Raw genomic sequence first — 230686 nt, 5'->3', positions numbered from 1 at the left:
TGCATATGCTTAGGGTACAAATTAAGACGGATGCAAGAAATGAAAAAGCCCAACGAGCAATTGAAAGATTAGGCGCAGTAAAAGAGGGTGTGCTTCGAAATGAAAGAAAATTACCGAATGGTTATGTGAGAGATGCGGTGGTGTACAGTATTATCTCGAGTGAATGGCCAGGCATAAAAGAACAATTGTTAGAAAAATTAGAGTTGTATAAAGAAAAGTTATAATTCGTGTTTTGAAAGGTATATTGTTCGTGAGACATGAAAAATATACCTTTTTTCTTACAAAATGCTACTTTATTTTAATTCCTTTTGTTTCATCGTTCCCTTCTGAGAAAAAATTCGTTACAATGTAGTTGTATGGTAATAAACTTATGAATTTAAAAAATGTAATGAAAACCGCAAATGAAAATGAATTGATAATCCTCAATTTTAAATGAAAACCCTTTTATACATAAATAACAAGTAAAGTTCCTTCTTTTAAATAAACTCAAACAAAACGATTTGATATAAATGTTTTTTATAGAAGTATGGATGATGTACGGAGGCAATTACAAATGAAAGAAAATAAGAAGAGTAAGAAAAGACGAATCTTTCAAGTATTTTTACTAATGATTTGTTCTGCTATTTTATATGTAAGTTATGCAGCTTACGATATTTGGAGTTATCGTTTTAAAGCAAATGATGACGTGAAAACGGATGCTGGTATCGTACTAGGCGCAGCTTCATGGAACGGAAAACCATCTCCTGTATTTAAAGAAAGAATTAATCATGCGATTTCTTTATATAAGAACGGAAATATTAAAAAGATTATTTTTACAGGTGGTACAAAGTTCGAGGCAGAACTTGAGGAAGCACGTACTGCAAGAGTATATGCAATGAAACAAGGTGTAAAAGAGGAAGATATTTTAATTGAAACAAAATCCCTTTTCACTGAAGAAAATTTAAAGAATGCGAAGCAAGTTGGAATAGAGAACGGCATACAAACATACACGATTGTAAGTGATCCACTTCATATGAAACGCGCAATGAGAATCGCAAAACATATTAATATTGAAGCATATGCTTCACCAACGCCGACATCAGCATATAAAACGTTAGATACAGAAATACCATTCTTCTTTAAAGAATTATTCTCGTATATTGGATATGTAACCTCTTTGCCGTTAAAAGCATTGAAGGGGGACTAATATAAGAAAAGGATCTATCCTTAAATAGGAACTTTTCTTATTAGTCAAAAACATTGTATTTTTATCGGAATAGTGAAACAATAGAGAGGTAGCTTCATATAATCATAATGACAAAATGAACGGTTTATGAATCGAGCATAAAGTGAAACTTTAATCAGTGGGTGGGTTTCTCACTGATTATTAGTTGAACCAATCGGGCGTTTACGGGCAGTTGATCTCCCACCTAACTTCCTTTGCTTCACCTGAATTTTTAGGTGGGAGTTTTACTGCCCGCAAATAGCGGGATAAAGGAGATTATAGTATGGCACTCTCATTTGTTGAAACAGAAGAACAATCTTTAATTATTGAGAAAATAAGTAAATTGATCCCGAAGTTCATGGAAAGGGAGCATCAGCTAAGTGAATTAGGATCATTTCCGTATGAAAATATAAATGATTTGAAAGATATCGGATATACGAAATTAACGTTACCGAAGGAATTTGGTGGTAGTGCGATTTCTTTATATGACTTCGTTTTATTTCAAGAGAAAATCGCGGAAGGCTGCGGAGCTACTGCATTATCGATTGGCTGGCATCTTGGCATTGTGAAGGAGCTAGCGGAAAATCGCTCTTGGAATGATGAGATGTTCAAATGGTTTTGCGAAGAAGTACGTAATGGTGCGCTCTTTAACAGGGCAGCAACAGAACCGAAAACAGGGAGTCCGACGCGTGGCGGCAAACCAGAAACAATAGCGGCTCAACAAGGCGAGAAGTGGGTTATAAATGGAAGAAAAACTTTTACAACGATGGCGCCAGTACTTGATTATTTTATTATTTCAGCAAGTATGGAAGGCCGTGAAGAAGTTGGTGAGTTTGTTATTCCAAGAAATACACTCGGTGTATCTATTGAAGAAACGTGGGATAGCGTTGCAATGCGAGGGACTGCTAGCCACGACCTTGTCTTACAAAATGTAGAGATAGACAACCGCTTTTTTACGGATGTAAAAGGCGGGAAAGTGAAACAAAAGGGTATTGGCTGGTTGCTACATATACCAGCATGTTATTTAGGAATTGCACAATCAGCAAGAAATTATGCAGTTCAATTTGCGGAATCATACAAGCCAAATAGTTTAAATCATTCTATTAGTTTATTGCCGAATGTTAGAAAATTAGTTGGAGAATTAGAACTCGAGCTTATGCAAGCTCGCGTCTTTTTATATCAAATTGCGAAAAAATACGATGAGGCAGAAGATAAACTGTCACTGCAAGCAGAATTAGCGGCAGTGAAATACGCCGTAACAAATGCGGCGATATCTATAGTGGATAAATCGATGCGCATCGTAGGAGCAAAAAGTTTATCAGAAAAAAATCCGCTCCATCGTTACTATTTAAACGTCAGAGCAGGATTACACAATCCACCGATGGATGATGCAACATTATCTATGCTTGCGGATGCGGCGTTTCGGTCGTGATGTTTTAGGGATTCAACAAAAATAGCAGGACCTAATTAATTTAGGTTCTGCTATTTTTGTTCTGTTTCGCTGTACCTCAGGGTTTATTTATTATATGTAGTATAGAATAATTATGGAAGTCATATTAGAAGGTGATGAGAAACTTGATATAATTATTGAGTTTAGTTTTTTGTATTTAAGTTAAAAAGGTAGCTGAAATAAATTTTAATTGCAAACAATTAAAATTTGGTAAAGTATAAACTCACAAAAATATCGTTGTGAATTTATGGATATTTTTGAAATGATTCACCCATGGTTATCAGCGATTAAAAAATCGAATGCAGAGAATTACAAATAGAAGAAAAAATAAAAGGTTACTATTTATTAGTTAAAAGTAAAGTAACCTCTAGATAAAATGCATTTTCGATTGTTAGATACAAGTAACAATTGAAAATGTATTTTATTTTTGTTGAAATATGTTTAGGAATTAAATCAGTTGCTGTTTTTACTTAACTTAACGCTGCTGAATACTTTTATAAGATAAAGCTTAAAAGTACAGTATAAATAGTGTTTGTCATAGTATATATGTAGCATTCATATTGTAATAAAAGTATTACTATATTTTCTTATAAGGGAGAGGAAAGAGTAGTGCGTTATGATACACATATGGCCACATCTGTTGCAATAGGGGCTACACTTTCATTTATATCAGGTTATCCTTTTTCATTTGGATATGTAACAGGAATATTGTTAGGAAGTCTTTTGCCAGATATTGATGAACCAAATTCATACATAGGGCGACGTTCTTTGGGCGTTGCAAAATTTGTAAAAAAGAAACTTGGACACAGAGGTCTTACTCACTCTTTTGTGGCCTGGATTATTATCTCTCTTTTGTATTTTCTTTTCCCGTATTCTTTTTTGCTAGGAATAAGCATGGGATATTTATTTCATCTTATGGGAGATTATTTTACTCATCAAGGGGTACGTTTATTTCTTCCATTTGATAATAAGCGTTATAAAGCTCCATTTACTTTTAAGGTAGGCTCTTCTTTTGAAAATGTGATTTTTTGGATAGCTATGTTTAGTTTTGTTTTATTATTAATAAATGGATTGGCCCTTTCCTTTGTATACTCAACAATCCAATTACTCAGTAGCATGATTATAAGAATTGGAGCGATGTGAAATGTATAACAAACCGCTTATTGTTCATGCAAAAAGTAAAAAATTATATGTGTTAGACTGGCTTGATCCCGAACGAGAAGTAATGAATAAGCTTTTACCATTTACTGATGTAATTCAAACCCCTGAGCGAGTAAGCACTTTTCTTATTTCCCCTTATACTTTGTGGACGGCTGCTGCCAAAGGTTTAGTAACTGAGGATATTTTGCAAGTACTAGATGAATACTCCTATACGAAAATTTCGGTTACGTTTAAAGAGGAAATTCGGAGATATATGCAAGCGTATGGGACACTGGAGTTTCATGAAGAGTGTGGTGATTTATTACTTGTAGCCAAACACGAAAATGTTATCAAGAAAATTCAAGGTATTAAATCTATTGAATCTAAAGTAATTGGGAATCCAAACTCTTATTCCAAATTGTTTGCAATGCGTCATCGAATAGAAATAAAAAAAATATTATTTAATCATGATTTGTTCGTCAAAGATTATACTTTCAACCCAGGAGAGCCATTAGGTGTTCACTTAGTTTCTAGAACATATGGTGGCAAGACTTTCGTAATAAGAGATTATCAAAAAGATGCTGCCGAAGCATTTCGGAAATATGAGAGTAAAGCTAGTGGAGGTGGGACAATTATTATGCCACCCGGAGCTGGAAAAACGATTGTAGCGCTTAAGATAATGGAATATTTTCAGACTATGACCTTAATACTTGTTGAAAATCAGGAAAGTGCAGAACGTTGGAAACAAGAGTTATTAGACAAGACGGATCTTACAGAACATTATATTGGGATATATGAACTGAAAAACAAAAAAAAATATCCTGTTACTATTGGTACATACGCAGATATTGTTAAAAATATGGATGTATTTAATGGTTATGGTTTTGTCATCTATGATGATGCGCATAAGTTACCTGCTAAATCTTATGAAAGGACAATTGATATTCAAACACGTTATAGGTTGGCACTAGCATCTACGCTAGCAAGAGCGGATGAACAAGGGGCTAAGGTTTTTGCTTTAGTTGGACCAAAATGGTATGAAATATTGCATCAAGAATTGATTAGAAAAGGGTATAGTGTCCCTATTACTTGTATAGAAATGCGTATACCACTTTCTACAGAAGTGAAGCATCAATATAATAGTTATGGTAATAATACAAATAAAAAAAGGGAATTAGCTGCGTTTAATGCTAAAAAAGATAATGTTGTTAAAGAATTATTAATGAAATATACAAAAAAACAAACGGTAATTACATCCTATCGTACAGAGTTAATAGAGAAGTATAGAAAACTTTTTGACATAGATAGTATATATGGGAAGAGTGATGAAAAACAAAACGAAGTATTGATTAAGCAGTTCAATGATAAGCAGATTAGTTGTTGCAATATTTCTTCTTTAAAAGCGGAAAAAGTCCTATTAAAAGGAGTGGAGGTTATTATTGCGACATCGTATCAACAAGGATCTGAAAGAGAAGAATATTTAAGGGTTGGAAAACTTCTTCCGAAGGAGGAGGGGAAAGAAGAAGGATTTTTATATTCTCTTGTGTCAGATGGAACTATTGAAGAAAACGATTATAGAAAGAGAAGGGTTAGTCTTCTTCATTATGGATTTCCATATAAGGTACACAAAGCGGGATGGGTAGGAAAACAAGAGGAGAAATGATATGAATCTAACCGAGGCATTAAAGCAGTTAAATCAATCAGTTATTATTAGCATTGCCAAAGAGTTGAAGCTTATGAATGAAAATGATAATTTTTCAACAAAGTGGATAATATCACAAATTGCAAATAAACTAATGGACATAAATTATTTGCAAAAGTTTGTTTTTCCTTGTCTCTCTAGTGAGGTGCAGAACGAAATGATATTTTATAGTTATAGGAGTCAGTTACTATCGGAGGTAAGTATTCGAGAGTTATCTCGTTTTGGTATAGTAATTAATAAAAAGATCCCATCAGATATACAAGAAGAAATACGAAAACAAAGTAGGACGTGTGTGATAAAAGTTTTCGCAGAAGAAGCAAAGAAGGTAATGTATACACCTTTTTTGAAATGTATGTTGTTTTTTTCTTATGTTACAAAGGTTCCACAATTTGTATGCAAGCAAACAAAGAATGATAAATTTGTTAGAAAAGCAATACAAAGCTTATATTTTTGCGAGGAGGATCGAGTGTGGATTTATAAATTCCTAGACTATTTTGTATGTACTGGAGTTCTACAAAAACAAGATTCGAAGTACAGTGTAGATGATGATGGGCTATTGATTTGGAGAAAAAGAGATATTGCTACAAATTTAAAACGATTCTATCAGAAACTAAGTCCTAACTTTTCTGTATCCTGGCTACAAAGCGTAGGGCAATATCAAGAGAGTCCAGAGGAATGGATTGACCTAAATATTTTATCAGTTGAAAACTTAGGGTATAGTTTGGCAATTCAATATGGATTGGTTGAGCAGATAGAGAAGGGAAGTCGAAAGTTTGTACGGTTAACACCGGAAGGATGGTGTTTAGCTAAAGGTATAAGTCACCCTAGTTGGAATGAGAATTCTTTTGTAGTTTCTGCGGGATTTGAATTGTTTATTCCTTATCATATTGACCCATTTCTTATTATGGAAATAGGATGTGCACTTTCATTAAAAGATAGTGATTATTTCCTAGTTTATGATTTAATTTCAATACAAGAAGAGAAAAAATATTCTGTTTGTAGAGATAGTCGTCAAATTTCTTATACTATATTAAATAAATCCATGTATATACCAGATGTAGTACGATATGATTTAGAACATTTTATTTGATGCTATAAATTGTTGTGGGTTTTGAATAGAGAACATTTAATATTAAACATTATAAAAAGATGGAAGAGTTATTCATTGATTCTCTAATTAGATCCCTTGCTTAACTCAAAATAAGCAGGGGATATTGATGAATTTGAAGTTGATAATATAATTATCGTTATCAACAAAATTTAAAGATTAATAGGTATTTTTACATTTAGAATTGATGAAATAGTAATAATTTGAGTCGTTAGGGATAGATGTATGGGAAACTTGGTGTATATTTTTAAATGGTAAAATGTAAAAAATAAGAAACTGAAATAAAGTAAGTATAAAGGGAGGCTTTTTCATAAGAAATATATTAACACTTCTCATAGATAGAATAAAAACTATAAAAGAAAAAGCTATGTTCTTACATATCGATTAAAAAATCTTTCTTTTCATTCTTCTTTTTTAAGTTTTAAAGGAGAAAGCTAGGCTTCTTATTTTTACTAATGTTATAATAAGAAAAAAGCACGAAAAGAGGTCATCTCATGCTAGAGGTTATTGCAACATGTTTAGAAGATGTAAAACGAATTGAAAGTGCTGGCGGGAAGCGGATTGAATTAATTTCATCTTATACAGAAGGTGGTTTAACACCGAGTTATGCTTTTATAAAAAAAGCGGTAGAAGCGGTAAGTATACCAATTCATGTTATGATTCGTCCGCATGCGAAGTCTTTTACATATACGGAAGAAGAAATTGAAATGATGAAAGAAGATATTATAGTTGCACAGAAGTTAGGAGCAGCTGGTGTAGTGTTAGGCGTATTAAACGAACGAAATGAAGTGGATGAAGAGAAATTAGCGGATTTACTATCTGTTGTAGATGGAATAAATGTAACGTACCACCGTGCGATAGATGATATAGAAAATCCAGTAGAAGCAATGAACACTTTAAAGAAGTTTCATAAAGTGACTCACGTTCTAACTTCAGGTGGACAAGGAAATATAGTAGAGAATATTCCGGTGCTTACTGAAATGCAAAAGGTAAGTGATGGTCAAATTCAGCTTGTAGCTGGAGCTGGCGTGACGAAAGAAAATATAAAGCGATTGCTAGATGAAACTGGAATCAAGCAGGCGCATGTCGGTACAGCGGTAAGAGAAGGGAAATCATGTTTTTCTGAAATAGATCCTAATTTAGTACAAGAATTAGTTGAAATAATAAAATAAGTGCTTAAGAAAGAGGAGAAACGATGAAGGAAAATACGAAGAAAGAATTATTCTCTTGGGCTAAAACGATAGGTTTTACCCTTGTATTAATTGCTATTATTCGCGGTGTTTTATTTACACCTTCTTTAGTGCAAGGTGAATCAATGATGCCCACTTTAAAAAATAACGAACGAGTTCTCGTGAATAAGATTGGTTATAGTATAAGTGGATTAGATCGCTTTGATATTATCGTCTTCCACGGAAAAGAAGGATATGATTTAGTAAAACGAGTAATTGGTTTGCCAGGCGATACAGTTGAGTATAAAAATGATGTTTTATATGTAAACGGCAAAGCGATGGAAGAACCATATTTAAAACAGTTTAAAGAAAAAGCAGTAGGCCGTGTATTAACTCCAGACTTTACGTTAGAACAAATCACTGGGAAAACGAAAGTGCCAGAAGGCCAAGTATTTGTTTTAGGGGATAATCGTGAAGTTTCTAAGGATGGTCGCATGTTTGGCTTTATTTCAGAAGATGAAATCGTCGGAAAAGGACAAGCTGTTTTCTGGCCGTTGGAACAAGTAAGAGCGTTATAAAGTGTGGTGAAGTATGGGAGAGGTATCCTTCCATACTTTTTTATTTGCTTAAAATCTATTGATTGAATTGAAAGAATATTTTATAATTTTAAATTATATATTTGTTTCGAAAAACGGAATTTAAGTTCCATAATTCGGAACGAAAGGGAGATAGAATGAGTATAAATAAAACGGCAGTTAAGACAATGGATATTTTAGAGTTGTTTTATGAGCATGAAGAGCTAAGTTTAACTGAGATGGTTCAGCTTACAAATATGCCGAAAACATCTGTTTATCGTTTAATTGGCTCGTTGGAAGAGATGGAGTTTTTACAAAAAAACGAAAAGGGGAAATATCGTTTAGGGGTCGTATTTTTACGGTTCGGTCAACTTGTTTCACAACGATTATCAGTAAGAAATATAGCAATTCCTTATATGAAAGAACTTAGAGATAGTTTAGGACAGGCAGTTAATTTAATAATTCAAGATGGTAATGACGCAATTTATGTTGAAAAGATGGAAGGTGTTCAGCCAGTACGCGTGTATACGGCGGTTGGAAGAAGAGCACCGCTTTATGCTGGTGCATGTCCAAGAATTTTACTATCGTATTTCTCTGAGGAAGAGAAACGGAGATACATAGAGGAAGTGAATTTAAAACAGTTTGCAGATGGAACAATCGTGGATAAGGAACAATTGTTAGAAGTGTTGCAAATGGCAAAAAAGGAAGGCTACACAATTAGCTACTCTGAGTTAGAAAATCATACAGCAGCTATAGCAGCGCCTATTTTTGCGAGCGGTGGAATGGTTGTAGCAGGCATTAGTATTTCGGGATTAGCAATTGAGTACAGCGAAAGTAACATTTCATATTTTATTGCGAAGGTGAAAGAAACAGCGCATCGCATTTCGAAAGAACTCGGCTTTTTGGCATAGAAAGAGGGAGTAGGATGAAATTTTCTGCGTTAGGGGATCAAGCAATTATTGTTACATTTGGTGAAGAAATTAAGATGGATATATATGAGAAAGTACAGCGGTTATTTCAAGCACTGCAGCAACATCCGTTTGCAGGAATGATAGAGTGCGTTCCGTCGTTTACTTCATTAGCTGTTTACTACAATGTATACGAAGTATGGAAGGGAAATGAGAGAAGTGAAAGGTCACATGATTACGTTCGCCAGTATATAAAGGAACTGTGTGATTCTTATAAAGAAGAAGTAAAACAGAATGTGAAACATATTTCTATACCAGTGTGCTACGGGGGAGAATATGGACCAGATTTAGAAGAAGTCGCGCATTATCACGGTTTACAAGTAGAAGATGTGATTCGAATACATAGTGAAACTACATATTTTGTATATATGCTAGGTTTTACACCAGGATTTCCGTATTTAGGAGGACTTTCAAAAGAATTAGAAACACCTAGAAAAGAAACACCACGGTTACAAATCTCTCCTGGTTCAGTAGGTATTGGCGGAAATCAAACAGGTATATATCCGCTTGAAACACCAGGAGGATGGAATATTATCGGCCGAACTCCTATTTCATTATTTAATCCGGAAGAAGAAATACCAACATATATTCAAAGTGGTATGTATTTACGATTTATTCCAATAACGAAGGAAGAGTACGTATCACTTGAGGAGGTTAAAGAATGGATGTAGAAGTTTTGCATGCGGGAATGTTTACAACAGTCCAAGATTTAGGGCGATCTCATTATCAACAATACGGTGTACCCGTTGGCGGTGCAATGGATCAAAGTGCGCTTCGGATGATCAATATGTTAGTTGGTAATGAAGAGAATGAAGCGGGACTCGAAATGACGATTATGGGACCTAAATTGTTAATAAAGAAAACGACTTTACTTGCGATTGGCGGAGCAGATATGGAACCGTTATTGAATGGAGAGCGTATCCCGTTATGGCGTCCAATTTTAGCGGAAGAAGGTAGTATGCTTTGTTTTGGAAAAGTGAAAAGTGGTTGCAGAGCGTATGTGACCTTTGCGGGTGGAATACATATTGAGCGTACAATGGGAAGCAAAAGTACGTACATACGTGCTGCGATTGGTGGTATAGAAGGAAGAATGCTGAAAAAGGGTGACTACTTCCAAATTGGTGCACAACCAGAAATGGCGAATCGTTTCATACAAGACTTACAAAAAGATGAGCGTATAAAAACGAAATGGGCAATTAGCAACAGTGTACTACCAAAGTATAAGAAACATCCTAAGCTTCGTGTCATAGCTGACTTTGAATACGATCAATTTACAGAAGAAAGTAGAAAGGCATTTTTTACGAAAGAGTATAAGGTATCTAATTATGCTGACCGTATGGGCTATAGGGTTGAGGGAGAAGTTTTAAATAGGATTGAAGAAAAAGAGATTTTATCGAGTCCTGTTACATTTGGAACCATTCAAGTTCCTAATGGTGGACAGCCGATTATATTAATGGCAGATAGGCAAACGACAGGTGGCTATCCGAGAATGGGAAATATCATTTCAGTAGATTTACCTCTTCTTGCCCAGCTAAAGCCGGGGGACTATGTTTCTTTTGAGAAAATTACGCTTGAAGAAGCGGAACAATTGTACATAGAACAAGAAGTAAATAGGAATCTATTAAAGAAATTCATCGCTTTACGAAGCTAAAATTAGGAGGAATACATTATGACTACAATCGATTTAAACTGTGATTTAGGAGAAAGTTTTGGCGCTTATAAAATGGGGAATGATGATGAAATTCTTCCGTTCGTTTCCTCTATAAACGTTGCTTGCGGTTTTCATGCGGGTGATCCGTCTATTATGCGTCAAACTGTTGAAAAAGCTTTGGAGCATAACGTAGCAATAGGGGCGCATCCTGGATTTCCTGATTTAATTGGATTCGGTAGAAGAAACATGAATGTTTCAGCAAGTGAAGTATACGATTATGTTTTATATCAAATCGGCGCATTAGAAGGGTTTGTAAAAGTGGCTGGAGGGAAGATGCATCATGTGAAACCGCACGGAGCTCTATATAATATGGCGGCAACTAATCCGGAAATTGCAGATGCAATTGCAAAGGCAATTTATCATATAAATCCAAGTCTATTACTTTATGGATTAGCAAATAGCGGGGCGTTTATACAGGCTGCAGAAAAATACAAAGTAACTCTTGTACAAGAGGCTTTTGCGGATCGTACATATAAGCAAGATAGTACATTAACGAGCCGTACAGAAGAAAATGCGCTTATAAAAGATGAAGACGAAGCGATAAAGCAAGTACTTCAAATGGTGAAAGAAGGCTATGTAAATTCGGTGAATGGTGAGAAAGTAGCAGTTCAGGCGCAGACGATTTGTTTACACGGTGATGGGGAAAAAGCAGTACAATTTGCAGAAAAAATATACAGAACATTCAAACTCAATGGTATTTCTATTTGTGCACCGAAATAAAAAATAGGGGGAAGTGCTAGAAATGATTAAATTAATCGGAATACTACTTGTTGCAGTGGGCTTTTTATTTAGATTAAATACACTTTTAGTAGTTATGGTTGCAGGTATTGTTACTGGTATGGTTTCAGGATTAAGTTTTTATGATGTGATCAGCATGTTCGGTAAATTTTTCATAGAGAATAGATATATGTCTATGCCAATTATATTAACTTTACCGGTAATCGGAATTTTAGAGCGTTACGGTTTAAAAGAAAGAGCCGAAGCACTTATAACGAAATCAAAAGGAGCAACAACTGGAAGAGTATTAATGTCATATTTTACGATAAGAGAATCGTCAGCAGCACTAGGGCTTAATATTGGTGGGCATGCGCAAACAGTAAGGCCGCTCGTTGCACCGATGGCAGAAGGGGCCGCGCAAGGTAAATACGGTAAACTTCCTGAAAAATTAAGAGAAAAGATTAAAGCAAACGCAGCAGCTGCTGAAAATACAGCTTGGTTTTTCGGAGAAGATATTTTCATCGCAACTGGAGCTATTTTATTAATGAAAGGATTCTTCGATTCAGTAGGTATGCATGTCGGAGTATGGGATATGGCACTTTGGGGCATTCCGACAGCAATATCTGCACTTATTGTAAGCTGGATTAGATTTAGAAGGTTTGATAAATATATAGAGAAAACAATGAAGGCAGAAGGAAAAGAAGAGAAGGAGGCAATTTAATATGAACATCATCACAATGGATACAATCTATTATGCATTAGGGATAATCGTTGCTTTTATCGCTGTTCGTATCGCATTCGATCGTGAACATCCAAACAGATTCGGTTCTAGTTTATTTTGGGCATTGTTTGCAGTTACATTTTTATTTGGAAATGTAATTCCTTCGTTTTACGTTGGCTGTATCGTGCTCGCTATGGTCGTTTTAGCCTCGCTAAATAAAGTAACAAAATCAGAGGAAAAAGAAGTTCCAGTACAAGAACGTATGAAACATGCTGAGAAATTAAAAAATAAAATTTTTATGCCTGCACTATTAATTCCTATTTTTACAATTATCGGTACGTTGACCTTAGGGAAAATTAAATGGGGAAATGTCTCTCTTGTTGATCCAGATAAAGTAACATTAGTTGCACTAGCGTTTGGTGCATTACTTGCATTTGTTGCGGCGATGCGTATTACAAAATCAAAAATAACAACACCTGTACAAGAAGGAAGCAGACTATTACAAGCTGTTGGCTGGGCGGTAATTTTACCACAAATGTTAGCAGCACTTGGCGGTATATTCGCGAAGTCTGGCGTTGGACAAGTTGTTTCAGACTTAGTCGGACAAGTGCTACCGACAGAGTATCCGTTCGTTGCCGTTATGGCGTACTGTTTAGGCATGATGCTATTTACAGTCGTAATGGGAAATGCATTCGCAGCGTTTGCTGTTATTACTGGCGGAATTGGATTACCTTTAATAGTTCAAATGCACGGCGGAAACCCAGCAATTATGGCAGCGCTCGGTATGTTTGCTGGATATTGCGGAACGCTGCTTACACCAATGGCAGCAAACTTTAATATCGTACCTGCGATGCTTTTAGAGCTAAAGGATAAAAATGCGGTTATTAAAGCGCAAGTACCAATTGCTCTTTCAATTTTTATCATAAATATGTTTATTATGTACGGCCTAGTATATCGTTTCTAATTAGGAGGTAATAACAGTAAATGAGAATCTATAAAAAACTATAAAAATTTACAATTACAGGTTTTATATTTTACAGAATTCAACCTATAATATTTTCAGGTGATGAAAAGGGGGGAAAGGATGAAAACAACACGTACTTGTAAAATCAATTCTATTACAAAAGAACAAACGGAAGATTTAATTACTTTAATCCGTACGTTCGAAAGTGCAAAACGATATAGTTTTAATCGTTTGATTGAGGGCGAAAACGAGAAAGAATTGATAAAAAAACTACAACCTAAATATTTGTTAAATAAACGTTTTTGTGAAGATGCGATTTTACAAGCGCAATCGATCCTTTTCTCTCAAAAAGAACTTCTTCCTGTTTACCTAGAAAACAATCAAAAAAAGTTAGAAAAGACGTTACAAAAAATAGATGATTATGAACGCGGCAAAAAAAGACCTAAACAAGTTGCATTAGAAACTTGTTTAATTGGCTTAAGAAAACGAAAACAAAAATTAGAACAAAGAATTGAAACGTATGCAAAACATATTAAAAATAAAACATTACCTCCTATTATTTTTGGTGGGCGGAAAAATTTCTATGAAAGAATGAAAAACAAGATATCCAATCAAGAATGGAAAGATTTGCGGACACGACAATTATATTCTCGTGGAGATAAAAGCAAAAAAGGGAATTTGAACATGCGCATTACAGTTGATGACTGTGGGCAAGGATGGTTAGAAATTGCAAATCCATTAGGACGAACAAATGGAAAAACAAAAAGCCCACGAATCAAAGTTCCGATTATCATTCCATATCATTTTTATCATCAAATCACAAATGTCGTTATGGGAAAGCGAATCGGTGTAAATCCAAAAGGAAAACCGATTATAGAGCATCAAAAATATAGTGTAGAAATCATTCGTAAACAAAATGAATTTTATGTAAATATTACGTTTGATGAAACACAAATAGGTCGTGTACTAGATTTGAAGGAAACACCACAATCAGATGTAATTGCAGGAATTGATGTAAATCCGGACCGTATTGCAGTTAGTTTATGTACAAAACAAGGTAATTTTAAAGGTTCAAAAAATTTTTATCTACACAATCTGAATGCGTTTTTAACAAATAAACGCGCAACGATAATTGGACAAATCGTACAACAAATTAAAACATGGTTATTGGAAAACAATGTAGGTGGAATTGTTTTAGAAGATTTAAAGTTTCAACAATCTCATGATACTGATAAATACAGTAATCGTAATTTCCATCAATTTACGTATAAAAAGATGTTGAACAGTTTAATTCGTATGTCTCTTCGTAACGGATTTTCTGTTAAAACAGTAAACCCCGCTTATACAAGTGTGATTGGAAAATTAAAATACAGTAAAAATTTCGGTATTAGTGTTCATGAAGCAGCCGCATTCACGATTGCAAGACGTGGATTGGAATTGCAAGAACAATTACCACAAGAGATTATATTATTATTAAAAAACCAAATTACAACAAAACTGCGTATTCTTGTTGCTTCCATGGAAGAAAGTAAAAAGAATACGAAAAAAGTATATAAAAAATGGTTACAAACAATTCAAACGTGGAAAGAATATCACAATTGGAAATTGTGGAGCATTCTTCACAAAACTGTTTATATGAGCAATCAACAATTCATATTTAAAATTTAAATGAGAAGGGGGGGGACTGGTTTATTTCTTATAACCTCTTGCATACTACTGACTTGGATGAATGGTAGTATGCAAGAACAGATCGTTCCTAACAGGAACCTGCCGTCATTCTTTCACAATAGGTGGATGAAAAGGTCACAACCCTTACGGACAGGAAAAAGGTGAAATTCCTTTTCGGTAGTTGGCATTTGACTTGGTTCGCCAACAATTTATAGATTTTTATAAGAATTTTAAACCAGGATAAAACTATGAAAACAGTATTATTAACAGGGTTTGATCCGTTCGGCGGAGAAAATATCAATCCAGCTTGGGAGGTAGCAAAAGGTTTGCATGAAAAAACAATTGGAGAATACAAGATAATAAGCAAACAAGTACCAACTGTATTTCATAAATCAATAAGCGTATTAAAAGAGTATATAGAAGAACTAGCGCCGGAAATTATTATATGCATTGGACAAGCTGGGGGCAGACCAGATATTACGATAGAACGTATCGCAATTAATATTGATGATGCAAGAATCGCTGACAATGAAGGGAATCAGCCGGTAGATGTACCGGTTGTAGAAGAAGGAGCGATTGCGTATTGGTCTACACTTCCGATGAAAGCAATCGTAAAAAAACTTCGCGAAGAGGGTATACCGTCATCTGTTTCACAGACGGCAGGCACATTCGTTTGTAATCACTTATTCTATGGACTTATGCATGAACTAGAGAAACATGATAAGAAAATAAAAGGCGGATTCATTCATATTCCGTTTTTACCAGAACAAGCGAGTAATTATCCAGGGCAACCGAGTATGTCACTTTCTACTATTCGTAAGGGGATAGAATTGGCAATCGAAGTAACGACGACAGTTAAGGTAGATATTGTAGAGGTTGGGGGCGCAACGCATTAAGTAAAATGAATTGTACAACACCTCCTGTAAACAACTGGTATAATAAGAATAGGAAAATACATAGAGGTGATTTTTGTGCAACAATTTGAAGAAGTACGTTCAATTTTAGAAAAAGCGAAGAAAATTACAGTATTAACAGGCGCTGGTGCAAGTACGGAAAGTGGTATTCCAGATTTTCGTTCAGCAAATGGATTGTATGCTGATGCGAATGTGGAGATGTACTTATCAAGAGGGTACTATAACCGAAGTCCGAAAGAATTTTGGAAGCATTATAAAGAAATCTTTCAAATTAATACGTTCCATCAATATAAACCAAATCGTGGCCATCGCTTTTTAGCTGAGCTAGAAGAACAAGGGAAAGATATTACGATTTTAACGCAAAATATTGACGGTTTACATCAATTAGGTGGCAGTAAGCATGTCATCGATTTACATGGAACACTTCAAACAGCACATTGTCCAAAATGTAAATCAGGCTATGATTTACAGTATATGATTGATCATGAAGTACCGCGTTGTGAGAAGTGTAATTTCATTTTAAATCCAGATGTTGTTTTATACGGAGATACACTGCCGCAATATCAAAATGCGATGAAACGTTTATATGAAACAGGTGTACTTCTCGTTATGGGAACGTCATTAAAAGTACAACCTGTCGCTTCATTCCCGGAAATCGCAAAGAGGGAAGTAGGAGCAACAACTATTTTAGTAAATGAAGAGTTAACAGGACAGGAATATAACTTTGATTTTGTTTTTCAAAATAAGATTGGTGAGTTTGTTGAAGGGTTATCTTCAATGAAATAAGTTATCGAAAAAACTGAGGTATCTGCCTCAGTTTTTTATTTGAGTTATCGCTGTTTTAAGCCATATGAAAACATTTTGATAATGTAGTAACAACATCTCTATAATTTATAAAAATCAATTTGCCCCATTTTTCTTTTAGAATAATATTCATGTTATTGTGCATTAAGGGAATGGTAATAAATAGGATGTAAAAACAAAAAACTGAAAATTAAATCTTTTATTTCTTTTATAATTAATATAAAATTCTATATATATCATATAAATAAATTTGATACATAATGATTTTGCGTAGAAATGTTAATAGAATGAAGCGAGGGAGCGAAATGAGACAGAAAAAGGAGCAGAAAAAACAATCGAAAAAGAAAAAGACTCATATTCCATTTCGGTTAAATGTACTATTTTTTATTGTCTTTCTTTTATTTTCAGCTATTATAATTCAATTAGGTAAAGTACAAATCATTGATGGAGAAACGTATAGAAATGAAGTAAATAAAAAGGAAGATGTAACGGTAAGCACTCCCGTTCCTAGAGGGAAAATGTTTGATCGGCAAGGTCACGTTATTGTAAATAATAAACCATTGCGAACCGTTACATATACGAAAATGAGAGGAGTAGACTCGAAAGAAGTTTTACAAGTAGCAAGAGATTTAGCCAAACTAATTGAAATGTCGCAAGAGGACATTGATAAGTTAACAGAGACAGATAAGAAAGATTTTTGGATGCAGTTAAATGAAAAGCGGGCAGCAGCGAAAGTAACGAAAGAAGATGAGAGTAAATTTAGAAAGCAAGAAATAGAAGGAAAAGAGTTAGATAAAAAAGTAGAAGAACTGCGCCGGGAAAGAATTACACAAGAAGAATTAAATGAGCTTTCAAAGGAAGATATAGAAGTATTAGTAATTAAAAGCAAAATGAATGCGGGATATAAAATGACGCCGCAAATCGTTAAAAAAGATGTAAGTCAAAATGAATATGCTGTCGTTAGTGAAAGGTTGGCAAGTTTACCAGGGGTAGATACAACAGTAGATTGGGAACGTGAATACCCAAATGATAAAATACTGCGCTCTATACTAGGTAGCGTTTCTAATGAAAATGAGGGGTTGCCAAGAGAACAATTAGATTATTATTTAGTTCGTGATTATAATCGAAACGACCGTATTGGTAAAAGTTACATCGAAAAACAATACGAAGATGCACTACATGGAACGAAAGAACAGTCTAAAAATATTATGGATAAAACAGGGAAGATTGTTCGAACAGAAAAAGTGACTGAAGGAAAAAGTGGAAATAACTTGATGTTAACAGTCGATATGGATTTACAGAAAAGAGTAGAGGGAAGCCTTGAAAAGAATTTACGAGCCTTTCATGCTGCAGAGCCGATGATGGATCGTGCGTTCGTAGTAATGATGAATCCGAAAAACGGTCAAATTTTATCAATGGCAGGAAAGAAAATTGTAAATAAAGATGGCGGGATGCAAATAGAAGATTATGCCTTAGGAACGATGACAAGTTCTTATGAGTTAGGGTCAACTGTAAAAGGGGCTACTTTATTAACTGGATATCAAACAGAAGCGATTAAGCCGTATACACATTTCTTTGATGCGCCAATGTATTTTAAAGGAAGTTCTAAGCCGAAGAAATCGTGGAAAGAATTTGGAGATATTGATGATTTAAGAGCTTTGCAAGTGTCATCGAACGTTTATATGTTTAATACAGCTTTAAAAATGGCAGGCATTAATTATGTCCCAAACAATCCATTGGACATTAAACAAGAAACATTTAATAAAATGCGCTACTATTTTAGACAATTTGGCCTAGGTGTGTCGACTGGTATTGACCTGCCAAATGAATCAATCGGTCAAATAGGTAGAACTGATAACATACCCGGATTTTTACTTGATTACGCGATTGGACAGTATGATACATATACGCCGCTTCAGCTTGCGCAATATATTTCAACCATTGCAAATGGCGGTTACCGAATGAAACCACAAATTGTACAAGAAGTTAGAGAGCAACCGAATAGACCAGAGGATGTAGGAAAAGTCGTTCGGTCGATTGAACCAGTTGTATTAAATAGAGTGGATATGGACACTTCGTACATTAATCATGTAAAAGAAGGATTTAGAAGAGTTTTTCAAGAAGCTGACGGAACAGGTACCGGAACGTTTAAAGGTCTACCATATAAACCAGCGGGAAAAACAGGAACAGCTGAGACAGTATATGGTGGAGAAAGTGATATTGGAAGAGATGAGAACAACAACCGAAAAAAATGTTATAATTTAACTCTTGCCGGTTATGCACCATATGATGCTGATCCGGAAGTAGCTTTTTCAGTTGTTGTACCATGGGTGAATGATGATAAATCAGGAATTAATTCTGCGATTGGTAAAGAGATTTTGGATGCGTATTTTGAATTAAAAACAAATAGATCAAATGCAAATTCAATTCCAGTAGAACAACCGAACAAGGCACAGTAAAAATAGTATCACTGCATGGAAACATATTGTGCAGTGATATATTTTTTGAGTTAAAAAGCGCTTTATAAGGTGGGAATGGATATGAAAAAGGAGATTAAGAGAGGCTGGGGAAAGTACATACTATTTATATTGGTGATAGTCATAGGCTACCATTCTTTTACTTTATGTAAGGTGGAAGGGGAATCGATGCAGCCGACTTTATATGAAGAAGACTACGTATTTGTAAATAAAGCGGTAGTACGTCTTTCTAATTTACAACACGGAGAAATTGTCATTATAAAAGAAGAGGATGAATCGAAATATTATGTGAAACGTGTAATAGGGCTTCCTGGTGATGTAATTAACATAACGAACGGAAAGGTATATGTGAACGATAAAAAGCAAGAAGAACCATATACAAACAAAGATTTATTTAACAACACACAAGTATTTTATAATTTTCAAAAGACAAAAATTCCGCCAAATAAGTTATTTGTAATGGGAGATAACCGCGAAGTAAGTAGAGATAGTCGAAATGGCTTAGGATATATTGAAGAAGATAACATAATAGGCAAGGTGGAATTTGTATATTATCCTTTTTCAAAAATGAAAATGATAGAATAAGTGGGGGATGAGCAAAACCCCACTTATTAAAGTTTCACTTTATTTTCTTTAAAAAACCTTTTGGATTAAATGATATGAAAAATTTATGTTTAGACTCGTCGATTATGAAGTTATTATTTTTAGTTAAAAACTCATCCACAGCTTCCATCGGGCCAGGACCCCAATCGGGAAGAAGCGGATTTCCATTAATGGAGGTATCTTCTACAATCATATAACTGCCAGTAGTGACGATAGATTTATATAGTAATAGTTCTTTGGAGACATGTTCTTTACTATGATCAGAATCTAAAATAACTAAAACCACATCATCAGGTTTGCGCATGCTTACAATTGTTTGGATGGCCTGCACAGAAACAGAAGATGCTGTTAAATACGTAATCCGATTATGTGATGGCCGATTTGGCTGCGGAGTTATATCGATAGTAAGTACGTGACCTTTTCCAATTAAATCTAACATAGAAGCTAAATACAGTGCACTACCACCGTGAAAAGTCCCGCATTCAATAATTAAATCGGGCTTTAATTCATAAATAATTTCTTGATACAAAAAGAGATCAGAGGGAAGTTTACAGATTGGAACCCCGAACCAGTGTGTATCGTTTAACCACACGAGGCTGTTGTAATATTGGTTTAGAAATTCATTGCTTATATTATCGATTTTAAATTCTCCTTTCTAAAAAGGATTCTCTCGTTTGACGTAAAGTGTTTACGCATGAAAGTTGTACTATATATTATGTAGTAAGGAATTGTAAGGCGAGTGTTTTTACTTGAAAATAAGCCAAATAACTCATGTGGAAAATGAAAGGAAATAATCGTATGTACAAATACACAATTTGCTTTATTAGAAAAAGTGATAAAATATTGCTATTAAATAGAAATAAAAAGCCGAATATGGGGATGTGGAATGGTGTTGGAGGAAAAATATAAGAGAATGAAACGCCATACGAAGGAATAATTAGAGAAACGTTTGAGGAAACGGGTATAGAACTTTCAAGTGTAACGTATAAAGGGACTGTTGGTTTTAAAGGTAAAGATGAGCCCCAGGCTAGTGAAGGAATGTATGTGTTCGTTGCTGATCTGCCAGATGGCATGCAGATGAATACACCATTTCGTACGGCTGAAGGATTATTAGAATGGAAAGAAATTGATTGGATATTAGATGGTGATAATAGAGGTGTAGTTAGCAATTTACCAAAATACTTACCGACAGTATTAACAGAAGAAAATAAGTTAAAACATATATTCACGTACGATAACCGGAATATTATTAATTACACAACTGCATGTTTGACAGAAGATGATGCGAACAAGCGATATGAAAAACAACTTGTTTCTCAATAGAAGAGGATAGTGAAAAATCACGTTTTTACTCTCATTATATATGCGAGGTGATTATATGCTTCAGAAATACAATTCATTGGTCAGAATTGTAATATGTATGATATAACTTTTCTTATGGTGAAAGAGTAGAGAACATACGTAAACGGAACAAAAAAGAGGTGGCTTTGCCGCCTCCTTTCCGTTAGTCACGAATCGCCTTAATGATAAACCGATGTTGCTTCACATCAAAATAATCTTTTTGTAAGATGATTTCATGTATACGATATAATTCCTCATAATACCTTTTGACAGTAAAATCAGAAATTTGCCATGGAATTGCTTTTAAATAATAGACGATAGCGCCAATATCATAAAATCGTTGGAAAGGGAATTCTTCTTTTGCTTCTAAGATAGTAAATCCGTTTTCCTGTAGTTCATTACATGCCGCTTCAAGCGACCAACTTGCAAATTCACTATTTAGTGGTGTGTCAAATTGGTCATTAAGTTCCGCACAATCGAGACCGCCAACTTGTTGTGTAAGAAATGTTCCATTTGGAGAAAGAATTCTTTTTACTTCAGAAGCAGCATATGATTCATGTTGGTTTAGGATTAGATTAAACTGACCATCTTGAAATGGCAATGCAGTATCATCGTTCACCTCTACAACAATAACCCCTAAAGGCTCTAATTTCTTTCGAGCAATTGGCACGTTTGGAGCGTAGCCCTCAGTAGCATAAATAGTTGACGGGAACGGTTGTAACATAGATAAAAACTCTCCGCCGCCAGTCCCCATATCGAGCATTGATTCTGCATGCTGCATAAGCTGGAAAGCTGTACTGCCATATGACCACGATAAAGGCTCACTCTTCATTCGACCGGTTTCTGAAATAAAAGAAAAATCCCAACCGCTAAAATTTGTATTAGCACTTTCTAATAAAGTTAAAAATAATGGATCACGTTTCATAATTGTATCCTCCTATTTTGTAAGTAAATGATATGATGAGAAAAGAAAAAGGGAGGACCTCTTATGAAAGAGAAGCGGTTTTACGTTTCGTGTTCGAATAGATTCATATAAATTCGCTCCTTGTGAGAATGGTTATTTATATATTCGGGATAATTGAGTGGAAATCCTTTGAAGGAATAGAAGAAGGCAGTTGTTTAATGAAAAAATAAATTGAGTTATCTATTTTTATAGTGTAGTTGTTCATTCATACGCATAAAAAACTATTCTCTCCATAAAATAGTAAAATTATATTGGAGGTTGAATTATGAAAAAATTTAGTGTATTTTCAATAACCTTGATGACTTTTGGACTATTATTATTTGGATTAAATAGGATAATAGATAGCTATTCTGAGCCTATTATCCTATTAGGGTATATTACATTTTTAATTGGAGTGGTTCTGAGTATTATAGCGATCGCTAGACGTGAAGATGGAAGCTTAAAATTCATATCACTTATCTCTTTCTTTGTTGTCCTGTTTTTCATTACTTGGTTTGAGTCGGTTCAGGTACTACGAATTATTACTTGGATAAAAAATATTTATTAAAATTTAAATTGTTGGTAAAAATGGGAAACCTTAAATTTAGGTTTCCTTTTATTATATTCGATTATCAATATTAAAATTTAATAGAGCCATTAATAAAAGAAAAAAATATATAAACTGAGTGTAAAAATATTTTAATTCTTTGAAAACATTCAGCGATTTAGTATTCTTTATATATGGAATATTTTGTTTATGTGAAAAGAGGGCAAGGTGCTATATGAAAAGAATAAAAAATGTAATGTTACTATTGTTATGTTTCTTATGTTTAAGTGGTTGTAATTATGAAGATGAAGATCAGGTGAAAAAATATGTGAAAAAAAAGCACGGAATTGATGTGATTGTAACAGATTGGGGTGCTATACACGAAGGGAATATGGGGCATACATACCATACTGTTCAAGCGAAAAACAATAAAAATATTCAATTTAGAGTAGAGGTTGATGGCTTAGTATACTCAAGAATAAAAGGTGATGAATATCAATACGGAAAAAAAACATATGAGGAATATAAGAAATTTAAACCAATGCTAGAAGAAATTAAAAAATTAGGTTACGTGGAACCTGAAAATAAAAATGTTTTTCAATATATAGTGGATGATGATATAGAGGAGAAACCAACGGATACGTTATTATTAACTTTAAAAACGAGTGACAAGATTGATTACAGTCAATTCCAATCAAAAGAATTAGATCGTTTATATGCTCTAATCCAATTCATTCAGAAGAGTAATAGAAAGATAACAAAAATTGAAATTGAAGATCATAATGGTAAATCTATAGGTTTCCCTTTTCAAAATGTGCAAAAAGCTATAACGAAAGAAGAACTTCTTTTAACAATGAAAAACACAGTAAGCGGTTATTGGACATATTTGATTCAAACTGAAACAAAAGTAGGCGTAAGGTTAAATGAAATTCAAAATAATCGTTTTGTAATTGAGGATATTACTTGTCCACACCCGAAAGACGGCAATTGTCTAGAGTATGAATTGACATTAGTTTTCAATGACAGTGAGATAAAATATAGAAATGATCCATATGTAATAGAGGATTTGAGAAAGGTAGTCACTATTCTTAAAGAAGAACTATATAATAAGGAATTTAACATATTTTTAAGGAACAAGGATGGAACAAGTTATTCACTCTGGCTATCATCCGAAAAAATTAAGGAAAGTAATAACATAGAAGAGCTAGTAAAATACTGATATAAAGAAGAAATTTAAAGTGCTTTTTACGTTTGTTATTTCTGTATTCAAAAGGAAAACCGCTTATGCTTCATTTTTGAAGCATAAGCGGTTTTGTTTAAAATAATTAAAAAGAAAAATCTTTTGGTAAAGTACCACTTTTTATTACCGTTCTTAACCCATGTTTTATAATCCAAGGATTAATAGGATGCTGTTTATCACGTAATTGCTGTAACCACTGAAAAACGAGTTCTTTATCTTCTTTCGTAATATCGTTAATATGATTGGCTACAGATTTTTGAACATATTTAGAAGGGTCATTCATTAATGGTTCAAGAAGTTGTAAATTGTACTGAAAATCACCTTTTAGAGCTCCTATTTTTTTAGCCCAAGGAAGCCTTGGTCTTGTACCTTCAGAAACTAATCTTCTAATGTGGCTGTTTTCGTCATGAATCCACTGTTGTAATATATTTAGTGTGTCTTCATGATATGTTTCAAGAAAAGGCCGAATGGCATATTCAGCAGTATTTCTTTTCGTTATTTCATACATGGCGTTGAATGAGGTTTCAAAGTCGTTAAGTCCATATTTTTCAACGTATTTTGCGATAGGCATGTACATATATCCATTTGTAAACGTGCCTACTTCTGTTGTATTTTCTGGGCCTAACGTTTTCAGTAATATATGTATTGCGGCATTAAAATCTTTTTGTAAAGCATTGTGTAATTCATCTGCAATTACTTCAATACGCTGTTTTAACTCTAAATTTTCAACTTTACAAGCTACAGAATCTACAAAGATGCTTTTAGAGAAACAAGGATCGTGTTTACAAATAGAATCAGCTATTTTTTCTGCTAATTCTTCATTAAATAAAAATTTTAACGGAACATATTTACCCATTTTTTCACCTCGGTGGTCAAATGAAAACAATTTTTATTTTTTAATCGACAATCCATAAACCAAAGTCTCACTCGGAGTCGTAATACTAAAACCTGTCGTCTTATAATCAAGCTTCACTGTATCACCAGTGTAGTCTTTCGTAAATGAATCCATTTGTACGATAAGGTCTGCATCTTCATATACAACATCATCTGCAACATATGTATCCCAAATTAAATCGACATCAACGAAAATACTACAAGAGTTTGTCATTGTTCCTCTAATGCGAATGATCTTTTTGTCTTCACGTTCTAATCTATGTATAGCTGCTTTTGCTTCATCAGTAATACGAATGTTCATTGTATCCCAACCTTTATTTATATTTCCTTTATTATTGCAAAAACAGGGGCAATAGGGAAACAAAGAGGTTTGCAACAAAAAACGAGCAAACAAATTTGTTTGCTCGTTTCACTTTATTTTAGTTCACATTTATCAAGTGGAATCACTTTTGTTTTTTTCGTAAATTTATATCCTAACCATAGTACTAAGAAGAGTGGTAAACCGATGTAAGAAACGAGTACGCCGTTCCAATCGATTGATTCACCCATAAATGCGCCGTAGTTTTGACCTAAAATTACGATGACGCAAAGTGCAAATGCGAAGATTGGTCCGAATGGGAACCATTTTGCTCTATAAGGTAAGTCATTTAAATCTTTTCCTTGTGCGATATATGCTTTACGGAAACGGTAATGACTAATTGCGATTCCAACCCATGCGATAAAGCCAGACATTCCTGATGCATTTAATAACCAAATGTATACAACACCGTCACCGAATAAAGAAGCAATAAAAGCGATACTACCGACAATCGATGTTACGATTAATGCGTTAACAGGTACGCCGCGGCTATCTAATTTACCAAGAAACTTTGGTGCTTTCCCTTGGCGAGCTAAATCCCAAAGCATACGAGTTGATGCATACATACCAGAGTTACCAGCAGATAGTACTGCCGTTAAAATAACAGCGTTCATAACAGAAGCAGCGAAGGCAACGCCCGCTTTTTCAAAAATAAGTGTAAATGGACTTACTGTTACATCACTTGCGGCAAGACTTTCAGTTGTATAAGGAATTAATAAACCGATAACGAGAATCGCAAGGATATAGAATAAAAGGATACGCCAAAAGATTGAGCGAATTGCTTTCGGAATATTACGCTCTGGATCAGATGTTTCACCAGCAGCTACACCTAATAATTCAGTACCTTGGAATGAGAAACCAGCTGCCATAAATACACCGATAATTGCCATGATGCCGCCATTAAATGGTGCATCTGCAACAGTGAAGTTTTTAAATCCAACAGTTTCGCCGCCCATAATTCCGAAAATCATCATAAACCCGACAATTAAAAAGATAATAATTGTAGCTACTTTAATAAGTGCGAACCAATATTCAGATTCACCAAATCCTTTAACAGATAAGTAGTTTAAAAGGAAAATAATAGCTAAACATAATCCGCTCCAAATGAGGGAAGGAGTATCTGGAAACCAAAATTTCATAATTAATGTTACAGCCGCTAGTTCAGCAGCGATAGTAATTGCCCAGTTATACCAATAGTTCCATCCAAGTGCAAAGCCAAGTGATGGATCAACAAATTTTGTTGCGTACGTGCTAAAAGATCCAGTAACAGGCATGTAAGCTGCGAGTTCAGCTAAGCTTGTCATTAAAAAGTAAACCATAATTCCAATTGCGGCGTATGCAATTAATGCGCCGCCAGGTCCAGCTGAATGGATGACACCACCGCTGGCAAGAAATAGTCCGGTACCAATTGTACCACCGAGAGAAATCATCGTAAGGTGCCTTGATTTTAGACCGCGTCTTAATTCACCTTTTCCTTGTGTAGTTTGCGTTTTAGAGGTAGATTGATTTGTTGCGCTATTCATGTTCAACACTCCTTTTCTTGTAGGTTAGGAAGGAGCGGGGGAGAAAAATACAAAAAACCGCCAAAGGAATTTGGCGGAACGTTTCACAAATAACCACCCCATCATACCCTTCCGTTAAGATAGCACCCCACATTTACACGGTAATTTTGTAAATGTGACAGTTCTGTTCCTTTCGGAGACAGCCCCAGCTCATATTTCCAGAGAAGAAATATAAACTTCGGCAACTTTTCCTTTCAAACGGAGTCAGCTGACATTCTCTGTGTCTCGTCCGTTTTACTATTAAAAGTCGCAACCTCTACCTCATCGGATTGATGAGGATTTATATATTGCTAAGATTTTTAATATATGGCAATTGTAATGAATTTCTGAATATATTGCAAGATATTTTGTAGGAAAAAATCAAAAAATATTGGTTATTGTATAGGAAACGCTTGCAAAACTCCACCCGAACCAACTATTATGTAGCAATAAGCAAAGAAAAAATTGTTATACAAATGTTTCGCAAAAAATATTGAAAAATCCTTTAAATTAAAAGAAAATTCAGAAAAATATAATTCGACATTCATGATAAGGTCATATTATTTGTTATAATTAAAGTAACGTTTAAGCAAAAAGGGGAAATCAAAATGAAATTAGAAACAGAAAGGCTCTATCTAGTGCCGTGTACAGAAGAGAGGATTCAAGTCGCTAACGAGCAAGGATATAATAGCGGTCCGCATATTGTGGGGCATGTAGAGAATATAAAACAAGATGCGGCTTTATTATCATGGGGGGCGTGGTATGTTCTTCGGAAAGAAGATGATATCGTTTTAGGTGATATTGGGTTTAAGGGGAAACCAAATGAGAATCAAACAGTAGAAATCGGTTATGGATTTATTGAGAAATATTGGAATCAGGGCTATGCAACAGAAGCTGTAAGAGAACTAATCGATTGGGCTTTCAAAACAGGAGAGGTAGAAACAATAATTGCAGAGACACTCCTAGATAATTATAGTTCGATGCGTGTTTTAGAAAAGTTACATATGAAGAGAGTAAATGCTACAGAAACGATGATTAATTGGAAAATAAAAAAATAAAAAAATAAAAAATACCGCTCTAAATTGGGCGGTATTTTTATAGTTATGGTAGCATTTGCTTCTGATCATTCGGATACTCAGCCGTTGATGCGTTAGGTCGATTGGAATGATTTCGAACAGCAATGAAAATAGAAATAATAACGACAAGACCAACTGCAACGTAAGAAAGTGAAATAATAGTTGGATCCACTTTAAATGTAGTAAGCAGTGTACGAATATTTGTGAAGATAATAAGACCGCCAACTAATACGCCAAGTAAATGTGCTGGAACGATGCGAACTAACCATGCAGCAATTGGTGCAGCGACAATACCGCCAAGCATTAACGCAAATACCCAAACCCAGCTTACTTGTTCCCAGCCAAGTGAGATGAAGAAGCCAATTGTTGCAGCTAATGAAACAGGAAATTCACTCGTATCTACAGATCCAATAACTTTTCTCGCTTCATTTCCTCTTGCTAGAAGAACAGGTGTCGTAATCGGTCCCCAGCCACCGCCACCAGTTGAATCAACAAATCCAGCGAATAAGCCAAGCGGCACAAGTTGTTTAGCTGACATACGTTTATTTGAAGTAACAATCTGTTTTTGAATGATGAATCGTAATAAAATATAAACCCCTAAAGTAAATAAAAACACGGAAATGTACGGTTTAATTACATCTCCAGGCAAATTACTTAAAAAACATGCCCCAACAAATGCACCGATTGCCCCAGGTAATGTAAGCCTGGAAACTGTATATTTATCAACGTTTCCAAATTTGATATGAGATGCGCCGGAAGCTGCAGTTGTGACGACTTCAGCTAAATGAACTGATGCAGATGCAACAGCTGGTGCAATACCAAACATTAATAATAAAGAGGAAGACGTTACCCCATACGCCATTCCAAGTGCTCCATCGATCAATTGAGCGAAAAATCCGATAATAGCAAAGACAATTAATTTCTGCATAAAAAATCCCCCTGTAATAATAAATGAAAAAGGCACTTTTCCCGTGTGAGAAAAGTGCCTTTGGTTTTTCCAATCAGCAATATTGAAATTTGTTTCATTATAATACATATTAATCATATAAATCAACTAGGTTTTTAAGTTTTTTGAATTGAATGAAAGAAAAATAAAATATACAATAAAAGGATGGAGAGAAAGGGGAGAAAGACATGTTACGATTTGATCATCTCGTTCACGCAGTTCATAGTACACCGGAGGAAGCGGCAAAAAAAATGCAGGAACTGGGATTTCATACTGCACTAGGCGGAGAGCATATTACTTGGGGTACTTGGAATAGTTTAAGTTATTTTGATTTATCATATATAGAATTTTTAGCAGTTCAACATGAAGAAAAAGCGAAAGAAGCAGAAAATCCATTAGTACAAGAAACAGTGGTGAAACTACAAAATGGAGAAGGAATGCTACAAATCGCAATCCGAACAGATGCAATTGAGGAGCTAGTAGTTAACTTTAATAAGTACGGCTTACATACGATAGGGCCATTTGAAGGGAAACGCATGAGAAAAGATGGCCGACTTTTAGAATGGAAAATGTTATTCGTTAAGCAAGAAGAGAGCGGACCGAAATTACCTTTCTTTATACAGTGGAATGAAACGGACGAAGAAAGAAGAAATGATTTACGGAAAATAGGAACAATCACTGAACATAAAAACAAAGTACAACAACTGGATACGATTCATTACGCAGTGAAAAACGTTCGAGAAACAGTGCGGAAATGGGAAGAAGTAATGGGGCTAACTGTAAGTTCGGTCGTAAAAAATGAAAAATGGAATGCTGATTGTCAAAGTGTATCGTTTGGAGATATTCAAGTACAGTTTTGTGAACCGGTTGGAGAAAGCCTAGTGCAAGAATACATAAAGAATCATGGCGAATATCCATTTGCAGTAGAGTTTAAAGGTGGAAATAAACGAGAGCATGAAGTGCTAGGTAGTTTGTACATATATTGATAGAGGTGAATGCTTTGGAAGAAATGCTTAGAGAGATAGAGAGAATACTAGAATGGCCTCGTATTGCAAAGTGTACAGCTATTTCAAAAGGTTTTTCACATGAAGAGAAGTATAAAATTGAATTAAAGAATCAAGAAACTTATTTTGTAAAAGTATGTGATACTGTTCATTTTGAACGTAAACAAGAAGAATATACGTATATGAAACAATTAGAGTCATTACATATTCCAACACCCAAGTTAATTCATTTCATAATACTTGAGAAATTAAATAAATGTGTTCAAGTATTTGAATGGACCCAAGGTATAAATGGTGAAGAAGGTTTAACGAAGTTATCGGTGGAAGAACAGTATAATGCAGGAAGAAAAGCAGGGGAAGTATTAAAGAGGATTCACTCAATTGAAAGAGAAAGTGCAAGTAATAAATGGGAAACATCTAGATGGAATAAATACGAAAGATACATAGAGGCACTAACAGATTACGAGGTGAATTTTCTGGATTTGAAGCCAGTATTAAACTTTGTAGAAAATCATAAAGATTTATTGAAAAATCGTCCAATAAGATTTTTACATGATGACTTCCATCCAGCAAATAGTATGATTCATAATAAGGAGTTTATCGTTATCGATTTTGGTGGATATGATTTTGGCGATCCAATACACGATTTTTATAATGTAGCGATTTTTACTACAAGAATAAGCAAACCATTTGCGGTTGGACAAGTTCACGGTTATTGCGGAGGAGAACCTGATCTACATTTTTGGAAACTGTACTCATTATATGCAGCAATGATATTCCCGGCTGATATCGTATGGACAAACCGAAGCACACCATATTTATTAGATGATATGAAGGAAAGATTAAATGGAATTTTAGAAGATCATAATGATTTTTCATCCTATATTCCAAAATGGTATCAATCAAGCGAATTTAATAAATAAAGGAGTAATTTATATGGATAAAATAGCAGTAATTTCAGATATTCACGGTAATATTCAAGCATTAGAATCCGTGTTGAATGATATTAAATTAAGAGGAATCGAGCGCATTATTTGCCTTGGAGATTTAGTAGGAAAAGGACCTCATTCCAGTGAAGCAATTGAAATCATTCGTAAAGAATGTGAAGTAGTCGTAATGGGAAACTGGGATGATTTTATTACAAAGCCGACTGAATTTGAAGCATTAAAATGGCATCAAAAACAATTATCGGAAGAACAAAATGATTATTTAAGAAGTTTACCATTTTCAATCGAATTTTTTATGAGTGGCAAACTCATTCGTATGTTTCACGCTTCACCGAGAAGTTTATATGAAAGAATTCAACCACACGCTTCAAGAGAAGAACGTATTAGTATGTTCGAAAATAGTGATCTGACAGAAAATATAGAAGGAGAAAGAAAACCAGATGTCGTTTGTTACGGCGATGTTCACCAAGCGTTCGTTCAAAATTTCAGAGGGAAAACGTTATGTAATGCCGGTAGCGTAGGAAACCCACTTGAAATAACGCAAGCTTCCTATTTAATATTTGAAGGAACATATAATGAAAAAGAAGCGGCGAGCTTTTCTATTCAACTTGTACGAGTACCGTATGATATTGAATTAGCTATCAGATTAGCAGAAGAACTCGAAATGCCAGAAATTGAAGAGTATAAGCAAGAGTTACGGACGGCCTTATATCGGGGGTTTAAGGGGAAGTAAGCTAATAATATATCAACGATTTTTCAAATATATCTATCATAACTTAAAATATATCAACGATTTTTTCGATATATCAACGATTCGACAAAGGATATCGATTTACCGACAAATAGTGACATGAATTGTTACTTATAATTATATTATGTAAACTAATTATAAAGGGAGATATCATGAACCGAAAACAACGAATCAAAGAAATTGCAGATCATATTGTAAAGCTAAACTTAACCTATCCAACAAGAGTTGGAGTAAGTGGTATTACAGCATCAGGAAAAACAACATTTGCAAACGAACTAGCGGAAGAAATAAAAAAACGAGGACTACCAGTAACACGCGCCAGCATTGATGATTTTCATAATCCAAGAGTGATTCGCTATGCAAAAGGAAAAGAATCTGCAAGAGGGTATTATGAAGATGCACACGATTATACAGCTTTCAAAGAAAGATTATTAATGCCTTTAGGACCTAACGGGAATTTACAGTATGAAACGATTTCTCATAACTTAATAACGGATATGTCTGTACATAATGAGCCGCTATTGGCCACGCAAAATATGATATTCATAGTAGATGGAACGTTTCTATTGAAAAAAGACGTTGCGTATTTATTTGATTACAAAATCTTTGTAGATACAAATTTTGAGATTGCGAGAAAACGTGGTGCTAAGCGGGAAACTGAAGCTTTTGGAAGTTATGAAGAAGCAGAGAAGATGTTTTTGAACAGATATCATGCGGCCTGTAAGTTGTATATAGATGAGCATAATCCGAAAGAACTTGCAGATGTTTTATTTGAAAATAGTAAATTTGATGATCCAGTAGTTCTATTTAAAAGACATTAATACAGTTTATATAGGGGGAATGAACATTTGTTTAGATGGTTTCAAAAAAATAATAAAGTGAATGAAGAGAAGGATGGACAATATTTAGAAATCAAAAATGAACAGATAAATGAACAGTTAAAACAAAAAATAATGGAACTAGAGAGTATAAGTGAAGACATTTGCAGTAAGTATCAAAAAATATATGAAGAACGTTTTGCGCAAAATGGTAAATTAAATTTGAAGCTGTCAATTAAAAGAGATATAGACGGTGATGAATTAGAAGAACTAACATCTAAGAATTGTTTAGAGTATGAATATAGATCAGAAATTAATTTTGAATATGATGCTTCAAAATCATGGGAAGTCTGTACTATTTCGCTTTGGTATTATTACCAAGGATATCGAAAAAGTAGTAGCATAGGAACACTTTATAGCGGAACGATTAATGAATTAGAAGAAGAAGTTAAAGCAACATTGGAAGAACTGTTACATAGTGAAGATAATTAATGATTCCATTTTATATTGCGTTAAGAATGGGTTTAATTTTATGATACTAATAGGGAATAATTTAGGAAGAGAAATTTAAAGGGGATAAAAAAATGACAGAAGTACTAGAACTAAAAGAAGAACTACTACAAATTAAAAATAATAATTATGCTGTACCAGAAGACGTAGATGCATATCCGTATGCGCAGTGGATGCTAGATTATATCGGATCACCAGATGCTGAATTACGTGATGATTTAATTTATAGTACGCTTCATACATGGATTACAAATGATGTGTTTAGACAAAAAGAATTACGAGGGTTAATGCTACAAGCAATTAGTCCTGATTATTTATTTTATAAAATTGGTGAAAAGGGAACAGACTCTGTATTTAAACGTGCATTCTCCGTATTAATTCCACCACTTATTTTATCTGTTCATGAAAGAGAACCGTTGTTATCGGAAGAACAATTGTACAGTGTGGCAGAACAAGTGTTGGAATATGTATATTTAGAAGAAGATGTAAGGGGCTACGTAGAAGGAAAAGGCTGGGCACACTCTACTGCACATGCAGCAGATGCGCTTGATGCTTTAGCGCGTACAATCCAAAATCGTGAGTTCTCATATGCAATACTAGCTGCCGTTCGTCAGAAGGTACGCTTACATGACTATGTATACATTCACTTTGAGGATGAGAGATTAGTAGCACCAATTATGTCGTTACGTAACCAAAATCTTTTAACTGAAGAAGAGTGGAGCAACTGGTTACATAGTATAGCAATTGTTGAAGACATCCCGCATCCTCAATATGATATTTTAGTACAAAATATTAGAGCTTTCTTAAGAAGTTTATATTTTAGAGTTTTAGAGACAGAGGGTAGCACAGCCTTTACAGATGATATATTGGAGACTTTGAAAGGGTTGCGTAGGTATTAAAAATACGTTTTTCTAAGAGAAAAGTACATAAAACCACTACCTCCCAACCATACTAATAAAATGTGTTGGAGGTGAGTTTAATGGACAAAGAAGACTTTGAAAAAGTATATAATGATTATTTACATCAAGGGGAAGAGCAAGCTCAATTTGAAGTAGGCCATGAAGTCAATTCAGGAGCAGAACAAATAGTTGCCGTTCGTAAAAATGATGATGGAGATTTAATAGCGTTTAAAACAAGTAGCGGGAGAGAGTTAGATTATATGACTGCTCTTAATGAAGCAAAATCAGGGAAGTTAGCTCATGTGGACGTATTTCATAAGTATGGTAGAGATATTATACGTAGTGAACCGGATGGAATAAAAGAAAATAACTTAGATAATTTACCTTCATTTTAAACGGGTAAACCTCAAGAAGAGAATGTTCATTACGATATTCTCTTCTTTGTTTTGCGAAGTTTTCCTTGCAAATAGACGATTCATTTTTAAAGTGCGATCATACTTTTAAAGAGCTCTCTAAATTTCTCTTTATCTTCTGCTGTAAATGGTTTCGGTCCCTTTGTACGTTTACCACTTTTTCGAACCATTGCACTTAAATATCGTGTTTGTAACAATTGTTCAATGTTATCATTCGAATACTTATAGCCTTTATGGTGTAGAACGATACAGCCTTTTGCTAAAGCGAGCGAAGCAAGACCGTAATCTTGTGTTACGATTAAATCTTCTTTTTTTGCTAACTGCATAATTCGGTAATCAGCAGCATCTGCTCCGGAATCAACATATATTGTTTCCACACCTTTCGGCTGCTCTGCATTAGAATAATGAGAAAAACTAGTAACGAGTGTAACAGGAATTTCCGCATTCGTAGCTTCAAAAATAATTACATCTTTTACAGGACAAGCATCTGCATCAACGTAAATTTTCATTTTTATCACTCCTATAACTAGGTTCGTGTTGATAATAATGGTAGATTTTTCTTTTGTCAAACGAGAAAGCTTTATCTCACGTTATTTTTCACAAACCAAAATAGCCTCCCGCAAACGAGAAATACCTTCCTCAATTTGATCAATATCTACTTTTCCATAAGATAAACGAATATAACCATCTTTCGCGCCGAAAATACTCCCTGGCATAAAAGCAATTTCTTGTTTTAAACTTTGCATAATAAGTTGTTTTTCGTTTATCGGTTCTTTTAATTTTCCCCATATGTAAATACCACCGGTCGGGTTTGAAAAAGAGATTTTATCGTGAAGTTGCTCGTTTAGAGCGTGGACGATAACGTCTCTTTTTTCCGCTAATTGTTTTCGTAACGGTACGATATGAGACTGAAATGGCACAGTTTCGAAAAATTGCTGCATAAGCCACTGCGGGAAAATACTCATACCTAATTCCATTTGGTGTCTTGCGTCGGATAACCTTTCTACTACAGACTGCGGGGCGACAAACCAGCCGACTCGTAAACCTGGTGCAATCATTTTAGATAAGGAATGTACATAAATGACTGTCCCATTTTCATCTATTGATTTTAAAGTAGGGCAAGGTTGTTTCTTTTCTAGCGTAAGTAAACTAGACGGATCATCTTCCACAATCGCAATTCGTAAGTCTGCACAAAGTGATAATAGTTTTTTTCTACGGTTTGGATGAAGCATCGTCCCCGTAGGGTTTTGGAAATTTGGATTTAAAAAAATCATTTTAATGCGGTGCTTTCTATATAACTCCTGTACATCATCTGGGTTAATGCCGTGTTCATCAACAGGTAATGGGAAAATACGAATACCTGCTGATTGGAATAGAGGCAGGGAATAACAGTGTGAAGGACTTTCGAAAGCAACAGCATCACCTGGATTTAATAAACATTGCACGATAAGGTGAAGTGCTTGCTGTGCACCAGATGTAATCATAATCGATTGTTCAGTCGCTTCAACTTTTAAATATTCTTTCATATATTTTACGACCGCTTGTCTTAGCGGGAGATAGCCTTGCGGATGATCGTAACTTAATGAGTGCGTTAACGGTTGTTCTCGTAAAATCGTTTGTAGTTGATCGTGAGGATAGAGGTTACAACCGAGTTCTCCGTTTGCAAAATCAATAATATTTTCATTTTGTTGTACTTCCGCTCGAATATGACGAAGTAACGGTAAGTTTGGTAAAAATGTACCACCTTCTACGAAATTCCTCCAGTTCGGCGTTAATGTCGGAGAAACGCCCCACATATGTGTACTCACGCGTGTTCCTTTACCAGTCGTACTTTCTACAATTCCCATAGCACGTAATTCATTATAAGCAGTCGTTACCGTACTACGGTTTACATTTAACTGTGTAGCTAATTTCCGTTCGGAAGGTAGGAAGCTACCTGGAGGAAGTTCCCCGTATGTAATGCGTTTCTCAATAAAGTCAACAACTTGCTGATAAATAGGGATTTTACTATCGCTATCTAGCTTCCATTCCATAAAAAATGCCTCCGTATCTCTTATATATATCCAGTATAGCAAATTGGCTGGGTAAAAAAACAGCCAATTGGACGGTGATATATCCAGCCAATTTTACTATGCTAAATATGGAAGGGGAGATTCGGATGAAAAGATGGCAAATGGAATGGCTCCTAGTATCAGTAGCGTTAGTATGGGGAGCAAATTATACAATTGGAAAGTATGGTGTGGCATATATGTCATCCATTCAATTTAATAGTTTACGCTTTTTAGTAGCATCACCGGTATTATTACTTATTACATTTTTAATGGAACGCTCATTACGAATTGAAAGAAAAGATTGGTTACGATTAGTAGCAGTCGGTATCGTTGGTACAACAATGTATCAAACGATGTTTATGCTATCTGTGAAATATACTTCAGCAACAAACGCCTCATTATTAATTGCAATGTCACCTATTTTTACAGGGATATTAGCAGTATTGCACAAACAAGAACGTTTTTCGATGAAAGTACAAATTGGTTCAATAGTGGCCTTTGTTGGTGCAGCATTCGTTTTATTAACAGGGCATACAGGAGGAGCTACTTACGAATATGCGTGGCTCGGAAACATAATTGGATTAGTCGCAGCGATTGCGTGGGGATGGTACCCAATATTAGCGCAACCTCTTATAACAAAATATTCCGCAATGAGAGTCACATCTTGGTCAACTTTAATTGGGATTGTACCTCTCGTTGTATATTGTTTATTCAACGTAAATACATTAACGTGGCCAGTAGACATGCCAAGCTGGGGGTCTCTAGCATATTCAATCGTCTTCGCGACAATCTTCGGACTTGCAATGTGGTATGTCGGTATTAGTAAAATAGGCTCAACGAAAGTAATGGTTTATATGTATCTTGTACCATTGTTCGCAGTTATCTTCGCGGCAGTAACTATCGGAGAGCAAATCAACATGATGCAACTCGTTGGCGGACTTATAATCTTTATCGGCTTATATGTTGTAAAAAAGGGTGGAATTCAAAAGCCAGCTCTCAATTTGAAAAAAGTAAGTTAACAATAAAAAGGATCTCTTTCATATAGAAGGAGATCCTTTTGGTTTTTGTAATAAAAGCGCTTGTTCAACAGCCCATTTTTGATGATCATGAATGAGAAGCTCTACAGCAAGTAAAGGAGACATCCACCGCAAAACATGATCTTCCTCACAGTTTTCAGTTTGTGTCTGCACCATGTTCGCAATATAAAAAAATCCATCGTTTAAATAATATGTATCTTCTTTTTCCGCATAAAAATATCGCATTGCATTACCGATATATTGATTAATTTCAATTGCCCATCCTAATTCCTCTAGTAGTTCACGATGTAAGCATTCATCTTTTGTTTCGGTACCTTCCATACCGCCACCAGGTAAAAAATAACGGTCTCCTTTTTGGATAATAGCAATGTTTGAAGAAGTTGAGTTAAAAATAATTGCATAACAACTAGGCCGTAATACATATTGCTCAGTAGGCTTTTTATAACCAAAAATAAGTTTAGATATCATAAAACACGTCACCTCTCTATAAAATACACAAAAGGAATAATAAGGTGAAAATAGAATTGTATAAGTATAATCTTACGAGATTGGAGTGATAACAAAATGATAAATCGAAAGTGTTCGCGCTGTAAAGAAATTACAGGTACATTGCACGGTGGTAAAAAAATTAAGGAAGAATTTCTATGTGAGGACTGTTTACAAAAAGGAATTGCGAGTGGAGAAATCGAATTATCACAAGTGGAAGAAAAACAAACTTCGTATCTTTCTATAAAAATATTCAAAATAATGAGTGTGATTTATTTAATAGGATCTATTTTAATGGCTTTTTCAACTGGTCCATTTATACATAACCTGGGGTTTGATGAAATGTCCATTTCAGGATCAGAATTAGGTTTAATAAGTATTGTTATGCTAGGTTCTATATTTCAGTCAGTTCTCGTATTTTGCGGGATATGGGTATTCATCCTATTAGTAGAAACAGTCATTAAAATTTATGAAAAAATGAAGTGAGTGAGAGGGAGAAACATATGCGAGTAAGAAACATCCAAGGGGAAGATTATGTAAAGATTCATTCTGTTTTAAATGATTGGTGGGGCGGGAGAGACATGGCTGCCATGTTGCCAAAATTGTTCTTCATTCACTTTCAAGAAACGAGTTTTATTATTGAAGAAGAGGGAGAAACGTTAGGTTTCTTATGCGGATTCTTCTCACAAACGCATAAAGAGGAAGCGTACGTTCATTTTATCGGTGTCAATCCGAAGTATAGAAGAAGAGGAATTGCATCGACATTGTATTCGTATTTCTTTGATGTCGCACGTGCAAATAACCGTAAAGTTGTAAAAGCAATCACGTCACCAGTTAATAAAAAATCGATACAGTTTCATAGGGAGATTGGCTTTCAAATTGAGGCTGGGGATGATGAGATAGAGGGTGTATCGGTACATACAAATTATGATAGGAACGGCGGGAGTAGAGTTTTATTTTTGAAACATGTGTAAAAGTAGGCTAGCGAAAAGTTAGCCTTTTTGTTGTGAGGAGCTAGAAATATGGAGAGTAAACAAAGTAGAAATGAATACTTACGACGCATTTATAAAGTGCAAGATTATATAGAATCAAACATAAATGATTCACTTTCAATTGAAGAGTTAGCGGATGTAGCAGGATTTTCAAAGTTTCATTTTCATCGGATTTTTAAGGGGATAGTAAACGAGTCATTATCACGGTATGTAAACCGATTGAAGTTAGAAAGGGCCACACATCTACTTACATATCGGACAGATATGACGATTACAGATATTGCATATCACTTCGGATTCACAGATTCAGCAGTTTTCTCCCGAACATTTAAAAATTATTACGGCGTAAGTCCATCTCAATATCGAAACGACAATAGCAAGAATTGCAAAGACGTAAGGGGAATTCCTCAATACAATGAATGTAAGAAGGTTCGAGGAAATGTTGAAATTGTAACAGCAGACAATATAAACGTCGCATACATAAGACATATCGGTACATATGAAGAGTTAACTATAGCTTTTCCGAAAATGATAGAGAAATTATTTCATTACGCAGCTAAGCAAAACTATCATGTATTTGAGGATACGAAAGTATTAACCATTTACCACGATCATCATGAATTTACTGAGGACTATCATTTAAGAACAAGTTTATGTATAACAATTTCAGATGAATCCACAGTAGAAACGAACGACGTTGGAATAATGGTAATACCTTCTGGAAAGTATGCAGTAGGACATTTTGAAATATGCCAAGATGAATATAAAGGAGCATGGGACTTTATATACGGTGAGTGGCTTCCAAATAGCGGATATAAACCGAGAGATTCGTATCCTTTTGAAGTATATAAAAATGATCCAAAGCAGCATCCAAAGCATAAACATATAGTTGAAATATATGTACCTATCGAACCTTTTTAATTATAGGTTAAAGGGGAAGGAATAATGAAAACTGCTGAAAAGTTAGATCAGATTATAAAAGAAGAATATGAAAATATGAATGGTATGTTAGTAGTGCAGAAAGGTAATGTTATTTTTGAAAAATATTATAACGGTTACGGTCCAGATGATGCATTTCACATAGCGTCAGTCACAAAAACGATAATCTCTGCGCTAATTGGGATATGTATAGATAAGGGCTATATAAAAAGCGTTGATCAAAGAGTAATAGAATTTTTCCCGGAATATAACGTTAATTCATCTGAAGTAACAGTAAGCCATCTTCTAACGATGACAGCTCCACATCCATTCGTAGACTGGCAGGAACCGTTAGAAGAACTATGTACACAACAAGATTGGATACAATATACGTTAAATAGGATAGGAAACGGCGGAGAAATTGGATCTTTTAAATACTCATCTGCAGGAGCGCATGTACTATCAGCGATTATTACGAATGCAACAGGGAAAAGTGCACGTGAATTTGCGAATGAGTACTTATTTCAACCACTGGGCATGAGCGAAATTCCAAACTACAATATGAAAGCATTTGGATTCGATGACTTATTCGGAAAAGATGTGAAAGGATGGGTTCACGATCCAAATGGTATTTCGACGGGCGGCTGGGGAGTAACGTTAACGGTTAGGGATATGGCTAAGTTTGGACAGATGTATTTGAATGAAGGTATTCATAATGGAAAACAAGTTCTATCAAAATCATGGATAAAAGAATCGACAGAAATGAACCAAAAACAATATGGTTACTTATGGTGGTTACGAGAAGAAGAGGGTGTCTATTCGTATTGTGCAATGGGTGATGGTGGGAATATGATTTGTTGTATTCCGAAGCAGGATTTGGTTGTAGTAATTGCTTCTGAAATTATGCCGAATGCACGGGATAGATGGGAATTGATTGTGGAATATATTCTTCCTTACATACAAAACAATTAAATTATAAGATATAAAGGCGGTATGGGATCTCATACCGCCTTTATATATGGCATTTTACATAGAAAGGGAGATGGGAAAATAACTTAATGTCATTAGGTTAACTGGAAAATAAATATAGCGTAAAAAAATGTTAAGATTTCGAAGGCTTGATTTTAACCTTTATTTTTCTATGTATAATGAAGCCGCATACTAAAAATCTTTTAAAGAAAGGGGATGAAGTGTGAATGAAAAACTAATTAAAAGCTAATGTGCGTTTCTTGATGGCTTAAGGAAACAGAATAATATTTTAAGTTTTTTTGATAAGTACAGCGTTTATATGGAATTTGTCAAAAAGAATATTTATCTTTTTGACGTTTGGAGGGTATATGAATCTAATATTAAAAGAAATAGCAGTGAACAGAAAAATATTCATTATGTTATTTATTGGATTTACTTTAACAATTCTGCCCATACTTATAGCGATGTCGATTCGAGATTATTACGATGAAAAATTTTATGAGTATAAAAATGGTTATTTTAAATATTACTATGCTATTCAGCTTACTAGTTTTGGGGAATTGGATTTTAAAGCAATTCAAGAGTTAACAGAAACTAGTTTTAAGAATTCAAGTGTTATTACAAATGATATGAGAACCAGACTGCCAGGCATAGGTGAAGTAACGATGGTTGGTCTTATAAATAAAAATTGGTCTCCGCCTTTAATAAAAGGTTCTCGTATGGAAAATGGGGAAGAAAATAGTGTAATTGTTGGAAAGAGCATTTATAAAGAATCTGAAACAATAAAACTGTTTAGTAGAGAATATAGAGTTAAAGGCGTGAGCGCTGCGAATACCGGATACGCATATAACTACAATGTTTTTGTCGGCTTAAGTGACATGCCTGATGAGATAAAGCGACGTATGCAAAATGAAAATACATTTGAAATGATAGTAAGGTCTAACGAAAATCCTAAACAAGAAATAGATACATTTATTCGGTATGTTAAGCAAAATAGAACTGATACAAATGCGAAAGTGATAAATGAAAACGAGAATTATGAGAACGAAAAAAGCTCGAGTAAAGCTATGAGAGCACAACTTACTCTTCCGTACAAACTACTTTTTATTGCTGTAATGAACTGTATAATTGCGAGTTATTTTTGGGTTTATACGAAGAGGAAGAGTGTTTCCTTAAGAAAAGCGCTGGGAGCGAGCAATTTGAATTTATTTGTATTTATATTTAGCCAATTATTCATATGCGCAATTGCTGCAGCCATTTGTGCGATATGTATGCAGTGGATTTTAAGTACAATGAATAAAAGCATAGTACATGTAATGGGTTTTACTATTCATATAGATGTTTTCAAAGTTGTGATGAGTGTAGTAATTTCCTTGTTTATTTCGTTCATTACCGCTGTAATACCATTTTTCAAAATACTTAAAATTGAACCTGCTAAAGCGTTAAATGAGTAAATAAGATGAGACTAAAAAGTGCTCTTATGGCCCTGAAAAATAGATTGTTCATTTCCATATTTCTCTTAATACAATTCACGTTTGGATTAGCGGCAATAACCCTTTCAATTAATACACTTTATAATTTTTACTATCTTGGAAACAGTACCAACTCGTTGCTAGATTTAGAAAGTACATATTTTATCACTTATGATGAGATGACTACTGATAGGTTGAAGGCAGATCAATTTAATAAAGGGCAAATCGAAGAAGTTTATAAAAAAATGCAGCAAAATAAAGACGTGATTTCGTATGGTACATACGAACAGAGCATAATCGAACTAGAATCAAGCAATCGACCGCTCCAGGAAAGTATGTTAGACGAATTGAAAAATAAAACTTTTCGCGATAAAAACCCTACTATTCGTATAATTACAATAGATGAACATTATTATAAATTACTGAATGTACCTATAAAAACTGGAACAGGCTTTTCGTATCAAGACTTCCAAAAAAATAGTGAAGATAAAACGAATGTTTTGGTAGGTGCTTACTTTAAGAAATATTTTCAAATAGGGGATACAATCAATAATCAATATACGATTATTGGATTTTTACCGGAAAATAAATTCATTATAGATGGTAACGGAGCGAATATATACCAGAAATTAGACAAGGCTATGTTATCACCCATGCCAATTGATAGATATGAACATTATGAAATAATGTTTTCAAGATTACACTATAGTACAATTATGAATTTAAAAAAAGATGCCGATGTAATCAAACTACAAGAAATGATTCAACTGAAGGGAAGTGACGTTACGTTATACTTAAAAAATTTAGGAGAAGAAATAAATGAAGCCGTTACTAGTAGTATTGATACGGAAAATATCGATCTTATAGTAGGAAGTCTATTTATGTTATTTATAATAGCGGGAATTGTCGTAACGACAATTGTTTCCATCATAATGAGACAGAGGAAATTTGGTATTAAGATGGTCCTTGGAGAAAGTAAGTTTGGGATGTTCATTCAAATTGTATTAGAAAACATATGTATTGCGATAGTTGGTATGTTTTTATCCGTAGTCTATTTTTTATGGAGATATGAGGCTCATCTACAAGCTTCGAAGGACTTTGATATGGTGTCTGTACGCGAAATAAATTTAAATATGCCTATTTTATTATTTGTATTCCTATTCTTATTAGTGAGCATCATTATTTCAAATCTCATTGTCTTCTTATTTATTAGAAAGCTTGAATCGAAAACATTAATAGGTGGGATGGAATAATGGGGTTAATTGAACTAAAAGATATTAAGAAGGTGTATAGTGATAAGAATCACAATACGTTTGCGTTAAACGGTATAAATTTAACGATAAATAAGGGCGAAATGATAGCGATAATGGGTCGATCAGGCTCGGGGAAAAGTACGCTATTAAATGTTATAGGGTTAATTGATTTGCCAAATGAGGATGAATATACGTTAAATGGAAAATCATTAACTGAAACTAGAGCTAATAAAGTTCATAAAACAAGGAAAATGATTCTAGTAAGTAAAAGTAAGGTGTAGCTTGTACTTAAAATAGTTATCATATTGGAAAAAAGAACCCTCCTAAAAGTGTTCTAGGAGGGTTCTTTTTGTTGGGAGGAGGTAAAAATATGGAAAGTAAACAAAGGGGAAGTGGGTAATTACGACGCATTTATAAAATGCAGAGTTATATAGAATTACGCATAAATGATTCACTTTCAATTGAAGAGTTAGCGGATGTAGCAGAATTTTCGAAGTATCATGTTTATAGAATGTTTAAAGGAATAGTAGATGAACCGTTATCTGGGTATGTAAATCGATTAAAACGAGAAAGGGAAACAAATCTTATTACATATCGCTCGGATATGACGATTACTAACATAAGTTACCATTATATTTTTGCAGATTCAGCAGTTTTCTCCCACGCATTTAAAAACTATTACATAGTGAGTCGATTTCCATATCGAAACCAAGATACTTTTCTCCCACGTCTAAAGCCGGACTAAAGTCCTACGGGTACTTTATCATATCGTAAACAGTATAAGAGGAAATTCCCAATACGATGAGTGAAGGAAAAGAAATTCTATCAAAATCATGGCTAAAAGTATCGACAGAAATGATCCCAAATCAATATGGTTACTTATGTTGGTTACGAGAAGTAGAGGGTGTTTATTTATATTGTGAAATGGGCGAAGGTCGGAATATGAATTGTTGCGTACCAGAGAAAGAACGGTGAGGATGGTTGCTTCTGAGGTTATTCCAAATACAGGTGGGATGGTTTTTCGAGTTTAATAATAACTTTTTGTTTAATGACGGAAAGTTAGGGGGAATGTAAGTTTATTGTTAATAAATGTAAATATTAGGTTTTTTTGATATTTCATTATTTTCTTTATGTATAATGAGGACAAGGCCTAAAAATACTTAAATATTTAAGTGAATATTTTAAAAGGGGAGATTAAGGAGATATGAAAAGCTTACTTCAAAAAACTTTAGCTGTTACAGGACTAACTGCTTCTTTATTAGGTATGGTTTCTTCCGTTTCATTTGCTTCGATCAGTTGGGATAATAGAGCAAGTTGGTCAGGAGCCGGATCAAAAGCTACGGCAACTGCCTACACTGCAAAATCAAATGAACCTCTTATGTACAAAATGACTGTAACAGCTAAATTTAGTGATGGCTCTTTTAAAAAAGAAGAAGTGGATGATGCACGAATTACAGATCGTATAGATGTTTTTCTTCCATCCAAAGGGAAAGTGAATGGTGGTTATTCGACTCATGAATGGTCAGTCGTAGGGGATGATAGTGCGTTCGCCTATAAGGAAATGGTAATTAAATAAAAATCAACAAAAACCGTGAAAAAGGATATATACTTTTTTCACGGTTTTTAAAATAAGGAGGATATATGAATCTAGTATTAAAAGAAATAGTGGTGAACAAAGCGATATTCATTATGTTATTTATTGCGTTTGTATTGACAATATGGCCGATACTTATCGCAATGTCGACGAAAGATTATTATGATGAGAGATTTTATGATAGTAAAAATGGTTATTTTAATTATTACTATTCCGTTCAACTTACTAATATGGGGGAATTCAATTTCAAACAATTTCAGACGTTAGTAGAATCTGATTTTAAAAATGCTAGTGTTATTACAAATGATATTCGTATTACTATTCCAGATATCGGGCGGATAACAATGAATGGTCTCATTAATAAAAATTGGTCTCCACCATTGCTAAAAGGTTCTCAGGTGGAGCAACATGAAGAAAATAGTGTAATAGTGGGGAAGAAAATTTATAAAAATACGGAAACAATAAAACTATTTAATAAGGAATATACAGTTAAAGGCGTAGCAGGAGTGAATACCGAATATGAGTATGATATGAAAATTTATGTCTCTTTATATGACATGCCAGATGAAGTGAAACAAAAGATACAAAATGAAAAGACATTCCAAATGATCGTTCGTTCTAATGAAAACCCTAAAGAAGAGATAGAAACTTTCATACAGCATTTAAAGCAGCACAATAAAGATATAAATGCCAAAGTGATTAGTGAAAAAGAGAACTATGAGAAAGAAAAAAACTCTAGTGAAGCCGTAGAAGAGTTACTCAGTTTTCCATATAGGCTTTTATGTATAGCTTTCATTACCAGTATAATAGTCAGTTATTATTGGATTTATACGAAGAAAAAGAGCCTGTCGTTAAGGAAGGCTTTGGGAGCAAGTAATGTAAATCTTTTTATTTTTATATTTGGTCAATTATTTTTATGTGCAATCGCTGCATCAACCTGTGTAATATGCATACAATGGATTTTTAGCACTTTGAGTGAAAATATTGTAGAGTTTACAAGTTATAGCATTAGTTTACAGTCTACTCATATTGTAATGTGTGTATTTTTTTCACTTACTATAGCTTTTATCCTCTCTGTAATACCATTTGTATATGTGCTTAAAAGTGAACCTGCTAAAGCATTAAAGGAGTAAAAATGATGAGAATAAAAAGTGCGTTCCTAGCATTAAAAAAGAGATTTCTATTTTCGGTACTTCTTCTAATACAGATTACATTTGGATTAGCAACTATAACGAGTTCAATTAATGTATTTTATAACTTACACCATCTAAACGATAAATCCAGCTCAGTATTAAATGTGGATAAAACATATTTAATTAATTTTGAAACGACGGCAGATAGGTTACAAAGCAAAAAATTTAATAAAGAACAAATTCAAGAAGTTTATAAAACGATTCAACAAAATAAAGATGTGATTTCGTATGGTACATATGAACAGAGAGTTATTGAAATAGAATCAAGTAATAGACCACTTCAAACCAGTATGATTACTGATTTGAAACATAAAACGTTTCGCGATGACAGACCTACTATTAAAACAATTTTTGTGGATGAAAATTACTATAAAATGTTACATTTACCTTTAAAATCTGAAGAAGGTTTCTTACATGAAGATTTTAAAAAAAATAGTGAAGAGAAAACAAAAGTTTTAATGGGTTCTTACTTTAAGAAATATTTTCAAGTTGGGGATACAATTAATAATCAATATACAATTATAGGATTTTTGCCGGAGAATAAATTTATCGTAAATAATAATAATCCGTTGAACGCATATTTGAAGTTGGATTATGCAATGATAATGCCTATGTCATCTAATAGATACGAAAAATATGAAGCGATGTTTTTAAGACTACATCAAAGTACAGTTTTATATTTACGAAAAGATGCAGATGTAAAGAAACTAGAAGAATCAATTCAACTTAAAGGAAACGATGGTACGTTTTATTTGAAAAGTTTAGGTAATGAAATAAATGAAGGGGTTACTCTTGATAGCTATTCTGAAATACCTCAACTTATAGTCGGAATCTTATTTGTTTTATTCTCAATCGTCGGAATTGTAGTAACGACTATTATTTCTATCTTGATGAGAAAGCGGGAATTTGGTATAAAAATAGCTTTTGGTGAAAGTAAATTTGGAATGTTTATTCAAATTGTTTTAGAAAACATTATTGTAGCAATAGTTGGCTTAGGGATGTCACTAGTTTACTTTTCATGGAGATATGGGGCTCTATTGCAAATGTCAAAGGATATAAAAACAGCAACGGTATTAGACTTTAAATTGGATATGCCTATATTATTTTTAGTATTTCTTTTCTTATTAATGATCATCATTGTCTCGAATGTAATTGTCTTCTTATATATTAGAAAGCTTGAACCGAAAACATTAATAGGTGGGATGGAATAATGAGTTTAATTGAATTGAAAGACATTAAGAAGGTGTATAGTAACAAGAACCATAATACGTTCGCGTTAAACGGTATAAATTTAACGATAAATAAGGGCGAAATTATAGCGGTAATGGGGCGATCAGGCTCAGGGAAGAGTACATTACTAAATGTTATCGGGCTAATTGATATGCCAAATGAGGGTGAATATACGTTAAATGGAAAATCATTAACTGAAATTAGAGCAAATAAAGTTCATAGGACAAGAAATGAAATGATCGGATTTATTTTTCAATATTTTGCATTGTTAAAAGAACATACTGTACTAGATAATGTAGTGCTACCACTCACATATAGAAAGTTAAAGCAACGGGAAAGAAAAAATAAGGCGAAGTTCTATTTAGAAAAAGTAGGTTTAAAAGAACATATGCATAAAACACCTGACGAGCTATCAGGTGGACAACAGCAGCGAGTCGCAATTGCAAGAGCGTTAGTAGGTGAACCAGAATTAATATTGGCTGACGAACCGACCGGGAATTTAGATAGAAAAACAGGAGAAGAAATTATGAATTTGTTATTACAACTGAATGAAGAAGGACGAACAATTATTATTGTAACCCATGATATAGAAGTAGCGAATAAGTGTAATAGAATTATTGAGTTAGTTGATGGGGAAGTTGTGCGGAGTTAGTAATTTAACAATTATATCTAATTTAAGAATCCGTATTGATTAATTTTTCAAGATGGATCCTTTTTATTTGTAGGATTAAAGTAAAATAAAAAATCCCCCCCGTAACTTTTTATGATAGAAATTCGTTTAACAAAAGAAACGATTTTTAATGATGAATGGGGGAGAACCATGAAAATGTTAATACTAGGTGGTACACGATTTTTGGGAAGAGCTGTGGTAGAAGAGGCTTTGAACAGAGGGCATGAAGTTACATTATTTAACCGCGGAACAAACAAAGAAGTTTTTCCTGAAGTGGAGCAGCTGATCGGTGACAGAAATGGTGATGTATCAAGCTTAGAAAATCGAAAATGGGATGTCGTCGTGGATACATGTGGGTTTTCTCCGCATCACATTCGGAATATTGGAGATGTCTTAAAAGATAATATAAAACATTATATATTCATCTCAAGTCTTTCCGTATATAAAGATTGGATTCCGCATGGCATAAAAGAAGACTATATATTACAACCTGAACCAATGGAAGAGCAAATAAAGGCTGTAGAGAATGGTGAAATATCTCCTTATGAGCATTATGGTGCGCTGAAAGTATTATGTGAAAAAGAAGCAGAGAAGTTTTGGCCGGGGCGTGTTTTACACGTAAGAGCAGGACTTCTTTCAGGAATGTTCGATTATACAGATCGACTTCCATACTGGATTCAGCGTGTAGCAAAAGGAGGAGAAGTGTTAGTTCCAGGAAGAAAAGATCGTCCAGTGCAATTAGTTGATATCAAAGATGTCGCAAACTGGGGACTAAACATGGCAGAAAATAATAAAGCAGGAACATTTAATATAACAGGTCCAAATGATAAATTGACGATGGAAGAGCTATTAAATACGTGTAAAAAGGTTACGAATAGTGATGCTGCATTCATTTGGGTAGATGAGTCATTTATGAAGAAACAAAAAGTAGAGCCTTGGACAGAGATGCCTTTATGGATTCCGGAAACTTTTCCATTAGATGGTGAGACGAAGCCGTGGAAAGGCGGGTTTTCTATTAGTGTCGAGAATGCTGTGAAAGAAGGGCTTACTTTTAGAAGAATAGAAGAGACAGTTACAGACGTGTATGAGTGGATGAAGAGCACAGACGAATGGGAATTAAAAGCAGGTATTTCAGGCGAGAGGGAGAAGAAATTGTTAGAAAGATGGTATCAATAAATTTAGCGGAGTTCTTTGAATATGCTTGATTGCACATAAGGAGGAAAAGGTGATGTGGAAAGACACCATTCACAGTATCTCATCAAATTTAAGCTTGAAAAACCCAGCTACGAAGGATGAACTTACTGATATACAACAATGTATACATGTGGAGTTACCGAATGATTTATATCAATTATTACAGGAAACAAACGGTATAGAAGGTGAATACGGCGACTTTATATGGTCTGCTTCAAAAATTAAAACTGAAAATATGAATATGAGAAATATAGTTGATTTTAAGGATTTATACATGCCTTTTGACTGTTTATTATTTTTTACTGATGGGGGAAATGGTGATTTGTTTCGCTATTCCATTTTGAATGGAAAAGTACAAAGAGATGATATATATGTATGGAACCATGAAAATGATAGTAGAACGTGGGTTGCTCCTTCTTTAAAGACTTTTATGGAGTGGTGGGAGAGTGGAAAGATAATAATTTAAATATAGTATCAAAAAAAGTGCCTTGTTACTAAAGAAACAAGGCACTTTTTCACGAATAATTAATCTACCACTCAATTGGTTCTTCTCCGTACATCTCCCATAGCTTAGGAAACATCTTTTTTAAACCTTCCTCATCGTCTTCATCCCAATCTAACTCGATATCAACTTCCTCAAACTCTTCATTTGTTAAGACATGGTATAGTGTAAAGTAAGTATCATCTTCATCCCCAGTCTTCTCCATGTAAACTTCTTGCCCGAAATATAGAGTAAGTTCTTCAATCTCTGGGACGTCATACTGACTCAAATTTTCTAATACAGGAATTAATCGTTCTGGATCTTCAATACAAGCTTCGTATGTCTCTTTTCCTTGATATAATAACCATCCGCGGAAGTAATCGAAAGTATCATCTGAACAGCCACCCATAATAATATAGGCTGCTGCCCATAAACGGGAGGTATAGGAGTCTTTCAAAAGGCGATGCATATGCGTATCAAAAGCTACAATTTCATGTACTGTACGTTTAGCAAGGTGAGAAGTAAGCCATTCTATTTGTTCTTCTTGGTCCTCACCTTTCGTTTTTGCACGATGAAGTAGCTCCCAAAATTCTTCTTCGGTTATCGTTTTTTCTTTTATGTAATCTTCCCCAGGCAACGGGTCTGTATATCCTTTTTTACGTTTGGAAGCAACTAGTTTATTAGCTTCATTCATACATTCTTCTTCTGTTTCAAACTCTTTCGCTTTCACACTGCCAGCTGTGCCAATTTTTCCGTAAAACACAACATAGTCTTTTTCTTTCACAACGATTTTCCAAAACTTATTTGATTTCTCAGTTTGCTGGATTAATAACGTTTCCATCCGTACCCCCATAATGTTTTCTAGTGTGCAATATGATTGTAACATATGTATATACACTTGTAATGATGAAAAATAATAGTTTAGAAAATTCAAAAACCATTGAATGGAGTGGATAAATTTAGTAACCTTATTTGTACAGTAATTACATAATTGTTTTGTAATAATTCGATATTTATATAAGGGGGCGTTACGGATGGATCTTACGTTTAAAGTTGAGGAAACATGTTTTAATTACCGAGTCGGAGCAATTTGTAAACAGGATAATAAAATACTTATTCTGCAAGGTGACGGTGAAGATTTTTGGTACGTACCGGGCGGAAGAGTGAAAATGTTAGAAAACAGTGAGGATGCGTTACAACGGGAACTTGCAGAAGAACTAGCTGCTCCTATTAAAGGGAAGAGATTAATATGGTCAGTAGAAAATTTCTTTACACTTTCTGAGCAAAAGTTTCATGAGATTAGTTTTTATTATGAAGTAGAGCTACATGAATTACCTGCAAATGGAGCGGATCAATATATTTTGGAAGAAGAGGATAGAACATATTTGTTTAAGTGGGTGCCGGTAGAAGAGTTACATGCATATAATTTACAGCCTGCATTTATAAAAGAGAAAGTAAAGAATATAGCAGTTCATACAGAACATATCATTTTACAAGATTAAATGTATTCGGAGGAGAAAAGGATGAAGGGGATTAAAAAAGAGATACATATAAATGACAAAGTAATTTATTACACACATATCGAAAAAGGTTCTAGTACCGTTTGCTTTATGTTTTCAGGTTCAGGATACAATTATGATAAGCCGTTATTTTATTACGCGACGATGCTTATGCTTGAACAGAAAATTGATGTTGTACATATTCATTATTCTTACGACGAACAAGTAATGAATAAACCAATGGAAGAAGTAACAAAAATAATGATGGATGATATGAATCCTGTAATGAAGGAAGTATTAAAAGCTGAGCAATACAACGATACTATATTTTTAGGGAAGTCACTCGGAACAATTCCAATTGCGAATGATTTAATGAAGAGAGAAGAGTTTTTACAGTCGAAAATGATATTACTGACACCGTTACTGACGTTTGATACGATTTTTGATTCTATCTTGCATAGTAATCACGAAGGGTTTTTAGTTATTGGGGATAAAGATCACCAATACAATGCAGATCAAATTGATCAGTTACATAAAACAAATTTAACGATTGATGTTGTTAAAAACGTAAATCATTCTGTAAATGTTGGGGGATATGAAACGGAAAATTCAATTGAGGCTATAGCGAAAATAATAGGAAAACTTAAAGAAGTTGTTAGGACAAACTAACCTATTAATACATGCAAGAGAGGTGCGAATTGCACCTCTTTTACTTTAATAAGCCTTCAACACATGAAGCAAATAATCTTTCCGGTTCAGCGGATTATAATCAACACGTTTTCGAGTAGGGAAGGGAGCCATAAGCTTTGTGAAACCAGCTGGCTTCGTTGTAAATATGCCTTCTCCTTCTGTAAATGAATGAAGCATGCGTTTAAAATTCTCTGTTTTCGCAACAGGTAATGATCCTGTTAATTGGTAAGAATCATTATATAATATAGGCTCTGCAAAAGTTGCTGGAACGGCAGCGAGCTTATACATTGCGGTACTAATTGCCTGCTCCGGTACAGTTAATTCAAACTTATTTACTGGTTCATATACATATGTTTCAGCTTGCTTTAAAGCATCCATTAATACGATCGGTGTTAAATTTCTAAAGTCACTCGCTGTTGTAACAGGACTAGCATAATCAGTATGTGTTAACGTGACCATAACATCTGTAACTTCCCAACCATATAAACCTTGTTTTAACGTTTGAAATACTGTATCTTCAATTGCTTTATGAAATGCTAAAGGCAATGAACCAAGCTCAACACCTAATTTATACGTTATGCCAGAGTTAAGTTCACCACGTTCAATTTTAAAACCAATTGTTGCGTAAAATGGATTCGCTTTTTCACCCATGACTTCAACGGAATTCCCAATGCCAATTGGCTTTTCAATACATACAACTCGCGTATTTGAGAAAGTAACCTGTAAGTTATATTTCTCATAAAGTGTTGTTTCGATAACCTCTTTTTGTACTTCACCGAAAAGGCGAATATAAAGTTCATTATGAACATCATCTTTCCACACTTTAATGAGTGAATCTTCTTCACAGAGTTCCATAAGTGCAGCGTATAAATCATGAATTCGCTCTTTAGGTACCGCATCAATCGCTGCTTCCATTTGTGGTTCGGCAAAGTGAATATCTTTTATATAATCCGTACGTTCACCGATAATATCACCAATTTTTATATCATTCAGTCCCCACACTTTGCAAAATTCGCCACTAGGAACGGTAGAAGTTTGAACAGCATTTCCGTTATGAAACATGCACATTTTTTTAATCTTTTCCCTATGTGGTAGAGACTCATCGCGCTGTATATCAACATATTTTCTAACATGTAAGCTACCTGAAAAAACTCTTATATAAGCAACCTTTTCTCCAGAAGGTTCACGTTCAATTTTAAAAACAACACCGGATAATGGTTCCTCTTGTGCCGATGTAAGAGCTGGAATGAGAGCCGGAAGTTTTTCAAGAAGTTCTGTTACGCCCATACCAGTCATTGCTGAACCGAAAAAGATTGGATACACATTCGCTTGCTGTATTTGCTGTTCTAGTTTTTCTCTTAATAGTGCGTCCGGTATTATTTCGTTATTTACATATGATTCAAGTAATGATTCATTAAATGGTGCTAACAGTTCCATACAATCGTCATATGATTTGTATTCAATGATCCGGGCTTCTTTCGTTCCTTCGTTTAGAACAGAATAGAAGGGGAATGCTTCATTTGAAAGAACCTCTTTTATTTGTTTCATAACTTTTTCATTGTTTGCGCCACTACGATCAATTTTATTAACGAATAAAATAGTCGGTATGTTTAGTTTCTGTAATGTTCGCATTAAAATTTTTGTTTGTGCTTGCACACCTTCAACGGCAGAGATAACTAAAATCGAACCGTCTAGAACGCGGAATGATCGCTCCACTTCAGCGATAAAATCAGCGTGTCCAGGTGTATCAATGACATTTACTTTTACAGCATCAATAAAGAAAGAAACGACAGATGCTTTAATCGTAATTCCGCGTTGTCTTTCTAATTCCATTGAGTCAGTTTGTGTATTACCACTATCTACTCGGCCAATTTCTTTAATCACATTCGTTTCATAAAGAATACGCTCAGTCAAACTCGTCTTGCCAGCGTCTACGTGCGCGACAATCCCTATATTTATTGTTGTCATTTGTGAATATCCTCATTTCATTTTCCATTTTCAATTCCTCATTTCTATTTGTATATTGCCGCATTATCAATCACTCTCCAGTTCTTTAAATTAGTATTATTATAGTGCAATTAACATTATTTGTAACGCTACAAAGCGCCTTAATTTGGAAAAAATAAAATGAAAACAAAATGCTTGCATTCTAAATCGATATAGATTATATTAATTGACATATCAACTATTGATACATCAAATGTTTTTATTTTGATTGTAAAGGAGGGTTAATTTGACAAGTTCATGCTCAAAAGAAGCGATTATTTTATATAAATTACACTTTCTAAATAAAGAAGTAAGTTCGAAATTTGAAGGGTGTACGGGTATGAGCCAGTCTCGATTAGAGCTTATACTTCAATTATTTGAAGTAGGTGAAATTAGTCAAAAAGCACTTCAGCAAGAAGTGAATATTGATAATGCTGCGATAACAAGGCATTTAAAGCAGCTTGAGGCCAATGAAATGATTGTAAGACGTAAAAATCCAGATGATAACAGAATTACGTTAGTTTCTCTTACTGAAGAGGGGCGAAATAAAATTCAGGCGTTTCAAGAAGAAAAAGAACGTTTTGCAGCATCTGCATTTAAAGGATTAAGTGAGGAAGAACGCGATAATCTTTTAAATATGTTAAATCACATTCAAGAAAATATAAAAGAATTATAAAAAAGGGAGAATACAACTATGACTAACTCAGTAAAAACAAATGATTTTAACGAAATTTTAACAGGACGTCGTTCAATTCGTAAGTACGACCCTTCAGTGAAAATTAGCAAAGAAGAAATGACAGAAATTCTTACAGAAGCAACACTTGCACCATCTTCAGTAAACATGCAACCATGGAGATTCGTAGTGATTGAAAGTGACGAAGCGAAAGCAACACTTGCGCCACTTGCGAAATTCAATCAATCTCAAGTAGAAACGTCTTCAGCAATGATTGCTTTATTTGGTGATTTAAACAACTTTGATAACGCAGAAGAAATTTACGGTACAGCAGTAGAGCGTGGACTTATGCCAGCAGAAGTAAAAGAAGATCAAATGAAAAAACTTTCAGCTTACTTCTCTATGGTTACACCAGAAGTAATGAAAGATACGGTATTAATTGACGGTGGTCTTGTAGCAATGCAATTTATGCTAGCAGCTCGTGCGCACGGTTATGACACTTGTCCAATTGGTGGATTTGAGAAAGATCAAATCGCAGAAGCATTTGGACTAGATAAAGAAAGCTACGTACCAGTTATGTTAATTTCAATCGGGAAAGCTGCAGACAGTGGTTACCAATCAGTACGTCTTCCAATTGAAAAAGTTGCAGAGTGGAAATAATTTTATAAAAGAACTTCAATAAGTGAAAGATGAGAGGGGAAGCACCATGATTATTATTCACGCAATATTTCAAGTAGACCCAGCAAAACAACAAGCATTTTTAGAAGAAATTCAGCCACTCATTCATGGTTCAAGAGAAGAAAGTGGCAATGTATCTTATGACTTATATAAAGATACAGAAAAAGAAAGTGTTTATACGATGGTAGAAGTATGGAAAGATGAAGCAGCAGTTGCGAGCCATAATACGAGTGAACACTTCACATCTTTCGTTAGTAAAGCAGCACAATTTTTAACTGCTCCTCTTGATATAAAAGCTTATAATGGAGAGTTAGTAAAATAATAAGGTAGAAAAAGATGACTTTAGCATATGGCTGAAGTCATCTTTTTTGTATAAGTAGAATCCATTTTGGACTCAGTTATGTTGATAGATAAGCGTTGCTCGTATCCTCAGTAACAGTGCTGAATTGTATGTTAAATTCGAACATTCGGTTTATTGGGATATTTTTCCGTGGTATAATTTTCTTGTAAATAAAAGGTAGAGAGGAGCAAGTAATGGGAGAATTTCAAAGTAATTTGCATACGGCAACGCAACTTGCAACGAAAATGAGAAATGCTTCAGATAGAATGAAAAGTGCTACTAGTCGCTCTATAAATAAGGCAACGCGTACTACACTATCTGTGAACTTCAAGGCACAAGAAGCAAATCAACAAAATTTACAGATCACGAAACAATTTTGTACTGCTTTTCAACAAACAATTGATAATATCCATTCCGTAGCAAATGAATTTGAGAAAATGGATACAGGACTTCAAAAGACTTTTCAATAATGTAACAACCTACGTAAAGGGGAAAAGGTAGGGGGAAAAGATGAGTCAAGGAATTGAAACGAGAATCAATCAATGTAATCAAAAATTACGAATTATATTTGAAGAACAAAATGAAAACCGAATCGCGCTGCAAAATCAAGAACGAGCTGAGGCTAGTTTTCATGAATGGAAAAATAGAAGTAATCGTTTATTTAACCGAATACTAGAAACTTGGCACGGCGACAAAGAAGTGTTTCACCTTTTTACGAATATGCGGCAAGAAATCGGACAGTATGAAAGAAAACTTACATTCGAATTAGAAAATGAAAAAGAGACGTTGCTTAAAGAAAAACGGCATCTCAGTGAGAAAGAAAACGACCTTTCCTATGAACAGCAGCAACTACAAAGGGAGGCCAATACATGAGTTTAAACATGTATTTGGGAGAAGTACAAAGTCAAACTCAAAGTATGAACGCTATATGTAATGCTACGATTCAAAGTATGGAACAAGTCATTCAATCTATTGATGCCTTTGCGATAGACACAGTATTACAAGGACAAACATACAGTAGTGCAAAATCCTACCTTGTCCAAACATTTCGGCCATTAGCGCAAGGAATTATATGCTTATGTGAAGAATTAATTCGCCAAAACGAAGCATTTCCAAATGAGTTCCAAGCGAAAGTTGCTTCGACAGATGTGATTGAACAAGAAATAAGAGAACAAATAAGGGGAATTAATCAATCGATTACAAGTATAGAAGCAATAGAAGTACTTACACCAATGCCCGGAGTAGGTGCAATTGTAACGGTATTAGGTACAATGAGAAAAAAACTGGAAGAAAAACTAGAGCATTTATATGAATTCAATCATTCATCCAGCAACAACTACAGCACCGCTCTCCAATTAGCAGCTAGCATCACAGCCGGACTCGCTGAAGTGCAAAGTGGGAAAGGATTTAGTCCTGTGAGTGGTACGTTTAGTACACAAGGGTTGAATATGGATTGGGTGAGTTCGATTCAGGGGATTATAGAAGAAACAGCTCGAAAAAATGATCAGTCAATTAATGATATAGAAACAAATAACATAATTGAGAAGAAATCTCCGGTTAGAAATGCTTGGGACGATGCGACAGACAGTATAGTTGGCACGTTTGAAACAGCGAAAAAGATGTGGGAAGCTATTCAAAGAGGATCGGGGAAAGCTATTGGTGATGAAATCGAGTCCGCAATAGCTTTAAGTAATATGGACATAGGAACTTTTATTAATGTAACCTATGCACTTTTCCATTTGGATGAAACTGCAAAAAATATGTGGCATGCATTTTCAAATAAAATAAAACGAGATATGATAGAGGGAGATGCAGAGAGTCGTACAGAATTGACTACCTATGGATTAACACAAGTAGCTACCACAATATTAGGCGATAGGGCACTAAATAAAGTAGGCCATATCACAAAAGGAGCAAAAGCATCAAGTGGAGTAAGTACATTTGCTAATGCAGTAAAACTAGCAAAAGAATTGAAGCCTACGCTTGAAATGTTACAATCATTTAAGAGAGAGGCTTCCTATGCACTCTCTAGTGTTGGTGGAACTATTGTAACCAAAATACCTCAAGGCGAATTAATAGAAGCTTATTATAAGTTTGCGAAGTCTAAAGAAGGTGGTAAGGGTACGGGTGGATTCAGTAATGGAACTAGTCGGGCTAACAAGGTTAATATACCCGAAAGTAGCATTAAACATTCAAATGTAGGTGACTTTACAACACATCCTAAAACAGGAGATATTTCAAAAATGAAGGGTGGAGGACATGGACAAAGTAATATTGAATTTTTGGAAAAAAATAATGTAGATTATAATATAAATAAAGTATACGAAAACGGTGTTAGGGTAGGTAATGTGCCTGGACACAAGGTGAAAGCAAAAAGAACAGGTTCCAATCAATCATGGTTTCCAGATGCGACTAAACAACCGTAGATAGAGTTTGGAGGATTAATATGGATATAGCAAATAAAATGGAAGTTATATTAAATGAAAGAAAAAAATTAAATTTGAATGATGACTATGGGATACAAAAAAGTTGGAATGAAATAATAGAAGTTCTCTCAGAAAATGAGGAAAATACTATAAGATATTTAGAGAACTGTAGTAAAGAAGAGTTATATTGGATAAGTGAAGTTTTGGAAGATATAGTAGAAATTATACAAAGTAAAGAACTAATTAATTGCTTAAGAAAATTAGATGGAAAATTTCCAGAATTAGAAATGACAAATGATATTGATATTGCAGAAAGTTATATAGAAAATCCTTAAATTAAAGGAATAGTTGGTGTGCTTAATTATAGAACCATGGGATATAATGATACTTTCTTGAAATTCATAGATCATGATGGTTGTACCATCGTGGAGTACTGTGTGCAATGAGAGAATAGAAAAAGAATTACGAGCTTAGGCGAGATGACATTTTACTGTACGACGAATATTAAAGACTTGGAATGGGCAAAAATTTACAAATTTATGCTACTTAAAAACATATGAACTTAAAGCACTTGGTTGTCTATTTGAGACAATAAGTGCTTTTTTAATTGAAAGGTAAGCTATAAATTTATCAAAATTATTTTTATGAATTAAAGCTAACAGAATATGCACATAGGCTTCAATTGCAGGTATATAGTTTGTTTTTCAATGTCAAAAAACATTAAAAAAAACAGGGCAATATTATTAAATAGCCGGGTCCATTCTAGAAATGTTTGAAGGTATCTCGCTCATAGGCGGATCTAATTTCTTAACTATCGTGGCAGAAGTAGGAACTGGTGGGTTAGCATCACCAATTGTTATTCCATTAGATATAGCAGCAACAGCTACTGGGGCAAGTCTTTTTGTACATGGTGGATTTGTTTGGAATAAATCGATTCAAAATACTAAGGATACTATTCAAAAAATCCAGTCTTCTGGTGGGGGTGCGGCTAACGGTAAACCTAGCAGTAACAAAAATACAAATGTAGATAATTTTGATGCAAAAACAGCTACAAATAAGCAAAAAGGGAACTATGGTGAAATAAAATCTAGTGACAATTTATTGAATAATCAAAGTTTAAAAGAAGCTGGATTTGATTTAAAGCCAGTCGGAAAAAGTGCATCATCAGGCATAAATGATAAAATAGTAAAAGGGATTGATGGATTATACGAAAATGCAAATGCAGAATCAAAGATCAAATACGTTATAGATGAAGCTAAGTTTGGTAGTTCACAATTGGGGAAAACTAAAGATGGACGACAAATGTCAAATGATTGGTTGAATGGTGCGAAGACCCGAAAAAGTAGAATATTGAAGGCAGTTGATGGAGATGCAAAATTAGCATCAAAGATTACGAAAGCATTACAAGATCAGGAAGTTGAGAGAGTGTTATCAAAGGTTGATAGTAGTGGAAATGTGAAAACATTTAGAATAGATGCAAAGGGAGACATAATTGGAGAATGGCCATAATTTAAGGAACTAGGAGGAATTGAATAGTATGAGAGATCCTTTATGTATAGAAGAAAAATGTAGAGAAGGAATAGAATATAATAAAGAGTTTATTGAGGAAAATAGAGAGGAGATTAAAAGTTTTGAAGAAGATGAAAGGAATGGTATTCAAAGAAAGGCTAAAGATAATAAAAGTCTTATAGAAGGAAGGTATCTATTAAATTTTAATTATGAGTTAGAGGATATTAACGCAAAATATTCCCTAGGAGAAGCTATCCATACAATAGAAGGAGATTTTGACAAAGCTCTTATTGATTTGAGGCATATAGGGGAAAATGAAGTTGGATATTTAAATCTAATTTGGATGATATCTCTAGGGATTTTATTAGAAACAGATAAAAAGAATCTTGTAAGTTTAGCCAAGCTAGTTGAGAAGGAAAATATGAACGACGCAGTAATCGATTTCCTCTTATGCGCTAGTGATATCGGATACACAAAAGTGACGAATAGATATTATAAAGAAAATCCATATGCAAAAACGAGAGAGATTATAGAACTTGCACAAACAGATAAAAAAGAAGCATCTAAAAGATTACAAACGTACATGGAGAAAGAATGGTTTAAAGGCCATTATGATTATGAATGGAAAAATGCGCACAAAGAACCTGGATATGTGGGGTACTGGAGCTTTGAGACAGCTGCAATAGTAAAGATACTCGGACTTGATGATACAAGTTTAAAAGATAATAATCATTATCCATATGATTTGGCACATTATAAAAATGAAATGAAATTCAAGCATATAGACCTAGGTGAATATCACTATGAAGATGAGACAGAAGAAATCGAGGATATAGTAGAAGGAATTGAACATAATCCTGCATTGGAAAACATGATTCCGCCAAAATGGCATTCATTGGTCAATGAATTAATACATGATTATGAGAATATGAATGATAGTAGTTTTTATGAAAAATACAAAAAAACGATAGGAATAGGTCAAGTGTGGTTCTTACCACAAGAGTATGAAGAAGAAAATGAGCAAAAAAATCTATTAGGAAGTTTAATTGTGTTTGCCCTGACGGTAAGAGATTATATATTACAATTGGACTATAAAGAAGATTTAGAGGACTACATTGATAATCTTAAAAATTTCTGGAATGGATCAGAAACAAAGTTAATTCAATTTATTTTAGAGAATGATCAAAATTATTATGCATGGGTACCAAAAGAAGCAAACATCCCAAATATGTATGAAGTGAAGATAGAGAGTGTCGATGTAGAGGAAGTTCTATAACGAACAAATCGAAATGGTTTTTATTATATGTAATATTAGAATGCATTTTACTAGTTAATTGAAAACAATGTATGCGTGGGAGTAAAAAGGATGTATTGTTACTAAAAATTAGAGGGAAAGAAGGCTGTTGGATTGAGTTAAGCACCTCATTGTCAATATACGACAATAGGTGCTTTTTTGCGTGCAATGAAGAAAAAATAAAAGATTCATTTTCACTCTATTTCATCTTCGAATTACATGTTATAATTTGGAAAAAATATATTCTTAATTTTTAGATAATTAAAAGGTGGTAGATAATATATGAGTACATTAAAGAAAATTACTAATAATATTTCGAAGGTTATTATAGGAAAAGATGAATCGATAGAACTGGCAGCTATAGCTCTTATAGCAAGAGGACACATCTTATTAGAGGATGTACCTGGGACAGGAAAAACAACATTAGCGAAAAGTTTGGCTAAAAGTGTGGACGCTAAATTTCAAAGAATACAATTTACAGCGGATACTTTGCCTGGAGATGTTATTGGCCTTGAATATTTTGATGTGAAGGAATCGGATTTTAAAACGAGGTTAGGACCCATTTTTGCAAATATCGTATTAGTGGATGAAATTAATCGAGCTGTACCGAGAACACAATCTTCGTTACTTGAGGTTATGGAAGAGCGTACTGTTACAATTGCGAAACAGACACATTCATTACCAGACCCTTTTTTAGTTATAGCAACGCAAAATCCACTCGAATCAGCGGGCACATTTCCTTTACCAGATGCTCAGTTAGACCGGTTTTTACTCACAATACGCCAAGGTTATCCTACGAGAGAAGCTGAAAAGGAAATGATGAATCGGCTTCAAATGAATGATCCATTAGAAACGTTACATTCTATTATTTCAAGTGAAGAAATTATTACGATGCAAAAGCGTGCAAGAGAAGTGTTAGTAGGGAATGATGTGCAAGATTATCTCCTTGAAATTATTGAAGCAACTCGTAACCATGAGTTAATTGAAATTGGTGTAAGCCCTCGGGGAACGTTGGCATTTATGAGAGCAATTCAAGCACGGGCAATATTAAATGAAAGAGATTACTGTACGCCAGATGATATTAAGACGCTCGCTGCATCAGTTTGTGCTCATCGTTTAACGTTAACGATTGAGGGAGAGATGAAAACGACGAAAGAACAAATTATGAAAGAAATTCTTCATACGATTAGTGTGCCAGTGGAGAATGTACGATGAATCAACAGCTTGTGTATACACCTTTAGCGGAGCCTTTCGTAATGGGGGTTATGTCAGTTGTAGCCGTTATTTTAAGTGTATTTTCAAGTAATCTACTGTTTTTATCTCTCGTATTTTTATATGTAATTTTAATAGGTGCTATGCATGTATATATACGTAAAGTATCTCGTGTTGAATGGGAATACAGTCAAGGGAATTCGAATGTTTTTATAGGTGAAACGAATATGTGCAAAATGAAAATTTCAAACAAGTCGATATTTCCTATTCTTAATATCGTATTTAGATTTAAATGTGAAAATAAGCTAACTTGGAATCATGATGAAATAAACAAAAATCATAGTACAGGTTCAAATTATTATATGAATTTTAATTTAAAAGGAAGGGAGTCAGTTTCATTTGATTTGCAAGCTGTAGCGTTAAAAAGAGGCATCGCAAAATGGGAAGAAGTTGAAATTGTTATTACTGATCTCTTTGGATTTATAACGAACCATATAACATATAAACAAGTTGATACGCCCTCTTATTTAGTCTTACCAGCTGTTCCGAAAATACAAGTTCCTGAATTACAAGAATGGTCACGAGGATTTCGAAAAGCGATGTCTTCACTCTTATATGATGAAACGAAAGTAATGGGAGTAAAGTCTTATGAAAATGAAGATTTTCGTTCCATCCACTGGAGTGCAACAGCGAAAACAGGGACGATAATTGCGAAAAAGTATGAGCGAACACAATGTGATAAATACGCGATTTATCTCAACTTGCAAAATAAAAGTGGTGTTTCTTTGCGAAATGATATAGAGGAACTAATTGAATTAACAGCAGGTATATGCAAACAACTTCTTATGCAAAACTGTTCGTTTGAAGTATGGATCAATAGTGTAAAAGATAACGGTTTGCTACATATAAAAAATGGGGATAATCGGAAACATTTGCAAAATGTATTAAGGGTACTTGCCTCGATATCAGACCAAGATACGCCTATATCTTCTTCTTACTTTTACACAGCAGGCTTTCGTCGAAAGGAACTGGATGCGGTTCCTTTAATTATTGGTACTTCACCAAAGAAATACAGTAGAACGAATAAATGGATTGTAATGAAAGAATAAGAAGGGGCTTATGTCATGGGGAATAAAAAGCGGCATATGAAAGTGAAGTTATGGAGTGTAAGAACTTTAATCATACTTTTCTTTGCGATTAGTGCGATAACGTTATCACAAGGTGTTGTGTATGTACAAGACATAGTAAAAGAGCGTTTTTTCAGTAAGACTAAGACAATATCAGAAAGAAATTATGACTTTACTAGTATAGGTGAAAATTTTGATGATTCCAAAATAGATGAAGATGAATATGAAGAAGTAAAAGATACAGGTATAAGAACGAAAACGGGTAGAAAATTTCAACCTTTCGAAAGAGAAAGTCTATGGAGTGACGTGCTTTCTATTCTTTCAAATGTATGGATTACTATAGTTTTTTATGTGATAATCGCAATATCAATTATATATGCCATCTACAAGTATATTAGGAAAAAATTGACGAAAACAGAAATAGTACAGGAGAAAGAATCGATCACAAAGCAAACTGCGGTAAGAAGCATAAAGAATGAAAAAGTCATTCATCAGTTAGAACAGCCGTTACCGACAGATACGATAAGAAAAACGTTAGTTGAATGGGAAAGAACATTACCATTTCATGAACAGAGAAAATCCTATGAAACGATACAACAGTGGTTAAAAAGAATTTGTAGAACGAGAAATATTACTTCGTTATATGAGTCTGTTCGTTATGGAGAAAAGACGTATACGGAGTTAGATGTGGAAAAAATAATGAAGTGGGTAGAGGGAGATGGGAAGGTGGATACGTAAATATCCACCTTTATTTTTTGTAGAGAAATTTGATTATCATGAATCATTTTCATATATAAAACTGCCTTCAACTAAGAAAATGAAATTAACTGTAAATTAACTTTATTTACTTATACTTCATTACATGTTAACCTATACTTAATTTTTATAAATTATAATTAATTTTTGATTTTTTAAGGATGTGAAAATGTAATGAAATCGGTATTAAAAAGCATACTTATTTCCTTTGTTTTTTCAGCAGTAGGTATGTGTTGGTTACTGTACGTATTATTCAAAGGAGACGGAGACTGGTTATTGTCTTGGATAGGTGTATTAATGGCATATTTATCTTTATATACTTTAATAGATTTATATTGTAAAAATACATACGATAAAAAAATAAATAAATGGCTTATAAAAACATCGGTGACTAGTTTTAGTTTTGCTGTATTAGGAATCTCATTTTGTATCATACATGAGCTATTAACACCGTGGAGTCTTAGTTTAATGGTGTGGTATTGGTTGCTAATGTTAGTATTATTTTTAACAACTATAATATCATTAATCAGTTTAGTATTTGTTAATCGTAAAAATCACAATTTCACCGTTGGATATAGAATGCTCATACTTCTAAATGTATTTCTTACATTGGGACCAGTATTATGGCCGCTATTACTTTCTATTATTGGAAATGGTATGAATGCTAGTGCGGGCTGGTAAAAAGGAATATAAATTAGTTGTGTAAAGAATAGGATGAAAAGTTGATATAGAATTTTAAATGTTTAAGAGAACATGTTTACATAAAAAATGAAAACATGTTCTCTTTTTATTTGCATGCATAACTCTTCCTCAGTTTACCGTATTTAAATTTAAACGTAAGTATTTCGTAAGGAATGGATAAGAAAAAAGAGAGATTTATCATATAGGATGAAAGTATAGCTTGAATCAATTCGATATTAATGGAGGAGAGAAAGCCTTATGAAAAAATGTAATTCAATTAAGTTAGCAAGTTTTGCAGTTTTATTAGCGGGTACTGTTCTATTCACACCTGGTTTTACTGTGACTGCAGAGTCAACTCAAAATATTTCTAGTTCGTCACAAGTACATGATCAAAAGAATCGTAATGGCTGGAAACAAGTAATGCAGGAAACAGTACAGCTTGGTGCTGTAGGAATATTAGCTAAGGCGTCTAACAACGGAAAAACTAGTAGTTTTACTGCTGGCGTGGCGGACTTAAGTACAAAGAAACCGGTGAATTCGGATTATCGCTTTCGGATTGGTAGTGTGACGAAGACGTTTACTGCGACGACTGTGCTTCAATTAGTAGGAGAAAATCGCTTACAACTTGACGATCCAATTGAAAAGTGGCTACCAGGTCTCGTGCAAGGAAATGGGTATGATGGTAATCAAATTACGATACGCCAACTTTTGAATCATACGAGTGGTATAGCTGAATATTTAAAGTCAAAAGATGCTGACATAATGAATTCGAAAAAAACGTATACAGCAGAAGAAATAGTGAAAATAGGACTTGCGCTGCCTCCGGATTTTTCGCCAGGTAAAAGCTGGTCGTATTCAAACACAGGATACGTAATACTAGGAATGCTTATTGAAAAAATAACTGGAAATAGTTATGCGGAAGAAATCGAAAAGCGAATTATTGAACCTTTGGACCTATCAAATACGTTTTTACCAGGAAATTCACCCGTCATCCCAGGAAAGAATCATGCTCGTGGATATGTGAAAATGGAAGGAACAGGCGAGTTGAAAGACATTACGTATTATAATCCGAGTTTAGCTAATGCAGCTGGAGATATGATTTCTAATGCGGATGATTTAAATAAGTTCTTTTCATCTTTACTCGGTGGTAAGTTACTGAAAGAACGCGAGCTAAAAGAAATGCTTACTACAGTTCCTATAGAAGGAAAAGGCGTTGGTGACGCATACGGTCTTGGAATCTATGAGACTAAACTTCCAAACGGTGTTTCAGTTTGGGGGCATGGAGGAGGAATTCCTGGATTTACAACTTTTGCTGGGGGAGTAATTGGAGGCAAACATACATTGGCTATCAGTCTCAACTCTATAGGTGGGGTCGATATTGTTCCGCAGTTTAATAAAATGATGCAAATTGAATTTAATAAATAGATGAAAAGAAAATGAATAGAATTTTGTTATAGTTGTATTTAAAAGAGGTGCTTTTTTAAGTTCGCAACTATGGACAGTAGTTGCATTTATGATATGACATCAAGTGTATTCCAAAGTGAAAATCAATCTTAATGCTTACGACAAAATAAAAAAGGATGTCAGTTACATGACATTCTTTTTATTTTGGATAAAAGAGGTATGTATATAGTTCTGAAAATTGTTATTTTTGAAATTGTTCCATATAATGAAGGATATAGGGGCGCCAATTTGGGAGTTATGAATGGAAAATACTTTAGTTAGTTAAATATTTCTCGTTTTAATCAAAATAATTATGAGTTGATTTGGAGTTGAATACAATGGAGGAAAATCATTATAAATGGAGTAATAAACAATTACGAGAACATGTTGAAGTACTAGATGGTAAGAGAAGCACACACATATTATTAAAGAATGCAACATATTTAAATTCCTATATGCGCGAGTGGATGACAGCGAACATTTGGATATATAATGATCGAATTGTATACGTAGGGGAGCAGCTGCCAGAGCAATTAATGGAGTGTGAAGTTGTTGATTGCGAAGGAAAGTATGTCGTACCCAGTTACATAGAACCGCATGCACATCCGTATCAGTTGTATAACCCAGAGACGTTAGCGAATTATGCGATGCAGTTTGGGACAACAACTTTTATTAATGATAATTTAACTTTATTTTTCACATTAAAGCGTGAAGAAGCATTTCGTTTATTAGATGAATTCAAAAAGATTCCAGCAAGTATGTATTGGTGGTGCCGTTTTGATGGACAAACTGAATTGCAAAACAGGGAATCTTTGTTTAATCGTGAAGAAATAATAGAGTGGCTGCAGCATGAAGCGGTTCTTCAAGGCGGCGAGCTAACAGCATGGCCAAAACTATTACATGGCGATGATGAAATGTTAAATTGGGTGCAGGAAACGAAGCAATTGCAGAAAAAAGTAGAAGGACATTTCCCAGGAGCATCTGAAACGACTTTAGCGAAGTTAAAACTGTTAGGTACAGATTGTGATCATGAAGCGATGACAGGTCAAGAAGCGTTAACTCGTCTTATGCAAGGTTACACTGTTTCTCTTAGAAATTCTTCCATCCGACCGGATTTAGAAGTTTTACTGAAAGAATTGCTGGAATTAGGTGTGAAACAATTTGATAGATTCATTTTTACAACAGACGGTTCACATCCATCCTTTTATGAAAACGGAATGACAAATCGGTTGATAGAAATAGCAATAGAGCAAGGAGTGCCAGTAATAGATGCATACGATATGGCAAGTTATAATATTGCTCGTTATTATAATATGGAACATGTACATGGTTCGATTGCGACAGGTAGAATTGCTAATATCAATATTTTAGAAAGTAAAGAAAACCCAGTACCAATCAGTGTCCTTGCAAAGGGGAAATGGGTGAAGCGTGACGGTGTAAATACACATGAAGCATTACTTATAGACTGGAGTAGATATAAAGTAACTCCATTATCATTAGATTGGTCAATAGAAAAAGAGGATATGATTTTCTCTAATAAAACGGGGATACACTTATTAAATAACGTTATTACAAAACCATATACTAGTGAAATCAATATAGACTGTGATGAATTATCCACAGATCATGATGAATGTTTCCTTATGGTGATTGCTCGTGATGGCAGTTGGCAAGTGAATATAGCTGTGAAAGGTTTTGCGAAAGAACTGGGTGGGCTTGCTAGCTCTTATTCTGGTACAGGTGACATCATTCTTATCGGAAAAAGAAAAGAAGATATGCTTACAGCTTTTCGTAGAGTAAAAGAGCTTGGCGGGGGAATGGTAATAGCTGAAAAGAATGAAGTACTACACGAAATAGCATTACCATTGCTCGGGAGTATGTCTAATTTAAAAATGAGTGAATTAATACAGGAAGAGAAACAGATGGTGAAATTACTACAAGAGCGTGGCTACGCGTATGATGATCCAGCATTTACAATTTTATTCTTTTCTGCGACGCACTTGCCTTTTATACGAGTAACACCTATAGGATTATATGATGTGAAAAGTAGTAAGGTAGTTGCCCCGCCCGTGAATTTGATAAAGCAATATTAAAAGGAAAGATCCTATAAAAATTTTATAGGATCTTTCTCATTATTAGCATAAGAATATTGTAAGCCTCAAATGATATAGTATCTAAATCATTTGAGGTGATATGTAAATATGAAAAAAATATTTTACATTTTAAGCGTATTTATTCTGTGTGTATCGATACAACACGTTGTACATTCCCAATCAGATGCACCAGAATTATCTTCGGATTGTCTCGAAGAAAGAAAAGTTAGAGATGAAAAGCATGTGAAGAATATAATACAGGACATTAAATCCACATTTAATTTAAATATTGATGAACATAGTTTTTGGGAAGTAAGTAAAAGAGATCTGGAGGCTGCTCATTTGATGTATGGTGGAAAGGAAAATGATTCTTATTATAATTCGCTAACTAAAATTTATGATAGTGGTGGATTTAGCGAACAGCCCAGCTTATTTGTGAGGGCACAAGAAGCATTTTTACTTTATAAAGAAAAAGATAATATCAATGTAATGAAACGCCTAAAACTAGACGTTGAAAAAGGGGAATGGCTCGTTATAAAAACGAAAAAGAAGAAAGGGAAAAAAGTGAAATTCAAGCTGTTGCAATGTGAAAAAGATTATATGAAAAAGAGAAATGAATAACAAAATACTTATTCATACTGTTTTTATTCAACGATATTTTGCTGTTGATGTGAAATAGAAAAAGGTAAACGAACATATTAGCTTTATGGAATATGTTTGTTTACCTTTTTTTGAGAGATTTAATAATTGGGGATTATTTACTGGCTAATGAACTTATAATATTCAATGAATTTGTTCTTCATAAACATTAGATTTTGTGTCAAATGATTTATACATTGCCGAACCACCTATGTATATTTTATTCTACAGTATTTATAAAAGAATGTTGGCTATTCATAAGAAATATGATTGGCACGGTTTTTGCTTGTATTACATGTAAGGAAGGGAGATTGTATGTAAGGAATCTGTACTCGTAATAGTATAAAACAAGCTACTATTGCATTATTAATCATAATTGTATTTATAGCGGAACTGTAAATACATACAAATAAGTGGTTTTTTTGGTTTTAAAATTCTGAATTTTCTTTTAAATTATTAGGGGGCAATGGGATGGTTAAATATTCGAAAATTTCTAAGTGGATTCTTGGTGTTGGATTAGTGACAATAACGTGTAATGGTTTGCAAATTCAAGCAGAGACAAAAGAGAAAAATGTGAAGAACGTATTACAAATGGAGCCGGTAGGAATACAGAAATCTGTTGATGAATTGGCGCACCCTTCAAAAGTACAAGAAAATGCATCTTTTACAAAACGGTTAAAATTAGCGGATTTATCACAGCGTCCACTAGCACCAACCGATAATATTAAATCGTTAGCTGAAGAAAAAAAGTATTCAATGGCTGAGTTAAATCAATTAAATAATAAACAATTAACTGATCTTCTTGTGACAATTAAATGGTATCAAATTCCGGAATTATTTCAGTTTAATAGTGATAGTCTTAAATTCTATCAAGATGATAGCCGAATGCAAGCAATTATTAATAAACTAGCAGAACAAGGACAAGCTTATACGAAAGATGATTCGAAAGGGATTGAAACATTAGTAGAAGCTCTACGTGCAGCATTTTATTTAGGTTTTTACCATGATGAATTAAGCAAACTAAATGAGCGTAGCTACCATGATAAGTGTTTACCAGCTTTAAAAACAATTGCAAAAAATCCAAATTTCAAACTTGGTACATCAGAACAAAATAAAATAATTGCATCATATGGAAAATTAATTGGAAATGCATCAGCAGATGTTGAAACGGTTTTATATGCAGGTGAAATTTTTAAACAATATAACGATAATCTTGCAACTTTCATTGAAGACCGAACAAAAGGAGACGCTATATATGAGTTGATGAAGGGAATTGACTTTGATATTCAGACGGATATGTACACGACTGGAAAAGAGCCAAAAGATACGATGTGGTTTCGGAATATCGATAACTTTATTAATGAAGTAAATCGTTTTGCACTACTTGGTACAGTAACAAATAAAAACGGATGGTTAATTAATAATGGAATTTATTATGCTGGCCGATTGGGCAAGCTTCATAGCACGCCGACAAAAGGACAACAAGTTGTTACAGATGCAATGCGAATTTACCCATATTTAGGAGAGCAATACTTTGTTGCGGCAGAACAAATTACTACAAATTATGGAGGAATAGATGCGAATGGAAAAACTGTAAATTTAGATCAAATTCGAGAAGAAGGTAAAAAGAAATATTTACCGAAAACGTATACGTTTGATGATGGAGCAATTGTCTTTAAAGCTGGGGATAAAGTTAGCGAAGAGAAAATTAAACGTCTATACTGGGCGGCAAAAGAGGTGCGTTCTCAATTTTATCGTACAGTTGGTAGCGATAAACCACTTGAAAGTGGACATGCTGATGATGTGTTAACGATGGTTATTTATAATAGCCCAGATGAGTATCAATTTAATCGTCAACTGTACGGATATGAAACGAATAATGGTGGGATTTATATTGAAGGGACAGGAACTTTCTTTACATATGAACGTACACCAGAGCAAAGTATTTATAGTCTGGAAGAATTGTTCCGCCATGAATTTACGCACTATTTACAGGGAAGGTACGAAGTTCAGGGATTATGGGGCCAAGGGGAAATGTATCAAAATGAACGTTTAACATGGTTTGAAGAAGGGAATGCAGAGTTCTTTGCAGGTGCAACGCGATTAGATAGTGTAGTACCGCGAAAAAGTATAATTGGCGGGTTATCTAATGATCCTGCAAAACGTTATACAGCATCACAAACATTAAATGCGAAATATGGAACGTGGGATTTTTATAATTATTCGTTTGCGCTGCAATCATATATGTATAATAAGCGCCCAGAAATGTTCGATAAAGTACATGATTTAATTCGCGCAAATGATGTTTCAAGTTACGATGCATACCGTGCTACATTAAGCAAAGATAATAAGTTAAATGAAGAATATCAATCTTATATGCAAATGCTTATTGATAATCGTGATAAGTATACGATTCCACAAGTATCAGATGAGTATTTAACTCAACATGATCCAAAATCGCTTTCGGACGTTACTTCAGATATTACGAATGAAGCGAAATTAAAAGATGTGAAAGTAACAAAGAATAAATCACAATTCTTTAATACATTTACACTACAGGGAACATATACAGGAAGTGTGGCTAAAGGAGAAGTTGAGGACTGGAAAGTGATGAATGAAGCAACAAATGATATGTTGAAACGTCTTTCAGGAAAAGAGTGGACTGGATATAAAACATTGACTGCTTATTTTGTAAATTACCGTGTAAATAATGCTGGGCAATTTGAATATGATGTTGTGTTTAGCGGAGTGAATACGGAAGAAGGTACGGCTGTAGAAAAAGAACCAAATAATTCATTTGAAACAGCAAACCCACTATCTTTGAATATTTTGTTAAGAGGAACCTTGAGCGATCAAGATCAGGGGGATAAATTTGTTATTGATGTAAAGGATCAAAAAGATTTACAAATTTCTGTTACGAACGAACAAAATCTTGGACTGAACTGGGTATTATATTCTGAATCAGATTTAAATAATTATGTAGCTTATGCAACAAAACGTGATGGAAACAAATTGCTTGGAAATTATAATGCAAAGCCAGGGAAATATTACTTAAGTGTATATAAGTATGGTGGTGGAACAGGGAATTATACGGTACAAGTAAAATAGTTTACTATAGTTTGTTTTGAAAGGCTACTTATCGCATTTTTTAGCGAAATAAAGTATGTAATGTTAAACATTAAACTAAGCCAACATATCCCTGTTCTAATTATAGAACAGGGATATGTTGGCTTTATATTTTCAAATTAAATAACCTCATTGGATTTTGACAAGAAAATAATTAATATAGATTTGAATTCTCATTCGTAAAGCATGTTTTAATCTTCTTAATGCTCTTTCATTTTTGTCTCAATGCTTGTTTTCAAATCAGTTGATACTTGATTGAAATACCCCAAAACGATCTCCCTAATATCATCGGATATAACTTTCAAATCACTAGCTAAGTTTTCAGCGAGATGTTCTTTTTCTATTGGCTGTAACTTCGTATAAAATTCACCAGCCTGCGTAAAGTCATCCTGTTTCATTATAGAAGTTCTTTCAAGTTTACCTTCAACGTACCTTCCTTCACCGGTTGTAATTTGATTAGCAGGTGTCCAATCTTGCTGCTGGTTAATCGTTAATTTGCGAAATTCTGGACCAATTCTTCTTCTTTGTGAATCACTGTAAATGTTAGCGCGCCCTTGCAGCATTTTATCATCTGATAGTTCTGCACCATCCAGTAAATTAGAAGGAGAGAATGCGACCTTTTCTACTTGTTCCATAAAATTTTCAGGATTTTTATTTAATACCATTTTCCCGACTGGTATGAGAGGATACGTCTGTTCATCCCATACTTTTGTGTCATCTAAAGGATCATAAGAAAGGTGCGCTTCATCTTTCGGATCCATGAGCTGGACGTATAAACCATACTCCACTGGTTTACCATTTTCAATAGCATCATATAAATCTTTCCCGCTATAATCAGGATTTTCAGCAGCTAATTTAATTGCTTCTTTACTAGTAATGTACTGTACACCTTCAAATGGGTACCAATGATACTTTACATACTTTCGATTACCTTCCGCATTTCTCCATACATATGTATTAACACTATGTCCTGGAATGTGGCGAAGACTTTTGGCCGTACCATTATTAGAGTATAAACGGACAACAAAATGAATAGATTCAGGTGCTTTAGCGACAAAACTCCAAAATCTATTAGGGTCTATTAAGTTATTTTTAGGTGAAGGCAATAATGCTTGAATCGTTTCAGGGAAACGCATTGGATCACGGACAGAAAAAACAGGAATGTGATTACATAAAAGGTCAAAAATGCCTTCTTTTGAATAAAATTTTGTGGAAAAACCGCGTACATTTCTAGCAGTATCCGGTGTTCCTTTCGTACTAACAGCTAACGAAAATCGAACCATAACAGGAACTTTCTCATTAGAATTTTGTAAAAAACTTAATTTAGTATGTTCAGACATCGAATATATCGTTTGAAAATAACCGAACGCACCAAATCCTTTTACATGAACAGGTCTTTCTAAAATTTTTTCATGAATAAATTGTTGTAATGACTCATGCAGTACACTATCTTGCTCTAGTACAGGTCCACGTGAACCAACTGTTTGAGAGTGAAATTTAGCTGGTTCAGTAAGTTCTCGATGTTTATTAAAGTCTTCTTCTAATAATTCTTTCCTATGTTTATCATATTTTTCATTCATCGATATAGCCTCCAAATTTTTTCGTCGATTGTTACTAAATATGATTTTATAGTCTCGATTATGTATGACATACAAAGTTCAAAGCAGTAACATACCGCTAGATGAAAAAAACACATATGTAGTGGACCTGTTGAAATAGAAGAAATTATGGAAAAATGAATATCGGGAAGAGAAAGCACACGTTTTAATAAAAAATGTGGAAGAAAACCACTATTAAAATTTCAATCTTAAAACTTAATTTATAAACGATTATATAGAGAATAAACGTTAAAAAAGGAAAAATAACTAGGAGGAATTTAACATGTCGGATTGGTTTCAATTAGATAAAGAATATATGATGTCTACATATTGTCGGACAGAGGTTGCAATGGAAAGAGGAGAAGGATGTAAACTATATGATGTAGATGGTAAAGAGTATTTAGATTTATTTTCTGGCGTAGGAGTAAATGTACTAGGATACAATCATCCTAAAATTGTACAAACGACAATGGAGCAAGTTGTGAAATCGTTGCATTTACCGTTTCATTTCTTAAACCCAGTTGCAATTGAGTATGCAAAGAAATTAGTAGGGTGTACTTTAAAAAGCGGAAAAGTCTTTTTTACAAACTCTGGTACGGAAGCGACAGAAACGACATTAAAATTAATTGATAAATATAGATCTATTGCGAATGAGGAGCGTGACGGAGTAGTTGTGTTAAAAGATAGTTTTCACGGGAGGACGTTAGGAGCACTACATTTTACGAGACAAGAAAAGGTATATCAAAATTTCCCTAAAACATCTATTCCTGTATACGAAGTAGAGAGTGAGAATATAGACCAATTAGAGGAGACCATTATTAAAGAAAAACCAATTGCGATTATGCTAGAGCCTGTTTTAGGAAGTGGGGGAATTTATCCTTTATCAAGTAAATATTTGCATGGTGTTCAAAATTTATGTGAAAAATATAATGTACTTCTTGTCGTTGATGAAGTTCAAAGTGGTATGGGTCGAACGGGAAAACTATTTGCTTATCAAAATTTTAATATCACACCGGACATTATTCAAATTGGTAAAGGAGCAGGAGGCGGGATACCGCTAGGAGGAATTATTGTAGGTGAAAAGTTATGTGATGTATTTTCACCAGGAGATCACGGGACAACGTTTGCTCATTCATCAATGGGAACAGCTTTAGGTTTAACGGTATTAAATACATTACTTGATGAGGGGTTAATGCAAGAAGCTTATGAAACGTCACTATATTTGAATGACAAACTGCAAGACATTCAGAAAGAAAATTCTTATTATATACAGGAAGTGCGTCATGCTGGCATGATGTTTGGAATTAGTCTGAATGATACGAATGAAAATGTGAAGAAATTACAGGTTGAGCTAATGAATAAAGGAATGTTAGTCGATGTAACAAAAGGGAATATTATTCGATTACTTCCGCCGTATATTATTACGAAAGAGGAAATTGACGCATTTATGAATCAGTTTATTATTTGTTTAGATAAAGTTGCTGCTGTAGTAAGTGCTTAAAAATTAAAGCTATATTTTATATAAAGTGCACTCTAATTGTTGGGGATAGTTTACAATTGGGGTGCATTTTTTATAGTTGAATTTTGTAAAATACAGTCGTTTGTATATGATAACGGAAAAATAGAAGGAATTTCGTTATATTTGAGTGGTGAAGAAAAGGGAAAGTAAGTATAAAGATAGTAGATAAAGCGGGTGGTTTAAATAACTAATGATAGAACGTTTTGAAAATAATAGCATACGAATATATATATGATAAGAATGAGGTGATATATTGGAAAATAATGATATTCAATTTACTTCTTTACAAATGCGAACTGATAGATTTGGGTGGGCTGGTATTCAATATACAAATAAAAAGCAAGCCATCTTATATACTCGAAACGGAGGAGTAGAATGGGATGTTGTTAACCCTCTAAATTCAATTGTAATATTTGGATATCCAATAAATGCTCGAAGCTCTTGGGCATATGGTTTAACAAAAAAGAATGATGATTTATTACCCGCTATATTTTATACAGTTAATAGAGGGGAAAAATGGAGTGAGTTTATATTACCAATTGAAGAAGAGTGGGAGAAATCGACGGATGTTCAAGTACAATTGCATGCCGCGAATATGGATAGTATATGGATTGTATTGTCTAGAAAGCTTGCATCAAATAAATTTGAACATAATTTATACTATATGAAAATGAAAGGGAGAGTATGGAAAGTAATTAAAAATATAAGTATTAGTGATAGTATTTCAGGAATAACATTTATAAACGAGTTAGTTGGATTTATTTCATTACACAAACAATATGAAACATCAGCGGTATTTAAAACAATAGATGGTGGGGCAAGTTGGCAGCCTATAAAAGATATTCCAAGTCTTGAAGGAAGTAATAATGAGACTTCTATGGCTTATAAAGCAATCTATAAAAATAACTTGTTAGTAATACCAACTAAAATGAATAATGATGTATTTTTAATGAATTACTCATTTGATAAGGGGAATTCGTGGCATATTTCAAATAAAACAATAAATACTAGTAAAGCGGCTGTTTCTTTTTTTAGTTCCTATTATGGCTGGGTTATAAATAGTGAACATGGAAGTGTATATCAAATAATAAAAAAAGGAGCAAAATGGATAAAGGTATCAAGTAATCCATTGTTGAAAAATGTATTTTGTTTACATTTTTTTAATCGGCGTAAAGGTTGGGCTTGTAATAAAAAAGAAATATTTACTACAACGGATAGAGGTATAACATGGAAAAAGGTTGTATATAAAATTAATGATATTTATAAATTAGTGTAAAAGAGTCCTAAAGAAATTAGGACTTTTTTTATTTTTAAATGGTGAGAGTTGTAACAGACAACGATAAGAGGAGGGATACAAGTGTAGAGATTATATTTTCAAAAATAGACGTTTGTTTTCACACAGTATAATTCACTTTTGAATATGTTAATAAAGTAGCAAATTCATAGGAAATGGCAATAATTAACATTTTATGTCACATGATGTGTAAAGGGGGCGTGTAATGAAATCGTTAACGGTTATTATTTTGTACAGTGAAAGAGAGCAAATATTAGAAGAGTCAATTCAATCTATATGGAAGCTAAATCCTCTTGAAATTATAATTTTCGTTCCTAACGATAGAAGTAATTTGTATGAAATAGCAAAGAAACATAAATGTCATATTGTTTTTATGGACAAATATAGTAAGCATTATGATGGATATGGAGCTTGTATAAAGGCAGCAAAAGGAGAAGTTTTATTATTTTTAGATGGCAATTTTTCATTATCCACAAATGAAATGCAGAGATTTATTGAGCCAATTGTTACAAATCAAGCCGATGTAGTTTTAAATAAAATAGATAAATTGATAGAAATAGGTAAATGTCCAAATATGGATATTGTATGGAGAAAAATGTTAAATGAAATTTTAAGTCGACCAGATTTAAAAAGCAATTCAATACTTTCGTTACCATATGCGCTTACGAAGGAAGTAGTGGAAAATATCGGCTTTAATTATATGGAAGATATCGTTCTATCTCATATGAAGATTGTGAATCAAGGGTGGCGGATTAACGATCAATATGCAATCAATACGTTATCTAAAGATGAGACTATAGAGGAAGGAGGATATTTAATAAAAAAAGAGTTATCCAAAAATGAAAAAGAGAAAGTAGAAAGATATTTACGCGGTATAGCTAAATGGATAGAGAAAAAAGGAAGAAGAGTAGGGTTTACTGATGCAGGAAAAAGAAGAGATATTGTTCAAAAACTAGGTGAATGTAAGCGATACCCTTCCTATCATCAAGGGTGGGGAATGCATTCTTCAATTTATGATGGGAAGCAACTTTCTGTCATTATACCAGTACAAAATGAAGAAGAGACTATAGAACAAGTAATACTTGAGGCGAGAAAAATAGAACCACTAGAAATCATCGTCGTTGTAAATGGTTCGACAGATCAAACGGCTAATATTGCTAAAAGACTTGGTGTTACTATTATTGAATATAACGAACGACTTGGTCATAATGTTGGACGTGCTATTGGAGCGCTTGAAGCTACAGGAGATATTCTTTTATTTATTGATGGTGATTTTAGTGTTTCAGGAAGTAATTTGCATCATTTTACAAAAGCAGTTTCAGCTGGTGTAGACATAGCATTAAATGATTTGAATCCGATGTTACACCCTCCGTTTTATGTCGTAGACGTCGTAAAATATATGCTTAATTTAGCATATAATCGTCCAGAATTAAGCAATGGCTCATTAGTAGCAATTCCACATGCTATGAGTAGATCATGTTTAGATGCAATAGGGTGGGAAACTTTACTATGCCCTAGTCTTGCACAAGTAAAAGCTATATTACAAGGATATAGGGTAGAATGTGTTCATTATGTTGATGTTGTAAAACCGAATAGAATTCGTTTAAAGGAAAATGTAAGTCACAATGGGCATCCTCCAGCAGTATTAAGAATAATTGGTGATCACGTTGAAGCTCTCTCTTACTTGATAGAACAACTCGAAATGGATGGAAAGGGTGATTAAACTGTTAGACCAGTATAAAATAATTAACATTTCATATGAACAATTATGGCAAATGGATTTTCAAATTACAGAACCATTTATACTCAAGGTTGATTGGGATAAAGTAACGTATGAATTTTTAATTCGTATTAAGCCCGATGCTTCTAACACTATTGTTTTTGGATCCGGAGCAGGTGGGTTTCAAGAACAGCCAATTGGTCCACCTATTTTTCATCGACATTCTTGGATGGATGAATTTGAAGATACTGTTATATATTATAATGACCCTACGTTATATCTTGGAAAATTATCTTTAGGTTGGGGACAGGGAGAGTTAAATAGATTTTATTTACAAGATATAGCAAATATTTTAGAAATAGTATTTGTAAAGTTAAAAGTTGATTCGAAAAATGTGTTGTTTTATGGCAGTTCTGGGGGAGGATTTATGTCTTTAATTTTAGCTGGATTCGTTAAGGGCTCCACAGCTTTCATTAATAATCCTCAAACAAATTTATTAAAATGGATACCTGTACCAATAAATCTAGTTTTCGATTTGTCTTATCCAAATTTATCAAGAGAAGAAGTTGAAGAGAAATTTGGCGAAAGAATTAATGTTGTGAAATTTTTTAATCACATTAAATATGTACCGAATATTTATTTTTTGCAAAATTTCGCGTGTGAATTTGATGTTCAAAATCATTTGCTACCATTTATTTCCGAATTAGAGCAACTTGATAAAGACACGGAAGTAAATCAAATTATAATTGACTTATATTTTGATAAAAAAGCAGGGCATGCAGCTGTAGGTAAGAGTGAAACAATTGAATATATAAAAAAAGTAAAACCTAATCAGACTATAAAAGAAGAACAAAAAGAAGTGGACCTATCAGTCGTTATAGTTTTAGGAGAAGATAAATCAAAATTGAATCAAATTTTAAATAAAGTGCAGCATATAAAACCACTAGAAATTATTATTGTAGCTGATGATAGAATGAGTGCGATACAATCTATACCAACATTTGTTGAAAGTAACGTTGTTGTGATTGAAGAGAAAAGTAAATGGAAAGCACCAGTTCATGGGGCAAAAGTCGCCAATGGTGATGTAGTCTTATTTTTAAATGGAGAAGATGTTATTTTTTCGGTAGAATTAGAACGATTTATAGAACCGCTACTAAAAAAGGAACAGGATGTAATTTTAAATAATATAGACTCGGTTTGTTTTGAAAAGATGAGAGTAGAATGGCCAAGCATTGCTATGGTGTATAGAAAAATAGTAAACGATGTATTGGGGCGTATGGATTTAAAATATGATTCGATGTTATCTATGCCATATGCTATTACTAAAAAAGCAATTGAAGACATTGGATATGATATCTTGCAGAACCCTATTCTGTCCCAAGTAACTCTTATTGAGAAAGGGTGGCGAGTACACACTTCTTCAGCAATCACTAAAACCTCTTTAAATGCAAATCATACCTCTTTTTATAGAAATAAACTAACTAAGTTAGAAGTACGTGAGATTAATGAGAATGTAAAAGCTTTAGAGAGTTGGTTACAAGGAAAAGATGATAGAGGTAATTATACAGATGGAGGAAGAAAAAGAGAAGTTATAGAGCAACTAAAAAAACAGAAGAATTATTCACGTTTTCATAAAGGATGGGGAATGAATTCCTCTATTTATAATGGAAAACAGTTATCTATTATTATACCAGCACAAAATGAAGAAACAACGATTAAAGAAGTTATTCTTGAGGCAAGAAAAATTGAACCGAAAGAAATAATTGTTGTCATTAATGGATCAACAGATCAAACAGAAGCAATTGCTAAGCAATTAGGAGCTACAGTAATTGTTTATGAAGAAAGATTAGGGCATGATGTAGGACGGGCAATTGGTGCACAAGAAGCCACAGGGGATATACTTCTCTTTATTGATGCTGATTTTGCTATTCCAGCAAAAGATCTTCATCCGTTAACACAGGCTGTTACAGATGGTGTTGATATAGCTTTAAATGATTTAAATTTAAATCTTAGATTTCCTTTATACATTGTAAATTTATATAAATATATGTTGAATATTGCCTGTAACCGTAAAGATTTAGGGGTGGGATCCACAATTGCTGTTCCTCATGCTATTAGTAGAAAATGTTTAGAGGGAATCGGCTGGGATACACTTCACACATCGTGTGTTGCGCAAGTAAAGGCAATATTAGAAGGATATAAAGTTGAATGTGTCCATTTTGTAGATGTAATGAAACCTAATCGTATTCGGCCACAAGAGCATTTTGCCACGATAGGACATCCACCAGCTGTATTAAGAATTACTGGGGATCATTTAGAAGGATTTTCGTATTTATTGAAGAACAAGGATTTTAAAGACTTATTTTAAAAGGTAAATTTGTCTATTGAATGAGTAACCTAAACATTTCATTTATGCAACTTGACGATATTTAGTATTGCAATGAAACTGAAATCAAAAATTTTTATTATTTTTAGCTTAGGTACAAGTGAAGAGCATGTTTCACTGACTGATAATAAATGAACAAGTAACCAAAAGGTAAAGGCTTCTTTATATATATGAAGGAGCTTTTATCTTTTTTATTTTATGTATGGAAAGTAAAGAGTGAATAAAGTTGTAACAATATTATTATTTGTGAATAAATTGATATTAGATATAAGAAAGGAGGAAATATCTTGTCTTGCATCAATAAAAGTTGTTTTAATATTTGTTTAGAAACTAAAGTCAATCCAAATGGTGGGGCAGAAATATTCGTAAGGTGCAATGATGAATGTTCATCTAATTTTAATGTAATACCGTTTATTGCATGTGTTTCTATTTCAGTAAAGGATGATTTGAGTTTTTTAGTTGATTTAGATAGTTTAATAAAACGTTAATTTTTTATGGAACTAATAGTGAAATAACATCTAATTTATAAAATTTAGTAAGAGAGTCGTGTCCGAATTTAACTAACTGCATATATTGTTAAGAGAAAGGAGGGAGAGTTATGGCATGTACTACGAATAATGTTTGTTTTGATGTATGTCTTAAAATTACAATTACCCCTGGTAGTGGAATTGACGCTGTAGTGGATTGTGGGGGGGCATGTGGGACAAGTCCTACAATTGTAATTAGTCCTAGTGGATCAATTGTAATTACTTTACCATTGGTTGCATGTTTCTCAATTACACTAAACGATGATTTAAGTGTTGTATCTTCATTAACAAGCCTCTCTTTTCAAACTTCCTAAGAAAATCAAGAAATGAAAAGCCTGCTTTCTACTTTTTCTTTTGAACTAATGTAAAAATAAAAAAGATGGTTACAAACCATCTTTTTTATTTTGCTATATATTTAAATTGAATTTATATATTATTTGGTGGTAAGAATATACAATTAAAAGCATTCAGTGTCTCCTTTTTGTTCGAGGAGGTAAGAAATTGCCTCTATATGATCACCAATGATTTGCTGTGTTGCTAATGAAAGGTAGCCTTCCTCAGAGAAGTGTTTTTTGGGTCGAACTCGATTTATCTTGTCAACGTCGACAGAATGGGCTTTTTGTATATGCAAGCCTGCTAAAATTGTTTTAACTTGACTTAAGGTTGGTGAAAGAAGTGAATCAAACCCAATTATATCAATGCATTTTCGACTAAAAGCATGAGGGACAGCAATTGTGGATCCCATACCTAAATCTTTTCGATTACATGCTAAATTAACAGCATACTTACATGCAGTCACGATAGTATAAGGAAGACGATACATGTAGTAGTGCTCTAATTTATTTAAAGCTAAATCGGTTCCATTTTGAACAGATTGTACAAATGGTAATAAATCAGAACTAGGAATTAAGAAATCACCATCAATAAATAATAATATATCACCTTTTGCAAAATATGCACCAACGGCACGTCCGGTATCAATGCCGAGTGCTTCTTTGTAAGTAATAACTGTTGCACCGCAATTCTTCGCCAATTCCTCTGTTGTATCTGTTGATCCATTAACAATAATGATGATTTCTAAAGGTTTTAATTTCTGCACCTCAAAAATGATAGATTCTATCGTTTTTTCTTCATTTTGAACAGGGATAATGATGGATAATTGTTTATTTCCATAAGTATTTGAATAAAACTCTTTACCTGTAATTATTTTAGGTATAGCTCTTTGTTCGCCGTTTTGAAGTTCTAAAATAATATCCCGTCTTCGATTATTATCAGTATAGTTTCCTCTTGGATCTTGTAATATATTTACCCAATTTTCAATTGCTTCTAGGTGGTAACGAATGAGTTGTTTTGAGGGGAAGGAGGGAATTTGCGGTATAGAAATTTTAAAATGATTGCTAATGCGAAATTTATTTTTAATAATTTTCATTTGTGCCAGTATCGGATTTAATAAACTTTCTGGAGTAATTGCTTCAAGAGTTTCTTTTGTTATTGCATAGGGAGGAAATAATAATGAGTTAACATGTAAATCTGGACGATGAAAAAAATGATTCGTAACTTGCTGCCAAATCATTTCTATAGTGGGCTTTTGCTTTTGATAAAAAAAATCATCTAAATTGTTTAATACTACGTCAGCTGATTCGTCTAGTAATGGTTGAAGAAATGGTATAAGTAAGGAAGGGTGAATAATGTAATTTGCATCTAAAAATAAGAGGTACTTACCCTTTGCTTTTTTGGCACCAATTACATAACAATTATTTGATTCTATCGGTTCTTCTAATGTGATAATTTCACAATTGTAAGATTGTGCAGTATCAATGGAATCATCGATACATCCGTTAATAGTAAGGATGATTTCTAAAGGCTGTAGTTGTTCACAGGCTTTCAAAATTTCAGGTAAAACTCTTATGTTATGCTGTATACGAATAATAATAGAAATCGGATTTTTACACATAAGTAGTCTCCTTTTTAATCAGAGGTAGTTATTAATAAGGTTAGATAAAATAGGAGATATATATTTTATTATATACGTAACGACTATTTAGTTTTATCAGATTTAAAATTTTCATTACTTGAATTCGAACCTTTATTTATTCCAGAAGCGAGTAAATTATTGAGAACGCTAAGGTCTAATTGCATAGGGATTGAGTTTTCGGATGGAGTTTTCTCATTTTCTTTTTTGGTAGTTAATATAGTCTTTATATTTTTTATTTCTTTATATTGCTTTAAGGTAATGAAAAATCCAGAAATAATTAAGAGAAAAGAAACAGTAGCAAGTAAAAGCATTATTTCCAACATAAAATAGCCTCCTTTAAATCTATAATAATACTATAGTTGAATGTAATAAGACAAAATTCGAGCTAATGAGTTCACTTTTTAAATATATGCAAATCTTTAGTAAAAGTTACTGATTTCCAGGTTAAAGGAAGCAATTATAGAAACGTTATAAATATAAATAAATTAAAGTTTCATTTGTAGTGTAAAGGTATGTATTATATAAGCTAAACGTCATTTTATAACAAGTTAAATAGGGTGTAATTTTATATAAAAAGAGCATTTAATTGGACAAATAATTAATTATGTGAAATAATAATAACAGATAAGGATACGTTGCTTTTCCTTAAGTGCTTCGAATTAATTTTATTCAATAAGAGAAGGTGTGCTTAAAGAAGTTAAATTAAATAAGGAGCTGTTTTATTATATGCAACAAAATAATGATTTAAATTTTGAGCCGCAAGACGTTAATATTGTCAATCCTAAACAAGCCAGGAAAGCAGTAATTGCTACTGGTATAGGGAACGCAATGGAGTGGTTTGACTTCGGATTATACGCGTATTTAGCGGTAATTTTAAGTCAATTATTCTTCTCAGGTGTTGATAATAGTGGATTGCAACTTGTACTTACATTCGGTACATTTGCAGCAGCCTTTCTCGTTCGACCAATCGGAGGTGTATTCTTTGGTAGAATAGGAGATAAGTACGGCCGAAAAATCGTGTTAAGTACTACTATTATTTTAATGGCACTTTCTACATTATTCATCGCATTACTACCAACCTATGAACAAATTGGTGTATGGGCACCAATACTACTTTTAGTTGCCCGAATGATTCAAGGCTTCTCTACAGGCGGCGAATATTCAGGTGCAATGGTTTATATCGCAGAATCTTCTCCAGATAAAAAGCGTGGTATACTCGGTAGTGGTCTTGAAATTGGAACACTCTCAGGTTACATTGCTGCATCGGTAATTGTTACCATTTTGACGTTATTGTTAACAGATGAGCAAATGCTCAGCTGGGGATGGCGTATTCCGTTCTTAATAGCTGCACCAATTGGTTTGGTCGGTTTATACTTACGCCGTCATCTAGATGAATCTCCAATCTTTGAAGAGATGGAAAAAGCACAAGAGGAATCTGAAGACAATGAACAATTTTCATTCATGGATATTATTAAATATCACAAAAAAGACTTCTTATTAAGCACAGTAATTGTCGCCTTCTTTAATATTACAAATTATATGATTCTTTCGTATATTCCTTCTTATCTAACTCAAGTACTTAAAGTCGAAGAAACAACAGGTTTATTAATTATTTCTATTACGATGGCACTTATGATTCCACTAGCACTATATTTCGGTAAATTAAGTGATAAAATTGGTAATAAACGCGTTGTGCAAATTGGTTTACTTGGTTTAACTGTATTTGCAATTCCAGCATTTTTACTAATAGGTAACGGACATATTGCAGCTATATTTGCAGGTATTTTCGTACTAGGTTTCTTCTTAAGTGTATATGAAGGAACATTACCTTCATTATTACCATCACTCTTTTTCACTGATGTACGTTATCGAGCACTTTCGATCTCATTTAATATTTCTGTATCGATATTCGGTGGAACAACACCGCTTGTATGTTCATACTTAGTTCATGCAACTGGTAACCCGCTCGCACCGGCATTTTATTTAGCAGGTGTAAGTATTATTGGATTAGTTGTATTTAGTGTACTATTCGTTACAACTTCAGGGCGTGCGCTAAAAGGTTCATATCCTACAGTAGAAACGAAAAAAGAAGCACACCAAATCGCTAAAGAAGACCCTGAAGAAACACTTTGGTGGCATGAAGAGTCATTAGAAATTGAAGCAGGGAAGAATGCTTCCATTTAAAAAGCAACGTAGAAGTACAAAAAGACTCCTATGAATATAGGAGTCTTTTTGTTACGTTATTTCTTTCGTTTCTTCAAACTTTTTTGATATGCATAAAGCTTATGAATCTCTTCCTTAAATTCATGTAGAAGTACAGTGTTTGCACTATTTGAATAACGCACCGTATTATAAGCATCTATAATAATATCACTTTGAATATTTACATCTTCTTCATCGTTTATTCTTTCTAGCCAAGCCTCAACAGTTTCTCCCCGTTTTCTATTTAAAGGAGGGGTTAACTTACTCTCTAGCTTGAAAATTTCCTTCCGAATTTCGTTATGTGGCGGTTTATTTCGTTTAAAACGATTTTGGCTCATTCCTTCTTTATCAGTAATGATAGTAGATTCGAAGGCGGGCATATTTGGTAAACTTAAATGTTTTCGTTTTTTTACTATTTTCCAAACGACGTAAATAGCGATAGCTGTACAGACTATTATTGTAGTGCTATTTATGAGTATTGGATCAAAATCAGGAATTTTTTTTCCGTCTTCAATTTTTGGTTTTAAGAGATGTCCTTTATTTGCCCAAACATCTTCAGTATCTTTTAATTCCGCTGCTTTAATTAATGGCATTAAAGCATAGCCGACGCCTAATGCGACTACTTCCGTTATAAAACCAAAAATAAGTCGAATGAAAGGAAATACATGAACAATTAATATACTCATTAAGCCAATCGTAATGATAGAAGAAAAACGTAATAGTTGTTGTTTGCGATTTGCCCCGGTTAACCAAAATGTAATCATAAGATGCAAGGCTAACATTAATAGTTTCCACAACGGTGGAAAGGGTGCATAAAATATAGCTGAAACGACAAACCATACAATACCACCTAAAGATTTTTGAACTGGATATCCAGGTCCGACCACATGTACGATAAAGAAAAATAGTGGTAATATGATTGTGCCAAATAGAGAAAAAGGTAAAAATAAAGAGAAAAGAACGATTTGAAGAACTAAAAGTATTACAAATCCTGTTGTTTTTTTCTGCATAAATTTATGAATAAGAAATACTCCAATATAGCCTGTTGTTAAAAATATTGCAATACTAATTAGTTCATCTCTTTCTGTTAATAATGAAAGTAGAAGGAGCAGAATGAAATCATGAATGTGATATAGCCAAGTTTTCAACTGGTTCCACCATCCCTTCACTAGTAATGAGAAACGTTGGCTGCGAGAGAAGAGGGAGTTCATTTCTTTTTAAACCAATGTATATCATTGTAGACGATCGTTCTCTTTTTCTCTTTACATAATGAAGGAATCCTTGTTTCGGAAGTAACGTACTATCATCTGAAATACGGGCTAATTCTTCTAAAGCTTTTGCATATTGTGTTTGTCCTTCATTTAACGGTACATGTAATGCACCGCCTTCTGCTAATACACTAATAAACAATTCAAACGGAATGTGGTGCTTCGTTGCATACTGGAAAATGTATGTTGCATATGAAATAAGTTCTTCTACATTATCTTTCCAACCAAATCCACGATCGGCAGCTAAAGAAAGACAAATCGTCCAACTATAATTTTTTACAGGTTCATATTGCTTCGCCTGTAATTGTTGCATTTTAGCAGATGCCTTCCAATGAATAGAGCGGAAAGACTCACGCTCATATCGCTTTACACCGATAATAGATGTTTCATCATTGTAAAAAGAAAAATTCGTTCGATAAGATCCATTCAAAAGTTGCTGAAGTTCTTGCAAACCTGCTACTTCTTTAGGAGAAGGATACACAATAATTTCAGTCCTTAATTTATCAAAAACAGGTAAATGTACAGTTAATAGATGAAATGGATCTTTTAATACACATTCAAATTGTTCAATTTGAAACACACCACGCTTCGTGGCGGTTAATGTTAACCCCCATTTTTGTGTCGAATGTGCAGGTTGTGAAAATGGGAAAGAGAATAACGTTTTTGATATTTGTTCAATGCCTTGCTCTTTATGCGGTATAAGGGACGAATTTAAATGAAAGTAACAAACACCATTAACGATCGGTATGCTGGATCCATTTTTTAAATGAATAAAAAACTGTCCAGATTCCTCAGGAAAAATCCGTGTAGTTTGTTTCTCATTTATGATTTGAAACTTCTTCTCTATGAAAGCGACATATTTATAAATAAAAATCGCAAATAAATAATAGAAGAAAAAGAGAAACATAAGCATTCGTTGCGGGAAAAAGAATGTGAAAAGTAATGCGATTGGAACGGTTAGTTGAATAATATGGAGTTGAAAAAATAAAGGCACAGTTACAACACGCTGTCCATTCATGCTTGTTCAATCTCCACAGGTACGTCAACTTCTTTTAAAATACTTTGCATAATATCATTCTTTGTCGTACGCAGGGCACCTTCCATTGATAAGACGATACGGTGATTCCAAACAGAAGGAACTAACAATTGTATATCTTCTGGTGTGCAATATTCTCTCCCGCGTAAAAAGGCTAAAGCTTGAACAGCACGTACTAAAGCTAATGTGGCACGTGGGCTTACACCGTTAGCGATATAATCATGATTTCTTGTAGCATGAGCAAGTTTAATAATGTAATGTTCTAACGGTTCCGAAACAAATATTTCTTTTACTCGTTTTTGAGCTTCTAAAATATCTTCTAATGAGATGACAGATGTGACACTTTCTAATGGTAAATCGTTCCGAAAACGTCGCATCATTTGTAACTCATCTTTAGGAGTTGGATAACCGATTGAAATCGTCATTAAAAAGCGATCAAGCTGTGCATCTGGAAGAGGGAAAGTCCCTTGTGATTCAATTGGGTTTTGCGTCGCAATAACAAAGAACGGTTTCGGAAGAGGAGTTGACTGCTTCTCCAGCGTCACTTGTCGTTCTTCCATCGCTTCTAACAAACTCGACTGCGTTCTCGGCATTGTACGGTTAATTTCATCTGCTAGCAAAATGTTTGTCATAACTGGTCCAATTCTTAATTCGAATTCGCTTGTTTTTGGGTTGAAGTATTCAATACCTGTTACATCACTTGGAAGTACATCAGGGGTAAATTGAACGCGAGAAAAACTACCACCAATACTTTTTGAAATGGTTTTCGCCAGTAACGTTTTCCCAGTACCAGGCACGTCTTCGAGTAGTACATGTCCATCAGCAAGAAGTGAAACGAGCAGTAGATCAATAACATTTTCTTTACCAACAAACACAGATCCGATGTTTTCTTTCAATTTATTTATCATATGTACCATTCCTTTCATTATAAAAGAGCTAATATTTCTATATTTTAACAAATTATTCAGAAAATTGGTATGATTTTTTAATTCAAAGAAATGGATATTTAATTATTAAATTACTCTTGCATATTTTGGAATATAATTATACAATATCGATATACGATGTATCGTGAATCGATATATCATAAAACGATGTATCGGAGGTAGTTATAATGAATGCGAAGGCGCAAAAATATATTCCGTTAACTGAGGCGACATATTACATATTATTGTCACTCGTGAAGCCGTTGCATGGCTACGGAATTATGCAAATGGTAGAAGAGATGACAAATGGGGAAGTAAAGCTCGGCCCTGGTACTTTATATGGAAATACGACGAAATTACTAAAAGAGAAGTTAATTGTTGAAGCTGCCTCTACAGACAGAAAGAAGTGCTATGAGTTAACGCCGTTTGGGAGAGAAGTGTTAGAGCTCGAGTATAACAGATTACAGAGATCTGTAAGGAATGGAAATAGTATATTAGGGGAGTGAATGAGAGATGGAGACAAAGAAGGTATTTAAATTTTTCATGGCATGGAGTTTAGAAAAAGAAGAAGCTTTTTTACGGAAAATGCATCAAAAAGGTTGGGCGTTACAAAGATATAATTTGTTGTATACGTTTAAGAAAACAGAACCGAAAGATGTAATATATAAAGCGGATTTTAGATTGGTTTATAGGGATTCAAAAGAAAAACAACAGGAGTACTTTGAAATATATGAAATGTCTGGTTGGAAACGTGTCACAAGTTTTACAAGATGGAATTATTTTTGTAAGGAAGTAGAGAAGGGAATTGAGTTACCTGACATATATTCAGAGAAGGACACGAAGGTACAAAAAATGAAGGAATTATTACAATTTTTCGCATTGATTTCAATAACTATATTACCCTCAATGTATAGCGTATTTTTAAGTTCAACAGAATCAAGAGTGCCAATTTGGGCGAAAGTTATGACAGGGCTTGTAGGTTGTATGTATGCTTATTTCTTCATGAGGATTTTTTGGAAAATCAAGAAATTGAAAAGTGAAATATTATAATAAAGATTAGACCCTAGAAGAAGATAATGATGACAATGAACAATGACATCATTATCTTCTTTAATTTTTATGTAATTCTATTTTGTTGACTATTTTTTATATAATAAAACATTATATATTTAAGGCATAGAACTAACAGTTACAAAGATGATACCAGTAACAATATCTAAAAAAATCATAAATGAAGAAGTAATTAATAATAACGAACTAGCAATGAATATCACTTTATTAGATTTTTGTTTTTTATAAAGGAAATAAAGTAAAAGACCACAAATAGTAGAAAGTATCCATATAGCTAAACCGTAAGAAGTTGAGATTTTCTTCCAATCGGAAATCCAAAAGTAAAAGAGGATTATGTGACAAGTTAATAGTAGAAATGTTGATGGAAGCATTATCTTTTTATTTAAAATCATTTGTTTCACCTCCCTTATGTAAATATTACTAAAATGGTGTGGATTTTAACATATAATAAGGAAGAAATACATTTTTAATTAACGTATTAAACGAAAAAATCCCTTATAGAAAAATCTATTTCTACAAGGGATAATCATGTTTTTATTAGAAAGACTGATTTTGCGCAGGTTTAATAAATTGTTCAGGGTTTTCAACAAGTCCGCATACAGCACATTGGACACGGTATGTAGGTCCTTGATAGGCCATATGAAAAGCATTCATCGTTTCATTTGTGTATTCTTCTTCCACTTGACCAGTTTGTGGATTTATTTTGACTGGTTTTACTTGTTGCTCAAGAATATTAAAGCGAGTACGGTTCGTTTTACAACTTGGACATAGCATTGGTTCCATATGTATACACCTCCATTTGTATCATTTCTTAAAATCTTTAATTTTATGCAAGCAAAAAACTTTCTCAATATAAATAGGTGTTTAATGTATTTAAAATTCAGAAAAAATAAAATATAATAAAAGTACGAACTGGTTATGTCCAAACCAAATCTCCTGTTTTATGCCAATAAGCTGGGGGGCCGAGAAATCGGCCTCATTTTTTTTGCTCATTACTACAAGGAACAAGGTTTTATGAGACTTTTGTCGAAATTTTAGGGATAGATACAAAGGGGGATGTAAAATGAATTTGAAAATGAAGTACATCATTTTATATGTAGAAAAGTTTGAGGAATGTTTAAAGTTCTATAAAGATATTTTACAGTTACCTATAAAAGCAGAGCACGGCACATATATTGAATTTAATACTGGAACTACCATTTTAGCGATGAATACGCGGCAAGATGTGAAAGAATTAACAGGACTACCGCTTACAGAAGGTGAATTACAGTCTTCTCATTTCGAGTTAGGATTCGTTGTTGAGAATGTACAAGAAACGATTGAGCAATTTAGAGAGCAAGGTATTAAAATTTTAGTGGAGCCAATTGTAAAACCGTGGGGACAAACAATTGCCTACATTGCTGATCCAGATGGAAATTATATTGAAATTTGCAGTTCATTAGAATAGAGGGAGAAAGAGAAATGGGATTTCCGAAACTAGAAACAGAACGTTTATTCTTAAGAGAACTTACATTATTAGATGCAGAAACGATGTTCCAATATTTTTCGAAAGAATCAGTTATACGTTATTTCGGAATGGATTCTTTCCAAAATATTGAGCAAGCGAAAACAATGATTCAAACGTTCAAAAATCGTTATGAAGAGGGCAGTGTATTTCGCTGGGGAATCGAGAAAAAAGGGACGGGCCAATTAATCGGAACGTGCGGATTTCATTTAATTAATAATCATCATAAACGAGCTGAAATTGGTTATGAATTAGATGATACATATTGGGGACAAGGATATGCATTGGAAGCATTACAAGCAATTTTAGCTTACGGATTTGAAATACTGCAACTAATAAGAATCGCAGCGGTTGTATATGTAGAAAATAAAGCTTCTCAAAAATTATTAATAAAAGCAGGATTTCAAGAAGAAGGATTACTTCGAAAACATATGATTCAAAATGGAGTTGCTCATGATACCATTTTATATTCTTTATTAAAAGAAGAGTGGAAGAAGTAATGAGTACAAACGAACTTATAACGATTATGAAGAAGCATAGGGAAAATAGATTCATTTTAGGTATAGATGGTTTAAGTCGATCTGGAAAAACAACATTCGTAGCCAATTTAAAAGAAAATATGAAACAAGAAGGCATTCCGTTTCGTATTTTCCATATTGATGATCATATAGTGGAGCGTAATAAACGATATCATACTGGATATGAAGAATGGTATGAGTATTATTATTTACAATGGGACATTGAATGGCTAAGGCGGAAATTTTTTCAAAAGCTACAACATGAAACAAAATTGAAATTACCTTTCTTTCATGAAGAAACAGATATATGTGAAATGGAAAAAGTACAGATTCCTATTGTAGGCGTAATTGTTATTGAAGGAGTTTTTCTGCAGCGAAAAGAATGGAGAGATTTTTTTCATTATATGGTCTATTTGGACTGTCCAAGAGAGACAAGGTTTCTACGTGAGAGTGAAAAAACGCAGAAAAACCTTTCAAAGTTTGAAAATAGGTATTGGAAAGCAGAGGATTATTACTTAAAAACGGAATTGCCGAGGGATAGGGCGGATTTAGTCATTGAATGATTTGAAAATAGAAGGTGAATAGAATGAATATTTTATGGGATTTTGATGGGACGTTATTTGATACGTATCCTGCATATACAATGATGCTTTCTGAAATATTAGGTGATTCAGTAGAAAAACAAGAAATATACAAAAACTTAAAAATATCATACTCTCATGCAATTCAGTATTATAATATTTCATGTGAGCAGGAAGAAAAGATTAAAGTTTTGAAGGGGAAATTCACGCCAAAAGATATGAAACCTTTTGCAGGTGTCGAAGAGGTTTTGAAATTTGCAGATAAAAATGTGATTATGACCCATAAACATAGGGCAGGGGTTATGGACATTTTTAAATATTACGGCTGGGAAAAGTACTTTGTAGATATGGTTACAATTGACGATGGCTTTCCACGAAAGCCCAACTCTTTAGCTTATAATCATTTACATAAAAAACATAATATTGATTTAGCTATTGGAGATAGAGAATTAGATTTATTACCTGCAAAAGAATTAGGTATTTCAACATGTATGTTTCAAGGTGATTGTGATGTAGCAGATTATTCTTTATCACATTACTCGGAGTTTTTTAAGATAGTGAGTGATAGAGAGTTTTCTTTATAAAAAAAGTTATTAATAAAGACTGAATCTTTCATTTTAAAGGTACAGTCTTTATTTTTTAGAACTCTTTCATTTTATTCCGCATTAACGGGTAGCCTGATTGGTTCAACTAATAATCAGTGAAGGGTGAACAAAACCTCCACTGATTAAAGTTTCACTTTATTTTCTGTATATAATAATTACTAGAGGTTAAAGAATGATCGTCCATCTTTATTAAGGAAGTAGCCAGGTTAATTGTTAGATGGAAATAAACCGAAAGATAAAGTGATAGCGTCTACTTTATCTTTTTTATATTTTAACCAAATTATGGTTATTCATGTTAATATGAATTCATAGCTATATAGAAGGGGTGGGGTTAGTATGAAAACTGAAATAGTTCCTAAAAAGAAGTACAGTATAATAAGCTATGTATCTTTACTCATCGGCATTTTGTGTTTTCTATTCGTTTTTATAACGCCAACAAGGATAGCCAATGCAGGTAATATAGTTGGAGATTATATTACAATTGCCCTGACAGGTGTAGGTATCATACTTTCAATAATCACAATGACGAAAAGAACAGAGAAGAAGGGAATTGCTATTCTTTCATTAATACTGTCCTCATCATTTTTTATATTTTGGATCATAGCAATTATCCTATTGTTTACTGGTCAAATTAGTTTTGCACCGTAATGTGTAATAAAAAGAGTCCTTCTCGTATGAAGGACTCTTTTTACTCAGTATCTTCAGGTTGATATTCTAAAATATCCCCCGGTTGGCATTCTAATGCTTTACATATTGCTTCTAAAGTTGAAAAACGGACTGCTTTTGCTTTTCCATTTTTCAAGATAGAAAGGTTAGCCATTGTAATTCCAACCTTCTCCGAAAGCTCTGTTACACTCATTTTTCTTTTCGCTAACATTACATCAATATTAATAATAATTGCCATATTATTCACCTCAGACCGTTAAATCATTTTCTGATTTTATATCTATAGCATCTTTTAATAGTCTTTGGAGAACGGCAGCAAAGACCGCGATTACCATTGAAGCAAAAATCATAATCATTCCGATAATAATAATGCCAGGGGCGTCATCTCTCTCTGCCACGAGATAGAAAAGTGGCATACCTAATACATATAATACACTAATTGCCAATGCGCTGTACTTAATATTTTTTAACGCTTGAACAGATAACTCTGAGAATGCGTTATTTTTATCAATATAGTTTAAAAGCTTAAATGTTTGGTACAGTGCGAAGTAATAAGGTATTGCTGTTGCATATAAATTGATAAATACAAGATATTTAATATATGCAATATCTGGATATAATTCTGCAGCGAAAGCTCCTATTTTAGGGACTAAAAAAATGCACATAGCAAGAACGGGGATTCCAATCAGAATCACAACGGTCTTTAAAAAGAGTGTGGATCCTTGTTTCATAAAAAGCACCTCATTTATTTAATATCTTATTAATTTAACACGAAATTTATTGTTTAACAATAAATTTTTATTTCTTTTGATCGAGGATTTATTGTTAAACAAGTAATTAATGAAAAGGATGTTAAATCTTTTTTATAAGATAGATGATACATACCGATATTTAATAAAGGAAAGAAAGGGAAAGTAACTATTGTTAGCTTTATGAGAATTGGGAACTAATAAAACATATGTAGGTTTTGGTATGGAAAAGGAAATAGTGTGTATTTAAATGAATGCAAAGTTTATGGAGGAACAATCATGTTGAATTATGGTGTGAAGATGAAAAAGTTACTATTAGTGGCAGCTATAATAGTAAGCGTATTAAGTACGGAAAGTATGATGAATTATCATGCGGCCAAAGCTAAGGTGAAAAAAATAGAACACCAGCCTAAAAATATAATTATGATGGTTATGGACGGAACGAGTTCAACGGCGACAACATTGGCTCGCTGGTATAAAGGGGCACCGCTTACGTTAGATCAAATTGTAACAGGAGGAGTTCGTACGTTTTCGGCGGAATCAGCTATTACAGACTCAGCGCCAGCAGCAACAGCATTAGCAACTGGAAATAAATCAAATTCAGGGTATGTAGGTGTATTACCTTCTATTGTAAGTTCGCCTAGCTTAGAGCCAATAAAAGAAGAGGACAAGTTACGGCCGGTCGCAAACGTATTAGAAGGTGCAAAACGTACTGGTCGTGCAACTGGAATTGTTGCTACATCTGAAATTCAGCATGCTACTCCGGCGGGATTCTCGGCTCACCATGTCAATCGCAAGCAATTTGACGTAATTGCGAAGCAGCAAGTATATCAAAATATAGATGTCGTATTAGGCGGGGGAAAAGCAGCGCTGCTACCTATGCAAAGTAATGGAATCCGAAAAGATGGTGAAAATTTAGTGAAGGTGATTCAAGACAAAGGATACGATTTCGTTGAAACGAAAGATGCGTTATTGAACTCCAAATCTAATAAAATTTGGGGCTCTTTCTCACATCATGCTCTTGCGTTTGATATGGATCGTATAGCAACAAACCCAGAACAACCAACACTTTCTCAAATGACAGAAAAAGCAATTCAAACATTATCAAAAGATAAAGATGGCTTCTTTTTATTCATAGAAGGTAGTAAGCCTGATTGGGCAGCCCATGCTAATGATCCAATTGGGATGATTAGTGATGTATTGGCATTTGATGAAGCGGTAGCAAAGGCGTTACAATTTGCGAAGAAAGATGGGGATACGATGCTCATAGCTTTAACTGATCATGGTAACAGCGGTATCTCTATAGGGAATAGAAATACGACAAAAGGATACAATACTACACCGGTTTCTGCATACATTGATTCATTGAAAAAGGCGAAAATGACACTTGAAGGAACTATAAATAAACTGAAATCTGATTTATCAAATGTAGAAGATGTAGCTAAACTATACGGTTTGGATAATCTAACTCATGATGAAAAAGAAAAATTAAAAGCGGCAAAAAAGAAAATGGATGTAGGACGAATTCTTACTACATTATTGGCTAATCGTGCAAATATCGGCTTTACGACAGGAGGACATACAGGTGAGGATGTATTCTTACATTCTTATGGACCTCAAAAACCAGAAGGCTTAATCCAAAATACAGACATTGCGAAGACGATGGCGAAAGCGATGGGCTTTAACTTAGAAGAAGTAACGAATAAAATATTTTTAGAGAGTGAACAAGCCTTTAAGAAAATCGGTGCAACTGTAACAGCCGACAAAACCGAAGGAGCAAACCCGTTACTCGTAGTAAAACATAATAAAGTAGAAGCACAATTATTTGGTAACAAAAATATAATTCGTATCAATGGTAAAGGGTATGAATTAGGAAGTATTATTGTAGAGAGTAATGGAAAGTGCTATGTACCAGAAGAAGCAATTCAACTATTTGTAAAGCATTCTAGTTAAAAAATTGCCAACCAGTTAAGCTAACTGGTGGCAATTTTTTGTGTTTATTCTAAATATAAGGGTTCGGATTGTTTTGTAAAGTTTTCCATATGAGACTGGTATCAATGTTAAAGGGAAAGTATAGTTTTTTCTTACATTAAAAAATTTCGTTTTGTAGAATAAGAAGTTATACATATAGTAAAGTCTAATGGGTTATCAATTAATATTTACGAAAAATATATTAATACTTTAGAATTTCTTTAATGTTCATTATTTTTTATTTAAGGTTATCCGTTATATTTATAATGTGTTTATTTCAATTTATTGTATTGAAGCTCAGTTTTATATAATTATAAAGCAATCATCAAAATAAAATCTCCACTAGAGTAAATTTATTATTTTTTTGCGGAAATTATTATGCAGTTAAGAAAACTGTAATTTATTGAATTAGAAATATATTAGAATTTAGTTGAAGAAAGAGAGAGGGAATAAAATGAATATAGTGCACTTACGTCCTAAACAGCGGTCTAAGTATCGCATTATGCTAGGTAAGTGGTATTACTCTACAAAGAGGCACATTCAGTGGTTAGCAGACGGAAAAACATATGCAAAAAGGTTCCAACAAGAAAAGCTACCTTGTACAGCAATTCAGCACCAAACAATATTACTTCGTAAGCTCAAAGATGTAGATATGTGGTATCAACAGAATAAGGTTGTTAATTTGAAAATTGCTGTTAAAAAACTAAATGGTATCGTCATTAGACCGGGAGAAACATTTTCTTACTGGCGTTTAATAGGTAAGCCAACGAGGAAAAAAGGGTATGTAGAAGGTATGGTATTACACTACGGATCTTTTCAATCAGGTATTGGAGGAGGTCTTTGTCAGCTTTCAAATTTAATATATTGGATGACTCTACATACACCACTGACAGTAACCGAACGATATCGTCATAGCTTTGATGTCTTTCCTGATTCTAGGCGAACTCAACCGTTTGGGAGTGGGGCAACTTGTTCCTATAACTATTTGGATTTACAAATTAAAAATGAAACGGATCAACCGTATCAACTTCACCTTTATATGACAGATGAACATTTAGTTGGTGAATGGAGAACAGTCTATCCGCAACTTTATCAATATGAAGTGTATGAGAAAGAACACTCAATTCAACCTGCATACTGGGGCGGTTATATACGACATAATGTGATTCAACGTAAAGTATATAATCTACAGAAACAGTTAATAGAAGATCAATATGTAACAGAGAATCACGCTATAATGATGTACGAACCACTATTAGCTTGTAATAATGAGATTAGTGAGTAATATGGTAACCCATAGATTAAATAGTATAGAGAATATTTAATTCTTATTTTTACTAAAAAAGTTCACTGTTATTTATAGGTGAGTTTGTTTTTCTATCGTATGTATTTCACCCTGCATAAAAAATATTTCTCAACATTTTATTTGTTGAAAAAGATTGAATATTCGTATTATAACGAATATTATGTTATTATCGGCGAAAAACGATAATTTGCAGACACTGGGGAGGAAATACATTGAAAAAGAAAAAGAAATTAAAACCATTAGCGGTATTAACAACAGCAGCAGTACTAAGTAGTACGTTTGCTTTTGGAGGTCACGCAGCATATGCTGAGACACCAACATCATCTCTACCAATAGATGAGCACTTAATACCGGAGGAGCGCTTGGCTGAAGCGCTAAAACAACGGGGGGTAATTGATCAATCTGCATCGCAAGCTGAGACGTCAAAGGCTGTCGAAAAATATGTTGAGAAAAAGAAAGGGGAAAACCCTGGGAAAGAAATTTTAACAGGAGATAGTCTTACGCAAGAAGCTTCTGATTTTATGAAAAAAGTAAAAGATGCAAAAATGAAGGAAAATGAACAGGCGCAGCAGCCTGAAGTAGGCCCAGTAGCTGGACAAGGTGCAGCATTGAACCCTAGGAAATTAAATGGAAAAGTACCTACTACATCAGCGAAGCAAGAAGAATACAATGGAGCTGTTCGAAAAGATAAAGTACTTGTTTTACTTGTAGAATTTAGCGATTTTAAGCATAACAATATTGATCAAGAGCCAGGATACATGTATTCTAAAGACTTTAATCGTGAACATTATCAAAAAATGTTATTTGGTGATGAACCATTTACTTTATTTGATGGATCGAAGATTAACACATTTAAGCAATATTATGAAGAACAATCTGGTGGTAGCTACACAGTTGATGGGACTGTAACAGAATGGCTTACTGTTCCAGGAAAAGCATCAGATTATGGTGCTGATGCGGGTACTGGGCATGATAACAAGGGGCCTTTAGGACCAAAAGATTTTGTGAAAGAAGCATTAAAAGCAGCGGTAGCAAAAGGAATCAATTTAGCAGACTATGACCAATTTGATCAATACGATCAAGATGGTGATGGAAATAAAAATGAGCCAGATGGCATTATTGATCATTTAATGGTTGTACATGCTGGCGTTGGTCAAGAAGCTGGCGGCGGTAAATTGAAAGATGATGCGATTTGGTCACATCGTTCAAAACTAGGTTCAAAACCATATGCAATTGATGGCACGAAATCTTCTGTTTCGAACTGGGGCGGAAAGATGGCTGCATATGATTATACAATCGAGCCTGAAGACGGGGCAGTTGGTGTGTTTGCACATGAGTATGGCCATGATTTAGGCTTACCAGATGAATATGATACAAAGTACTCAGGACAAGGTGAACCTGTTGAGTCATGGTCTATTATGAGTGGTGGTAGCTGGGCTGGAAAAATTGCAGGAACAGAGCCAACGAGTTTCTCACCACAAAATAAAGAATTTTTCCAAAAGAATATGAAGGGGAACTGGGCGAATATCCTTGAAGTAGATTATGACAAACTTAGCAAAGGAATCGGTGTTGCGACATATGTAGATCAAAGTACTACAAAATCTAAACGACCTGGAATCGTTCGTGTTAACTTGCCGGACAAAGATATAAAAAATATCGAATCAGCGTTTGGTAAGAAGTTCTATTACAGTACAAAAGGAAATGACATTCATACAACACTTGAGACACCAGTATTTGACTTAACAAATGCAAAGGATGCTAAGTTCGATTATAAGGCATTTTACGAACTTGAAGCGAAGTATGATTTCCTTGACGTATATGCGATTGCAGAAGATGGAACGAAGACACGCATTGATAGAATGGGCGAAAAAGATGTAAAAGGCGGCGCGGATACAACTGATGGTAAGTGGGTTGATAAATCATACGATTTAAGCCAATTCAAAGGAAAAAAAGTAAAACTGCAATTTGAGTACTTAACAGATATTGCAGTAGCTTATAAAGGGTTTGCATTAGATAATGCAGCATTAACTGTAGATGGAAAAGTTGTTTTCTCTGATGATGCAGAAGGTCAGCCAGCAATGACGTTAAAAGGCTTTACTGTGTCTAACGGATTTGAACAGAAAAAACATAATTACTATGTAGAGTGGAGAAATTACGCTGGTTCTGACACTGCGTTACAACATGCACGTGGCCCAGTATTTAATACAGGAATGGTTGTATGGTATGCGGATCAAAGCTTTACAGATAACTGGGTAGGCGTTCATCCAGGTGAAGGGTTCTTAGGAGTAGTAGATTCTCATCCAGAGGCAATTGTAGGGACATTAAACGGACAACCTACTGTGAAGAGCAGTACGCGTTACCAAATTGCCGATGCGGCATTCTCATTTGATCAAACACCAGCATGGAAAGTAAATTCACCAACTCGCGGTATCTTCGATTATAAAGGATTACCAGGAGTGGCAAAATTTGATGATTCTAAGCAATACATCAACAGCATTATTCCTGATGCAGGACGTAAGTTACCGAAACTAGGACTGAAGTTTGAAGTGGTAGGCCAAGCTGAAGACAAGTCTGCAGGTGCAGTGTGGCTTCATCGATAAAATAAGGTAAAACGAAGAGGAGCTGCGATAAGTCGGTGAAACTGACTTATCGCAGCTTTTTTCTTCTTGTGAAAAAACTTGCTGTTTTTTTATGTACTTATTGGAAAAATTCGAAGTTTCTTTTATAAATAAAATACTCCGCCTGTCCAATTATAGAAGCTATTTTGGGCGTAAGTAATTTGTAAGTAATGAGTAAGAAAAAAGAGATTTTCATAGTATATAATATTTATTATAGCTACTTTTAACACCTGATACTAATAGTGTGCTATAATATGAATTAGCAACAAAAAGGAAAGGAATTAGAACAATGACCTTAGAAAATACTAAAAATTTAAAAAAACAAGTTGCTCCTTTTGAAAAATCAACGATTAAAAAAAGTGTTTGGCAACTGATCAACACAATCGTGCCATTTATTATTTTATGGTACCTTGCTTATAAAAGTTTGTCAGTTTCTTATTGGTTAACATTAGTTCCAGCACTGTTAGCCGCTGGATTTATGACAAGAATTTTCATTATTTTTCATGATTGCACCCATTATTCGTTCTTTAAAAGTCGACGTGCAAATAGAATAGTTGGAACGTGTATGGGTGTTTTAACATTATTCCCATTTGATCAGTGGGGGCATGAACATTCTATTCACCACGCTACGAGTGGTAATTTGGATAAGAGGGGTACAGGGGATATTTGGACGCTTACAGTTGATGAATATGTAGCTGCACCATTTAGACTTCGTTTAGCATATCGCTTATATCGCAATCCATTCGTTATGTTTGGATTAGGTCCGATTTATGTTTTCTTGCTTAAAAATAGATTTAATCGAAAAGGTGCAAGGCAGAAAGAACGTATGAATACTTATTTGACGAATATTATAATTGTTGCTGTAGTAGCTATACTTTGCTGGGCAATTGGGTGGCAATCGTTTCTGTTAGTACATGGTACTATATTCTTAATAGCAGGTTCAGTAGGGATTTGGCTGTTTTACGTACAGCACACATTTGAAGATTCTTATTTTGAAGAGGATAAAGATTGGGAATATGTGAAAGCGGCAGTGGAAGGAAGTTCTTTTTATAAGCTTCCTAAAATTTTGCAATTCTTAACTGGTAATATTGGATTCCATCATGTTCACCATTTAAGCCCAAGGGTACCTAACTATAAACTAGAAGAGGCACACAATAATACGCTTCCGTTAAAAAATGTACCAACGATTACGCTTGCTACAAGCTTACAATCACTACGTTTCCGTCTTTGGGATGAGAAAAGTAACAATTTTGTTAGCTTTAAAGATGTCAAAAATATAATTAAAAATAATGTTTCTGTTCGAGTGAAATCTGAACTATAATTGCATCGTATATAAAACTCCCCTTAATCATTTTCGATTTAAGGGGAGTTTGTGTTTAAAGAGTAGATGCCAGACCAGATAAGAGGAAAATTTACATAATTCAAATTGTAATTGAAGCAGATTAGGAATTGCTCGTACGTAAGTACAAATATAAGATGACAGTAAATGCATTATGTTAACAAATTCATAGTAAAAGGGGGGATCGTACAACATTATATCCAAAAATAAGAAAAGACTTGAACGAAAATTCCATTCATTTTTCTTGGTGTTCCGCATTCCATACACTTAAATAGGACGCATATTCTAATTCATCTGGATTCGCATGTAACATAGAAATGAATTCTAATTTGTTTCCATCACAATCTAGAAAGTATACACTTGCAGCAGGCATCCACCTTTGGACAATTGGCTCTTGATTTCCTTTTCCTTGACTTCCTATCACTGCTATTCCACGTTCTTCTAACCACGCTTTAGAAGTCATTAAAAACTCTAAATTTACACCAAAAGCAAAATGTCTCGGCTCAAAGTCTTCAATGTTATGTACTTCCCATAGTCCAAGCATTTGTTGTTTATTTTCTCCGACCCAAAAGAAAGCCACTCTTCTTTTGGAGAGTTTTCTTGCTAACGTTAATCCTAGCTTGTTTTGATAGAAATTTATTGCCTTCTCTAAATTTCTTACATGTAAATGAGTTTCGTATATGTTCTGTATTATTATGATCATTCCTTTCTTTCTTTATTGGTAACTACCAATTGAATAGTGAATATAATTCTAAAGTTGAAATATGTATAAGCCTAGTAATGTACATCTATATCCGATATACCTATTTACTATTATATTGAAATTGGAATGTGATAAATCCCACTGAGGTAGTAAGTGTTTAAATGAACACTCTACTACTTTTGTAGGAAAGGGGATATATTCATTAAATTCAGATGAAATCATATTAAAATGATGAAAAAAGACCACACATGAAGTGAAACGCCATGTGTAGTTTTTTATGTATAGTCAAATATTACGAAGTCTCGCTAATTTTAGTTTCACTATGAGTGTTAGTAGAATTTCTTTTCTTAACTTTAAAGTGATAGTAAGTGTAGCAAAAGATGATAAATGGGACAGTGCAATAGATTCCAAGTCGTTGTTCTGGGATAAAAATAAGACTGATTAATATAATGCCATACAATCCAAAACCAAGAATTGGTACGAGTGGATAAAGTGGCGTTTTAAATTTTAAGTCTTCTAATTTTCCGCCGTCTGCTACATAATGTTTGCGGAAAAAGAATTGAGAAACACAAATTGACATCCAAACAATAATGGTAATGACTCCGGAAATTGAAATGAGCCACAAGTAAACAGTTTCAGCAGCTACTACACTTGTCAAAAGAGAAAAAGCAGAAATAGCTATTGTCATGATTAAAGCGTTGAGAGGAATCCCACGTGATGATAATTTCTTTAAAAATGCTGGAGCCATTTCGTTTTTTGATAAAGACCAAAGCATTCGAGTAGCAGCGTATAGTCCTGAGTTTGCGACAGAAAGAACAGCAGTAAGAATAACAAAGTTCATAATATCAGCTGCATATGGAATACCGATATTATCAAAAACAGCAACGAATGGACTCTTTGTTAATCCAGCTTCTTCCCAAGGAATTAAAGCAACAAGAACAAAGATTGCTAAGACGAAGAAAAACATTGTGCGCCATATAATATTTCTAATAGAACGAGGTAAAGTTTTTGCTGGATCTTCACTTTCACCTGCTGCGATTCCAACAAGCTCTGTACCTTGGAAGGAATAATTGACTGTAACCATTGTTAATAGAATAGCTGCAAGTCCATTCGGAAATAAACCACCATGATTTACGAAATTTGAAAGAAGTGGAGCTGGTTCATCGCCTTTTAAATCAATAAAACCGAACATAGCGGCGCCACCAAGAATTATAAAAGCTATAATGGCAGATACTTTTATACTTGAAAACCAAAATTCTGTTTCTGCATAACTACGAGCAGATAATGCGTTAATAGTGAAGATGGTAACGCCAAATATTAAACACCAAACCCAAACAGGAATATCAGGAAACCAGCGCTGCATTGTAATACCGGCAGTTGTAAATTCAAGACCGGTCGTATTCGCCCAGCTTAACCAATACAACCATCCGATTGTAAAGCCAGTTGCAGGATTGATGAATTTAGTAGCATATTCCTGAAAAGAACCTGAAACAGGCATGGCTACAGCAAGTTCACCAAGACATAGCATAACGAAATACATTAATAATCCACCAGCAATAAAGGCAAGTACGGATCCACCAGGTCCAGCCTGACTTATAATAAAGCCAGATCCGTTAAATAACCCGGTTCCAATCACACCACCGAGTGCAATCATGAATAAGTGTCTACTTTTCATCGTGCGTTTTAATTCATTGTTTGTATTGCTTACTTGCGCCATTGTTTTCCTCACTTTCGTAGTTGATAGAATAACGTTTGATGTTTTTCCGTATTATGGAATGTATTCCGTGATGTGAAATCTTGTTTTAATTTTCAGATAATTAAAAAGAAAAGTCAATATTTTTTTGTTTGCGTTTTCAATTCTTTGTTAGTGATATGTTTTTATTGTTAGAAAATTAAATAAATAGATTGATTTTATTTCGAATGTTTGCTAAATTGATAGTTAATTAAGCGTACTAACATATTACGAGTAAAGTTGAGGCGAGTTATGGTACAGTCCATTGATCGAGCGATAAGTATTATTAAATTATTGAATTCTACAAATGAAAAAGAGTATTGGGCTATTTCTGATATAGCTGATGGAACACATCTCCCGGTTAGTACAGTACATAGATTACTTAACTCTCTAATGGAGCATGGGTTAGTTACACAAATTACAGAGACAAAACAGTACAAAATTGGACCAATGTGGATGGAAATAGGGTTGCGTCAATTGGAGAAGGTAGACTATAGATCTGTTGCAAGAGAAGTGATGAAACGTTTGGCTTCTGAAGTGGAAGAAAGTGTCTATTTGAATATTCCAAACGGAACACATTCTATTATCATTGAAAGAATTGATAGTCCTTTAAAAATTCGAGTTATTGATAACTTAGGGGAACAAATTCCACTTTCAATTGGTGCTGCAAATAAAACGATGCTTGCCAATATGAAAACGAATGAAATGGAACATATTGTAGAGTATTTACTTCCTTCATTACCAGAACAAAAGCAAATTCTTCTTAATCAAATAAAGCAAATAAAAAATGAAGGATATGCGGTCAGTTATGGTGAAAAAACAGAAGGGACAGCTTCAGTAGCTGCACCTATTATTGGATTTAATCATAAAGTAGTAGGAGCATTAAGTGTTGGGTTAATTAGTCATCGTATTAATGATGATCGACTATCTTTTCTTATTAGCAAGGTAAAACAAGCGGCTCATGAAATATCAATAAAAATCGGCAGTACATCAGAACTATAATTTTGATAGCTGTCGTCATTTTTTATTCATATACTGGAATTAGTTTTCATAATGCGGAAAATAGGGGGATTTATATGTCAAAGTGGCAATCAAAAGAACAATTGATTCAATTATTAAGCAGTCTTGTTGAAATTCCTAGTATTACCGGTTCAGAAGCTGAAGTAATATTGCCAGACTTTGTTGTGGAACAATTATCTGACTTACAGTATTTCAAACAAAACCCGCACCATTTGCAAAAAAATCCGACAGGGGACGGACGATATTTTGTTACAGCACTAGTAAAGAAAAGCGATAGTACAAAAAATACTGTAATTCTAGTAAGTCACTTTGATGTTGTAGATGTACAAGATTACGGAATGTGGAAAGAAGATGCATTTAATCCTAAAAAGTTAACATCTATGTTTTATTCTCATAAAGATGAACTTCCAGACCATGTACGTGAAGATATAGAACATGGAGAATGGCTGTTTGGTAGAGGAACAATGGATATGAAATGCGGCCTCGCATTACAAATGGCAATGATCGAGCAAGCTTGCGAAGAAAGATTTGATGGGAATGTTCTTTTATTGGCTGTACCAGATGAAGAAGTAAATTCTGTAGGGATGAGGGCCGCTGTTCCGAGACTGTTAGATTTAGCAAGAGAGCATAACTTAGATTATAAAACGGTCTTAAACTCAGAGCCTATGTTTTCAAGACATCCTGGTGACCAAAATAAGTATATTTACACTGGCTCTATTGGTAAAGTGTTACCTGGTTTTCTTTGCTACGGAAAAGAGACACATGTAGGTGAACCTTTTGCAGGGTTAAATGGGAGTTATATGGCTTCATTAATAACAGCAGAATTAGAGTTAAACACAGACCTTTGTGATATTGTAGAAGGGGAAGCGAGTCCTCCGCCAACTAACTTACTTCAAAGGGACTTAAAAGAGGATTATTCTGTACAAATTCCGCATCGTGCAGTTACATTATTTAATTTGTTTTTATTAGAAAAATCAATGACAGATGTAGTTTCATTGTTACGTCAAAAAGTAACGAAAGTAGCAGAGAAAATAGAAGAGTCGTATGAAAAACATGCATATCGTTTTTCTAAATATAATCCATTTATACCACCTAATCTCAAAGTAAATGTATTAACTTATGAAGAGCTTATCACATATGCAATTGAGCAACATGGACGAGAAAAAATAAATCATATTCAATCTAATATTATAAAAAATAGAGGAGATAAAGATGATCGTGCGGTAACGATTGATTTAGTAGATAAATTAGCGATTTTATGTAAAGAAAAGGCACCGATGATTGTACTTTTCTTCGCTCCGCCGTACTATCCAGCTGTGAGTTCACGTAACAATCCTTTAATAAAAGAGGTAGTTGTAGAAATGGAAAAGTATGCACACTACAATCATAAAATTACATTTGAAAACCAAAATTATTTTGGGGGGATTTCAGATTTAAGTTATGTAGGCTTGCAGTATCCACTGGATTCAATGAGTTCGCTTGTAGACAATATGCCATTATGGGATAAAGGTTATTCAATTCCGCTTCAGGAATTAGAAGAGTTTGATGTTCCAGTATTAAATATGGGGCCGGTAGGAAAAGATGCACATCAATGGACAGAACGTCTAGATGTAAACTATGCATTTGAAACGCTATTAGATATGTTACCGAAATGCATTGAAAAATTATTAGTTTCTAATAAAATTACACAATCATAGTAGGGAATAGGTAAGGGATAAAACAGAATCTGTAAAGAAGATTTGAATGAAATTATTTTAATATAATTAAAACTGAAACGGCCAAACTCAAGTATATATGAGTTTGGCCGTTTATCATGTAGTGAATTTCTAATTAAATTCATATGAATTCATAGCTAACGCGATCTCTTTTACAGTTTTACTTTTTAGTTTGACCAGATAGTTCAACAGATTTTTGCGTACAACGCTGCATAGCTGAAATAATCGCTGTTCTCAGTCCTTTTTCCTCTAATGTTGCTACAGCTTCTATTGTCGTTCCGCCAGGAGAACAAACCATATCTTTCAATTCACCTGGATGTATTCCTGTTTCTAGTACCATTTTTGCAGAGCCTAACACAGCTTGAGCAGCGAATTTATATGCTTGATTTCTTGGCATACCATCTAGTACAGCAGCATCTGCCATCGCTTCTATAATCATATATACATAAGCTGGTGAAGAACCACTTACAGATGTTACAACATCCATTAATTTTTCACTTACGATCTCTGTTTGACCAAAACTATTGAAAATGTTTAGTACATCTTCTAAATCTTTTTCTGTCACCATTTCATTAGGGCATAATGCAGACATTCCCTCTCCAACAAGAGCAGGAGTATTAGGCATTACTCTTACAACCTTTACTTTTTTATTAAAGGCATTTTCAGTACTTTCAATACTTTTCCCAGCAGCGATCGTTACGATGATAGCATCGTTTTTGATTACTTCTTTTATTTCATTAATTATTGACGCGTATAGGTCTGGTTTGATTGATAAAATTAAAATATCAGCATTTTTCGCTACTTCATTGTTGTCGGTAGTTGTAGTTAGTCCATATTTTTCACTAGCATTTTTTAAATTAGCAGTGTTTAAATCTGAACAAATAATTTGATTTGAAGACACTATATTTTTGTTTATCATTCCGCCAATCATAGCCATTCCCATATTTCCGCAACCGATGAATCCAATTTGTTTATCCATAATAACTCAATCTTGCTCCTTTTATAATCAATTATATCGGTTTGATATTATTTTCTTAGAATAAGAATAACATCCCTGTGCAATATAAAGAAACATTCTAAGAGAATATATTCCTTTTTGCAACACTAAAAGATAAAAATTAATTATATTCGACATTATGTAAATATATACACTATAATGTAAGGTTTTATGTTTATGAATATGAGTTAAACTTATATCATTTTGTATTTTCATTCAGTAGGGCGATAATTTCATACAAATAACTTGCGGCTCTATTTATTTTTAAAAATACCTCTTGACACCTAATCGAACTATATCGCATAATATAAAAAAATTAGATTGAAAATCGTTGAAGGGAATTAGTACATATGTCTTCTTGCGAAAGAGAGTGGAATTCACCGGCTGAAAGATTCCTCGTATAGAATATATCGAACCTATCCCTGAGTCTTAAATGAAAGTTTAGGCGTTCGCCTGCGTTATAGGCACCAAGTGGATATCTATGTATATCAATTAAGGTGGTACCGCGGAACAATGACCGTTTCGTCCTTTTTATTTTATTAAGGGCGAAGCGGTCATTTTTATTTTGCTCTTAAATACCTCATTGCAGCATTGATGAGAATAGATATAGTTACAAAGTGAATGAAGTGTAATTTATAAAAAACTTTGATTTTAGACTTGGGGGATAAAAAAGTGAAAAAACAACGAGTTGTTGTAAAGATTGGGAGTAGTTCCTTGGCAGATAGTCACGGAGGCATCTCTACAGAACAGCTTTCAGATCACGTTGCCGCATTGGCTCGGTTGAAAGAAGATGGGCACGAGGTTGTGTTAATTACATCTGGAGCCGTCGCTGCAGGTTTTTCAGCGCTAGGATATCCTAGCAGACCTGTAACGATTAAAGGGAAACAGGCTGCAGCAGCTGTCGGACAAAGTTTGTTAATGCAGGCGTACACGGAGGAATTCCGTAAATATGGCATCGTTACTGCGCAACTTTTGCTGACGAGAAGTGATTTTTCTAGAAAAGAACAATATAGTAATGCTTACGCTACGTTAGGAGAATTATTAAACCGCTCCGCTCTTCCAATTATTAATGAAAATGATTCCATCTCTTTAGAGGAGCTGACGTTCGGTGATAATGATATGCTGTCAGCTTTAGTAAGCGGGCTTGTTTCGGCGGATATGCTTATGATCTTTACGGATGTGAACGGGTTATATGACAAAAATCCTCAGAAAAATGCGGATGCAAAAAAATATTATTTTCTTCCTGAAGTTACGGAAGAAATTTCTTCTCTTGCAGGAGATGCTGGCTCAAAACTTGGGACTGGCGGTATGAAATCAAAAATCGACGCTGCAAAGACAGCGCTCTCTCTTGGTGTGAGTGTATTTATCGGAACAGGACGTGGACAGGAAAAGTTTGTAGATGTTTTGAAGGGTAAGGGTGATGGAACGTATGTTGGTAATGCTCCTCAAAAAGAAATGAAGATGAACAAGCAATGGATTGCCTTACATTCGCTTGTTAGCGGACAAATTGAAGTAGATGCTGGGGCAGCTACTGCCATCATTCAGCATGGTAAGAGTTTACTTCCAGCTGGTGTTACGAATGTATCAGGATTTTTCCAAGTGGGTGAAGTTGTAGAGGTTGTAACGCAACAAGGGCGCGTAATAGGAAAAGGACAATGCACATATAGTGCAGAGGAACTAATAGATGTAAAAGGTATGCAAAGCCAAGATATTCAAGTAAGAGGCGAGAGACATAGTTATGAAGTCATCCATAGGGATCATTGGGTTTCACTTTAAAAAGGAGGAAATAAAAATGAATGAAGTGTTGGCAAAGGGGATAAAAGCAAAAGAGGTTGCTAGAGAGCTTGTGCTTAAATCTACAGAGCAAAAAAACGAAGCACTTTCCGCAATAGCTGATCAGTTAATATTAGAAACAGCTTATATTTTAGAAGAAAACAAGAGGGATATTGAAGAAGGTAAGGCAAAAGGATTTTCTGATTCACTCCTTGATCGTCTTCTGCTAACTGAAAATCGTATTATTGATATGACAGAGGGGATTAAGCAGCTAATTGAATTACGTGATCCTGTAGGAGAATGTGTAAGTGCATGGGAAAGGCCAAATGGACTATCTATTCAGGAGATGCGCGTACCACTTGGTGTTGTCGGGATGATTTATGAGGCAAGACCGAATGTAACTGTTGATGCTGCTACAATTTGTTTAAAAACAGGAAACGCAGTAATACTACGTGGTAGTTCTTCTGCTATCCATTCTAACAAAGCCATCGTTAGCGTTATTCACCGGGCGCTTAAGCAAACTAGCTTGCCTTCAGAAAGTGTACAGCTCATAGAAGATACAACGAGAGATAGTGCAAAACAGTTGTTTACATTGAACGAGTACTTGGATGTTCTTATACCAAGAGGCGGTAAACAATTAATTGATACAGTAGTGAGAGAAGCGTCTGTTCCAGTACTTGAAACAGGTGCGGGAAATTGTCATATATTCATTGATGAAACAGCAGAAAAACAAATGGCGTTTAATATTATTATAAATGCAAAAACACAGCGTCCATCTGTATGTAATGCAATTGAGACGATTGTACTTCATGAGAATTGGGCAGAGCAATATGGTAGCGAGTTGTTTTCTTCCTTGAATGAAAGAGGAGTGGAGCTACGTGGTGATAATAAAGCAGTGGCGATTGATTCTTCTATCTTACTTGCGACAGAAGAAGACTGGGAAACTGAGTTTTTATCTCTCACACTAGCAGTGAAAGTGGTTTCCACTGTTGAAGAAGCGATTCATCATATAAATACGTATGGATCTATGCATTCTGAAGCAATTATTACTGAAAACGAGGAAAACGTCAGCAAGTTTTTTACTTCTGTAGATGCCGCGGCACTTTATCATAATGCATCGACTCGTTTTACAGATGGATCCGAATTTGGATTCGGAGCGGAAATTGGTATCAGTACACAAAAGTTACACGTAAGAGGACCAATGGGGCTTCCAGCATTAACTTCTACAAAATATGTGATTCGTGGAAATGGACAAATTCGAAAATAATAATAAAAGACACTCAATTGGCTTGGGTGTCTTTTATTATAAAAATTAATTACCATACAAATAGCCCAACGAGCATAGCACTTAATAAAGAAACAGCCATCCCGCTAACAAGAAGCTTCCAAACATTTTTACCGATGACTGATGATTTTTCTCCGCCAAATAATGAATTGTAAGTTCCGTAAATCATACCTACTGTACTAAAGTTAGCAAAAGAAGCTAGAAATGTCGTTGCAACCGCAACCGTATGCGGTTGTAGCGACTTTAAGTTTGATTTTAAATCCATCATTGCAACAAATTCATTCGTCGTTATTTTGATCCCCATTAATTCAGCTACATACATAGCATCACTGCCTGATAAACCGAGTAAAAATGCAAAAGGACTAAAGATAATGGAGAAGATTTTTTGAATTGTTAACCCCGTTACAAAAAATCCTAAAATCCCATTTAAACATGCTGTTAAAGCTACATAACCAATTACCATAGCTAAAATAACGATAACCATATTCATCCCAACTAACATACTGTTTGAAATAGTAGAAAAGAAATCCTTTTTTTCATGTTTTGAAGGTGTGTAAACAACGTCTTCTTCTTTCGAAACTTCCACAGGATTTAATACATTGGCTAAAATTAATGCGTTAATACAGTTTAATGGGATTGCGCTAAAAATATATGTTGCTGGAACCATTGATAAATAAGCACCAAGAATGGATCCGCTAACGCTACTCATACTCATAATTCCAAAAGTTAATAATCGATTTTCTTTTAAAACAGATAATTGATCACGAACAACCGCAAGTGCTTCGGTGTTTCCTAAAAACATCATTTGAATCGAAAAGAAACTTTCTAACTTTGGTAAACGAGAAATCTTTGAAATAACTGCACCTACTTTATCAATAATCCAAGTTAAGATTCCGAAATAAGAAAGAATATCGAAAAAAGTAATAACAAAAATGATAGGAAGTAACGCACTAAAGAAGAAATCAATGTGCTGACTTTCCATAGCTGAAGGAAATGCAAATCGAATACCTTCATTCGCACATGCTAGTAGCCAACTGAAAAATGACGCAATTTTATTAATGATAATACTGCCGAGCTTTGTGCCTAACATAAACCACGTAATAAAAAGCTCCAATAGGATGAGAATTACAATTGGTCTCCATTTTATATGTTTTTTATTAGGCGAACATAAGAAAATGATTAATATGACAACGAAAATCCCTAACATATTCAATATGAAATACATGTCAACAACTCCTTGAGAGTTATTATTTGTATATAAAAAAGCATCTATTCTTCCAAATTTGGATTATGATTAGAAGTTATGAAGCATGTAAGTTATGTTAGGAATCAATGTATTTTAATTTGCTTTATTTTGAGAAATCGCAGTAATTATCGAACAATTAGCTGTTTTCAATTGTTTTGTTGGATATTAAACGTATGCGATTTTAAACATCGTTTATCCCGGATTAACGGGCAGTAAGATTTTTACCTCAAAATTCAAGGAAAGCAAAGAAGTGAGGTGGGGATGGGCTGCCCGCAAAATCCCGATTGGTAAGAGCTGATTAAAATTTCACTTTATAAATAAGAACGGTGAGTTGGCCATGAACCTTGAAGTTTCCGAAGCTGTATAATTTGTCCTGTATGATAAGCATCATGCAAAAGGATATTCATATATTGTTGCCAAACTGGTAGAGAAGGACTTAGTTGATCTAGTTCTGCTTCTTGAAGGGCGGTTAATGAAGATTGTAAGGCATCATGTACTTGAAGCGTTCGCTTTACGGTTTGCTGCCAAGCGGCATCATCATTAGGTCCACCTTGGATAAACGTCTCATCATTATTTTGTGGAGCAACAAATGTGTCGTCTTCATGTAAGCGGGAAAGTAGGCGTTCTTTAAAGATTAATAAATGGTTCACATTTTCCCAAATCGTATTACTGGCAGCACCTTCTGGTTGCCAACATACTTGTTCAGCCGTAAGATTCTTTAACGCTTCTGATATTGGTGGGTACCATTCTTCTTCGTAAAAAACTTGTTGGACTCCATTTTGCAACATTTCTTTTCTTCCCATTCGTATAGCCTCCTGTTCATTTTTCTTAATAAAACCAATTCTCTTTTCTCTTCAATAAACCTTTTCTATAGTTGCACAAGAGGGTGAAAGACAACTTATAACAAGAGCCATTAAAAAACTTCTTTTTAATATGATACTTAATAATCAAGGCTTTAATTGAGTCAGAATGAAAAAGAGTATAAACCTTTCTCTATTTGCTCATTGATTAGAGTTTTTTTGAAGTCGCAAAATAATTCTAAAAATATAGAAGGTTAAATTCGATAAAAATAGAATTTGATATATAGCAAACAAGGAGGGGATAAAAATGGAGGTCTATCACATAACGAGTAGAAAGAGGGAAACTTATAATGTTCAAGTGAAATATTCGATACTTTTCGAATGTGCGCTTGGCATTGCAGCAATTACTCATAAGAGGTTAATTGATACACTTGAAAAGAGTCAAAATGAATGGGAAGAAATTAAGAAATCATTAACAGAAGAAATGAGAGAGCACTTACAATTTGTCGAAGAAAATAATACGTGGAAAGCATTGCTTCAGTTGTTGTATGAAGAAGACATACAGGATGTATCACAGTTTCATGTTAAAATCGATTCACTTTCAGAAGAAGATTTGAAGTATATATGTTTACCGTTTTTAGGGGAGAAATATGAGAAAAAAAGACGTTTAGCCGCAAGTAGAGATGGAACTGCAATACATGAACTAAAGGAATTAACACATGATCATCAGTTTTTCTCTACGTACATTCGCTTTATATGTGATGTAGATGTACAAGTGCTGAAATCTCATTTAATCGCTGTAATGACAGGTTGGTATGAGAGTGTAATTAAGAGTGAGGAAGAAGAAATACTTTCTATATTAAAACGAGATTATGAAGCAAAAAATGAAATGAATAAAAAGATGAAGCCGGAAGAGTTTGTCGAGTGGGCGACTGGTGGCGTGAACTATATGCCAGAGCCAAGTGTTCATCACGTACTTCTTATTCCGCAAATGACGTACAGACCGTGGAATATTGAAGCAGATATTGATGATACGAAAGTATTTCATTATCCAGTTGCGAATGAAAGCATTCATCCTGAAGATCCGTATGAACCGAATTATTTTTTAGTTCAAAAACATAAGGCTCTTGGGGATGAGGCGAGATTGCGAATTGTAAAAATGTTGTTTAAAAAAGAACGTACATTACAGGAAATAACGGAAAGATTGCAGCTTGGTAAATCGACAGTACACCATCATTTGAAATTGTTACGTGCAGCGAAGTTAGTTGATATACATGATGGAAAGTATGTATTAAGGAAGAAAGCAGTGCAGTCGTTAGCGAAAGAATTAGAAGCATTTTTGAATAGATAATATGCAACAAGAATGTACATAAAGGGAGGAATTTAAGAGAAAAGTTGGTGAGCTATAATGAAGAGTATATTGAAAAATCGTTCGTTCTTTTTTATGTGGATTGGTAGTGCAATCTCTGAATTAGGAGGGGCTTTCGGAACGTTATGTAATTCAATTCTAGTATATGAGTTAACAGGATCAGAAATGGCTTTAAGTAGTATGTGGTTATTATATTTCATCCCATCACTCATATTGCAATTAATAAGTGGCCCATTTATTGATAAATGGAGCCGGAAGTGGATTATGATATTTTCACAATGGATACGAGCGTCCGTATTTTTATTACCTTTGGTGATGCTAGTTTCGGGTAGTATAGAAGTTTGGCACATTTATGTTGTTCAAATTGTAGTGGGACTTATTACACCACTTTATACACCTGCAAGTCAAGCAATTACACCGAGCATTGTAGGGAAAGAACAACTTCAAGATGCAAATGCGTACATTGATGGAATGACTCGCCTTATGATGTTTCTTGCGCCAGTATTAGGCGGAGTAGTCATTCATTTGATTGGAACAGAACTTACATTATCTTTCGTATGCATATGTTTATTTGTTAGTGGCACTTTCTTATTTTATATAAAAGAAAATAGAACGTCGCAACCTATTCGGAAAACGTGGCTAGAACAGTTTTTTCACGGTTTTACATATTTTTTCACAAAACCAATCATCGTTTGGCTCGGTATATTTCTTACTTTCGTGCAGTTTGGAGTAGGGGTAACGATGGTCACAAATCTTCCTTATATAAAAGACGAGCTGTCAGCGGGATATGCAGAGTACGGTTATTTCATGGCAGGTTTTCCACTTGGCTACGTAATTGGCTCAGTATTAGTCGGAAAAGTAACATATAAAAGCCGGCGTATACTTATGCTTGGAGGATTGTTTATAGGGGGACTCACATACATTTCATTAGGATTCAATCATAGTATTATCATTGCAATAATAATTGAAGTAATAGCAGGGATTTGTATTGCATTTTTCAATGTTCATAACACAACGATATGTCAACAATCAGTTCCGAACAATATGATAGGGCAAGTATTTTCAGTACGATTATTTTTCATACGATCCACTATGCCGCTAGGTGTGTTAGTAGGGGGAATATTGAGTGAAATGTGGGGAGTAAGAGCGTTATATTTAATCATCGGTGCAATTATATGTGTCACCTCTTTAATAGGAATGTTACTTCCATATTTCAAATTTTTAGATGAGGCGATAGAAAAGAAATCAGCATAATTCAAAAAATTAAAACTTTACAATTGAAAATAATTATCATAATCAATTATAATGGAAGAATAGTAGTATTCGTATTACAAAGAAGGAGTGGGATATATGTTTATCGAAACGAAAACATTTACAGTAAAAGAAGGTACATCAAATATAGTTGTAGAACGTTTTACTGGAGAAGGTATAATTGAAAAATTTGAAGGCTTTATCGACTTGAGTGTTCTTGTGAAAAAAGTAAGACGAGGAGACGAAGAAGTGGTCGTAATGATTCGCTGGGAATCTGAAGAAGCATGGAAAAACTGGGAAACAAGTGAAGAACACTTAGCTGGACATAGAGCGGGCCGCGGTAAACCAAAACCAGATCATATTATTAATGTGGATCATGCGGTTTATTATGTGAAATCATCGAAATCGGCTTATCAACAGTCGTAATATATAAGTAGAGGATACATGTTGTAGAAGTAATCATGTATCCTCTTTTTTATTACTGGGGGGATGGGAATGATAGAAAAACTTTCATTCATTTAAAAAACGTTCTAGGATATAGAAAAAATATTAGACTTATTAAGCATAGTCTTAGACGGAACGCTTAAATATCTTGCCTTACATATTTAAGTGTTATGAAAATGAATCCAGTGTCTTATCTTGATTATAGAGAAGATAAGAAAGTTTCAAAGCTTAATAGTAATCATCAAGAGTAATCATTTGAAGGTGTATAAAATTTAAGTATGTATCATATTAGAAGACGGATTATGAAAGTTTCACTGTAAAGTAAAAAAGACAGACTAATAAATAGTCTGTCTTTTCACATTAATTCTTCACATCATCATAAAGTTCAAGTGCCTCTTTCACATTCAATCCATTTTTCACAATGCCATGTATTGCTTGGATCATCGCAGCTGGGTGCTCGGATTGCCATATGTTTCGGCCCATGTCTACTCCAATTGCGCCTTCTTGCAGCGCATTGTACGTAATGTTTAATGCGTCTTCAATTGAATCTAGTTTTGGGCCGCCCGCGATGACGACTGGGGCAGGGCATGTGCTCGTTATTTTTTCGAATCCTTCGCAGTAATACGTTTTAATAATATCAGCACCCATTTCAACACATACGCGGGAAGCAAGTGCTAGAAAGCGAGCTTCACGTTTTTGTAATTCCTTTGCGACTGCGGTAATGCCGAGTACTGGTAGGCCGTAATCATGAGCTTCAGAAACTACATTTGCGAGATTTGTAACAGTTTGTGTTTCATAGTCTGATCCGACAAAAACAGAAACGCCAACGCCAATTGCGTTTTGCTTCACTGCTTCTTTTACAGGTGTAACAATTGTTTCATTCGCTAAATCTTTACCGACGACAGTAGCGCCACCAGATACACGCATAACCATCGGTGTGCTGCAGTTTTCGGGAATGCAGGAACTAAGTACACCGCGTGTTAAAAAGAGGGAGTCTGTATACGGAAGTAAGTTTTTAACTGTTTCAAGTGGTTGTTCTAGCCCGTGAATTGGCCCTAAAAAGTAGCCGTGATCTATTGCTAACATAACCGCTCTACCATCAGGTAAAATTGTATTTAATCGATTTTTAAATCCCCAAGTCATTCAAAATCACTCCTTCGTTAATGTTGGATTTTCCGTTTGTACCGTATCTTTATTTGGTAAATGTGGTGACTTTATAAAAACAGCTTTAAAAGGTTTGTCAGAATGGTTAATCAGATAGTGAGATTCATGAGGGCGAACTTGCAGGACATCACCTTGTTTAATCGGAACTCTTTCGTTATTTACATAGAAGTCTATTTCACCTTCTAACGCATAAAAAACTTCTTCACACGTTGTATGGTAATGATTTTGAAATTCTTGCCCAGGCTGAATGACAACAAGACCAAGATCAATATTCGGGCCTTGTATTAAATATTTCGGCCCGCTATCACCGAAGCGATAGGAGAAATCATTTTCATTCGCTTTTAACATACAGTTCACTCCTTTATGTAATGAGTTACACTGCACCAGGTGCAATCCACATATGTGTTGTAAGTCCTTTATCAGCTAAAGCGAGCTGACTGCTATATACGATTTTCCATGTTTCATAGAATTCTTTGTATAGCTCGTGATTTTCAGTGATTGGTTCAAATGTATTTTCCCACTGTACAAATTGTTCGGCAGTCTCTTCCATAGATGAATATATGCCAGCGCCAACTCCAGCAGCAATTGCAGTTCCTAAAGCAGCTGCTTCTTTCACAACTGGTACTTTTACAGGAATGCCGAGTACGTCTGATAGAATTTGTGGCCATAGTTTCCCTTTAGCGGCACCGCCAGCAAAAATGACTTCAGAAGGGAATGTACCAGTAAGATTTTCAATTAGTTTTAAGTTTCCAAGTGTAACGAAGGCCGCATTTTCTTCAATAGCACGGAACATTTCCTTTTTTCCGCATTTGTCAGCGTCTAAACTTAAATTTAAGAATGAAGGTGCGGCATGACGCCAAGAAATGTAGTTCATAACGTTTGAAAAAGTAGGGATAATACCATATGAACCGACAGGTACGTCTTTCGCTTGTTCTTCTAGTAATTCATAAGCATCTACACCGAGTTTATCAGCAAGTTTCTTTTCTTCTTGGCAAAAAGCGTCTCGAAACCAGCGCATAACGAGACCTGGGAAAAAGGCGATTGTTTCATATTGCCATAGGTTCGGAACGACGTGACAATTTACTCGAATCGCAGCATGTGGATCTGTTATTGGCTCAGTAACATTCACTTCTTGTTGCCAAAAGCTACCCCCGCATATTAACGTTTGATTTGGTTTCACGATTCCTGTTCCGAGCGATGCCATTTGAGCATCTCCACCCCCGGCGACGACAGGAATCCCTTCACGTAATCCAGTTAATGCTGCACACTCTTTTGTAACGTTGCCAATTACTGTACCAGCTTCATTTACTGTTGGTGAAAATGGCAAAGATAGACCGCACTCCTTAGCGACATCGTTATCCCACACTCTATTTTGTAAGTCAAAAATACCTGACGTGCATCCGTTTGAGGGATCAATTTGTAGTACGCCGCTTAGTTTATATAAAATCCAATCGTTTAACATTGTAAAAGAGTGAATATTATTATAGACGTCGGGTTCATGTTTTTTTATCCAGAGTAGGCGTGGTAAAGCACCTAATGAAAAAGTTTGACCAGACTTTGTATATAAATCTTTTTCAAGATGTGACCGAATTTCTTTTAATTCACTAACTTCGACGGATGCGCGCCCATCAACATTTGCACACGCCCATATTTCTTGCCCATCTTGATCATATAAAACAAATCCTTCTCGCATACTTGTAGCGCTAATAGCAAGAATAGAAGAGGCAGGAGTGTTGTTTTTTTGAAGCACCTCTTTCGTACATTCTTGTACTAGCTTCCAATTTTCTACTACATCAAAGTTCATAGAGCCTGGATAACGAAGGTCAGATTTGTGAATCCATTCTTTTTGACTTACTGCAATTTGATTACCATGTAAATCAAAAAGAACTGCTCGAATGCTCCCTGTACCAGCATCGAAAGCTAATAAATGGGACATTAACAATCACCATCCTTTCGTAATAAGGAGAGGGCAGTTTCCTCATCGGTAATTAATGAATGAATAAACTTTCCTTTTAAGGCACCATAAATTGCATCTATCTTTTCAGTACCTCCAGCAACACCGACGACATGCTTCATATTGCGCAAAATAGAGAGGGGCGTGCCAATTAGACGATTGTGATGCGAGAGTTCTAATAAATCGCCATTTGTATTATAAAACTGTCCTAAAATATCGCCAGCACCGTTTTGACTACGAATATATGTCATCTCACGTAGTGTTAATTTTTCTTCTTTTACAATCGTAGCGTCTTGAGATAATCCCCCAATACCGACAACAGCCGTATGAGCAAGTGAAGCGACTTGAAGCATATCTTTTACACTCGGTTCTGATAGAATACTTTGTGCCATTTCGGTTGTAGACGCTAGAAACGGCGTAGGGATAATGTGAAGTTCGCCTTGCATGTAGTGTAAATAGTTTTGTTTTCTCGGGAGATAGTGATTTACCCCGCCTGTGAGCGTTACGATTGAAAGGTTGATAGAACTTTCAAAATGAATGTTTTCTAGCATTTTGCTAATTGTTTCTCCCCAGCCAATACCGAGTAAATCGCCTTGCTGGAGATGAGTTTCTAAATATTGTGCAGCAGCTTTTCCGAGAGAAGCGTGATAATTGTTTACTGGGGTAGGGATAATAAAAGCATCTTTTAAGTGGAATTTTTTCATTAGGTCACGCTCAATACTTAAACAGTGCAAACCAGTCCCTTTTACGTGAAATGTAACGATACCTTCACTCCGCGCTTTATCTAATAACCGGACGACTTTATTTCTTGAAATATGAAGAAGTGACGCGATCTCCTGTTGTGTTAATTGGTCTTTATAATAGTACCAAGCTACTTTAGTTAATAAATTTTCTTCAAAGTTCAGCTGAGTCATACTCTTCATCCCTTTCAACAATTGACCACAGCTTAAACATATGTACCATATATTTTGTTTATTCCAGTTGAAACGATTAATAGTACGTAGAAAAAAGTGTTCTAGATATAAAAAAAGGAATATACAATGCTACAAAACAAGTAGAACAAATAATCATTTTCTCAAAAAATGTTCTGGATAAAGGCAGGTGACATCATGTGGAGAACGTACCTTTATTACAAGTAAAGAAAATGAGTAAGGCGTTTTTAAATCAACTTGTATTAAAAGAAGTGAACTTACAAGTAGAGCGCGGAGATATATACGCTTTAGTGGGGGGAAATGGCGCCGGGAAATCAACATTAATGAAAATATTAACGGGGTTATATTCGTATGATGATGGAGAGATGTATGTAAAAGGAAGGAAGCAACAGTTTTCAAATCCATCAGAAGCACACCGAAAAGGTATTTATTTAATACCGCAAGAACCACTCATTTTTCCGCATATGACTATTGAAGAAAATATATGTATCGGGTTAAAAGAAAAGAAAAAGAAACTAAAAGTACAGATTCAGCAATTGATTAGCAGCTTAGGATGGGATATTGACCTTAATAAACTAGGAGGAACATTATCGATTGCGCAACAACAGTTAGTAGAAATCGTTAGAGGATTAATAAGAGAAGCTGAGATTCTTATTCTAGATGAGCCAACATCGACATTAACAACACACGAAATTAAGAGTCTTTTTGTGTTGATGAAAAGTTTACAAGAAAAAGGAATTGGGATGATTTATATTACGCATCGTTTTCCAGAAATCTTTGAAATTGCCAACAAAGTAGCAATACTACGTGATGGAATGGTTGTAAGCCAAGGTGATGTATGTGACTATACATATGACATGCTGATGGAGGGACTATTGCCAAAAGGATATAAACAGAAAGAGAAAATAGAAGTAGTTCAAGAGACAGCAAAGACGAAAAAAATATTAGAAGTGGTTGATATAAATGGTCACGCATTCGAAAATATATCATTCACTGTACATGCGGGTGAGGTTGTAGGTGTTGCTGGCATTATAGGATCTGGCAGAACGGAATTAGCAGAAGCGATATTTGGATTGAAAACTATAAAATCAGGGTCTATCTTATTGGGTGGAAAATCAATTGATACGTGTTCTTTGCATAAAAGGCTAGACGAAGGACTAGTTTATGTGCCAGAGGATAGGGCGAGGAATGGAATTTTCTCAATTGCTTCTGTTAAAGAAAATATTGCAGCAGCAAGTTTATATCAAAATAATCGCTTTTTTATAAATCAAGAAAAAGAAAGCGCTTTAGTTAATTCGTTTATAGAACAGTTCCGAATTGTTGTACAGAATATGAATAAAGAACTGGCATCTTTATCAGGAGGTAATCAGCAGAAGGTCGTGCTTGCGAAGTATCTTGCATGTAATCCTAAAATTATTATTCTTGATGAGCCGACTCGCGGAATTGATGCGAAAGCAAGGCTTGAAGTGTATGAGACGATAAAAAAAATGAAAAGGGAAGGACTCGCAATTTTATTAATCTCTTCAGATGTTGAAGAAATTGTCCAATTAGTAAACCGTGTATATGTAATGAGAAATGGGCGATTTGTTTCTCATATGGAAAAAGAACAACTGAGTGTGAATGAAGTTACACGCCTTGCATACGGAGGTGTAGCGGAATGAAACATATGTTAAAAATGCATGAAACGTCTATCATACTGTTACTACTAATTTATATAGCTATTGTAGGAATGATAAACCCTAGTTTTATTCAATTTAACTCGTTATCTTTACTGATGAAATCAAGCGTTATTTTAGTCGTGCTAGCAATCGGTCAATCGTTCGTCTTATTTACGAAAAATATAGATGTATCAGTTGGTTCAAGCATGGGGCTAAGTGCAGCAGTTTGCGGAATGATGTTAACGAATGGGTATAGTGCATTCTTGTCGATATTTGTAGCTATTATACTTGGAGCCATTATCGGTTTCGTAAATGGTATTGGAGTTGCGAAGTTTCGGGTACCAGCCATTATTATGACATTAGGCATGTTAGGAATTATTAGAGGTACAATGTTAATTTTCACAGGCGGGAAGTGGATTGAAGATATTCCAAACGATTTTAAGCAGCTGTCATCTATCATCATTCTTGGTTTACCTATAACTGTATGGTTCGTTCTTATTATTTTACTACTACTATACTTCTTTTTAAGAAAAGTGCCATTGGGAAGATACTTTTATGCGGTAGGTGATAATGAAGATGGCGCGAGGCTTATTGGTATACCTGTAAATAAAGTGAAGATATATGCGTTTATGATTTCAGGCATAAGCGCTGCGCTCGCTGGTTGCATATTTGTTATGAATATCGGTTTCGTGCCAAATCAAACAGGTACAGGATTAGAATTACAAGTAATCGCAGCCGCTGTACTAGGAGGAATTCATTTAAAAGGAGGAACAGGATCTTTATTTGGAGCTGCATTAGGAGCGTTATTTTTAGAAACAATAAGTAGCTCACTCGTCTTTTTAAAAATACCAGCATTTTGGAATAATGCTATTTCAGGTTTTTTATTATTACTTATCATCATATTAGATAGTGTTATGAAAAAGTGGAAGGCAGAAAGGAGGATGAATCTATGAAGTATGTATATAGATGGGAAGGGGTTCTAATTGTATTACTTCTTGTAGAATTCATCCTTTTTAGTTTAATAAATAGTGATTTCTTAAATATTAGTAATCTCCTTTTTAGTACAAATGATTTCCTATTTATCGCAATTGCGGCGATACCAATGACTTTTGTTATAGTAACAGGAGGAATTGATGTATCGATCGGCTCAATAATGGGGCTCACTTCAATCTTAATCGGTGTACTTTGGATGAACGGAATACCTATTTTGTTTGCTGTTATAATCGCCCTAATAATTAGTTGTTTAGCAGGTGCTTTAAACGGACTCATTATAAAAATGACGGATGTAGAACCACTCGTCGTTACACTCGGAACGATGTTTTTATACGGGGGAATTGCCCTCGTCATTTCAGGAGGGGCAGGTGCTTCTGGGTACGAAGGAATAAGCGGTTTACCTGACACATTTGTACAACTGGCAAACGGTAGTTTTATAGGAATACCGAATTTATTATGGCTACTGATCGTATTAACAGTTTTATGTACTGTATTATTTCACCGAACTATATACGGGCGCCATGTAAAATTAACAGGTGCGAACGAAAATACAGCAAAATACACCGGGATTAAAACGAAAAAAGTAGTCATTATCGCTTACATACTTTCCGGGTTAGGAGGTGGATTAGGAGGTGCTTTCTTAACCGCATATTTTGGTTCCGCACGTGCTGATATGGGAAGTGAAACAATTTTACCAATCATTACAGCAGTCGTATTAGGCGGTACACTTATTACAGGCGGAAAAGGAAGCATTATTGGTACTGTACTGGCGAGTATTTTCATTGGGCTCATGCAGTATGGCTTGCAAATGACGGGTTTAACAAATGAACAATCCAATGTAGTAATAGGTATTATCCTTATTCTTTCAGTTATTATGAGACATTTCAAATTACATCAATTCTTAGCGGAGAAAAGAAAGAATTTGCATAAGGGGGAAATGTCATGAAGAGAAAACTGGGGATTGTATTGATTGTATGTATTTGTTTAATCGGTTTAATTGCGTGTTCTAGCCAAACGGCAGATAAGAAAAAGGTTGATGATGTGAAATTTGCATTTATTCCGAAATTAACAGGAGTTGGTTTCTTCACATCGGGTGGAGAAGGGGCAAAAGAGATGGGAGATAAGTTAGGCGTGCAAGTGAAGTATGATGGACCGTCTGAAGCGAGTGTTTCAGGGCAAGTTAAATATATAAACAATTTCATTAATCAAAACTATGATGCGATTATGGTTTCATCTACGTCAGTGGATGGGTTATCGCAATCACTGCAACGTGCTAAGAAAAAAGGGATGACGGTGTTAACATGGGATTCTGATGTGAATCCGAAAGATCGTTCTTTTTATATAAGCCAAGGAACACCAGACCAACTTGCTAATTTATTAATAGAAATGACTTCAAAGCAAATTGGAGATAAAGGAAAAGTAGCCTTCTTTTATTCTAGCCCGACAGTAACGGATCAAAACCAATGGGTAACGAAAGCGAAAGAAATTATTAAAAAGAAATATCCGAACTGGGAAATTGTAACGACGCAGTACGGTGAAAATAATGCGCAAAAGTCTTTGTCAGTAGGAGAGAATATTTTAAAAACGTATCCTGATATTAATGCAGTCATTTGTCCAGATGCAACGGCACTTCCGGCAATGGCACAAGCAGCTGAAAATTTAAAAATGGATAAAAAGGTTGTCGTAACTGGCTTCTCTACACCAAACGTTATGCGTGATTACGTAAAACGAGGAACAGTAGCACAATTTGGTTTATGGGATGTAAAACAACAAGGTGCTCTCGCAACGTATGTAGCAAATGAAATTGTTGTAAAAGGGAAGAAGTTAAAAGTAGGGGATAGCTTCGAAGTAAAAGGAATTGGAAAAGTGAAGGTAGAGCCAAACTCCATTCAAGGATATGATTATGAGGCAGAAGGGAATGGAATTATCGTATTACCAGAACGAGTTGTATTTACGAAAGACAATATTGATAAGTATAATTTTTAGTAGACAAAAAAACGTCCGAATATATCGGACGTTTTTTTATTTCTTCATTAATTATGAACAGTTTCTTTTTCGTTTAATCCAAGTGTACGACCAGTAGAAGTGTGAAGATCTTGGAACAATCTTGGATTTTCAGTTAGTGAAATGCCATATGAAGGAATCATTTCTTTTATTTTTTCTTCCCATTCTACCATGCGGCTTGGGAAACATTTTTCTAATACTTCAAGCATGACGTGAACAGCAGTAGAAGCACCTGGTGATGCGCCTAGTAATGCGGCGATTGAGCCGTCAGCTGCACTTACTACTTCTGTACCAAATTGAAGTGTCCCTTTACCACCAGCATCAGTATCTTTAATTACTTGTACACGTTGCCCAGCAACTACAATATCCCAATCTTCACTTTTCGCGTTCGGAATGAATTCGCGTAATTCTTCCATACGTTTTTCATGTGATAACATAACTTGCTGAATTAAGTATTTTGTAAGTCCCATTTCTTTTACACCAGCGGCTAACATCGTTAAGACGTTATTCGGTTTTACAGAACCGATTAAGTCAAGATTTGAACCTGTTTTTAAGAATTTAGGTGAGAAGCCTGCGAATGGTCCAAACAGTAAAGCTTTTTTATTGTCTATATATCTCGTATCTAGATGAGGTACAGACATTGGCGGAGCACCAACCTTAGCTTTACCGTACACTTTCGCATGATGTTGCTCTACAACTTTTTGGTTTTTACATACCATAAATAGTCCACTTACCGGGAATCCACCGATATGTTTTGATTCAGGGATACCAGTCTTTTGAAGTAGAGGTAGGCTACCGCCACCGCCGCCAATAAAGACGAATTTAGCAGTATGATGCTCAATTTTACCACTATTCATATCGTGTACTTTTACTTCCCACAAACCATTTTTCGTGCGCTTAATATTTTCGACACTATGCTTGTAGTTTAGCTCGACATTTTTTGTTTTTAAGTAATCAAACAACATACGTGTTAATGCACCGAAGTTAACATCTGTTCCAGAGTCAATCTTCGTTGCCGCCATCGGTTCATTAGATGTGCGGCCTTCCATAATGAGTGGAAGCCATTTTTTTAATGTTTCAGGAGCATCAGAAAATTCCATTCCTTGAAACAGTGGATTTTTTGAAAGCGCTTCAAAACGGTTTTTTAGAAACTCAACATTTTTTTCCCCTTGTACTAAACTCATATGAGGTAGTGGCATAATAAAATCTTGTGGATTACGAATTAATTTGCTCTTTACAAGATATGCCCAAAATTGTCTTGAAAGCTGGAATTGCTCATTCACTTTTACAGCCTTACTAATATCTATAGATCCGTCAGCTTTTTCGGAAGTATAGTTCAGTTCGCATAGCGCAGAATGCCCTGTACCTGCATTATTCCATTCGTTAGAGCTTTCTTCCCCGGCACTTGCGAGTTTTTCAAAAACTTTAATTTCCCATTCTGGTGCTAATTCTTTTAGTAATGAGCCTAACGTTGCACTCATAATTCCTGCACCAATTAAGATAACGTCTGTTTTTTGCTGCATGTTGCTCATGATAATCTCTCCATCCCCTATATTGGCAAAAAAGTGTAGGTGTTTTCTATGTCTAAGCCGTAAAAGAGAAACACCGCCTAGGCCCCACCTAGGTGTATACCTTTTTTGTCTCAATTATATAACCATCTCATACTCTATTATAATAATTAATAGACTAAAATATCTAGTGTTATCTGATAATTTTAAACTATTTAACGTTTTATTCGCTAAAAATCTTATTTAACAAGCTCTTTTAAGGTGATAAATAGAAAAAAATTACAGTTTGAAATTATCTCGAAAAAGCTTACGTATCCTTAAGTGACTAAATCGAGTACCTTTTTATAGGATTATTCTTTCTATAATGGTAAGATTATTCTGAAAAATAAAAAGGAGGGACTCTAATGTGTACAAAAGAACAAATTTCAAACTTATTTCGAAACTTTTCAATAAAGGAATGTAAAGGGTCAAGTGATTTATATGAATATTTATCAATGAAAATTGCTGAAGATGAGGAAGTACTTACACTATCGTCCTATGCTCAGGTAGGTCAACCAGTCCCAAACTTACTATTAGGTGCAGTACATTATTTATTGCTAGCAGGGAAAGAACATCATTTAAAAACGTATTATAGTAGTTTAGTTGAAAATGCTGATACAAATTTAGATAAAGCTTTTAATCATTTTAAAGATTTCTGTAAAGAGTACCGAGAAGAAATCATTACTTTGTTACAAACGAAACTCGTTCAAACAAATGAAGTAAGACGGTGCGCATACTTATACCCAAGTTTCTGCTACATATTTAACAAAGTGAAGAAGCCGTTAGCGTTAATTGAAATTGGGACAAGTTCTGGGTTGCAACTGTTCTGGGACCAATATAGTTATTCGTACGGGACGGATGAAATGTACGGAAATATAAATTCAAATGTGCATGTAACTTCTGAAATAAGAGGGGAAAATGTGCCGCATTTTCTAAAAGAAAGCCCATCTGTCGTAGAAAGAATTGGACTGGACTTACATGTGAATGATTTACATAATGAGGAAGATTATTTATGGTTACGTGCTTTAATTTGGCCAGAACATAAAGAAAGGCTTGAGATGTTTGATCAAGCTGCATCTTTAGTGAAAAATGAATCTGTCCAATTAATAGAAGGAGACGGTGTAGAGCTATTATCATCTATTATTGAACAAATAAGTGAAGAAGCTATTATTTGTATTTTCCATACACATGTTGCAAATCAAATACCAGAACAAGTAAAACATAAGTTAGAAAAACAAATACAAGAAATTGGAGCAAAACGTGATGTATTCCACCTGTATAACAACATGTGGGATCGTGACCTTCATATTGATTATTATATTAACGGAAACGAATATCGTGAAACGGTTGGAGAAACAGAAGGACACGGGAGATGGTTTAGCTGGAAGATTGGAAATGAGACGCTTATTTAGATTAATAGGGGCGCCCTCACTTGTAAAAGATGGGGCCATAGGCTCAAGAATTGACTAAATGGTTAAGGAATAAATGTATTAGTAACATACAAAAAATGCTTCGGAGAAATCCTAAGCATTTTTTGAATTACATTTAAACCCCATAATGGATCATGTACTTCTGTTCTGCTACAGCTTGTACAATTTTTGAAGCTAACTCATTCAGCTCATCAGATTTTCTGAAGAACTTTGAGGATGTAACTGTTTCATAGAAAATTGCTAATGATTCAGGCGGGATAATTGTAATACCACAATAAGCTAAACCGTATTTCTGATTTTTGACTGTATGGAAGTAGGTTTTCATAATTGATAAATTTTGATTTAAACTACTGATAATATCATCATCAACAGATATACAATGATATTTCTCTGGTGTATAATCTTCGTAATTTTTTTGAGAAGTAAAATCGTCAATTATTCCAAAATCATGGACACATGCCATCATTATCATCCTTTCAACTTTAATAAAGTGAGTTCTATTAAAGTAAAATCGTCATTTTGTTTACGTGTAATAGAAATGATTATGTAGTTCATTAGTATAGTACTTCATAAAATATCTTCGTTTCTTCTTCGTGAAGACAGTTTACTTATCGGTAAACTCATCGGGAGCCCAAGTGGCGATTTCATTCCCAGGTGCAGCGACTACAAGCCATTGCTCACATAGGACACCAGCTTGCCAACATTCATAATAATCATGAAAACCATTTAAAAAAATAATTTGTCCACTCTCTAATGTAATAATTAAATGAGGGCTTTCTAAGCCAAGTTGTATATCGGTAACTTTTTGTCTTCTTATCTTACATATTCTTTCATATTCTTCTTTCTCAGAATAAACTTCAAATTCATCTTCATTTAATGGGTAGCTTTTTTGAGGTTTATTAAATAAACACCATTTGGATTCGATATTGATATATAATTGTCCGTCATAATCAACTGAGTCGTGAAAGTTTGTGAAATGAATCTTTATAGCGCCTGGAGAAATACCAAATTGTAATCCATCAACTTGTGATCCGATGAATAGATTTTTTAACACTTTTTCAGCGTGAATTTTATCCTCTGTATTCATTATTGAATTCCTCCTTTTCATAAAAATATACCTTATATTTTTATTGTAATAAATAAATTTTCATGTAAAATGAACCTTTTGTGAAAAACGAGCGAATATAGTGTGAAGGATTATGAGAGGGGAACGGAGCTTTGGATGAATTACAATTAAAAGAATGGCTATATAAACGAAAGTATGTTATCTAAAAAAGACCTTGAGAAAGTGTTACTTTCGATTGCTGAATAGATATTTAGTAAAAGAAGCAACTAATAATTATATTATGTAAACTCTTTTTGTAAAACACCCATAAAAAAATGGATGTTTTATATTTTGATATATTAGGTGGAATATATAGTTTAAAAAAGCGGAATACTTTGCGGAAAGTTAAAGACATTTTTCGCAAAGTATTCCGCTTTTACTTCCATTAATCGGTCAAAGTTGCAACTGAAGTATGCATCTGGCCAATTTTTAATGGATAGGTCAGGAGTATTAACATAGACACCTTTTGTAAATGGAAGCATTGCTAAGCGGAAGTCTTCAACCCATCGAATACTTCCACCAGCACCTTCTGGCTGTTCCCAAGTAGCGAATATTGGCATGTTTGATAGTGCTTTTCGGTAAAAGTAAGCAGTTGCCTCATTTGGCACTTCAACAACAGCACCGCCTAATCTGTGGAAAAATACGGAGGTGGTGGAAAAGGGTAAGTTAAATCGTAATTTCTATTTGATTGCCTTCTGGATCGCCTATTACACTTTCATAATAGCCATCTCCAGTAAAACGTGGTCCATTTAATAAAGGATAACCAGCATCTTTTATCACCTTTGTTAGTTCATTCACACGTTCTTCACTACCGACAGAAAAAGCCATATGAGTATAGCCAGTTATGTTTAAATTAGGCTTATTTTCAATCCCTTTTTTACGCATAAGTTCAAGTCTTGCTCCAGATTCGAACGTAATAAAATAAGATTCAAATTGTTTCGTTTTATTATGATATAAAGAGTTTGCTTTACCATTAAAGTATTTCATATAAAAATCACGCATACATTCTAAGTCATTTACCCAAATTGCAATATGTTCAATTTTCATAGGTTTCACCAATCCTATCTGTATCAATTAGGCTTCCACTGTATTAAATTTGCATTTGCATTGCAACAATTTTGCTTCGCTATTAAAGCTAGTTGTTAATTTTTGATTATGTACGTACATACAATATGTAATTAAGTGAATGACCATCATAGTAATTACAGAAAAGGGTGAATGAAGCATATGAATCAATTTGAGCAAATGATGTACGTTGGTGTCATCATGTCTATTGTACTATCCGTAATGATTTTAGGGTCCTTATATTATAATCCTCGACTTTCGTTAACTGATTATCCGAAAGATATTCAAAAAGTAGTTTTTCCAAAATCGATTCATGAAAAAAAGCAAACCATTTATTTTAATATTGTATATAATACTATTCTTTTCGGTACTCCTTTCGTTTCTACATATATACTACATAAGCATGAAAAGTTAATGTATATGGATGCCTATTTACACACTTTTGGTATTTTAATGATTTTCAATTTAGTAGATTTACTTATAATTGATTGGCTAATTTTTTGCTGGATTACTCCAAGGTTTGTTGTGATTCCTAGTACGGAAGGTATGAAAGGATATAAAGATTATAAGTTTCATTTAAGAGGGGCTATTGTCGCTACTCAAATTTTAGCAATCGTAAGTTTATTTTTGGCGGGAATTGCCACAACTATTTAGTGTGAAGAAGGGCATGGAGCTTTTATAAAAGATAAGGAGATTTATAATATATAGAATTAGAAATGAGAATTTGATAGTATTGGAGTAAGGAGTTTTAATAACAGTATATTAAACAATATTAATATACTGTTGCAAATGTTTTGATATTATGTAAAATTATACAATTTTACGGAGGCATTTGATAAAATTCAAAAAAATTTAATGGAGGCTAATATGAAAAAAGTAATTGGCGCAGCAACAGCAACTGTTTTTGGATTGGGAGCGTTTACCACAACTGCTACCGCAGAAACAATCGTAACAGCAGATGTACTTAACGTACGTGAAAAACCGACTACAGAATCAAAAGTGGTGGAAAAAGTAAAGAATGGGCAAGAGTTAAAAGTCATAAATACCGAAGATGGCTGGTCAAAAATTGAGTTGGATGGTAAAGAAGTGTTTGTAAGTTCGGAGTTTACAAAAGATGTATATCATGTAACGGCGAATTTGTTAAATGTACGTACTGAAGCAAACACAGATTCAGAAATTCTTGGTAGACTAAAAAAAGATGATGTAATTGAATCAACGCATCAAGTAAAAGACGGATGGTTGCAATTTGAGTATAAAGGAAAAACTGCTTATGCAAACGTTTCTTTCCTATCAAGTACAGCACCAACTGAAAAGAAAACTGAAGAGAAAACGAAGCAAGTAGCGAAAGTACAAAAATCAGTTAAAGAAAAGAAAGAAGTAAAGACGCAGAAAGTAGCAAAAGCGAAAGAAACAACGAAAGCACAAGAAATAGTAAAGCCTAAAGAAGAGGCAAAAGTAGTAAAAGTTAAAGAAGAACCGAAAGCGCAAGAAATAGTAAAACCTAAAGAAGAAGGGAAAGCGCAAGAAATAGTAAAACCTAAAGAAGAGGCAAAAGTCAAAGAAGAAGTAAAAGTTAAAGAAGAAGAAAAAGCGCAAGAAATAGTAAAGCCTAAAGAAGAGGCAAAAATCAAAGAAGAAGTAAAAGTTAAAGAAGAAGAGAAAGTGCAAGAAATAGCAAAGGCTAAAGAAGAAGAAAAAGCGCAAGAAATAGCAAAAGCTAAAGAAGAAGAGAAAGCAAGAGAAATAGTAAAAGCTAAAGAAGAAGAGAAAGCAAGAGAAATAGCAAAAGCTAAAGAAGAAGAGAAAGCAAGAGAAATAGCAAAGGCTAAAGAAGAAGAGAGAGCGAAAGAAGCATCTAAAAACAACATACAGTCTGCTAAACGTGAATTAACGGTAGTAGCGACAGCGTATACTGCTGATCCAAGTGAAAATGGTACATATGGTGGACGCGTTTTAACTGCGATGGGGCATGATTTAACGGCAAATCCGAATATGAGAATTATCGCAGTTGACCCGAAAGTAATCCCATTAGGATCTAAAGTATGGGTAGAAGGCTATGGAGAAGCGATCGCTGGTGATACTGGAAGTGCAATTAAAGGTAATCGTATTGATGTTTTAATGGGTTCAAAAAGTAAAGCTATGAATTGGGGAAGACAAACTGTTAAAGTGAAAATTTTATAATAACAATAATTATCCAAATAGAAGTCAGTTCTCTTTATTGAGGCTGGCTTTTATTTTTTTAGTAGAAGGATAATAGGATTTTTAAATGACTTATTAATAAACCTGTAATAAAACATAAAAATTGTCTCATGTTTAGAAAAACTATTAAGAATGAGGTAAGGAAGTAGAACAGAAGGTTATTGAGAAGTAGAGAAGAATAGTATGTTGAAAACGAAGGGTTAACGTATAATGAAATATATAAATCGGATCAAATCGTTTACTAAACACTTTCACTCATAATAGTGTAATTAAGTTCAAAGGATAGGTGTATTTCATGAAAGAAGTAAGAGAATATATTGAAACAAAGAAACAAGGTGTATTGGAGTTGCAAATAAAAGAAACGGAAGAAAAGCTAGGTGCTGCTTTCCCAAATCAATATAGGGATCTTATTAAATTAGTTAATAATGCTGAAATAGGGAAATGGATACTATATCCGATTAAAGATAATAGAAATGTAACGAAAACTGGGGATGATATTGTTAGACAAAATATTGACATGAGAGATGAGTCTATACCAGAAAATCTTATCATAATTGGTGACGATGGTTCAGGGGATAAATTGTGCTTTAAAATAAATAATGGAAAAATGGATGATAAAATATATATTTGGTATCACGCGGATGACGAAATGGAAGAAATATCTCCGAGTTTAAAAGAATTTATTATGGAAACTATTCAGGAAGACGATGTTTTTTAGTCTTAATTATTATCATTTTGTGAATCATTCTTATAAAAGGCGAGGATAGAATATGACAATAGAATTATATGGCGCACATTGTAATGAGCGGAAAGGGTATAGAGTAATTGAAGGAAGAGGTTCATATAATCATTACTTTGGCGGTCAAGATTGTAATTTGCCAGTATGTAAGTTATGCGGTGAGAAGATGCATCAAATTCTCTGTTTTGATTTAAAAGATGGGAGACTTGCTGAACTTAAAAGTAATGAACTAAATATTTTACCATTCGTTTCATGCTTGAACTGTGCGATGGTGTGGGAACCGCAATATTTTCAGTTAAGTGATGGAGGTAAAACAGTTCAAATCATAAAGCAGCAAAATACAGAAGAATGGATAATGGAAGAGGAAGATAAGTTACCAGTTTCATTACCAAAAACAACGGTAAAGCTTATAAATATGAAAAATGAAGATATACCTACAGATGAAGATAGTTACTGGGAAGCTTTTGACTTGTTCGGTTCTGAATATGTATGTAGATTATTAGGGGCACCATTATATGCGGATCTTCCAGAGCATTTGGCGTGTCCAACTTGTTCTAAAGAGATGAAGTATGTTGCTACAATTACACAAGATATTGAGGAACGTGAACTTATTTCAGTAGTTGATTTCCAGTTTGGGGAAATGAATATATACTATTATTTATGTAAAGATTGTTCAATTATAAAAACGGAAACACAAAGTACATAACAAGACTAACATATTATATTAGTCTTGTTTTTGTATCGCAACATCATTAAGAATCGCATCAAATATATCTTTTTGCGTAAAGTTATCTGTAAAAATAGTTTCTCTGGCAACCTTAATAGTATCGTGCGGATTATACCATTTTTGTAGGGAATCCTCACCAAATTCATGTCGTTTGTCTCTTGTGTTATGTCGTCTAATAGTTTCCTCTAATGATAAATCAAAGTAATATGCAAATGCATTTTCATCAAAATAACGAATTAATTCTTTTAACATCTCACCATACCTATGACTGTTCAATATACCTTCTAAAATAACAAATTCACATTTTCCTTTTCCGTACTTCGTAATTTTAAATAGTAAATCATGTGATAAATTACCCATTGTGTCGTGTACTCTAAGCATATCTCTACGTACAACATCCTGTGATACTAAAAGTGTTCCTTGTCCGAAATGTTCTTGTAGTTGTTTTGCAATCGTTGTTTTACCACTTGAGGAGTTTCCTCTAAGAATGATTAAAGTGGATGTAAGTATAGGATTAGACATAATGTATTTTCCCCCAACAGCATTAATTATATAGAAAATTTTAACAAATAAAGTGAGGAAAGTGTATAATTAATATGATGGATATTTAAGGGGGGGTAAGATGGGAGATATATTAAAAAATGCACAACCTATATGGAAACGGACTTGGTTTCGTTATCTAGGGGCATTTTTTATTGTTCAGTTACTGTTTACCCCGCATTAAAGGGCAGTAAGACCCCCACCTCAAAATTCAGCGAAAGCGAAGAAGTTAGGTGGGGGATCAACTGCCCGTAAAAGCCCGATTGGTTCAACTAATAATCAGTGGGGGATGAACAAAACCCCCACTGATTAAAGTTTCACTTTATTTTGTGTGAAATCACTGCGTGGGCGCCAAACTTTAGGCCAGGCGGAGAGTTTTTTAATAGAATATTAAATTCTCAATTTTTCACTGAATGGTTCACACTCTATACAATCCCGCAATTTAACGTATTTACAGCAACTACCATATGCATTAGTAGGTGCAATGAAAGATGTAACAGCAAGAAAAAATATAAAGAAATAATAGAGGTATAATATGCTTTTTCAAAAAGAAGGTTTATTGATTAGATACGTAATGGAAGATGATGCATCTATCATTTCTAAATGGTTAACGGACCCAGCAGTTCTGCGGTATTACGAAGGACGAGATAATCCGCAATCTGTAGAAAAGGTGCTTGATCATTTTATACATAGTCCAAACAGTAATGAAAAAAGATGTTTAATAGAATTTGATACCATTCCGATTGGTTACATACAAATGTACCCAGTGGATTCAGAGTGGAAAGCGTTATATGGCTATAAAGAATCGCAAAATGTATGGGGTATGGACCAATTTATCGGTGAATCAGCCTATTGGGGAAAGGGAATTGGAACAAAACTCGTTCAGGCAGCAATTACATATATTATGGGTGAAATGGGAGCAGAAGCAATTGCAATGGATCCGAAAGTAAATAATGAACGAGCAATAAAGTGTTATGAAAAAAGTGGATTTAAAAAAGTAAAGATTTTAAAGGAACATGAGTTGCATGAGGGGAAATTAGAAGATTGTTGGATGATGGAATATAAACAATAATAATGGCTTATACAAATAAAGGGGGATGTGTGAAATGAAAAAAGCATTAATCGTAATTGATGTGCAAGCGGGTATGTATACAGCTGGAATGCCAGTACATAATGGGGGAAAGTTTTTACAAACATTGCAAGAGCTTATTAGGGAATGTCGTTCAAATGATATTCCAGTTATTTATATCCAACATAACGGTCCTAAAGACCATCCGTTAGAAAAAGGTACGGATGGATGGCGAATCCATGCGGCCATCGCTCCGCAAGAAGGAGATAATATAGTTGAAAAGACGACTCCAGATTCATTCCATAATACAAACTTAAGCGAAGTGTTACAAGAGAAAGGAATTGAACACGTTATTCTTTCGGGAATGCAAACAGAGTATTGTGTAGATACGACAACGCGCAGAGCATGTAGTGAAGGGTATAAAGTAACGTTAGTGAGTGATGCGCATAGTACATTTAATACAGAAGTGTTACGTGCTGAAGATATTGTGAAACATCATAACGCAGTATTGGGAGCGTTTGCGGATGTTGTTGCAGTAAAAGACTTAAAAGTGGCTGCCTCTAAATAAGAGGCAGTTTTTTATTAGAAAAAATAGCGTCAAATATTGTTAGTAAGTCGGTATTTTGAAATAATCACTTATATAATTTCACGTACCATAATGAAAAAATACAAAAAAGGAGCACCACATAATTAAAAAGGGCGCTCCTGCATTAAAACGTTACTTTTTCTTATCTTTATCCAATATATTTTGTTCTTCAGCAAACTCTGTACCATATGCAAAGCGGCGATTAATACGAATGTTATCATTGTTGTGCCTTGTATGAGAGTTAGAGAAGCGATGAACGATTACTTCAGATAAAGTGAAGACGATGGCAGAAAGGATACTGCCCCATGCAATTTGCATATAGTTGTCTAATAAAATATTACCGAAAATCCATACGCTTAAATATGTTAATAAGAAATCCGACATAATGGCACCAGTATTGCCAATTCGATTTAAAATAATTTTATCAACGAACATGTAGGATACGATTGTAACAAAGAGACTGAATGAAATAATTTGAACAAACGTTGCAGGGAAAAATAAAGCAAGCCCAATGCTAAATGCAATAATGCACGATATAAACTTGATAAGCACTACTGTGAAATCATTCAAAATTTACACCTCCGATTTATACATAGTTTTTCAATAAATTCTGGAGTTCATACATTGTAACGGATTTATTTACATAAAACTTTTTCATGTTCGGAATTTAGTCTAAATATTATAAAAACAATGAAAAAATGTTATAGTAAAATGAGAGTGTATGACATTTTTAGGTAAGGGGGAATCCAAAATGTGGATTACTTCAGAAGTAGAAATTCCAGATGAGTTAATTGATCACCTTGAGCAAGGAAAGTTAGTGTTATTTGTTGGAGCGGGAGTTTCTATGAAAGGGAAATCAAACTTACCGAATTTTGATGATTTAGTTGATGAAATTGCAAAAACGTTATATGTCGAAAAACGTGAAATAACAGAGCCACATGATTATTATCTTGGTAAAATTGCGAAAACAAAAGATGTACATCAAGTCGCAAGAGATCTCGTTCATATAGAGAAATCAAAACCGAATCCATTGCATTATGCAATTCCAAGGTTATTTCCTTTAGATACAGATATCCGCATTGTAACAACAAATTTTGATCAACATTTTACAACTGCAATTAAAGAAATAAATAGAGATATCAATGTTTATTACGCTCCAGCTTTACCGACTGGGAGAGCTTTTAAAGGTCTTGCTTACATACATGGTAATGTAGAACAGGAGAAAGAGGCTTTAATTTTAACAGACGGTGATTTTGGAAGGGCTTACTTAACAGAAGGGTGGGCAAGAAGATTTTTAGTTGATCTATTCTCAAATTACACCGTTTTATTCGTTGGATATAGTCATAATGACCCAGTAATGAAATATTTAGCAACTGGTTTACCACCAAGTACAAGACGATTTGCTTTTGTCGCACAAGGAGAAAATACGTACCACTGGGAACATTTAGGGATAAGACCAATTGTGTATCCGAATAAAGTAAATAATCATCAATCTCTCGTAAAAGCGGTAAAACGCTGGGCGGAATTAATGGGTGATAATTATATTACGAAAAGAATGCGTATTCGGGATATTGTAACGGTTCCCCCGTCAGTAGAACAGGAACAATTATCATACATAAAGCAATCAATTAAAAAAATTGAAACAGTTCGTTACTTTGTGGAATTTGCTCATGATTATGAATGGGTCGAATGGTTAGAAGTAGAAGGTAAATTACAAAATTTGTTTATGCTTACGCCAAACTATAATGAAGTAGATGAATTACTTGCAGAATGGTTAGTCGAACAATTTCTTTTTAGTCATCAGAAAGAATTATTTCAATTAATTTATAAAAACTATTCTAAAATATCACCGTTATTATGGAGAACAATTTGTAACTACTTAACCGAAACGAAGAGTAAGATGGACCCGTTGTTGTTTGCAAGGTGGACACTCCTTTTATTAGAAACAGCTGAAAAAGATAGTAGCTCTATAGAAAAGATTTCTAAGTTACTGCAAAAATGTTCTTTTCCTGAGCATAAGGAAATTGCCTTATTGATACTAACTTTTATTTTAGACGGAAAACTGAAGTTAAAACGTGTAAGAAAATGGGGAAATGATACGCAAGAATCAATAGAACTCGAGGAATCGAGTCGCTTACCAGTATCTACATTCTCTCATGTGGAGCAAATTTGGAACGAAAAGATGAGGCCTTATATCGCTTATTATGCTGTTCCAATTATGATGATTGGATTAGAAAAATTGAGAATGTTGTCGTTAAGACAAACGGCACTGAAAAAAAGAAATAAGGAAAATATAGAGAAAGAGTTTCATCAAAATGATCTTGTATTTTTAATACGAATTGTAAAAGAGTGTCTAACTTATTTATGCGAAAACAATGAGAAAAAAGCGGATTATTATATTACAGAAATGATAGAAGCAAATAGTGTACTTCAAAAGCAAATTGCAATTGATGCGATGAATAAAAATATTTTTGTTCGTGTAGATGACAAAATGAAATGGTTGTTACATGAAGGACTTCTTTTAGATTTCACTTATAAACACGAAGTTTTTCAACTTTTAAAAAGGCATTATGCACATTGTTTAGAAAAAACAAAAGAAGAAGTCACTCGAACTGTAATAAAGCATCTTACAGAAGAGAGGGTATTTGATGCATGTCTCGTATTAGACTTATTATTCAAGTGTGATTCAAATAGTCCATCTACGGCAAATGGGTATGAGTTAATGAAGCAAAAGCATCCTCATTTTCATTCCGAACGATACAGTGTACAAAAGAAAGAGGATACAGAGCAAAGTATTACTTGTAATGTAACTGCTGACGGATTATTGCAACTGAAAGATGTTGAAATTATGAAGCAAGTTCAGCAATTTTCGCAAGATCGTGTTTTGGAACAACGCCATTTTTTAGAGATGTTATCAAAAGCATGTAAATTAAACACAGAGTGGAGTATTTCATTTGCATACCAATTAGTAGGAGTGCAAGAAATAAGTAATGAAGTATGGTTTGTTTGTATTAGAGAATGGCGAAATAATCGAGGATTGACAAATGATCAAATCCAAAAAATTATTCCGCTATTGCAGAAATTTGTTAGAAATACTGCTTTTCATTGGTTAATTAGTAGTTTTCTATATGAAATTAGTAATCGACTAGAAGAGTTAGAAGAGAATAGTATACGTGTTGTAAAACGATTTGCTTTTTCAGTGTTTCCTCAAGTTATGAAGAGTGATACAGACTTTAAGCTTGGGAAACAAGATTTTTACAATGAATCAATTCAGCATCCAGTTGGAAAAATGACAGCTGTATTATTAAAGTTGTTATCATATGATCATTTATACGATCGTAATGTATATGAATATTTATTTTTATTTGAAGAACAAGTAAGAGTTAATTCGGAACGAACAAACTTTATGTTTGCTCGTTTAATAGCAGATATTACATTTCTATATCATATTGAAAAACAATGGTGCCGAAAATATTTGTTACCATACTTAGATTTAAAAAAACAAAATGAGATTACGGAATATGCATGGGCCGGCTTATGTTACACGCAAATAAATTTACCTTTATTTACAGAAATGAAGCGATTTATTAAGTATGCGGTAGAACATTTGGAAGTATTACATCCGCATACGAGAGAAGCTTTCTTGAAGTGGCTTAGCTTTGTATTTATTAAATGTGTACTATATTGGGAGCAAAAAACAGATTGGTTATACCCGTTACTCATACTAGAAAATGAAGAAAATAAAATTAAGTTTATGCAGTTTTTATGCTATTACGTCAAAACATTAAGCGTAAAAGAACAACAAAAATTTTGGACAGCTTGGCTCAGTGTATTTTTGCGAGAACGACCAAAAATGGGTGAGATAACTGCGAGAGAATATGTAATGCTTTTACGTATTATTTTATACATGGATGAAATATTAGAAAAAGGATTATGTATTATGTCTCGTACATTTTCAAGTGTACATGGTAAATGTACAGGTGAGGAAATGAAGCGGTTATTGATTGAAATGCTTCATAAAAAAGAAAGTATGAAAGCGCATAAAGAAATGTTTGCAAATGTGTTTTTTATTTTACTACAAACATGTCACGAAGCCGTGTTATTCGAAAAAGAAATCATACAAATAAAAGAATTATTAGTTCAGTATAAAGTAGAGGAATATGTTTTACATTTACTAGAAAATGAAATAATTCGCATAGGAATTGTAATGGGTGATTTACAAAAAGAATTATAGGACGAAAGTGGAATTTAAAAAAATATATAAAAAGTTGTTGACAGTGTTTTGAAAAGCGTTCTATAATACGAATCATACTTATTCAATTTCAAAAACATTTGAATAAACAAAGTGCAATGAAGAGATCACAGTAGTGGTTAGTCTTACTGTAACAGAGAGCTGGTGGTTGGTGTGAACCAGTACAGGGATAATCATGAATTACAGTCTTGGAGCATCTTTTTCGTAATAAAGATAGTTTTTCTTTATGAGGAAAAAGCGGTCAATTGATCGTTAACAGTGAAGAGAGGTAGACGGAAAGTTAGTCTACAACTAGGGTGGTACCGCGATAAATATCGTCCCTACTGATTTATTCAGTAGGGACTTTTTGTATTTTAGTGGTCCAACTTGAAAATTAAATAGTCATGCATTGAAAGGAAAAGCAGTAGTTGTTGTTTCCCTGTAACAGAGAGCTGGTGGTTGGTGCGAACCAGTACATAAACAAGAGCGAATTACAGTCCTAGAGCATCTTTTTCGTAGTAAAGATAGTATTGTCTTTATGAAGGGAAAGACGGTCAGATGATCGTTAACAATGAAGAGAGGTAGACGAAAGAAGTCTACAACTAGGGTGGTACCGCGATAAATATCGTCCCTACTGATTGGATCAGTAGGGCTTTTTTGTACAAAAAAGTGGATTTTTAACTAGTAGTTTATGTCTGTGTACGAATTATTAGTTTAAAATAAGAAGAGGTATCGATTCCACTATAAATTTGTATAATTAGTCAGTTCAGAAAATAGAGAATTTTTTATTCTCTTACTATACTTTTAAAACATTAGAGGAGGATTTCCAAATGGCAAATCATGAATTAGATCAATTACGTAAACAGGTAGATGAAATTAATTTACAACTATTACACCTTTTAAACAAACGTGGTGAAATTGTTCAAAAAATTGGAGAGCAAAAGCAAGTACAAGGCACGAAACGCTTTGATCCAGTACGTGAGCGTGAAGTACTTGATATGATCGCAGAGCATAACGAAGGACCATTCGAAACATCAACAGTTCAACATATTTTCAAAACGATTTTCAAAGCAAGCTTAGAGTTACAAGAAGATGATAACCGTAAAGCGTTACTAGTATCACGTAAAAAGAAACAAGAAAATACAATCGTTGATGTAAAAGGTGAATTGATTGGAAACGGAACACAAACGTTCATCATGGGACCTTGTGCAGTAGAAAGTTTAGAACAAGTTCGTCAAGTAGGGCAAGCGATGAAAGACCAAGGCTTAAAATTAATGCGCGGTGGTGCATTCAAACCGAGAACTTCTCCATATGATTTCCAAGGTTTAGGAGTAGAAGGACTTCAAATTTTACGTCAAGTAGCAGACGAGTTTGACTTAGCAATTATTAGTGAAATTTTAAATCCGAACGATGTTGAAATGGCATTAGACTACGTTGATGTAATTCAAGTTGGCGCACGTAACATGCAAAACTTCGATTTATTACGAGCTGTAGGTAAAGTTAACAAACCAGTATTATTAAAACGTGGATTAGCAGCAACAATTGATGAGTTCATTAACGCAGCGGAATACATTATTGCGCAAGGTAACGATCAAATTATTCTTTGTGAGCGCGGTATCCGCACATACGAAAGAGCAACACGTAACACATTAGACATTTCTGCAGTACCAATTTTAAAGAAAGAAACACATTTACCAGTTATCGTTGATGTAACACATTCAACTGGACGCAGAGATTTATTATTACCAACAGCGAAAGCGGCACTTGCAATTGGCGCAGATGCAGTAATGGCTGAAGTTCATCCAGATCCAGCAGTTGCATTATCAGATTCTGCACAACAAATGGACATTCCAGAATTCCATAGATTCATGGATGAGTTAAAAGGTTTCAAAAATAAATTATCTTAATTCCATATCATATATGCGTTGAAGAGGAAACAGTAGTGCTTATCTCACTGTTAAAGAGAGCTGATGGTCGGTGTGAATCAGTACAAAGGTAAGCATGAATTACAGCCTTGGAGCATCTTTCCCGACAACTTTTGGAGGGGAAGACGGTCAAACGATCGTTAAAGAAGAAGAGAGGTAGACGAAAGAAGTCTACAACTAGGGTGGTACCGCGATAAACATCGTCCCTACTGAGCGCTCAGTAGGGACTTTTTTGTACAAAAAAATAGTAAAGGGGCAAGAGAAATGAGATACATTACAGCTGGAGAATCACATGGACCGCAGTTAACAGTTATTTTAGAAGGTGTACCAGCAGGTTTGACACTTACGGCGGAACATATTAATAAAGAATTATTAAGAAGACAAAAAGGTCATGGACGCGGAAGACGTATGCAAATTGAAACAGATACAGTTGAAATTGTAAGTGGTGTTCGTCACGGGATGACACTTGGATCACCGATTACGTTAATTGTAAAAAATGATGATTTCAAACATTGGACGAAAGTAATGGGTGCAGAGCCAATTTCGGAAAAAGAAAGTAAAGACATGAAACGTACAATTACAAAACCACGTCCCGGACATGCAGATTTAAATGGAGCAATTAAATATGGTCATCGTGATATAAGAAACGTATTAGAGCGGTCATCTGCAAGAGAAACGACAGTTCGTGTAGCTGCTGGTGCAGTTGCAAAACAAATTTTAAGCGAATTAGGCGTGGAAATTGCAGGACATGTTCTTGAAATTGGTGGAGTAAAAGCAAAACATATTTCAAACTTATCAATTGAAGAAATTCAAACAATTACTGAAAACTCACCAGTTCGATGTTTAGATAAAGAAGTAGAGCAAGAAATGATGAATGCGATTGACAACGCAAAAAGTAGTGGAGATTCAATCGGTGGTATTGTGGAAGTCATTGCAGAAGGTATGCCGATTGGCGTCGGTAGTTACGTCCATTACGATCGTAAATTAGATGCAAAACTTGCTGGTGCAATTATGAGTATAAATGCATTTAAAGGTGCTGAAATCGGCGTAGGTTTTGAAGCGGCACGACAACCAGGAAGCAAAGTGCATGATGAAATTCTGTGGGATGAAGAAAAAGGATACACGAGAAGAACGAATAATGCCGGCGGTTTAGAAGGCGGTATGACAACAGGTATGCCAATTATCGTAAGAGGCGTGATGAAGCCAATTCCTACTTTATACAAACCGTTAGCAAGCGTTGATATTGATACGAAAGAAGCATTCCAAGCGAGTATTGAAAGATCTGATAGTTGCGCAGTACCAGCGGCGGGTGTAGTAGCTGAATCTGTTGTGGCATGGGAACTTGCAGATGCACTAGTCGAACAATTTGGAAAAGATCGTATGGAATTATTAAAACAAAACATTATGCAACACAATAACTACGCAAAAGAATTTTAATAAAAAGGTGGGTTTAACGTGCAAGTAAAGGATCAACTATCATCATTACAACCATATAAACCAGGTAAATCACCAGAACAAATGAAAGAAGTGTACGGAGATCATTCGTTTGTGAAATTAGCATCGAATGAAAATCCATTCGGCTGTTCGTCACGTGTTTTAGATGAGTTGCAAAAATCGTGGTTGGAACATGCTTTATATCCTGACGGAGGTGCTACAACGCTCCGTCAAACAATCGCAGATAAGTTACATGTGAAAATGGAACAAGTACTTTGTGGTAGTGGTTTAGATGAAATCATTCAAATAATAAGCCGCGCCGTATTACGAGCGGGAGATAACATTGTAACAGCAGGTGCAACATTCCCACAGTATCGTCATCATGCCATTATAGAAGGTTGCGAAGTGAAGGAAATTGCGTTAAATAACGGTGTATACGACTTAGAAGAAATTTCTTCAGTAGTAGATAACGATACAAAAATTGTATGGATTTGTAACCCGAACAATCCAACAGGCACATATGTGAATGACCGAAAATTGACTCAATTCATTGAAGGTATTAGTGAAAATACGTTAATTGTCATTGATGAAGCGTACTATGAATACGTAACAGCAAAAGATTTCCCAGAGACATTACCGCTTTTAGAAAAACATAAAAATATTCTTGTACTTAGAACATTTTCTAAAGCGTACGGATTAGCTTCTTTCCGCGTTGGATATGCGGTTGGACAGGAAGAGTTAATCGAAAAATTAAATGTCGTTCGTTTGCCATTTAACGTATCTTCATTAGCGCAAAAAGCAGCGACGATTGCTTTTGGTGATGACGAGTTTATTGAAGAAATAGTTCGTGTGAATACAGAAGGATTACAACAATACGAGAGCTTTTGTAGGGAAAATGATATTCCATTTTATCCATCGCAAACAAATTTCATCTTCTTGCCAGTTGAGAATGCTGGAGAGATTTATGAAGCTTGTGCACACGCAGGATTTATTATTCGTCCGTTCCCGAATGGTATCCGTATTACAGTCGGAACAAGGGAGCAAAATGAAGGGGTGATTTCAGTGTTACAACAACACTTTGAAAATAAAAAAAGAAAGTCTCGAGATGAGGAAAATGCGTAAAAAGGTAGTATTAATTGGAACTGGTTTAATCGGAGGCTCTCTCGCATTAGCAATTAAGAAAGAGCACGATGTAACGATAACAGGTTATGATATATTTCAAGAACAAGTAGAGCGTGCAAAAGAATTACACGTAGTAGATGAAATAGCAGTTGATTTACAGCTTGCATGTGAAAAGGCACATTTAATTGTTTTTGCTTCTCCAGTTGAAGAAACGAAGAAGCTATTACACAAACTTGCGTCATTCCGTTTACGAGAAGATGTTATAGTGACTGATGTTGGTAGTACAAAAGGCACGATTATGAATGAAGCAGAAACTTTATTTTCAAAGGAAGTATCTTTCATTGGTGGACATCCAATGGCAGGTTCTCATAAAACGGGAGTTGAAAGTGCAAAAGCGCATTTATTTGAAAATGCATTTTACATTTTAACACCGATGCATCATGTGCCAAATGAACATGTGGAAGAGTTAAAAGATTGGTTAAAAGGAACGGGATCACATTTCCTTGTTTTAAATACAGAAGAACATGATTATGTAACAGGGATCGTTAGTCATTTCCCGCACCTTATCGCAGCAGGTTTAGTGAAGCAAGTAGAGAAACATGCAGGAGATAATCCGCTCATTCATCAGCTAGCTGCTGGAGGGTTTAAAGACATTACACGTATCGCATCTAGTAGTCCGAAAATGTGGAGTGATATTGTAAAGCAAAATCGTGAGCATTTAATGGTATTATTAAAAGAGTGGATCTCTGAAATGGAAGATTTATATAAAACAGTTTCTACCGGAGATGCATGCGAGATTCAAAACTATTTTGCAGATGCGAAAGAATACCGTGATTCTTTACCAGTAAGAAAGAGAGGGGCAATTCCTGCCTATCACGACTTATACGTCGATGTATTAGATAAGGTGGGGGCATTGGCTCATATTACGAGTATTTTGGCGCGCGAGGAAATTAGTATTACGAACTTGCAAATATTAGAAGCGCGTGAAGGACTGCTTGGGGTATTACGTATTAGCTTCCAAAGGGAAGAAGATCGTATGAAAGCAAAACTAGCGCTTGGAGAAGAAGAATACCAAACTTATGAAACAATTTAAATGAGAAGGTGAAAAACGTGAAAGAAAGAACAATACAACCTGTTAATAACGGATTGAATGGCAATATTACAATCCCAGGTGATAAATCCATTTCACACCGTGCTGTTATGTTCGGTTCTATTGCAGAAGGGAAAACAACAATTAAAGGTTTCTTGCCCGGTGCAGACTGTTTAAGTACGATTTCATGTTTTAAAGAAATGGGAGTAGAAATTACGCAAAACGGTGATGAGGTTACTGTAGTTGGTAAAGGATTAGAAGGTTTACAAGAACCGAAAGCTGTATTAGATGTTGGTAATTCTGGTACAACAATCCGATTAATGTCAGGTATATTAGCTAACACACCATTTTTCTCTTGCGTACAAGGTGATGAATCTATCGCAAAAAGACCGATGAAGCGTGTAACAAACCCATTAAAACAAATGGGCGCAAACATAGACGGCCGAGAAGAAGGAACATTTACACCGTTAACAATACGTGGCGGAGATTTAAAAGCAATTGAATATATTTCTCCTGTTGCAAGTGCACAAGTAAAGTCAGCTATTTTACTTGCAGGTCTTCGTGCAGAAGGTGTAACAGCTGTTACAGAACCACATATTTCACGCGACCATACGGAAAGAATGCTCGAAGCATTTGGTGTTAAAGTAACTCGCGAAGGGAAAACAGTGAAGCTGTCAGGTGGACAAAAATTAACAGCAACAGACATTCAAGTGCCCGGTGACGTATCATCAGCAGCATTTTTCTTAGTAGCAGGTGCAATCATCCCAAATAGTAAACTAGTATTACAAAATGTAGGAATGAATCCAACCCGTACAGGTATTATTGATGTTTTAGAAAAAATGGGTGCTACGTTCACTGTAGACCTAATTAACGAAGGGGCATCAGAACCAGCTGCAAATATTACAATCGAAACATCTTCATTAAAAGGAATTGAAATTGGCGGAGATATTATCCCTAGATTAATCGATGAGATTCCTGTAATCGCATTAGCGGCAACGCAAGCAGAAGGAATTACAGTAATTAAAGATGCACACGAATTAAAAGTAAAAGAAACAAACCGTATTGATACAGTCGTTGCTGAGTTAACGAAACTAGGAGCTCGAATAGAAGCAACTGATGACGGTATGATCATTTACGGAAAATCAGCTCTAAAAGGCAATACAGTAAATAGTTATGGTGATCACCGTATTGGAATGATGCTTGCAATTGCTGGCTGCCTAGCAGAAGGAAAAACAATTATTGAAGATGCAGAAGCAGTAGGTGTATCATATCCTACATTCTTCGAAGAACTTCAAAAGTTAGCTAAATAAAGTAATGAGAAGCAGATACAGGATGTATCTGCTTTTTTATATTGAATTTGTGTCGTTAAGTCATTATAATTTCATTCACCGCACTGTAATATTTTAAATTATGGTACAATTCAAATAAAGGAGGGGGGAGAAACATATGAACGTTATACGATTAAAAGAAGATAAATTTAGAGAAGCACTACGCTTATCAGAATACGCTTTTCAATATAAAGTAGAAGAAGAACGAATGCAGCAACAACTTACAAAAATGAAGGAAAGTCATGAAGTATACGGTATTATGGAAGGTGAGGACTTAGCTGCAAAACTACACCTCATCCCGTTTCATATTTACATAGGTAAAGAAAAATTTAAAATGGGTGGCGTTGCAGGAGTAGCGACGTATCCAGAGTACAGAAGAAGTGGGTATGTAAAAGAGCTACTTCAACATTCACTTCAAACAATGAAAAAAGATGGCTTTACAGTCTCTATGTTACACCCATTTGCTGTTACATTTTACCGTAAATACGGCTGGGAACTTTGTGCGAATCTTCTCGTATGTCATTTGACAAAGAGTGATTTAGTTATGAAAAAACAAGTGAATGGTACTGTGAAACGTTTCAATAAAGAAAATCACCCAGAAGAGGTCGAGAAGCTTTATGAAACATTTGCAGAACGTTTTTCTGGTATGCTAGTTCGCAATGAAAAATGGTGGTTACAAGCTGTTTATGAGGATTTAACATTAGCAATTTATTACGATGAAAATAAAACTGCAGCCGGCTATATGTTATATAAAATAGAAAACTATAAAATGACAGTAGATGAATTTCTTCCACTGCATAATGAAGCACGAAATGGTCTATGGAATTTTATTTGCCAGCATGATTCTATGATTAAAGAGCTTGAAATGACAGTAAGTGAAAACGAACAGTTGTTATATACATTGCAAGAACCACGTGTGAAAACAGAAATAAAACCATATTTTATGGGAAGAATTGTAGATGTAGAGCAGTTCTTAAAACAGTATGAGTTAAACTGGAACAATGTACAACAAGAAGTCATTTTACATATTACAGATTCATTTGCACCGTGGAATAATGTATCGGTGAGACTTGCAAATTATGAAATAGCAATTATAGAAGAACCAATGGATAAAGGGATCAACCTAGATATAAATGCACTATCTACAATACTGCTTGGATACAAACGCCCATTAGAACTAAATGAATTAGAATTAATTAGCGGAAGCGAAGAGGAAATACGGGCATTTGAGAATGTAGTACCAGTGCGCAAGTCGTTTATTTATGATTTCTTTTAATTTGCATATAAGATGGAGTTGTTTCGAACAAAATTTTGGGATAGCTCCATCTCATTGTATTAATTTTTGTCGGTAAGTTGATATATCCTGAAAATCGCTGATATAATTTTATTCACATACAAGAGAATAGAATCGCAACTATACGTTGTCACGCACTTGACTTTTATTCCCTGTAATTTATAATTAAAAACGGAATGAATTTTCATTCCTGAAAATAGAGGTGGAAAAAATGGCTAAAAACAAACAAGAGGATATTTTTGATGCTGCGATGCAACTTTTTGCAGAGCGTGGTTACGATGGTACGACAATTCCAATGATCGCTGAAAAAGCAAATGTCGGTGCGGGTACTATTTATCGCTATTTTGAAAATAAAGAGGCGCTTGTTAACTCATTATTTTCAAAAAGTATGTTACAGCTTTCTGAAATGATAAAAACGGATTTTCCTGTTGAAGCAAATATTCGTGAACAGTTTAGTCATACGTATAACCGTTTATTTGAATTTGCGAGAAACAATGTGGATGCTTTTTTATTTACAAATTCTCACTGTGATAGTTATTTTCTTGATGAGCAGAGTAAGAAAATATTTGACGATTTTATAGGCTTCTTTATGAATATTATTGAAGATGGAATCGCAAAAGGTTTGCTTCGTCCATTGCCTCCAGTTGCTTTAATTATTATTGTATATCAACCGTTAGAAAAATTAACGAAAGTAATTGCAACAGGGCAATTAGAATACTCGAAAGAGTTAGTAAAAGAATTGGAAGAAAGCTCTTGGAACGCTATTAGAATCATTTGATTCTATAGCTTTATAAGGACAGGAATGAATATTCATTCCTAAATAGAATTAAAAAATGAGAGTAGGAGAGGGTATTTGTGCAACTAAAGGAATGAATATTCATTCCGGAAAGACTAGTTTAATAGAGTTTACAAATAATGTAATAGAATAATAGGAATGAATATTCATTCCGTAACTAACGTAAATTTTAATCGCGGGAGATGATGCAAATGAGCAAGCTGAAAAATTGGAGAAGTTTATCTTTTCTATTATGGATAGTTATTACCATTACAATGATCGTAACGATGCCTAATATGGATAAATTAGTGAAAGAAAACGGGCACATTACGATTCCTAATACAGAACAAAGTAGTATTGCTGACAAAATGATAAAAGAAATGGATAAAGACGGGACAGAAAAGTATGACATTATAGTTGTTTTTAATAGTGACAGTAAAACAGCTTTAACGACTGAGCAAAAAGAGGAAATAATAAAAACAATCAACGCTTTGCAAAATGAAAAAGAACAATTAGGAATTAAAGAAGTTGTTTCACATTTAGATAATAAAGAATTAGAGAAACAATTAGTTTCTAAAGATAATACGACTATTTTAACGCAAATATCGATAGATAAAAAGCATGGTGAAATATCGAAAGTTACAAATAACCTTCATAATAAAGTGAAAACGAAAGGGGTAACAACGTACTTAACAGGAAGTGATTTAATAGCAGGAGATTTCCTTACATCTTCTCAAGAGGGAGTGAAAAAGACTGAAGTTATTTCAATCATTTTCATTCTTGTAATATTAATCATTGTATTCCGTTCACCTATTGTTCCAATTGTTTCTCTTCTTACTGTTGGGGTATCATATTTAGTTTCAATGGGGATTATTGCTCATTTAGTAGATCAATTTAATTTTCCATTTTCTAACTTTACACAAGTGTTTGTCGTTGTTGTCCTGTTTGGGGTTGGAACAGACTATAACATTTTATTATTTACGAGATTTAAAGAAGAATTAAGTAAACAAGAAAACGCATTTTTGGCTACGAAAGAAACATTTAAATCGGCAGGGAAAACCGTTTTATATAGCGGGATAGCAGTACTAATTGGTTTTGCATCTCTTGCTTTAGCGAGTTTTAAACTATATCAATCTACTTCAGCGGTAGCAATTGGTGTCGCAGTTTTATTACTAGTATTAACTACGTTAAATCCGTTTTTTATGGTGCTTTTAGGAAAAGGGATGTTTTATCCCGTTAAAACATTTAAAGGTCATGAAGACAGTCGTCTATGGGGATTCTTTGCGAAAAACTCAGTAGTGAGACCATTTGTAGCTTTAATTATTGTATTCGTGATATCAATTCCTTTCATATTAAAGTATTCTAATACACTTAATTACAACGATTTATTTGAAGTAGACAATAAATATGAGTCGAAAATGGGGATTAACGTAATAGAAGAACATTTTCCACCTGGTTTTTCTTCACCAAGTACGTTAGTCATTCAATCGAATAACAAGTTAGATGAGGCGAGTTCGCTTCAAACTTTAGATGAACTAACTGATAAGATTTTGAAAGTAAAAGGTGTTTCAGAAGTATATTCACCGACACGTCCAACTGGTGATAGGATTAAAGAACTATATATAAATAAACAAGCGGGTGAACTAAATACAGGTTTAGGAGATGCCAATGGTGGTATAAAGGAAATTAATGATGGATTAACTACTGCGAAAGATAAGATGGGTAATAAGGACTCAAATAGTCTTGCGAACGTTCAAAAGTTAATTGATGGAACAAATGAAGCGAAAAGTGGTGTATCAGCATTAGGAACAGCTTTAAATCAACTATCCAATGGCATAAATGACGGAGCACAAGGTGCGCGGCAAATTGAGAGTGGGTTAACTTCAGTAAATGAAAATATAAGTGTATTATCTCAAGCAACTTCACAACTTCATGCTGGCTATACACAGTTAGAAAAAGGTTTAAGTTCTTACGATCAATACTTCGGAAGTATTTCTCAAGCGATTGACGGTGCGAAGAAAGGTTATGAACAAATTGAAATGTTAATGACCAATTTCATTCAAACGAAACCAGAATTAGCAAATGATCCTAACATTCTGCAGACGATAGGAATTGCTAAAGAGGCTCAAAAGCAATTAGGTGGGCTTTCAAATGAATTAAATAAATTGAAAGCGCAGCATAATGCGGCGATGGGATCATTTAAAGAAGCGAATCAATCGTTATTGAAAGTGGATAATGGCTTAAAAGAAATGAACAATGGAGTTACTAAGTTACAAAAAGGAGCAGCTGATCTTAAAAATGGATTAAATGAAGGTGCTTCAGGTTCAAAACAAATTGCGAACAAGTCATCTGAGTTACAAACCGGATTAACGAAAATAAACGATGGGCAAGGTCAGCTATTAACCGGACTGAAAGACTTGCAAGAACAGATGGGTCAATTACAATCCGGACTAACTAAAAGTACAGAAGGCCTTGAAAAGGTAAGTAATGGCCTAGGGGATGCTCAGAAATATTTAGGAGAACTGAACGAATCAAAAAGCTCTGAGAAATTCTATATTCCAAAAGAAGTTTTGGAGGGAGAAGATTTCCAAAAAGCTTTGAATACGTACATGTCACATGATAGAAAGACTGCTAAAATGACAATCATTTTAGACGTAAATCCGTATTCAAAAGAAGCGATGCCAATTATTCAAGAAATCAATAACACAATAGATGGTACTTTGAAGGGGTCGGAATTAAATCATGCGAAAACAGCAATCGGAGGAACGACAGCTAGAAACGTTGATTTAAAAGAAGTAACTGGGCAAGATTTCTTACGTACAGCTACAATTATGTTAATTGGAATCGCGATTGTATTAATTGTGATTACACGTTCATTATTAAACACCATCTTTATTATTGGATCGTTACTATTAGCTTACTTTGCATCATTAGGGATAAGTGAACAAATTAGTACGCATATTTTACATGTAGATTCATTAAGCTGGAATGTTCCATTCTTTAGTTTCATAATGATTGTCGCTTTAGGAGTGGATTATAGTATTTTTGTAATGATGAGATACAATGAGTTAGAAGGGGACCCAGCGACGAAAATTGTAACTGCTTCTCGTCATATCGGAGGAGTCGTATTATCAGCGGCACTTATTTTAGGTGGTACATTTGCTGCATTAATCCCTTCAGGTGTATTAACGCTTATACAAGTAGCATCCGTAGTTGGCGTTGCGTTGTTCCTATTAGCTATCATTGTGATGCCAATATTGTTACCTGCTTTAATAGGTTTAACGAGTAAAATGAAGGATTATGCAAAGAAATTAAGTATAAGAAAATAAAAGAAGCCTTTTTTAAAAGTAACTGGTTCAGTTATAGGAGATAAATTATAAAATAACATACAAATTAGGAATGCTAAATCACATATGATTTAGCATCCTTTTTTATATAGTTCACTCAAATAATGGTGGACTATCTTTTTTTAAAGTTAAATGGAAATTTATGTTAAAATAATGATAGAGATTGTGAAAAAATGTTCTTAAACGAACGGTCAGGTTACTTTAAGAAGGATTTTTCAAAGGAAATGTTGAATATCGTATTTTGAAGGAGTGATTGCAGTGGAGTAAGTAATTTTTTAAATCTTGGTTAAATACTTTGAAGGAAGGGATTTATAAATATGAATACAAAACTAATAATAGTAGAAGGTTTACCTGGATTCGGAAAATCGACCACTGCAAAGCTAATAAATGAAATTCTAAGCCAAAATATAATTGAAGTTGAACTATTTTTAGAGGGGAATTTGAATCACCCCGCCGACTATGATGGTGTATCTTGTTTTAATAAATTTGAATTCGATAGATTAGTATCTAACAGTGGAGATTTTAAAGAAGTGCTTCTTAAAAGAGTTTTAAAAAAAGGAAGCAATTATTTATTACCATACAGAAAGATAAAAAATGAGTTTGGTGACCAGTTTTCGGACCAATTATGTAATGATATTTTTAAAAACGATATATATGAATTACCATTCGATAAAAATGTTGAATTAATTGCTGACAAATGGAATGACTTTGCTGAAATTGCTCTAGAAGATAATAAGGTTTATATTTTTGAATGTTGTTTCATACAAAATCCATTAACAATTGGGATGATTAAATACGGTGAACAAAAAGAAAAAATAATAAATTATGTAATGAAAGTTGCAAAAATCATAGAGAATTTAAATCCAATGTTATTCTATGTAGAACAAGATGATCTTGAATTTTCATTTAGGAAGGCATTAAAAGAAAGAAATCCAGAATGGTCCACAGGAATTGTCGACTATTATACGAACCAAGGCTATGGGAAAGAACATAACCATTCAGGGGTAGAAGGAGCGATAAAAGTTCTTGAAGCTAGAAGGAATTTAGAGTTAGAAATATTCGATATGTTAAAAATGAAAAAAGAAAAAATCAATAATACAAAATATGAAATTGACTCATATAGGTCAATGTTAAAAGATAAGTTAACAATACAAATGGTGAAATAGCTTTTTACACTACCTGGTGCTTTAGTTGGAGAAGGAAATGAAAACGCTCAGAATATTTTCTGAGCGTTTTAGTTTGCTATTTATAATGCGAAATACATACAAATTATTGTGTTATTTCAATTGATAAACATAATGCTCCAATTATAAATGTTTTTTCAAAATGAATCCTCTTTAAAACGTGTATGTAACTTTAATCTAATTAAAAACAAAGGTTTTATTCGAGTTTGGAAAGAAAGGAATAGCAATCAACCGTTGCTATTCATCCAGCTTCTACTATATAATAGCTATAGTCTACAATAATTGAGTCGTAATATGCGATTTTTTAAGACAATCGGTGAGAAAACGCTGAAATAAGCGGTATTAGTAGGAGGACACAAATGATTACAGTAAGTAACGTTAGTTTGCGTTTCGCGGATCGCAAATTATTTGAAGATGTTAACATAAAATTCACGCCAGGTAACTGCTACGGTTTAATCGGAGCAAACGGTGCTGGTAAATCTACATTCCTAAAGATTTTATCTGGAGAAATTGAACCATCAACAGGTGACATACATATTACGCCAGGTGAGCGTCTAGCAGTATTAAAACAGAACCACTTCGAATATGAAGAGTTCCCAGTATTAGAAACAGTAATTATGGGTCACACGCAACTTTACAAAGTAATGCAAGAGAAAAATGCTATTTACATGAAAGAAGACTTTAGTGATGAAGATGGAATGCGCGCTGCTGAACTTGAAGGTGAGTTCGCTGAGCTTAACGGTTGGGAAGCTGAGTCAGAAGCTGCAATTCTTCTTAAAGGTTTAGGTATTGGTGAAGATCTTCATGATAAGAAATTGTCAGAATTAACTGGGGCAGAGAAAGTAAAAGTATTACTTGCTCAAGCTTTATTCGGTCAACCTGACATTCTATTATTAGATGAGCCTACCAACCATTTGGACTTAAAAGCGATTCAATGGTTAGAAAACTTCTTAATGAACTTTGAAAACACAGTTATCGTAGTATCCCATGACCGTCACTTCTTAAATAAAGTATGTACGCACATGGCTGACCTTGATTTCGGTAAAATTCAACTTTATGTTGGTAACTATGACTTCTGGTATGAGTCAAGCCAATTAGCTTTAAAATTAACACAAGATGCTAATAAGAAAAAAGAAGAGAAAGTAAAAGAGTTACAAAACTTCATTGCACGCTTTAGTTCAAACGCTTCTAAAGCGAAACAAGCAACTTCTCGTAAAAAATTATTAGACAAAATTACATTAGATGATATTAGACCGTCATCACGTCGTTACCCATTCGTTGGCTTCACACCTGAGCGTGAAGTAGGAAATGACTTATTAACTGTTGAAGGTCTTTCTAAAACAATTGATGGTGAAAAAGTGTTAGATAATGTGTACTTCACTTTAAATAAAGGTGATAAAGTTGCATTTATCGGCCGTAACGATATTGCGATGACAACATTATTTAAAATTCTTATGGGTGAAATGGAGCCGGATAGCGGTTCATTCAAATGGGGTGTTACAACCTCTCAATCTTACTTCCCAAGAGATAACTCTAAGTACTTTGAGAACAGTGATTACAACTTAGTTGAATGGTTACGTCAATTCTCTCCACAAGATGAGTCTGAAAGCTTCTTACGTGGTTTCTTAGGCCGTATGTTATTCTCAGGTGAAGAAGTTAAGAAGAACGTTTCTGTATTATCTGGAGGCGAAAAAGTTCGTTGTATGTTATCTAAAATGATGTTAAGTGGTGCGAACGTAATCACACTTGACGATCCAACGAACCACTTAGACCTTGAGTCAATCACAGCATTAAATAACGGTTTAATTGCATTCAAAGGTACAATCTTATTCACATCTCATGACCATCAGTTCGTGCAAACAATTGCAAACCGCATTATCGAAGTAACACCAAACGGTGTAATCGATAAAGAGGCTACTTATGATGAGTTCTTAGAAAATGAGGAACTTCAAAAACAAGTAGATGCAATGTACAAAGGTCAATAATATATAATGAAAAAACTCGCTCTTTTTAGAGCGAGTTTTTTTGTCGAGAAAACGTAACATCGCTGGTCGGTCAAATGAATAATTATTCAAATATAATATTAATGAACAGGAGAATTTTTTCATGTATGAAGGGATGTAATGACTTTAAGATTTAAAGAGTTAGTTGAAGAAGGGAAATGTAAGTGGAGTAATATAATCAAATCGTATTATTTTGTCATGTGAAATATGTACCAAATTTGGAGATAGAATAGTTTGCGAATGAGTTTATAAAGGTATATAGTATGGGGTGTCATAATTAGGGGATGAATCTTGGGAGAAAACAGGAAATGTTACAAATTTATTTTGTTAAATAGAAACCAAGGTCAAAATGTCTAGAAAGAAATAGTTGAATAAATACTAGCTTCAAATTATAATTACTAATATTCTTCATATAGTTAAATAAAGATAATCTATTTGAAGAAGAAAATTTGAATAGAGAGACAGACTTATAAAAAAATAAGCCTTGGATGATCAAAAGAGGTGGAGAAATGAAACAGTTCTTATTAAAGAGCAAAAGTGTGTTAAGCAATCATTTTGGATTCTTTCTGTTTGCCGTTATTTTATTGTGGCTCAAAACATATGCAGCTTATGTAACGGAATTCAATTTAGGAATTTCAAACACAATTCAAAAATTCTTGCTGTTTTTTAACCCGCTTAGTTCAGCAGTTCTATTTTTAGGACTTGCATTATTTGCAAAAGGGAAACGATCTTATATTTGGTTAATTATCATTAATTTGTTATTGTCGATTCTTTTATACGCAAACGTAGTATACTATCGCTTTTTCAGTGACTTTATTACGTTCCCGACATTAACACAAACGAATAACTTTGGAGATTTAGGTGGTAGTATTCTTGCGTTGCTACATCTTTATGATCCATTATACTTCTTAGACACGATTATATTAATTGTGTTAGTCGCAACAAAATTTGCAAATCCAAAACCAATTCGTGTTGCGAAGCATAAATTATCTCTAGTATTTGTAGCAGGTATTTTATTATTCAGTGTTAACTTAGGTCTTGCAGAGTCTGACCGTCCTGAATTATTAACAAGAACGTTTGACCGTAATTATATTGTGAAATATTTAGGTGCATACAACTACACAATTTATGATGGAATTCAAAGTGCGAAAGCATCGACAGAACGAGCATTAGCTGATGGCGATAATATGACAGAAGTACGAAATTATTTAACATCAACTTATGCAAGTCCAAATCCTGAGTATTTCGGTAAAGGAAAGGGAATGAACGTAATTTACATTCATTTAGAGTCATTCCAAAACTTCTTAATTGATTACAAATTAAATGGTCAAGAAGTTACACCGTTCTTAAACTCATTTACAAAAGATGCGAATACACTTTATTTTGATAACTTCTTCCATCAAACAGGACAAGGGAAAACATCTGATGCGGAGTTTATGTTAGAGAATTCAATGTTTGGTTTACCGCAAGGTTCTGTCTTTACAACGAAATCTCATAATACGTATCAATCAGCACCAGCTATTTTAGGACAACAAGGATACACATCAGCAGTATTCCACGGTAACTACAAAACATTCTGGAACCGTGACGATATTTATAAATCATTTGGTTTTAATAAATTCTTTGATGCGTCATACTACGATATGAATGAAAAAGACGTAGTAAACTACGGGTTAAAAGATAAACCGTTCTTTAATGAATCTATTCCGTTATTACAAACGTTGAAACAACCGTTCTATACGAAGTTTATTACGTTATCGAACCATTTCCCTTATCCAATCGATAAGGCAGAAGCAACGATTGAACCAGCAACAACAGGTGATTCATCAGTAGATACGTACTTCCAAACAGCACGCTATTTAGATGAATCTGTAAAAGGCTTCATCGATTACTTGAAACAATCTGGTTTATATGATAACTCAATTATTGTTATGTACGGAGACCATTACGGTATTTCAGATAATCATAACGCAGCAATGTCAAAAGTAATGGGTAAAGAAATGAACTCATTTGAAAATGCACAGTTACAACGTGTACCATTAATCGTTCGTGTACCAGGAGTGAAAGGTGGCGTACAACATCAATACGGTGGTGAAATTGACGTTCTTCCAACGCTATTACACTTACTAGGTACAGATACAAAGAATTATGTTCAATTCGGTTCTGATTTATTATCACCAGATCATAAACAAGTCGTTGCGTTCCGTAACGGTAACTACGTAAGCCCAACAGTTACTGCACTAAACGGCAAATACTATGATACAACTACTGGAAAACCTGTAGAATTTACAGATGAAATAAAGAAAAATGAACAAATGGTTCAAAACTCACTAAAATACTCTGACCAAGTCGTGAATGGTGACTTATTACGATTCTACACACCGGAAGGATTCACTCCAGTAGATCGTTCGAAGTATAACTATAACAACCGCGATAAAAACAAAACGAAGGTAAAAACGACTCCGGAAGGGGAAGCTAAATAAATAATAAAAGGCGCTATTCATATGAATAGCGCCTTTTATTTGTAAATATACCATCATTATGAGACAGAACCAGCTGTTGCTTTTTGTTTAGCCTTTCCGAAGAAAACTACGCCGATGATGATAATAATGATAAATGCCCATTTAACCAAAGGGTTACTTTCGAAAAATCCAGCGAACCATTTCTCATCTACAATCATTTTCGCGGCAGTATAAGCTAAAACGGCTGCTCCAATCGTAATGATGACAGGAAAACGATCTACCCATTTTAAAATCAATGTACTGCCCCATACGACTACTGGAATAGACACTAATAATCCGATGATTACTAAAGAAAAGTTACCATGGGCAGCTCCTGCAACAGCGAGTACATTATCGATGCCCATTAACGCATCAGCAATAATAATGGTTTTAATAGCAGACCAAAATCCTTCTTCGGCCTTAATATCATGATCTTTGCCTTCAGCAATTAATTTATAAGCAATCCATATAAGGAGTACACCACCAATTAGAAGTAGCCCTGGTATTTTTAACAACCAAACAACAACTAAGGTAGCGAGGGCTCTAATCGCGATTGCCCCGATAGTTCCCCATATAATAACTTTCTTTTGCTGATCTTTCGGTAATCTTCTTGCTGCTAATCCAATTACAATGGCATTATCACCGGCTAACACTAAATCAATTACAATGATGGCAAGTAGGGCGGACAAATATTCGGCTGAAAGAAAATCCATATACATATCACTCCTTAAGAGTAATATGTGCTAAAGTGTTGATAATATAAAAAATAGGATTGAATTTGTATATTCAATCCATAATTTCTTACTGTATTTTGATATATGTTTTAATTTCGTATAAGTCGCTTTTGTATTCTTTTTTGTTTATCGTTTCGCTTTCTTAATTTTCGATTCATCTTTTTAATGCGGTTTTCTTTTCTATTATCCCAGTTATCACTTCGGATTTTACTAATAGACTTATCTGTCTTAGCACGAAAACGTCTTACTTTTTTCACGAAGGAAAGGGGTATTTTGCCGATAACACCTTGTTTTTCTAACGAATCCTCTTTACCTAGACACCAATCAGGATGAGATAATAAATAGTCGAAATCAAATGTTATCCCGTATTCTTTATCCATATATGTATACCATTCATCTAAAGTACACTTATTTTTTGTATGTAAATATGTTGATCCATCAGTCATAGCACAGCACCAATAGTCAAAATAGCTCCATAGTACCCATTCTTTCGGTACATCTAGTGTTAAAATTACCATTTTTGAATTTGTTCTACCCCAAGCTTTATGATTTCGATTTGGGTAATTATTTGCTTCCCAGACCCAAATAGGATAGTTACCTTCGTAATGAGGCAATCTTGTTTTAGCGACGCGCACCATCCAGTCATATGAATATACATCGTCTGGATCGATGAATTCTTTATTACCTTCTAAATAACCAAGTTTCTTAAATTGTTTCCATGCTTCTTCAGTTTGTACTGTATATACGATCATATGGCACCTACTTATTTAAACTAAATTATAGTATAACATGTGATTTTGAATTTTTATTGATATTAGAGAAGGGGGAGTTTGAGTCGAATATACGAGGAGTAATTCCCAAAATGATAAAAAGACTTGATTCCCAGCTAAAGGAAATCAAGTCTTTTCATTACATACGATTATCATGCCAGAAGTTTAATGGGAAGTGTTCGTTCTCATTATATGCTTCTAATTCATATCCTTTTTCTTTCAGTCCTTTAATAATTCCAGGAACTGCTTTTACTGATTGTGGATGAATATCATGCATAAGAATAACTTCTGTTGGATTTGTAGCACCATGTAACACGTTTTCTACAATTTTAGCAGATGCAGCATCAACTTGCATTTTGTTATATTTCCAGTCTAAAGAATCAATTGTCCAATCCCAAACTTTTAAGCCATTTTCTACAACTTTGTTGCGAAGAGCTTCGTTTAATCCTGGCATAGAGCCGTAAGATGGACGAGTTAATACTGGTGATTTACCTAAAACACCAGCGATTAAGCCTTGGTCTTCCTTCATTTCATCTACGTAATGACCTTCAGTGTAAAGTTTCTTGTAGTTATGAGTCATACTGTGCATCCCAACGTAGTGACCTTCAGCATCTTCGCGTTTTACAAGATCAGGGAAAGCTTTTACGTTTGAACCAATTAGGAAGAATGTTGCTTTTGCATTTTCTTTCTTTAACATATCTAAAAGCTCAGCTGTGTATTTTCCAGGACCGTCATCAAATGTTAAATAAGCGACTTTTCTAACTTGCCCGTTATAATGTTTTGGAGCTTCTTTCGGAGCAAGAGATGTTTGAACCTCACTTACAAGTTGAACAGATTTTGCTTCATCCTCTGTACTAGCTAGAGCAGTATGTACTGATCCAAAAGCTACTTCGTATGTGAATAATACCCCCGCACAAACTAACATAGCCCTTTTTACTAAAGTTGTCATTCGAATTCCATTGTGCATAATTTTCCTTCTCTCTATAAAAGTTCTACTCTACTATATTAGCAATTATAGGTAGGGAAATGCAAAAAAACTTTTTTACAAGTGTAAAAAAGTTTACTCAAAAGTATGCAAGATTTTATATCAATTGCAGTTTTGAAAAATAGGATGAATTTAAACTTTATTATTTAAACTTTAAATCACCAAATCATACTTTCGTATCACTTCGTTTTCGTTCCAATTATTGATTCGAATATTTTTGTTTTTTATTAAAATATTGGTAAAGAAACAATTACATGAAAAAAGGAGTGGGAATATGGATAATTATATTTGCACTACATGTGGAGTGCAGTATCCCGAAAATGAAGAAGCACCTTCTCGCTGTAAAATTTGTAATGAGGAAAGACAATATGTTAATCCAATTGGGCAGTCATGGACAACATTAGAAACGATGCAAAATAGCAATTTATACAAAAACGAAATAATAAAAGAAGAAAGCGGTTTGTATAGCATTACTACTAAACCTAAATTTGCGATTGGACAAACAGCATTTTTAATACAAAGTAAAACTCTAAATGTTATGTGGGATTGCATTAGTTATTTAGATGATAAAACGATACAACGTATATATGATTTAGGTGGTATTCAAGCAATAGCACTTTTTCATCCACATTATTACTCTACACAAGTTAAATGGGCGGAAACATTCAATGTACCTATTTATATTCATGAAGATGATAAAGAGTGGGTGGTTCGTCCGAGTAAGCAAATTAAATTTTGGTCTGGGGAGCATCTGATATTATCGGAAGAACTTACATTGCATCGCTTAGGAGGCCATTTTAAGGGTGGAACTGTTATACATTGGAAAGACGGTAATGAAGGGAAAGGTATTTTGTTATCAGGTGATATTATACAAGTAGTTTCGGATCGAAAATGGGTAAGTTTTATGTATAGTTATCCCAATCTCATTCCATTACCAGCGAATAAAGTTAGAGATATGGCAGAGAAGGTAAAAGATATCCAATTTAGTCGACTATATAATGCATTTCATGGTGTAGTGGAAGATGCGAATAAAGCTGTACAAAGATCTGCTGATCGGTATATAAAGGCCCTGCAAGGAGAACTATTTCATACGTAATAGCTTGTAATTCATCTCTATATTTATATAACTAATTTTATATGAATTTTATACTAAAGTCCTATTGTTTATTAACTAATAGGTCTTTCAACTTAGGAAGTTCACACTAATGAGGGATGTTAAAGGGAATATATGTAACCTATACTAATTACTATAAAGCTTTGGAAAATGAAAAGGAGGAGATTTGCATGAAGAATTGGGTTCAATTTAGAATTGCAAGACCAACAGATAAATTTGAAGAAGTGATAAGTTTTTATGAAACAGGATTAGGTTTAAAACGTATAGGGGAATTTCACAATCATGAAGGATATGATGGGGTTATGTTTGGCTTACCAGATGAAGAGTATCATTTGGAGTTTACTACACATGTTAATGGAAGTCCATGTCCGGCACCGACAAAAGATAATTTACTAGTTTTTTATATGCCTATTAAAGATGAAATTGAAAAGATAGTGAATCGATTAAGTAATATGGGCTATCATGAGGTAGAACCTGAAAACCCGTATTGGATAGAGAAAGGAACCACAATAGAGGATCCAGACGGTTGGAGAATTGTGCTTATGAATGCATCTGAATAAGAAAACTATTTTCATATGAAATAGAGTGTAACAAAATGATTTAGACATAAATCCCTACAGTGTTTGTAGGGATTTTTATATAAGAAATTTTTATTGAGAGAGTTATTAAAATGTAGAAAGTATTTTGGCTAAGAACAAATGTAGTAAACATAATTTATGAAGGAGGTATAAAAGTATGATAGTAAACCATTTTGAAGCGTTTTCTAAACATGTTGGAAATACACCGCTCGTGAAATTAGAATGCAAGGAAACGAAGGATCTTTCTATCTATGCTAAATGTGAATGGCATAACCCTACAGGATCGATTAAGGATAGGGCAGCACTTGGAATGATTAATAAATATTTACAAGAAGCGGACAAAAAACAAAATATTTTAGAGTATAGTGGTGGAAGCTTAGCGAGGTCAATTGGGTGTATTTGTAATTATTTAGGGATTCAATGCACGTTAGTTTTAAGTTCTGGAACCGATAAATCTCTATTAAATGAACTTGATCGTTATGGTGCTAACGTAATCTTAGTTGATAAATGTAAAGGATTCTACGCAGTAATTGAGAAAACAATAGAGATTAGCAAACAAAAGCCAGAATTATATTTTTTATTCCAACATTATAATAATGCAAATCTAGTAAGTCATATAGAAGGTACAGGGCGAGAAATTATTGCACAAATGATTGGAAAACCAATACATGCATGGGTAGCATCTGCTGGTACTGGTGGAACTCTAATGGGAGTCTATACAGCAATAAAGAATTATACAAAAAATGTTGAACTACATTTAGTAATGCCTGCTGAATTGCCTTATGGTTCGGAACAACCACCAAATGATTTAAAGAAATATGCTGGATCAGGTGGGTTCGGCTTAGGAAGGAAACAACATTTCATAGAACAGGAAGAAAATTTGATAGAAAAACAATGGACTTATTCATATGAAGATACCCTGTATGAAATGGCACGTTTTTACAAAGATACTGGTATAAAAATAGGAACTTCTGCGGCAGCGAATTTATTAGCAGCTAAACAAATTGGGAAAGAAAAAGGTGCGAATTTTAATGTAGTTACAGTTTTTCCGGACGCAGGGTCAATAGAAGAGTGGTCAGATGTAAAAAATTCAGTTGAAAAAATAGGTGATTGAGAGGACCATTAAAAGTTCTTTCGTAGTTTATATCTTATTCTACGCAAAATTGATACCATCAAAAAACTGTATGTTTAACATGTACAGTTTTTTGATGGTATAGCTGTGCAATGTTTAGAAATTTCACATACCGTATTTTAAAAATAAATATAGGAAAAACAAAAAGTAATGTAGAATATATCGTACATACATATATACAGTTAACATAAAAGATAAAGAGGTGGGTATATGTTACTTGAGGAAGTAATGCAGCAACTAGAGGAATATGGAACAGAACAAAATCGAAAAACGTATAAAAACCACGGAGCGAAAGAGCCGTTATTTGGAGTTAGTTTTGCGAATTTAAAATTGTTAAAAAAGAAGATAAAAAAAGATCACGATTTAGCAGTTGAATTGTGGGAAACGAAAAATATGGACGCAATGACATTAGCAACTTATATTTTAGACCCGAAAAAAATAACGACAGAACAGCTTAATAGTTGGATTCAGGATGTTGATTATTACTGTTTAATGGATGTTCTGATGACATCTATATGTACTTCGCCAATTGCAATAGAAAGAATGGAAGAGTGGATAAAGTCTAATGATGAATGGATTGGAAGAGCTGGCTGGTCTTTATTAGCAAATATAGCGATTAAAAATAAAACGTTACATGATGATTTCTTCTCTCCGTACTTAGAAGAGATTAAAGAAAATATACATAATGAAAAAAATAGAAAAAAAGAAGCGATGAATAGTGCTTTAATCGCAATAGGAATTCGTAATGAAGACTTAGAGCGACAAGCGATTGAAATTGCAAGTGAAATTGGAAAAATAGAGGTTGATCATGGTGCAACATCATGTAAAACACCAGATGCAGAAAGCTATATAAAAAAAGCGAGAGAAAGAGCTGAAAAAAAGAAAGTGAAATAAGAAAAGAGGATCGGTTATGAAACCAATTGAAGCAGCACAAAACATAATTACATTACAATTTCCGAATTGTGATGTAGCTTTACTCGGCGGAAGCGTTGCACGAGGAGAAGCGACGAAAACATCTGACCTTGACATTGTAATAGTCGATCAAAGTTTAACTTCTTGCTATAGAGAATCTTTCTATAGTAATGGATGGCCTGTTGAGGTGTTTGTTCATAATTTCGAAACATATAAAACCTTTTTCAAAATGGATTGTGATCGAGGGAGGCCGTCGTTACCACAATTAGTTTCAGAAGGGATTGCCTTAAAAGGGGAACAGGAAATTGTTGAGAAATTAAAAAAAGAAGCGAATGATTTACTACATAAAGGACCAGCTAAATGGACCGAAGAAACGATTAAGCAGAAGCGATATTTTATTACGGATACTTTAGATGACTTTATTGGTGCAACAAAAAGAGAAGAAGAATTGTTTATCGCTAATTTATTAGCCGATTTAGTACATGAATATGTATTAAGAGTAAATGGTAAGTGGCTTGGGAGTTCAAAATGGTTTATTAGAGTGCTAAAAAGATATGATGAGCAATATGCAAACAAATTTGTAGCCGCTTTTGATCATTTTTATAAAACGGGAGGGAAAAATGAATTAATTCATTTTATAGAAAAGACGTTAGAACAGTATGGTGGAAGAGTGTTCGAAGGATTTTCTATTGGTAAATAAAGAGAGGAGAAAAAAATGAATGTACCATATGTTCAATTAAGAGAATTGACACTAGATGATGTAGAAGATCGCTATCAATGGTCATTAGATAGAGATGTAACAAAGCATTTAGTTTTACCAGATCAATATCCTCCGTTCACTCGTGGAGATACGAGAAACTGGATTGAAGCTTGTATAAGCCGAAAAAATGGTTATGAACAAAGGGCAATCGTTACTGAGACAGGTATACATATTGGATGGGTAGACCTTAAAAATTTTGATAAAACAAATAAAAATGCTGAACTAGGAATTGCGATTGGAAATAAAGACTATTGGGGTAAAGGATTTGGAATGGCAGCTCTAAACAGCATGTTACAAATAGGTTTTTCTCAGTTTGAATTGGAGAAAATTTGGTTACGTGTAGATGAAGATAATACAAAAGCTAAAAAGAGTTATGAAAGTGCCGGATTTGTATGCGAAGGATTAATGAGAAATGATCGATTGAGACAGGGAAAGCTCATTCATCGCTATCGTTACAGTATATTAAAAGAAGAGTATGAATCAAAAATTAATAACCTATAAAAATATTATGTAAATTAAAAAGGGGAAAATAAAATGATTCGATTACTTACAAAAGCGGATGCAAAAAAATATTGGGAGTTGCGTTTACAAGCACTACAAGTAAATCCAGAAGCATTTATAACGACTTATGAAGAAGCAGTACGTCAAGAAAACCCTCTTGAACGAGTTGCTAGTAATCTTTCATCCAACAGTAGTTTTACATTTGGTGCTTTTAATAATGAAAATCGTTTAGTTGGGGTTGTTACTTTATTAACAGAAGAAAAAGACGCATATAAGCATAAAGGACATATCGTTGCAATGTATGTAGATACTGAAAATCGAAGAAGTGGTCTTGCACGTGATTTAATACGTAAAGCAATTGAAAGGGCAAAAGAGATGAAGCTAGAGCAATTGAATTTAGGGGTTGTGTCAACGAACGAACCAGCCAAACGATTATATGAGTCAATGGGATTTAAAACATACGGAATTGAAAAAAGGGCTATAAAAATGAATGGTGTGTATAGTGATGATGAACATATGGTGTTGTTCTTTTAAGAGAGGAAGTTTTGTATGAAAAAGGGGAAACCGCGACAATAAGATGGGGAATATGGCATATAGCAGATCATAATCGGTATCATCAAGCCCATATAAGTCGATTGAAGAAATTATACAGAGAATATAAACTACATATTCTTTAATTTTTGAATGAACGAACGCCCCTAAATAATAATTAAAGGAGGCGTTTGTTTTTATTCGTTCGCTTTTCTTCCCAAGCTATCATTAAATTTTTATGATAATCTTTTGGTTTCTCAATAGAAAACCAGTAAATTGAATGTGCAATAGTTGGTAGCCATCTTTTATAGCGGATGCGTATATTTTCATGGTGAGTATAGTGGGGCGAGATTAAAGTAGATTTTGACCCTTGAAAATTTTGACATGTAATGGCCTCGATTTCATACCAATGCACTTTATTCCCATGTAAATCTACTACAATTCCTTCATCATCCTAAAGTGAAATGTAAGTTTGAATGTAGATTTTTCATCGCGTATACTAAAATATATGTCATAGAGATAAAAAATTAAATACAAGGGGTTTTACAATGAAAGCAATTGTTATAGGGATACTGGCATCATTTTTCTTTGCCTTTACTTTTGTTTTAAACAGGGCAATGGACTTAGAAGGTGGAAGCTGGATTTGGAGTGCATCATTACGGTATTATTTTATGGTTCCAATGCTATTACTTATTGTTATGTATAGAGGGAACTTAAAGCAACTCTTTCAATATATGAAAAACAATCCGAAAGAATGGTTAGTGTGGAGTATCGTTGGATTTGGTCTCTTTTATGCACCGCTTAGTTTTGCTGGAGCGTTCGGACCAGGTTGGCTCGTTGCATCAACATGGCAAATTACAATCGTTGCAGGGATTTTGTTAACACCATTTTTTGCGGTGGATCCACTACATAAAAAACTTCCGATGAAGGAATTAGTAATGTCGGGCATTATTTTATTCGGTGTCGTTCTCATGCAAGTAGAACATGCTTCTTCATTAGGTATTCGTGAAACCGTTTTATGTGTAGTTCCTGTACTTATTGCAGCATTTGCGTATCCTCTTGGAAATAGAAAAATGATGCAAGTTTGTAAAGGGGAATTAGATGTATTTCAGCGAGTACTCGGTATGACATTAGCAAGTTTACCATTTTGGTTTTTATTATCTGGTTACGAAGTATCAACAGGCGGATTACCGTCAAATAGCCAAGTTTTTCAATGTTTTATTGTAGCAGTTAGCTCTGGGTTAATCGCGACAGTATTATTTTTCTTTGCAACAGATCTTGTGAAAGATGATCCGCAAAAATTAGCAACAGTGGAAGCGACGCAGTCTGGTGAAGTTTTATTTGCGCTAGTAGGAGAGTTGATCTGGTTATCTGCACCAATCCCATCATCATTATCTTGGATTGGTATGAGTCTCGTTATTATTGGAATGATACTTCATAGTTATGTGGCTGTCGTTGTAAAAAAAGAAGAAAAAATAACGGCGTAATGAGATTAGCTCTTTTTATTAAGAGCTAGTCTTTTTTCATAGAAAGGGATGAAAGTATGAATTTACAGTGTGTTAAACAAATTGAGAAAGATTCAATATTAAATGTGCTACAATATGCCGTCGGTCCAAATGAAATAAGCTTAAAGAAGGCAGTAATATTTTATCAAAGTAATAAAGGGACTTTGTACAAATATGAAGAAAAAGCTTGTCTAGGTATTGAAATAATCGGAGAAACTAAAGCACGCATATGTCATATAGCAGTGGCTCCAGATTATCGTCAAAAAGGAATTGCACTGCAAATGATTAAAGAAGTGGTAAGGATATATCAATTGACTTATATAGAAGCGGAGACAGACGATGGGGCGGTAGAATTTTATAAAAGAATTGGTTTTCAAGTTAAAAGTTTAGGAGAAAAATATCCAGGGATAGAAAGACTTCATTGTTACATGGAAAAATAGTATAAAATATGCATATGGAGTATAGTTAGAAAAAATAGGATTTACATTTTTCTTCATTTCAAAAAAACTCTCGCTCATCATTATCTACGATTTTAATAGAGTTTTGAGGCTTCAGTATAATAATATACATATTTTTGTAGTAATGAAGATGATTAAGTTAAAAATTAAGAAAAATATGATAATATATTTATATAAAAGTTTAAATTTACGTGGCTAGTGGGGGAACCAATATGAAAATGAATGAAATAGTAGCAAGTACACAATTTCCAAATACAATCGAAACAATAACAAAAGATTTAAAAGCATTAGGAGTCGAAAAAGGAATGACAATTATCGTTCATTCATCACTAAGTTCTATCGGGTGGATATCTGGTGGTGCCGTTGCTGTAGTAGAAGCATTAATGAAAGTTGTTACGGAAGAAGGAACGATAATAATGCCAACGCAATCTTCGGATTTGTCCGATCCGAAACATTGGTCAAGACCACCTGTACCGGAAGACTGGTGGCAAATTATCCGAGATAACGTCCCAGCATTTGATTCACGTATAACCCCAACAAGGGGAATGGGTGAAATAGTTGAATGTTTTCGTACATATCCGAATGTAGTACGTAGTAATCATCCGTTAGGAAGTTTTGCTGCATGGGGAAAACATGCAGTAGAAATAACAATGAACCATTCGTTATCAATGAGCTTTGGAGAAGAATCTCCATTAAGAAAAATATATGATTTAGACGGGTACGTATTATTAATTGGTGTTGGATATGATTCCAATACGTCTGTTCATTTATCCGAGGTGCGTTCTGGTGCATGTGAGTTAATACAAGTAGGAGCACCTATTATAGAAAACGGTGAAAGAGTGTGGAAAGAGTTTGTTGAAATGGATTACGAATCTGAGAAGTTTGTAGAAATTGGTGTGGAGTTTGAGCGAAAAGGAACTGTAAAAAATGGGAAGATAGGAAATGCAACGTGTCGTCTAATGAAACAGCGTGATATAGTTGACTTTGGAACAGAATGGTTTCGTAAGAAAAATTAGTAAGGGATGGTTACAATGAAGGGGAAAAAGGTATTAATTACGAGCGGTGGTTGTCTAGAAAAATGGGATCAAGTACGCGGGCATACGAATATGGCCAAAGGTACAATCGGAAGGATAATCGCAGAAGAACTTCTAGCTAAAGGGGCACATGTTATATATTTACACGGTTATTTTGCGGAGAAACCGAGTGATGTACATAGAGGGTTAGAATTACATCCATTTGAAGGAATCGTTGATTTACAAGATAAAATGAAAAGTATCATATCACATGAAAAGGTTGATGCAGTCATTATGGCAGCGGCTGGATCAGATTGGATTGTAGAGAAAATTTGTGATCAAGATGGTAATGTTCTTAATATGAACGGAAAAATTTCAAGTGATATAGCACCGATTATTCACTTTCAAAAGGCTCCAAAGGTATTAAAACAAATAAAAGAATGGGACCCAGAAACAGTACTTGTTGGTTTTAAACTTGAAAGTGATTTAAATGAAGAAGAACTGTTTGAAAGAGCAAAAAATAGAATGAAAGAAGCAAGGGCGAATGTAATGATTGCGAATTCACCACATTCTTTATATTCGCGCGGGGCTGTGCATTATGTAATTGGACAGGATGGTAAAGGGAAGTTGTGTAATGGGAAAGATGAAACAGCGAAAGAAATTGTCAAAAGCTTAGAGGTATTATGTAATCGTGTCACTGCTTTTTAAAATTAAGTTTTTAGATGAGAATGAATCCGCATAGTAATAAGTAAGCGAAACTTTAATTGGTGGGAATTTTACTTTTACACGAATGTGAAGCGTATACCAATCAAGAGCTATACACAGAATAATTGGTGAGGAGTGGATTCTATGGAACATTTATTAAAGCAAGCTATTAAACTTAGAAATGAAAAGAAATATGCGCAGTCTAAAGAGATGCTTATAGGATTAACAAACTTTACAAAGGATGCAGAAGTACTGTATCAGTGTGCGTGGATACATGATGTAATGGGGCTAGAAACAGAAGCAGTTCCGTATTATGAGCAGGCAATCGCAAATGGACTTGATGGCGAATCGCTTTGCGGTGCTTATATTGGTTTAGGAAGTACATATCGTTGTATAGGGGAATATGAAAAGGCAATTACAGTATTAGAAGCTGGGGTGAAAAAATTTCCAGAGAACGCTCCGATGAAAGTATTTTTATCATTAGCAAAATATAACGTAAACGATCACGAATCAGCGATGAAATTATTACTTGAAACTGTCGTGAAAGTAGAGGAAGTAAAAGAATTTGAACGTGCCATTTCATTTTATAAAGACCATTTAAATGAGGTTTTTAAATAAAGGAGTGAACGTATGAAGGTTACACTATCACGAAGGCGAAAAGGTATTTGGATTGGACTCGTCTCTTTAATTATGCTATCAAACTATTTATTGTATGCCCTTCCAATTGTACCAGTTGCGCCGAAAGAAGTTGTGCTTGGGTCATTATTAGATTGCATGTTTGTCATTCCAATTATCACGTATTTCTTCATTATTCGAAAAAGATACTCGTTAACATATATAGTTCCTGTTGTAATAGCTGGTTATATTTTTGCAAGATTTATTATTCCAAGTGATTATTTACAAGCTTTTTCATTCATCTCTTATATTATTGTTGCGGCTGAAATTGCATTTGTAGGTCTAGAATTATTCCTTCTCTATAAAATTGTTAGAGTGCTTCCTAAAATAATAAAAAAATATAAAGAATATAGAAGAGAAAATTATTCCTTTTCTTATGCAATTGATGCAGCGTTTGACGCTACTATGAAAAGAGGTAAGTTAATAGATGTCATTCTAACAGAGTGTAAGTTAATCTATTATGCGTTTTTATCGTGGCGTGAAAAAGTACCAACAGGTAAATCTGTATACTCATATCATAAAAAGACTGGTGCTATAGGTGTGTATATCATGATTATTCATGCAACAGCAATTGAAAGCATTGGTTTTCATTATTTACTACATCAGTGGAATCCAGTAATAGCATGGATTTTACTTATTTTAAATGTATACGCGATGATTTATTTTATAGCTGAAATACAAGCGATTCGCAAAAATCCACTTGTCGTAACAGAAGAACAAGTAATCATTCAAATCGGATTAGGAAAGAAAATTGTTATGCCATTTACACAAATTGATAATATTGCGTTCTACAAGGGTGAATTGCTAACGGAAAAAGAAGGGAAGCAGGTATTGGATGCAACTGTTATGGAGTTCATAAAAGAACCTGCTACTTTTGAAATAACATTAAAAGAGCCAGTGAAAGCGCAGTTGTTATACGGCTTTTCTAAAACAGTAAGTCGTGTTTACTTAAATGTTGATGAAGAACGAAAATTTTATGATGCGGTTAAGGAAAAGTTAAAACATGAGTAATAGTACTGTTAGTTGCATGAAAACAAATGAGTTTCCGTTAGAAGTGAAAAAATATGAAACATGGATAGTGAAAAACTCTTTCTAAATAAGAAGGAGTTTTTATTATGTACTTGTATAAATCATTATATAAAAAACTATACACTTCTTTATCACTACATAAATAGATATAATTGAGGATAGAACTAGCATAAGGGGAAACAAAATAATGAATAAGTTACTTACATCGAAAATTGAAATTATAGAAAGAAAAATCCGGTATAACTCAACAATAGTAGCTCACAATTGCTTATTACTTGAAAAGCAATCACAAAGTATCGTTTTATTTCACGAGGTGCAGTATTCATTTACAATGACTGCAAATGATACTAAGTTAACAATCCCAAAAGGGAGTTATACAATCGCATATTACTGGAGAGATCGTCCGTACAATTTATACGTATGGAGAGATATAAAAGGAAAGTATTTAGGTTCCTATTTTAATATCGTAAAAAACACACAAATAAAAGATGAAGTGGTTTCCTTTGAAGATTTAATCATCGATATTATGGTACTTCCAAATGGAGAATATTTCATATTGGATGAGGATGAATTACCAGAACCATTAGGAAATTTCGAAGGTGGTTATGTGAAGAAAGCTCTTTATGAATTAAAAGAAATCATTCAAAAAGAGCTTCCACCAATAGTTTTGGAGACAGCCAGGGTGCGGAGGAAATAAAATTTAATTACATAAATATTTTGAATGGAAATGAGTAGTCTCAAGTTATATAATCTAACTTTTTTGATAAATCTAAGGTTAGTAGCATATCTCTTGAGATTACTCTTTTTTTGTAGAAATTTCGTCGCTTAGTTATTAAATCGATTTTAAATTTATGAAATAATATTGACTGAATCAAGTTCAGTCGTTTATGATTGAATCAGATTCAGTCGTGGTGAAAACATTGTAGGAGATGACGTATGAAAAGAATATCAAAAGAACCAGATGTAAGACGCCAAGAGTTAATGGATATTGGTTTTGAACTATATATGAAAAATGGTATGAAAGGATTTGGCATAAAAGATGTTGTGAATCATGCAGGTGTAGCAACGGGCTTATTTTATTATTACTTCAAGTCTAAAGAGAATTTTGTTGATGAAGTTTTAAATGACTGTATTGTGAAAAATATGGAGTTAATTGAAGAAATACTTGTTTCAAATGAACGGTCTGTCATGCAAAAGATGAAAGATTCACTAGATATATTTTGGACATTTATTGAAAAGTTAGCACCCTATAAAAATGTGAGTTCGTTTCAGACGGAACAACATTTTCAACTGGAACAGAAATTATTCGCACGTATGCAACCGTTAATTAGACAAGTAATTGAAGAGGGAGTAAACATAGGGGTTTTTTATACTGATAACTCATTATTAGCTTCTGGGTTTATTCTATACGGTCTTAGCAGTATTGCTCATTCAGAAGTAAAGTTGAATCTAGATACAAAACATGAAATGGTTAATTTAGTATTAACTACACTACGATACAATCAAAAGGAAGGAGAAAGTTTATGAAAATTATTATCGATGGAAATAATATTTCACAAGAGCAACTTATAAAATGGAAAAGAGAACGGATAAAAAAAGTATTATATATATTAGGACATAAAGAGTCTGAAATAAATGATACAGACGTCATGATAAAACAGCTAACGGAAATAAAGTTGCGATATACATACAATGAAATGTACGAAAAGTTGAAATCAAAACTTAGATTAAGTGCAATAGGTATGCGTATCTGTACTCTTTTATCTGGCGATAGACGAAAATTTTCAAAAACTAGTATTTATTTAGATGGGATTACAGCAGAAGAAGCCATACATGGAATTGATAGTTTGATGCTTGAACAATCACGTGAAAATAACAAAGTGAATTTATCTGCTTGTCCTGATCACTATGTACTAAGACCCTTTTGGGAAAATGAATTAGAGGTTATCGAAACTACTGGTAATTCTCCGTTTCCAGTTCAATTTTTCATTGTTTTTGGTGACGAAACCGGATTGAAAACACCGAGAGATAAATCTTATCAATACCAATCAACAGGTGTTGCACGTATGAAAGATGGTACTACTATTGGTGGAGTTCGACATCAATTTAAAGATACTGATACAGGGATAGAAGTAAGTCTAGTTGTTGAGTTCCCAGCCCTTTGTCCTAATAGTCTAATTAAATCCCATAAAATGCATTTAGCGTGTGAGTTTTCTTATTGGTTACAGTGGATTAAAGATCAGAAAAAATAGTAAGTAAACGTCGTTTAAATAAACAAAAGTAAAATGTTCAAACAAATCATATGTATGTTTTAATAAAACCTAGTTGACTTATCGGAAATATTTGTATAATATGTACTTAATTCCATAACGTATTGCTGATTGGAGAAACCAAAGGCATTTTATCAACAGATAAAATGCCTTTGGTTTTTTTATTACACAAATACTGAATCTGTTCATTTATATGAATCATTTTAAGGAGGGGAAGAAATGACTGTTTCAATTGATGGGGTATCAAAATATTTTTTGAAACAAACTGGTACGGTTCAAGTGCTAGAGAATATTAATTTTCAATTAGAGGAAGGGGATTTTGTTACAGTAATTGGTCCGAGTGGGTGCGGAAAAAGTACATTACTAAAAATTGTTGCAGGTCTAGATAATGATTTTGAAGGTGAAGTTGTTATTGACGGGGAGCCTATCTTAAAAACGAGCAAGAAACAAGGTTTTATTTTTCAAGAACATAGGCTTTTTCCATGGTTAACAGTTGAAGAAAATATAGCGGCAGATTTGTCGTTAAAAGATAAGTATGTGAAAGATAAGGTGAGAGAATGGGTTGAAATCGTTCGGTTAGATGGCTTTGAAAAATCGTATCCGAAAGAAATTTCAGGCGGGATGTCACAACGTGTTGCGATAGCGAGAGCGTTATTAAGAGATCCAAATGTATTATTACTTGATGAACCTTTTGGAGCGCTGGATGCTTTTACTCGAAGTCATTTACAAGAAGTATTGCTAAATATTTGGGAGCAGAAGAAAACAACAATGATATTCGTTACACATGATATAGACGAAGCGATATATCTTTCAAACCGAATCATCATTATGAGTGCAAAACCAGGGAAAATACATAAAGTGATTGAAAATAATTTGCCTTATCCGCGAAATAAAACTTCTCAATCGTTCCAACAACTTCGAACGAAAGTATTACAGCAGTTTGAATATGGAGGGTTGATTCAAACAAGTATATAGGAAAAGGGTGATTTTATATGTATAAAAAATTTAAAATTCTTTCTTTTGCTTTAGCTATATCAGTATGTTTATTAGGATGTGAAAAAAGTACAGCAAGTAGTAAGAAAGAAGATGTAACAATACAAATTGGTATACAGCAAGGGTTAAGCCCGCTATTACTAGCAAAGAAAAAGGGGTGGTTTGAAGAGGAGTTTAAAAAAGAAGGAGTTAAAGTGAAATGGACAGAGTTCCAAAGTGGACCTCCTTATTTTGAAGCAATCGCATCAAACCGATTAGACTTTGGTGAAGTAGGGAATTCTCCAGTCATTTCAGCGCAAGCAGCAGGTATTGGATTTACCGAAATCGCCAATACAAGTTATGCGAGAAAAGGAACTGGAATTCTCGTTCAAAAAGATAGCAAGATTGCGAGTGTAAAAGAGTTAAAAGGTAAAAAAATTGCAGTAGCAAAAGGAAGTAGTGCCTTTAATTTATTGTATCGAGCACTTGATAAAGAAGGGATTGATGCAAAAGAGGTAAATGTCATTCAATTACAACCAGATGAAGCGCAGCCTGCATTTGAATCAGGATCAGTAGATGCATGGGCGATTTGGGACCCTTTCATATCATTACATACGTTAAATAAAGGTGCGAAGGTGATTGCAGACGGTGAAACATTAAATGTCTCTTCACCAGAATTTTTAATTACGAGAACAAAATTTGCGAAAGAACATCCGGAATTAGTTGAGAAATTCCTCAAAGTTTATGAGAAAGCACGTGTATGGCAAGATGCTAACTTAGATGAAGCAATAAAAGTATATACTTCTGTAAAAAAGATAGATGCGGAGATCGTAAAAGAAGTGTTTAATCACGACAAACCAATTTTAGTTCCGGTAACGAAGGAAATAATAGCAGAACAACAAAAGACAGCGGATTTTCAATATAAGCTCGGTTCTATAAAGAAAGAAATTAAGGCGGAAAAAGTTGTAGATAATTCTTTCGTAGAAAAAGCATTGAAAGCGAAGTGAAAAGAGGTTTTGTAAAGTGGAAAATACGAAAGCTGTTATGAAACCAGCGAGTATAACGATTGAGAAAAACAGAGTTAAGAATGTGCGAAAGTTAAATGTAAAAGTTTTAGTAAGGGCGATTACTATACCGGTTATTATATTAATAATTTGGCAGTTAGCTGGCGTATTCGGTCTTGTTTCTAAAACAGTTTTACCAACACCATTAGATATTTTTTTAGCTTTCCAAGAGCTTATTAAAACAGGAGAGTTATTCGACCATTTAAGTATTAGTGTATTCAGGGCTGCGGCTGGTTTCTTTATTGGTGGGGGCTTAGGAATCATTTTAGGAACGATTGTTGGATTTTCAACGAGAAGTGAGCAATATTTAGATCCATCTGTGCAAATGTTAAGAACTGTACCTCATCTAGCTGTTGCGCCACTTTTCGTATTATGGTTCGGTTTTGGTGAAACATCGAAAGTGTTATTAATTGCAGATGGTGCATTTTTTCCTTTATACGTAAACGCATTTTTAGGTATTAGAGGTGTGGATTCAAAGTTATTTGATGTAGCGAGAGTGTTAGAGTTTAGCAAAAGAAAACTAATTACGAAACTCATTTTACCATCTGCATTGCCTAACCTTTTACTAGGAGCAAGGTTATCGTTAGGTGTTGCATGGGTGAGTTTAGTAGTAGCAGAACTTATGGGATCTACAGAAGGTATTGGTTATATGATTATGGATGCAAGGCAATTTTCAAATACAGATATCGTATTTGTCGGCATAATTATCTTTGCATTTGTTGGGAAGTTTTCTGACTCTCTAGTACGTTTACTAGAAGCGAAGTTTTTAAGATGGCGAGATAATTTTAAAGGTGAGACTGGGAATTAACATATAAATTATTAGGGGTAATTTATATAGAATGTGTTAGTATACGATTCAAAATAAATAAGGGGTGTGTAAAGGCATGGAATTATTATGGTTTATTCCGGCTTATGGAGATGGTCGATATTTAGGAACGACAAAACGAGGAAGAGCAGCTGAATATGGTTATTATAAGCAAGTTGCTGCGGCAGCTGATTATTTAGGATATACGGGTGTTTTACTTCCAACTGGTCAAGGATGTGAAGACCCTTGGGTGTTAGCTTCAGCTCTTGCTGCTGAAACAGAAAAATTAAAATTTTTAGTAGCAGTGAGACCAGGACTAATGTCCCCTACAGTTGCAGCGAGGATGGCATCTACATTTGATAGAATTTCAGATGGGAGACTGCTTATTAATGTAGTAGCTGGAGGAGATCCAGTTGAACTACAAGGAGATGGATTATATCTTGATCATGATGAAAGGTATGAAGCAGCGGATGAATTTTTAAAAGTTTGGAAATCGACATTGCAAGGTGAAACGATCTCTTTAGAAGGAAAACATATTCAAGTTACAGATAGTAAAGTTGTATTCCCACCAGTTCAAACGCCATATCCTCCTATATATTTCGGAGGATCATCAGCTGCTGGAAAAGAAGTAGCAGCTGAACATAGTAATGTATATTTAACGTGGGGAGAGCCGCCAGAGCAAGTAAAAGAAAAAGTAGAAGAAGTAAGAAAACTTGCAGAAGAGAAGGGGCGTACAGTCCGATTTGGCATTAGATTACACGTAATTGTAAGAGAGACAGAAGAAGAAGCATGGGAAGAGGCCGAACGTTTAATTCAATATGTGGATAATGAAACAATTGAGCTTGCTCAAAAGACATTTGCAAGATATGATTCGGTTGGTCAAAAACGGATGACACATTTAAATAAAGGTACGAGAGAGTCGTTAGAGATAAGCCCTAATTTATGGGCTGGTATCGGACTTGTAAGAGGTGGGGCAGGTACTGCACTTGTAGGCGATCCGCATACAGTAGCAGAAAGGATAAAAGAATATGAATCGTTAGGAATTGATACGTTTGTTTTATCAGGATATCCGCATTTAGAAGAAGCGTATGAAGTGGCAGAATTGTTATTCCCATTATTGAAAGACAAGAAGAAAGAAGAAAATAAAATTGTTGGTGAAATGATTGCTGATGCATATGCATTAAAAAAATAGTGAGAAATAAAGTTTCACTTATTTATTGCTTCATTTTGTTTACTGCCTGTTAATAGGGTATAAAAAATCCGCAAGTTATTCGCTTGCGGGTTTTCATCGTAAATTATTAGAAAATATGGTAAAATCAAAGGGTAACTTAAGGTGCGGTTGGTTGTTCAATTATCACTTCTCCGAGTAGGAGGGGGGTGATAATACGTGAGTGAAATAGCGTTGCTACTGCAGGGTGGACTGTTTCTCGTTGCATTGTTAACGTTCGTCGTCGTTTTAATAGACAAGCTCAAAAAATAACAACCCACCTATGCCTATAGAATGTGGGTTGTTTTGTTTGTAAGAAACAAATAGGATAAATGAACAATCCAATCTGCTAAGTTACGTGGACTAGTGTGTAGCCGCACACTAGTCTTTTTTATTTATATACAATTTATAATTGGTTTATGTGATTGTATTGTTCTTTTCATACTCATTATAACACAGTGTCTTTTCATCAAGAAAGGAGACCGTATGTTCTGGTATCTATTATATAGTAGGTGCTTTTTCTTTGAACAGCCCATCCATATACTGTTTTAAACTTTGGACATAAAATTTCTGTGTATTCACATTATTTACACCGACAATGGGTGATGGAAGGTCAAATCTTTTTTCTGATAAATGAACGACAACATCAAAGATGTCAAACAAGCGAATGAAGCAAAACAGACCGTCTTTATCGCTAAGTAAAATAAAGTAATGATTTTCACTACTTGTATTTAGCGTATTCCATAAAGAACTTTTGCTTAAATCACGTACAATGCTTTTTTCTTTTAGTTCCACGAAATCTGCATTTGAGAGAATGGTAGAAATATCAATTGCATCTTGATCTTCAAAGTAGCCATCAACTGCTTGTACAGCGAATGTATAAGCCATTTTTAATATACTCATTTTATATTTACGGTTATCTAATAGTAATTCACGTTGAATAGAACTCGCTACTTTCGTTACACGTTCCTCTTTCCAAATTTCATTATGTAAGGAAATATCGTGCTTTTTACATAGTTTCATAATTAATGCATTAGAATAAAGAATTTCGTCGCTTACTTCGACAACATCAGTCTCAGCAGCCGCAAGTTCCTCACCGTGCTCATTCGTATAGAGTGGGGAATCAATTTGTCTTTTCATTTGTTCAATCTTAAATTGACTCAATTTATGCCTAATTAAAGGACGATCAATATTTGTTGTCATTTGTTCATGACAAGTATCACAAATTGAGTTTGTGAAATAATATCCACATAATATTTCTGGAATGACATATTGTTCACTAAGTTCTTTCGTATCTTTTCTGCAAATGATGCATTGTGTCATTTTTATCACCTTTACCTGCAAATTTGTATGTAATCTCATTGTAGTGTATTTATTGGTATTTTGGAATATTGTAAAGGAAAATATTATGTGAAATTCATACTTATTTTGGTACAATGAAGAGAAGTGCTAGTTTAAAGGAGGCCATTTTTTTGAAATCAAAAGTGCACTTTTGGACATTAGAAGTGCTAATGGTTGTAGGAATCATATTTATTTGCACAAAAATATCATTTTTATTTCAACCGATTGGTATCTTCATATCAACATTATTTTTCCCAATCTTAATCGCGCTTTTTTTATACTTCATATTTAATCCTGTATTAATCTTTTTGGAGAATAAAAAAGTACCTAGAAATTTAGCGATATTGCTGTTATATCTTTTTATCATAACATTAACTGCGGTTGGCGTTGGAGTAGTTGTTCCTACGATTTCACAACAGCTAATGGACTTAGTAAAAAATATGCCAGGCTACATAAAAGAGGGAAAAGTATACATACAAGAATTATCACATCATAGGTTGTTTGAATGGTTATCTACACAAAACTACGTTTCCATTGAAACAATTGAAAAAAATGCGATTGAATACTTAAAAGATATACCAAATACAATTACGTCGAGTGCAACGGCTTTATTTGGTATTATCACGAACGTTGCATTAGTTGTATTTACTGTACCGTTCATTTTATTTTACATGTTTAAAGATGGACATGCCTTTCCAGGAAAAGCGGTAAGTTTATTACCAGAATCTTACCGTGAAGAGGGGCTTCGTATCATTAAGGAAACGAACGAAACATTATCTGCATATATTCAAGGGCAAGCGCTCGTTTGTATATTTGTAGGTGCGTTTACTTTTATCGGTTATTTAATTATTGATTTACCGTACGCTTTCGTTTTAGGAATTATCGCAGCATTTACAAACATCATTCCTAACTTAGGTCCATTTATCGGGGCAGCACCAGCTGTTATTGTAGGACTGTTCGTATCTCCGATGCAAGCCTTATACGTAATTATTATCGTAACAATTGTACAACAGTTTGAAAGTAATATTATTTCACCACGTATTATGAGCTCGAAATTAAATATTCATCCACTAACAATTATTATTTTAATTTTAGGGGTAGGTAACTTTGCGGGAATTATCGGAATGATTTTAGCAGTACCAGTTTATGCAGTAACAAAAACAGTTGTTTCGAACTTAGTGAGATTGTTTAAGACGAAGAGAAGTAACCGAAAATAGTAAAAACTGAGGAAGATACACCGCTTTTTAAGTGGTGTATCTTTTGTTTATAAATAAATAATTAACATTGGGTTGATTTGATTTTATTATATATTTTTTATACATCAAATTCAGTGATAAACTTGTGTGGTATAAGCTCTATAAAACTATGTGGAATCCCTCTGAACTATCCAAATCATTTCCTTACAGCGTGCTATCAACATCATAATCGACTCCTTTCAATTCCATATAGTTAAACGATTAAAGGTGAGTGTAGTATTTGCTTCTACGATCTCGAATTTCATTAATAACTTGTTTATATTGTCTTTCTTGTTTTAATTCATTTTGAGATATTGTTTCTTTTTGAATGATAATGGTTAAAAAGAAAAGGTGAAACTTCATATGTGAATTCCTCCTTTCGAATTGGAATTACAGATGAATACAGTAATGACTTTGTCTTTCTTTTACAGAATTCATAGCCTGATTAATTTGTCGTTCATGAAGCATTTCAGACTCAGAAAATTTATTTTTTTGAATGGTAATGGTTAAAAAGAATACTTTAAATTTCATAAAATAATTGCCCCTTTATAAATGATTTAGAAAAAACGAGTGTAATAAGAAATTATAGGTGACTACAGTAATGACTTTGTCTTTCTTTTACAGAATCCATAGCCTGATTAATTTGTCGCTCATGAAGCATTTCAGACTCGGAAAATTTATTTTTTTGAATGGTAATGGTTAAAAAGAATACTTTAAATTTCATAAAATAATTACCCCTTTATAAGTGATTTAGAAAAGACGAGTGTAATAAGAAGATTGGCGCTCTTTTACTTCGTCCATAATGCTTTGGATGTGTTGTTCACGTAAAATCTCTTTCTGTGAAAGCTTACGTTTTTGAATGGTGATTGTTAAAAAGAATGCTTTAAATTTCATGAATATATTACCCCTTTAAAATATATTTTTAATACATTTGAGTGTAGTATGAACTTTTAATGTCAGTTATTTTATCAGTCAGTTGTTTTAACTGTTGTTTACGATTGATTTCAGTTTCAGATAAAGTATGTTTTTGAAGCACAGTCGTAAAAAAGAAAATATGAAAAGTCATAAATGAATTCCTCCTTTCAAAAAGGAATTACAGGTGATCACAGTAAAGTGCTTGGCGCTCCTTAACATCATTCATAGCTTTTTCAATTTGCTCATTATGAAGAATTTCATCTTTGGAAATTGTATTTCTTTGAATCGTAATACTTAAAAACAATACGCTAATAGTCATTGAATGTTGCTCCTTTCTTAGAAAAATAATGTAAGAGACTAAAAAATCGCGCAAAAAAACCACAGGAAGATACAGTTCTCCTATGGCTGGGCGTGAAAAAGCCACAGGAAAGTATACGACCTCCTGTGGCGAATTTATGAATTAAATGAAATAAAGTACGATTTTCAATTCTCCATTAGGGTGGTCGAATTCATATTTAATTGTCCAGAAAACACAGGTGCAGTTAACGCTAAAGTTAATGCATGTAATTGTAATTTCATCATTTCCTTCGACCTCCTTTTAGAATTTTTTTCTTACGTTAGTAAGTATATACAATTAATGGATAATTGTAAACATAAAAAATGAAAATTTTTAATTTTGATTAAAATGCGTATATTTAAAAAGGGATTTGAAAGTAAATATTGTAATTAACGAAATATCGATAAAAATGGGGGATGCTAAATGAAATATATGCATCATAACATAATCGTTATGCTAACAATTTTTTTATTCATTGCGGCTTGTTCTAACGGAGAAAGAATAAAAGATATATATGATGTTAGGTCAGATGATTTTAAGAAATATACTGGGACATACGTTGGTAATAATTCAGATGTGGTTGCAATTATTAATCATTTACCCGGTGGTGGAACAGTTCAAAGTATAAGTTTAGAAAATGAAAATATAAAAGTGAACTATGGTGCAAAAGAGAGTGGAGCTCTTACAGAAGAAATGATTGAGACGTATTGGTTTGATGAGAAAGATACGATGAAGAAGAATTTTCTCTTTAATGCTACCTATCTAGTAATTTTAGTACCAAACGCAAAAGCTTATGAGTTTCAAATAGAAAATAAAAACTTTAAGATAACGAGGGAAGAAATGTTATCAATTTTGCATAGGGAATTCGATGATTTTCCAAAAGAAAAAGATATATGGGATAAAAATAAAGTTATAAAGTTCTTTAACGGCAATGAAGAAAAAATTAAAATGCTTGTGGAAGATAAAGATTTTCGGAAATCTTTATTCGCTAAATATCAAGTGAACCAGTTGAAATAATGGAGGGGAGAAGATGGAGTTAGTATACAAAATTTCTTATCATAGAATGCAGGATCATTATTTACCTAAGTTAGTACAGGCAATTAGGCTCGTTAGTGAAGAAGATTTGTGGAAACAAGAGACCTCTGTTAATTCAATTGGTGGAATCGTACTACATATTTGTGAACATTTACAGAGAAATACAAGGCGTTATAAGGATCCAAATATAGTTTTTGAAAATGGAATTGAAGAATATTTTCCAGTGAAACAAATAAGCTCTGAAGCTTTGTTAAAAACTGTTGAAGAAATATTTGATGAGTGGGGCAAAGCATATATACAGGTCTGGGAAGAAAAAAGGCATATTGATCTTCAAAGTCTATTACATTTGGTTGAGCATACAAGCTATCATTTAGGGCAAGTAGTAGATCGTACAAAATGTATTGAGGGACAACAGTTTAATTTTTGTCAAAATGGTATAAATGAAAAGAATTTGAGAACAAGAGTTGAAACTTCGAATTTTTAGAAAGAGAGACATTCTTAATTGAATGACTCTCTTTTTTGTAAAAGAAATTTATGGAAAAAAATAATTCTATGTGATATGGTTAATTACATAAGTAATGAACCTATGAACCTAAGGTGGTGAAAATGTGAAGCCGACTCTAGAACAAAATAAATTAATATACATACAAATTGCAGAAACGATTGAATCTGATATTTTAAAAGACATATTGCTTGAAGAAGAACAAGTTCCATCGACAAATCAATTTGCGAAGATGTTACAAATAAATCCGGCTACCGCAGCTAAAGGGGTGAATGTATTAGTGGATGAGGGGATTTTATATAAAAAGAGAGGGATCGGGATGTTTGTTGCAAAAGGGGCAAAAGAAGTTGTACTAAAAAAAAGACAAAATACTTTTATGACTGAATATTTACCTAAAGTGTGGGAAGAAGCGAAAGTACTAGAAATATCAAAAGATGAATTGATGGATATGATTCAAAAGATTACGAAGGAGGGGAAAGAGGGATGATTGCACTTGAAACGAAAGATGTAACGAAAAAGTATAAAAAGAAAATAGCTGTAAATGAAGTAACGATTTCATTGGAAGAGAATAAAATATATGGTTTGCTTGGAAGGAACGGAGCAGGGAAAACGACTTTATTAAATTTACTAGCAGGACAAATTACTTCAAGTAGTGGAAGTGTATCAATATTTGGTGAAGATGTTTTTGAAAATAGTAAAGCGATGCAAAATATTTGTTTCGTTAGAGTAAAAGAAGAGTCTCATTTAAGTTATAGCGTAAAAGAAATTTTTAAGATATGTAACATGTTTTATAAAAATTGGGATCAGAAGTTTGCTGAAGAACTGGCGGGTAAATTTCAGCTTAATATAACAGAGAAATACCATAAACTATCTCATGGCATGCAAACAGTTGTAGGAATTATTAAAGGGTTAGCAAGCAGAGCGACAATTACTATTTTTGATGAACCAACTACAGGATTAGACGCAGCACATCGTGAGTTATTTTATAGTTTACTACTAGAAGATTACGGGGAGTATCCCAGAACAATTATATTATCAACACATCTGGTAGAAGAAGTAACCCATGTTATTGAAGAAGTAATTATCATAAAAGAAGGTGCACTTGTTGTTCAATCAACAGTGGAAGATTTATTGCAACAAGGTCATATTATTTCAGGGCAAAAAGGTAAAGTGGAGGAGTTCTTGATTAATAAAAAAGTTATAAATAAAGAAATTTATGGGAATAAAGGTATTGCTGTTATATGGGAAGGGCTTTCTAATGAAGATTGTTACTCTCTTGAAAAAGAAGGTTTAGTAATTGATAGAATTACATTACAAAAACTATTTATTCACATGACTGGTGGTGAAGTGGAATGACGATGTTAATGAAACAATTGAGGTTACATATAAATTTTCATTATAAAGCAATTTTAATATTTTGGATTGTAGCTTTATTAATAAAAGGAGCTTTATATGCTGCTCATTTAAATGAAGCGAAAGTTGGTTATTTACCCGAAATTATCAATAATCCTTCAATTGCAATTATGATTTTTATAGTAGGGAGTGTTTTCATTGTTCAAGATGATTTATTTCGTTTAGCAGTTTCATTTGGTATAACGAGAATACAATATTTTATCGGAGCGATTTGCTATATTGTGTTGCAATCCGCATTGTTTTCATTCCTTCAAATACTGTTTTTACAAGATATAAAATATAACTTAGTAAATGTTAACTTTGGAGAGCAATTAATACAACAGTTTATTTTACAATTTTTATTTTATGTTACGATAGCATGTTTCTTTCAAGTAGTAGTAATTTTTAAGCAAAGATTTCAATGGATTGGTCTCATGATTGGTGGGTCGCTTTTCCTTTCAACAAATAGTGTGCTGTATGGAGAAGTAGGGATAAAAGGATTGTTATTTACAAATGATGTATCTTTAATAGATATCCCTTATTTTATTGTTATTTCAATTGGATTAACAATTCTTTATATCATAACTAGTAGTATATTTATTCGTAAAGTATCATTTGAACGAACAGTTTAAAATAGTGATAGATTATTCTTTTAGGGAGAAGGAAAATATATGGGAGACACGTCCTCACTAATAACCGTCTTTTTATGCATTGCACTACTGATATTTTGGCGTCGTTATCGCTCCATGCATAAGCCAATAAAGGGATCGGGAAAACGTATTTTATGGCCATTACTATTTTTAACACCAGGTATTGTATGGTTTTTAGGTCCCGTACATCCAGCTATATTACAAGTAATTATAGCGGTATTCATTGGTGTACTTTTTGCTGTACCGCTTATAGTATTAACAAATTATGAACGAAGAGATGATGGGAATATTTATACGAAAAAAAGTGCAGCTTTTTTAATTACTTTTATTGCACTTGTCGTTTTGAGATACGGTTCAAGAAAATATATTGTTGACTTAGATCAGCAAACAATAGGTTTATTATTTTATGTTGTTGCAGTATCGTATATTTTTCCTTGGAGAATTGCCTGTTATATAAAGTTTAGAAAAGTTTGGCGGGAAAATAATAATCATGCTATATGAAAACTTCTCATTTGAGAAGTTTTTTTATTTTTACAGGTAAGCAAAACAAGTTGTTGAAGGGCAGGCTGTCATAGAATATGATACATATTATAATAAGGAAAAGTTGAGGGGATAAAAATGCGTACAATTTTACTTTTTCTAAACAACATGTTCATTAGCGAAATCGAGGACATTAGGCAAAAACATGATCCTTTATTTGGATTAATTTCACCGCATATTACAATTGTATTCCCATTTGAAAGTTCGATTTCAAATGATGAGCTGAAATTACATATTATAAATGTATCAAAACCGATACAGAATATAGAAATTGAATTTACGAATCAAATTACAAGTGAAAGAGAATATTTGTTTTTACGAGTTGAAAAGGGGAAAGAACAAATAGAGGAACTACATAATATTCTATATACAGGACCTTTATTACAATTTTTGAAAGAAGACATTCCGTACATCCCGCATGTAACAGTCGGAAGAAAAGAAAGTGCCGAATTAGCTGCTGAAGTAGTGAAGGAGATTCCTAGTTTTCATGGGAAGTTAAATTGTGTGATTGATAGAATAAGCGTGGAGCGAATTGGAGAGAACGGGGAATCAATTATTGAATTTGAAGTGCCATTTCTAAAAAGCTGACAAAAGTCAGCTTTTTATTTCGTAGCATGAAGTAATGCACCAATTGCACCGCTATTACCACCATCTTGTAAAAAGATTGGTGTTTTATTTTGATATTCGGTGTAGCTACTAATAATATGTTGAAGTTGTACGTTATTACATAAAGTCGAACCAATATAAATAATATGTTCAATGTTTTTTGTTTCAGCGAATTGAAGGCTTAATGCAGTAACGACTTCACCAACAAGTCCTTGTACAGTAGCTAGTATATCGGAGCTACTATTATTTGATTCTGTAATGGCTGCTTTTCCGAAGTTACTAGCAGTTAAGTTATTATCGATAGGGGAAAGAATAACACCATAAATATCTCCAACCGTAATATCTAGCTCTTTTCTAGATCCTACTTTTGTTAGAGGTATTATATCTTCAAAATGATCTATATTTGTTAACAATTTTGAGAGTCCCATAATAGTCCCACCGCCAACTCCGGTTCCACCAGCGCGAATATATTGTTCATTATAAACGTAATGGATAGAAGTACCTGTACCGATATTGGTTAAAATAAAATTGTTTATAGTATGTTTTTCTTCTTTTAATATGTATTGGACACCTGCAAGAGTAGCTTCAAATTCGTTTAGCTCTATTATTTTATATGAACCTGTAAGCAGATGCTGTAATAGTTTCGATTTACCACCCGTAATACATATTTGTTTTATGCCATTGTTGTTTTTAATCCAATCTATTATTTTATGTTGTTCATGCGAATAAAATTTTTCAAAAGTTAATAGCTTTTTTTTGTTAAAATAAGCTATTTTCGTTAATGTGCCTCCAGCATCGATACCGATAGTACGTTCCATTTTCCTGCTCCTAACTACGTAATATGTTTTCCTATTTACTCAATCGGTTGAGAATAGATATTTCCAACTGATATAAGGAACACTTTAATCTGCTTGATATATTAATAGTTTTTCTATAGTTACAATAGGCTGGTCGTTTACAGTTGCAATACCTTTACCAAGAACAAAACCTCGGCGATTGCGCGTTAGCTCATAATGTAAATCAAGTTTATCACCGGGATATGCTTTTCCGTGGAATTCAACTCCATCTAAAGAGGAGAGGAATCCTAGTCCTTCAGAATCACTTGTATGTACAAATGCACTAAGCTGAGCAAGTGCTTCTACAATTAACATATGAGGCATATGTTTGTGACTATCATTTATAAACCATTCGTTATTTGTAATGAGTTTATATCCTGTAACGAATTCATCTTGTTTTACATTTGTTACTTTATCAATCATTAAAAATGGATAACGATGGGGAAGTGTGTCTTTAATATGCATATGAAAGTACCTCCAATTAATAATACCCCTGCTAAAGTTAAGCAGGGGAGCCGGAATTAATTTTTAACTAATTCATTTACTTTTTCAAGGACGAAAATGCCGCTATTTCTAATGTTTTCAACAACTTGTTGCAACACTTCTTTATCTTGAACGAGTGCAATACGTACGAAGCCTTCTCCGTGAGGTCCAAATGCATGACCAGGTGTAACAACGACATTCGCACGATCCATTAATGCATAAGCGAAGTCTAGAGAAGTCCATCCTTGTGGAATTTCTGCCCAGACAAACATACTACCAGCTGGCTTATCGACATTCCAGCCAAATGTTCGGAATCCATCGATTAGTGTATCTCTACGTTCTTGATAAATTTCACGGTTTTTCTCACAAAACGTAGCACCGTTTCTTAGTGCAGCAGATGCCGCTTTTTGAATTGGTAAAAATACACCGTAATCGGTATTAGATTTAAATTGAGTAAGTGCACGAACAATTTCTTCGTTTCCAATCATATATCCAATACGGCTACCTGCTAAACTATAACTTTTTGACAAAGAATTGATTTCTACACCAACTTCTTTAGCACCAGGTACAGAGAGGAAGCTAATTGGCTTATTACCATCGAAATAAAATTCAGCATAAGCAAAATCATGGACAACGATAATATTATGCTTTTTCGCGAATGCGATTACTTCTTTAAAGAAATCTTCATGAGCCATTGCTGGAACGGGATTCCCTGGGAAGTTTAAAATCATCATCTTCGCTTGATCGGCAATTTCTTCAGGGATGACTTCTAAGTCTGGTAAGAAACCATTCTCTTTCTTTAAAGGCATGTAGTAAGATGTTGCACCAGCCATTTGAATACCTGTTTCATAAGCTGTATATCCTGGATCAGGAACTAATATAATATCACCTGGATTTGCATAAACCATAGGTAAATGAACGAGCCCGTCTTGTGAACCCATTAATAATAAAACTTCTTTATCCGCATTTAATAAAACGTTATGAGTGTTGTTGTAATATTCAGTTACAGCTTCGTGAAATTCTTGAATACCTGATAATGTATACCCGTAGCTCTCTTTCTCACTCGCTGTATGTACCATTGTTTCTCTTACAAAATCAGCGGGCGGCATATCAGGATTTCCGATGCTCAAATCAATCATGTTATGACCTGCTGCAATTTTTTCTTTTTTATAGGCTCCTAATTCACTAAATATAGAAGATTGGAATGCTTTCATTCTAGTTGCTAACGTGTAAGTCATCAAAACCCCTCCTAAAACAGTGCTTTCATTCTGCATTTTTAATTATTCTGAAAACACATGTTTATATTTTATCATTTTTTTATGAAAATTAAAACGATTGATAAATTTAGAGGAAGGATTAGCCTATTTTGAAAAAGTATCGATGTAAATAGCGTAGACGTGTTAATTGAAATGTCTATTATAGGATTCATTTTATATAACTTAAGGTATTCTCTAGTTTTTATTAAGTATATTTCTCATGTTTTGAATGAAAAAGAATACGAAAACAAGGGCTATTTTTGTGGCCGATTTCTAAGGTGAAATAACGCAGAAAATATTTTCTGCGTCTCCTATGAAATGTAATCATTTCTTTTTATATGTGCATAATTTTTCGGCTGTCAAAAAGTATACATTTAGTGTACCGTCGGCAACTTTTAAAGTTTGGTCCGATGTAAATGAATTGCCATAATCAATGTGATATACATTAGAATTTTTGACAAATGAGCCTTTATATAAATCGTCTTTATTCTTTGTTGTTTGCATTTCTACTAAATTTTGCACAATTTCCTCTTTATTTTCTTTTTTGACAACTGTTTCAAATTTATAATATACAGGGCATTCACCATTTTTATTGTCAACGACTTCCCAAGAACCGTATATATCGTTATTGCTGCATCCACTAAGTAGGATGATTAGTATAGGAATTGTAAGTAGAACCTTTTTCATTTTGTGCTCCTTTCTTTTAAATTTGAATAAACGTGCGAATACGATAGGGATATTATAATAAATAAAGTTTAAATTTTTTTAAAGAATTATTTAATTTCATATAAAAATTTAGGAGAAATTAAATAAGCATGAATCTAGTGTAAAGTCAGATTCATGCTAGTACCATAGCCTATGTTATGTCTTTTTTGAGCATAAATAAAGAGGAAAGCAGAATCACTATTCCATTTAATATATATACGCTTGCGATCATAAAGGCTAACGTACCTGCGCCAAATCCTGCTTTATCGAATATAGAAGCAAATGTTGCGATAGTCAAAAAGATAATGGGAGTCAGTAGTAAAAATATGAAACCTGCCACGATTCTTTTTTTAAAACTATGTCCAGATAAGGAAATGGCTAAAAAGTTTAGGATGCTAAACAGAGCAATTGCAAAGAGCAGGACAATAAATACTTCGATGCCACCAGACATTTTACCACTCCTTTTATAAAGAGTACTTTTTATAATCTATTCGAAATTAAAGGAGGATACTCCTTTAGGTAATTTCAATAAACGTAATAAATAGGCGTATTATAAAACAAAGAAGTATGGATTCAATATTAGATCCATACTTCTTTGTTTATTTTATAAATTCGCAGATTGCGAATGCTGTTTTTCATAATGTTTCTGCTTAGAGAGGGAAATAGAAATAATCAATAATGAAACGGCTCCGAAGATGAGAACCATATATTGTAACCCAATTGTATCTAAGAAGAAGCCTGTGCCAAGTAAGACGATTTGGAACATAACCCTCTCAAACATATTACGGAATGAGAAGAGGCGACCGTGATAACTTTTTTCCACTTTCGTTTGGAAAATCGTCGACATAATAGGGAAGAAGCAGCCAACACTAAACCCAAATAACCCAAATGATGTAAGAGCCATCCATTTTATATCGCTAAAGAACAATGACAGATGTGCAAAAGCAGTACAAACTGCGAAGAAATATAGTAATTTTTCAGGTTTGAAATGATCAGATAGACGTTTAATTACGAAGGCACCTATCATAAATGCGACACCTTCAATTGTATATATGAACCCTTTAATCGTAGGATCATGTTGCATTTCGCTAATGTTAATAACCATTAAATTAAACCCAGCTATAAATAATAGAGGGATGATACTTAATATAAGTGCTGTAAAAGCAATAGGAATTCCTTTTAAAATACGAAATACTTCCATAAAGCTATTATCTTTTGCAGCTTGTTTACTTGGTGTTGTTGATTTCTTGTCTTCGAATTGTAGGAAGAAAGTCGAGAGGAATAATAAGGCGTATGCTGCCATTGAGAAGGCATACATGTACTGTAAACTCATCACAACTAAAAGAATTCCACCTAGTGAAGTACCTGCAATACGAGCAATTGTACCAACATTCATATGTACACCGTTCATTTGTAATAACTCATGCTCACGTACGATGAGTGGAATTACAGATTGTAATGCAGGGAAATAAAATGCTGCTGAAATTTGAAGAGCAACCATAAATGCGATCATAAATGCGATACTTTCAAATTGAATAGCGAAAAACATAAAAATAACACTTAAAACTCGACCAAACCCAGCGTAAAGAAGAACTTTTTTCTTTTCATACTGATCGATGACACGGCCAGCCATAGGTCCAACTAGAACACCGGCTAATAGTCCGATAAATAATATAACTGATTTCATGAAATCAGAAGGGACATATTTTTGCATAAATTCAAGGTTGCCAAGAATACCAAGCCATAATCCTAGACCTGCAATAAACTCCCCAATTAAAACAATCCAAACGTTTTTATTACGCCACATAACATAAAACCTCTCCGTCTTTTAAAATGAAAAACGCGTATATAAAACCTCCTTATTTATGTAGTGTTTTTATACGAACTTTTTTAGAGTCAGAGTCTATATTACGTGTTTCATAAGTGGATTTCAATCTTTTTGATTTGTCAAAAATTTGATGTGTTAAGTGCTGAAATAAGTGAATCCAAACGTAAAAATTTTATGATTAAAGCTAATAGAAAGTAAGAATATATATAAAAGCAAGAACGTATAACTACGCCTCGCTTTTCTCAAGTACAAAATTAAATATTAGATTCACTTAGCAACATTTTTGCTCTTTTCCAATAGCTAAAGCGCTAAAAGATAGAGGACCAACAACTTCTGCACTAGCACCACTAGTAAGGTTTTCTACAGTTAATGAATATTCGTGTGTTCCACTGCTAACGTTTTGATCTATAGCTTGAAATGTTTGTACGTAAAATTGTTCAGAATCTGTAGATTCAATACCTACTTGTGCATTAAAAATTTCAATATTATCACGGAAAATTCGGAATAAAACTTGTGAAGTCCCAGTTATTCCTTCTACACCAATTGTAGCGATTAATTCTACTCGATTATTACGTGAATCTCTACTTGAAATTCTCAATTTCAAATTTGCTAGAATTGCTTTATTTGGAGAAGAGGGGATTGCAAAAGTTGTTTCACCAGTTTTACTAATAGGTTGAGTAGCTTGGTAATCAATGATATGAGTCATATTCTTCACTATTTTCATATACTAGAATATGAAAATAGTGAAGAATTAGCTTGGACAAATACTAGATTATTTAATAGAGTCAACAACAATTATTGAAAAGAAGAAATTCACATAAAAGCATTAAGAATATATCACAATAAGATGATATTTTTCTTAATGCTTTTTGTAATTAAGCAGAGTATTCTTCTTTACGTACTTCAAAAAATTCATTACGTCGTAAGTAATTATAAATTTTCTCTGAAACCTCTTCTTCTTCAGACACCAAGAAACGATGATCAAAAGCGTAGAAAGATTGACCTTTAATTAATTTTACGTAATACATATTAAACGCCTCCTGACACTAGATTATTACTTGCTTCATATTTATGATGGCCTATATGTCTGCTAAAAATACTTGGAGTTTCAAAGGGAGTAAGCAGAGGGATGAAAGAGCTTACAATTCTGTAAGGTTTATGTCACCTTTTTCGATAGTTTACATTCGCTAATTTCTTCTATACTACAAATAAGTTACATAAAATAAGGGGGTAAAAAGATGGATGAAGTAATTGGAGAAGTTGTAGCAGGTATTTGTGAATTTGTAGTAGAAGTAACAGCGGATGCTATAGGAAATTTAGTTTCCGGAAATGATGAGGAAAAAGAAACATTATAATAATTTGTAAAAGAATAAAGTTGATCGAATTATAAAGGCTGACTTCTAAAGGGGATTCAGCTTTTTTATTTTTTACATTATATTAACTTAATTTGAATATTCATTTGTTATCATATTTAAGAAGCTTATATAAGGAGGTGAATAAACAAATATGTCGAATTCAGGGCCTGATTTATCTGTTTCTCGTTTGATTGTGGTAAATATAGAGGAAAAAGAATATCATTTTATTGTTCGTGAACATCCGATTGTAGGGAAATTTATATCGCTATTTGAAAATGGAAAAGAATATGGTTTAATAGATAAACAAATCGCTAATAAAGATAAATTTATTACATCGGAGCTTACTAAGTTAGATTATTTTAATATAGATGTTTTATATCTTACACCTGGGTGGATATGGATTGGTATGGATCAATTTGGTTTACATGCTCGTGAGGCTACTTATAACGAAGTAGATGTTATTATGAAGTTGAAAGAGGATTTATATTATATAGATATATACGAAGAAATAAAAATGTAGTAAATATTTAGTCAGGTTAGGGGGAAAGTTCCCGTAGCCTTTTTTGTTTAATGTAATAACGTATAATCATATTATTTTGATTATAAGGGAACGTGATGAGAAGTGAGATGAAAAGAGGATTTGAAAATACATGAAGAGAATTGTAATAATTATATGAGTCGTATATGTAAATAACAATAGAAAGAAGATGATAATATGAGTAAAGAAGAGCTTGTGAAAAAACAGTTTGGCAGTAATGCAGATAAATATGTAAATAGTAAAATACATGCTAAAGGACTGGATTTACAATATGTAGTTCAACAAGTTGAGTCTCGTCATAATAATCGTCTTCTTGATGTTGCTACTGGTGGCGGACATGTGGCAAATATGTTAGCACCCATGTTTGAAGAAGTAGTTGCACTTGATTTAACAGAACAGATGTTAGAAAAAGCAAAAGTTTTTATAAAGCAGAATGGGCATGAAAATGTATCTTTTGTAGCAGGAAACGCAGAGGATTTACCATTTGCAGACCATTTTTTTGATACAATCACATGCCGGATTGCAGCCCATCATTTTACGAATCCGGCTCAATTTATTTATGAAGTAAATCGTACATTGAAGGATAATGGATTATTCATCTTAATAGATAACGTTTCGCCAGAAAATAATGAATATGATACATTTTATAATTTTATAGAAAAAAAGCGAGACCCAAGTCATGAACGAGCTCTAAAAAAGACAGAATGGCTTACTTTATTAGAAAAAAACGGTTTGCAAATGCAGTCATGTCTTACTTTTGATAAGAAGTTTGATTTTGACTGGTGGTGTAATATGATGGATGTCCCTTTACAAAAGCGTGAAAAATTAACAGAATGTATGATGAAAGCACCAAACGAAATGAAGGGATATTTTAATATTCAATTTAAAAATAATAAAGTAGAATCGTTCTATACTGAAATGGCTATGTTTATATGTAAAAAAAGTACAACGTTAAAAAGATAAATGTGTTGCAGTCTTTCTGAAGTACGATATACTTAGTACAGAGAAACTGAGAATTGAGGAATAGTTATAATGATTCGTGTACGCATTGAAGGTTCTGAGGAAGAAATGCTTGAATTTATGGGGAAAATGCCAGACATTCCTGGATTTGAAAAGACACATATGAGAGAGCCGAGAAAAGGAAATAACCCGAAATACGATTCAAGTAAAAATGTACTTGCATATTTGTCTTATAAAAAGATTGAAGTCGCCAATAAATAGGCGACTTTTTTAGTTTGCGCTGTTTCACCGCCTTGTCTTTTTCACATAATAATAATAGTAGATTATGCTGAAGAGGGGTGAGAATAGTTAATAAGAAAATTATCTTTTTTGGAGACTTTGGTATTGATGACGCCGTAGCGTTAATTTATGCAAATAAAACATGTAAATTAGATATTCTAGGTATTGTTGCTGAGTACGGGAATGTATCACGAGATATCGTTACGGAAAATGTTTATTTTTTAGAAAGGTACTATGCTACACAAGTGAAAATTATTGAAGGTGCGAGTAGACCGATGACAGCTGAAGAGCCTTTGTTTTTCCCTGAAATCCACGGGGATCACGGTTTAGGTCCTATTATTCCACCTGAGATGAGAATTTGTAAACGAGAAAATTTTTGTGAATTAATCAAATTAATCGAACCTTGTCCAGAAGATATTATAATTGTGGCGACAGGGAGACTAACGACGCTTGCTACGTTATTTTTATTGTATCCAAATATAATGGATCGTATTTGTTCGTATTATATAATGGGCGGCGCTTTCCTATTTCCAGGTAATGTTACACCAGTATCTGAAGCGAATTTTTATGGTGATCCAATTGCAGCAAATATTGTTATGAAATATGCGAAAAACGCTAGCATATACCCGTTAAATGTAACACAGGGCGCGCTTATTACGCCTGAAATGGCCAATATAATAGATAAACAAGGAACTGGACAGGCGAAACTCATTAAACCAATGATTGATTTTTATTATGAGAATTTCTATAAAAAAGAATATCCGGGTATTGGTGGAAGTCCTATACACGATTTACTACCGTTTATCTCGTTTATAAATGACAGTATTTTCGAATATAAAAAATCGGCAGTGTGGATTAGTACGACAAATGATGTGACTAGGGGCCAAAGTGTAGCAGACTTTAGAAAAATAGCTGAGCCAACAAGGTTTGATGATCGGCCGATTCAAAGAATTGCTGTTGGTTTTAACTATGCAGCTTTTAAAGAAGAGTTTATGCGAACAATATTGAAGCCAGATTGTTCTTAATGTGTGTAATAACAAGTCGGATAAATCGTTAGTTCAAAAAAAGGTTTAATCTGTGTGTATTATTCTCAAAAATCTTAAAGTTGAACAACATGAATAACTTATGAAAAATGTCACATAACTAATGGTAAGCAATTGTTTCTAATTATATTTTGATTGGTGAAATGTAAAGGAGGTTATTATATGATTTGGTCTTTAATCGTCGGTGGTATATTAGGATGGCTTGCGAGCTTAATTACTGGAAAGGACGTACCTGGTGGTGTAATTGGTAATATTATTGCTGGTATTATCGGTTCTTGGGTTGGTTCGAAATTACTTGGTAGTTTTGGTCCAGTCATTGGCGGATATGCAATTATTCCAGCTTTAATCGGTGCGATCATTTTAATTTTTATCGTAAGCTTCTTATTACGAGCAATGCGAAAATGAATGTAAGGACTGTTTACATTTGTAAGCAGTCCTTTTTATATGTTATGCTAGTATTATACAATCAGGAGGTGTCAGCATTGAAATCATTTACAGTAAATTTCCATCAAGAAGATAATGCAAAAGCGACAACAGTACATAAATTAAGTGAAGAGGACTTCAATAAAGCAACTGAAAAAGGTACTCGTCATTTATTTGATTTAGATACAAACGTTGGCTTCTTCGTATTCTTTGATGCAGAAGATGCAGAAGGAAATGATCAATACTTAATGTTACAATATGAAGGGGATCATGAAGAACCAACTGCATGCTACGGATTTGATTTAAAACTATACTATCAATTTTTAGCACTATACTTAAACGATCTTGAATTCCAAGGCGAAACAGATGAGGAAGAGGAAGAATACGGTCCAATTCATCATTTAGCGCATTTACTTTATCATATTGTTGAAGATGGTAAATCAATTGAAGTGTAATATACATATTTGAAGCTGCTCTTTTTGGGCAGCTTTTTTATATGACATTGAAATGGTGTACTGTAAGCTAAATAAGGTGAAATTTTAATCAGTGGGGGTTTTGTTCATTCCCACTGATTATCAGTTCTCACCAATTTAGCTTTTACGGGCAGCAGGGCCCCCACCTAACTTCTTTGTTTCCGCTGAATTTTGAGGTGGGGATCTTACTGCCCGGCAAATAGCGGGATAAATTAATAATAGAAATTTATTTATTACTTTCATGTTAGCGTCGTAAAACACCTGTTATAATGATTGTAATTAAATTCCTGGAGGCTAATTCTATGCTTGTAGATGTAAAAGCTTTTATTAAAGCTGCAGGTTTAACATGTATTTCATCATTAAGTGGAGATAACACGTTTGCTTATAATTTTGAAACAGTAAAAAACACTATCGCTACATTTTTTAAGAAGCTAAGATTTACCGTTTAATTTCATTTCAACCAGTAGGAAAAGAGTAATCACTTCCTACTGGTTTTTTTGTTTCAAGGAGCTGTTGTGACAGCATGTTTTAAGTTATAGATAGAGGATATTATCATCGAGAAGAGAAGGTTTAAAGAAGGAGATGAATACGATGATTAACAATATAATTCCAAGTTTTTTAAAATTATGGGAAAGTGACGATTTAGAATTAGAAGTCCTTAATTAATACTATACTTCGCATCCGGTTGATTATCGAAATGAATAAAATACAATAGGGGGTAAAAATGATGAAAGTATATTTCAAAATAGTTATGTTATTTCTTGCTTTTACATGCACATTTGCATTAGCAGCATGTAAAGGGACAGATGAAAAAAAGGAAGCAAATCCAGCCTCGGAAAATCATAAAAATGAACAAAGTAATTCTTCAGAAGAAAAGAAAAATCTTGAAGCAAAACCAAGTAATGAAAAAACAACAAAACCATCAGCTGAGCAAGATTCGAAAGATAGAACACTTAATCAAAAATCAATTAACCACGTTAAAGATTTGTTTGAACTAGCAAAAGAAGGAAAGGTACCTAATGTGCCATTTGGAGCCCATACAGGGGATATTGAAGAAATTGAAAAAGCGTGGGGGAAAGCAAATAAAACCGAATATACAGGGAATGGAATGTACGCAACTTTTACAAATAAAAATGTTGTTTTCGGATTTAATAAAGGGTCACAAGTTTTTGATGTACGCTCATATCATGCGGAACTAAAATTGATTACATTACAAGAAATTGAAAAAGCATTAGGAAAACCATCTTCAGTTAAAGAGAATGGTGAAGATAAAATATATGTATACAAAGTAAATAACCAGTATGAATTGAAATTTGTCATTCCAAAATCGACTGGTAAGGTCGATCATATTTCCGTATTTTCGCCAGAGGATAGTATTAATAAAATGGCAGGATAAGAAATTAAGTGATTTCAAAAACACCTCACTTTCTTGAAGTGAGGTGTTTTTAGTTGTAAACAAGGAATGTCTCCTGTCATATAAAACATACTTTCATATGCGAAATACTTCACTTTTATTTTTTAGCATTTATCCAATAAGAAATGTTGATCTACTGAAAAAGTAGTAACCTATAAATTATGTGTAGGATGGTTCACGATTTTTTTACGTTCCAAACTTTGAACAAATAGCGCTTGAACAATACCTCCAACTAATAAGAAGCTAGCACAAATATAAAACAGCATACTTCCATTTAACTTACTTAATATAACTGCGCCAATAACTGGTCCACACGTTCGAGATATATCCCAGTGTATACCGTAAATTGAAAAATATAAACCACGTTTATCATGAGGTGCAATTTCTGAAACGAATCGTAATAAATGGTTTAGAGCAATACTTTCTCCAATGACTAAAAAGAGTAAGGTGAAGAATAACGACAATATCGTCGTTGAATAACTAAAGCCAACTGCAGCTATTGTATAGCAGGCGTAAGAAATAAGGATGATTTTCGCCATAGAAAATCGTTCAGACCATTTTACGAGGAAGATTTGTAGAATGATTTCCAAAATGGCTTTGCATGTTGAAATAAATGCGAGTATGAATACGAGATTAGGAAATACATGTTCTGCAAAAATACGATAATTCGTCTCAGTTTGTGCATAAAAAAAGCTAATAGGAAGTGTAGAAACCATAAGACCGAATATGGCGTAATGTTTAAAAACAAATTGCTTTGGTGAACTTGCCTCAACTGTTTGTTTCGACTTACTTATAGGTGGAACAGTTTCTGGGAGCTGGGTCCAAACAACAACAGCATATATCGTAAGAGTTACACTTTGCACGATAAATAAATATTCTGGGTGAGTATTATAAAAACTTGCACCGATTAAAGGGCCGACTACGGATCCGATTGCTCCCATCGTTTGTAGGAGAGCAAAAATCTCTGCTTGCTGCTCTTGTTTTGTTAAATCAGCAATTTGTGCACGCTGAGCTGGAATGTATAAGGAACGGCCAATACCATTAATGACATATAACAGTGCAAATATAAAAACGGATTGAGCGAAAACGAAACTACCGATTGCAACACCTTGTAGTAATAATCCGAGTAACATAATCTTTTTTCGGCCATATTTATCAGTAATTCCTCCAGCAATAAGTGTAAATAAAATGTCTGAAAGTGGCTGCAGTCCGAAAATCAGCATAGTTATTATTACATTGCCGTTTAACATTTTATTGACGTAAATAATCATAATGAGAGCTAACATAGATTCAGTCGTTCGGGTTAATAATTCACCGCACAGTCTAATAAAAATAGGTTTATTGTAACGAAGTAAGAGATAATTCAATATTAATTCCTCCTTTCTATATTGAAATGATAAGATGAAAGGAGAGTTGGAAAAAGGGTAGAAACAATAGGGAGTATTTTTCACCTTTTAGGGGGAGTATGATGTTTATTTTAGATCAATACATTGAACTATGGATTGCTTATGGAAAAGGGAAAAAAGAGGGAGAACGATTGGAAGTAACAGTGCAAAATATATCTAGAACACTATTTTGTACAGAGCGTAATAGTAAATTAATTATAAAAAAATTAGATGAGTTAAATTGGATTAAGTGGTTTCCAGGTCGCGGCAGAGGAAATCGTTCTAAGTTAATATTTCAAAAGCACCCGATGTCTTTAATTTTAGATAGAGGAAAAGAAATAACGAAAAAAGGGGATGTGAAAAGCGGAAGCATATTTGTGGAACGCTATAGCTCACATTTTCCATCGGTAAAGGGAGAATATCACTCCTGGGTGGATTCAATATTTGGTCATAAGGTTGAAATGACATCTGAAGGGAGAAGAGATGTACTCCGGTTGCAAGTACAAATGAATTTAGATATCACATTAGATCCTGTATACGCTACAATGCGTTCAGAATGCCATATGGTAAAACATATATTCGACACACTCGTGTATGTAGACGGTAATACAAACATTATAGAGCCAAGACTTGCATTTCACTGGGAATATAATGACGCTGAAAAAATATGGACGTTTTACTTACGAAAAGGAGCTCACTTTCATAATGGAAAACAACTTACTGCACATGATGTTATATACTCGTTGAATCGATTTATGAAGCTGGAAAATAATGCACACGCATGGATGTTACAACACGTTGAAAATATCCGTTCAGTGGATGACTACGTTTTCGAAATTCAATTACATACGGAAAATCGAATGTTTTTACATATGCTAAGTGCAGAACAGTGTTCTATCGTGAATGAAGATGAAGCAGGAGGGTTAATTGGAACAGGGCCTTTTCAATTATATAAAAGTAATGAAAATCTGTTCATTTTAGAAGGACATCCTTTATATTTTCGTGAAAGACCTTTTTTAGATCGTATTGAATTGTGGAATGTAGAACAAGGTGTAAGTACATACGATGTTTTAGTAAAGGCGCAGTATAAAGATAAAGAAAAACATAATAAAGAATTGTCTCGGCTTGAGTCGAACGTGACATATATAACATGTAATCTTACGAAAGAAGGACCAATGCAAGATGCGTTATTTCGGAAAGCGTTATATCAAATCATTCATGGTTATACAATCGTTCAAGAACTCGGCGGAGAACGTGGAGAAGTGGCAAAGAAACTAATATTAGCAAATGAAAGCATAGTAGATATTGACGAAGATATCGAAAGTTTAATTAAAAGGAGTACTTATCATAGTGAAGTGCTACAACTCTACACATTTACAGGACGAGATCATGTTGAAGATGCACAATGGATACAAAAAGAGTGTGCGAAGTACGGGATTCGTGTAGAAAATAATTTTCTTGAGATAGAAGAGCTATTGGAAGTAAGTACGATACAAAAGGCCGATATGATGCATGATAGTGCCACAATAAGTGAACGAATAGAAGATAGTTTATTATATATGTTTCTTACAAAAAATAGTTTTATTCATGGACAAAGCAGCATGGACTTTCATGAAAAGTTGTCTCCTTATTTTAGACAAGAAGAATTAGAGAAAAGAGTTACACTGTTACGCGATATCGAGGATACTTTGTTACGTCAAATTCATATTATTCCTTTATATCGTAATAAACAAGAGGTAAGTACACATGAAAAAGTTCAAAATATAATGATTAATTCACAAGGTTGGATTGATTTTTATAATATTTGGTTTAAATCTTGATATATAAGGGCTTTTGCACATTTTCATAAGATGTGTAAGAGCCTTTTTGTATGTGAGAATAGGTTTGTTTTACACATTGTTACGCTACTTGTGATAAAAGTCTATTTACAGCGTAACAATGTTATGTTACATTGTTATCAGGAAGGAGTGTTATACAGTTGAGTACAGATTTAATTTCAAAAAAAGATTTATTAGAACTAACTGGTATTTCATACGGACAGTTATATAGGTGGAAAAGAAAAAATTTAATTCCGGAAGATTGGTTTGTACGAAAATCAACGTTTACAGGTCAAGAGACATTTTTTCCGAAAGAAAAGATATTAGAGCGTATCGATAAAATCCAAACGATGAAAGAGGATTTATCACTTGATGAACTAGCGAACATGTTTTCACCGAGTGTGAGAGAAATTTTTTTAACAAAGGAAGAGATTTTACGCAAGGGGATTGCATCAGAACCAGTTTTACAATTTTTCATAGAACAAACGAATAAAACAGCAGAGTTTCAATTTGTAGACATTCTTTATGTGTACATGTTAGAAGAATTACTACAATCAGGAGAGATTAGTTTAGAAGAAGGAAAAATGGTCTTGCAAGTTTTACGTGAAAATTATGAAGCAATGAAACATAAAACTTGTGACTTAATCATTGTCCGAAAGTTAGGTATTTCTACATGTTTATTAGTTTCAAACGTGGACGATTTAATTTTTGAAAAAGGCACCAAAATCGTTTTACGCGAAGCGATTATGAAATATACCGAAGCATTAAAAACTAAATTGTTGTAATGGAGGAGAAAGTATGCGTACAGATAATTTGATTATAAATGGTTACGGTTCATCGAATGGTGGCGAGTTTCATAAAGTGCAATTAAACGGAAAAGGAACTGTGAATGGAAATGTTGAATGTGAGCAATTTGAATGTAACGGTTACGGTGCAGTTACTGGCGATTTGAAAAGTAGCAGTGCACGAATTAGCGGATCTGGTAAAGTTGATGGCACAGTTCATGCTGAAACGATGCGAATTGATGGAAAAGCAACAATTACGCAAAATGTAAAAGCAAACAGTTTGAAAATTGCAGGAAAAGGTACGATAGGTGGAAATGTCACTGGTGAAGAATTTAAAGTCAATGGTCAAGCTACAATTGACGGTAATTGTGAAGTGGATACTTTTTCTTCAGAAGGACAATTTACAATCGGTGGTTTATTAAGCGCAGATGAAATTAATATAAATATTCACGGTACATGTCGAGCGAAAGAAATTGGTGGTCAAACGATTAAAGTAAGACATAGATCAGGTACATTTAGTAGGCTATTTAAAACAGTATTTGGCTTGCAGTTAGAAGCTGAACTATTAGAAGGTGACAATATCGATATTGATTATGCTCACATAAGAACGGTAAGAGGAAACAATGTTACAGTAGGAGCAAACTGTGAGATTGAACTGATTGAATATACCGGTGTTCTTACTGTTGATAAAAATGCAAATGTAAAAGAATTTAAGCAGGTTTAACGGAAGGGAGAAATCAGTATGGAACATCCACATAGTCTCACAGTAAATGGTTCTGGTAATTCAGCAGGCGGAGATTATAATAAAGTGAAGATTCGCGGTGAAGGAACAATTACCAATGATATGAGTTGCAATGAGTTTAAAACGTACGGAACGAGTGATGTACGTGGTAATGTGAAAGTGAAAAATTATGTCGTGTATGGAGATAACGAAGTACAAGGAAATATAGATGCGGAATATGTAAAAGTATATGGTAATACACAAATTCATGGTGATGCTCATATTGAAAAAACAAAAGTTAGAGGTATGATAGATATTGCAGGAAAGTTTTCAGGTGATTTTGTTGATGTAAAAGGTGCTTTAAATGTGAAGGGAGATATTGAAATAGAAGATTTATCATTAACTGGTGGTCTTGAAAGTGCTGGATTACTTAATGCTGAAAATATTCAAATCTCACTTCGTTATGAAGGCAGTAAGGTAAGAGAAATTGGTGGCAAAAAGATTACTGTTCGTAAAAAAACGAGATTTATTCCTTTTACCAGTCATGCTGGAAACCTCCAAACTTCGATTGTTGAAGGAGATGATATCTATTTAGAACATACGATTGCTGAAGTTGTAAGAGGCAACAACGTCACAATTGGTCCTGGATGTGAAATTAGTGTTGTAGAATATCATACTAGTTTTAATCAAAAAGGTAATGCAGTCGTAAAAGAACATAAACAAATATAAGTAGTATGAGGGAGAGCAAGAGATATGGTTGAGAAGAATAATAAGCTCGGCTTTGTTGTGGCGGGCTTATTGCTAGGTATTTTAATGGCATCGATGGATAATACCATTGTCGTAACGGCGATGGGAACAATCGTTGGTGACTTAGGAGGCCTCGAAAACTTTGTATGGGTCGTTTCTGCCTATATGGTCGCAGAAATGGCAGGCATGCCGATTTTCGGTAAGCTATCAGATATGTATGGTAGAAAGAGATTCTTTATTTTTGGTTTAATTGTCTTTATGATTGGTTCGGCACTTTGTGGTACTGCTGAAAATATTACACAGTTAGGTATTTATCGTGCCATTCAAGGTATTGGCGGCGGGGCATTAGTGCCAATTGCGTTTACTATCGTTTTTGATATTTTCCCACCTGAAAAACGCGGGAAAATGGGTGGCTTATTCGGAGCGGTATTTGGATTATCTAGTATTTTCGGGCCATTACTTGGCGCATATATTACCGATTACATTAGCTGGCACTGGGTATTTTATATTAACTTACCACTTGGCATTTTAGCACTTATTTTTATTACATTCTTTTATAAAGAATCACGCGTTCATAGAAAGCAAAAGATTGATTGGTTTGGTGCAATTACTTTAGTTGGTGCAGTAATTTGTTTAATGTTTGCTTTAGAACTAGGTGGACAAAAATATGATTGGGATTCTAGCTTTATTTTAAGCTTATTTGGTGGATTCGCCATTTTAATCATCGCATTCATTTTTATTGAACGAAAAGTAGAAGAACCAATTATTTCATTTGAGATGTTTAAGCAGCGCTTATTCGGAATGAGTACAATTATTGCTTTATGTTACGGTGCCGCATTTATGTCAGCAACTGTGTACATTCCGTTATTTATTCAAGGTGTATACGGTGGTACCGCAACAAACTCAGGATTATTACTTTTACCGATGATGTTAGGATCAGTCGTAACAGCGCAGTTAGGCGGATTTTTAACAACTAAACTTAGCTACCGAAACATTATGATTATTTCTGCGGTTATTATGCTAATTGGACTATTCTTATTAAGCACGTTAACACCAGAAACAAGTCGTGCATTATTAACAGTTTATATGATTATTATCGGATTTGGAGTCGGTTTCTCATTCTCTGTACTAAGTATGGCAGCTATTCACAACTTCGGTATGGAACAGCGCGGGTCTGCGACTTCAACGAGTAACTTCATTCGTTCGTTAGGAATGACACTAGGCATTACAATCTTCGGAATGATCCAAAGAACAGGTTTCCAAGATCAATTAGAAGAAGCATTTAAAGGGATGAGCGGGGGAATGAATACAAACGCTTTAGGGGATTCAAGAGCTATTCTATCAGAATCGGCAAGATCTCAAATCCCTCCGCAAATATTAGATAAGATTATTGACGCTCTTTCTAGTTCAATTGTTCAAACATTCATGTGGGCATTGGTACCAGCTGGATTAGCATTCATATTCATTTTCTTTATGGGAAATGAGCGCATGGTAATTAAGAAACAACAAACGAATAAAAAGAGTGAAACATCAAAAGCGTAATGAAAAAGCTCCTTTCTAATTGGAAAGGAGCTTTTTCGTATGTACGGATTTAGATTAGCCTTCGATAATTTCGTATTCTTCGTCTGCTAATAGTAAAATTTGTGTTTTCTTACCTTTGTTTTGAACTTCGATTACATCGTAAGCACCTAAGTCTCTTACTTTGCTTTGAGAAGCGTTAACCATAACTTCAATAGAATCAATTAAGATATCTTCTTCAATGTATGATTCAGGCAATGCCATATCTTCAGTATCTAATACACATGCGTATAGATTTTGTAAGTTTTCAGCAGTTGGGTTTTGTTCCTCAACATCAATGATGTTTTTTACTGCTTCCATATTTTCCTCTTTTGCTTGGTATACTTTAATTTTAGCCATTGTTTTAATCTCCTTTATAACGTAATCGTAGAGGCTACACCTTATTATAACGTTTTTTTTATGAAAGATGAAATTGTTATATGTATTTATAGTAAAAATTATGTGTCCTTACTCAAAAATGGTGTGATTTCCATATAAATGTACGAGTAGGTAACGATATTACTACGTTAACGTTATATTGTCCAAGCTTTTCTTATTTTCTTCTCATATATATGTAGTAGCAATTCTATATAGAGAAGGGATGGAGTGTAAGTGGGGTGTGAACCGAAACGTAATTGTGGGTGTTGCCAAAATAGTATATGTGAGTTTTTACAGAGTCTAGAACCGTATACAAAAGTTGAAAGTATCATAATAGAAGGAAACGAAATTGCTGTATCTTATTTTCTTTCATTTAATAAGAAAACAGGTATCGTATCATTCGTACAAGAAGACAATGAGGTTATATTTGTCGATTGTTCAAAGATTGATGCAATTCGAATAGGGAAAGTATGTAGTTGCAAAACAAAAGTTAAATATATTGAAGAGGACTTTAGCTTGCTAGGAAATGTTTGCCCGCATTGTTTAACAGAGGGGAGTACAATCTTTTTCGATTTTAACAATCCTGAATTAAATGTGTCTTTCCAAGCAACAACAATTAATCCACCTAGATGTACTGAATTTACAGATGATCTCGGGAATGTAGTAAAGCAAATTACTATAGTAGGTGAGGCGAAAGTTTCTAGAGAGTTTGTTCAAGTACCTGAACTGGTAGGTTTTCGATTACTTTTATCACATCCAGCTGGAGACCCTTTAAACTACGGATTATTATTTATTAATTTTCCTGATACGATTTTTATTTTTATATTGGCATCAAGCGGATACCTTTCCATTTCGAACTGTTTAAAAATAGAGGGCGGAACTGGTGATGCCGAAATAGAAGAGGTGAAAAAAATGATAGAGGATGACGTTAACACGTACAAATCAGTTGTTAAATTGACTAAAGTATATAAGAACGGTGAGACGGAATCTTTTATTTATAAAAATGAGTTATAACACATGTATTTAAATGCACCCTCAAACTATTGTTGAGGGTTGTTACATAATTAATTATGTTGGTCCTTCAAACCGTTTGTTAACGGGTAAGAAATATATTTATTGTTGACTTATTTTATATGTTGATCATTTCATAGTTAGTAGATGTTATAATCATTTTATGTTTACTGATATTTTATAAATATTCGAAGTTTTAATTTAATAGTCAATTGCTTTTATGATGAACAGGTGGGTATGTATATGAATACGAATTATGGAGCGCTCATGAAAATGTTAAGAGTAGTTGATTCTAAAGAAGGCGGGAATGTAAATGATATATGAAGCGAATATACATACAAGAAAAAAACTAATTTCTATGTTTGAGGATTTCAATAACGTTGTTTTACTTTCTTATTTACAAGGGCATATGGGTACTGCTTGGGTAAATGATCTTGAAAATCCAAAAGTAGCACAAGTTACGGTAGGGATTTTTACATTTTACGCTGGAGACCCAAATACGAAAGAAACAGAAGAGTTATTACGTAATATTCCAGAAAGAATTTTAGTTATCGTAAATAGTGAAGAGTGGAAACAACGCTTAGAAACATTCCATGAAAGAAAAATAGATAAGTTTTTACGTTATAAATTCAAACGAAATCCAGAAGTTTTTAATCGTTCAAAATTAAAATCTTTTATATCAGCACTTCCAAGAGAATATGAGTTAAGAAGAATAGACGAGCATATCGCAAATAGCCCTACATTACATAAGATATCTGAAGATTTCACAAGTCAATTTCATTCGGTAGAAGATTATATAAACCGTGGTATAGGTTATAGCATTTTATATAACGGAGAAGTTGTATGCGGTGCATCCTCGTATAGTATTTATAATGATGGGATTGAAATTGAAGTTGCGACTGATCACAATCATAGAAGAGAGGGCTTGGCAACGGTAGTAAGTGCAGCTCTTATATTGGATTGCTTAGAAAATGGAAAGTATCCAAACTGGGACGCAGCGAATACTACATCTGCTAAACTAGCAGAAAAGTTAGGATATGAATTTGATAAGGCATATGATACTTATTTTGTGGATAATAGATGAGTGAAGGAGTTACATACTAAAAAATAAATGCGCCCTAGTACGTAAGTCTAGGGCGCATTTATTAGTTGGTAAATATCTTCATAACAATCATATCATATTTTATCTTTTGAATGTTTGGAATTAAAGATATTTATGTGACTTTTTGAAAAAATAAAAGAGCAGCTAGCAAAAGCCAACTGCTCCTCTCCAAGGGGAATGGAGAAATACAATCATATTATCTATAGTATTGACGGAACATAGAGTTTTAATCAAAGCCCGATTGGTGAGGGATTTGATTAAAACTCCCACTGATTAAAGTTTCACTTTATTACATTTACAATTTAAATAGTAGAACGTGTTTATCGTAGTTCTCCAAACACCAATTATATTTTTTTAGAATAATTGGATGGACTGCTTCTGTCGTAGTATCGACTTCAGTATATCCATATTTCTTATAAAAGTTTTCTAATTCCTCAAAAGGAAGACAATATACATTTTGTATTTGTGATTTTTTCGCAGTTTCTACTAAAAATGAAACAAGCTCACCAGCTAATTGAAGCCCTCTAAATTGAGGCAGAATAAAAATCCCGCCCATTTCTAAAGTATCTTCATCTATTTGGACTAATCGGCCAACACCTGCATACTCGTTGTTATATGTAATAATTGCAACTTTATCTCTCTTTAAATCACTTCGTACAAATCCTATTGAGTCATATTGATTATTAATCCATTCTAAATCATTAGATGTAGCTAGTTGAATACTCATGTGCATCCTCCTTCAGTCAACTTGCGCTATTTTCATTATATCGAATATAATATCAGGAAAAAAGTGGTTGGAATCATACGATTTTCATTAATAGTTCAAGTTTTGAAGAATAGGTGCATACAATATAAAGTGTTTTCCTTTCTTCATTTAAGTTTTACGTATATAATTTAAAAGTACTATTTTTATTTTATTATTTTATATTTATAACAGAATAGAGGTTTGAAAATGGGCGTTAAAATCATTACGGATAGTGCGGCGGATTTACCAGTAGAATTGCTGCAAGCATATGATATTGATTTAATTCCACTCCGTGTATATGATGAAGCAGAAACAGAGTATTTAGATGGAGTAACATTAGAGTCAGTTACATTATTGCAAAAAATGAGAGAAGGTGCTGTTTATAGAACGTCATTGCCTTCACTTGAAACTTTCCAAGAAAAATTTGTTTCTTATGCAAAAGAAGGTAATCCTTGTATATATTTAGCTTTTTCATCTGAACTGTCTGGTACATATCAATCATCAGTTGTCATTAAAGAGGAAGTAAAAGAAACATATGCTAACTTAGATTTAGAAATTATTGATACGAAATGTGCTTCGCTTGGTCAAGGTCTTGTCGTTTTAGAAGCTGCTAAAATGGCAAAAGACGGCGCATCAAAAGAAGATATTTTAAAGCGTGTTGATTTTCTAATGAGCCATATGGAACATATCTTCACTGTAGCTGACTTACAGTACTTAGTGAGAGGTGGACGTTTAAGCAAAGTCGCAGGATTTATCGGTGGTTTACTAAACATTAAACCGATCTTAAACGTGGAAGAAGGAAAACTTGTACCACTTGAAAAGGTACGAGGGAAAAAGAAAGTATTAAGCCGTATTGTTGATATTATGGAAGAACGTGGTAAAGACCTTAAAGGTCAAACAATCGGTATGACTCACGGTGACGATTTAGAAACAGCGGAAGCATTAAAATCATTAATTATGGAAAGATTTGGCTGTGAAGTATTTATCGTAAATACAATTGGTGCAGCAATCGGTGCACATACAGGACCTGGCGTTATAACGTTATTTTTCTTAAATGAAGTAGAGTAAAGGATTGATCTTTTGATCAATCCTTTTTTATTTTTTAATCTGTGATAATCGGTCGATATGGTATTGATGAAGATAAAATCTTTGAAGTTTTCCTATATCAAATGCAATCTTGTAGAGGGAGTATTTTTTATATGTGTAATGATACTTAATGGTAGAAGAAAAGAGTATAAATAAGAATATATTTATAGGAATTTAAATATTTGAAGATATCAAAATTTTGCCATTTCATATATAATTGTGTGGGGAGAAATATCTGTAACTATTTGTAAAAATAGGAGGCGGCTATAAAAATGCAAGAAAGTGCTAGATGGGATTTAAATCGCTTGTATTTGAATGAGGATATTCTATTTCCGATTTTGGAGTTGAAAGAGCAATATTTTGTAACAAAAGATGTAGAGATTCTTTCAAAGCTTATACAAGCTATTGAAAAAGCAGAATACTATTTGTACTGTCGATCGGTTGAAGAAAGTGTTCCATCTGACCTTACTAAATTGACCGTGAAAGTGAAGGAACTAAAAAGTGAATTACAGCAAGTAATAAAACATAATGAAGTGGAAACTTCAGATAATACTAAGTTAATAAAAGATGAACTTAATGCGTGGGAAAATATGTACATACAATTACGGGATAGGATAGAAATAGAGCACAATAATAAACTATTATCCTTTGGACAAGCAAATACTATTGCAATGAATAGTGATAATGAAAAGGAAAGATTAGAAGTATTCGAGTCATTAACATGTGCTTTACATAAGGAAAAAGAAATCTTTGCTACTGTATTAAATCAAGTAGGGAGATTGCGTAATGCAAAGAGTAATGAAATAGAAGATAGAGAGATTTTAACACAATCTTTTCATGCGAATGGCATTTCAGAAACTGTATTATTCCAAATGTGGAATGCGACAGAAGAAAACCTTGATAAATTAGTAAGTGCTTTAAACGTGTATAAGAAAGGGAAAGCTTCAATTACATGGCATGCACTTATGACGGTAAAGGAAAGTAATGAGGTCATGATTCCTTTTTCAGTAGCAATACAAAACGTTTATGATGCATGGAAGAATATTGATGAAGAATTAGCAGAATTTGCACGTAATGCGATAGAAAGTGGTTGGGTAGATGCTGAACCGAGAGAGAATAAACCACCAGGCGGGTTTTGTGCTCCATTTTTCAGTGAGAAAGAATCGCGAATTTCCATTCGTTATGATGGGAGTATAAATAGTGTAAGAGTGCTCGCTCATGAATTAGGACATGCTTGGCATTTTTATAATATGAGTTTTGAACAATCTACATCTTTTTTAGATGATTATTTGCCAATGAGTACGGCTGAATCAGCATCTATTTTCTTTGAAATGGTACTCTTAAATTATCTAATTGAAACAACGGATAGTAAAGATATGAAAAAGTCATTACTTAGCTGGAAAATAAGAAATAGTTTTAATTATGTAATGGCAATACGAGCATCGTATCAGTTTGAAAAAACATTTTATGAAAAATGTAAAGAGGGTCCTTTAAGTGCTGATGAAATTGAGAAATTATCTATAATTGCACAAAAAGAAGCTTATGGAAATGCTTTAAGTGAATACCAGCCGTTTGTATGGATGAAATATATTCAATTTTATATAGCAGATGTTCCTTTTTACAATTATCCATACACGTTTGGATATTTAGTAAGTTTTAGCTTATTAGAAATAGCTCAAGAAGGTAAAAGTACTTTTCATTTGAAATATAAAGAGTTTTTACGAGAAACAGGAAAGGCTCCAGTAGAGGAGCTTATGAAAAAACATTTTGAAATAGATATAAGAAATTATGAATTTTGGAATAAAGCTTTTATTCAAATTTCTAAAGACATTGATGAATATTTGCAGCTTATGTAAGGGGAGAGTACAGTGGATCAGCAATTTATAAAAGGTATACCTTTTTCAACTTTAGAATATGCAAAAGCTATAAGTTTATTAAAAGGTTGGCTACATGAACAACAAGAGAAACCAAGGTTTGTAGTAACTGCAAATCCTGAAATTGTTATGTCTGCAAAGGAAAATACGGAAAAATCAAAGGAGTTTAAAAAGATGTTACTATCTGCGGATTTAATAACAGCGGATGGGATTGGTGTCATAATTGGCTCGAAAATATTAAAAGGAACTTTGAAAGAACGTGTTACTGGGGCGGATTTAACTCACGATTTAATAAAATATTGTAACGACAATGAATATCGTGTCTTTCTTTTTGGAGCTGCGCCAGAAAGTAATAAAAAGGCATTAGAAAAATTAAATGAGCAGTTCCCAGGAGCACAATTTAAAGGACAGCATGGATTTGTAAATGGTGAAGAAATAGAAGAAATAAAAATGAAAATTAAGCAATTCAAACCGCATTTATTACTTGTAGGACTAGGTTCACCAAAACAAGAAGAGTTCATTTATGAAAACATACAAACATTAAACGTTCCGCTATCTATTGGTATCGGAGGAATGATTGATATAATATCTGGTACTGTAAAAAGAGCACCGAAAATAATGAGGGATACTGGAACTGAATGGCTGTATAGGTTACTCTCACAGCCGAAAAGATTAAAGACTTGTACTTCCGAAATTTTTATTGTCGGTTATGTCAGAGAGGATTAAAGGGATTAATTAATAAAGGGGACTACATACATGAACAGAACCGGCATTATCGGAGCAATGCAAATTGAAATAGATTTACTTTTAGAAAAGCTAGTAATACAAGAAGAACAGACAATAGCGGGAATGCCATTTTATATTGGAGAATTCATGGGAACAGAAGTAATTATTGCACGTTCTGGTGTAGGGAAAGTAAATGCAGCTGCATGTGCGCAAACATTAATTCATAAATTTAATGTAGACTCTATCATCAATACGGGCGTTGCTGGTGGATTACATCCAGATGTAAAAGTTGGTGATGTAGTTATTTCAACTAATGTTACCCATCATGATGTAAGTAAAAATCAAATGAAAAAATTATTCCCGTTTCAAGAGGAGTTTATTGCAAGTAAGGAATTGATAGAGTTAGCACGTAAAGCATGTAACAGTAATAGTTCAAATATTCAAGTTCACGAAGGAAGAATTGTAAGTGGTGAATGTTTTGTTGAAGATTCAAAGTTAAAGGCAAAATTAATAGACGAATACGCACCTCATTGTACAGAAATGGAAGGTGCAGCAATTGGACATGTTGCCTACATAAATGATATACCGTTTCTTGTTATACGATGTATTTCTGACAGTGCAGATGATGAAGCTCAAGTTTCTTATGATAATTTCGCGAAAACTGCTGCAAATTATTGCTCAGAAATTATTATTGGGATTCTTAAAAATATATCTGGTAAAACTATAGTCCAAAAGGAGAGATAAGAATGTTACAAGCATTAATTTTTGATATGGATGGAACATTATTTCAAACAGATAAAATTTTAGAATTATCGTTAGATGATACTTTTGATCACTTAAGATCACTTCAATTATGGGATACGGTAACACCGATTGAAAAATACCGTGAAATTATGGGTGTGCCGCTACCGAAAGTTTGGGAAGCTTTATTACCGGAACATTCTATTGAAATAAGAGAACAAACAGATGCATATTTTTTAGATAGACTAATTGAAAACATAAAAAGCGGAAAAGGCGCTTTATATCCAAATGTAAAAGAAATATTTACATATATAAAAGAAAATAATTGTTCCATTTACATTGCTAGTAATGGTTTGAAAGAATATTTACGAGCAATCGTAACTTATTATGCTTTAGACAAGTGGGTGACTGAAACGTTTAGTATCGAACAAATACAATCGCTAAATAAAGGTGACTTAGTTAAAAGTATTATGAACAAATATGATATAAAAGAGGCAGTCGTAGTTGGTGACCGGCTATCTGATATAAATGCAGCGAAAGACAACGGTTTACTTGCAATTGGGTGCAATTTTGATTTTGCGCAAGAAGATGAACTTGCTCAGGCTGATGTAGTAATAGATGATTTAATGGAGTTGAAGGGGATATTGCCTGCTGTACAGAGATAAATAAAGTGTGTGCATTTTTCCAAGTCCTATATGTCTTATTTTATGGAGGGAATATGTTTAAAAATAGTTTTAAAATTAGTAATATTCCCGCGGTTTTGTGGGGAGATAAGAGTGAAAAAATTTTTATTGCAGTACATGGAAATATGTCAAATAAGGAAGATGCAGTTATTCAAATATTAGCTGAAGAAGCCGATCGAAAAGGTTATCAAGTATTAAGCTTTGATTTACCTGAGCATGGAGAAAGAAAGAATGATAACACTCCTTGTAAAGTACAGTTTTGTGTTAATGAATTATCTATAATTATGAACTACGCAAAAGAACATTGGAAAGAAATAAACGTGTTTGCATGTAGTATGGGAGCATATTTTAGCCTTTTAGCTTTTCAAAATGATGTGATAGAAAAGGCATTATTTTTATCACCAGTAGTTAATATGGAACGAATTATAGAAAATATGATGAAATGGTTTAATGTAACACCGGAGCTTTTACAAAAAGAAATGACTATAGAGACATCTATTGGTCAAAAGTTATATTGGGATTATTTATGCTATGTAAAAGAGCATCCTATTAGTACATGGAATACAGATACATATATTATGTACGGAGCTAAGGATGAACTGTGCGAATTTGAAACTATTAACTATTTTACAAAAAAACATCGTTGTGAATTAGAAGTTATGGAGACGGGTGAACATTACCTTCATACTGAAGAACAGTTGAAAATATTTGAACAGTGGTTACACAAACATATTGATTAACAAATTACAATTTATCTTGAACCTGTTAGAGAAGAATGGGGAATATATAAACTGATAGTATATTTGAGAGACATTATAAATGTATATGTATTCATTTAAGTAAACAGGTGCTTTAGTTCAATAAGAATTACACAACTTTAAAGAGCCTTACCACACACTAGATTATAGCAAGGCTCTTATATTTTCATAATAAAATTAATTAACTGTATTATCGATTTACATATGAAGTGAAGTATATGCATACTATGAATTAAACAAAGTAACAACCATAAAAATGCTCAGAATAAATGATTCTCGAGCATTTTTATGTATTTTCGTACTTAGGGGGAATGGACTTGAAAGATATACATATTCAACAAATAGAAAATTTAATGGAATATGAATTCAGTCATCTCGTTCAAGACAGTGAAGAAGAAGGGTTTAATTTCCTTATAAGACTAATAAATGAATATAAACACAAAGTAAATGTATTCAATAAAACTGGAGAATGTTTATATGGTATTTTCCAAGGGGATATGTTAATCGGAGTTGGAGGTTTAAATAAAGATCCGTACACAAAAGACAATAAGATTGGGCGGTTGAGGAGATTTTATATTTCCAAGGATTATCGGCGTATAGGGTTAGGGAATTTATTATTAAATCAACTATTATGTCATGCGGAAAAGTATTTTGAAGTGATTGTTTTACATGCTGACACGAAGCAAGGGGATGTGTTTTATACTTCAAATGGATTTGTAAAAGGGGGATTATATAAGGGATCGAGTCACTACAAACTATTATAGAGATTGCTATCCAAAGAATAGCTACGGAAAGGTATTTTCGTTGATAAATCGATATATTTTAAAAATCCCTGATATATATGAAGGTGCGACCCTTATATTAAAAACAACTTTTATAATTTCATTTACCAAATTGTTATTATAAAAAAGAGCACCTTAGCTTTTAAAATTTAGCTTATAAGGTGACTCCTTTTCATTCAATTACATTTTAACCTTCATTTGTTTCAATAATAATCCTGGTTTACCTTTTACATAATAAAAATGCGGATTATTTTCATCATCATAAAGCATAATATAAGGCTTTTCATTTAGTGGGAGCAGTATAAGTACTTCGTCTATTGTAGTGTGTAACCATTGATTAGTAATAGAAACCGGCTTAGATAATGGGATTTTTATCATATAGCCATCTTTTGGAACGACATTTAAGTTTTTAAATGGACCAGTAATTGCTTTAGCGTATTGAACTGCTTCTTTTTGGATTACTGGATCTAAAGATTGTTTTTGAATGACCATTTCTTTTTGACAATCAAATACTTCAATTTGTTGATTTGTATTTGCAAACACATTTGTTGATAATAGAAATAAAAGAAGAGAAATGAACCCGATTTTTTTTATCATAATACAACACCTCAACATTACTATCCCCTCAAAAGCTTTAAATATTTTTCTGTCACATTCATGTAACAAAGATGTTGTATGATACAATTGGTTTTTGTTTAAAAGCAATGGAGGAAAAAATATGAAAGTATTAATTGCAGATGACGAACAAGATATGTTAAGGATTTTAAAAGCTTATTTTGAAAAAGAAGGCTTTGAAGTATTATTAGCGAAAGACGGAGAGGAAGCACTTCAAATATTTTATGATGAAAAAATTGATTTAGCTATTTTGGATTGGATGATGCCGAAACATAGTGGTATTACTGTCTGTCAGGAAATAAAAAAGAATTCAAGCGTAAAAGTATTAATGCTTACGGCGAAAAGTGAAAGCGAAGATGAATTAGCAGCGCTTCAAAGTGGGGCAGATGAGTACGTAAAAAAACCATTTCATCCAGGAGTACTAATTACGCGAGCGAAAAAACTTATTCAGCATGATGATATTATTCAAGTACAAGATGTAAAGATAAATTTCGCCAAAAATAAAGTATATAAAAATGATATAGAGTTAGAAATTACAAAAACAGAGCTCGAATTAATAAAATGCTTTTTAAATCATAAAGGAACGATTTTAACTCGTAAAAAATTGTTAGACATTGTATGGGGATTTGACTATTTTGGAGAAGAGAGAACGGTTGATACACATGTAAGAAGGCTGCGTAAAAAAATTGGAGAAAATATTATTAAGACGCATCGTGGGCTGGGTTATAGTTTGGAGGAACAAAGTGAATAAACTTGGGAAAAAGCTATTTCTCAGCATTTCTTTAACCGTTATTCTTATATTTACAATTTCTTTATTATTAATTAACTTTCTCCTGCCGAAATATAATATTTATAAAACACGTGAAAACTTAAATGAATTTACAACTCAAATACAAAATGCGCCAGTCAATGATTTAGAAGATGTTATTCATACAATTGAAAGTGAAAATAACGTTACAATTGTGTATACGCCAATTAATCAGTCAGAAGATGCTATGAACGACGCGTTACGCATGCAACTTACGAAAAAGAAAGTAACGTTAAATAAGCTTTGGATTACGAAAGACGAAGTTATGAAAGTGAAGACGGAAGGGCAATCGAATAAACTGTACGATCAAGGAAAGGTAAAAGCGAGTTTTTTTGCTAAATATATTGCGAAAGATGATACGATAATTTTAATTGGGACTTCCATTGCGAATTCAAATGAAATTATAAATACGTTAAATACATTTTACTTATATATCCTATGTTTCTCGCTCCTTCTTATTATTTTACTTGTGTGGATACTTTCAAAAATAATAACGACACCACTGAAAGAGTTAAGTGATGTGGCTCAGGATATTTCACATTTGCAGTTTAAAAGAACGAAAGTGAAAACGAATGATGAAATAGGAGAGTTGGCCAATAGTATTAATATCATGAGTGAAAAACTACATGAAGCACATCAAGACTTAACTGATCGTAATGAACATTTAAAACGATTTATGGGTGATGTAACGCATGAATTAAAGACACCGATCGCATTAGTAAAAGCATACTCTATGGGGATTAAAGATGGATTAGATGATGGGACTTATGTAGATACAATTATTAAACAAACAGATCAAATATCAAACTTAATTGAAGAACTATTACGATTTTCTAAACTAGAAAGAGATATTTTACAAAAAGAAGAATTCCCCATTGAACCACTGGTTCAGAGTATATTAGATAAGCATCAGATTGAACTGGATTCGAAAGAAATTAACTTGCAAGTAAATTGTAATGCGGGCAATACAATCGTTTATGCAGATTTAAATAAAATGAGAATGGTGTTTCAAAATTTAATTTCTAATGCGATAAAATATACAGCAAATCAAAACATAATAATTACATTAGAAGATAGAAATGAAAGTATATATTTCCAAATAAAAAACGGCATTCCTACGGATAAAATTAAGGATATCGAGAAAATTTGGGAGCCTTTTTATGTACTAGAATCTTCTCGTAGTAAAGAAAAATCAGGTACAGGATTAGGACTAGCGATAGTGAAAAGTATTTTAGAAAGGCATGGTTTTGAATATGGAGTTTCCTCTATAGATGGAGAAATTCAATTTTATATAAATGTGAAAAAGGACTAATGAAAATATTAGTCCTTTTTGCAGCTTTAGAGATTAGCGATATAGGATGAATCACCATAATTTTCGAAATTAATGTATTAAATAGAGAATTAGCAAATGTTCTACTTTCATTAAATTCACGTGAAGTTCACAGGAAAACGTTATATTTACATAGTTATATTTGAATTTAATGAAGTGAGGTATTCAGATTTGAAAAGAAAGAAATTAGTAATTGGTAGCATTTTAATGGGTATGACGTTATCTTTATCTGCATGTGGTTCATCAGATAATATTGTAACGACAAAATCAGGAAGCATTTCAGAAAGTGATTTTAACAAAAAATTAAAAGAAAACTACGGTAAACAGAATTTATCTGAAATGGTAGTAGAGAAAGTATTACATGATAAATATAAAGTTACGGATGAAGAGGTAACGAAACAACTAAAAGAATTAAAAGACAAGATGGGCGATAATTTTAATACATATATGGAATCCAATGGTGTGAAAAATGAAGATCAGTTGAAAGAGAAATTAAAGCTTACTTTTGCTTTTGAAAAAGCTATTAAAGCAACCGTAACGGAAAAAGATATTAAAGATCATTATAAGCCAAAGCTTCAAGTTAGCCATATTTTAGTAAAAGATGAAAAGACAGCAAAAGAAATTAAAGAAAAATTAAATAGTGGCGAAGATTTCGCGGCATTGGCTAAACAATATTCAGAGGATCCAGGTTCTAAAGAAAAAGGTGGGGAACTATCTGAATTTGGACCTGGTATGATGGTGAAAGAATTTGAGGATGCTGCGTATAAGTTAGAAGTTGGTCAATTGAGTGAACCTGTTAAATCTTCTTTCGGATATCATATTATTAAGCTAACGGATAAAAAAGAGCTTAAACCGTATGAGGAAGAGAAAGAGAATATTCGTAAAGAATTAGAACAGCAACGTATACAAGATCCTCAATTCCATCAACAAGTTACTAGAGATCTGCTTAAAAATGCAGATATAAAGGTATCTGATAAAGACTTGAAAGATACCTTTAAAGAGTTAGAAAAATAATAAATGGAATGTAAGGCAATCGATAGAAATATTGGTTGTCTTTTTCTCTATTTATCCCGCTATTTGCCGGGCAGTAAGACCCCACCTCAAAATTCAGCGAAAGCAAAGAAGTGGCCCTGCTGATCGTAAACGCCCAATTGGTGAGGGTTGATTAAAGTTTCACTTTATAAAGAAGGTGGGAGTGGGAAAATAATTTCACACCTCCATTAAATTTTACTTAATAAGAAATCTTTGAGTTTCTCAACTTTTATATAAAAATAAAACTGAATTTTCAGTTATTTTGTTATATAGTAAAAGAGAACGAATAAGGGGAGGGAATATTTTGAGTAAAAAGAAAATGGCAATTACACTGTCAGCAATGCTATCTGCAACAATTATACCTAGCTTTACTATGGATGTGCATGCAGAGAAGAAGGAAGAGACTAAAAATACGAAAATTGAATTAGAAAATGGGATGACAAAACCGATTTATTCTCTCGATGAAGCTATTATCGAAAATTTATATGTAGAGACAGAAGTTGATAGTGATCGAGACGGTAAGAAAGACAGAGTATCGATAAAAGTTATGCGTCCAAAGACAGATCCGAATGTGAAAGTTCCTGTTATTTATGAAATGAGTCCATATCGATCTGGATTAAAAGATGTTCCTGTATATAATGTAGATGAAGAATTGTATGCGTATGAAGGAAAACCGTATGGAGCGATTAATCTTGGTTCGTATGGGAACTATTACGTGCCAAGAGGTTATGCAGTTATTTTAGGCGAAAGTATTGGTACTGGAAAATCAGATGGATGCCCTACAACTGGAGATGAACAAGAGATACTCGGGACAAAATCTGTTATTGATTGGGTAAACGGTCGCGCGAAAGCATTTACAGAACAGGGTGAGGAAGTTCAGGCAAATTGGTCTACAGGCAATGTAGGTATGACTGGAGTTTCTTATAATGGTACATTACCAAATGCTGTTGCGACTACTGGAGTTGAAGGTTTAAAAACAATTATTCCAATCGCAGCAATTAGTAGTTGGTATGATTATTATCGTGCAAATGGTGCAGTCATTGCTCCAGGCGGGTATCAAGGAGAAGATACAGATAATATGGCAGAAGCAGTACTGACAAGGGAAACCCCTGAAGTTTGCGGACAAGTTATAAAAGAGTTAACGGCTGGACAAGACCGAAAAACAGGTAATTATAATGATTTTTGGGATAAACGTAACTATGTAAAAGATGCTAAAAATGTAAAAGCGAGTGTATTTGTTGTTCATGGTTTAAACGATTGGAATGTTAAAACGAAACAGTTCGCGCAATGGTGGGAAGCACTTGGAGAAAATAATGTTCCGCGTAAAATGTGGCTACACCAAGGTGGTCATGGTGGGACATCAAGTAATAACTGGCAGCAAACACAAAATAAATGGTTAGATTATTGGTTGTACGGAATTGAAAATGGAATTATGGATGAACCAATGGTTGATGTGCAAAGAGAAAATAAAACGTGGCAAAAGATAAAAAATTGGCCAGATCCAGCGGCTGTACATTCAAAAATCCGTATGTATTTAAGCAATAAATCAGTCAATTTGCCACTAAGTATGGGATCGGCTAATAAAGTTTTCTCATTCTTAGATGATGCACAAATAAAATCAAACCAATTAGTAGCAAACCCAGAATTAGAAGTAGCAAATCGATTAGTATATACAATGCCTGTACTGCAAAAAGATACGCGTATAAGTGGTACACCAAAGATTTCAATTACAGGAAATATTGATCGATCTGTATCAAATTTAACAGCGTTACTTGTTGACTATGGAGGAGCGAAGCCGGAAATCGTAACGAGAGGCTGGATGGACCCACAAAACGTAAAGAGTATAGAAAATTCAACAGCGATTCAACCGGGCAAAGATTATACATTCACATGGGACATGCAGCCAGATGATTATGTATTTAAAGCGGGGCATCAAATCGGAGTTGTTTTAATTGCAAGTGATTATGATTATACAATTAGACCGAAAGCTGGTACAAAACTTACTGTGAAATTAAGTGAAGTGACATTGCCGATTGTGAAATAAATATTTTTTCTAAAGAACTTACTAAAGTAAGCTCTTTAATTTGTAGTCTGAATTTTTAATTTTTATATTTCAAATTGGAAGGTTATGTAATACAATATCATTATATTCTATGGAAAGTGAGTGATATATTATGACAGTCAGCTCTTTCGAAATCTCATTAAAATTAGAGGTACAGGAAGATTAGTTGAATTGAAATCTTCCGTACGTAAAAACGGAGGAAAAAATAAATGTTTAGTTTTTATAGTACACTTTGTACGGAACTGTATGATTACACAAAACCAGTCGGTTATTCTTTAAATGGTGATATTGAGTATTACAAAGAACGTTTAAAAGATTGTAGAGGAAGAATCCTCGAAGCTGCAGTAGGTTCAGGGCGTGTCATCATTCCGCTTCTAGAGGCTGGTTTTAAAGTGGATGGGATAGATTATTCACCTGAAATGCTAGATTCTTGCCGTAAGCGCTGTAAAGAGAGAGGCTTACATCCTAATTTGTATGAAGGAAGCTTGCAACAATTTTCACTTCCGCATAAATATGACGCAATTATCATTCCTACTGGATCTTTTTGTTTAATTGAAAATCGTGTGGATTCTATAAATGCATTGAAATGTTTTTATGAACATCTTAATCCAGGTGGACGATTAATCGTAGATATTATGCTCCCGCATAAATGGAAGACTGGGGAAATTCATACATCGACTTTCTCTTTGCCAAGCGGAGACGGAATCACATTAGAAAATAAATCAATTGAAATAGATTGGCTGAACCAAGTTACTGTATCATATTTGAAATATGAAAAGTGGAGTAAAGGACAGTTAGTACAAACAGAATTGCAACGCTTTGCGCTGCGCTGGTATGGAATAGAAGAGTTTATACTTCTTTTAGAAAGTATAGGTTTCTCAAACATTACTCGCTCTACTGAATATGTTTATGAAAAAGAACCGTCAAATGCAAATCAAACGATTACTTTTGAAGCTGTGCGAAAAGAATAGAACTAAAACTATGAATAAAAAATAAGGCAATCGTTTTAAAATCGGCTGTCTTATTTTTTATTTTATGTAATGGTTTATAGAGAAAGATTGGAGGGAAATAAATGAAACTTATATTAATATTTGGCCCACAAGCAGTTGGAAAAATGACAGTGGGGCAAGAATTAGCAACATTAACCGGTTTAAAACTTTTTCATAACCACATGACAATTGATTTAGTAAGTCCAATTTTTGATTACAGTACGAAAGAAGCAAAAAGACTAGTAAGTTTATTTCGTAATGAAATATTTGAAGAAGTATCTAAAAGTGATTTATCTGGAATGATTTTTACGTATATATGGGCATTTGACCTCCAAGAGGATTGGGATTATATACATCATGTAGAAAATATTTTTGAATCAAAAGGTGGGACAGTGTATTTTGTAGAGCTGGAAGCGGAATTAGATGAAAGATTAGAACGAAATAAAAGCCCGAATAGATTAGAACATAAACCGAAAAAAAGAGATATTGAGTGGTCTGAAAATAATTTGAAAGAAACGATGAAAATGCATAGATTAAACTCTCTTTATGGTGAAATTGAAAAAGAAGAGTATATAAAAATTAATAACACGTATTTGAGTGCAAAAGAAGTAGCGGAAATGATTAAAGAGAAGTTTCAATTGTAAAATTCCCGAAGTCTATTTCGTTTCTATTGTCCAAGCATTCTCCTACTAATTACATATACTATTTATGTTAAAATCGGTCACTATTTTAGATGGTGCTATTTTAATATATATAACTATGCAGGGAAGAGGGGAGAATAAATTTGGAAAACGTAGAACAAGATAGAATTGAAAATCAAGTGTATTCAAATCGTGTAGTAAGATCAGAATTTGATGCGAATTGGGAAACTTGTATATCAAAGAGTGGTTATGTAATTTATATAGCAACAAGTAATAATGCTGAAGTAATAGTGCTTCTTGCAGATGGTTCAAGTAAATTATTAATTTTCGAAAAAGGCGGTAAAGTAGTTGTAGGTGGCGGTGGAACAAGTCATTACAGTAAGCCGCATATTGCAAGAAATATTTAAGATAGAGTATGTTAATTAAGAAGAAACTAGAAAACGGTTGTCATTCATGTTTAGGGCATGATAGACGAACCGTTTTTTATTTGTTTATAAATTTAGAAGAACTTCATTGATTACAAATACATCAGGATGAGCAGCGAAAGTAGAAGAAAACTTGGCGGGTAATGGTACAAAATATTATGTACATTTGCAAGAATCTTACAGCGATATAAAAAAGCATTTCCTATTTGGGGAAACACTACTTCTATGTTATAGTATAATAGTGTTTTTAGATGGTACTATTTTAATATATCTATAATTTTGTTATGTATTATTTTCATATTAAATTAGCACCTAAAGTATTTTTTTATATAAGGAGTAGTAATTAGAGAAATGAAAAATATAGACTTTATACTAGAAAGTGACGAGGCATTAAAACCGTCTGAACGATTAGTACTATTATTATTAGAGAAGCATAGAATGTTATATACGAACGATCTATTGGCATTATCAAATTTATCATATAAAACATTAACAGATTCATTAACGGCGCTAGTTTTAAAATCGTATGTGTTAAAGGAAACAGGTAAGGGAAGAAGACAGAATTGCTATAGATTAGTATGATAAGGCAGCTGTTTTAGAAACTTTTACATATGTTTTTTCAATTGTAAGGTGAAATTGTATTTTTGTTTTCGAACGAAAAACTTACTATAAGAGGGGCTAAGATAGTAGCGTTTCATTTTTGTAAATATAATTATTCTATCATTGAAAATACAAAAATAAAATAAACCGCATAAAACAGAAATAAAAAAACAATCCATTTTTAAAATGGATTGTTTTTTATTGGAATAATATTATTTGATATGTTGAAAGCATAAATAGCAGAATAAACATTACCTGTTTTAGTTCATGCAACTGAACAAATATGATGAAAACTATGTGTATAGTTTTTTGCTTGCTTTTTCAGTCACTCTAATGAAATCATGGTCTTCATTGTTTAAAGGCAGTATTTTTAACAGTATTGCTATTCAGCATTAAGCACAAAAGTGATATATAATATTATTATGTAAACTTAAGATTTTAAAAGGAAAATATAATAATGAATAGAACATGTAGAAGGAGATGCTTAAATATTTTGAAGGATGGGAGATTATTATGGAGCATTTACAATCAATAGCACAAGCTGTTATAAGTGGTAATAAGGAAAAAGTAGTGAAGTTTATAAAGGCGAGTCCAAGTATTGTTAACGAATGTAGTGAAGATGGATGGACACCACTTCATTTAGCAGCTTATTTTGGACAGAAAGAAATAGCGAGTTTTCTTTTAGAAAGTGGTGCAGATATACATAGTAGAGCGAAAAACGAAAATGAAAATACGCCTTTGCAAGCGGCAATTGCGAACAAGCAAAGTGAACTTGTCGATTTCTTAATTGAAAAAGGATCAGATATAAATATTATGCAAAGTGGTGGCTGGACAGGACTCCACGAAGCAGCATTATTAGGAAATGAGGAAATAATTATGTTGCTCCTTAAAAATGGAGCTAATAAGATGATTAAGAAAAGTGATGGGAAAATAGCGTATGATATTGCATTAGAAAAAGGATATGATCACCTTTTACATCATTTGAAACAGGAAGTGAACTTATGATGAATAAATGGAGTGTTGGTATATTTTTATTTAATGAAGTAGAAGTGTTAGACTTTGCAGGGCCATTTGAAGTTTTTTCTGTAACTGAGGTGAATGGAGAAAAACCATTTACTGTTTATACAGTTAGCGAGAATGGGGAAATGATTACAGCAAGGAATGGATTGAAAGTACAGTCAGATTATAGTATTGAAAATTTACCACCAGTGGATATTTTAATAATTCCGGGCGGGCTAGGTGCTAGAAAATATGAAATAAAAAATGAAATAGTAATAAAATGGATTCGCCAACAAATGAAAGAAGTAAAGCTGATGACTTCAGTTTGTACAGGAGCGCTATTACTGGCGAAAGCAGGTTTACTAGAAGGTTTAAAAGCAACAACACATTGGGCTAGTATTGAAAAGTTTAAAAATGAGTTTCAAAATGTTGAAGTTATAGAAAATGTAAAGTTTATAGATGAAGGACATATTATAACATCTGCCGGAATTTCAGCTGGAATTAATATGGCATTTCATATTGTGAAAAACTTGTTAGGTGTGCATGTTGCGGAGGACACAGCGAAGCGAATGGAGTATGATATTAGTTTCCCAAATTAAAAAGCCCGGATTGGGCTTTTTATATTGAATGAATATAGTTAAGCTCTTCATCACTCAACATAGGGCGAACAGATGCATTTGCATTTTCTTGTGCTTGTATTCCTGTTTTGGCACCAGGAATTACAACACTTACTGCCGGATGAGAGAGTACATAGCGAAGTGCAAGTTGCCCTAAGGTCTGATTTTTATTTGAGAGCAACCGAAGTTTCTCTACAGTTTGTAAGTCTTCTTGAAACCAAGTTTCATTTGGCCAATCTTTGCGTAAATCTCCATCCGGAAAAATTGTTTTATTTGTGAATTTTCCAGTTAAAATGCCCATTTTTAATGGACCACGAATAACAGCTCCTAAATTTTTCTCTTGTAAAAATGGTAATATATCTTTTTCTGGTTTTCGATTTAATATATTGTAATCAAGCTGTACGATATCAATTTCGTTGTTGTTATTGAAATGATGAATGTATTGTAAATCATGAGTCGAAACACCGACTGCCCTTACTTTTCCATCACGTTTTAATATGTCAAATGCACGTAGAAATGCTTCTGTTTCTCTACGATTATGCCACCAAATATGACAAAAATAAAGATCAATATAATCTGTTTGAAGACGTTGTAAACTTGTTTCAAATACGGCGATGATTTTTTCGGGAGTATCATATACAGGAACTCCATTAGGGTCGTAGTGGTGTCCGATTAAACCACCTTTCGTTGATAGGATAATATCATTACGATGTCCTTTAATCGCGGTAGCCACCAACTTTTCACTATGTCCTAAACCATACACATCCGCAGTATCAATAAAATTCACACCACACTCAATTGCTTTTTTTATAGCAGTTATAGATTGTTTATCGTTAACAGGTCCCCATTCATCACCACCGATTGCCCATGCCCCAAAACCTATTTCAGAAACAGTTATTCCAGTTTTACCTAATGTGCGGTAATGCATATTTCTCCTCCTTGTAAGCATGTTATAACATGGATATGTGGGGTAAGAATTTTGTGTGTGAAAAAACTCTTCTACAATAGTAGAAAAAGAATTACAGAAACTACTATTTTATAGCAGCATGTATAAAAAAAAACGGTGTAAATGTAGAAATGTCGTCGAATGCTATCTTTAATTGGTTAATTTATGGGATATTTTTGTGAAGGAGTTTATTTTATAAGAATAGAATTTAGTTTAGTAAGAAAACGTGCCGATGGTAGTGAAAAATATGGGTTAGGGGGATTTGAATGAGGAAACTTAAACCAGTAAATGTTCCTAATATACCAGAACAATCATCACAACCTAGTGACAAGCGTAAGATAAATAAAAAGAAGTTAAGGCGTCTTATTTTAATGGTCCTTTTTATTGCAGCAACTACTCTGTACGTTCAATATATTTTAACGAAACAACAAGAAGTAATTGATAAAAAGAAAGATACGATTATGGATCAAAAGAAACAATTAGTATCTTTAAAGAAAGATAAAGATTCTTTAAAGACTAACATAGAAAATTTAACAGACGATGAGGAAGAAATTTTGAAGTTAGCGAGAAAAGAGTATCAATTTTCTAAGTCAAATGAAACTATATTTGTGATGCCAAAGTAATAAAAAAACAGTTAGCCATTGAACTGCACCTCCAATTGTTAGGCAGCGTCTAACAATTGGAGGTGCAGTTTTTTATGTATGAATGTCATGGTACAAGGAACAATCACATATTGTAAAAATGAAGAGTTTAAGCTGTTTTCATAAATATGGAATATACACTAAAATAAATGTTGTTAAAATTCTGTCAATTATATTATAATACAAGGTAAGCGGATACATTTTTAATCAACGTTGAGTTCCTCGCTCATACGACTATTAAGAAACCCGTTATCCTCGTATAAGAAAGGAAGATAGCTGTGTACGCTTCAAATACAATTTATATCGTAGGGGATGCGAAAGCACCTCAAAATAATCCCATTACTGAAAAGTTTAAAAGCTATTTCGTAGCATTTATCCTTGTTAAGGATACAGGGGAAATTGTAGATGCAGACTGCTCAGCGACAATTGCATTAACATCTCAATTTGTTAAATATATATTTTTACATAAAAATATAAATGACCCGGCGTTAGTAATGGAAGTAAAGAACCGATATTTCGGTTCTTCTCAAAAAGCGTTACTTGTAGCGCTAAAAGATGCACAGAAAAAATATAATCAGATTGCTGCTTTGTCTACTCAATCATAGACAAAATCCAGCCGTAAGAATCATTCTTATGGCTGGATTTTTTTATTTCACATTATCGTCCTACATTAAAAGTAAACGAAAATAAAGTAGAGAGATAGGAGAGTAAATGCCCAATGGGTTTACCTAATAATCCGTGGGTATAAATCTCCGGTGGATTAAAATTTCACTTCATTGGAGAACGAAAGGATGAACAAAATGAAAATTACAGATGTAAAAGTAAATCGTAGACGTGTAAAACTGCATACACCGTTTAAAACCGCGCTTCGTACTGTAACCGAAATTGAAAGTATAGATGTTTATATTCATACAGACGAAGGAGTAATTGGTAAGGGGGCTGCAGCCGCAACGCCAGTTATTACGGGGGATTTCACCAGCGGAATGGAAGAAGCGATTTTAGGGCCGATGTGTTCATGTTTAATTGGTCAAAATATCATTCAATTTCAGCAGTTACTACAGCGCATTCAAATGAGTTGTATTGGAAATTCAAGTGCGAAAGCAGCGGTAGATATCGCTTTATATGATGTATATTGCCAATATCAAAATGTGCCGTTATATGCATTGTTAGGCGGGAAGAAAGAAATTCATACCGATATTACAGTGAGTGTGGATGAGCCTGTATTAATGGCAAAAGAAGCGAAGAAACATATAGAAAAAGGATTTCAAACATTAAAGATTAAAGTGGGTAAAGAGGCGCATTTAGATTTGGAACGTATTGAGGCAATTCGAAATGTGGTACCAAGAAATACGACATTACGTTTAGATGCGAATCAAGGTTGGAGTCCAAAAGAAGCGGTCTCTATCATTCAAGAGATGGAAAATCGTAATTTAAATATAGAATTTATTGAACAACCAGTACACGCGAAAGATTGGGATGGGTTAAAGTACGTCAAAGATCGTGTGCAAACGCCAATTATGGCCGATGAAAGTATATTTTCAGCAAGTGACGCATTAAAGCTCGTTCAAGGAAGATATGCAGATTTCATTAATATTAAATTAATGAAATGTGGTGGCATACGTGAAGCATGGCGTATTGCTGATATCGCAGAAACAGCTGGTGTGAAGTGTATGGTGGGCAGCATGATGGAGTCTTCACTTTCCGTTAGTGCTGTTGCGCATTTAGCGGCAGCGCATCCTAATATTCATTATTTTGATCTTGATGCACCGCTTTGGTTAATGGAAGAGCCAGAAGGAATGACTTATTCTGGATCAAAGGTAAACCTTCAATCGACAGTGAATAGTAAATCTTAGGAGAAGAGACAAGTAAACTATCTTTTAAGGGGGATATATATGAAAAAAGTAGGAACTGCATTTTTAACAACTTTATTTATATTTTCATCGTTTACATCGGCAAATGCTGAAGAAAAGAAGGATAATAAAGCATTTATAGATGTATCTGCTGCAACGTTATGGACAGCACCTGATTCATTAAGACCAATCGATACACCGAGTGCAACAAATCCAGTGGATCTATGGAAATGGACGAAATCAATGACACTTGACGAGAAACTATGGTTAACAAATGCAAATAAATTAGAAACACAAGCTTTACTCGGTCAAGAAGTAACTGTTATTGATAAGAAAGGTGAATGGGTGAAGGTATTAGTGCATGGACAGCCAACACCACGAAATGAAGAAGGTTATCCGGGCTGGATGCCTGAAAAACAATTAACATATAATCAAGAATTTGCAGATAAAACAAATGAACCTTTTGTCTTAATAACCAAACCAACAGCGATTTTATATATAAATCCTTCTGAAAAACATAAATCACTTGAAGTCAGTTATAATACAAGACTGCCGCTATTAAGTGAAGACACAAATTCATACCGTGTATTGTTGCCAAACGGTCAGAAAGCATGGCTACGAAAAAATGATGGAACAGTTTACCGATCTCAAACTGATATTCCAACTCCGGCGGCCAATGATTTAATTAACACAGGGAAAATGTTTTTAGGCTTACCGTATATATGGGCTGGTACAAGTGGTTTTGGATTTGATTGCTCTGGCTTCACACATACGATCTATAAATCGCACGGCATTACAATTCCGCGAGATTCTGGACCGCAATCAAGAGCAGGGGTTGCAGTTGATAAAGAAAATCTACAAAAAGGAGATTTAATTTTCTTTGCACATGATCAAGGGAAAGGTAGTGTCCATCACGTTGCAATGTATATTGGTGATGGCAATATGATTCACTCACCAAGAGCTGAAAGGTCGGTAGAGATTATACCGCTAAATACACCAGGATATATAGAAGAATACGCTGGTGCTCGTCGTTACTTACCTTAAAAATAGAAGGGGGTTTTTAAATGAAAAAAGTTATTCGTTACTCATTAGTTAGTACTCTATTAGTTTCTTCATTTTTAGTTGGTTGCGCAAAAGAAAAAACTGCAACAAAGCCGAAAGATGAGAAGAAAGTATTACAGTTACTAGAAACAGGTGAAATTCCGTCGTTAAATTCAGGGAAAGTAACAGATGCAGTCTCGTTTAACGTTTTGAATAACGTAATGGAAGGACTATTCCGTCTATCGAAAAATGATGAAATAATTGAAGCCGGCGCACAAAAATATGAAGTGAGTAAAGATGGAAAAACATATACATTCCAATTGCGTGATGCGAAATGGTCTAACGGAGAGCCAGTAACCGCTCATGATTACGTATACGCTTGGAAGCAATTGATAAATCCAGATACTGCTTCTCAATATGCATACATTGCGTACGATGTAAAAAATGCTGAGAAGATAAATAAAAAACAACTAGGTCTAGATGAATTAGGAGTAAAAGCGAAGGATGATAAAACATTCGTCGTAGAGCTAGAACATCCTGTACCGTATTTTACGAAATTATTAATTTTACCATCCTTCTATCCAATTAACGAAAAATATGCGAAAGAGCAAGGTGATAAATATGGATTAGAAGCAAATAAAGCGGTATATAATGGACCGTTTACATTATCAGAGTGGAAGCATGAAGCTAGCTTTACAATGAAGAAAAACGATAAGTATTGGGATAAAAAAGAAGTGAAGTTAGATGAAGTAAACTATCAAATTGTAAAAGAAATTTCAACTGCGGTAAATTTATATGAAACAGATAAAGTTGATAGAGCTGTTATTTCTACAGAATTCGTAGATAAATATAAAAATAATAAAGAGCTAAAACAATATACAGATCCAGTTATGTACTTCTTCCGATTTAATGAGAATGTACCGATTCTTAAAAATAAAAATGCACGTCTTGCGCTAAGTACAGTTTTTGATAAGAAGGGACTCGCAGATTCATTTTTAAATGATGGATCGGTTGCAGCAAACTATTACGTACCAAAAGGATTTTTAAAGGGGCCAGATAAAAAAGATTTTAGAAGTACGGCAGGTGAGTTTAATAAAACTGATGTAAAAAAAGCGAAAGAATATTGGGAAAAGGCAAAGCAAGAAACAGGTACAGATGAAGTGACGTTAGAACTATTAAATTATGACTTGGAAAACTTTAAAAAAGTTGGAGAGTACATTAAAGAGCAGCTTGAGAAAAACTTACCAGGATTAAAAGTGAATGTGAAATTACAACCACATACGCAAAAATTAGCACTTGAGAAGAAGAAAGAATATGAAATGTCGTTATCACGCTGGTTACCAGATTATCCAGATCCAATGACTTACTTAGAAGTATTCCTTTCTGGAAGTAGCGTCAATAATACAGAATATGCAAACCCAGAATATGATGCGTTAATTAAGAAGATTAAAACAGAATTAGGTAATGATGAAAAGGCTCGCTGGAAAGCAATGCAAGAAACTGAAAAAATGCTACTTGATGATGCAGTAATTGCACCGGTATTCCAGCGCGGATTATCTTACTTACAAAAACCATATGTGAAAGATTTATATGTACATCAATTTGGTCCAGCTACAAGTTTAAAATGGGCAGATGTACAAAAATAAAAGAATGGAGAAACAGAATTCATGTATGTGATAGTCTGTTTTTCTTATTTAAAGTTAGAAAAATAGTTCATGGTATAATTTATTAGTCTGTAAACAGTATTTGGAGGGGAAATGATGTCTATGTTTGAAGAAGAGAAAGTAATTTATACAAAAAGATTATTTATGAGGAAACCAATTGTAGAAGA

Annotated in this window: 232 protein-coding genes, 11 pseudogenes, 1 riboswitch and 4 other annotated features (2 of these 248 only partly in view); of the genes and pseudogenes, 183 read left to right on the top strand and 60 right to left on the bottom strand. The window is 33.8% G+C overall.

Features of this window, described 5'->3' with window-relative positions; genetic code table 11:
• From MR136_RS12995 to lepB (MR136_RS12905), 19 genes are all read left to right on the top strand, one after another.
• Positions 1 to 224 carry the end of a GNAT family N-acetyltransferase gene (locus MR136_RS12995; protein WP_000402578.1) on the top strand. It extends 364 nt beyond the left edge of the window, so 224 of the gene's 588 nt are visible here — the last part of the coding sequence; its start codon lies off the left edge, out of view; it ends in the stop codon at positions 222 to 224.
• A 329-nt stretch (positions 225 to 553) separates the two neighbouring features.
• Positions 554 to 1186 carry a YdcF family protein gene (locus tag MR136_RS12990; protein WP_000662215.1) on the top strand — a complete coding sequence of 211 codons (633 nt, stop codon included), beginning with the start codon at positions 554 to 556 and terminating at the stop codon, positions 1184 to 1186.
• 301 nt (positions 1187 to 1487) lie between these two features.
• Positions 1488 to 2636, top strand: coding sequence for an acyl-CoA dehydrogenase family protein (locus tag MR136_RS12985; RefSeq protein WP_078421491.1), 1149 nt, complete (start codon positions 1488 to 1490; stop codon positions 2634 to 2636).
• Between the two features lie 627 nt (positions 2637 to 3263).
• Positions 3264 to 3797, top strand: a complete 534-nt coding sequence (locus MR136_RS12980; protein WP_044784035.1) for a metal-dependent hydrolase — start codon at positions 3264 to 3266, stop codon at positions 3795 to 3797.
• Position 3798: 1 nt separating this feature from the next.
• Positions 3799 to 5457 carry a DEAD/DEAH box helicase family protein gene (locus MR136_RS12975; RefSeq protein WP_242259445.1) on the top strand — a complete coding sequence of 553 codons (1659 nt, stop codon included), beginning with the start codon at positions 3799 to 3801 and terminating at the stop codon, positions 5455 to 5457.
• A 1-nt stretch (position 5458) separates the two neighbouring features.
• Positions 5459 to 6586 (top strand): hypothetical protein, encoded by a 1128-nt coding sequence (locus MR136_RS12970; protein ID WP_242259444.1) that lies wholly within the window; start codon positions 5459 to 5461, stop codon positions 6584 to 6586.
• A 512-nt stretch (positions 6587 to 7098) separates the two neighbouring features.
• Positions 7099 to 7776: a copper homeostasis protein CutC gene (locus MR136_RS12965; RefSeq protein WP_078421494.1), complete on the top strand. Its 678-nt coding sequence runs from the start codon at positions 7099 to 7101 to the stop codon at positions 7774 to 7776.
• Between the two features lie 23 nt (positions 7777 to 7799).
• On the top strand, positions 7800 to 8351 hold the full coding sequence (gene lepB, locus MR136_RS12960; protein ID WP_000662501.1) for a signal peptidase I: 552 nt from the start codon (positions 7800 to 7802) through the stop codon (positions 8349 to 8351).
• A 155-nt stretch (positions 8352 to 8506) separates the two neighbouring features.
• Entirely contained in the window at positions 8507 to 9259 is a 753-nt protein-coding gene (locus tag MR136_RS12955; RefSeq protein WP_063536745.1) for an IclR family transcriptional regulator, read from the top strand.
• A 14-nt stretch (positions 9260 to 9273) separates the two neighbouring features.
• Positions 9274 to 9987, top strand: coding sequence for a 5-oxoprolinase subunit PxpB (gene pxpB, locus MR136_RS12950; RefSeq protein ID WP_088338898.1), 714 nt, complete (start codon positions 9274 to 9276; stop codon positions 9985 to 9987).
• A complete protein-coding gene (locus MR136_RS12945; RefSeq protein ID WP_078421496.1) occupies positions 9978 to 10967 on the top strand; it encodes a 5-oxoprolinase subunit C family protein in 990 nt (329 codons plus the stop codon). The genes pxpB and MR136_RS12945 overlap by 10 nt, the downstream gene beginning before the upstream one ends.
• An 18-nt stretch (positions 10968 to 10985) precedes the next feature.
• Entirely contained in the window at positions 10986 to 11747 is a 762-nt protein-coding gene (gene pxpA, locus MR136_RS12940) for a 5-oxoprolinase subunit PxpA (RefSeq protein ID WP_078421497.1), read from the top strand.
• 22 nt (positions 11748 to 11769) lie between these two features.
• Positions 11770 to 12465, top strand: a complete 696-nt coding sequence (locus MR136_RS12935; protein WP_000593392.1) for a DUF969 domain-containing protein — start codon at positions 11770 to 11772, stop codon at positions 12463 to 12465.
• A 1-nt stretch (position 12466) separates the two neighbouring features.
• On the top strand, positions 12467 to 13429 hold the full coding sequence (locus MR136_RS12930) for a DUF979 domain-containing protein (RefSeq protein WP_078421498.1): 963 nt from the start codon (positions 12467 to 12469) through the stop codon (positions 13427 to 13429).
• 120 nt (positions 13430 to 13549) lie between these two features.
• Entirely contained in the window at positions 13550 to 15097 is a 1548-nt protein-coding gene (locus MR136_RS12925; RefSeq protein WP_000859083.1) for an IS200/IS605 family accessory protein TnpB-related protein, read from the top strand.
• A 248-nt stretch (positions 15098 to 15345) separates the two neighbouring features.
• Entirely contained in the window at positions 15346 to 15993 is a 648-nt protein-coding gene (pcp, locus tag MR136_RS12920) for a pyroglutamyl-peptidase I (RefSeq protein ID WP_000859708.1), read from the top strand.
• A 66-nt stretch (positions 15994 to 16059) separates the two neighbouring features.
• Entirely contained in the window at positions 16060 to 16797 is a 738-nt protein-coding gene (locus tag MR136_RS12915) for an NAD-dependent protein deacylase (RefSeq protein WP_074554685.1), read from the top strand.
• Positions 16798 to 17120: 323 nt separating this feature from the next.
• Positions 17121 to 19274, top strand: a complete 2154-nt coding sequence (locus MR136_RS12910; RefSeq protein WP_078421499.1) for a peptidoglycan D,D-transpeptidase FtsI family protein — start codon at positions 17121 to 17123, stop codon at positions 19272 to 19274.
• Between the two features lie 81 nt (positions 19275 to 19355).
• Positions 19356 to 19877: a signal peptidase I gene (gene lepB / locus MR136_RS12905; RefSeq protein ID WP_002094069.1), complete on the top strand. Its 522-nt coding sequence runs from the start codon at positions 19356 to 19358 to the stop codon at positions 19875 to 19877.
• A gap of 34 nt (positions 19878 to 19911) precedes the next feature.
• On the opposite strand, the gene MR136_RS12900 is transcribed toward lepB (MR136_RS12905), so the two are convergent.
• Entirely contained in the window at positions 19912 to 20535 is a 624-nt protein-coding gene (locus tag MR136_RS12900; protein WP_265736937.1) for a cephalosporin hydroxylase family protein, read from the bottom strand.
• 158 nt (positions 20536 to 20693) lie between these two features.
• On the opposite strand from MR136_RS12900, the pseudogene MR136_RS12895 reads away from it, so the two are divergent.
• Positions 20694 to 21218: pseudogene (locus tag MR136_RS12895) on the top strand (NUDIX hydrolase).
• A gap of 181 nt (positions 21219 to 21399) precedes the next feature.
• Here the strand turns inward: MR136_RS12895 and MR136_RS12890 are convergent.
• Complete coding sequence (locus MR136_RS12890) at positions 21400 to 22161, bottom strand: class I SAM-dependent methyltransferase (RefSeq protein WP_078421500.1); 762 nt, start codon at positions 22159 to 22161, stop codon at positions 21400 to 21402.
• Positions 22162 to 22465: 304 nt separating this feature from the next.
• On the opposite strand from MR136_RS12890, the gene MR136_RS12885 reads away from it, so the two are divergent.
• Together MR136_RS12885 and MR136_RS12880 are read left to right on the top strand one after the other, a co-directional pair.
• Complete coding sequence (locus MR136_RS12885; protein ID WP_078421501.1) at positions 22466 to 22747, top strand: hypothetical protein; 282 nt, start codon at positions 22466 to 22468, stop codon at positions 22745 to 22747.
• A 214-nt stretch (positions 22748 to 22961) separates the two neighbouring features.
• On the top strand, positions 22962 to 23945 hold the full coding sequence (locus MR136_RS12880) for a hypothetical protein (protein WP_242259443.1): 984 nt from the start codon (positions 22962 to 22964) through the stop codon (positions 23943 to 23945).
• 106 nt (positions 23946 to 24051) lie between these two features.
• On the opposite strand, the gene MR136_RS12875 is transcribed toward MR136_RS12880, so the two are convergent.
• The 3 genes from MR136_RS12875 to MR136_RS12865 form a co-directional block, all read right to left on the bottom strand.
• The gene (locus MR136_RS12875) at positions 24052 to 24822 is read right to left on the bottom strand and encodes a DNA alkylation repair protein (RefSeq protein ID WP_078421503.1); all 771 of its coding nucleotides are present in this window, start codon (positions 24820 to 24822) and stop codon (positions 24052 to 24054) included.
• Positions 24823 to 24855: 33 nt separating this feature from the next.
• Positions 24856 to 25161 (bottom strand): iron-sulfur cluster biosynthesis family protein, encoded by a 306-nt coding sequence (locus MR136_RS12870; protein ID WP_001026181.1) that lies wholly within the window; start codon positions 25159 to 25161, stop codon positions 24856 to 24858.
• A 113-nt stretch (positions 25162 to 25274) separates the two neighbouring features.
• Positions 25275 to 26741 carry an amino acid permease gene (locus MR136_RS12865; RefSeq protein ID WP_078421505.1) on the bottom strand — a complete coding sequence of 489 codons (1467 nt, stop codon included), beginning with the start codon at positions 26739 to 26741 and terminating at the stop codon, positions 25275 to 25277.
• 112 nt (positions 26742 to 26853) lie between these two features.
• Positions 26854 to 27047, bottom strand: a riboswitch (Lysine riboswitch).
• Between the two features lie 320 nt (positions 27048 to 27367).
• Between MR136_RS12865 and MR136_RS12860 the strand changes: the two genes are divergently transcribed.
• Positions 27368 to 27817, top strand: coding sequence for a GNAT family N-acetyltransferase (locus tag MR136_RS12860; protein WP_078384914.1), 450 nt, complete (start codon positions 27368 to 27370; stop codon positions 27815 to 27817).
• A gap of 43 nt (positions 27818 to 27860) precedes the next feature.
• Here MR136_RS12860 and MR136_RS12855 read toward each other — a convergent pair whose 3' ends face one another.
• Complete coding sequence (locus MR136_RS12855) at positions 27861 to 28763, bottom strand: sulfite exporter TauE/SafE family protein (RefSeq protein WP_078421506.1); 903 nt, start codon at positions 28761 to 28763, stop codon at positions 27861 to 27863.
• Positions 28764 to 28969: 206 nt separating this feature from the next.
• Between MR136_RS12855 and MR136_RS12850 the strand changes: the two genes are divergently transcribed.
• The 7 genes from MR136_RS12850 to MR136_RS12820 all read left to right on the top strand — a co-directional run bounded on the left by MR136_RS12850 (position 28970) and on the right by MR136_RS12820 (position 34105).
• Positions 28970 to 29767, top strand: a complete 798-nt coding sequence (locus MR136_RS12850) for a VOC family protein (protein WP_078421507.1) — start codon at positions 28970 to 28972, stop codon at positions 29765 to 29767.
• A 14-nt stretch (positions 29768 to 29781) separates the two neighbouring features.
• Positions 29782 to 30708 carry an aminoglycoside phosphotransferase family protein gene (locus MR136_RS12845; RefSeq protein WP_078421508.1) on the top strand — a complete coding sequence of 309 codons (927 nt, stop codon included), beginning with the start codon at positions 29782 to 29784 and terminating at the stop codon, positions 30706 to 30708.
• Positions 30709 to 30721: 13 nt separating this feature from the next.
• Positions 30722 to 31465 carry a metallophosphoesterase family protein gene (locus MR136_RS12840; RefSeq protein ID WP_000357656.1) on the top strand — a complete coding sequence of 248 codons (744 nt, stop codon included), beginning with the start codon at positions 30722 to 30724 and terminating at the stop codon, positions 31463 to 31465.
• A 170-nt stretch (positions 31466 to 31635) separates the two neighbouring features.
• Positions 31636 to 32304 (top strand): nucleoside/nucleotide kinase family protein, encoded by a 669-nt coding sequence (locus MR136_RS12835; protein ID WP_078421509.1) that lies wholly within the window; start codon positions 31636 to 31638, stop codon positions 32302 to 32304.
• Between the two features lie 27 nt (positions 32305 to 32331).
• Complete coding sequence (locus tag MR136_RS12830) at positions 32332 to 32793, top strand: hypothetical protein (protein ID WP_000490271.1); 462 nt, start codon at positions 32332 to 32334, stop codon at positions 32791 to 32793.
• A gap of 92 nt (positions 32794 to 32885) precedes the next feature.
• Positions 32886 to 33710, top strand: a complete 825-nt coding sequence (locus tag MR136_RS12825) for a DUF2785 domain-containing protein (RefSeq protein ID WP_000141231.1) — start codon at positions 32886 to 32888, stop codon at positions 33708 to 33710.
• Positions 33711 to 33790: 80 nt separating this feature from the next.
• Positions 33791 to 34105, top strand: a complete 315-nt coding sequence (locus MR136_RS12820; protein ID WP_078421510.1) for a DUF3892 domain-containing protein — start codon at positions 33791 to 33793, stop codon at positions 34103 to 34105.
• Positions 34106 to 34191: 86 nt separating this feature from the next.
• Here MR136_RS12820 and MR136_RS12815 read toward each other — a convergent pair whose 3' ends face one another.
• On the bottom strand, positions 34192 to 34632 hold the full coding sequence (locus tag MR136_RS12815; RefSeq protein ID WP_078421511.1) for a YaiI/YqxD family protein: 441 nt from the start codon (positions 34630 to 34632) through the stop codon (positions 34192 to 34194).
• 81 nt (positions 34633 to 34713) lie between these two features.
• Positions 34714 to 36156 carry a MocR-like pyridoxine biosynthesis transcription factor PdxR gene (gene pdxR / locus MR136_RS12810; RefSeq protein ID WP_078421512.1) on the bottom strand — a complete coding sequence of 481 codons (1443 nt, stop codon included), beginning with the start codon at positions 36154 to 36156 and terminating at the stop codon, positions 34714 to 34716.
• Between the two features lie 125 nt (positions 36157 to 36281).
• Between pdxR and MR136_RS12805 the strand changes: the two genes are divergently transcribed.
• Complete coding sequence (locus MR136_RS12805) at positions 36282 to 37193, top strand: DMT family transporter (protein ID WP_000832974.1); 912 nt, start codon at positions 36282 to 36284, stop codon at positions 37191 to 37193.
• An 18-nt stretch (positions 37194 to 37211) separates the two neighbouring features.
• On the opposite strand, the gene MR136_RS12800 is transcribed toward MR136_RS12805, so the two are convergent.
• Positions 37212 to 37679, bottom strand: a complete 468-nt coding sequence (locus tag MR136_RS12800) for an NUDIX hydrolase (RefSeq protein ID WP_000623966.1) — start codon at positions 37677 to 37679, stop codon at positions 37212 to 37214.
• A 96-nt stretch (positions 37680 to 37775) separates the two neighbouring features.
• Here MR136_RS12800 and MR136_RS12795 point away from each other — a divergent pair, with 96 nt between their 5' ends.
• The 15 genes and pseudogenes from MR136_RS12795 to MR136_RS12725 all read left to right on the top strand — a co-directional run bounded on the left by MR136_RS12795 (position 37776) and on the right by MR136_RS12725 (position 49648).
• Positions 37776 to 38183 carry a DUF3980 domain-containing protein gene (locus MR136_RS12795; protein ID WP_000610490.1) on the top strand — a complete coding sequence of 136 codons (408 nt, stop codon included), beginning with the start codon at positions 37776 to 37778 and terminating at the stop codon, positions 38181 to 38183.
• A gap of 17 nt (positions 38184 to 38200) precedes the next feature.
• Positions 38201 to 38671, top strand: a complete 471-nt coding sequence (locus MR136_RS12790) for a GNAT family N-acetyltransferase (RefSeq protein ID WP_078421513.1) — start codon at positions 38201 to 38203, stop codon at positions 38669 to 38671.
• A gap of 48 nt (positions 38672 to 38719) precedes the next feature.
• Entirely contained in the window at positions 38720 to 39610 is an 891-nt protein-coding gene (locus tag MR136_RS12785; protein ID WP_078421514.1) for an AraC family transcriptional regulator, read from the top strand.
• Positions 39611 to 39634: 24 nt separating this feature from the next.
• Positions 39635 to 40579, top strand: a complete 945-nt coding sequence (locus MR136_RS12780; protein ID WP_078421515.1) for a serine hydrolase domain-containing protein — start codon at positions 39635 to 39637, stop codon at positions 40577 to 40579.
• 365 nt (positions 40580 to 40944) lie between these two features.
• Positions 40945 to 42030, top strand: coding sequence for an FtsX-like permease family protein (locus MR136_RS12775; RefSeq protein ID WP_001048978.1), 1086 nt, complete (start codon positions 40945 to 40947; stop codon positions 42028 to 42030).
• Between the two features lie 5 nt (positions 42031 to 42035).
• Positions 42036 to 43301 carry an ABC transporter permease gene (locus MR136_RS12770; RefSeq protein WP_078421516.1) on the top strand — a complete coding sequence of 422 codons (1266 nt, stop codon included), beginning with the start codon at positions 42036 to 42038 and terminating at the stop codon, positions 43299 to 43301.
• Positions 43301 to 43561: pseudogene (locus tag MR136_RS12765) on the top strand (ATP-binding cassette domain-containing protein); the annotation flags it as partial. The gene MR136_RS12770 and the pseudogene MR136_RS12765, both read left to right, overlap by 1 nt.
• A 158-nt stretch (positions 43562 to 43719) precedes the next feature.
• Positions 43720 to 44019: pseudogene (locus tag MR136_RS12760) on the top strand (helix-turn-helix domain-containing protein); the annotation flags it as partial.
• A 92-nt stretch (positions 44020 to 44111) separates the two neighbouring features.
• Positions 44112 to 44332: pseudogene (locus tag MR136_RS12755) on the top strand (serine hydrolase domain-containing protein); the annotation flags it as partial.
• 173 nt (positions 44333 to 44505) lie between these two features.
• Positions 44506 to 44877 (top strand): hypothetical protein, encoded by a 372-nt coding sequence (locus tag MR136_RS12750; protein ID WP_000838696.1) that lies wholly within the window; start codon positions 44506 to 44508, stop codon positions 44875 to 44877.
• A gap of 65 nt (positions 44878 to 44942) precedes the next feature.
• On the top strand, positions 44943 to 46028 hold the full coding sequence (locus MR136_RS12745; RefSeq protein WP_078421517.1) for an FtsX-like permease family protein: 1086 nt from the start codon (positions 44943 to 44945) through the stop codon (positions 46026 to 46028).
• Between the two features lie 2 nt (positions 46029 to 46030).
• Complete coding sequence (locus MR136_RS12740) at positions 46031 to 47299, top strand: ABC transporter permease (protein ID WP_002178379.1); 1269 nt, start codon at positions 46031 to 46033, stop codon at positions 47297 to 47299.
• Complete coding sequence (locus MR136_RS12735; RefSeq protein ID WP_078421518.1) at positions 47299 to 47970, top strand: ABC transporter ATP-binding protein; 672 nt, start codon at positions 47299 to 47301, stop codon at positions 47968 to 47970. Before MR136_RS12740 ends, MR136_RS12735 begins: the two co-directional genes overlap by 1 nt.
• 168 nt (positions 47971 to 48138) lie before the next feature.
• The gene (locus MR136_RS12730) at positions 48139 to 49164 is read left to right on the top strand and encodes an SDR family oxidoreductase (protein ID WP_078421519.1); all 1026 of its coding nucleotides are present in this window, start codon (positions 48139 to 48141) and stop codon (positions 49162 to 49164) included.
• Positions 49165 to 49216: 52 nt separating this feature from the next.
• On the top strand, positions 49217 to 49648 hold the full coding sequence (locus MR136_RS12725) for an SMI1/KNR4 family protein (RefSeq protein WP_135277780.1): 432 nt from the start codon (positions 49217 to 49219) through the stop codon (positions 49646 to 49648).
• Between the two features lie 64 nt (positions 49649 to 49712).
• Here the strand turns inward: MR136_RS12725 and MR136_RS12720 are convergent, their stop codons facing one another.
• Complete coding sequence (locus MR136_RS12720; RefSeq protein WP_078421521.1) at positions 49713 to 50504, bottom strand: DUF4240 domain-containing protein; 792 nt, start codon at positions 50502 to 50504, stop codon at positions 49713 to 49715.
• Positions 50505 to 50697: 193 nt separating this feature from the next.
• Between MR136_RS12720 and MR136_RS12715 the strand changes: the two genes are divergently transcribed.
• Both MR136_RS12715 and MR136_RS12710 read left to right on the top strand, forming a co-directional pair.
• Positions 50698 to 51165, top strand: coding sequence for an NUDIX hydrolase (locus MR136_RS12715; protein ID WP_000366244.1), 468 nt, complete (start codon positions 50698 to 50700; stop codon positions 51163 to 51165).
• A gap of 21 nt (positions 51166 to 51186) precedes the next feature.
• Entirely contained in the window at positions 51187 to 51831 is a 645-nt protein-coding gene (locus MR136_RS12710) for an alpha/beta hydrolase (protein WP_078421522.1), read from the top strand.
• Positions 51832 to 51876: 45 nt separating this feature from the next.
• Here MR136_RS12710 and MR136_RS12705 read toward each other — a convergent pair whose 3' ends face one another.
• Positions 51877 to 53820, bottom strand: a complete 1944-nt coding sequence (locus tag MR136_RS12705) for an elongation factor G (protein ID WP_078421523.1) — start codon at positions 53818 to 53820, stop codon at positions 51877 to 51879.
• A gap of 265 nt (positions 53821 to 54085) precedes the next feature.
• Here MR136_RS12705 and MR136_RS12700 point away from each other — a divergent pair, with 265 nt between their 5' ends.
• From MR136_RS12700 to colA, 17 genes and pseudogenes are all read left to right on the top strand, one after another.
• Positions 54086 to 54514, top strand: a complete 429-nt coding sequence (locus tag MR136_RS12700; protein WP_000204162.1) for a MarR family winged helix-turn-helix transcriptional regulator — start codon at positions 54086 to 54088, stop codon at positions 54512 to 54514.
• 18 nt (positions 54515 to 54532) lie between these two features.
• A complete protein-coding gene (locus MR136_RS12695; protein WP_000185393.1) occupies positions 54533 to 55171 on the top strand; it encodes a nitroreductase family protein in 639 nt (212 codons plus the stop codon).
• Positions 55172 to 55217: 46 nt separating this feature from the next.
• A complete protein-coding gene (locus MR136_RS12690; RefSeq protein ID WP_000583804.1) occupies positions 55218 to 55511 on the top strand; it encodes a putative quinol monooxygenase in 294 nt (97 codons plus the stop codon).
• Positions 55512 to 55723: 212 nt separating this feature from the next.
• Positions 55724 to 55999 carry a TIGR04197 family type VII secretion effector gene (locus tag MR136_RS12685; protein ID WP_000503635.1) on the top strand — a complete coding sequence of 92 codons (276 nt, stop codon included), beginning with the start codon at positions 55724 to 55726 and terminating at the stop codon, positions 55997 to 55999.
• Between the two features lie 40 nt (positions 56000 to 56039).
• On the top strand, positions 56040 to 56402 hold the full coding sequence (locus MR136_RS12680; RefSeq protein WP_000077520.1) for a DUF3958 family protein: 363 nt from the start codon (positions 56040 to 56042) through the stop codon (positions 56400 to 56402).
• Positions 56399 to 57658: pseudogene (locus tag MR136_RS12675) on the top strand (T7SS effector LXG polymorphic toxin); the annotation flags it as partial. The gene MR136_RS12680 and the pseudogene MR136_RS12675, both read left to right, overlap by 4 nt.
• Before the next feature lie 317 nt (positions 57659 to 57975).
• Positions 57976 to 58290 carry a hypothetical protein gene (locus tag MR136_RS12670; RefSeq protein ID WP_000350220.1) on the top strand — a complete coding sequence of 105 codons (315 nt, stop codon included), beginning with the start codon at positions 57976 to 57978 and terminating at the stop codon, positions 58288 to 58290.
• 412 nt (positions 58291 to 58702) lie between these two features.
• Positions 58703 to 59464, top strand: a pseudogene (locus MR136_RS12665) (hypothetical protein); the annotation flags it as partial.
• 28 nt (positions 59465 to 59492) lie between these two features.
• Complete coding sequence (locus MR136_RS12660; protein ID WP_078421526.1) at positions 59493 to 60740, top strand: PoNi-like cognate immunity protein; 1248 nt, start codon at positions 59493 to 59495, stop codon at positions 60738 to 60740.
• Between the two features lie 300 nt (positions 60741 to 61040).
• Entirely contained in the window at positions 61041 to 61973 is a 933-nt protein-coding gene (locus MR136_RS12655; protein ID WP_078421527.1) for an AAA family ATPase, read from the top strand.
• Positions 61970 to 63079, top strand: a complete 1110-nt coding sequence (locus tag MR136_RS12650) for a DUF58 domain-containing protein (RefSeq protein WP_242259442.1) — start codon at positions 61970 to 61972, stop codon at positions 63077 to 63079. Before MR136_RS12655 ends, MR136_RS12650 begins: the two co-directional genes overlap by 4 nt.
• Positions 63080 to 63094: 15 nt before the next feature.
• Positions 63095 to 63835, top strand: coding sequence for a hypothetical protein (locus MR136_RS12645; protein WP_078421528.1), 741 nt, complete (start codon positions 63095 to 63097; stop codon positions 63833 to 63835).
• A gap of 192 nt (positions 63836 to 64027) precedes the next feature.
• Positions 64028 to 64534, top strand: coding sequence for a DUF3902 family protein (locus MR136_RS12640; protein WP_000843839.1), 507 nt, complete (start codon positions 64028 to 64030; stop codon positions 64532 to 64534).
• A 258-nt stretch (positions 64535 to 64792) separates the two neighbouring features.
• A complete protein-coding gene (locus MR136_RS12635) occupies positions 64793 to 65959 on the top strand; it encodes a serine hydrolase domain-containing protein (RefSeq protein WP_078421529.1) in 1167 nt (388 codons plus the stop codon).
• A gap of 356 nt (positions 65960 to 66315) precedes the next feature.
• On the top strand, positions 66316 to 68070 hold the full coding sequence (locus tag MR136_RS12630) for an adenine deaminase (RefSeq protein ID WP_078421530.1): 1755 nt from the start codon (positions 66316 to 66318) through the stop codon (positions 68068 to 68070).
• Positions 68071 to 68178: 108 nt separating this feature from the next.
• Positions 68179 to 68691: a hypothetical protein gene (locus tag MR136_RS12625; RefSeq protein WP_000719372.1), complete on the top strand. Its 513-nt coding sequence runs from the start codon at positions 68179 to 68181 to the stop codon at positions 68689 to 68691.
• Positions 68692 to 69180: 489 nt separating this feature from the next.
• Positions 69181 to 71817, top strand: coding sequence for a collagenase ColA (colA, locus tag MR136_RS12620; protein WP_088338900.1), 2637 nt, complete (start codon positions 69181 to 69183; stop codon positions 71815 to 71817).
• Positions 71818 to 72035: 218 nt separating this feature from the next.
• Here colA and MR136_RS12615 read toward each other — a convergent pair whose 3' ends face one another.
• Positions 72036 to 73415 carry a catalase gene (locus tag MR136_RS12615; protein WP_001003610.1) on the bottom strand — a complete coding sequence of 460 codons (1380 nt, stop codon included), beginning with the start codon at positions 73413 to 73415 and terminating at the stop codon, positions 72036 to 72038.
• 301 nt (positions 73416 to 73716) lie between these two features.
• On the opposite strand from MR136_RS12615, the gene MR136_RS12610 reads away from it, so the two are divergent.
• The 6 genes from MR136_RS12610 (at position 73717) to MR136_RS12585 (ending at position 81193) form a co-directional block, all read left to right on the top strand.
• Positions 73717 to 74934, top strand: a complete 1218-nt coding sequence (locus MR136_RS12610; RefSeq protein ID WP_078421356.1) for an aspartate aminotransferase family protein — start codon at positions 73717 to 73719, stop codon at positions 74932 to 74934.
• Between the two features lie 271 nt (positions 74935 to 75205).
• Positions 75206 to 76228: a WD40/YVTN/BNR-like repeat-containing protein gene (locus MR136_RS12605; RefSeq protein ID WP_078421357.1), complete on the top strand. Its 1023-nt coding sequence runs from the start codon at positions 75206 to 75208 to the stop codon at positions 76226 to 76228.
• Positions 76229 to 76451: 223 nt separating this feature from the next.
• Positions 76452 to 77969, top strand: a complete 1518-nt coding sequence (locus MR136_RS12600; RefSeq protein WP_078421358.1) for a glycosyltransferase family 2 protein — start codon at positions 76452 to 76454, stop codon at positions 77967 to 77969.
• Between the two features lie 52 nt (positions 77970 to 78021).
• Positions 78022 to 80334, top strand: a complete 2313-nt coding sequence (locus MR136_RS12595) for a glycosyltransferase (RefSeq protein ID WP_135277891.1) — start codon at positions 78022 to 78024, stop codon at positions 80332 to 80334.
• Positions 80335 to 80639: 305 nt separating this feature from the next.
• Positions 80640 to 80840: a hypothetical protein gene (locus MR136_RS12590; RefSeq protein WP_001277651.1), complete on the top strand. Its 201-nt coding sequence runs from the start codon at positions 80640 to 80642 to the stop codon at positions 80838 to 80840.
• Positions 80841 to 80950: 110 nt separating this feature from the next.
• Positions 80951 to 81193 (top strand): hypothetical protein, encoded by a 243-nt coding sequence (locus MR136_RS12585; protein ID WP_000752466.1) that lies wholly within the window; start codon positions 80951 to 80953, stop codon positions 81191 to 81193.
• 143 nt (positions 81194 to 81336) lie between these two features.
• Here MR136_RS12585 and MR136_RS12580 read toward each other — a convergent pair whose 3' ends face one another.
• The gene (locus MR136_RS12580; RefSeq protein WP_078421360.1) at positions 81337 to 82833 is read right to left on the bottom strand and encodes a glycosyltransferase; all 1497 of its coding nucleotides are present in this window, start codon (positions 82831 to 82833) and stop codon (positions 81337 to 81339) included.
• Positions 82834 to 82916: 83 nt separating this feature from the next.
• Positions 82917 to 83177, bottom strand: a complete 261-nt coding sequence (locus tag MR136_RS12575; RefSeq protein ID WP_000890040.1) for a hypothetical protein — start codon at positions 83175 to 83177, stop codon at positions 82917 to 82919.
• Positions 83178 to 83580: 403 nt separating this feature from the next.
• On the opposite strand from MR136_RS12575, the gene MR136_RS12570 reads away from it, so the two are divergent.
• The gene (locus MR136_RS12570) at positions 83581 to 85038 is read left to right on the top strand and encodes an MFS transporter (RefSeq protein ID WP_001186926.1); all 1458 of its coding nucleotides are present in this window, start codon (positions 83581 to 83583) and stop codon (positions 85036 to 85038) included.
• 56 nt (positions 85039 to 85094) lie between these two features.
• Here the strand turns inward: MR136_RS12570 and MR136_RS12565 are convergent, their stop codons facing one another.
• The 3 genes from MR136_RS12565 to MR136_RS12555 are packed head-to-tail and all read right to left on the bottom strand — an operon-like array spanning position 85095 to position 88268.
• Positions 85095 to 86204, bottom strand: coding sequence for a DUF4018 domain-containing protein (locus tag MR136_RS12565; RefSeq protein ID WP_078421361.1), 1110 nt, complete (start codon positions 86202 to 86204; stop codon positions 85095 to 85097).
• Positions 86176 to 87342 carry a DUF58 domain-containing protein gene (locus tag MR136_RS12560; protein WP_078421362.1) on the bottom strand — a complete coding sequence of 389 codons (1167 nt, stop codon included), beginning with the start codon at positions 87340 to 87342 and terminating at the stop codon, positions 86176 to 86178. Before MR136_RS12560 ends, MR136_RS12565 begins: the two co-directional genes overlap by 29 nt.
• Positions 87339 to 88268: an AAA family ATPase gene (locus MR136_RS12555; RefSeq protein WP_078421363.1), complete on the bottom strand. Its 930-nt coding sequence runs from the start codon at positions 88266 to 88268 to the stop codon at positions 87339 to 87341. Before MR136_RS12555 ends, MR136_RS12560 begins: the two co-directional genes overlap by 4 nt.
• 206 nt (positions 88269 to 88474) lie before the next feature.
• Between MR136_RS12555 and MR136_RS12550 the strand changes: the two genes are divergently transcribed.
• Together MR136_RS12550 and MR136_RS12545 are read left to right on the top strand one after the other, a co-directional pair.
• Positions 88475 to 88792, top strand: a complete 318-nt coding sequence (locus MR136_RS12550; RefSeq protein WP_078421364.1) for a PadR family transcriptional regulator — start codon at positions 88475 to 88477, stop codon at positions 88790 to 88792.
• Positions 88793 to 88799: 7 nt separating this feature from the next.
• Positions 88800 to 89336: a DUF2812 domain-containing protein gene (locus MR136_RS12545; protein ID WP_000448417.1), complete on the top strand. Its 537-nt coding sequence runs from the start codon at positions 88800 to 88802 to the stop codon at positions 89334 to 89336.
• A gap of 119 nt (positions 89337 to 89455) precedes the next feature.
• Here the strand turns inward: MR136_RS12545 and MR136_RS12540 are convergent, their stop codons facing one another.
• On the bottom strand, positions 89456 to 89749 hold the full coding sequence (locus MR136_RS12540; protein ID WP_078421365.1) for a hypothetical protein: 294 nt from the start codon (positions 89747 to 89749) through the stop codon (positions 89456 to 89458).
• 145 nt (positions 89750 to 89894) lie between these two features.
• Positions 89895 to 90140, bottom strand: a complete 246-nt coding sequence (locus MR136_RS12535) for a hypothetical protein (RefSeq protein WP_000433602.1) — start codon at positions 90138 to 90140, stop codon at positions 89895 to 89897.
• Between the two features lie 280 nt (positions 90141 to 90420).
• On the opposite strand from MR136_RS12535, the gene MR136_RS12530 reads away from it, so the two are divergent.
• From MR136_RS12530 to MR136_RS12510, 5 genes are all read left to right on the top strand, one after another.
• Positions 90421 to 90804, top strand: coding sequence for a glyoxalase/bleomycin resistance/dioxygenase family protein (locus MR136_RS12530; protein ID WP_001049849.1), 384 nt, complete (start codon positions 90421 to 90423; stop codon positions 90802 to 90804).
• Positions 90805 to 90818: 14 nt separating this feature from the next.
• A complete protein-coding gene (locus MR136_RS12525) occupies positions 90819 to 91361 on the top strand; it encodes a GNAT family N-acetyltransferase (protein ID WP_000506638.1) in 543 nt (180 codons plus the stop codon).
• On the top strand, positions 91361 to 91942 hold the full coding sequence (locus MR136_RS12520; RefSeq protein WP_000106114.1) for a kinase: 582 nt from the start codon (positions 91361 to 91363) through the stop codon (positions 91940 to 91942). Before MR136_RS12525 ends, MR136_RS12520 begins: the two co-directional genes overlap by 1 nt.
• A 23-nt stretch (positions 91943 to 91965) precedes the next feature.
• The gene (locus MR136_RS12515; protein ID WP_078421366.1) at positions 91966 to 92544 is read left to right on the top strand and encodes an HAD-IA family hydrolase; all 579 of its coding nucleotides are present in this window, start codon (positions 91966 to 91968) and stop codon (positions 92542 to 92544) included.
• A gap of 357 nt (positions 92545 to 92901) precedes the next feature.
• The gene (locus MR136_RS12510) at positions 92902 to 93213 is read left to right on the top strand and encodes a hypothetical protein (protein ID WP_000845558.1); all 312 of its coding nucleotides are present in this window, start codon (positions 92902 to 92904) and stop codon (positions 93211 to 93213) included.
• 40 nt (positions 93214 to 93253) lie between these two features.
• On the opposite strand, the gene MR136_RS12505 is transcribed toward MR136_RS12510, so the two are convergent.
• Together MR136_RS12505 and MR136_RS12500 are read right to left on the bottom strand one after the other, a co-directional pair.
• The gene (locus MR136_RS12505) at positions 93254 to 93469 is read right to left on the bottom strand and encodes a helix-turn-helix domain-containing protein (protein ID WP_000974619.1); all 216 of its coding nucleotides are present in this window, start codon (positions 93467 to 93469) and stop codon (positions 93254 to 93256) included.
• A gap of 10 nt (positions 93470 to 93479) precedes the next feature.
• Complete coding sequence (locus tag MR136_RS12500; protein WP_000809113.1) at positions 93480 to 93962, bottom strand: DUF2975 domain-containing protein; 483 nt, start codon at positions 93960 to 93962, stop codon at positions 93480 to 93482.
• 297 nt (positions 93963 to 94259) lie between these two features.
• On the opposite strand from MR136_RS12500, the gene MR136_RS12495 reads away from it, so the two are divergent.
• The 4 genes from MR136_RS12495 (at position 94260) to desA (ending at position 101196) form a co-directional block, all read left to right on the top strand.
• Positions 94260 to 95933: an alkaline phosphatase gene (locus MR136_RS12495; protein WP_078421367.1), complete on the top strand. Its 1674-nt coding sequence runs from the start codon at positions 94260 to 94262 to the stop codon at positions 95931 to 95933.
• A gap of 472 nt (positions 95934 to 96405) precedes the next feature.
• Entirely contained in the window at positions 96406 to 97236 is an 831-nt protein-coding gene (locus tag MR136_RS12490; RefSeq protein WP_001028236.1) for a VanW family protein, read from the top strand.
• 233 nt (positions 97237 to 97469) lie between these two features.
• Positions 97470 to 99857, top strand: a complete 2388-nt coding sequence (locus MR136_RS12485) for an immune inhibitor A domain-containing protein (protein ID WP_078421368.1) — start codon at positions 97470 to 97472, stop codon at positions 99855 to 99857.
• Positions 99858 to 100164: 307 nt separating this feature from the next.
• On the top strand, positions 100165 to 101196 hold the full coding sequence (gene desA, locus MR136_RS12480) for a Delta(5) desaturase DesA (RefSeq protein WP_000171504.1): 1032 nt from the start codon (positions 100165 to 100167) through the stop codon (positions 101194 to 101196).
• A gap of 253 nt (positions 101197 to 101449) precedes the next feature.
• Here the strand turns inward: desA and MR136_RS12475 are convergent, their stop codons facing one another.
• Positions 101450 to 101908, bottom strand: a complete 459-nt coding sequence (locus tag MR136_RS12475; protein ID WP_061457374.1) for a VOC family protein — start codon at positions 101906 to 101908, stop codon at positions 101450 to 101452.
• Between the two features lie 301 nt (positions 101909 to 102209).
• Positions 102210 to 103634 (bottom strand): amino acid permease, encoded by a 1425-nt coding sequence (locus tag MR136_RS12470; RefSeq protein ID WP_078421370.1) that lies wholly within the window; start codon positions 103632 to 103634, stop codon positions 102210 to 102212.
• 267 nt (positions 103635 to 103901) lie between these two features.
• Here MR136_RS12470 and MR136_RS12465 point away from each other — a divergent pair, with 267 nt between their 5' ends.
• Together MR136_RS12465 and MR136_RS12460 are read left to right on the top strand one after the other, a co-directional pair.
• Positions 103902 to 104651, top strand: a complete 750-nt coding sequence (locus MR136_RS12465) for an IclR family transcriptional regulator (protein WP_000250758.1) — start codon at positions 103902 to 103904, stop codon at positions 104649 to 104651.
• Positions 104652 to 104725: 74 nt separating this feature from the next.
• Positions 104726 to 106366 carry a M20/M25/M40 family metallo-hydrolase gene (locus tag MR136_RS12460; protein WP_135277782.1) on the top strand — a complete coding sequence of 547 codons (1641 nt, stop codon included), beginning with the start codon at positions 104726 to 104728 and terminating at the stop codon, positions 106364 to 106366.
• A 178-nt stretch (positions 106367 to 106544) separates the two neighbouring features.
• Here the strand turns inward: MR136_RS12460 and proC are convergent, their stop codons facing one another.
• Entirely contained in the window at positions 106545 to 107363 is an 819-nt protein-coding gene (gene proC, locus MR136_RS12455) for a pyrroline-5-carboxylate reductase (protein ID WP_000360725.1), read from the bottom strand.
• A gap of 340 nt (positions 107364 to 107703) precedes the next feature.
• Positions 107704 to 107914 (top strand) — a binding site (T-box leader).
• A 139-nt stretch (positions 107915 to 108053) separates the two neighbouring features.
• Here proC and proB point away from each other — a divergent pair.
• Positions 108054 to 109157, top strand: coding sequence for a glutamate 5-kinase (gene proB, locus MR136_RS12450; protein WP_000744803.1), 1104 nt, complete (start codon positions 108054 to 108056; stop codon positions 109155 to 109157).
• Positions 109158 to 109173: 16 nt separating this feature from the next.
• A complete protein-coding gene (locus MR136_RS12445; protein ID WP_078421372.1) occupies positions 109174 to 110421 on the top strand; it encodes a glutamate-5-semialdehyde dehydrogenase in 1248 nt (415 codons plus the stop codon).
• A gap of 49 nt (positions 110422 to 110470) precedes the next feature.
• On the opposite strand, the gene MR136_RS12440 is transcribed toward MR136_RS12445, so the two are convergent.
• On the bottom strand, positions 110471 to 111664 hold the full coding sequence (locus tag MR136_RS12440; protein WP_000273596.1) for a NupC/NupG family nucleoside CNT transporter: 1194 nt from the start codon (positions 111662 to 111664) through the stop codon (positions 110471 to 110473).
• Between the two features lie 332 nt (positions 111665 to 111996).
• Positions 111997 to 112488: a DinB family protein gene (locus MR136_RS12435; protein WP_242259441.1), complete on the bottom strand. Its 492-nt coding sequence runs from the start codon at positions 112486 to 112488 to the stop codon at positions 111997 to 111999.
• 304 nt (positions 112489 to 112792) lie between these two features.
• Here MR136_RS12435 and MR136_RS12430 point away from each other — a divergent pair, with 304 nt between their 5' ends.
• The 3 genes from MR136_RS12430 (at position 112793) to hmoA (ending at position 115531) form a co-directional block, all read left to right on the top strand.
• On the top strand, positions 112793 to 113836 hold the full coding sequence (locus tag MR136_RS12430) for an ArsR/SmtB family transcription factor (RefSeq protein ID WP_000454563.1): 1044 nt from the start codon (positions 112793 to 112795) through the stop codon (positions 113834 to 113836).
• A 57-nt stretch (positions 113837 to 113893) separates the two neighbouring features.
• Positions 113894 to 115108, top strand: coding sequence for an MFS transporter (locus tag MR136_RS12425; protein ID WP_000836098.1), 1215 nt, complete (start codon positions 113894 to 113896; stop codon positions 115106 to 115108).
• Positions 115109 to 115204: 96 nt separating this feature from the next.
• Complete coding sequence (gene hmoA / locus MR136_RS12420) at positions 115205 to 115531, top strand: heme-degrading monooxygenase HmoA (RefSeq protein WP_000469498.1); 327 nt, start codon at positions 115205 to 115207, stop codon at positions 115529 to 115531.
• A 378-nt stretch (positions 115532 to 115909) separates the two neighbouring features.
• On the opposite strand, the gene lsrF is transcribed toward hmoA, so the two are convergent.
• From lsrF to MR136_RS12400, 4 genes are read right to left on the bottom strand one after another with little or no spacing between them, the layout of a single operon-like run.
• Positions 115910 to 116692, bottom strand: a complete 783-nt coding sequence (lsrF, locus tag MR136_RS12415; protein WP_000219782.1) for a 3-hydroxy-5-phosphonooxypentane-2,4-dione thiolase — start codon at positions 116690 to 116692, stop codon at positions 115910 to 115912.
• A 6-nt stretch (positions 116693 to 116698) separates the two neighbouring features.
• A complete protein-coding gene (locus MR136_RS12410; RefSeq protein ID WP_086396442.1) occupies positions 116699 to 117061 on the bottom strand; it encodes a cupin domain-containing protein in 363 nt (120 codons plus the stop codon).
• A 25-nt stretch (positions 117062 to 117086) separates the two neighbouring features.
• A complete protein-coding gene (gene lsrK / locus MR136_RS12405) occupies positions 117087 to 118649 on the bottom strand; it encodes an autoinducer-2 kinase (RefSeq protein WP_242259440.1) in 1563 nt (520 codons plus the stop codon).
• Positions 118649 to 119581, bottom strand: coding sequence for a sugar-binding transcriptional regulator (locus MR136_RS12400; protein WP_000192709.1), 933 nt, complete (start codon positions 119579 to 119581; stop codon positions 118649 to 118651). Before MR136_RS12400 ends, lsrK begins: the two co-directional genes overlap by 1 nt.
• Positions 119582 to 119778: 197 nt before the next feature.
• Between MR136_RS12400 and MR136_RS12395 the strand changes: the two genes are divergently transcribed.
• The 4 genes from MR136_RS12395 to lsrB are packed head-to-tail and all read left to right on the top strand — an operon-like array spanning position 119779 to position 124236.
• On the top strand, positions 119779 to 121260 hold the full coding sequence (locus tag MR136_RS12395) for a sugar ABC transporter ATP-binding protein (protein ID WP_119683574.1): 1482 nt from the start codon (positions 119779 to 119781) through the stop codon (positions 121258 to 121260).
• Positions 121257 to 122210 (top strand): ABC transporter permease subunit, encoded by a 954-nt coding sequence (locus MR136_RS12390; protein ID WP_000682144.1) that lies wholly within the window; start codon positions 121257 to 121259, stop codon positions 122208 to 122210. The genes MR136_RS12395 and MR136_RS12390 overlap by 4 nt, the downstream gene beginning before the upstream one ends.
• Positions 122207 to 123196 carry an ABC transporter permease gene (locus MR136_RS12385; RefSeq protein ID WP_000878521.1) on the top strand — a complete coding sequence of 330 codons (990 nt, stop codon included), beginning with the start codon at positions 122207 to 122209 and terminating at the stop codon, positions 123194 to 123196. The genes MR136_RS12390 and MR136_RS12385 overlap by 4 nt, the downstream gene beginning before the upstream one ends.
• Positions 123193 to 124236: an autoinducer 2 ABC transporter substrate-binding protein LsrB gene (gene lsrB, locus MR136_RS12380; RefSeq protein WP_000823660.1), complete on the top strand. Its 1044-nt coding sequence runs from the start codon at positions 123193 to 123195 to the stop codon at positions 124234 to 124236. Before MR136_RS12385 ends, lsrB begins: the two co-directional genes overlap by 4 nt.
• Positions 124237 to 124283: 47 nt before the next feature.
• Here the strand turns inward: lsrB and MR136_RS12375 are convergent, their stop codons facing one another.
• Positions 124284 to 125786 carry a malate:quinone oxidoreductase gene (locus tag MR136_RS12375; protein WP_000069138.1) on the bottom strand — a complete coding sequence of 501 codons (1503 nt, stop codon included), beginning with the start codon at positions 125784 to 125786 and terminating at the stop codon, positions 124284 to 124286.
• Positions 125787 to 126166: 380 nt separating this feature from the next.
• Between MR136_RS12375 and MR136_RS12370 the strand changes: the two genes are divergently transcribed.
• Positions 126167 to 127213, top strand: a complete 1047-nt coding sequence (locus tag MR136_RS12370; RefSeq protein WP_075677208.1) for a DUF2332 domain-containing protein — start codon at positions 126167 to 126169, stop codon at positions 127211 to 127213.
• A 133-nt stretch (positions 127214 to 127346) separates the two neighbouring features.
• Here MR136_RS12370 and MR136_RS12365 read toward each other — a convergent pair whose 3' ends face one another.
• The 4 genes from MR136_RS12365 to MR136_RS12350 form a co-directional block, all read right to left on the bottom strand.
• The gene (locus tag MR136_RS12365; RefSeq protein ID WP_242259439.1) at positions 127347 to 127697 is read right to left on the bottom strand and encodes a short-chain dehydrogenase; all 351 of its coding nucleotides are present in this window, start codon (positions 127695 to 127697) and stop codon (positions 127347 to 127349) included.
• Between the two features lie 138 nt (positions 127698 to 127835).
• Positions 127836 to 128318: a hypothetical protein gene (locus MR136_RS12360; protein ID WP_001090913.1), complete on the bottom strand. Its 483-nt coding sequence runs from the start codon at positions 128316 to 128318 to the stop codon at positions 127836 to 127838.
• 335 nt (positions 128319 to 128653) lie between these two features.
• Positions 128654 to 128944 carry a BBE domain-containing protein gene (locus tag MR136_RS12355; protein WP_002041349.1) on the bottom strand — a complete coding sequence of 97 codons (291 nt, stop codon included), beginning with the start codon at positions 128942 to 128944 and terminating at the stop codon, positions 128654 to 128656.
• Between the two features lie 58 nt (positions 128945 to 129002).
• The gene (locus tag MR136_RS12350) at positions 129003 to 129383 is read right to left on the bottom strand and encodes a VOC family protein (RefSeq protein ID WP_000687535.1); all 381 of its coding nucleotides are present in this window, start codon (positions 129381 to 129383) and stop codon (positions 129003 to 129005) included.
• 180 nt (positions 129384 to 129563) lie between these two features.
• Here MR136_RS12350 and MR136_RS12345 point away from each other — a divergent pair, with 180 nt between their 5' ends.
• From MR136_RS12345 to MR136_RS12330, 4 genes are all read left to right on the top strand, one after another.
• Complete coding sequence (locus MR136_RS12345; protein ID WP_001071244.1) at positions 129564 to 130055, top strand: hypothetical protein; 492 nt, start codon at positions 129564 to 129566, stop codon at positions 130053 to 130055.
• 213 nt (positions 130056 to 130268) lie between these two features.
• Complete coding sequence (entB, locus tag MR136_RS12340; protein ID WP_242259438.1) at positions 130269 to 131582, top strand: cell wall-binding protein EntB; 1314 nt, start codon at positions 130269 to 130271, stop codon at positions 131580 to 131582.
• Between the two features lie 313 nt (positions 131583 to 131895).
• Entirely contained in the window at positions 131896 to 132318 is a 423-nt protein-coding gene (locus MR136_RS12335) for an SMI1/KNR4 family protein (protein WP_242259437.1), read from the top strand.
• A gap of 52 nt (positions 132319 to 132370) precedes the next feature.
• Positions 132371 to 133045 (top strand): hypothetical protein, encoded by a 675-nt coding sequence (locus MR136_RS12330; RefSeq protein WP_000151352.1) that lies wholly within the window; start codon positions 132371 to 132373, stop codon positions 133043 to 133045.
• 18 nt (positions 133046 to 133063) lie between these two features.
• Here the strand turns inward: MR136_RS12330 and MR136_RS12325 are convergent, their stop codons facing one another.
• Positions 133064 to 133588, bottom strand: coding sequence for a kinase (locus MR136_RS12325; RefSeq protein WP_242259436.1), 525 nt, complete (start codon positions 133586 to 133588; stop codon positions 133064 to 133066).
• Between the two features lie 100 nt (positions 133589 to 133688).
• On the opposite strand from MR136_RS12325, the pseudogene MR136_RS28755 reads away from it, so the two are divergent.
• The 4 genes and pseudogenes from MR136_RS28755 to MR136_RS12305 form a co-directional block, all read left to right on the top strand.
• Positions 133689 to 133772 (top strand): annotated as a pseudogene (locus MR136_RS28755) (YfzA family protein); the annotation flags it as partial.
• Between the two features lie 155 nt (positions 133773 to 133927).
• Positions 133928 to 134129, top strand: a pseudogene (locus tag MR136_RS12315) (YfzA family protein); the annotation flags it as partial.
• 12 nt (positions 134130 to 134141) lie between these two features.
• Positions 134142 to 134678, top strand: a complete 537-nt coding sequence (locus MR136_RS12310; RefSeq protein WP_242259435.1) for a GNAT family N-acetyltransferase — start codon at positions 134142 to 134144, stop codon at positions 134676 to 134678.
• Between the two features lie 34 nt (positions 134679 to 134712).
• A complete protein-coding gene (locus tag MR136_RS12305) occupies positions 134713 to 135243 on the top strand; it encodes a cysteine hydrolase family protein (RefSeq protein ID WP_000709539.1) in 531 nt (176 codons plus the stop codon).
• 150 nt (positions 135244 to 135393) lie between these two features.
• Here MR136_RS12305 and MR136_RS12300 read toward each other — a convergent pair whose 3' ends face one another.
• Positions 135394 to 135831, bottom strand: coding sequence for a YndM family protein (locus tag MR136_RS12300; protein ID WP_000997702.1), 438 nt, complete (start codon positions 135829 to 135831; stop codon positions 135394 to 135396).
• A 181-nt stretch (positions 135832 to 136012) separates the two neighbouring features.
• Here MR136_RS12300 and MR136_RS12295 point away from each other — a divergent pair, with 181 nt between their 5' ends.
• The 12 genes from MR136_RS12295 (at position 136013) to ltaS (ending at position 157477) form a co-directional block, all read left to right on the top strand.
• Positions 136013 to 139495, top strand: coding sequence for a DUF4020 domain-containing protein (locus MR136_RS12295; protein WP_000265221.1), 3483 nt, complete (start codon positions 136013 to 136015; stop codon positions 139493 to 139495).
• Positions 139496 to 139602: 107 nt separating this feature from the next.
• Positions 139603 to 139838 (top strand) — a binding site (T-box leader).
• Between the two features lie 54 nt (positions 139839 to 139892).
• Positions 139893 to 140128: a binding site (T-box leader), on the top strand.
• A 194-nt stretch (positions 140129 to 140322) separates the two neighbouring features.
• Entirely contained in the window at positions 140323 to 141399 is a 1077-nt protein-coding gene (locus MR136_RS12290; protein ID WP_001273575.1) for a bifunctional 3-deoxy-7-phosphoheptulonate synthase/chorismate mutase, read from the top strand.
• Between the two features lie 9 nt (positions 141400 to 141408).
• Positions 141409 to 141628, top strand: a binding site (T-box leader).
• 53 nt (positions 141629 to 141681) lie between these two features.
• On the top strand, positions 141682 to 142854 hold the full coding sequence (gene aroC, locus MR136_RS12285) for a chorismate synthase (protein WP_001269425.1): 1173 nt from the start codon (positions 141682 to 141684) through the stop codon (positions 142852 to 142854).
• A gap of 18 nt (positions 142855 to 142872) precedes the next feature.
• The gene (gene hisC / locus MR136_RS12280) at positions 142873 to 143973 is read left to right on the top strand and encodes a histidinol-phosphate transaminase (protein WP_001197280.1); all 1101 of its coding nucleotides are present in this window, start codon (positions 142873 to 142875) and stop codon (positions 143971 to 143973) included.
• Positions 143966 to 145066, top strand: a complete 1101-nt coding sequence (gene tyrA, locus MR136_RS12275; RefSeq protein WP_001228140.1) for a prephenate dehydrogenase — start codon at positions 143966 to 143968, stop codon at positions 145064 to 145066. The genes hisC and tyrA overlap by 8 nt, the downstream gene beginning before the upstream one ends.
• Positions 145067 to 145083: 17 nt before the next feature.
• Complete coding sequence (gene aroA, locus MR136_RS12270) at positions 145084 to 146373, top strand: 3-phosphoshikimate 1-carboxyvinyltransferase (protein ID WP_000664631.1); 1290 nt, start codon at positions 145084 to 145086, stop codon at positions 146371 to 146373.
• A gap of 136 nt (positions 146374 to 146509) precedes the next feature.
• Positions 146510 to 147667, top strand: coding sequence for a GNAT family N-acetyltransferase (locus tag MR136_RS12265; protein WP_103622458.1), 1158 nt, complete (start codon positions 146510 to 146512; stop codon positions 147665 to 147667).
• Positions 147668 to 147896: 229 nt separating this feature from the next.
• Positions 147897 to 148463: a TetR/AcrR family transcriptional regulator gene (locus tag MR136_RS12260; RefSeq protein WP_001107309.1), complete on the top strand. Its 567-nt coding sequence runs from the start codon at positions 147897 to 147899 to the stop codon at positions 148461 to 148463.
• A 209-nt stretch (positions 148464 to 148672) separates the two neighbouring features.
• Complete coding sequence (locus MR136_RS12255) at positions 148673 to 151789, top strand: MMPL family transporter (RefSeq protein ID WP_242259434.1); 3117 nt, start codon at positions 148673 to 148675, stop codon at positions 151787 to 151789.
• A 335-nt stretch (positions 151790 to 152124) separates the two neighbouring features.
• Positions 152125 to 152973, top strand: a complete 849-nt coding sequence (locus MR136_RS12250; protein ID WP_098214057.1) for a P-loop NTPase family protein — start codon at positions 152125 to 152127, stop codon at positions 152971 to 152973.
• 377 nt (positions 152974 to 153350) lie between these two features.
• Positions 153351 to 154976: an ABC-F family ATP-binding cassette domain-containing protein gene (locus tag MR136_RS12245; RefSeq protein ID WP_000633864.1), complete on the top strand. Its 1626-nt coding sequence runs from the start codon at positions 153351 to 153353 to the stop codon at positions 154974 to 154976.
• Positions 154977 to 155503: 527 nt separating this feature from the next.
• The gene (gene ltaS / locus MR136_RS12240) at positions 155504 to 157477 is read left to right on the top strand and encodes a lipoteichoic acid synthase (RefSeq protein ID WP_000808770.1); all 1974 of its coding nucleotides are present in this window, start codon (positions 155504 to 155506) and stop codon (positions 157475 to 157477) included.
• Positions 157478 to 157533: 56 nt separating this feature from the next.
• Here ltaS and MR136_RS12235 read toward each other — a convergent pair whose 3' ends face one another.
• The 3 genes from MR136_RS12235 to MR136_RS12225 form a co-directional block, all read right to left on the bottom strand.
• The gene (locus MR136_RS12235; protein WP_000346932.1) at positions 157534 to 158208 is read right to left on the bottom strand and encodes a TerC family protein; all 675 of its coding nucleotides are present in this window, start codon (positions 158206 to 158208) and stop codon (positions 157534 to 157536) included.
• A gap of 110 nt (positions 158209 to 158318) precedes the next feature.
• Positions 158319 to 158981, bottom strand: a complete 663-nt coding sequence (locus MR136_RS12230; RefSeq protein ID WP_000637706.1) for a DUF3841 domain-containing protein — start codon at positions 158979 to 158981, stop codon at positions 158319 to 158321.
• 157 nt (positions 158982 to 159138) lie between these two features.
• Complete coding sequence (locus MR136_RS12225; protein ID WP_103622456.1) at positions 159139 to 159966, bottom strand: peptidoglycan-N-acetylglucosamine deacetylase; 828 nt, start codon at positions 159964 to 159966, stop codon at positions 159139 to 159141.
• A 292-nt stretch (positions 159967 to 160258) separates the two neighbouring features.
• Here MR136_RS12225 and MR136_RS12220 point away from each other — a divergent pair, with 292 nt between their 5' ends.
• The 22 genes and pseudogenes from MR136_RS12220 (at position 160259) to MR136_RS12115 (ending at position 177488) form a co-directional block, all read left to right on the top strand.
• Positions 160259 to 161080, top strand: a complete 822-nt coding sequence (locus MR136_RS12220) for an MBL fold metallo-hydrolase (RefSeq protein WP_103622455.1) — start codon at positions 160259 to 160261, stop codon at positions 161078 to 161080.
• 188 nt (positions 161081 to 161268) lie between these two features.
• Positions 161269 to 161658 carry a VOC family protein gene (locus MR136_RS12215; RefSeq protein WP_000800667.1) on the top strand — a complete coding sequence of 130 codons (390 nt, stop codon included), beginning with the start codon at positions 161269 to 161271 and terminating at the stop codon, positions 161656 to 161658.
• Between the two features lie 175 nt (positions 161659 to 161833).
• The gene (locus tag MR136_RS12210; protein WP_017656505.1) at positions 161834 to 162790 is read left to right on the top strand and encodes a PLP-dependent cysteine synthase family protein; all 957 of its coding nucleotides are present in this window, start codon (positions 161834 to 161836) and stop codon (positions 162788 to 162790) included.
• 228 nt (positions 162791 to 163018) lie between these two features.
• Positions 163019 to 163702, top strand: a complete 684-nt coding sequence (locus MR136_RS12205; protein ID WP_000923448.1) for a DNA alkylation repair protein — start codon at positions 163019 to 163021, stop codon at positions 163700 to 163702.
• Between the two features lie 16 nt (positions 163703 to 163718).
• Positions 163719 to 164479: pseudogene (locus MR136_RS12200) on the top strand (nucleotidyltransferase domain-containing protein).
• Positions 164436 to 164981 carry a GNAT family N-acetyltransferase gene (locus tag MR136_RS12195; RefSeq protein WP_017656504.1) on the top strand — a complete coding sequence of 182 codons (546 nt, stop codon included), beginning with the start codon at positions 164436 to 164438 and terminating at the stop codon, positions 164979 to 164981. Before MR136_RS12200 ends, MR136_RS12195 begins: the two are co-directional and overlap by 44 nt.
• Positions 164982 to 165014: 33 nt before the next feature.
• Positions 165015 to 165515, top strand: coding sequence for a GNAT family N-acetyltransferase (locus tag MR136_RS12190; protein ID WP_000620314.1), 501 nt, complete (start codon positions 165015 to 165017; stop codon positions 165513 to 165515).
• A pseudogene (locus MR136_RS12185) lies at positions 165512 to 165658 on the top strand (DinB family protein); the annotation flags it as partial. The gene MR136_RS12190 and the pseudogene MR136_RS12185, both read left to right, overlap by 4 nt.
• 402 nt (positions 165659 to 166060) lie before the next feature.
• A complete protein-coding gene (locus tag MR136_RS12180) occupies positions 166061 to 166999 on the top strand; it encodes a DMT family transporter (protein ID WP_065212603.1) in 939 nt (312 codons plus the stop codon).
• Between the two features lie 56 nt (positions 167000 to 167055).
• Positions 167056 to 167457, top strand: coding sequence for a GNAT family N-acetyltransferase (locus MR136_RS12175; protein WP_001053116.1), 402 nt, complete (start codon positions 167056 to 167058; stop codon positions 167455 to 167457).
• A 230-nt stretch (positions 167458 to 167687) separates the two neighbouring features.
• Positions 167688 to 168491 carry an AAC(3) family N-acetyltransferase gene (locus tag MR136_RS12170; RefSeq protein WP_000783346.1) on the top strand — a complete coding sequence of 268 codons (804 nt, stop codon included), beginning with the start codon at positions 167688 to 167690 and terminating at the stop codon, positions 168489 to 168491.
• 15 nt (positions 168492 to 168506) lie between these two features.
• Positions 168507 to 169196: a phosphopantothenoylcysteine decarboxylase domain-containing protein gene (locus MR136_RS12165; protein WP_000676726.1), complete on the top strand. Its 690-nt coding sequence runs from the start codon at positions 168507 to 168509 to the stop codon at positions 169194 to 169196.
• Positions 169197 to 169337: 141 nt separating this feature from the next.
• Positions 169338 to 169811 (top strand): tetratricopeptide repeat protein, encoded by a 474-nt coding sequence (locus tag MR136_RS12160; protein ID WP_000400636.1) that lies wholly within the window; start codon positions 169338 to 169340, stop codon positions 169809 to 169811.
• A gap of 12 nt (positions 169812 to 169823) precedes the next feature.
• Positions 169824 to 170879 (top strand): hypothetical protein, encoded by a 1056-nt coding sequence (locus MR136_RS12155; protein WP_000869231.1) that lies wholly within the window; start codon positions 169824 to 169826, stop codon positions 170877 to 170879.
• Positions 170880 to 171084: 205 nt separating this feature from the next.
• On the top strand, positions 171085 to 171594 hold the full coding sequence (locus MR136_RS12150) for a ribonuclease FAU-1 family protein (protein WP_103622453.1): 510 nt from the start codon (positions 171085 to 171087) through the stop codon (positions 171592 to 171594).
• 239 nt (positions 171595 to 171833) lie between these two features.
• Positions 171834 to 172424, top strand: a complete 591-nt coding sequence (locus tag MR136_RS12145) for a TetR/AcrR family transcriptional regulator (protein ID WP_000822621.1) — start codon at positions 171834 to 171836, stop codon at positions 172422 to 172424.
• Positions 172421 to 173149, top strand: coding sequence for a hypothetical protein (locus MR136_RS12140; RefSeq protein WP_103622452.1), 729 nt, complete (start codon positions 172421 to 172423; stop codon positions 173147 to 173149). Before MR136_RS12145 ends, MR136_RS12140 begins: the two co-directional genes overlap by 4 nt.
• Positions 173150 to 173386: 237 nt before the next feature.
• On the top strand, positions 173387 to 174142 hold the full coding sequence (locus MR136_RS12135; protein WP_000218576.1) for an ABC transporter ATP-binding protein: 756 nt from the start codon (positions 173387 to 173389) through the stop codon (positions 174140 to 174142).
• 17 nt (positions 174143 to 174159) lie between these two features.
• Positions 174160 to 175146, top strand: coding sequence for an aliphatic sulfonate ABC transporter substrate-binding protein (locus tag MR136_RS12130; RefSeq protein ID WP_000276909.1), 987 nt, complete (start codon positions 174160 to 174162; stop codon positions 175144 to 175146).
• Between the two features lie 16 nt (positions 175147 to 175162).
• A complete protein-coding gene (locus MR136_RS12125) occupies positions 175163 to 176011 on the top strand; it encodes an ABC transporter permease (RefSeq protein WP_103622450.1) in 849 nt (282 codons plus the stop codon).
• 76 nt (positions 176012 to 176087) lie between these two features.
• Positions 176088 to 177200 (top strand): FMNH2-dependent alkanesulfonate monooxygenase, encoded by a 1113-nt coding sequence (ssuD, locus tag MR136_RS12120; RefSeq protein ID WP_000422246.1) that lies wholly within the window; start codon positions 176088 to 176090, stop codon positions 177198 to 177200.
• A 195-nt stretch (positions 177201 to 177395) separates the two neighbouring features.
• Complete coding sequence (locus tag MR136_RS12115; RefSeq protein ID WP_001289320.1) at positions 177396 to 177488, top strand: putative holin-like toxin; 93 nt, start codon at positions 177396 to 177398, stop codon at positions 177486 to 177488.
• Positions 177489 to 177716: 228 nt separating this feature from the next.
• Here MR136_RS12115 and MR136_RS12110 read toward each other — a convergent pair whose 3' ends face one another.
• Positions 177717 to 178538, bottom strand: a complete 822-nt coding sequence (locus MR136_RS12110; RefSeq protein WP_000189709.1) for an HNH endonuclease — start codon at positions 178536 to 178538, stop codon at positions 177717 to 177719.
• Positions 178539 to 178687: 149 nt separating this feature from the next.
• Between MR136_RS12110 and MR136_RS12105 the strand changes: the two genes are divergently transcribed.
• Complete coding sequence (locus tag MR136_RS12105; protein ID WP_000837892.1) at positions 178688 to 179773, top strand: AI-2E family transporter; 1086 nt, start codon at positions 178688 to 178690, stop codon at positions 179771 to 179773.
• A gap of 240 nt (positions 179774 to 180013) precedes the next feature.
• Here MR136_RS12105 and MR136_RS12100 read toward each other — a convergent pair whose 3' ends face one another.
• The 6 genes from MR136_RS12100 to MR136_RS12075 are packed head-to-tail and all read right to left on the bottom strand — an operon-like array spanning position 180014 to position 181025.
• The gene (locus tag MR136_RS12100) at positions 180014 to 180154 is read right to left on the bottom strand and encodes a YrzI family small protein (protein WP_000668485.1); all 141 of its coding nucleotides are present in this window, start codon (positions 180152 to 180154) and stop codon (positions 180014 to 180016) included.
• 27 nt (positions 180155 to 180181) lie between these two features.
• Positions 180182 to 180322 carry a YrzI family small protein gene (locus tag MR136_RS12095; protein ID WP_242259433.1) on the bottom strand — a complete coding sequence of 47 codons (141 nt, stop codon included), beginning with the start codon at positions 180320 to 180322 and terminating at the stop codon, positions 180182 to 180184.
• A gap of 52 nt (positions 180323 to 180374) precedes the next feature.
• The gene (locus MR136_RS12090) at positions 180375 to 180515 is read right to left on the bottom strand and encodes a YrzI family small protein (RefSeq protein ID WP_000669805.1); all 141 of its coding nucleotides are present in this window, start codon (positions 180513 to 180515) and stop codon (positions 180375 to 180377) included.
• 26 nt (positions 180516 to 180541) lie between these two features.
• Positions 180542 to 180685, bottom strand: a complete 144-nt coding sequence (locus MR136_RS12085; protein WP_000668965.1) for a YrzI family small protein — start codon at positions 180683 to 180685, stop codon at positions 180542 to 180544.
• 28 nt (positions 180686 to 180713) lie between these two features.
• Complete coding sequence (locus MR136_RS12080; RefSeq protein ID WP_000142712.1) at positions 180714 to 180857, bottom strand: YrzI family small protein; 144 nt, start codon at positions 180855 to 180857, stop codon at positions 180714 to 180716.
• A 27-nt stretch (positions 180858 to 180884) separates the two neighbouring features.
• Positions 180885 to 181025 carry a YrzI family small protein gene (locus MR136_RS12075; protein ID WP_000156193.1) on the bottom strand — a complete coding sequence of 47 codons (141 nt, stop codon included), beginning with the start codon at positions 181023 to 181025 and terminating at the stop codon, positions 180885 to 180887.
• A gap of 441 nt (positions 181026 to 181466) precedes the next feature.
• Between MR136_RS12075 and MR136_RS12070 the strand changes: the two genes are divergently transcribed.
• From MR136_RS12070 to MR136_RS12040, 7 genes are all read left to right on the top strand, one after another.
• Positions 181467 to 182060, top strand: coding sequence for a DUF4825 domain-containing protein (locus tag MR136_RS12070; RefSeq protein WP_119683558.1), 594 nt, complete (start codon positions 181467 to 181469; stop codon positions 182058 to 182060).
• A 13-nt stretch (positions 182061 to 182073) separates the two neighbouring features.
• A complete protein-coding gene (locus MR136_RS12065) occupies positions 182074 to 182562 on the top strand; it encodes a DinB family protein (RefSeq protein WP_000424643.1) in 489 nt (162 codons plus the stop codon).
• A 124-nt stretch (positions 182563 to 182686) separates the two neighbouring features.
• Positions 182687 to 183067 carry a GntR family transcriptional regulator gene (locus MR136_RS12060; RefSeq protein ID WP_000805185.1) on the top strand — a complete coding sequence of 127 codons (381 nt, stop codon included), beginning with the start codon at positions 182687 to 182689 and terminating at the stop codon, positions 183065 to 183067.
• Positions 183064 to 183936 (top strand): ABC transporter ATP-binding protein, encoded by an 873-nt coding sequence (locus MR136_RS12055; RefSeq protein ID WP_000560923.1) that lies wholly within the window; start codon positions 183064 to 183066, stop codon positions 183934 to 183936. Before MR136_RS12060 ends, MR136_RS12055 begins: the two co-directional genes overlap by 4 nt.
• The gene (locus MR136_RS12050) at positions 183933 to 184604 is read left to right on the top strand and encodes a DUF4052 domain-containing protein (protein WP_000178200.1); all 672 of its coding nucleotides are present in this window, start codon (positions 183933 to 183935) and stop codon (positions 184602 to 184604) included. The genes MR136_RS12055 and MR136_RS12050 overlap by 4 nt, the downstream gene beginning before the upstream one ends.
• 39 nt (positions 184605 to 184643) lie before the next feature.
• On the top strand, positions 184644 to 185123 hold the full coding sequence (locus MR136_RS12045; protein ID WP_000502965.1) for a CcdC family protein: 480 nt from the start codon (positions 184644 to 184646) through the stop codon (positions 185121 to 185123).
• A gap of 117 nt (positions 185124 to 185240) precedes the next feature.
• A complete protein-coding gene (locus MR136_RS12040) occupies positions 185241 to 185750 on the top strand; it encodes a 2'-5' RNA ligase family protein (RefSeq protein ID WP_001259199.1) in 510 nt (169 codons plus the stop codon).
• 14 nt (positions 185751 to 185764) lie between these two features.
• Here MR136_RS12040 and coaW read toward each other — a convergent pair whose 3' ends face one another.
• The 8 genes from coaW to MR136_RS12000 all read right to left on the bottom strand — a co-directional run bounded on the left by coaW (position 185765) and on the right by MR136_RS12000 (position 191904).
• Entirely contained in the window at positions 185765 to 186586 is an 822-nt protein-coding gene (coaW, locus tag MR136_RS12035; RefSeq protein WP_242259432.1) for a type II pantothenate kinase, read from the bottom strand.
• Positions 186587 to 186670: 84 nt separating this feature from the next.
• Positions 186671 to 187069, bottom strand: a complete 399-nt coding sequence (locus tag MR136_RS12030; RefSeq protein WP_000547649.1) for a 3-hydroxyacyl-ACP dehydratase FabZ family protein — start codon at positions 187067 to 187069, stop codon at positions 186671 to 186673.
• A gap of 56 nt (positions 187070 to 187125) precedes the next feature.
• On the bottom strand, positions 187126 to 188325 hold the full coding sequence (locus MR136_RS12025) for an LL-diaminopimelate aminotransferase (RefSeq protein WP_000222705.1): 1200 nt from the start codon (positions 188323 to 188325) through the stop codon (positions 187126 to 187128).
• Positions 188326 to 188667: 342 nt separating this feature from the next.
• Complete coding sequence (locus tag MR136_RS12020; protein WP_000757022.1) at positions 188668 to 189030, bottom strand: hypothetical protein; 363 nt, start codon at positions 189028 to 189030, stop codon at positions 188668 to 188670.
• A 169-nt stretch (positions 189031 to 189199) separates the two neighbouring features.
• The gene (locus MR136_RS12015; RefSeq protein WP_135277801.1) at positions 189200 to 189499 is read right to left on the bottom strand and encodes a hypothetical protein; all 300 of its coding nucleotides are present in this window, start codon (positions 189497 to 189499) and stop codon (positions 189200 to 189202) included.
• Positions 189500 to 189652: 153 nt separating this feature from the next.
• Positions 189653 to 190855, bottom strand: coding sequence for an MFS transporter (locus MR136_RS12010; protein WP_242259431.1), 1203 nt, complete (start codon positions 190853 to 190855; stop codon positions 189653 to 189655).
• A gap of 292 nt (positions 190856 to 191147) precedes the next feature.
• A complete protein-coding gene (exsC, locus tag MR136_RS12005) occupies positions 191148 to 191582 on the bottom strand; it encodes an exosporium protein ExsC (protein WP_135277803.1) in 435 nt (144 codons plus the stop codon).
• Between the two features lie 169 nt (positions 191583 to 191751).
• Entirely contained in the window at positions 191752 to 191904 is a 153-nt protein-coding gene (locus tag MR136_RS12000) for a YqbF domain-containing protein (RefSeq protein WP_000291905.1), read from the bottom strand.
• 478 nt (positions 191905 to 192382) lie between these two features.
• Here MR136_RS12000 and MR136_RS11995 point away from each other — a divergent pair, with 478 nt between their 5' ends.
• From MR136_RS11995 to MR136_RS11960, 8 genes are all read left to right on the top strand, one after another.
• Complete coding sequence (locus MR136_RS11995) at positions 192383 to 192751, top strand: hypothetical protein (RefSeq protein ID WP_000071478.1); 369 nt, start codon at positions 192383 to 192385, stop codon at positions 192749 to 192751.
• Positions 192752 to 192946: 195 nt separating this feature from the next.
• The gene (locus MR136_RS11990; protein WP_075677168.1) at positions 192947 to 193732 is read left to right on the top strand and encodes a class I SAM-dependent methyltransferase; all 786 of its coding nucleotides are present in this window, start codon (positions 192947 to 192949) and stop codon (positions 193730 to 193732) included.
• A 69-nt stretch (positions 193733 to 193801) separates the two neighbouring features.
• Positions 193802 to 193990, top strand: a complete 189-nt coding sequence (locus MR136_RS11985) for a DUF3970 family protein (protein ID WP_000621873.1) — start codon at positions 193802 to 193804, stop codon at positions 193988 to 193990.
• Between the two features lie 77 nt (positions 193991 to 194067).
• Positions 194068 to 195033, top strand: a complete 966-nt coding sequence (locus tag MR136_RS11980; RefSeq protein WP_001223682.1) for a nucleoside hydrolase — start codon at positions 194068 to 194070, stop codon at positions 195031 to 195033.
• 180 nt (positions 195034 to 195213) lie between these two features.
• Entirely contained in the window at positions 195214 to 195456 is a 243-nt protein-coding gene (locus MR136_RS11975) for a GlsB/YeaQ/YmgE family stress response membrane protein (protein ID WP_000638306.1), read from the top strand.
• A 77-nt stretch (positions 195457 to 195533) separates the two neighbouring features.
• Positions 195534 to 195929, top strand: coding sequence for a hypothetical protein (locus MR136_RS11970; protein ID WP_000834883.1), 396 nt, complete (start codon positions 195534 to 195536; stop codon positions 195927 to 195929).
• 320 nt (positions 195930 to 196249) lie between these two features.
• Positions 196250 to 196396 (top strand): hypothetical protein, encoded by a 147-nt coding sequence (locus tag MR136_RS11965; protein WP_000959548.1) that lies wholly within the window; start codon positions 196250 to 196252, stop codon positions 196394 to 196396.
• Between the two features lie 275 nt (positions 196397 to 196671).
• Positions 196672 to 197343, top strand: coding sequence for a YjgB family protein (locus MR136_RS11960; protein ID WP_048538293.1), 672 nt, complete (start codon positions 196672 to 196674; stop codon positions 197341 to 197343).
• 170 nt (positions 197344 to 197513) lie between these two features.
• Here the strand turns inward: MR136_RS11960 and MR136_RS11955 are convergent, their stop codons facing one another.
• A complete protein-coding gene (locus MR136_RS11955) occupies positions 197514 to 198728 on the bottom strand; it encodes an MDR family MFS transporter (RefSeq protein ID WP_001108464.1) in 1215 nt (404 codons plus the stop codon).
• A gap of 101 nt (positions 198729 to 198829) precedes the next feature.
• Between MR136_RS11955 and MR136_RS11950 the strand changes: the two genes are divergently transcribed.
• From MR136_RS11950 to MR136_RS11930, 5 genes are all read left to right on the top strand, one after another.
• A complete protein-coding gene (locus tag MR136_RS11950; protein ID WP_142391063.1) occupies positions 198830 to 200566 on the top strand; it encodes an ABC transporter substrate-binding protein in 1737 nt (578 codons plus the stop codon).
• 158 nt (positions 200567 to 200724) lie between these two features.
• A complete protein-coding gene (locus MR136_RS11945; RefSeq protein ID WP_103622445.1) occupies positions 200725 to 201348 on the top strand; it encodes a YhbD family protein in 624 nt (207 codons plus the stop codon).
• A gap of 13 nt (positions 201349 to 201361) precedes the next feature.
• Positions 201362 to 202072 (top strand): bactofilin family protein, encoded by a 711-nt coding sequence (locus MR136_RS11940; RefSeq protein ID WP_088322501.1) that lies wholly within the window; start codon positions 201362 to 201364, stop codon positions 202070 to 202072.
• A gap of 18 nt (positions 202073 to 202090) precedes the next feature.
• Positions 202091 to 202798, top strand: coding sequence for a cytoplasmic protein (locus tag MR136_RS11935; RefSeq protein WP_065224490.1), 708 nt, complete (start codon positions 202091 to 202093; stop codon positions 202796 to 202798).
• Between the two features lie 24 nt (positions 202799 to 202822).
• Positions 202823 to 204358, top strand: a complete 1536-nt coding sequence (locus MR136_RS11930; RefSeq protein WP_000229612.1) for an MDR family MFS transporter — start codon at positions 202823 to 202825, stop codon at positions 204356 to 204358.
• Positions 204359 to 204412: 54 nt separating this feature from the next.
• Here MR136_RS11930 and MR136_RS11925 read toward each other — a convergent pair whose 3' ends face one another.
• Entirely contained in the window at positions 204413 to 204733 is a 321-nt protein-coding gene (locus MR136_RS11925; RefSeq protein WP_001062733.1) for a hypothetical protein, read from the bottom strand.
• 252 nt (positions 204734 to 204985) lie between these two features.
• Between MR136_RS11925 and MR136_RS11920 the strand changes: the two genes are divergently transcribed.
• Both MR136_RS11920 and MR136_RS11915 read left to right on the top strand, forming a co-directional pair.
• Entirely contained in the window at positions 204986 to 205765 is a 780-nt protein-coding gene (locus MR136_RS11920) for a BC_2878 family exosporium-associated protein (RefSeq protein ID WP_242259430.1), read from the top strand.
• 310 nt (positions 205766 to 206075) lie between these two features.
• Positions 206076 to 206846 (top strand): GNAT family N-acetyltransferase, encoded by a 771-nt coding sequence (locus tag MR136_RS11915; protein ID WP_103622443.1) that lies wholly within the window; start codon positions 206076 to 206078, stop codon positions 206844 to 206846.
• Between the two features lie 313 nt (positions 206847 to 207159).
• Here MR136_RS11915 and MR136_RS11910 read toward each other — a convergent pair whose 3' ends face one another.
• Entirely contained in the window at positions 207160 to 207591 is a 432-nt protein-coding gene (locus MR136_RS11910; protein WP_000027152.1) for a GNAT family N-acetyltransferase, read from the bottom strand.
• Between the two features lie 225 nt (positions 207592 to 207816).
• Between MR136_RS11910 and MR136_RS11905 the strand changes: the two genes are divergently transcribed.
• The 7 genes and pseudogenes from MR136_RS11905 (at position 207817) to MR136_RS11875 (ending at position 214241) form a co-directional block, all read left to right on the top strand.
• Positions 207817 to 208677, top strand: a complete 861-nt coding sequence (locus MR136_RS11905) for a DegV family protein (RefSeq protein WP_103622442.1) — start codon at positions 207817 to 207819, stop codon at positions 208675 to 208677.
• 290 nt (positions 208678 to 208967) lie between these two features.
• The gene (locus MR136_RS11900; protein ID WP_063220346.1) at positions 208968 to 210551 is read left to right on the top strand and encodes a M3 family metallopeptidase; all 1584 of its coding nucleotides are present in this window, start codon (positions 208968 to 208970) and stop codon (positions 210549 to 210551) included.
• A 12-nt stretch (positions 210552 to 210563) separates the two neighbouring features.
• A pseudogene (locus tag MR136_RS11895) lies at positions 210564 to 211308 on the top strand (WecB/TagA/CpsF family glycosyltransferase).
• A gap of 17 nt (positions 211309 to 211325) precedes the next feature.
• Positions 211326 to 212039 (top strand): 5'-methylthioadenosine/adenosylhomocysteine nucleosidase, encoded by a 714-nt coding sequence (locus MR136_RS11890; RefSeq protein ID WP_242259429.1) that lies wholly within the window; start codon positions 211326 to 211328, stop codon positions 212037 to 212039.
• A gap of 2 nt (positions 212040 to 212041) precedes the next feature.
• Positions 212042 to 212701: an HAD hydrolase-like protein gene (locus MR136_RS11885; protein WP_242259428.1), complete on the top strand. Its 660-nt coding sequence runs from the start codon at positions 212042 to 212044 to the stop codon at positions 212699 to 212701.
• Between the two features lie 53 nt (positions 212702 to 212754).
• Positions 212755 to 213459, top strand: coding sequence for an alpha/beta hydrolase (locus tag MR136_RS11880; protein WP_242259427.1), 705 nt, complete (start codon positions 212755 to 212757; stop codon positions 213457 to 213459).
• A 287-nt stretch (positions 213460 to 213746) separates the two neighbouring features.
• The gene (locus MR136_RS11875) at positions 213747 to 214241 is read left to right on the top strand and encodes a GNAT family N-acetyltransferase (RefSeq protein ID WP_116344779.1); all 495 of its coding nucleotides are present in this window, start codon (positions 213747 to 213749) and stop codon (positions 214239 to 214241) included.
• A 198-nt stretch (positions 214242 to 214439) separates the two neighbouring features.
• Here MR136_RS11875 and MR136_RS11870 read toward each other — a convergent pair whose 3' ends face one another.
• Positions 214440 to 214856: a hypothetical protein gene (locus tag MR136_RS11870; protein WP_242259426.1), complete on the bottom strand. Its 417-nt coding sequence runs from the start codon at positions 214854 to 214856 to the stop codon at positions 214440 to 214442.
• Between the two features lie 121 nt (positions 214857 to 214977).
• Here MR136_RS11870 and MR136_RS11865 point away from each other — a divergent pair, with 121 nt between their 5' ends.
• From MR136_RS11865 to MR136_RS11820, 10 genes are all read left to right on the top strand, one after another.
• The gene (locus MR136_RS11865) at positions 214978 to 215625 is read left to right on the top strand and encodes a response regulator transcription factor (protein ID WP_000865979.1); all 648 of its coding nucleotides are present in this window, start codon (positions 214978 to 214980) and stop codon (positions 215623 to 215625) included.
• Entirely contained in the window at positions 215618 to 216994 is a 1377-nt protein-coding gene (locus tag MR136_RS11860; RefSeq protein ID WP_242259425.1) for a sensor histidine kinase, read from the top strand. Before MR136_RS11865 ends, MR136_RS11860 begins: the two co-directional genes overlap by 8 nt.
• A gap of 189 nt (positions 216995 to 217183) precedes the next feature.
• Positions 217184 to 218026: a peptidylprolyl isomerase PrsA gene (locus MR136_RS11855; RefSeq protein ID WP_000823433.1), complete on the top strand. Its 843-nt coding sequence runs from the start codon at positions 217184 to 217186 to the stop codon at positions 218024 to 218026.
• A 322-nt stretch (positions 218027 to 218348) separates the two neighbouring features.
• The gene (locus MR136_RS11850) at positions 218349 to 220088 is read left to right on the top strand and encodes a Xaa-Pro dipeptidyl-peptidase (RefSeq protein ID WP_103622437.1); all 1740 of its coding nucleotides are present in this window, start codon (positions 218349 to 218351) and stop codon (positions 220086 to 220088) included.
• A 227-nt stretch (positions 220089 to 220315) separates the two neighbouring features.
• Positions 220316 to 221077: a class I SAM-dependent methyltransferase gene (locus tag MR136_RS11845; RefSeq protein ID WP_000490911.1), complete on the top strand. Its 762-nt coding sequence runs from the start codon at positions 220316 to 220318 to the stop codon at positions 221075 to 221077.
• A gap of 101 nt (positions 221078 to 221178) precedes the next feature.
• On the top strand, positions 221179 to 221739 hold the full coding sequence (locus MR136_RS11840; RefSeq protein WP_103622436.1) for an AAA family ATPase: 561 nt from the start codon (positions 221179 to 221181) through the stop codon (positions 221737 to 221739).
• A gap of 140 nt (positions 221740 to 221879) precedes the next feature.
• Positions 221880 to 222143, top strand: a complete 264-nt coding sequence (locus MR136_RS11835) for a hypothetical protein (RefSeq protein WP_000432421.1) — start codon at positions 221880 to 221882, stop codon at positions 222141 to 222143.
• Positions 222144 to 222512: 369 nt separating this feature from the next.
• Positions 222513 to 222743, top strand: coding sequence for a hypothetical protein (locus MR136_RS11830; protein ID WP_000789031.1), 231 nt, complete (start codon positions 222513 to 222515; stop codon positions 222741 to 222743).
• A gap of 531 nt (positions 222744 to 223274) precedes the next feature.
• On the top strand, positions 223275 to 223766 hold the full coding sequence (locus MR136_RS11825; protein WP_242259424.1) for an ankyrin repeat domain-containing protein: 492 nt from the start codon (positions 223275 to 223277) through the stop codon (positions 223764 to 223766).
• A complete protein-coding gene (locus MR136_RS11820; RefSeq protein ID WP_000981437.1) occupies positions 223763 to 224359 on the top strand; it encodes a DJ-1/PfpI family protein in 597 nt (198 codons plus the stop codon). Before MR136_RS11825 ends, MR136_RS11820 begins: the two co-directional genes overlap by 4 nt.
• Positions 224360 to 224378: 19 nt before the next feature.
• On the opposite strand, the gene MR136_RS11815 is transcribed toward MR136_RS11820, so the two are convergent.
• Positions 224379 to 225305, bottom strand: coding sequence for an aldo/keto reductase (locus tag MR136_RS11815; protein ID WP_000559357.1), 927 nt, complete (start codon positions 225303 to 225305; stop codon positions 224379 to 224381).
• A 284-nt stretch (positions 225306 to 225589) separates the two neighbouring features.
• On the opposite strand from MR136_RS11815, the gene MR136_RS11810 reads away from it, so the two are divergent.
• The 6 genes from MR136_RS11810 to MR136_RS11785 all read left to right on the top strand — a co-directional run.
• Positions 225590 to 225946, top strand: a complete 357-nt coding sequence (locus MR136_RS11810) for an FtsB family cell division protein (RefSeq protein ID WP_103622433.1) — start codon at positions 225590 to 225592, stop codon at positions 225944 to 225946.
• A 296-nt stretch (positions 225947 to 226242) separates the two neighbouring features.
• The gene (locus tag MR136_RS11805) at positions 226243 to 226569 is read left to right on the top strand and encodes a DUF3870 domain-containing protein (protein ID WP_103622432.1); all 327 of its coding nucleotides are present in this window, start codon (positions 226243 to 226245) and stop codon (positions 226567 to 226569) included.
• Between the two features lie 186 nt (positions 226570 to 226755).
• Positions 226756 to 227817 (top strand): dipeptide epimerase, encoded by a 1062-nt coding sequence (locus MR136_RS11800; protein WP_142391061.1) that lies wholly within the window; start codon positions 226756 to 226758, stop codon positions 227815 to 227817.
• 39 nt (positions 227818 to 227856) lie between these two features.
• Complete coding sequence (locus tag MR136_RS11795) at positions 227857 to 228858, top strand: C40 family peptidase (RefSeq protein ID WP_103622431.1); 1002 nt, start codon at positions 227857 to 227859, stop codon at positions 228856 to 228858.
• A 20-nt stretch (positions 228859 to 228878) separates the two neighbouring features.
• A complete protein-coding gene (locus MR136_RS11790; RefSeq protein WP_242259423.1) occupies positions 228879 to 230501 on the top strand; it encodes a peptide ABC transporter substrate-binding protein in 1623 nt (540 codons plus the stop codon).
• A 114-nt stretch (positions 230502 to 230615) separates the two neighbouring features.
• On the top strand, positions 230616 to 230686 hold the 5' end (the start) of the coding sequence (locus tag MR136_RS11785; RefSeq protein WP_000061617.1) for a GNAT family N-acetyltransferase. The gene runs 463 nt beyond the window's last position; 71 of the gene's 534 nt are visible here — the first part of the coding sequence; its start codon is at positions 230616 to 230618; the stop codon falls past the right edge of the window.

Origin of the sequence: Bacillus cereus group sp. BfR-BA-01311, from assembly GCF_022664295.1 — a bacterium.
In the GTDB taxonomy this organism is placed as follows: domain Bacteria; phylum Bacillota; class Bacilli; order Bacillales; family Bacillaceae_G; genus Bacillus_A; species Bacillus_A cereus.
The sequence above is the reverse complement of the archived record's forward strand: the minus strand, read 5'-3'. Positions and strand labels throughout refer to the sequence as shown.

Bases quoted from the DNA above. Each gene is read 5' to 3' on its own strand.
- MR136_RS12990 (WP_000662215.1), top strand. From the start codon at position 554: ATGAAAGAAAATAAGAAGAGTAAGAAAAGACGAATCTTTCAAGTATTT.
- MR136_RS12985 (WP_078421491.1), top strand. From the start codon at position 1,488: ATGGCACTCTCATTTGTTGAAACAGAAGAACAATCTTTAATTATTGAG.
- MR136_RS12975 (WP_242259445.1), top strand. From the start codon at position 3,799: ATGTATAACAAACCGCTTATTGTTCATGCAAAAAGTAAAAAATTATAT.
- MR136_RS12970 (WP_242259444.1), top strand. From the start codon at position 5,459: ATGAATCTAACCGAGGCATTAAAGCAGTTAAATCAATCAGTTATTATT.
- MR136_RS12965 (WP_078421494.1), top strand. From the start codon at position 7,099: ATGCTAGAGGTTATTGCAACATGTTTAGAAGATGTAAAACGAATTGAA.
- lepB (WP_000662501.1), top strand. From the start codon at position 7,800: ATGAAGGAAAATACGAAGAAAGAATTATTCTCTTGGGCTAAAACGATA.
- MR136_RS12955 (WP_063536745.1), top strand. From the start codon at position 8,507: ATGAGTATAAATAAAACGGCAGTTAAGACAATGGATATTTTAGAGTTG.
- pxpB (WP_088338898.1), top strand. From the start codon at position 9,274: ATGAAATTTTCTGCGTTAGGGGATCAAGCAATTATTGTTACATTTGGT.
- MR136_RS12945 (WP_078421496.1), top strand. From the start codon at position 9,978: ATGGATGTAGAAGTTTTGCATGCGGGAATGTTTACAACAGTCCAAGAT.
- pxpA (WP_078421497.1), top strand. From the start codon at position 10,986: ATGACTACAATCGATTTAAACTGTGATTTAGGAGAAAGTTTTGGCGCT.
- MR136_RS12935 (WP_000593392.1), top strand. From the start codon at position 11,770: ATGATTAAATTAATCGGAATACTACTTGTTGCAGTGGGCTTTTTATTT.
- MR136_RS12930 (WP_078421498.1), top strand. From the start codon at position 12,467: ATGAACATCATCACAATGGATACAATCTATTATGCATTAGGGATAATC.
- MR136_RS12925 (WP_000859083.1), top strand. From the start codon at position 13,550: ATGAAAACAACACGTACTTGTAAAATCAATTCTATTACAAAAGAACAA.
- pcp (WP_000859708.1), top strand. From the start codon at position 15,346: ATGAAAACAGTATTATTAACAGGGTTTGATCCGTTCGGCGGAGAAAAT.
- MR136_RS12910 (WP_078421499.1), top strand. From the start codon at position 17,121: ATGAGACAGAAAAAGGAGCAGAAAAAACAATCGAAAAAGAAAAAGACT.
- lepB (WP_002094069.1), top strand. From the start codon at position 19,356: ATGAAAAAGGAGATTAAGAGAGGCTGGGGAAAGTACATACTATTTATA.
- MR136_RS12890 (WP_078421500.1), bottom strand. From the start codon at position 22,161: ATGAAACGTGATCCATTATTTTTAACTTTATTAGAAAGTGCTAATACA.
- MR136_RS12885 (WP_078421501.1), top strand. From the start codon at position 22,466: ATGAAAAAATTTAGTGTATTTTCAATAACCTTGATGACTTTTGGACTA.
- MR136_RS12880 (WP_242259443.1), top strand. From the start codon at position 22,962: ATGAAAAGAATAAAAAATGTAATGTTACTATTGTTATGTTTCTTATGT.
- MR136_RS12875 (WP_078421503.1), bottom strand. From the start codon at position 24,822: ATGGGTAAATATGTTCCGTTAAAATTTTTATTTAATGAAGAATTAGCA.
- MR136_RS12870 (WP_001026181.1), bottom strand. From the start codon at position 25,161: ATGAACATTCGTATTACTGATGAAGCAAAAGCAGCTATACATAGATTA.
- MR136_RS12865 (WP_078421505.1), bottom strand. From the start codon at position 26,741: ATGAATAGCGCAACAAATCAATCTACCTCTAAAACGCAAACTACACAA.
- MR136_RS12860 (WP_078384914.1), top strand. From the start codon at position 27,368: ATGAAATTAGAAACAGAAAGGCTCTATCTAGTGCCGTGTACAGAAGAG.
- MR136_RS12855 (WP_078421506.1), bottom strand. From the start codon at position 28,763: ATGCAGAAATTAATTGTCTTTGCTATTATCGGATTTTTCGCTCAATTG.
- MR136_RS12850 (WP_078421507.1), top strand. From the start codon at position 28,970: ATGTTACGATTTGATCATCTCGTTCACGCAGTTCATAGTACACCGGAG.
- MR136_RS12840 (WP_000357656.1), top strand. From the start codon at position 30,722: ATGGATAAAATAGCAGTAATTTCAGATATTCACGGTAATATTCAAGCA.
- MR136_RS12835 (WP_078421509.1), top strand. From the start codon at position 31,636: ATGAACCGAAAACAACGAATCAAAGAAATTGCAGATCATATTGTAAAG.
- MR136_RS12825 (WP_000141231.1), top strand. From the start codon at position 32,886: ATGACAGAAGTACTAGAACTAAAAGAAGAACTACTACAAATTAAAAAT.
- MR136_RS12820 (WP_078421510.1), top strand. From the start codon at position 33,791: ATGGACAAAGAAGACTTTGAAAAAGTATATAATGATTATTTACATCAA.
- MR136_RS12815 (WP_078421511.1), bottom strand. From the start codon at position 34,632: ATGAAAATTTACGTTGATGCAGATGCTTGTCCTGTAAAAGATGTAATT.
- pdxR (WP_078421512.1), bottom strand. From the start codon at position 36,156: ATGGAATGGAAGCTAGATAGCGATAGTAAAATCCCTATTTATCAGCAA.
- MR136_RS12805 (WP_000832974.1), top strand. From the start codon at position 36,282: ATGAAAAGATGGCAAATGGAATGGCTCCTAGTATCAGTAGCGTTAGTA.
- MR136_RS12800 (WP_000623966.1), bottom strand. From the start codon at position 37,679: ATGATATCTAAACTTATTTTTGGTTATAAAAAGCCTACTGAGCAATAT.
- MR136_RS12795 (WP_000610490.1), top strand. From the start codon at position 37,776: ATGATAAATCGAAAGTGTTCGCGCTGTAAAGAAATTACAGGTACATTG.
- MR136_RS12790 (WP_078421513.1), top strand. From the start codon at position 38,201: ATGCGAGTAAGAAACATCCAAGGGGAAGATTATGTAAAGATTCATTCT.
- MR136_RS12785 (WP_078421514.1), top strand. From the start codon at position 38,720: ATGGAGAGTAAACAAAGTAGAAATGAATACTTACGACGCATTTATAAA.
- MR136_RS12780 (WP_078421515.1), top strand. From the start codon at position 39,635: ATGAAAACTGCTGAAAAGTTAGATCAGATTATAAAAGAAGAATATGAA.
- MR136_RS12775 (WP_001048978.1), top strand. From the start codon at position 40,945: ATGAATCTAATATTAAAAGAAATAGCAGTGAACAGAAAAATATTCATT.
- MR136_RS12770 (WP_078421516.1), top strand. From the start codon at position 42,036: ATGAGACTAAAAAGTGCTCTTATGGCCCTGAAAAATAGATTGTTCATT.
- MR136_RS12750 (WP_000838696.1), top strand. From the start codon at position 44,506: ATGAAAAGCTTACTTCAAAAAACTTTAGCTGTTACAGGACTAACTGCT.
- MR136_RS12745 (WP_078421517.1), top strand. From the start codon at position 44,943: ATGAATCTAGTATTAAAAGAAATAGTGGTGAACAAAGCGATATTCATT.
- MR136_RS12740 (WP_002178379.1), top strand. From the start codon at position 46,031: ATGATGAGAATAAAAAGTGCGTTCCTAGCATTAAAAAAGAGATTTCTA.
- MR136_RS12735 (WP_078421518.1), top strand. From the start codon at position 47,299: ATGAGTTTAATTGAATTGAAAGACATTAAGAAGGTGTATAGTAACAAG.
- MR136_RS12730 (WP_078421519.1), top strand. From the start codon at position 48,139: ATGAAAATGTTAATACTAGGTGGTACACGATTTTTGGGAAGAGCTGTG.
- MR136_RS12725 (WP_135277780.1), top strand. From the start codon at position 49,217: ATGTGGAAAGACACCATTCACAGTATCTCATCAAATTTAAGCTTGAAA.
- MR136_RS12720 (WP_078421521.1), bottom strand. From the start codon at position 50,504: ATGGAAACGTTATTAATCCAGCAAACTGAGAAATCAAATAAGTTTTGG.
- MR136_RS12715 (WP_000366244.1), top strand. From the start codon at position 50,698: ATGGATCTTACGTTTAAAGTTGAGGAAACATGTTTTAATTACCGAGTC.
- MR136_RS12710 (WP_078421522.1), top strand. From the start codon at position 51,187: ATGAAGGGGATTAAAAAAGAGATACATATAAATGACAAAGTAATTTAT.
- MR136_RS12705 (WP_078421523.1), bottom strand. From the start codon at position 53,820: ATGACAACAATAAATATAGGGATTGTCGCGCACGTAGACGCTGGCAAG.
- MR136_RS12695 (WP_000185393.1), top strand. From the start codon at position 54,533: ATGACTAACTCAGTAAAAACAAATGATTTTAACGAAATTTTAACAGGA.
- MR136_RS12690 (WP_000583804.1), top strand. From the start codon at position 55,218: ATGATTATTATTCACGCAATATTTCAAGTAGACCCAGCAAAACAACAA.
- MR136_RS12685 (WP_000503635.1), top strand. From the start codon at position 55,724: ATGGGAGAATTTCAAAGTAATTTGCATACGGCAACGCAACTTGCAACG.
- MR136_RS12680 (WP_000077520.1), top strand. From the start codon at position 56,040: ATGAGTCAAGGAATTGAAACGAGAATCAATCAATGTAATCAAAAATTA.
- MR136_RS12670 (WP_000350220.1), top strand. From the start codon at position 57,976: ATGGATATAGCAAATAAAATGGAAGTTATATTAAATGAAAGAAAAAAA.
- MR136_RS12660 (WP_078421526.1), top strand. From the start codon at position 59,493: ATGAGAGATCCTTTATGTATAGAAGAAAAATGTAGAGAAGGAATAGAA.
- MR136_RS12655 (WP_078421527.1), top strand. From the start codon at position 61,041: ATGAGTACATTAAAGAAAATTACTAATAATATTTCGAAGGTTATTATA.
- MR136_RS12650 (WP_242259442.1), top strand. From the start codon at position 61,970: ATGAATCAACAGCTTGTGTATACACCTTTAGCGGAGCCTTTCGTAATG.
- MR136_RS12645 (WP_078421528.1), top strand. From the start codon at position 63,095: ATGGGGAATAAAAAGCGGCATATGAAAGTGAAGTTATGGAGTGTAAGA.
- MR136_RS12640 (WP_000843839.1), top strand. From the start codon at position 64,028: ATGAAATCGGTATTAAAAAGCATACTTATTTCCTTTGTTTTTTCAGCA.
- MR136_RS12635 (WP_078421529.1), top strand. From the start codon at position 64,793: ATGAAAAAATGTAATTCAATTAAGTTAGCAAGTTTTGCAGTTTTATTA.
- MR136_RS12630 (WP_078421530.1), top strand. From the start codon at position 66,316: ATGGAGGAAAATCATTATAAATGGAGTAATAAACAATTACGAGAACAT.
- MR136_RS12625 (WP_000719372.1), top strand. From the start codon at position 68,179: ATGAAAAAAATATTTTACATTTTAAGCGTATTTATTCTGTGTGTATCG.
- colA (WP_088338900.1), top strand. From the start codon at position 69,181: ATGGTTAAATATTCGAAAATTTCTAAGTGGATTCTTGGTGTTGGATTA.
- MR136_RS12615 (WP_001003610.1), bottom strand. From the start codon at position 73,415: ATGAATGAAAAATATGATAAACATAGGAAAGAATTATTAGAAGAAGAC.
- MR136_RS12610 (WP_078421356.1), top strand. From the start codon at position 73,717: ATGTCGGATTGGTTTCAATTAGATAAAGAATATATGATGTCTACATAT.
- MR136_RS12600 (WP_078421358.1), top strand. From the start codon at position 76,452: ATGAAATCGTTAACGGTTATTATTTTGTACAGTGAAAGAGAGCAAATA.
- MR136_RS12595 (WP_135277891.1), top strand. From the start codon at position 78,022: ATGGATTTTCAAATTACAGAACCATTTATACTCAAGGTTGATTGGGAT.
- MR136_RS12585 (WP_000752466.1), top strand. From the start codon at position 80,951: ATGGCATGTACTACGAATAATGTTTGTTTTGATGTATGTCTTAAAATT.
- MR136_RS12580 (WP_078421360.1), bottom strand. From the start codon at position 82,833: ATGTGTAAAAATCCGATTTCTATTATTATTCGTATACAGCATAACATA.
- MR136_RS12575 (WP_000890040.1), bottom strand. From the start codon at position 83,177: ATGTTGGAAATAATGCTTTTACTTGCTACTGTTTCTTTTCTCTTAATT.
- MR136_RS12570 (WP_001186926.1), top strand. From the start codon at position 83,581: ATGCAACAAAATAATGATTTAAATTTTGAGCCGCAAGACGTTAATATT.
- MR136_RS12560 (WP_078421362.1), bottom strand. From the start codon at position 87,342: ATGAATGGACAGCGTGTTGTAACTGTGCCTTTATTTTTTCAACTCCAT.
- MR136_RS12555 (WP_078421363.1), bottom strand. From the start codon at position 88,268: ATGATAAATAAATTGAAAGAAAACATCGGATCTGTGTTTGTTGGTAAA.
- MR136_RS12550 (WP_078421364.1), top strand. From the start codon at position 88,475: ATGAATGCGAAGGCGCAAAAATATATTCCGTTAACTGAGGCGACATAT.
- MR136_RS12545 (WP_000448417.1), top strand. From the start codon at position 88,800: ATGGAGACAAAGAAGGTATTTAAATTTTTCATGGCATGGAGTTTAGAA.
- MR136_RS12540 (WP_078421365.1), bottom strand. From the start codon at position 89,749: ATGATTTTAAATAAAAAGATAATGCTTCCATCAACATTTCTACTATTA.
- MR136_RS12535 (WP_000433602.1), bottom strand. From the start codon at position 90,140: ATGGAACCAATGCTATGTCCAAGTTGTAAAACGAACCGTACTCGCTTT.
- MR136_RS12530 (WP_001049849.1), top strand. From the start codon at position 90,421: ATGAATTTGAAAATGAAGTACATCATTTTATATGTAGAAAAGTTTGAG.
- MR136_RS12525 (WP_000506638.1), top strand. From the start codon at position 90,819: ATGGGATTTCCGAAACTAGAAACAGAACGTTTATTCTTAAGAGAACTT.
- MR136_RS12520 (WP_000106114.1), top strand. From the start codon at position 91,361: ATGAGTACAAACGAACTTATAACGATTATGAAGAAGCATAGGGAAAAT.
- MR136_RS12515 (WP_078421366.1), top strand. From the start codon at position 91,966: ATGAATATTTTATGGGATTTTGATGGGACGTTATTTGATACGTATCCT.
- MR136_RS12510 (WP_000845558.1), top strand. From the start codon at position 92,902: ATGAAAACTGAAATAGTTCCTAAAAAGAAGTACAGTATAATAAGCTAT.
- MR136_RS12505 (WP_000974619.1), bottom strand. From the start codon at position 93,469: ATGGCAATTATTATTAATATTGATGTAATGTTAGCGAAAAGAAAAATG.
- MR136_RS12500 (WP_000809113.1), bottom strand. From the start codon at position 93,962: ATGAAACAAGGATCCACACTCTTTTTAAAGACCGTTGTGATTCTGATT.
- MR136_RS12495 (WP_078421367.1), top strand. From the start codon at position 94,260: ATGTTGAATTATGGTGTGAAGATGAAAAAGTTACTATTAGTGGCAGCT.
- MR136_RS12490 (WP_001028236.1), top strand. From the start codon at position 96,406: ATGAATATAGTGCACTTACGTCCTAAACAGCGGTCTAAGTATCGCATT.
- desA (WP_000171504.1), top strand. From the start codon at position 100,165: ATGACCTTAGAAAATACTAAAAATTTAAAAAAACAAGTTGCTCCTTTT.
- MR136_RS12470 (WP_078421370.1), bottom strand. From the start codon at position 103,634: ATGGCGCAAGTAAGCAATACAAACAATGAATTAAAACGCACGATGAAA.
- MR136_RS12465 (WP_000250758.1), top strand. From the start codon at position 103,902: ATGGTACAGTCCATTGATCGAGCGATAAGTATTATTAAATTATTGAAT.
- MR136_RS12460 (WP_135277782.1), top strand. From the start codon at position 104,726: ATGTCAAAGTGGCAATCAAAAGAACAATTGATTCAATTATTAAGCAGT.
- proC (WP_000360725.1), bottom strand. From the start codon at position 107,363: ATGGATAAACAAATTGGATTCATCGGTTGCGGAAATATGGGAATGGCT.
- MR136_RS12445 (WP_078421372.1), top strand. From the start codon at position 109,174: ATGAATGAAGTGTTGGCAAAGGGGATAAAAGCAAAAGAGGTTGCTAGA.
- MR136_RS12440 (WP_000273596.1), bottom strand. From the start codon at position 111,664: ATGTATTTCATATTGAATATGTTAGGGATTTTCGTTGTCATATTAATC.
- MR136_RS12435 (WP_242259441.1), bottom strand. From the start codon at position 112,488: ATGGGAAGAAAAGAAATGTTGCAAAATGGAGTCCAACAAGTTTTTTAC.
- MR136_RS12430 (WP_000454563.1), top strand. From the start codon at position 112,793: ATGGAGGTCTATCACATAACGAGTAGAAAGAGGGAAACTTATAATGTT.
- MR136_RS12425 (WP_000836098.1), top strand. From the start codon at position 113,894: ATGAAGAGTATATTGAAAAATCGTTCGTTCTTTTTTATGTGGATTGGT.
- hmoA (WP_000469498.1), top strand. From the start codon at position 115,205: ATGTTTATCGAAACGAAAACATTTACAGTAAAAGAAGGTACATCAAAT.
- lsrF (WP_000219782.1), bottom strand. From the start codon at position 116,692: ATGACTTGGGGATTTAAAAATCGATTAAATACAATTTTACCTGATGGT.
- MR136_RS12410 (WP_086396442.1), bottom strand. From the start codon at position 117,061: ATGTTAAAAGCGAATGAAAATGATTTCTCCTATCGCTTCGGTGATAGC.
- lsrK (WP_242259440.1), bottom strand. From the start codon at position 118,649: ATGTCCCATTTATTAGCTTTCGATGCTGGTACAGGGAGCATTCGAGCA.
- MR136_RS12400 (WP_000192709.1), bottom strand. From the start codon at position 119,581: ATGACTCAGCTGAACTTTGAAGAAAATTTATTAACTAAAGTAGCTTGG.
- MR136_RS12390 (WP_000682144.1), top strand. From the start codon at position 121,257: ATGAAACATATGTTAAAAATGCATGAAACGTCTATCATACTGTTACTA.
- MR136_RS12385 (WP_000878521.1), top strand. From the start codon at position 122,207: ATGAAGTATGTATATAGATGGGAAGGGGTTCTAATTGTATTACTTCTT.
- lsrB (WP_000823660.1), top strand. From the start codon at position 123,193: ATGAAGAGAAAACTGGGGATTGTATTGATTGTATGTATTTGTTTAATC.
- MR136_RS12375 (WP_000069138.1), bottom strand. From the start codon at position 125,786: ATGAGCAACATGCAGCAAAAAACAGACGTTATCTTAATTGGTGCAGGA.
- MR136_RS12370 (WP_075677208.1), top strand. From the start codon at position 126,167: ATGTGTACAAAAGAACAAATTTCAAACTTATTTCGAAACTTTTCAATA.
- MR136_RS12365 (WP_242259439.1), bottom strand. From the start codon at position 127,697: ATGATGGCATGTGTCCATGATTTTGGAATAATTGACGATTTTACTTCT.
- MR136_RS12360 (WP_001090913.1), bottom strand. From the start codon at position 128,318: ATGAATACAGAGGATAAAATTCACGCTGAAAAAGTGTTAAAAAATCTA.
- MR136_RS12350 (WP_000687535.1), bottom strand. From the start codon at position 129,383: ATGAAAATTGAACATATTGCAATTTGGGTAAATGACTTAGAATGTATG.
- MR136_RS12345 (WP_001071244.1), top strand. From the start codon at position 129,564: ATGAATCAATTTGAGCAAATGATGTACGTTGGTGTCATCATGTCTATT.
- entB (WP_242259438.1), top strand. From the start codon at position 130,269: ATGAAAAAAGTAATTGGCGCAGCAACAGCAACTGTTTTTGGATTGGGA.
- MR136_RS12335 (WP_242259437.1), top strand. From the start codon at position 131,896: ATGAAAGAAGTAAGAGAATATATTGAAACAAAGAAACAAGGTGTATTG.
- MR136_RS12330 (WP_000151352.1), top strand. From the start codon at position 132,371: ATGACAATAGAATTATATGGCGCACATTGTAATGAGCGGAAAGGGTAT.
- MR136_RS12325 (WP_242259436.1), bottom strand. From the start codon at position 133,588: ATGTCTAATCCTATACTTACATCCACTTTAATCATTCTTAGAGGAAAC.
- MR136_RS12310 (WP_242259435.1), top strand. From the start codon at position 134,142: ATGCTTTTTCAAAAAGAAGGTTTATTGATTAGATACGTAATGGAAGAT.
- MR136_RS12305 (WP_000709539.1), top strand. From the start codon at position 134,713: ATGAAAAAAGCATTAATCGTAATTGATGTGCAAGCGGGTATGTATACA.
- MR136_RS12295 (WP_000265221.1), top strand. From the start codon at position 136,013: ATGTGGATTACTTCAGAAGTAGAAATTCCAGATGAGTTAATTGATCAC.
- MR136_RS12290 (WP_001273575.1), top strand. From the start codon at position 140,323: ATGGCAAATCATGAATTAGATCAATTACGTAAACAGGTAGATGAAATT.
- aroC (WP_001269425.1), top strand. From the start codon at position 141,682: ATGAGATACATTACAGCTGGAGAATCACATGGACCGCAGTTAACAGTT.
- tyrA (WP_001228140.1), top strand. From the start codon at position 143,966: ATGCGTAAAAAGGTAGTATTAATTGGAACTGGTTTAATCGGAGGCTCT.
- MR136_RS12265 (WP_103622458.1), top strand. From the start codon at position 146,510: ATGAACGTTATACGATTAAAAGAAGATAAATTTAGAGAAGCACTACGC.
- MR136_RS12260 (WP_001107309.1), top strand. From the start codon at position 147,897: ATGGCTAAAAACAAACAAGAGGATATTTTTGATGCTGCGATGCAACTT.
- MR136_RS12255 (WP_242259434.1), top strand. From the start codon at position 148,673: ATGAGCAAGCTGAAAAATTGGAGAAGTTTATCTTTTCTATTATGGATA.
- MR136_RS12250 (WP_098214057.1), top strand. From the start codon at position 152,125: ATGAATACAAAACTAATAATAGTAGAAGGTTTACCTGGATTCGGAAAA.
- MR136_RS12245 (WP_000633864.1), top strand. From the start codon at position 153,351: ATGATTACAGTAAGTAACGTTAGTTTGCGTTTCGCGGATCGCAAATTA.
- ltaS (WP_000808770.1), top strand. From the start codon at position 155,504: ATGAAACAGTTCTTATTAAAGAGCAAAAGTGTGTTAAGCAATCATTTT.
- MR136_RS12235 (WP_000346932.1), bottom strand. From the start codon at position 158,208: ATGGATTTTCTTTCAGCCGAATATTTGTCCGCCCTACTTGCCATCATT.
- MR136_RS12230 (WP_000637706.1), bottom strand. From the start codon at position 158,981: ATGATCGTATATACAGTACAAACTGAAGAAGCATGGAAACAATTTAAG.
- MR136_RS12225 (WP_103622456.1), bottom strand. From the start codon at position 159,966: ATGCACAATGGAATTCGAATGACAACTTTAGTAAAAAGGGCTATGTTA.
- MR136_RS12220 (WP_103622455.1), top strand. From the start codon at position 160,259: ATGGATAATTATATTTGCACTACATGTGGAGTGCAGTATCCCGAAAAT.
- MR136_RS12215 (WP_000800667.1), top strand. From the start codon at position 161,269: ATGAAGAATTGGGTTCAATTTAGAATTGCAAGACCAACAGATAAATTT.
- MR136_RS12210 (WP_017656505.1), top strand. From the start codon at position 161,834: ATGATAGTAAACCATTTTGAAGCGTTTTCTAAACATGTTGGAAATACA.
- MR136_RS12205 (WP_000923448.1), top strand. From the start codon at position 163,019: ATGTTACTTGAGGAAGTAATGCAGCAACTAGAGGAATATGGAACAGAA.
- MR136_RS12195 (WP_017656504.1), top strand. From the start codon at position 164,436: ATGAATGTACCATATGTTCAATTAAGAGAATTGACACTAGATGATGTA.
- MR136_RS12190 (WP_000620314.1), top strand. From the start codon at position 165,015: ATGATTCGATTACTTACAAAAGCGGATGCAAAAAAATATTGGGAGTTG.
- MR136_RS12180 (WP_065212603.1), top strand. From the start codon at position 166,061: ATGAAAGCAATTGTTATAGGGATACTGGCATCATTTTTCTTTGCCTTT.
- MR136_RS12175 (WP_001053116.1), top strand. From the start codon at position 167,056: ATGAATTTACAGTGTGTTAAACAAATTGAGAAAGATTCAATATTAAAT.
- MR136_RS12170 (WP_000783346.1), top strand. From the start codon at position 167,688: ATGAAAATGAATGAAATAGTAGCAAGTACACAATTTCCAAATACAATC.
- MR136_RS12165 (WP_000676726.1), top strand. From the start codon at position 168,507: ATGAAGGGGAAAAAGGTATTAATTACGAGCGGTGGTTGTCTAGAAAAA.
- MR136_RS12160 (WP_000400636.1), top strand. From the start codon at position 169,338: ATGGAACATTTATTAAAGCAAGCTATTAAACTTAGAAATGAAAAGAAA.
- MR136_RS12155 (WP_000869231.1), top strand. From the start codon at position 169,824: ATGAAGGTTACACTATCACGAAGGCGAAAAGGTATTTGGATTGGACTC.
- MR136_RS12150 (WP_103622453.1), top strand. From the start codon at position 171,085: ATGAATAAGTTACTTACATCGAAAATTGAAATTATAGAAAGAAAAATC.
- MR136_RS12145 (WP_000822621.1), top strand. From the start codon at position 171,834: ATGAAAAGAATATCAAAAGAACCAGATGTAAGACGCCAAGAGTTAATG.
- MR136_RS12140 (WP_103622452.1), top strand. From the start codon at position 172,421: ATGAAAATTATTATCGATGGAAATAATATTTCACAAGAGCAACTTATA.
- MR136_RS12135 (WP_000218576.1), top strand. From the start codon at position 173,387: ATGACTGTTTCAATTGATGGGGTATCAAAATATTTTTTGAAACAAACT.
- MR136_RS12130 (WP_000276909.1), top strand. From the start codon at position 174,160: ATGTATAAAAAATTTAAAATTCTTTCTTTTGCTTTAGCTATATCAGTA.
- ssuD (WP_000422246.1), top strand. From the start codon at position 176,088: ATGGAATTATTATGGTTTATTCCGGCTTATGGAGATGGTCGATATTTA.
- MR136_RS12110 (WP_000189709.1), bottom strand. From the start codon at position 178,538: ATGACACAATGCATCATTTGCAGAAAAGATACGAAAGAACTTAGTGAA.
- MR136_RS12100 (WP_000668485.1), bottom strand. From the start codon at position 180,154: ATGAAGTTTCACCTTTTCTTTTTAACCATTATCATTCAAAAAGAAACA.
- MR136_RS12095 (WP_242259433.1), bottom strand. From the start codon at position 180,322: ATGAAATTTAAAGTATTCTTTTTAACCATTACCATTCAAAAAAATAAA.
- MR136_RS12090 (WP_000669805.1), bottom strand. From the start codon at position 180,515: ATGAAATTTAAAGTATTCTTTTTAACCATTACCATTCAAAAAAATAAA.
- MR136_RS12085 (WP_000668965.1), bottom strand. From the start codon at position 180,685: ATGAAATTTAAAGCATTCTTTTTAACAATCACCATTCAAAAACGTAAG.
- MR136_RS12080 (WP_000142712.1), bottom strand. From the start codon at position 180,857: ATGACTTTTCATATTTTCTTTTTTACGACTGTGCTTCAAAAACATACT.
- MR136_RS12075 (WP_000156193.1), bottom strand. From the start codon at position 181,025: ATGACTATTAGCGTATTGTTTTTAAGTATTACGATTCAAAGAAATACA.
- MR136_RS12070 (WP_119683558.1), top strand. From the start codon at position 181,467: ATGAAATATATGCATCATAACATAATCGTTATGCTAACAATTTTTTTA.
- MR136_RS12065 (WP_000424643.1), top strand. From the start codon at position 182,074: ATGGAGTTAGTATACAAAATTTCTTATCATAGAATGCAGGATCATTAT.
- MR136_RS12055 (WP_000560923.1), top strand. From the start codon at position 183,064: ATGATTGCACTTGAAACGAAAGATGTAACGAAAAAGTATAAAAAGAAA.
- MR136_RS12050 (WP_000178200.1), top strand. From the start codon at position 183,933: ATGACGATGTTAATGAAACAATTGAGGTTACATATAAATTTTCATTAT.
- MR136_RS12045 (WP_000502965.1), top strand. From the start codon at position 184,644: ATGGGAGACACGTCCTCACTAATAACCGTCTTTTTATGCATTGCACTA.
- MR136_RS12040 (WP_001259199.1), top strand. From the start codon at position 185,241: ATGCGTACAATTTTACTTTTTCTAAACAACATGTTCATTAGCGAAATC.
- coaW (WP_242259432.1), bottom strand. From the start codon at position 186,586: ATGGAACGTACTATCGGTATCGATGCTGGAGGCACATTAACGAAAATA.
- MR136_RS12030 (WP_000547649.1), bottom strand. From the start codon at position 187,069: ATGCATATTAAAGACACACTTCCCCATCGTTATCCATTTTTAATGATT.
- MR136_RS12025 (WP_000222705.1), bottom strand. From the start codon at position 188,325: ATGACTTACACGTTAGCAACTAGAATGAAAGCATTCCAATCTTCTATA.
- MR136_RS12020 (WP_000757022.1), bottom strand. From the start codon at position 189,030: ATGAAAAAGGTTCTACTTACAATTCCTATACTAATCATCCTACTTAGT.
- MR136_RS12015 (WP_135277801.1), bottom strand. From the start codon at position 189,499: ATGTCTGGTGGCATCGAAGTATTTATTGTCCTGCTCTTTGCAATTGCT.
- MR136_RS12010 (WP_242259431.1), bottom strand. From the start codon at position 190,855: ATGTGGCGTAATAAAAACGTTTGGATTGTTTTAATTGGGGAGTTTATT.
- exsC (WP_135277803.1), bottom strand. From the start codon at position 191,582: ATGACTCATATCATTGATTACCAAGCTACTCAACCTATTAGTAAAACT.
- MR136_RS12000 (WP_000291905.1), bottom strand. From the start codon at position 191,904: ATGTATTACGTAAAATTAATTAAAGGTCAATCTTTCTACGCTTTTGAT.
- MR136_RS11995 (WP_000071478.1), top strand. From the start codon at position 192,383: ATGTCGAATTCAGGGCCTGATTTATCTGTTTCTCGTTTGATTGTGGTA.
- MR136_RS11990 (WP_075677168.1), top strand. From the start codon at position 192,947: ATGAGTAAAGAAGAGCTTGTGAAAAAACAGTTTGGCAGTAATGCAGAT.
- MR136_RS11985 (WP_000621873.1), top strand. From the start codon at position 193,802: ATGATTCGTGTACGCATTGAAGGTTCTGAGGAAGAAATGCTTGAATTT.
- MR136_RS11975 (WP_000638306.1), top strand. From the start codon at position 195,214: ATGATTTGGTCTTTAATCGTCGGTGGTATATTAGGATGGCTTGCGAGC.
- MR136_RS11965 (WP_000959548.1), top strand. From the start codon at position 196,250: ATGCTTGTAGATGTAAAAGCTTTTATTAAAGCTGCAGGTTTAACATGT.
- MR136_RS11960 (WP_048538293.1), top strand. From the start codon at position 196,672: ATGATGAAAGTATATTTCAAAATAGTTATGTTATTTCTTGCTTTTACA.
- MR136_RS11950 (WP_142391063.1), top strand. From the start codon at position 198,830: ATGTTTATTTTAGATCAATACATTGAACTATGGATTGCTTATGGAAAA.
- MR136_RS11940 (WP_088322501.1), top strand. From the start codon at position 201,362: ATGCGTACAGATAATTTGATTATAAATGGTTACGGTTCATCGAATGGT.
- MR136_RS11935 (WP_065224490.1), top strand. From the start codon at position 202,091: ATGGAACATCCACATAGTCTCACAGTAAATGGTTCTGGTAATTCAGCA.
- MR136_RS11930 (WP_000229612.1), top strand. From the start codon at position 202,823: ATGGTTGAGAAGAATAATAAGCTCGGCTTTGTTGTGGCGGGCTTATTG.
- MR136_RS11925 (WP_001062733.1), bottom strand. From the start codon at position 204,733: ATGGCTAAAATTAAAGTATACCAAGCAAAAGAGGAAAATATGGAAGCA.
- MR136_RS11915 (WP_103622443.1), top strand. From the start codon at position 206,076: ATGATATATGAAGCGAATATACATACAAGAAAAAAACTAATTTCTATG.
- MR136_RS11910 (WP_000027152.1), bottom strand. From the start codon at position 207,591: ATGAGTATTCAACTAGCTACATCTAATGATTTAGAATGGATTAATAAT.
- MR136_RS11905 (WP_103622442.1), top strand. From the start codon at position 207,817: ATGGGCGTTAAAATCATTACGGATAGTGCGGCGGATTTACCAGTAGAA.
- MR136_RS11900 (WP_063220346.1), top strand. From the start codon at position 208,968: ATGCAAGAAAGTGCTAGATGGGATTTAAATCGCTTGTATTTGAATGAG.
- MR136_RS11890 (WP_242259429.1), top strand. From the start codon at position 211,326: ATGAACAGAACCGGCATTATCGGAGCAATGCAAATTGAAATAGATTTA.
- MR136_RS11885 (WP_242259428.1), top strand. From the start codon at position 212,042: ATGTTACAAGCATTAATTTTTGATATGGATGGAACATTATTTCAAACA.
- MR136_RS11880 (WP_242259427.1), top strand. From the start codon at position 212,755: ATGTTTAAAAATAGTTTTAAAATTAGTAATATTCCCGCGGTTTTGTGG.
- MR136_RS11875 (WP_116344779.1), top strand. From the start codon at position 213,747: ATGATTCTCGAGCATTTTTATGTATTTTCGTACTTAGGGGGAATGGAC.
- MR136_RS11870 (WP_242259426.1), bottom strand. From the start codon at position 214,856: ATGATAAAAAAAATCGGGTTCATTTCTCTTCTTTTATTTCTATTATCA.
- MR136_RS11865 (WP_000865979.1), top strand. From the start codon at position 214,978: ATGAAAGTATTAATTGCAGATGACGAACAAGATATGTTAAGGATTTTA.
- MR136_RS11845 (WP_000490911.1), top strand. From the start codon at position 220,316: ATGTTTAGTTTTTATAGTACACTTTGTACGGAACTGTATGATTACACA.
- MR136_RS11840 (WP_103622436.1), top strand. From the start codon at position 221,179: ATGAAACTTATATTAATATTTGGCCCACAAGCAGTTGGAAAAATGACA.
- MR136_RS11830 (WP_000789031.1), top strand. From the start codon at position 222,513: ATGAAAAATATAGACTTTATACTAGAAAGTGACGAGGCATTAAAACCG.
- MR136_RS11825 (WP_242259424.1), top strand. From the start codon at position 223,275: ATGGAGCATTTACAATCAATAGCACAAGCTGTTATAAGTGGTAATAAG.
- MR136_RS11820 (WP_000981437.1), top strand. From the start codon at position 223,763: ATGATGAATAAATGGAGTGTTGGTATATTTTTATTTAATGAAGTAGAA.
- MR136_RS11815 (WP_000559357.1), bottom strand. From the start codon at position 225,305: ATGCATTACCGCACATTAGGTAAAACTGGAATAACTGTTTCTGAAATA.
- MR136_RS11810 (WP_103622433.1), top strand. From the start codon at position 225,590: ATGAGGAAACTTAAACCAGTAAATGTTCCTAATATACCAGAACAATCA.
- MR136_RS11800 (WP_142391061.1), top strand. From the start codon at position 226,756: ATGAACAAAATGAAAATTACAGATGTAAAAGTAAATCGTAGACGTGTA.
- MR136_RS11795 (WP_103622431.1), top strand. From the start codon at position 227,857: ATGAAAAAAGTAGGAACTGCATTTTTAACAACTTTATTTATATTTTCA.
- MR136_RS11790 (WP_242259423.1), top strand. From the start codon at position 228,879: ATGAAAAAAGTTATTCGTTACTCATTAGTTAGTACTCTATTAGTTTCT.